Source organism: Subsaxibacter sp. CAU 1640, assembly GCF_023156585.1.
Classification (GTDB): domain Bacteria; phylum Bacteroidota; class Bacteroidia; order Flavobacteriales; family Flavobacteriaceae; genus JBPOFM01.
In genome coordinates this window covers 286150-516835 of record NZ_JALNMI010000002.1, presented here as the reverse complement: position 1 = coordinate 516835, position 230686 = coordinate 286150, and the positions used below count along the sequence as shown (strand labels likewise).

The 230686-nt window shown below is 36.6% G+C and carries 204 protein-coding genes and 3 tRNA genes (2 of these 207 running past the window's edge); 113 read left to right on the top strand and 94 right to left on the bottom strand.

Translation table 11 applies throughout. The annotated features are described in order from the left end of the window. From M0G43_RS06860 to M0G43_RS06840, 5 genes are all read left to right on the top strand, one after another. Positions 1 to 341: the 3' portion of an enoyl-CoA hydratase/isomerase family protein gene (locus tag M0G43_RS06860; RefSeq protein ID WP_248024628.1), read on the top strand. The gene continues 409 nt to the left of window position 1, outside the view; 341 of the gene's 750 nt are visible here — the last part of the coding sequence; the start codon falls outside the window, past its left edge; the stop codon is at positions 339 to 341. After that, complete coding sequence (locus M0G43_RS06855; protein ID WP_248024626.1) at positions 338 to 934, top strand: transferase hexapeptide repeat family protein; 597 nt, start codon at positions 338 to 340, stop codon at positions 932 to 934. The genes M0G43_RS06860 and M0G43_RS06855 overlap by 4 nt, the downstream gene beginning before the upstream one ends. Before the next feature lie 123 nt (positions 935 to 1057). Beyond that, complete coding sequence (locus M0G43_RS06850; protein WP_248024624.1) at positions 1058 to 2356, top strand: dihydrolipoamide acetyltransferase family protein; 1299 nt, start codon at positions 1058 to 1060, stop codon at positions 2354 to 2356. A gap of 117 nt (positions 2357 to 2473) precedes the next feature. Beyond that, positions 2474 to 4534: a thiamine pyrophosphate-dependent enzyme gene (locus M0G43_RS06845; RefSeq protein WP_248024622.1), complete on the top strand. Its 2061-nt coding sequence runs from the start codon at positions 2474 to 2476 to the stop codon at positions 4532 to 4534. Between the two features lie 78 nt (positions 4535 to 4612). Continuing rightward, on the top strand, positions 4613 to 4858 hold the full coding sequence (locus tag M0G43_RS06840; protein WP_248024621.1) for a hypothetical protein: 246 nt from the start codon (positions 4613 to 4615) through the stop codon (positions 4856 to 4858). 42 nt (positions 4859 to 4900) lie between these two features. On the opposite strand, the gene M0G43_RS06835 is transcribed toward M0G43_RS06840, so the two are convergent. Together M0G43_RS06835 and M0G43_RS06830 are read right to left on the bottom strand one after the other, a co-directional pair. Further along, positions 4901 to 5812, bottom strand: coding sequence for a GYDIA family GHMP kinase (locus M0G43_RS06835; protein WP_248024620.1), 912 nt, complete (start codon positions 5810 to 5812; stop codon positions 4901 to 4903). A 75-nt stretch (positions 5813 to 5887) separates the two neighbouring features. Further along, positions 5888 to 7216, bottom strand: coding sequence for a hydroxymethylglutaryl-CoA reductase, degradative (locus M0G43_RS06830; protein WP_248024619.1), 1329 nt, complete (start codon positions 7214 to 7216; stop codon positions 5888 to 5890). Between the two features lie 199 nt (positions 7217 to 7415). Between M0G43_RS06830 and M0G43_RS06825 the strand changes: the two genes are divergently transcribed. The 3 genes from M0G43_RS06825 (at position 7416) to M0G43_RS06815 (ending at position 11282) form a co-directional block, all read left to right on the top strand. Further along, complete coding sequence (locus tag M0G43_RS06825) at positions 7416 to 8837, top strand: peptide MFS transporter (RefSeq protein ID WP_248024618.1); 1422 nt, start codon at positions 7416 to 7418, stop codon at positions 8835 to 8837. A gap of 50 nt (positions 8838 to 8887) precedes the next feature. Beyond that, entirely contained in the window at positions 8888 to 10630 is a 1743-nt protein-coding gene (locus M0G43_RS06820) for a peptide MFS transporter (RefSeq protein WP_248024617.1), read from the top strand. Between the two features lie 103 nt (positions 10631 to 10733). Further along, a complete protein-coding gene (locus tag M0G43_RS06815) occupies positions 10734 to 11282 on the top strand; it encodes a thioredoxin family protein (protein ID WP_248024616.1) in 549 nt (182 codons plus the stop codon). A gap of 4 nt (positions 11283 to 11286) precedes the next feature. Here the strand turns inward: M0G43_RS06815 and M0G43_RS06810 are convergent, their stop codons facing one another. The 5 genes from M0G43_RS06810 to surE are packed head-to-tail and all read right to left on the bottom strand — an operon-like array spanning position 11287 to position 16103. Continuing rightward, positions 11287 to 13326, bottom strand: a complete 2040-nt coding sequence (locus M0G43_RS06810) for a ComEC/Rec2 family competence protein (RefSeq protein WP_248024615.1) — start codon at positions 13324 to 13326, stop codon at positions 11287 to 11289. Beyond that, positions 13323 to 13904, bottom strand: a complete 582-nt coding sequence (locus tag M0G43_RS06805; RefSeq protein WP_248024614.1) for a C40 family peptidase — start codon at positions 13902 to 13904, stop codon at positions 13323 to 13325. Before M0G43_RS06805 ends, M0G43_RS06810 begins: the two co-directional genes overlap by 4 nt. 8 nt (positions 13905 to 13912) lie before the next feature. Further along, the gene (gene lpxB, locus M0G43_RS06800; protein ID WP_248024612.1) at positions 13913 to 15028 is read right to left on the bottom strand and encodes a lipid-A-disaccharide synthase; all 1116 of its coding nucleotides are present in this window, start codon (positions 15026 to 15028) and stop codon (positions 13913 to 13915) included. A 21-nt stretch (positions 15029 to 15049) separates the two neighbouring features. Beyond that, positions 15050 to 15334: a hypothetical protein gene (locus M0G43_RS06795; RefSeq protein WP_248024610.1), complete on the bottom strand. Its 285-nt coding sequence runs from the start codon at positions 15332 to 15334 to the stop codon at positions 15050 to 15052. Then, positions 15327 to 16103, bottom strand: a complete 777-nt coding sequence (gene surE, locus M0G43_RS06790; RefSeq protein ID WP_248024608.1) for a 5'/3'-nucleotidase SurE — start codon at positions 16101 to 16103, stop codon at positions 15327 to 15329. Before surE ends, M0G43_RS06795 begins: the two co-directional genes overlap by 8 nt. A 293-nt stretch (positions 16104 to 16396) precedes the next feature. Here surE and M0G43_RS06785 point away from each other — a divergent pair, with 293 nt between their 5' ends. Continuing rightward, positions 16397 to 18595: a carboxy terminal-processing peptidase gene (locus tag M0G43_RS06785; protein WP_248024800.1), complete on the top strand. Its 2199-nt coding sequence runs from the start codon at positions 16397 to 16399 to the stop codon at positions 18593 to 18595. Then, complete coding sequence (locus M0G43_RS06780; protein ID WP_248024607.1) at positions 18596 to 19690, top strand: ABC transporter permease; 1095 nt, start codon at positions 18596 to 18598, stop codon at positions 19688 to 19690. Here M0G43_RS06780 and yihA read toward each other — a convergent pair. Together yihA and M0G43_RS06770 are read right to left on the bottom strand one after the other, a co-directional pair. Continuing rightward, on the bottom strand, positions 19687 to 20301 hold the full coding sequence (gene yihA, locus M0G43_RS06775; protein ID WP_248024606.1) for a ribosome biogenesis GTP-binding protein YihA/YsxC: 615 nt from the start codon (positions 20299 to 20301) through the stop codon (positions 19687 to 19689). The genes M0G43_RS06780 and yihA overlap by 4 nt on opposite strands. A gap of 84 nt (positions 20302 to 20385) precedes the next feature. Beyond that, positions 20386 to 21150 carry an alpha/beta fold hydrolase gene (locus M0G43_RS06770; RefSeq protein WP_248024605.1) on the bottom strand — a complete coding sequence of 255 codons (765 nt, stop codon included), beginning with the start codon at positions 21148 to 21150 and terminating at the stop codon, positions 20386 to 20388. A 297-nt stretch (positions 21151 to 21447) separates the two neighbouring features. Here M0G43_RS06770 and mraZ point away from each other — a divergent pair, with 297 nt between their 5' ends. The 19 genes from mraZ (at position 21448) to M0G43_RS06675 (ending at position 45337) form a co-directional block, all read left to right on the top strand. Beyond that, positions 21448 to 21915, top strand: coding sequence for a division/cell wall cluster transcriptional repressor MraZ (gene mraZ / locus M0G43_RS06765; RefSeq protein WP_248024604.1), 468 nt, complete (start codon positions 21448 to 21450; stop codon positions 21913 to 21915). Then, complete coding sequence (rsmH, locus tag M0G43_RS06760; RefSeq protein WP_248024603.1) at positions 21902 to 22798, top strand: 16S rRNA (cytosine(1402)-N(4))-methyltransferase RsmH; 897 nt, start codon at positions 21902 to 21904, stop codon at positions 22796 to 22798. The genes mraZ and rsmH overlap by 14 nt, the downstream gene beginning before the upstream one ends. Next, positions 22795 to 23115 carry an FtsL-like putative cell division protein gene (locus M0G43_RS06755; protein ID WP_248024602.1) on the top strand — a complete coding sequence of 107 codons (321 nt, stop codon included), beginning with the start codon at positions 22795 to 22797 and terminating at the stop codon, positions 23113 to 23115. Before rsmH ends, M0G43_RS06755 begins: the two co-directional genes overlap by 4 nt. A 59-nt stretch (positions 23116 to 23174) precedes the next feature. Beyond that, a complete protein-coding gene (locus M0G43_RS06750) occupies positions 23175 to 25118 on the top strand; it encodes a penicillin-binding protein (protein ID WP_248024799.1) in 1944 nt (647 codons plus the stop codon). Beyond that, positions 25118 to 26581, top strand: a complete 1464-nt coding sequence (locus M0G43_RS06745; protein ID WP_248024601.1) for a UDP-N-acetylmuramoyl-L-alanyl-D-glutamate--2,6-diaminopimelate ligase — start codon at positions 25118 to 25120, stop codon at positions 26579 to 26581. Before M0G43_RS06750 ends, M0G43_RS06745 begins: the two co-directional genes overlap by 1 nt. A gap of 1 nt (position 26582) precedes the next feature. Next, on the top strand, positions 26583 to 27818 hold the full coding sequence (gene mraY / locus M0G43_RS06740) for a phospho-N-acetylmuramoyl-pentapeptide-transferase (protein ID WP_248024599.1): 1236 nt from the start codon (positions 26583 to 26585) through the stop codon (positions 27816 to 27818). 1 nt (position 27819) lies between these two features. Further along, positions 27820 to 29151, top strand: a complete 1332-nt coding sequence (gene murD, locus M0G43_RS06735; protein ID WP_248024597.1) for a UDP-N-acetylmuramoyl-L-alanine--D-glutamate ligase — start codon at positions 27820 to 27822, stop codon at positions 29149 to 29151. After that, positions 29151 to 30350, top strand: a complete 1200-nt coding sequence (locus M0G43_RS06730; protein ID WP_248024595.1) for an FtsW/RodA/SpoVE family cell cycle protein — start codon at positions 29151 to 29153, stop codon at positions 30348 to 30350. Before murD ends, M0G43_RS06730 begins: the two co-directional genes overlap by 1 nt. Beyond that, a complete protein-coding gene (murG, locus tag M0G43_RS06725; RefSeq protein ID WP_248024594.1) occupies positions 30350 to 31447 on the top strand; it encodes an undecaprenyldiphospho-muramoylpentapeptide beta-N-acetylglucosaminyltransferase in 1098 nt (365 codons plus the stop codon). Before M0G43_RS06730 ends, murG begins: the two co-directional genes overlap by 1 nt. Next, positions 31444 to 32802 (top strand): UDP-N-acetylmuramate--L-alanine ligase, encoded by a 1359-nt coding sequence (murC, locus tag M0G43_RS06720; protein ID WP_248024593.1) that lies wholly within the window; start codon positions 31444 to 31446, stop codon positions 32800 to 32802. The genes murG and murC overlap by 4 nt, the downstream gene beginning before the upstream one ends. Continuing rightward, on the top strand, positions 32786 to 33505 hold the full coding sequence (locus M0G43_RS06715) for a cell division protein FtsQ/DivIB (RefSeq protein WP_248024592.1): 720 nt from the start codon (positions 32786 to 32788) through the stop codon (positions 33503 to 33505). Before murC ends, M0G43_RS06715 begins: the two co-directional genes overlap by 17 nt. Before the next feature lie 3 nt (positions 33506 to 33508). After that, positions 33509 to 34846 carry a cell division protein FtsA gene (gene ftsA, locus M0G43_RS06710; protein ID WP_248024591.1) on the top strand — a complete coding sequence of 446 codons (1338 nt, stop codon included), beginning with the start codon at positions 33509 to 33511 and terminating at the stop codon, positions 34844 to 34846. Positions 34847 to 34913: 67 nt separating this feature from the next. Next, a complete protein-coding gene (gene ftsZ, locus M0G43_RS06705; protein WP_248024590.1) occupies positions 34914 to 36845 on the top strand; it encodes a cell division protein FtsZ in 1932 nt (643 codons plus the stop codon). A 147-nt stretch (positions 36846 to 36992) separates the two neighbouring features. Continuing rightward, positions 36993 to 37625 carry a response regulator gene (locus M0G43_RS06700; RefSeq protein ID WP_248024589.1) on the top strand — a complete coding sequence of 211 codons (633 nt, stop codon included), beginning with the start codon at positions 36993 to 36995 and terminating at the stop codon, positions 37623 to 37625. 104 nt (positions 37626 to 37729) lie between these two features. After that, entirely contained in the window at positions 37730 to 39394 is a 1665-nt protein-coding gene (locus M0G43_RS06695; protein ID WP_248024587.1) for a sensor histidine kinase, read from the top strand. 216 nt (positions 39395 to 39610) lie between these two features. Continuing rightward, on the top strand, positions 39611 to 42757 hold the full coding sequence (locus tag M0G43_RS06690; protein WP_248024586.1) for a tail fiber domain-containing protein: 3147 nt from the start codon (positions 39611 to 39613) through the stop codon (positions 42755 to 42757). A gap of 18 nt (positions 42758 to 42775) precedes the next feature. Next, positions 42776 to 44707: a hypothetical protein gene (locus tag M0G43_RS06685; RefSeq protein WP_248024585.1), complete on the top strand. Its 1932-nt coding sequence runs from the start codon at positions 42776 to 42778 to the stop codon at positions 44705 to 44707. A 75-nt stretch (positions 44708 to 44782) separates the two neighbouring features. Beyond that, entirely contained in the window at positions 44783 to 45232 is a 450-nt protein-coding gene (locus M0G43_RS06680) for a GatB/YqeY domain-containing protein (RefSeq protein WP_248024798.1), read from the top strand. A gap of 31 nt (positions 45233 to 45263) precedes the next feature. Next, positions 45264 to 45337: transfer RNA gene (locus M0G43_RS06675), tRNA-Arg, on the top strand. Between the two features lie 214 nt (positions 45338 to 45551). On the opposite strand, the gene M0G43_RS06670 is transcribed toward M0G43_RS06675, so the two are convergent. Together M0G43_RS06670 and M0G43_RS06665 are read right to left on the bottom strand one after the other, a co-directional pair. Further along, positions 45552 to 47618 carry a glycosyltransferase family 9 protein gene (locus M0G43_RS06670; protein ID WP_248024584.1) on the bottom strand — a complete coding sequence of 689 codons (2067 nt, stop codon included), beginning with the start codon at positions 47616 to 47618 and terminating at the stop codon, positions 45552 to 45554. Between the two features lie 101 nt (positions 47619 to 47719). Next, positions 47720 to 47917, bottom strand: a complete 198-nt coding sequence (locus M0G43_RS06665) for a hypothetical protein (RefSeq protein WP_248024583.1) — start codon at positions 47915 to 47917, stop codon at positions 47720 to 47722. A gap of 164 nt (positions 47918 to 48081) precedes the next feature. On the opposite strand from M0G43_RS06665, the gene M0G43_RS06660 reads away from it, so the two are divergent. Together M0G43_RS06660 and M0G43_RS06655 are read left to right on the top strand one after the other, a co-directional pair. Further along, complete coding sequence (locus M0G43_RS06660; RefSeq protein WP_248024582.1) at positions 48082 to 48933, top strand: zinc-dependent peptidase; 852 nt, start codon at positions 48082 to 48084, stop codon at positions 48931 to 48933. A 26-nt stretch (positions 48934 to 48959) separates the two neighbouring features. After that, positions 48960 to 49895: a pyridoxal-phosphate dependent enzyme gene (locus M0G43_RS06655; RefSeq protein ID WP_248024581.1), complete on the top strand. Its 936-nt coding sequence runs from the start codon at positions 48960 to 48962 to the stop codon at positions 49893 to 49895. A gap of 50 nt (positions 49896 to 49945) precedes the next feature. Here M0G43_RS06655 and M0G43_RS06650 read toward each other — a convergent pair whose 3' ends face one another. The 6 genes from M0G43_RS06650 to M0G43_RS06625 form a co-directional block, all read right to left on the bottom strand. Continuing rightward, positions 49946 to 50518, bottom strand: coding sequence for a hypothetical protein (locus M0G43_RS06650; RefSeq protein WP_248024580.1), 573 nt, complete (start codon positions 50516 to 50518; stop codon positions 49946 to 49948). Positions 50519 to 50601: 83 nt separating this feature from the next. Next, complete coding sequence (locus tag M0G43_RS06645; RefSeq protein ID WP_248024579.1) at positions 50602 to 51639, bottom strand: nucleotidyltransferase family protein; 1038 nt, start codon at positions 51637 to 51639, stop codon at positions 50602 to 50604. Positions 51640 to 51692: 53 nt separating this feature from the next. Further along, the gene (locus tag M0G43_RS06640; protein ID WP_248024578.1) at positions 51693 to 52829 is read right to left on the bottom strand and encodes a hypothetical protein; all 1137 of its coding nucleotides are present in this window, start codon (positions 52827 to 52829) and stop codon (positions 51693 to 51695) included. Between the two features lie 12 nt (positions 52830 to 52841). Next, positions 52842 to 53003 carry a hypothetical protein gene (locus tag M0G43_RS06635; RefSeq protein ID WP_248024577.1) on the bottom strand — a complete coding sequence of 54 codons (162 nt, stop codon included), beginning with the start codon at positions 53001 to 53003 and terminating at the stop codon, positions 52842 to 52844. 301 nt (positions 53004 to 53304) lie between these two features. After that, on the bottom strand, positions 53305 to 60918 hold the full coding sequence (locus M0G43_RS06630; RefSeq protein ID WP_248024576.1) for a T9SS-dependent choice-of-anchor J family protein: 7614 nt from the start codon (positions 60916 to 60918) through the stop codon (positions 53305 to 53307). A 206-nt stretch (positions 60919 to 61124) separates the two neighbouring features. Beyond that, positions 61125 to 63371 carry a T9SS type A sorting domain-containing protein gene (locus M0G43_RS06625; protein WP_248024575.1) on the bottom strand — a complete coding sequence of 749 codons (2247 nt, stop codon included), beginning with the start codon at positions 63369 to 63371 and terminating at the stop codon, positions 61125 to 61127. Between the two features lie 468 nt (positions 63372 to 63839). Here M0G43_RS06625 and M0G43_RS06620 point away from each other — a divergent pair, with 468 nt between their 5' ends. From M0G43_RS06620 to M0G43_RS06505, 24 genes are all read left to right on the top strand, one after another. After that, a complete protein-coding gene (locus M0G43_RS06620) occupies positions 63840 to 64298 on the top strand; it encodes a UpxY family transcription antiterminator (RefSeq protein ID WP_248024574.1) in 459 nt (152 codons plus the stop codon). 270 nt (positions 64299 to 64568) lie between these two features. Further along, complete coding sequence (locus M0G43_RS06615) at positions 64569 to 66323, top strand: ATP-binding cassette domain-containing protein (RefSeq protein ID WP_248024572.1); 1755 nt, start codon at positions 64569 to 64571, stop codon at positions 66321 to 66323. A gap of 118 nt (positions 66324 to 66441) precedes the next feature. Beyond that, positions 66442 to 67467: a polysaccharide pyruvyl transferase family protein gene (locus M0G43_RS06610; protein ID WP_248024570.1), complete on the top strand. Its 1026-nt coding sequence runs from the start codon at positions 66442 to 66444 to the stop codon at positions 67465 to 67467. Beyond that, positions 67464 to 68705, top strand: a complete 1242-nt coding sequence (locus M0G43_RS06605; RefSeq protein WP_248024568.1) for a glycosyltransferase — start codon at positions 67464 to 67466, stop codon at positions 68703 to 68705. Before M0G43_RS06610 ends, M0G43_RS06605 begins: the two co-directional genes overlap by 4 nt. Positions 68706 to 68857: 152 nt before the next feature. Then, a complete protein-coding gene (locus tag M0G43_RS06600) occupies positions 68858 to 69484 on the top strand; it encodes a sulfotransferase family protein (protein ID WP_248024566.1) in 627 nt (208 codons plus the stop codon). A 77-nt stretch (positions 69485 to 69561) separates the two neighbouring features. Continuing rightward, positions 69562 to 70383 carry a glycosyltransferase family 2 protein gene (locus M0G43_RS06595; protein WP_248024565.1) on the top strand — a complete coding sequence of 274 codons (822 nt, stop codon included), beginning with the start codon at positions 69562 to 69564 and terminating at the stop codon, positions 70381 to 70383. A 34-nt stretch (positions 70384 to 70417) separates the two neighbouring features. Continuing rightward, positions 70418 to 71236 (top strand): sulfotransferase family protein, encoded by an 819-nt coding sequence (locus M0G43_RS06590; protein ID WP_248024564.1) that lies wholly within the window; start codon positions 70418 to 70420, stop codon positions 71234 to 71236. A gap of 40 nt (positions 71237 to 71276) precedes the next feature. Continuing rightward, complete coding sequence (locus M0G43_RS06585; protein WP_317231435.1) at positions 71277 to 72239, top strand: glycosyltransferase family 2 protein; 963 nt, start codon at positions 71277 to 71279, stop codon at positions 72237 to 72239. Positions 72240 to 72283: 44 nt separating this feature from the next. After that, positions 72284 to 73150, top strand: a complete 867-nt coding sequence (locus M0G43_RS06580; RefSeq protein ID WP_248024562.1) for a sulfotransferase domain-containing protein — start codon at positions 72284 to 72286, stop codon at positions 73148 to 73150. A 244-nt stretch (positions 73151 to 73394) separates the two neighbouring features. Then, positions 73395 to 74513, top strand: coding sequence for a hypothetical protein (locus M0G43_RS06575; RefSeq protein ID WP_248024561.1), 1119 nt, complete (start codon positions 73395 to 73397; stop codon positions 74511 to 74513). Next, positions 74510 to 75760 carry a hypothetical protein gene (locus tag M0G43_RS06570; protein WP_248024560.1) on the top strand — a complete coding sequence of 417 codons (1251 nt, stop codon included), beginning with the start codon at positions 74510 to 74512 and terminating at the stop codon, positions 75758 to 75760. The genes M0G43_RS06575 and M0G43_RS06570 overlap by 4 nt, the downstream gene beginning before the upstream one ends. A gap of 155 nt (positions 75761 to 75915) precedes the next feature. After that, positions 75916 to 76938, top strand: coding sequence for an acyltransferase family protein (locus M0G43_RS06565; RefSeq protein ID WP_248024559.1), 1023 nt, complete (start codon positions 75916 to 75918; stop codon positions 76936 to 76938). After that, entirely contained in the window at positions 76935 to 78215 is a 1281-nt protein-coding gene (locus M0G43_RS06560; RefSeq protein WP_248024558.1) for a hypothetical protein, read from the top strand. Before M0G43_RS06565 ends, M0G43_RS06560 begins: the two co-directional genes overlap by 4 nt. Continuing rightward, a complete protein-coding gene (locus M0G43_RS06555) occupies positions 78212 to 79369 on the top strand; it encodes a glycosyltransferase family 4 protein (RefSeq protein WP_248024557.1) in 1158 nt (385 codons plus the stop codon). The genes M0G43_RS06560 and M0G43_RS06555 overlap by 4 nt, the downstream gene beginning before the upstream one ends. Beyond that, the gene (locus M0G43_RS06550) at positions 79366 to 80394 is read left to right on the top strand and encodes a glycosyltransferase family 2 protein (RefSeq protein WP_248024556.1); all 1029 of its coding nucleotides are present in this window, start codon (positions 79366 to 79368) and stop codon (positions 80392 to 80394) included. Before M0G43_RS06555 ends, M0G43_RS06550 begins: the two co-directional genes overlap by 4 nt. Next, positions 80394 to 81206 (top strand): hypothetical protein, encoded by an 813-nt coding sequence (locus M0G43_RS06545; protein WP_248024555.1) that lies wholly within the window; start codon positions 80394 to 80396, stop codon positions 81204 to 81206. Before M0G43_RS06550 ends, M0G43_RS06545 begins: the two co-directional genes overlap by 1 nt. Next, positions 81197 to 82609 (top strand): hypothetical protein, encoded by a 1413-nt coding sequence (locus tag M0G43_RS06540; protein WP_248024554.1) that lies wholly within the window; start codon positions 81197 to 81199, stop codon positions 82607 to 82609. Before M0G43_RS06545 ends, M0G43_RS06540 begins: the two co-directional genes overlap by 10 nt. Before the next feature lie 101 nt (positions 82610 to 82710). After that, positions 82711 to 83700 (top strand): glycosyltransferase family 4 protein, encoded by a 990-nt coding sequence (locus M0G43_RS06535; protein WP_248024552.1) that lies wholly within the window; start codon positions 82711 to 82713, stop codon positions 83698 to 83700. A 1-nt stretch (position 83701) separates the two neighbouring features. After that, positions 83702 to 84835: a glycosyltransferase family 4 protein gene (locus tag M0G43_RS06530; RefSeq protein WP_248024550.1), complete on the top strand. Its 1134-nt coding sequence runs from the start codon at positions 83702 to 83704 to the stop codon at positions 84833 to 84835. 4 nt (positions 84836 to 84839) lie between these two features. Further along, positions 84840 to 85385, top strand: a complete 546-nt coding sequence (locus M0G43_RS06525) for a WcaF family extracellular polysaccharide biosynthesis acetyltransferase (protein ID WP_248024548.1) — start codon at positions 84840 to 84842, stop codon at positions 85383 to 85385. Continuing rightward, positions 85385 to 86140, top strand: a complete 756-nt coding sequence (locus tag M0G43_RS06520) for a glycosyltransferase family 2 protein (protein WP_248024546.1) — start codon at positions 85385 to 85387, stop codon at positions 86138 to 86140. Before M0G43_RS06525 ends, M0G43_RS06520 begins: the two co-directional genes overlap by 1 nt. Positions 86141 to 86345: 205 nt before the next feature. After that, positions 86346 to 87473 carry an MraY family glycosyltransferase gene (locus tag M0G43_RS06515; protein WP_248024544.1) on the top strand — a complete coding sequence of 376 codons (1128 nt, stop codon included), beginning with the start codon at positions 86346 to 86348 and terminating at the stop codon, positions 87471 to 87473. A 78-nt stretch (positions 87474 to 87551) separates the two neighbouring features. Then, entirely contained in the window at positions 87552 to 88313 is a 762-nt protein-coding gene (locus M0G43_RS06510) for a polysaccharide biosynthesis/export family protein (protein ID WP_248024543.1), read from the top strand. Positions 88314 to 88318: 5 nt separating this feature from the next. Continuing rightward, complete coding sequence (locus tag M0G43_RS06505; protein ID WP_248024542.1) at positions 88319 to 90676, top strand: GumC family protein; 2358 nt, start codon at positions 88319 to 88321, stop codon at positions 90674 to 90676. A gap of 2 nt (positions 90677 to 90678) precedes the next feature. Here the strand turns inward: M0G43_RS06505 and rpe are convergent, their stop codons facing one another. The 8 genes from rpe to M0G43_RS06465 all read right to left on the bottom strand — a co-directional run bounded on the left by rpe (position 90679) and on the right by M0G43_RS06465 (position 100395). Continuing rightward, a complete protein-coding gene (gene rpe / locus M0G43_RS06500; RefSeq protein WP_248024540.1) occupies positions 90679 to 91338 on the bottom strand; it encodes a ribulose-phosphate 3-epimerase in 660 nt (219 codons plus the stop codon). Positions 91339 to 91481: 143 nt separating this feature from the next. Continuing rightward, positions 91482 to 92345, bottom strand: a complete 864-nt coding sequence (locus M0G43_RS06495) for an RNA polymerase sigma factor RpoD/SigA (RefSeq protein WP_248024539.1) — start codon at positions 92343 to 92345, stop codon at positions 91482 to 91484. 90 nt (positions 92346 to 92435) lie between these two features. Beyond that, positions 92436 to 92810, bottom strand: a complete 375-nt coding sequence (locus tag M0G43_RS06490) for a hypothetical protein (RefSeq protein ID WP_248024538.1) — start codon at positions 92808 to 92810, stop codon at positions 92436 to 92438. Positions 92811 to 92951: 141 nt separating this feature from the next. Continuing rightward, entirely contained in the window at positions 92952 to 95213 is a 2262-nt protein-coding gene (locus M0G43_RS06485) for a polyribonucleotide nucleotidyltransferase (protein ID WP_248024537.1), read from the bottom strand. A 162-nt stretch (positions 95214 to 95375) separates the two neighbouring features. After that, positions 95376 to 95645: a 30S ribosomal protein S15 gene (gene rpsO, locus M0G43_RS06480; RefSeq protein ID WP_248024536.1), complete on the bottom strand. Its 270-nt coding sequence runs from the start codon at positions 95643 to 95645 to the stop codon at positions 95376 to 95378. Between the two features lie 132 nt (positions 95646 to 95777). Next, complete coding sequence (gene accD, locus M0G43_RS06475) at positions 95778 to 96635, bottom strand: acetyl-CoA carboxylase, carboxyltransferase subunit beta (protein ID WP_248024535.1); 858 nt, start codon at positions 96633 to 96635, stop codon at positions 95778 to 95780. A gap of 83 nt (positions 96636 to 96718) precedes the next feature. Then, on the bottom strand, positions 96719 to 97786 hold the full coding sequence (gene fbaA / locus M0G43_RS06470) for a class II fructose-bisphosphate aldolase (RefSeq protein WP_248024534.1): 1068 nt from the start codon (positions 97784 to 97786) through the stop codon (positions 96719 to 96721). A gap of 122 nt (positions 97787 to 97908) precedes the next feature. Beyond that, entirely contained in the window at positions 97909 to 100395 is a 2487-nt protein-coding gene (locus M0G43_RS06465; RefSeq protein WP_248024797.1) for a BamA/TamA family outer membrane protein, read from the bottom strand. Positions 100396 to 100567: 172 nt separating this feature from the next. Between M0G43_RS06465 and M0G43_RS06460 the strand changes: the two genes are divergently transcribed. Further along, a complete protein-coding gene (locus tag M0G43_RS06460) occupies positions 100568 to 101302 on the top strand; it encodes an RNA methyltransferase (protein WP_248024532.1) in 735 nt (244 codons plus the stop codon). Here the strand turns inward: M0G43_RS06460 and M0G43_RS06455 are convergent. After that, entirely contained in the window at positions 101289 to 102017 is a 729-nt protein-coding gene (locus M0G43_RS06455; protein ID WP_248024531.1) for a porin family protein, read from the bottom strand. The genes M0G43_RS06460 and M0G43_RS06455 overlap by 14 nt on opposite strands. A gap of 3 nt (positions 102018 to 102020) precedes the next feature. Next, entirely contained in the window at positions 102021 to 102749 is a 729-nt protein-coding gene (gene ubiE, locus M0G43_RS06450; protein WP_248024530.1) for a bifunctional demethylmenaquinone methyltransferase/2-methoxy-6-polyprenyl-1,4-benzoquinol methylase UbiE, read from the bottom strand. Positions 102750 to 102885: 136 nt separating this feature from the next. Between ubiE and trkA the strand changes: the two genes are divergently transcribed. From trkA to M0G43_RS06430, 4 genes are all read left to right on the top strand, one after another. Further along, entirely contained in the window at positions 102886 to 104235 is a 1350-nt protein-coding gene (gene trkA / locus M0G43_RS06445) for a Trk system potassium transporter TrkA (protein ID WP_248024529.1), read from the top strand. Between the two features lie 3 nt (positions 104236 to 104238). Then, positions 104239 to 105735, top strand: coding sequence for a TrkH family potassium uptake protein (locus tag M0G43_RS06440; RefSeq protein WP_248024528.1), 1497 nt, complete (start codon positions 104239 to 104241; stop codon positions 105733 to 105735). Between the two features lie 94 nt (positions 105736 to 105829). Next, the gene (locus tag M0G43_RS06435) at positions 105830 to 106081 is read left to right on the top strand and encodes a hypothetical protein (protein WP_248024527.1); all 252 of its coding nucleotides are present in this window, start codon (positions 105830 to 105832) and stop codon (positions 106079 to 106081) included. Positions 106082 to 106296: 215 nt separating this feature from the next. Next, on the top strand, positions 106297 to 106563 hold the full coding sequence (locus tag M0G43_RS06430; protein WP_248024526.1) for a hypothetical protein: 267 nt from the start codon (positions 106297 to 106299) through the stop codon (positions 106561 to 106563). A gap of 33 nt (positions 106564 to 106596) precedes the next feature. Here the strand turns inward: M0G43_RS06430 and M0G43_RS06425 are convergent, their stop codons facing one another. Together M0G43_RS06425 and M0G43_RS06420 are read right to left on the bottom strand one after the other, a co-directional pair. Then, on the bottom strand, positions 106597 to 107781 hold the full coding sequence (locus M0G43_RS06425; protein WP_248024525.1) for a pyridoxal phosphate-dependent aminotransferase: 1185 nt from the start codon (positions 107779 to 107781) through the stop codon (positions 106597 to 106599). A gap of 10 nt (positions 107782 to 107791) precedes the next feature. Next, the gene (locus M0G43_RS06420) at positions 107792 to 108895 is read right to left on the bottom strand and encodes a fatty acid desaturase family protein (protein WP_248024524.1); all 1104 of its coding nucleotides are present in this window, start codon (positions 108893 to 108895) and stop codon (positions 107792 to 107794) included. A 144-nt stretch (positions 108896 to 109039) separates the two neighbouring features. On the opposite strand from M0G43_RS06420, the gene rsmG reads away from it, so the two are divergent. Then, positions 109040 to 109669, top strand: a complete 630-nt coding sequence (gene rsmG / locus M0G43_RS06415; RefSeq protein WP_248024523.1) for a 16S rRNA (guanine(527)-N(7))-methyltransferase RsmG — start codon at positions 109040 to 109042, stop codon at positions 109667 to 109669. Positions 109670 to 109712: 43 nt separating this feature from the next. On the opposite strand, the gene M0G43_RS06410 is transcribed toward rsmG, so the two are convergent. Beyond that, positions 109713 to 111374 carry a T9SS type A sorting domain-containing protein gene (locus M0G43_RS06410; RefSeq protein ID WP_248024521.1) on the bottom strand — a complete coding sequence of 554 codons (1662 nt, stop codon included), beginning with the start codon at positions 111372 to 111374 and terminating at the stop codon, positions 109713 to 109715. A gap of 134 nt (positions 111375 to 111508) precedes the next feature. Then, the gene (gene pruA / locus M0G43_RS06405; protein WP_248024519.1) at positions 111509 to 113134 is read right to left on the bottom strand and encodes an L-glutamate gamma-semialdehyde dehydrogenase; all 1626 of its coding nucleotides are present in this window, start codon (positions 113132 to 113134) and stop codon (positions 111509 to 111511) included. Positions 113135 to 113292: 158 nt separating this feature from the next. Between pruA and M0G43_RS06400 the strand changes: the two genes are divergently transcribed. Further along, entirely contained in the window at positions 113293 to 114327 is a 1035-nt protein-coding gene (locus M0G43_RS06400; protein WP_248024518.1) for a DUF6695 family protein, read from the top strand. Here M0G43_RS06400 and apaG read toward each other — a convergent pair. Beyond that, on the bottom strand, positions 114296 to 114682 hold the full coding sequence (gene apaG / locus M0G43_RS06395) for a Co2+/Mg2+ efflux protein ApaG (protein ID WP_248024517.1): 387 nt from the start codon (positions 114680 to 114682) through the stop codon (positions 114296 to 114298). The two genes, M0G43_RS06400 and apaG, sit on opposite strands and share 32 nt — an antisense overlap. A gap of 184 nt (positions 114683 to 114866) precedes the next feature. Further along, a complete protein-coding gene (locus M0G43_RS06390) occupies positions 114867 to 116117 on the bottom strand; it encodes a DUF5103 domain-containing protein (protein ID WP_248024516.1) in 1251 nt (416 codons plus the stop codon). A 235-nt stretch (positions 116118 to 116352) separates the two neighbouring features. Here M0G43_RS06390 and M0G43_RS06385 point away from each other — a divergent pair, with 235 nt between their 5' ends. From M0G43_RS06385 to nqrF, 6 genes are all read left to right on the top strand, one after another. Further along, positions 116353 to 117708 carry a Na(+)-translocating NADH-quinone reductase subunit A gene (locus tag M0G43_RS06385; protein WP_248024515.1) on the top strand — a complete coding sequence of 452 codons (1356 nt, stop codon included), beginning with the start codon at positions 116353 to 116355 and terminating at the stop codon, positions 117706 to 117708. Positions 117709 to 117763: 55 nt separating this feature from the next. Continuing rightward, complete coding sequence (locus tag M0G43_RS06380; RefSeq protein WP_248024514.1) at positions 117764 to 118990, top strand: NADH:ubiquinone reductase (Na(+)-transporting) subunit B; 1227 nt, start codon at positions 117764 to 117766, stop codon at positions 118988 to 118990. A gap of 2 nt (positions 118991 to 118992) precedes the next feature. Beyond that, entirely contained in the window at positions 118993 to 119745 is a 753-nt protein-coding gene (locus M0G43_RS06375; RefSeq protein WP_248024513.1) for a Na(+)-translocating NADH-quinone reductase subunit C, read from the top strand. Between the two features lie 4 nt (positions 119746 to 119749). Next, positions 119750 to 120394, top strand: coding sequence for an NADH:ubiquinone reductase (Na(+)-transporting) subunit D (locus M0G43_RS06370; protein ID WP_248024512.1), 645 nt, complete (start codon positions 119750 to 119752; stop codon positions 120392 to 120394). Positions 120395 to 120495: 101 nt separating this feature from the next. Continuing rightward, positions 120496 to 121263, top strand: a complete 768-nt coding sequence (gene nqrE, locus M0G43_RS06365; RefSeq protein ID WP_248024509.1) for an NADH:ubiquinone reductase (Na(+)-transporting) subunit E — start codon at positions 120496 to 120498, stop codon at positions 121261 to 121263. A 4-nt stretch (positions 121264 to 121267) separates the two neighbouring features. After that, on the top strand, positions 121268 to 122575 hold the full coding sequence (nqrF, locus tag M0G43_RS06360) for an NADH:ubiquinone reductase (Na(+)-transporting) subunit F (RefSeq protein WP_248024796.1): 1308 nt from the start codon (positions 121268 to 121270) through the stop codon (positions 122573 to 122575). A gap of 55 nt (positions 122576 to 122630) precedes the next feature. Here nqrF and M0G43_RS06355 read toward each other — a convergent pair whose 3' ends face one another. Beyond that, a complete protein-coding gene (locus M0G43_RS06355) occupies positions 122631 to 123092 on the bottom strand; it encodes a Na(+)-translocating NADH-quinone reductase subunit F (RefSeq protein ID WP_248024507.1) in 462 nt (153 codons plus the stop codon). Between the two features lie 124 nt (positions 123093 to 123216). Here M0G43_RS06355 and M0G43_RS06350 point away from each other — a divergent pair, with 124 nt between their 5' ends. Beyond that, positions 123217 to 124086 carry a DUF4846 domain-containing protein gene (locus tag M0G43_RS06350; protein ID WP_248024505.1) on the top strand — a complete coding sequence of 290 codons (870 nt, stop codon included), beginning with the start codon at positions 123217 to 123219 and terminating at the stop codon, positions 124084 to 124086. Here M0G43_RS06350 and M0G43_RS06345 read toward each other — a convergent pair whose 3' ends face one another. Beyond that, on the bottom strand, positions 124087 to 124659 hold the full coding sequence (locus M0G43_RS06345) for a hypothetical protein (RefSeq protein WP_248024504.1): 573 nt from the start codon (positions 124657 to 124659) through the stop codon (positions 124087 to 124089). 89 nt (positions 124660 to 124748) lie between these two features. On the opposite strand from M0G43_RS06345, the gene M0G43_RS06340 reads away from it, so the two are divergent. Together M0G43_RS06340 and M0G43_RS06335 are read left to right on the top strand one after the other, a co-directional pair. Then, positions 124749 to 125126, top strand: a complete 378-nt coding sequence (locus M0G43_RS06340; protein ID WP_248024503.1) for a Na(+)-translocating NADH-quinone reductase subunit F — start codon at positions 124749 to 124751, stop codon at positions 125124 to 125126. A 27-nt stretch (positions 125127 to 125153) separates the two neighbouring features. Beyond that, positions 125154 to 126167 carry an FAD:protein FMN transferase gene (locus M0G43_RS06335; protein ID WP_248024502.1) on the top strand — a complete coding sequence of 338 codons (1014 nt, stop codon included), beginning with the start codon at positions 125154 to 125156 and terminating at the stop codon, positions 126165 to 126167. Here the strand turns inward: M0G43_RS06335 and M0G43_RS06330 are convergent. From M0G43_RS06330 to gpmI, 5 genes are read right to left on the bottom strand one after another with little or no spacing between them, the layout of a single operon-like run. Then, entirely contained in the window at positions 126164 to 126931 is a 768-nt protein-coding gene (locus tag M0G43_RS06330; protein ID WP_248024501.1) for a class I SAM-dependent methyltransferase, read from the bottom strand. The two genes, M0G43_RS06335 and M0G43_RS06330, sit on opposite strands and share 4 nt — an antisense overlap. 10 nt (positions 126932 to 126941) lie before the next feature. Further along, the gene (locus M0G43_RS06325; RefSeq protein ID WP_248024500.1) at positions 126942 to 127727 is read right to left on the bottom strand and encodes a DUF3050 domain-containing protein; all 786 of its coding nucleotides are present in this window, start codon (positions 127725 to 127727) and stop codon (positions 126942 to 126944) included. Positions 127728 to 127736: 9 nt separating this feature from the next. Next, positions 127737 to 128555 (bottom strand): type I methionyl aminopeptidase, encoded by an 819-nt coding sequence (gene map / locus M0G43_RS06320; protein ID WP_248024499.1) that lies wholly within the window; start codon positions 128553 to 128555, stop codon positions 127737 to 127739. 30 nt (positions 128556 to 128585) lie between these two features. Next, the gene (locus M0G43_RS06315; RefSeq protein WP_248024497.1) at positions 128586 to 128996 is read right to left on the bottom strand and encodes a BT0820 family HAD-type phosphatase; all 411 of its coding nucleotides are present in this window, start codon (positions 128994 to 128996) and stop codon (positions 128586 to 128588) included. Between the two features lie 51 nt (positions 128997 to 129047). Further along, positions 129048 to 130568 carry a 2,3-bisphosphoglycerate-independent phosphoglycerate mutase gene (gene gpmI / locus M0G43_RS06310; RefSeq protein ID WP_248024496.1) on the bottom strand — a complete coding sequence of 507 codons (1521 nt, stop codon included), beginning with the start codon at positions 130566 to 130568 and terminating at the stop codon, positions 129048 to 129050. A gap of 254 nt (positions 130569 to 130822) precedes the next feature. Between gpmI and M0G43_RS06305 the strand changes: the two genes are divergently transcribed. After that, the gene (locus M0G43_RS06305; protein WP_248024495.1) at positions 130823 to 131212 is read left to right on the top strand and encodes an ankyrin repeat domain-containing protein; all 390 of its coding nucleotides are present in this window, start codon (positions 130823 to 130825) and stop codon (positions 131210 to 131212) included. 72 nt (positions 131213 to 131284) lie between these two features. On the opposite strand, the gene M0G43_RS06300 is transcribed toward M0G43_RS06305, so the two are convergent. Continuing rightward, positions 131285 to 132022 (bottom strand): M15 family metallopeptidase, encoded by a 738-nt coding sequence (locus M0G43_RS06300; RefSeq protein WP_248024494.1) that lies wholly within the window; start codon positions 132020 to 132022, stop codon positions 131285 to 131287. 111 nt (positions 132023 to 132133) lie between these two features. Here M0G43_RS06300 and M0G43_RS06295 point away from each other — a divergent pair. Continuing rightward, a tRNA-Gly gene (locus tag M0G43_RS06295) sits at positions 132134 to 132206 on the top strand. Between the two features lie 29 nt (positions 132207 to 132235). Here the strand turns inward: M0G43_RS06295 and pepE are convergent. After that, positions 132236 to 132943, bottom strand: a complete 708-nt coding sequence (pepE, locus tag M0G43_RS06290) for a dipeptidase PepE (RefSeq protein ID WP_248024493.1) — start codon at positions 132941 to 132943, stop codon at positions 132236 to 132238. Positions 132944 to 133087: 144 nt separating this feature from the next. On the opposite strand from pepE, the gene M0G43_RS06285 reads away from it, so the two are divergent. From M0G43_RS06285 to M0G43_RS06270, 4 genes are all read left to right on the top strand, one after another. Then, entirely contained in the window at positions 133088 to 133903 is an 816-nt protein-coding gene (locus tag M0G43_RS06285; RefSeq protein ID WP_248024492.1) for a carboxypeptidase-like regulatory domain-containing protein, read from the top strand. Further along, complete coding sequence (locus tag M0G43_RS06280; protein ID WP_248024491.1) at positions 133890 to 134666, top strand: carboxypeptidase-like regulatory domain-containing protein; 777 nt, start codon at positions 133890 to 133892, stop codon at positions 134664 to 134666. The genes M0G43_RS06285 and M0G43_RS06280 overlap by 14 nt, the downstream gene beginning before the upstream one ends. Positions 134667 to 134719: 53 nt before the next feature. Further along, positions 134720 to 135007: a twin-arginine translocase TatA/TatE family subunit gene (locus M0G43_RS06275; RefSeq protein ID WP_248024490.1), complete on the top strand. Its 288-nt coding sequence runs from the start codon at positions 134720 to 134722 to the stop codon at positions 135005 to 135007. A 114-nt stretch (positions 135008 to 135121) separates the two neighbouring features. Further along, positions 135122 to 136630 (top strand): S8 family serine peptidase, encoded by a 1509-nt coding sequence (locus M0G43_RS06270; RefSeq protein ID WP_248024489.1) that lies wholly within the window; start codon positions 135122 to 135124, stop codon positions 136628 to 136630. Between the two features lie 50 nt (positions 136631 to 136680). Here M0G43_RS06270 and M0G43_RS06265 read toward each other — a convergent pair whose 3' ends face one another. The 5 genes from M0G43_RS06265 to M0G43_RS06245 form a co-directional block, all read right to left on the bottom strand. Next, on the bottom strand, positions 136681 to 137322 hold the full coding sequence (locus M0G43_RS06265) for an O-methyltransferase (RefSeq protein WP_248024488.1): 642 nt from the start codon (positions 137320 to 137322) through the stop codon (positions 136681 to 136683). After that, a complete protein-coding gene (locus M0G43_RS06260) occupies positions 137322 to 138407 on the bottom strand; it encodes an amidohydrolase family protein (protein WP_248024486.1) in 1086 nt (361 codons plus the stop codon). The genes M0G43_RS06265 and M0G43_RS06260 overlap by 1 nt, the downstream gene beginning before the upstream one ends. A 38-nt stretch (positions 138408 to 138445) precedes the next feature. Then, entirely contained in the window at positions 138446 to 138982 is a 537-nt protein-coding gene (locus tag M0G43_RS06255; RefSeq protein WP_248024484.1) for a 3-hydroxyanthranilate 3,4-dioxygenase, read from the bottom strand. A gap of 124 nt (positions 138983 to 139106) precedes the next feature. Then, the gene (locus tag M0G43_RS06250; RefSeq protein ID WP_248024482.1) at positions 139107 to 139889 is read right to left on the bottom strand and encodes an SDR family oxidoreductase; all 783 of its coding nucleotides are present in this window, start codon (positions 139887 to 139889) and stop codon (positions 139107 to 139109) included. 191 nt (positions 139890 to 140080) lie between these two features. Beyond that, complete coding sequence (locus M0G43_RS06245; RefSeq protein ID WP_248024795.1) at positions 140081 to 141520, bottom strand: aldehyde dehydrogenase; 1440 nt, start codon at positions 141518 to 141520, stop codon at positions 140081 to 140083. A 98-nt stretch (positions 141521 to 141618) separates the two neighbouring features. On the opposite strand from M0G43_RS06245, the gene M0G43_RS06240 reads away from it, so the two are divergent. Further along, on the top strand, positions 141619 to 141969 hold the full coding sequence (locus M0G43_RS06240) for an SdpI family protein (protein ID WP_248024480.1): 351 nt from the start codon (positions 141619 to 141621) through the stop codon (positions 141967 to 141969). A gap of 5 nt (positions 141970 to 141974) precedes the next feature. Here M0G43_RS06240 and M0G43_RS06235 read toward each other — a convergent pair whose 3' ends face one another. Genes M0G43_RS06235 through kynU form a run of 3 tightly spaced genes read right to left on the bottom strand, consistent with a single transcriptional unit; the run spans position 141975 to position 145129 of the window. Next, on the bottom strand, positions 141975 to 142409 hold the full coding sequence (locus M0G43_RS06235) for a RidA family protein (protein WP_248024479.1): 435 nt from the start codon (positions 142407 to 142409) through the stop codon (positions 141975 to 141977). A gap of 52 nt (positions 142410 to 142461) precedes the next feature. Continuing rightward, a complete protein-coding gene (locus M0G43_RS06230; RefSeq protein ID WP_248024478.1) occupies positions 142462 to 143865 on the bottom strand; it encodes an FAD-dependent oxidoreductase in 1404 nt (467 codons plus the stop codon). Next, a complete protein-coding gene (gene kynU, locus M0G43_RS06225) occupies positions 143858 to 145129 on the bottom strand; it encodes a kynureninase (protein WP_248024477.1) in 1272 nt (423 codons plus the stop codon). The genes M0G43_RS06230 and kynU overlap by 8 nt, the downstream gene beginning before the upstream one ends. A gap of 118 nt (positions 145130 to 145247) precedes the next feature. On the opposite strand from kynU, the gene M0G43_RS06220 reads away from it, so the two are divergent. After that, the gene (locus M0G43_RS06220) at positions 145248 to 145667 is read left to right on the top strand and encodes a (4Fe-4S)-binding protein (protein ID WP_248024476.1); all 420 of its coding nucleotides are present in this window, start codon (positions 145248 to 145250) and stop codon (positions 145665 to 145667) included. Between the two features lie 150 nt (positions 145668 to 145817). On the opposite strand, the gene M0G43_RS06215 is transcribed toward M0G43_RS06220, so the two are convergent. Continuing rightward, on the bottom strand, positions 145818 to 146492 hold the full coding sequence (locus tag M0G43_RS06215) for a hypothetical protein (RefSeq protein WP_248024475.1): 675 nt from the start codon (positions 146490 to 146492) through the stop codon (positions 145818 to 145820). Between the two features lie 71 nt (positions 146493 to 146563). Here M0G43_RS06215 and M0G43_RS06210 point away from each other — a divergent pair, with 71 nt between their 5' ends. After that, positions 146564 to 147367, top strand: a complete 804-nt coding sequence (locus tag M0G43_RS06210) for a class I SAM-dependent methyltransferase (RefSeq protein WP_248024474.1) — start codon at positions 146564 to 146566, stop codon at positions 147365 to 147367. 67 nt (positions 147368 to 147434) lie between these two features. Here M0G43_RS06210 and msrA read toward each other — a convergent pair whose 3' ends face one another. The 3 genes from msrA to M0G43_RS06195 form a co-directional block, all read right to left on the bottom strand. After that, positions 147435 to 148085 carry a peptide-methionine (S)-S-oxide reductase MsrA gene (gene msrA / locus M0G43_RS06205; protein WP_248024473.1) on the bottom strand — a complete coding sequence of 217 codons (651 nt, stop codon included), beginning with the start codon at positions 148083 to 148085 and terminating at the stop codon, positions 147435 to 147437. A gap of 123 nt (positions 148086 to 148208) precedes the next feature. Beyond that, the gene (locus M0G43_RS06200) at positions 148209 to 148991 is read right to left on the bottom strand and encodes a zinc ribbon domain-containing protein (RefSeq protein ID WP_248024472.1); all 783 of its coding nucleotides are present in this window, start codon (positions 148989 to 148991) and stop codon (positions 148209 to 148211) included. 3 nt (positions 148992 to 148994) lie between these two features. Further along, the gene (locus M0G43_RS06195; RefSeq protein WP_248024471.1) at positions 148995 to 150089 is read right to left on the bottom strand and encodes a Nif3-like dinuclear metal center hexameric protein; all 1095 of its coding nucleotides are present in this window, start codon (positions 150087 to 150089) and stop codon (positions 148995 to 148997) included. A 55-nt stretch (positions 150090 to 150144) separates the two neighbouring features. Here M0G43_RS06195 and lpxK point away from each other — a divergent pair, with 55 nt between their 5' ends. Further along, positions 150145 to 151146, top strand: a complete 1002-nt coding sequence (lpxK, locus tag M0G43_RS06190; RefSeq protein WP_248024470.1) for a tetraacyldisaccharide 4'-kinase — start codon at positions 150145 to 150147, stop codon at positions 151144 to 151146. Here the strand turns inward: lpxK and M0G43_RS06185 are convergent. The 6 genes from M0G43_RS06185 to M0G43_RS06160 form a co-directional block, all read right to left on the bottom strand. Continuing rightward, complete coding sequence (locus tag M0G43_RS06185) at positions 151143 to 153377, bottom strand: ATP-binding protein (RefSeq protein ID WP_248024469.1); 2235 nt, start codon at positions 153375 to 153377, stop codon at positions 151143 to 151145. The two genes, lpxK and M0G43_RS06185, sit on opposite strands and share 4 nt — an antisense overlap. A gap of 29 nt (positions 153378 to 153406) precedes the next feature. After that, the gene (gap, locus tag M0G43_RS06180; RefSeq protein ID WP_248024468.1) at positions 153407 to 154423 is read right to left on the bottom strand and encodes a type I glyceraldehyde-3-phosphate dehydrogenase; all 1017 of its coding nucleotides are present in this window, start codon (positions 154421 to 154423) and stop codon (positions 153407 to 153409) included. Then, a complete protein-coding gene (gene lipA, locus M0G43_RS06175) occupies positions 154423 to 155301 on the bottom strand; it encodes a lipoyl synthase (protein ID WP_248024794.1) in 879 nt (292 codons plus the stop codon). Before lipA ends, gap begins: the two co-directional genes overlap by 1 nt. Positions 155302 to 155378: 77 nt before the next feature. After that, positions 155379 to 155927, bottom strand: coding sequence for an RNA polymerase sigma factor (locus tag M0G43_RS06170; RefSeq protein ID WP_248024467.1), 549 nt, complete (start codon positions 155925 to 155927; stop codon positions 155379 to 155381). Beyond that, positions 155918 to 157036 carry a glycosyltransferase gene (locus tag M0G43_RS06165; protein ID WP_248024466.1) on the bottom strand — a complete coding sequence of 373 codons (1119 nt, stop codon included), beginning with the start codon at positions 157034 to 157036 and terminating at the stop codon, positions 155918 to 155920. Before M0G43_RS06165 ends, M0G43_RS06170 begins: the two co-directional genes overlap by 10 nt. A 6-nt stretch (positions 157037 to 157042) precedes the next feature. Continuing rightward, positions 157043 to 157246 carry a membrane or secreted protein gene (locus M0G43_RS06160; RefSeq protein WP_248024464.1) on the bottom strand — a complete coding sequence of 68 codons (204 nt, stop codon included), beginning with the start codon at positions 157244 to 157246 and terminating at the stop codon, positions 157043 to 157045. A 188-nt stretch (positions 157247 to 157434) separates the two neighbouring features. On the opposite strand from M0G43_RS06160, the gene aqpZ reads away from it, so the two are divergent. Further along, positions 157435 to 158124 (top strand): aquaporin Z, encoded by a 690-nt coding sequence (gene aqpZ / locus M0G43_RS06155; RefSeq protein ID WP_248024462.1) that lies wholly within the window; start codon positions 157435 to 157437, stop codon positions 158122 to 158124. A 55-nt stretch (positions 158125 to 158179) separates the two neighbouring features. Here aqpZ and M0G43_RS06150 read toward each other — a convergent pair whose 3' ends face one another. The 4 genes from M0G43_RS06150 to M0G43_RS06135 form a co-directional block, all read right to left on the bottom strand. Then, positions 158180 to 158971 (bottom strand): anti-sigma factor domain-containing protein, encoded by a 792-nt coding sequence (locus M0G43_RS06150; RefSeq protein WP_248024460.1) that lies wholly within the window; start codon positions 158969 to 158971, stop codon positions 158180 to 158182. A gap of 11 nt (positions 158972 to 158982) precedes the next feature. Next, a complete protein-coding gene (locus M0G43_RS06145) occupies positions 158983 to 159513 on the bottom strand; it encodes an RNA polymerase sigma factor (protein ID WP_248024458.1) in 531 nt (176 codons plus the stop codon). 228 nt (positions 159514 to 159741) lie between these two features. Beyond that, positions 159742 to 160755 carry a UDP-N-acetylmuramate dehydrogenase gene (gene murB, locus M0G43_RS06140; protein WP_248024457.1) on the bottom strand — a complete coding sequence of 338 codons (1014 nt, stop codon included), beginning with the start codon at positions 160753 to 160755 and terminating at the stop codon, positions 159742 to 159744. Then, positions 160755 to 161945, bottom strand: a complete 1191-nt coding sequence (locus tag M0G43_RS06135) for a pyridoxal phosphate-dependent aminotransferase (protein ID WP_248024455.1) — start codon at positions 161943 to 161945, stop codon at positions 160755 to 160757. Before M0G43_RS06135 ends, murB begins: the two co-directional genes overlap by 1 nt. Before the next feature lie 122 nt (positions 161946 to 162067). Between M0G43_RS06135 and M0G43_RS06130 the strand changes: the two genes are divergently transcribed. Continuing rightward, on the top strand, positions 162068 to 163393 hold the full coding sequence (locus M0G43_RS06130; RefSeq protein WP_248024454.1) for a pepsin/retropepsin-like aspartic protease family protein: 1326 nt from the start codon (positions 162068 to 162070) through the stop codon (positions 163391 to 163393). A 56-nt stretch (positions 163394 to 163449) separates the two neighbouring features. Here M0G43_RS06130 and M0G43_RS06125 read toward each other — a convergent pair whose 3' ends face one another. After that, positions 163450 to 163875: a DUF1573 domain-containing protein gene (locus M0G43_RS06125; protein WP_248024452.1), complete on the bottom strand. Its 426-nt coding sequence runs from the start codon at positions 163873 to 163875 to the stop codon at positions 163450 to 163452. A 240-nt stretch (positions 163876 to 164115) separates the two neighbouring features. On the opposite strand from M0G43_RS06125, the gene M0G43_RS06120 reads away from it, so the two are divergent. Further along, entirely contained in the window at positions 164116 to 166746 is a 2631-nt protein-coding gene (locus tag M0G43_RS06120; RefSeq protein WP_248024451.1) for a valine--tRNA ligase, read from the top strand. Positions 166747 to 166800: 54 nt separating this feature from the next. Here the strand turns inward: M0G43_RS06120 and rodA are convergent, their stop codons facing one another. From rodA to purH, 5 genes are all read right to left on the bottom strand, one after another. Next, positions 166801 to 168087, bottom strand: a complete 1287-nt coding sequence (gene rodA, locus M0G43_RS06115) for a rod shape-determining protein RodA (RefSeq protein ID WP_248024449.1) — start codon at positions 168085 to 168087, stop codon at positions 166801 to 166803. Further along, a complete protein-coding gene (locus M0G43_RS06110; protein ID WP_248024447.1) occupies positions 168084 to 170045 on the bottom strand; it encodes a peptidoglycan D,D-transpeptidase FtsI family protein in 1962 nt (653 codons plus the stop codon). The genes rodA and M0G43_RS06110 overlap by 4 nt, the downstream gene beginning before the upstream one ends. Before the next feature lie 495 nt (positions 170046 to 170540). After that, a complete protein-coding gene (gene mreC, locus M0G43_RS06100; RefSeq protein ID WP_248024443.1) occupies positions 170541 to 171365 on the bottom strand; it encodes a rod shape-determining protein MreC in 825 nt (274 codons plus the stop codon). Positions 171366 to 171374: 9 nt separating this feature from the next. Then, entirely contained in the window at positions 171375 to 172403 is a 1029-nt protein-coding gene (locus tag M0G43_RS06095) for a rod shape-determining protein (protein ID WP_248024441.1), read from the bottom strand. Positions 172404 to 172543: 140 nt separating this feature from the next. Next, the gene (gene purH / locus M0G43_RS06090; RefSeq protein ID WP_248024439.1) at positions 172544 to 174076 is read right to left on the bottom strand and encodes a bifunctional phosphoribosylaminoimidazolecarboxamide formyltransferase/IMP cyclohydrolase; all 1533 of its coding nucleotides are present in this window, start codon (positions 174074 to 174076) and stop codon (positions 172544 to 172546) included. Positions 174077 to 174223: 147 nt separating this feature from the next. On the opposite strand from purH, the gene M0G43_RS06085 reads away from it, so the two are divergent. Continuing rightward, the gene (locus M0G43_RS06085; RefSeq protein ID WP_248024437.1) at positions 174224 to 175474 is read left to right on the top strand and encodes an ABC transporter permease; all 1251 of its coding nucleotides are present in this window, start codon (positions 174224 to 174226) and stop codon (positions 175472 to 175474) included. Positions 175475 to 175512: 38 nt separating this feature from the next. Here the strand turns inward: M0G43_RS06085 and M0G43_RS06080 are convergent, their stop codons facing one another. Further along, a complete protein-coding gene (locus M0G43_RS06080; RefSeq protein ID WP_248024435.1) occupies positions 175513 to 175968 on the bottom strand; it encodes a GAF domain-containing protein in 456 nt (151 codons plus the stop codon). A gap of 88 nt (positions 175969 to 176056) precedes the next feature. On the opposite strand from M0G43_RS06080, the gene xrtF reads away from it, so the two are divergent. The 6 genes from xrtF to M0G43_RS06050 all read left to right on the top strand — a co-directional run bounded on the left by xrtF (position 176057) and on the right by M0G43_RS06050 (position 180920). Continuing rightward, complete coding sequence (gene xrtF / locus M0G43_RS06075; RefSeq protein ID WP_248024433.1) at positions 176057 to 176605, top strand: exosortase family protein XrtF; 549 nt, start codon at positions 176057 to 176059, stop codon at positions 176603 to 176605. Continuing rightward, positions 176602 to 177039, top strand: coding sequence for an exosortase F system-associated membrane protein (locus M0G43_RS06070; RefSeq protein WP_248024431.1), 438 nt, complete (start codon positions 176602 to 176604; stop codon positions 177037 to 177039). Before xrtF ends, M0G43_RS06070 begins: the two co-directional genes overlap by 4 nt. Before the next feature lie 50 nt (positions 177040 to 177089). Next, entirely contained in the window at positions 177090 to 177503 is a 414-nt protein-coding gene (locus M0G43_RS06065; protein ID WP_248024429.1) for an HYC_CC_PP family protein, read from the top strand. Between the two features lie 90 nt (positions 177504 to 177593). Then, positions 177594 to 178325 (top strand): heavy-metal-associated domain-containing protein, encoded by a 732-nt coding sequence (locus M0G43_RS06060; RefSeq protein ID WP_248024426.1) that lies wholly within the window; start codon positions 177594 to 177596, stop codon positions 178323 to 178325. After that, positions 178322 to 180556: a TonB-dependent receptor gene (locus tag M0G43_RS06055; RefSeq protein ID WP_248024423.1), complete on the top strand. Its 2235-nt coding sequence runs from the start codon at positions 178322 to 178324 to the stop codon at positions 180554 to 180556. Before M0G43_RS06060 ends, M0G43_RS06055 begins: the two co-directional genes overlap by 4 nt. A gap of 10 nt (positions 180557 to 180566) precedes the next feature. Then, positions 180567 to 180920 (top strand): heavy-metal-associated domain-containing protein, encoded by a 354-nt coding sequence (locus tag M0G43_RS06050; protein WP_248024421.1) that lies wholly within the window; start codon positions 180567 to 180569, stop codon positions 180918 to 180920. Positions 180921 to 180984: 64 nt separating this feature from the next. Here M0G43_RS06050 and groL read toward each other — a convergent pair whose 3' ends face one another. From groL to miaB, 8 genes are all read right to left on the bottom strand, one after another. Continuing rightward, positions 180985 to 182613: a chaperonin GroEL gene (gene groL, locus M0G43_RS06045; protein WP_248024418.1), complete on the bottom strand. Its 1629-nt coding sequence runs from the start codon at positions 182611 to 182613 to the stop codon at positions 180985 to 180987. Positions 182614 to 182706: 93 nt separating this feature from the next. Next, positions 182707 to 182982 carry a co-chaperone GroES gene (gene groES / locus M0G43_RS06040; protein WP_248024415.1) on the bottom strand — a complete coding sequence of 92 codons (276 nt, stop codon included), beginning with the start codon at positions 182980 to 182982 and terminating at the stop codon, positions 182707 to 182709. Positions 182983 to 183129: 147 nt separating this feature from the next. Beyond that, positions 183130 to 183477, bottom strand: coding sequence for a preprotein translocase subunit SecG (gene secG, locus M0G43_RS06035; RefSeq protein WP_248024413.1), 348 nt, complete (start codon positions 183475 to 183477; stop codon positions 183130 to 183132). A gap of 5 nt (positions 183478 to 183482) precedes the next feature. Next, on the bottom strand, positions 183483 to 184409 hold the full coding sequence (locus tag M0G43_RS06030; RefSeq protein WP_248024408.1) for a hypothetical protein: 927 nt from the start codon (positions 184407 to 184409) through the stop codon (positions 183483 to 183485). A gap of 7 nt (positions 184410 to 184416) precedes the next feature. Next, positions 184417 to 184923: an LptE family protein gene (locus M0G43_RS06025; protein WP_248024405.1), complete on the bottom strand. Its 507-nt coding sequence runs from the start codon at positions 184921 to 184923 to the stop codon at positions 184417 to 184419. Positions 184924 to 184950: 27 nt separating this feature from the next. Next, positions 184951 to 186231, bottom strand: coding sequence for a sigma 54-interacting transcriptional regulator (locus M0G43_RS06020; RefSeq protein ID WP_248024404.1), 1281 nt, complete (start codon positions 186229 to 186231; stop codon positions 184951 to 184953). A gap of 50 nt (positions 186232 to 186281) precedes the next feature. After that, positions 186282 to 187208, bottom strand: coding sequence for a hypothetical protein (locus tag M0G43_RS06015; RefSeq protein ID WP_248024402.1), 927 nt, complete (start codon positions 187206 to 187208; stop codon positions 186282 to 186284). Between the two features lie 10 nt (positions 187209 to 187218). After that, positions 187219 to 188664 carry a tRNA (N6-isopentenyl adenosine(37)-C2)-methylthiotransferase MiaB gene (gene miaB / locus M0G43_RS06010; RefSeq protein WP_248024400.1) on the bottom strand — a complete coding sequence of 482 codons (1446 nt, stop codon included), beginning with the start codon at positions 188662 to 188664 and terminating at the stop codon, positions 187219 to 187221. A 145-nt stretch (positions 188665 to 188809) separates the two neighbouring features. On the opposite strand from miaB, the gene M0G43_RS06005 reads away from it, so the two are divergent. The 9 genes from M0G43_RS06005 (at position 188810) to M0G43_RS05965 (ending at position 200723) form a co-directional block, all read left to right on the top strand. Further along, entirely contained in the window at positions 188810 to 189583 is a 774-nt protein-coding gene (locus M0G43_RS06005; protein WP_248024397.1) for a hypothetical protein, read from the top strand. Between the two features lie 47 nt (positions 189584 to 189630). Beyond that, positions 189631 to 190857 (top strand): LVIVD repeat-containing protein, encoded by a 1227-nt coding sequence (locus M0G43_RS06000; RefSeq protein WP_248024395.1) that lies wholly within the window; start codon positions 189631 to 189633, stop codon positions 190855 to 190857. Positions 190858 to 191009: 152 nt separating this feature from the next. Next, positions 191010 to 193508 carry a type I DNA topoisomerase gene (gene topA / locus M0G43_RS05995; RefSeq protein WP_248024394.1) on the top strand — a complete coding sequence of 833 codons (2499 nt, stop codon included), beginning with the start codon at positions 191010 to 191012 and terminating at the stop codon, positions 193506 to 193508. 70 nt (positions 193509 to 193578) lie between these two features. Then, positions 193579 to 194745 (top strand): formimidoylglutamase, encoded by a 1167-nt coding sequence (locus M0G43_RS05990; protein WP_248024392.1) that lies wholly within the window; start codon positions 193579 to 193581, stop codon positions 194743 to 194745. A 179-nt stretch (positions 194746 to 194924) separates the two neighbouring features. Then, on the top strand, positions 194925 to 196295 hold the full coding sequence (gene gldK / locus M0G43_RS05985) for a gliding motility lipoprotein GldK (protein ID WP_248024389.1): 1371 nt from the start codon (positions 194925 to 194927) through the stop codon (positions 196293 to 196295). Positions 196296 to 196386: 91 nt separating this feature from the next. Continuing rightward, on the top strand, positions 196387 to 197034 hold the full coding sequence (gldL, locus tag M0G43_RS05980) for a gliding motility protein GldL (RefSeq protein WP_248024387.1): 648 nt from the start codon (positions 196387 to 196389) through the stop codon (positions 197032 to 197034). A 50-nt stretch (positions 197035 to 197084) separates the two neighbouring features. Then, the gene (gene gldM / locus M0G43_RS05975) at positions 197085 to 198632 is read left to right on the top strand and encodes a gliding motility protein GldM (protein WP_248024384.1); all 1548 of its coding nucleotides are present in this window, start codon (positions 197085 to 197087) and stop codon (positions 198630 to 198632) included. A gap of 72 nt (positions 198633 to 198704) precedes the next feature. Next, positions 198705 to 199604: a gliding motility protein GldN gene (gene gldN, locus M0G43_RS05970; protein WP_248024383.1), complete on the top strand. Its 900-nt coding sequence runs from the start codon at positions 198705 to 198707 to the stop codon at positions 199602 to 199604. Positions 199605 to 199679: 75 nt separating this feature from the next. Then, positions 199680 to 200723 (top strand): NAD(P)/FAD-dependent oxidoreductase, encoded by a 1044-nt coding sequence (locus M0G43_RS05965; RefSeq protein WP_248024382.1) that lies wholly within the window; start codon positions 199680 to 199682, stop codon positions 200721 to 200723. On the opposite strand, the gene M0G43_RS05960 is transcribed toward M0G43_RS05965, so the two are convergent. Next, a complete protein-coding gene (locus tag M0G43_RS05960; protein WP_248024379.1) occupies positions 200724 to 201110 on the bottom strand; it encodes a DUF983 domain-containing protein in 387 nt (128 codons plus the stop codon). It abuts the gene before it with no gap. An 82-nt stretch (positions 201111 to 201192) separates the two neighbouring features. Between M0G43_RS05960 and M0G43_RS05955 the strand changes: the two genes are divergently transcribed. The 4 genes from M0G43_RS05955 (at position 201193) to M0G43_RS05940 (ending at position 204510) form a co-directional block, all read left to right on the top strand. Further along, positions 201193 to 203100 carry an ABC-F family ATP-binding cassette domain-containing protein gene (locus M0G43_RS05955; RefSeq protein WP_248024377.1) on the top strand — a complete coding sequence of 636 codons (1908 nt, stop codon included), beginning with the start codon at positions 201193 to 201195 and terminating at the stop codon, positions 203098 to 203100. 1 nt (position 203101) lies between these two features. Next, positions 203102 to 203275: a CPXCG motif-containing cysteine-rich protein gene (locus M0G43_RS05950; RefSeq protein ID WP_248024375.1), complete on the top strand. Its 174-nt coding sequence runs from the start codon at positions 203102 to 203104 to the stop codon at positions 203273 to 203275. Positions 203276 to 203424: 149 nt separating this feature from the next. Continuing rightward, the gene (locus M0G43_RS05945; RefSeq protein WP_248024373.1) at positions 203425 to 204330 is read left to right on the top strand and encodes a Two component regulator three Y domain protein; all 906 of its coding nucleotides are present in this window, start codon (positions 203425 to 203427) and stop codon (positions 204328 to 204330) included. 107 nt (positions 204331 to 204437) lie between these two features. After that, positions 204438 to 204510 (top strand) — tRNA-Met (locus M0G43_RS05940). A gap of 60 nt (positions 204511 to 204570) precedes the next feature. On the opposite strand, the gene M0G43_RS05935 is transcribed toward M0G43_RS05940, so the two are convergent. The 6 genes from M0G43_RS05935 to M0G43_RS05910 form a co-directional block, all read right to left on the bottom strand. Then, on the bottom strand, positions 204571 to 205113 hold the full coding sequence (locus M0G43_RS05935) for a YceI family protein (RefSeq protein WP_248024371.1): 543 nt from the start codon (positions 205111 to 205113) through the stop codon (positions 204571 to 204573). Between the two features lie 13 nt (positions 205114 to 205126). Next, entirely contained in the window at positions 205127 to 205492 is a 366-nt protein-coding gene (locus M0G43_RS05930; RefSeq protein ID WP_248024369.1) for a hypothetical protein, read from the bottom strand. Positions 205493 to 205502: 10 nt separating this feature from the next. Further along, positions 205503 to 206351, bottom strand: coding sequence for a DUF5777 family beta-barrel protein (locus M0G43_RS05925; RefSeq protein ID WP_248024367.1), 849 nt, complete (start codon positions 206349 to 206351; stop codon positions 205503 to 205505). 1 nt (position 206352) lies between these two features. Continuing rightward, on the bottom strand, positions 206353 to 207108 hold the full coding sequence (locus M0G43_RS05920; RefSeq protein WP_248024365.1) for a T9SS type A sorting domain-containing protein: 756 nt from the start codon (positions 207106 to 207108) through the stop codon (positions 206353 to 206355). A 16-nt stretch (positions 207109 to 207124) separates the two neighbouring features. Further along, positions 207125 to 207508, bottom strand: a complete 384-nt coding sequence (locus tag M0G43_RS05915) for an OB-fold putative lipoprotein (protein WP_248024363.1) — start codon at positions 207506 to 207508, stop codon at positions 207125 to 207127. A 106-nt stretch (positions 207509 to 207614) separates the two neighbouring features. Next, on the bottom strand, positions 207615 to 208694 hold the full coding sequence (locus M0G43_RS05910) for a hypothetical protein (protein ID WP_248024361.1): 1080 nt from the start codon (positions 208692 to 208694) through the stop codon (positions 207615 to 207617). 99 nt (positions 208695 to 208793) lie between these two features. Here M0G43_RS05910 and M0G43_RS05905 point away from each other — a divergent pair, with 99 nt between their 5' ends. The 7 genes from M0G43_RS05905 (at position 208794) to M0G43_RS05875 (ending at position 219082) form a co-directional block, all read left to right on the top strand. Then, entirely contained in the window at positions 208794 to 209318 is a 525-nt protein-coding gene (locus tag M0G43_RS05905; protein WP_248024359.1) for an RNA polymerase sigma factor, read from the top strand. A gap of 38 nt (positions 209319 to 209356) precedes the next feature. Then, positions 209357 to 210271 (top strand): FecR family protein, encoded by a 915-nt coding sequence (locus M0G43_RS05900; protein WP_248024356.1) that lies wholly within the window; start codon positions 209357 to 209359, stop codon positions 210269 to 210271. 46 nt (positions 210272 to 210317) lie between these two features. Then, positions 210318 to 212771 carry a TonB-dependent receptor plug domain-containing protein gene (locus M0G43_RS05895; RefSeq protein WP_248024354.1) on the top strand — a complete coding sequence of 818 codons (2454 nt, stop codon included), beginning with the start codon at positions 210318 to 210320 and terminating at the stop codon, positions 212769 to 212771. A gap of 45 nt (positions 212772 to 212816) precedes the next feature. Beyond that, entirely contained in the window at positions 212817 to 213752 is a 936-nt protein-coding gene (locus M0G43_RS05890; protein ID WP_248024351.1) for a YihY/virulence factor BrkB family protein, read from the top strand. Positions 213753 to 213865: 113 nt separating this feature from the next. After that, positions 213866 to 214744 (top strand): GTPase Era, encoded by an 879-nt coding sequence (era, locus tag M0G43_RS05885; RefSeq protein WP_248024350.1) that lies wholly within the window; start codon positions 213866 to 213868, stop codon positions 214742 to 214744. Positions 214745 to 214900: 156 nt separating this feature from the next. Further along, on the top strand, positions 214901 to 216205 hold the full coding sequence (der, locus tag M0G43_RS05880) for a ribosome biogenesis GTPase Der (protein ID WP_248024349.1): 1305 nt from the start codon (positions 214901 to 214903) through the stop codon (positions 216203 to 216205). A gap of 99 nt (positions 216206 to 216304) precedes the next feature. Continuing rightward, on the top strand, positions 216305 to 219082 hold the full coding sequence (locus M0G43_RS05875) for an outer membrane beta-barrel protein (protein WP_248024348.1): 2778 nt from the start codon (positions 216305 to 216307) through the stop codon (positions 219080 to 219082). 21 nt (positions 219083 to 219103) lie between these two features. Here the strand turns inward: M0G43_RS05875 and M0G43_RS05870 are convergent, their stop codons facing one another. The 4 genes from M0G43_RS05870 to M0G43_RS05855 all read right to left on the bottom strand — a co-directional run bounded on the left by M0G43_RS05870 (position 219104) and on the right by M0G43_RS05855 (position 223633). Beyond that, the gene (locus M0G43_RS05870; RefSeq protein WP_248024347.1) at positions 219104 to 219913 is read right to left on the bottom strand and encodes a sulfurtransferase; all 810 of its coding nucleotides are present in this window, start codon (positions 219911 to 219913) and stop codon (positions 219104 to 219106) included. An 8-nt stretch (positions 219914 to 219921) separates the two neighbouring features. After that, entirely contained in the window at positions 219922 to 222009 is a 2088-nt protein-coding gene (locus tag M0G43_RS05865; RefSeq protein WP_248024345.1) for an acylase, read from the bottom strand. A gap of 134 nt (positions 222010 to 222143) precedes the next feature. Further along, positions 222144 to 222446: a YtxH domain-containing protein gene (locus M0G43_RS05860; RefSeq protein ID WP_248024343.1), complete on the bottom strand. Its 303-nt coding sequence runs from the start codon at positions 222444 to 222446 to the stop codon at positions 222144 to 222146. 107 nt (positions 222447 to 222553) lie between these two features. Further along, positions 222554 to 223633 carry an endonuclease/exonuclease/phosphatase family protein gene (locus M0G43_RS05855; protein ID WP_248024342.1) on the bottom strand — a complete coding sequence of 360 codons (1080 nt, stop codon included), beginning with the start codon at positions 223631 to 223633 and terminating at the stop codon, positions 222554 to 222556. Between the two features lie 259 nt (positions 223634 to 223892). On the opposite strand from M0G43_RS05855, the gene M0G43_RS05850 reads away from it, so the two are divergent. Beyond that, positions 223893 to 225419, top strand: a complete 1527-nt coding sequence (locus M0G43_RS05850; RefSeq protein WP_248024341.1) for a GH3 auxin-responsive promoter family protein — start codon at positions 223893 to 223895, stop codon at positions 225417 to 225419. Here M0G43_RS05850 and M0G43_RS05845 read toward each other — a convergent pair. The 4 genes from M0G43_RS05845 to M0G43_RS05830 form a co-directional block, all read right to left on the bottom strand. Continuing rightward, on the bottom strand, positions 225403 to 225993 hold the full coding sequence (locus tag M0G43_RS05845) for a hypothetical protein (protein ID WP_248024339.1): 591 nt from the start codon (positions 225991 to 225993) through the stop codon (positions 225403 to 225405). The two genes, M0G43_RS05850 and M0G43_RS05845, sit on opposite strands and share 17 nt — an antisense overlap. Before the next feature lie 196 nt (positions 225994 to 226189). Then, positions 226190 to 226399, bottom strand: a complete 210-nt coding sequence (locus M0G43_RS05840; RefSeq protein WP_248024337.1) for a hypothetical protein — start codon at positions 226397 to 226399, stop codon at positions 226190 to 226192. Beyond that, positions 226383 to 226529, bottom strand: coding sequence for a hypothetical protein (locus tag M0G43_RS05835; protein ID WP_248024335.1), 147 nt, complete (start codon positions 226527 to 226529; stop codon positions 226383 to 226385). Before M0G43_RS05835 ends, M0G43_RS05840 begins: the two co-directional genes overlap by 17 nt. 198 nt (positions 226530 to 226727) lie before the next feature. Continuing rightward, positions 226728 to 228470 (bottom strand): amidohydrolase family protein, encoded by a 1743-nt coding sequence (locus tag M0G43_RS05830; protein WP_248024333.1) that lies wholly within the window; start codon positions 228468 to 228470, stop codon positions 226728 to 226730. 300 nt (positions 228471 to 228770) lie between these two features. Here M0G43_RS05830 and M0G43_RS05825 point away from each other — a divergent pair, with 300 nt between their 5' ends. Then, a protein-coding gene (locus M0G43_RS05825; RefSeq protein ID WP_248024331.1) for a metallophosphatase crosses the window boundary here: on the top strand, positions 228771 to 230686 show its 5' portion. Its footprint extends 1687 nt past the window's final position; 1916 of the gene's 3603 nt are visible here — the first part of the coding sequence; the start codon lies at positions 228771 to 228773; its stop codon lies off the right edge, out of view.

The window sequence follows — 230686 nt, the reverse complement described above, 5'->3', positions numbered from 1 at the left end:
GCATTGGACCATTTGTTGTAGGGCCAGCTGTCCGAAGAAAATTGGGTGTCAGTGCAATGTCGCAGATTGCTATGGATGCTGATTCATTTTATTCGGCAAATTGGGCAATGGAAAAGGGACTATACGCAAAAGTATTTGATACTACCGAAGAATTGGATGCCGCCGTAACCGCTTTTACAGAAAAATTAAAAGGCTACAATCCAAAGGCAATGTCAGAAATGAAGAATATGTTTTGGCGTGAAACTGAAGATTGGGACCAACTTTTAGTACAGAGAGCAAAAATCAGCGGAAGATTAGTGTTGAGTGAGTTCACGAAAGAGAAATTGAAACAATATAAATGATTTACGCATTTAACGGCTACATCCCAGTTGTTCACGAGAGCAGTTTTGTGCACCCTTTGGCAGCGGTTACTGGCAATGTCATCATCGGCAAAAACTGTTACATCGGGCCAGGAGCAGCCATTCGTGGCGATTGGGGACAGATTATTTTGGAAGATGGTGTGAATGTTCAGGAAAACTGTACCGTTCATATGTTTCCAGGAAAATCAATTACACTAAAGGAAAGCGCTCACGTTGGTCACGGTGCGGTCATTCACGGCGCGCATTTGGGCAAAAACTGCCTCATCGGGATGAATTCCGTCATTATGGATGACGCAGAAATTGGTGATGAATGCATCGTTGGCGCTATGAGTTTCGTTAAGGCTGAAGAGAAATTCCCGAGACGTAAATTGATAGTAGGCAATCCGGCGAAAGCCATCAAAGATATTTCAGATGAGATGATTGCCTGGAAAACCAAAGGTACGCAGCTGTATCAGCAGTTACCAGCAGAATGTCACGACACATTGCGAATGGTTGAACCGTTGAGAGAGATTCCAGAGAATATGAAAGTCCAAGAAGGTATTTATGATACGCTTCGTGATTTTATGAAACAATAGTTGGGCGTTACCACAAGGGTCGCGCTTTCACTACTCGCTTCCCGACGAAAAGTTGGGAGAGTTCAAACAAGCCGTTCAATCGCTAACGCAATTTGGAACTGAAAAAGAAAATTAAAATATAAAATGTCAAAATTTGACTTAAAAATGCCCAAAATGGGCGAATCGATAACCGAAGGCACCATCATCAACTGGCTCGTCAACGAAGGCGACAGTTTTGAGGAAGGCGATATCCTTTTGGAAGTCGCCACAGATAAAGTTGACAACGAAGTTCCTGCACCAGCTGCTGGAACCTTGAAGAAAACACTTTTCAAAGCAAAAGACGTTGTACCTGTTGGAGAGATAATTGCACTTCTTGAAGTTTCAGAAGGAGCTCAATCTAAAAAAGAAACCGTCATTCCGAGCAAAGCGAAGGAATCTCATCAAGAAAAAACAAAGGTTACTAAACCAAAACCGATATCCAGCCCTTCAAGTTCAACTTCATATTCAGTTTCAAATTCGAACACGTTTTTTTCCCCATTAATCCAAAAAATAGCAAAGGAACACCACATCGGTTTTGAAGAGTTGGCACGAATTCCAGCAACAGGAACTGAAGGCAGATTGCGTAAAAGTGACGTGTTCGCTTATATCGAAGATGGTCGTCCATATAAGTTTGCCCAACCATTTCAACAAGACCCTACAGCATATCGAATTCCGCAGTTGAATTTAGACAAAGGCACAGGAAAAATCATCAAGATGGACCGAATGCGGCAGATGATTGCCGACCATATGGTGTATTCCAAACATACATCGCCTCACGTCACAGCCTACGTGGAAGCCGATTTGACTGATATGGTCAATTGGAGGAATGCCAATAAGGAAGCGTTTCAGAAGAAATACAATGAGAAATTGACCTTCACACCTTTATTTGTGGAAGCGGTTGTAAAAGCTATTAAAGATTTTCCGAATATCAATGCTTCTGTTGATGGTGAAAATATCATCGTAAAAGAACATATCAATATTGGAATGGCGACTGCTTTGCCAAGTGGAAACTTGATTGTTCCAGTTGTGAAAAACGCGGATCAGAAAGACTTGAAATCATTGGCAGAAAATGTGAACGAATTGGCCACTAAAGCGCGAGATAACAAATTGGCTGCCGATGATATCAAAGGAAGTACGTTTACAATTTCGAATGTTGGAACCTTTGGTAGTGTGATGGGAACACCTATTATCAATCAGCCGGAAGTAGCCATTTTGGCCTTGGGAATTATCAAAAAACGAGCGGAAGTTATCGAAACTGATAAAGGTGATGACATTGCCATTCGCAGTATGATGTATCTGTCCTTGTCGTTTGACCATCGTGTTGTGGATGGTTATTTGGGAGGCAGTTTTTTAAGACGTGTTGCCGATTACCTTGAAAAATTTGATTTAAAAAGAAAAATTTGATTAAAACCTGACAGGTCTTAAGCCCAATTTCGTGTTAGGGATTGAAGCGGCATCCTTTTTTGTTTTTCACAAAAAAGATATAGCGGAAAGCCCGCCCGAACGCCCAAAAAGATATAAATGAATAAGTTAACCAAAGATATTCTCAAAAAAGGATTTACCAACCTCTGTACAGCAAAAGCGATGGCGGAACTGTACGAGGCAAATTTTAAGGAAGTTTCAAAATATGTGCACGCAACCTCTCGCGGGCACGAAGTGATACAGACTGCGGTTGGATTACAATTATTACCGCAAGATTTTGCCTATCCGTACTATCGCGATGATGCGATGCTACTGGCTTTCGGAATGAAACCTTATGATTTGATGCTTCAGTTGCTAGCGAAACGCGACGACCCATTTTCTGGCGGACGCACGTATTATTCGCATCCAAGTTTGAGAGATGACGATAAGCCTAAAATTCCACATCAATCTTCTGCTACTGGTATGCAGGCTATTCCAGCCACTGGTGCAGCGATGGGAATGCAATACAAAGAATTGCAAGGTCTTGATGATAAAAAATTGAAGGAGAAACCGCTTGTGGTTTGTTCGTTGGGAGATGCATCCGTGACTGAAGGTGAGATTGCAGAGGCATTTCAAATGGCTGCATTGAAACAGATGCCGATTTTATATTTAGTGCAGGATAATGGTTGGGATATTTCTGCCAATGCCAAGGAAACTCGTGCCCAAAATGCTTATGAATATGCAAAAGGATTCAACGGACTTGAAGCCATTTCCATTGATGGTGCCAACTTTATAGAGAGTTATCAAGCTATTGAAAAAGTGATTGCAACCATCCGGAAGGAGCGTCGACCATTTTTGGTGCACGCAAAAGTTCCGTTGTTGAATCATCATACCTCTGGTGTGCGGATGGAATGGTATCGTGATGATTTGGACGAAGCGCGTTCTCGCGACCCTTATCCCGTTTTGAAACAGCAATTGCTCGACAATGGATTTAATGAGAATGAGATAAATGATATTGAAAAATTAGCTAAAAAGAACGTTCAAGACGATTTCGAGAAAGCAAAAAAAGCCGAAGACCCAAAACCTGAAGATTTATTTACGCACGACTTTGCACCCAATGACATTGTTGAGGAAAGAGGCGAACGCTCACCAAAAGTTGCAGAAAAGGTTGTGATGGTGGACTGTGCGCTGTTTGCGGTGGAAGAGTTGATGGCAAAACATCCTGAATGCTTGTTATATGGTCAGGATGTCGGTGGACGATTGGGCGGAGTTTTTCGTGAGGCTGCTACTCTGGCACAAAAATTTGGAGATAATCGGGTGTTCAATACACCTATTCAAGAGGCATTTATTGTAGGTTCGACTGCAGGAATGAGTGCCGTTGGTTTAAAGCCGATTGTTGAGGTGCAGTTTGCTGATTATATATGGCCAGGACTGAATCAGTTGTTCACGGAAGTCAGTCGCAGTTGCTATCTTTCCAACGGAAAATGGCCTGTGAGTATGATTTTGCGTGTTCCGATTGGCGCTTATGGTAGTGGTGGTCCGTACCATTCATCATCGGTTGAGAGTGTGTTGACAAACATCAGAGGCATCAAAATCGCTTATCCGAGCAATGGTGCTGACCTAAAAGGCTTGATGAAAGCGGCGTATTATGACCCAAATCCGGTTGTTATTTTGGAGCACAAAGGTTTATATTGGTCCAAAGTGAAAGGGACACAAGGCGCAACGTCTGTGGAGCCTTCCGATGATTATGTGTTGCCTTTCGGAAAAGCTTGGGTATTGCAAGAAATCTGGAAACAAGAAGAAAAGGAAACAGTTACTATCGTTACTTACGGAATGGGTGTCCATTGGGCTTATAATGCCTCTGGCGAAATGGATATGCGCGACCAAATTGAAATCATCGATTTACGTACTTTGTATCCGTTGGATGAAGACACCATTATGAAATCCGTCAAGAAAACTGGAAAATGTTTGGTCGTGACAGAAGAACCTTCAAACAATAGTTTTGCAAGGGCTTTAGCAGGGAAGATTCAGGAAGAATGTTTTCAATTTCTTGATGCGCCTGTGATGACCATTGGAAGTGAAAATATGCCAGCCATTCCTTTGAATTCAACTTTGGAGCAGACGATGATTCCATCTACTGAAAAGGTAATGAATAAGTTAAATGAGCTACTAAATTATTGATTTCGGCTAAAAAAATCGGTCAATCATCAATAGTTTTGATAAAACTTAAAAACTTAAAAACTTAAAAACTTAATCATTATGAAAAAAGCAATTTTTATGTCATTTATGGCGTTGCTATTCTCGATGTCGATTACTTCTTGTAGAGAACAGACCGAGAAAGAAAGAGTGATGGAGGAAATGAAGGATGAAGGTGCCACTGTTAAAGAAAAACGGGATGGTGATGAAACCAAAATCAAAATGGAAACTGAAAACAAGGAAGTGAAAATCAAGGAAGAAGACGGTGAAACCAAAATAAAGGAAAAAACCGAAAACGACGATAATTGATTTTCAGTATCATATGAAAAGCGGCCTTAAGGTCGCTTTTTTTTATAGAATCAATTCAGAGTACGGTAATATGGTCGAAAAGCCTTTCTGTTGAAAATATTCTACAGGATTTTCCTCTGACGCTGCCATCACAAAATCACCTCCCCAAGCGCCGAGACTTTTAATGCTACCATCAAAATCGCTGAACAATCTTTCCTTGATGGGTTGCTGTCGAAGAATTTTTGATAGTATGTGTTCGTGATTATTCATAAGCAATTGAAAATCCGTCAAGTCTTGGCAATTAACCATCTTTTTCGTGATATCATTTATTTCCAAAAATTCATTGGATAAATTGGAAGCTTTTTTGCGATAATTAGCAATCGCCTCTCGACTATTTTGCTTTTTATTCAAATAGACAAAGAAAATCTGATCTTTGAAATTCGGTTTAAAACTTACTTCTGTAACAATTGGTTTGCCATCGATGCGTTGATACAAAATCGGATGATTATGTTGCGCACAAGCAATATCATAACCACTTCCACCAAACGTTTTTTCCAATAGTTCGTAGGCATCAATTTTGGACCAATTTGCAATGTTGTTGATGAGTGTTGAGGAAGTTCCCAAACCCCATTGCCTAGGGAAATCGAGATGTGTTTTTACGTCAAAACCTTCATAATTCAACAAGAAAGATGGATTTAGACTTCTTGTAACTCGAAGAGTTTTTAATAGTTGATTGCAAATTTCTTTATCGGAAGTTGTAATAATGTCAATATGTTCGCCAATTGAAACTTCTGCGTGAAACCAAGATTGATTTTTATCATCGAAGCTGTTCCAAACTAAAGAATTTCCTGATGTTTTTTCTACGGCAAGAGATTGGCCGAATTTTGTTGGCAAAGCCAATGACAATGCACCATCCAGCACCAAGTACTCACCTGTAATCAAAAGTTTTCCGTTGCTGTAAAAGGTTTCAGGCATTTGGAATTAGGAATTAAGTATTGGACAATAGGTATTTGATTTTGTATTCAATCGTAAATCTTTAATCAATAATCATCAATTATCAATCGCTAATCGTAAATCCCTCAACGCTTCTTCCACAGCGTGATGTGAAATAGTGTTGCTCTTAAAATGTTCAATCATTTTGGATTTTTCATCATTGGTAGCATCCAATTGATTCAAGATATTCATCAAATGCATTTTCATATGACCTTCCTGAATTCCTGTAGTCGTCAATGAGCGCAAAGCAGCAAAATTTTGCGCCAGTCCTGCGACTGCAACAATCTGCATCAATTCTTTTGCACTTGGTTTCTGCAACAGTTCCAATGACAGTTTAGCCAAAGGATGCAAGCTCGTCAATCCACCAACGGTTCCAAGTGCCAATGGAATTTCCATCCAGAATTTAAACACACCATTATTGATGGATGCGTGTGTTAAACTGGAATAGGTGCCATTTTTTGAAGCATACGCATGAACACCAGCTTCCACGGCTCTAAAGTCATTACCTGTCGCCAAAACAACAGCGTCAATTCCGTTCATAATTCCTTTATTATGTGTGACGGCACGATAAGGCTCTATCTCGGCGATGCGAACTGCCTGAACAAACTTTTCAGCAAACTCTTGCGGATTTTTAATGTCGTTATCTTTTAGATTTTCAACCTTACAAGAAACTTCAGCCTTTACCAAACAATCCGGAACATAATTGGACAGAATGCTCATCACAACTTGGATGTTTTTTTCGGATTCTGATAATCCATCATAATATTTTGCTTCGGTTTGCAATGTGGAGGCAAATTGCTCAAGGCAGGAATTGATGAAATTAGCTCCCATTGCATTTTGCGTTTCGAAGGTGGCGTGCAACTGATAATAACCTTTCAAATCCTTGGTTTTGTCAACCAACTTGATATCCAAAATGCCACCGCCACGTTTTTGCATATTGGCAGTCAGCGATTCTGTTTGAGCAAAAAATTTCGATTTGGTTTGTTCAAAAAACTGTTCAATTTTTTCAGAATCACCATCAAATATGAAGTGAACTTGACCAATTTTAGTTGTAGAAATTACTTCAGCCTTAAAGCCACCTCTATCGAGCCAAAACTTTGCAGATTTACTGGCCGCAGCCACAACGGAACTTTCTTCAATCGCCATCGGGATGGTGTAAAGTTTTCCGTTGATATCGAAGTTTGGGGCAATTCCAAAAGGCAGATAAAAATTGGAGATGGTGTTTTCGATAAATTCATCGTGCAATTGCTGAAGTTTTTCGTCATCATTCCAATAACTTTTCAGAATGGATTTTGCATTTTCAGCATCTTGAAAATAAGTGGTTGCAATCCAATCAATTTTTTCTGATTTGGATAGCTTTGAAAAGCCAGCAATTGGTTTACTCATCGATTTTTATATATAAATACAAAGATACTATCTTGGTTTAAATATGAAATTACAAATTTCAACATTGCGTATTTAACTATCAATAGTTAGTGTTTTTGCTTTATTTTTAGTAAACTTGGCGAGATTTTATGGAATATTTAATCATAATTTCGTTTAATCGATACTTACTTTACTCTAACTATAATAAATTGATGTATTTATGGCAGCTGTATCAACACCGATGAAGCAAAAGGAATTGTTCGGACATCCAGTGGGATTGTTCGTTTTGTTTTTTACTGAAATGTGGGAGCGTTTTTCATATTATGGAATGCGTGCAATCCTTGTTCTTTATCTAGTAGCAGAAACTCAATCTTCAAACCCAGGGCTTGGATGGACTAATGGCGAAGCTCTCGCACTTTATGGCTGGTATACAATGTTAGTTTATGTTGCTTCTATACCAGGCGGATGGATTGCAGATAAATTTTTAGGACAAAAGAAATCTGTCCTCTATGGAGGAATTTTGCTCGTTGCTGGTCACGGTGTTTTGTCTATTGAAGAGATGTGGGCATTTTATACAGGACTTGGACTCATTATCGCAGGTGTCGGAATGCTAAAACCAAATATTTCAACCATGGTTGGCGGATTGTACAAACAAGGTGACATCAGAAGAGACAAAGGATTTACAATTTTTTATATTGGAATTAATGTTGGAGCCTTTTTATCTAGTTTGATTGTTGGTTATGTAGGTGAAGTACATGGATGGCATTATGGATTCGGACTGGCTGCTATCGGTATGACACTTGGTTTAATTCAGTATTTACTTGGTCAGAAACATTTAAAATATGTTGGAAATAATACAAATCAATCTGAAAATGAAGAAGAAAAGGCAGCCATGAAACGACCGTTGAATAAGGTTGAGAAAGATAGAGTAGTCGTTTTGTTTATTTCATTTTTACTGGTGATTGTATTTTGGGGAGCTTTTGAGCAAGCGGGTGGTTTGATGAATATTTATGCATCTGAAAAAACGAACAGAATGCTAATGGGCTGGGAGGTTCCTGCCACATGGTTCCAGTCACTAAATGCTATGTTCATTATATTTTTAGGAACGGCTGTAGCTGCTTATTGGGCAAGTCGAAAATTAAAAGGAAAAGTTTCCACTTCATTATTCAAGATGATTATCGGTCTCATTATTATGGGTACAGGATTTTTCTTTATGACGGCTGCAGCTGCACAGTACAACGCAAATGGACCTGTTGTAGGAAGTGAAGGTGGTTCAGCAATGTATTGGTTGGTATTAGCTTATCTGTTTCATACAGTAGGAGAATTGTGTATTTCGCCTGTTGCCTTATCTTACATTACAAAACTCGCTCCATTGAAATACGCGTCTTTGATGATGGGAGTATATTTTGCAATGACGGGATTCGGTAATAAACTTGCAGGTTTATTGGGAGAGGCTTCTGAAAGTCTTGGAGAATATACGATTTTTACAGGTATAGCAGTTTTCTGTGTACTTTTTGGTGTCTTGGTAATGGTGTTCAGAAAGAAATTAGAAAAGCTCACTCATGGCGCTGAAGACAATGAACGCGATATGGTCGATGATGAATTGACCGAAGGGTTTGAATTAGCTGATGATAAAGCTTAATTTAATTTACTTTATTGATTATTATATTCTAAATTAACCAGTTTACTAATATGATCGAAAATTCAACAGACCAGTTTTTTAAATCAAAAGTTCTAGGTCATCCGTCAGGTTTATTTGTTTTGTTCTTTACCGAAATGTGGGAACGTTTTTCATTTTATGGAATGCGTGCACTTTTGGTGTTATTCCTTACCACGTCGATACTTGGTGGTGGTTGGGAGTGGCCTCGTGAACACGCTATGTCATTATTCGGCTCTTACGTGGGACTTGTCTATTTGTCAACGATGCTTGGAGGCTATTTTGCAGATAAAATTATCGGTTACAGATATGCGGTTTTGGTAGGTGCGCTCTTAATGACACTAGGCCACGGTTCTATGGCTATTGAGACACCTTGGTCTATTTATTTAGGTCTTGCATTGTTAGTTTTTGGTAATGGTTTTTTTAAACCTAATATGACCTCCATTATTTCAGAGATGTATCAGCACAGACCTGAAAAGAAAGATGGCGCCTATACCATTTTTTATATGGGTGTAAATGCCGGTGCTTTCTTCGGAATTTTGCTTTGTGGTTATTTGGGTGAAAAGGTCGGATGGAGTTTAGGCTTTGGACTGGCAGGAATTTTTATGTTTTTTGGGCTGGTCCAATTCTGGTTATCCCAAAACATCTTTGGGAACATTGGTTTGAAACCAAATAAAGCAGATGAGAATTCCATTGAAGCGTTAGATAAAGACAAAAGAAATCCATTTGCTCCTTGGCAACTAGTAGTGATTGCACTTTGTGTTATTTTGGGTGTTGTTTGGATTATCAACGAGCCTGCAACGCTTATTTCAGATGGTAGTTTCAATATGCTCGCCTTTTTGGGTGAAAATGGTAACAATATTGCAATCCTCACAGCCTTGGTTTTATTTGTGATATTATTGATCTATAGATTAACCCAATATTCGAAAATTACACAAGAAAAACTGATAGCAGTATCATTCTTTGCTTTCCTTACAATCTTCTTCTGGGCAATTTTTGAACAATCACCTGGAACATTGACCATTTTCGCTCGCGATTATACAGATAGAGTTTTAGATGGTACTTCAGGGACAATTTTTAAGGTTGTCAATGCCTGTATGACCATTATTCCACTTGCCATCATTACCTGGGTTTTATATCTCCTTTTCAAACAAACCTTTAAAAAATATGCGATAGCCAATATTGTTCTAGCATTCAGTTTTGTGATTGTTTGGGGAGTTGCCATTTGGATGTTGAATGATCAGTTTTCTGATGAGAATCCTGAAGTGCCTGCTTCGTGGTTTTCAACATTGAATTCACTTTTCATAATAACATTAGCTCCTTTATTTTCAAAATGGTGGGAGAGTAAGTACAATCCATCCGCAAATATGAAATATGGAATCGGAATGTTCTTATTGGCACTCGGAATGGCGTGCGTGGCTTTTGGTGCTGGAGGTATCGAGCCTGGAGCGCAAACAGCTTCTGTAAGTATGATATGGTTAATTTTAGTTTACCTCTTCCATACGATGGGAGAACTTTGCATATCGCCAGTAGGCTTGTCTTATGTGAGCAAATTGGTGCCTGCCAGAATGATTGCATTTATGTTTGGTGTGTGGTATTTGGCAGTTGCTATTGGTATGAAAGGTGCTGGTAAATTCGGTGAGAATATTGATAAAATTGCGAATGAAAATGGAGTTAGCTATTTCTTTTGGATGTTGACCATTGTTTCGGTTGCGGTAGGAGTTATAGCAATTGTGTTCCAACCAGTTATTAAGAAACTAATGCACGGTGTTCGCTAATCGGAAAATACCGTTAAAATAAAGACAAAATGCTCCTTTTTGGAGCATTTTTTGTAAGTTCGGAATAACTTTTGCTTCTAAACTGAAGATTAAAAATACAAAAATGAAAAAATTGACGATGATTATTGCTTTGGTACTTATGTCTGCTGGGAGTGCCATAGCTCAAGAAATAAAATGGGTGACGCTTGAAGAAGCATTGGCGCTTCAAAAGAAGAAACCTAAAAAAATAATGATGGACGTTTACACGAGTTGGTGTGGTCCTTGTAAAATGTTGGATAAAAATACATTTCACAACCCCGATGTGGTGAAGTATGTGAATGATAATTATTACGCTGTTAAATTTGATGCCGAAGGTAATGATGTTGTAAAATACAAAGACGTAACCTACTCAAATCCTGGTTACAAAGCTGAAATGGCAAACCGTAGAAATAGTGTTCACGACCTGACAAGGAAATTAGGTGTGAGCGCTTATCCCACTATCGTATTTTTCGATGAAAAATCAGAAGTGATCTTTCCTTTAAGAGGTTATCAAAACCCTCAACAATTGGAATTATATCTAAAAATGTTCAAGGATGATAAGCATAAAGATATGAAAACACAGGAGGATTTTAACACATATTATTCTGCGTTTGTTCCTGTTTTTAAAGGATAAACCTTCAATTACTCAATATAAAAGCTCCCATTTCATAAGTGCTATGGAAAGGGACTTTTCGTTTTACACAGGTTGACTTCCAATTTTCAATATACGTTTTGTAATTGCTGCCATCTGCCACAATAGTTTTTGGCTGTAGCGAATCAATCAATCGGTCTAAATTTATTTTTGGCGAATTACAAAGTAGTACATAATCAGGCATGAATGATTTGACATTGTAAACCGCAAAGCTGTCAATCACCAAGAGTTTTTTATTTTCAAACTCATATATAGACTGTAGTTCAGAAATCTTGACTTTAGAAATGTTGTTCCCTACTTTGTAACTTTTAATACTATTTTCTTTTGATAATGATGCACTGTCCAAGTTTGATGAAATTTCGACGTACGAATTGGTTTTGTTGCCAATAATCGTTTTTCTGCTTTTATGAAAAATGACGAATTCATCTGTTTGATTTTGATATTTCTCATAAATAAAAACTCCTTGCAACATCAAAATAAAGCATAGAGTTGTCATCAATCGATGGTAATTTGGGTTCTTTAAAAAATGAATGATCCCAAGAATCAAAACATAAGAAGCTACGAGAGTTACAATGCTAAATGAAACATCTTTAAATATAAAACGCTCTTGATGTGCTACCCAATCTACAAATGTGTTCATCGCCCAAATGACCGTTTCGTAAAATTTGGCAATCCAATAAGGTAGAAAATCGATTAGAGCCAAAATAATCACAACGATTCCGAACGCCAAAACAAACCCTAAAAATGGTAAAATCACCAAATTTGATATAAAAAACAGTCCTGGAAACTGATGAAAATAAAATAAACTGATTGGCGCAACACCTATTTGTGCTGCAGTTGTCACACAAATCAATGTCCAGAGATATTTCAGGGCTTTATTTTTCGGAGTCCACAATTTTTGTATCAAAGGCTGAATTATTACAATTGAAAGAACCGCTGCATAACTCAATTGAAACCCTACTTCAAACAAAAACATCGGTTTGAATAATAACAAAATAAACATTGACGATGCCAAAGTATTAAATATGTTTGTTGGCTTTTTTAAATTTCTTGCGATGGCGACAAACGTAAACATTGTAACTGCTCGAGTCACAGAAGGCGACAAACCAGCGATAATTGCAAAGCACCACAATAGAATTACGACGAGAGCCATTTTGAAATAATTGCCATTCTTTAACCATCCGATAGGCGCAAATATCCAAAACAAAATGTACATTATAATTCCAACGTGAAGACCAGATACTGCCAAAATATGAATGACACCAGCATTCACATAGTTGTTGTACCTGTCTGGTGAAATGTCTTTTCTTTTACCGAGCAGCAGCGATTCAATAATGGCAAGCTCATCCTTTTTAAAATTGTTCTCTGTCAGTTTTCGAGTCACCTTATGTCTGATATTTTCGGCATAACCAAATATTGATTCTGTGTTTGAAGTCGCCTTAAGAAGTGAGGCCTCATCAGCATAAACCTGATGATATACATATTGTCTTTCCAGATATTCTCTGTAATTGAATTGATAGGGATTTAAAGGTGAATTAATGTTTTGAAGTGCATTCGTAGTTATCAATACCTCGTCGACTTTTAAAGGATTGGATAAGGAGTCTTTTTGAACATTTAATAGAAGCTTTCCTGACACAGATTGATTGTCAACTTTTAATACGTCGACAATATATTTATGATGATAAGCTGTTGGCTTCAGAACCTCCCGAACTTCTAAAGTAATGGTTGAGGAAGAATTGGTTTCGGTTGATATTATTTTGGTATAATGGTCAGCAAATTGTCTTTGGTCGTGAAGATTGTAAGTGAGGATTCCAACACAAATCATCAATAGGAATGATACCATTCCAAACCAAATAGTTTTTTTGAGTGTTCGTTTGTCTATCAGATATATAATTAAAAGAATAACTGATAGACAAATAGTAGCGTAAATGCTAAAATCTAAAGAAACTGTGAAAAAGTAAGCTATCGAGATTCCTACAATCAAGCAAATGGTGAACTTGATAATAGCAAAATTAAGCAGTTTCATAGAACCCTTCGCGCCTGCACAAATGCAAAGTACCAGTAGCGGTCAGCCAGTGATGAAACGATAACACCAGCTTTGGTTGTGGAATGAATAAACTCTACCTGACCATCATTGACGTGCGTAACGAGGGCTACGTGAGTTATGTTTCTGTTTTTCCCATTGGTTGCAAAAAACATCAGGTCCCCTGGTTGAACGAGTTTTAGATCTATCCAATCGCCAGAAAGTGCAATTTGGCTGCTGGATCGTGGAAGTGAAATGCCTTCGCTACTGAAAGCAGTTGTGACCAATCCGGAGCAATCCATTCCTTTTCTGTCCGTTCCGCCATATTTGTAGCGTACACCTTCAAACTTCATAGCGTAATCTATGATGTTTTCTGCAACTTTGAAGTTGACATTTCTGCTGTTCGGTTCACTGATATTTGGAATCTCCGTAGTGCTTCGTCTAGTATCATTATCAATGACTGCTCCAGGAGATTTGGTTGAAACTGTTGTAGTATTTCTTGATGATTTTTTAGAATGCTTTGTTGATTTACAGCTGTAAAATGAACAAATTAGACATAAAATTAAAGCAATCTTCTTCATAAAATAGGTTAATCTTTCAGGGAATTAAAAATAAGTTTTGCAGCATTCTCGCTCGCACCTTGTCCGCCAAGTTTTTTCTCTAGTTCAAAATAATCCATAAACAATTGTTCTCTTTTTTCTTTGGTCAAGATAAGATCCAATTCTTTTTTGAGACGTTTGGAATTGAAATCATTTTGAATCAATTCGGTCACCACTTCCTTGTCCATAATCAAATTTACCAAAGAAATATATTTGAGAGTAATGATTCGTTTAGCTATTTGATATGATAACCATCCACCTTTGTAACACACAACTTGTGGCACTTTAAATAAGGCAGTTTCCAATGTTGCTGTTCCAGAAGTAACCAACGCGGCTGTTGAAATGCTCAATAAATCATAAGTTTCATTATCCACGAAGGAAACATTGGTATTCTTTATAAAGCTATCATAAAAACTGCGCTCTTGGCTGGGAGCGCCAGCAATCACAAATTGATAATCGGGATAGTGATTGACAATGCTCAACATTACAGAGAGCATTTTTGTGATTTCTTGTTTGCGACTTCCTGGCAATAACGCAATAATAGGTCTGTCATCCAAGCCGTGTGTGGCTCTAAAATTGTATTCATCAACTTGGGCTCTATTTGCAATGGCGTCTATCAAAGGATGGCCTACAAAATTGACTTTATAATCGTGTTGAGATTCATAGAATTCTTTTTCAAACGGTAAAATCACATACATCGAATCGATGTCGCGTTTTATGGATTTCACTCGTCCTGCTCTTGAAGCCCAAACTTGCGGAGATACATAATAATTGGTTCTATAACCTTTTTCTCTGGCCCATTTAGCAATGCGCAGATTGAAACCAGAATAGTCAATAAAAATAATAACGTCAGGTTGAAAATTTTCAATATCAGATTTACAGAAAGCTAAATTCTTCGAAATAGTTCTTAAGTTCATAACCACTTCAGCAAAACCCATAAATGCCAGTTCTTTGTAATGCTTGGCGATATTGTCGCTTACTTTTTTCATCAAATCGCCACCCCAAAATCTAAATTGAGCATCCACATCTTGCTTGATGAGTGCTTTCATTAGGTTGGAACCGTGTAAGTCTCCAGAGGCTTCGCCAGCGATGATGTAATATTTCATTTATAGGGTGTAGAATCCAATTTAGATAAAATTAACCAAAAACGTCACAATGGCAATCAAGACTGTTGCCAAAATTACGCCTCTGGCTCTGTAATCGCGTTTTAGTTTTATAAATAAGAAAAATGCTATCAAGTTCATAACCGCTCCAATACTTACAAGCTTGGTGAAAAATCCTTGAGCGATCGATTGTTTGATGGTGGTTTCAATGCCATCGCCATTTCCAAAAATAAAAATGGCAAGTAATAGACCAACTGCATTGGCAATTATGCCGACTACAAATCCTATGAGAACTTCTTTTCTAATCATTCAATTTCCAACTGTTTAAATGTTGCATAGCGTGATGCGCTGTAAGGTCAAATTGCACTGGTACAACTGAAACATATCCTTTTTCCAAAGCCCATTCATCGGTATCTTCACCGTTATCTAAATTCACAAATTTTCCAGTCAGCCAGTAATAATCTCTGCCCTGCGGATTTTTACGTTTGTCAAATTCCTCTTCCCAATTTGCTTTTGCTTGCCTACAAACTTTGATGCCCTTAATATCTTTTTGATCAAGGTTAGGAATGTTCACATTCAATACAACGCCGTTTGGAATACCATTTTTTAATGCATTTTGAACTATATCTTTTACAAATGGTTTTGAATGTTCAAAATTGGCGTTCCAGTTGTAATCCAAAAGTGAGAAACCAATTGCAGGAATGCCTTCAATTCCGGCTTCAAGCGCAGCACTCATTGTTCCAGAATAAATGACATTGATGGAAGAATTGGAGCCGTGGTTGATGCCAGAAACACATAAATCTGGTCGTCTTTTTAAAATTTGTTTGACGGCTAGTTTAACACAGTCGGCAGGTGTGCCAGAGCAACTATATTCTTCTTGCTCGCCTTTGTCCACAGTTACTTTTTCAACAAAAAGTGTTGAATTGATGGTAATGGCGTGTCCCATTCCGCTTTGAGGACTGTCAGGAGCCACAACCACCACGTCTCCCAGCTCTTTCATGACATCAATCAAGGCTCTGACGCCTGGCGCAGTTATGCCGTCATCGTTTGTTACTAAAATAAGTGGTTTTTTAGACATTTCTTAATTTTTTAACGGCACTAAAATACGTAAAATACGATTGAAATACCTATATTGTTAGCTTTAACAAAAAATTAGTAGCCACAGTTTTTATTGGCACGGTTTTTTCTTTTACTTTAGTGAAAATTATCGATTTCAATCTTAATATATTGAAGATTAATTTGAAGGTTTTTAAATAGAATTTTACCCAAATATGTGAACTGTCTGTTGAAGATAATAAAAGTGCTATTTCAGCTGAATTTTGACAGACATCTTACCAATGAAAAACGAATAAAAAAGAACAGATGAATACAATGAAAAGGAATTATAAACTGTTGTTATTGATTTTGTTGATGGCATTTGCATCTTGCAGCTTTACAACAAAGAAATTTGAAGATCCTGATAAAGATAAATTGCTCATTCAATTGATAACCTATGTTCTCGAGCAAGGACATTTTACACCTAAAGACATCAACGATGATTTTTCGGAACACGTTTTCAATAATTATCTAGATCAGTTAGATCCGTTCAAACGCTATTTCTATCAATCGGATATTGATGAATTCAAGGCTTATCAAGATAAATTGGATGATCAAATTAAGGCATATGATATTTCGTTTTTCAATTTGACACATCAGCGCTTGTTGAAACGTGTTGAAGAATCAAAAGCCATCTACAAAGAAGTGCTTTCCGAGCCTTTCAACTTTGATATAAAAGAAGAGTTTTCTACAGATTATGAGAATTTAGGTTACGTGAATTCTAAAAAAGATATGAAAAACCGTTGGAGACAACAGTTAAAATTTTCTACAATTGCGAATTACGATGATTTGATTTCGCAACAGGAAAATACTTATGCTAACAAACAGAACTTAAAGGATGTTAGTAATGTTGATTTCGAAACAATCGAAGAGAATAAAAATGTTGAGAAATCTACCGTCAAAAAGTCACTTACAGAACTAGAAAAAGAAGCCAGAGCATCAACACTCAAGTCTTTGGATGAGCTTTATGAGTTTATCGATGATAGACAAAGAAAAGATTGGTTTTCAGTATATATTAATGCTATTGTAGAAGAGTTTGATCCGCATACGTTCTATTTTGCACCAGAGGAAAAAGATCGTTTTGATGTAGCAATGTCTGGAAATTTTGAAGGAATTGGTGCAAGACTTCAGAAAAAAATGGATGTTATCACGATTAACGAAATTATCAGTGGTGGACCTGCTTGGAGACAAAATGAATTGGAAGTTGGTGATCAAATCCTTAAAGTAAAACAAGATAGTGACGAGCCAGCTGTCAATGTGGTTGGTATGCGTCTTGATGATGCGGTTAAACTTATCAAAGGTCCAAAAGGAACTAATGTTATTTTGACAATCAAAAAAGTAGATGGAACGATTGAAGATTTGACAATAACAAGAGATGTTGTCGAATTGGAAGAAACTTATGCAAAATCTTCAACTGTTGTAAAAGATGGCAAAACCTTTGGAGTAATCAATTTACCGAAATTCTACGTTGATTTTGAAGATTATAACAAGCGCAACGCAGCTTCCGACCTCAAACTTGAAATTGAGCGTCTTAAAGAGCAAGGTATGGAAGGTTTAGTACTCGATTTGAGAAATAATGGCGGTGGTTCGTTACAAACCGTGGTTGATATGGGTGGACTTTTTATTAAAGATGGTCCAATTGTTCAAGTAAAATCAGCTGGTGAAGAAAGGGAAGTGTTGTCAGATAAAGACAGATCTATTGTTTGGGATGGTCCTCTGGTGATTCTGGTGAATGAGTTATCAGCATCTGCTTCAGAGATTTTGGCTGCTGCGATGCAAGACTACAAACGAGCAATTGTGATCGGAAGTAAGCAAACTTATGGAAAAGGTACTGTTCAAAATGTGCTGGATCTAAACCGAATGGTGCGAAACAACACCAATGGCGATATGGGAGCATTGAAATTCACAACTCAAAAATTCTACCGAATCAATGGAGGTTCTACGCAGTTGGAAGGTGTTAAGAGTGATGTGATCGTTCCGGACAGATACAGTTACATCAATGTTGGTGAAAAGGATCAAGAAAATCCATTACCTTGGGATAAAATAGAAGCTGTACCGTACACGGTATTTGAAAATTATTATGATTATGATGCTGCCATTCAAAAAAGTAAAGATAGAATGGCAAATAATGAGCAATTGCAATTAATTGATCAAAATGCGCAATGGGTTAAGAAAATCAGAGATAAGGAAAGTTATTCTCTTAACTATGATGATTACAAAGCTCAAATCAAATTGAACGAAGAAGAGGCAAAACGTTTTGAAAAGTTGTCGGACTATAAAACAAATTTGACATTTAAATCGTTACCATACGAGATGAAGCAAATGAGCGTTGACACGATTTTGAAAGAAAAACGAGATCGTTGGCACAAAAGCTTGAGTCAAGACGTTTATATTGAAGAAGCATTAAATGTATTGCACGATTTAAAAATGTCTTATCCTGTTAAAACAAAAGTTGCCACAAATACAAAACAATAAATGAGCAAAACTAGTGGCTCACTATCTTATCTAGCGCTCCAAAAGTTCAAAAAGAACCTTTGGGGCGTTTTGAGTTTTTGGCTTATTGTCATTATTGGTCTGGTTTCAATTTTTGCCTATGTTTTGGCGCCAGATGACTCTCAAAATGCCAATCAGATGCATTTGTCCATTCATTCCAAAAAACCTGGGTTTAAGGTGAAAATGCTGACAATTCCTTCTCAATTGGAAAATAATCAAACGCTTTTTTCAAGAATTTTCTTCGGAATAAAAAATACAGATACTGAAATCCCTATTACGACTTATAGTATTCAAAATGAGGAGTTAATCTATACAGAATATGCCTCTGACGGGCTGGAAGGAGTAACCAAGCAGTTGGCATTATCAAGTTTTCCAAATGGAAAATTTCAAGATTACATCAAGGAGAGAACATTTTTATTTGGCACAGATAAATATGGTCGAGATTATTTAAGTAGAATTTTGATTGGAGCACGGATTTCCTTTTTCATAGGATTTGTTGCAGTCTTTATCTCATTGATTATAGGCGTTTTTATGGGAAGTTTGGCTGGTTATTTTGGTGGAAAAATTGATGCCGTTATTATGTGGATTATCAACGTCACGTGGTCTATCCCAACACTTTTATTGGTAATAGCAATTACACTTGCTTTGGGTAAGGGGTTTTGGCAAGTATTTATTGCTGTAGGTTTAACAATGTGGGTGGAAGTGGCAAGAGTGGTTAGAGGACAAATCATCAGTGTCAAAGAAATGCAGTATGTAACAGCAGCCAGAGCTTTAGGTTTTACTGATTTCAGGATTATATCTAAACATATTCTGCCAAATATTATGGCACCTGTCATTGTTATTTGCGCGGCCAATTTTGCAGCTGCCATATTGGTGGAAAGTGGTTTAAGTTTCCTTGGAATTGGAGCGCAGCCTCCTATGGCAAGTTGGGGCGCAATGATCAAAGACCATTATAATTACATCATCCTTGGTAAACCTTACTTGGCACTGATTCCAGGGATTTGCATTATGCTATTGGTAATGTCCTTTATGCTGATTGGCAACGCATTGAGAGATGCCTTGGATGTGAAGGGTTAGTTTTGTTTTAAGGAATTGATTTCTTTGTTGATGTCATCAATGCTTTGAAGCACTTCATCACGACCTGCAGATGAAGTTGATGAGGTTATAAAATATGCTGGTGTTTCCTCCCAAGTTTTCAATAATTCATCAGTATAAGCTTTAACATTGCGTTCAATGGCTTTGGGTTTCAATTTGTCCGCTTTTGTGAAAATGATGGAGAATGGAATTTCGCTAACACCTAGATACTCCATAAATTCCAAATCTATTTTCTGTGGCTCGTGACGAATGTCAACTAATACAAATGCATTCACAAGCTGTTGACGTTTTTCAAAATAATCAGTAATGAGCTTCTGAAATTTTTTCTTCGCAGATTTGGAGACTTTGGCATAACCATAGCCTGGTAAGTCTACCAAAAACCAATTTTTATTAATCAAAAAATGATTGATTAGCTGTGTTTTCCCAGGACGTCCAGAGGTTTTGGCCAAATTTTTATGGTTGGTCAGCATATTGATAAGAGAAGATTTTCCAACATTGCTTCGTCCGATAAATGCATATTCAGGCAATTGGTCTTTCGGACATTTAGCAACATCAGAATTGCTCATTACAAACTCTGCAGTTTTAATCAACATTTTTTATGTATTCAGATTACAATCTTTAGTTGAAAATAATAATTCAAACTCCTTTCAACTTCAGCTTCAACTTCAATTTCAACGTTATAGTTTCCTTTTCTGAAACCATTCATCTAAAATTTTATTGAATTCTTCAGGATGCTCCATCATAGCAGCGTGTCCACATTTATCAATCCAAAACAGTTCAGAATCAGGTAGTAGTTCGTGAAATTCTTCAGCGACATCCGGAGGTGTGACTGTATCGTTTTTTCCCCAAATTATGCAAACTGGAAGATTCATATTTGGTAGATCTTTCGCCATATTGTGTCGAATGGCGCTCTTTGCAATGGCGAGTGTTTTGATCAGCTTATTACGGTCATTGACAGTTTCGTAAACTTCATCAACGATTTCTTTTGTTGCAACGGCAGGATCATAAAAAACATCTTGCGCTTTCTTCTTGATCACCTCATAATCACCACGTTTTGTATAGCCGCCACCCATTGCGCTTTCATACAAACCGGAACTTCCAGTGATAACTAATGCCTTTACTTTTGCAGGGTATAATTTCGTGTGGTATAAACCAATATGACCTCCAAGCGAATTACCAAGCAGAATCACATTGTCCAGACCTTTATAGGCGATGAAGTCGTGAAGATATTTTGCAAAACTCCTCACATTGGTTTTTAACAATGACATTGTGTATATCGGTAGTTCTGGAATAATGACTTTATAGCCTTTTCCGCCAAAGTAATGCAAAACAGCATCAAAGTTACTCAAGCCTCCCATCAACCCATGAAGTACAATGATTGGTTGTCCTTCGCCTTCTTCAATATAGCTGTAGTTTTTTTCTTTTTTTAAACGGTATCTCATCAACTGGTTAGTCTATTTCCAAAGAACAAATATAGGTATTTCGTAGAAATATAATTTTATTTTCAATCATCTTACAATGAATGTCTCCAGAATAGTTTTCGACAATAATCTACCATTTTTCCACACTTATTTTAACTAATTGATTGTCAATTTTATAGGTATTTTAAAATTGCCATTTTCGGTTTGAAAGATACTTCAAATTAAAAACTTATGAACAAAAGTGGTAGAATGTGGTAAAAAGTGGTAATATTTTCAATATATTTGAAATCTAGTCGTTACAATTACAAATCAATCATTTTGAGCTCATTAATAGGAACATACGAATGCAAAGTAGATGCCAAGGGAAGGCTTATGCTCCCTTCTGCCATCAAAAAGCAGCTGTTGCCTGTGCTTCAAGATGGATTTGTGTTAAAGCGAGCGGTGTTTCAACCGTGTTTGGAATTGTATCCAATGACAGAATGGGAGGCCTTAATGCAAAAGGTCAATAAACTCAATAGGTTCAAGAAGAAAAACAATGATTTCATCAGACGTTTTACCGCTGGAGTCAAAGTGGTTGAGGTTGATGCTACAGGGCGATTGTTGATTCCTAAAGATTTGGTGGCGTTTGCTGATATCGCAAAGGATATTGTAGTGTCTTCGGCCATCAACATTATTGAGATTTGGGATAAGGATAAATACGAACAAGCCATTGATGATGCCACAGGAGATTTTGCTGATTTAGCAGAAGAAGTCATGGGACAAGATGATGACAATGATATATCATAATGCAGTTTTACTTACAGAAACGGTTGATGGTTTGGATGTAAAACCAGATGGTGTTTATGTAGATGTGACTTTTGGTGGTGGTGGCCACAGTCGTGAAATTTTAAGACGATTGGGTCCGAACGGTAAGCTGTACGCCTTTGATCAGGATAAGGACGCTCTTTTAAATAAAATCGATGACGAACGCTTCACATTGATAAATGAAAACTTTAGATATATCAAACGGTTTTTGAGGTTTTATGGTGTGAAGGAGGTAGATGGAATTTTGGCTGATTTTGGTGTGTCGTCTCATCAATTTGATGTTGGTGAACGCGGTTTTTCTACTCGATTTGAGGCGGAATTGGATATGAGAATGAATCAAGATAGTCAGCTTTCGGCATATCATGTCATCAATAATTATGAGGAGGAGCAAATCAAAAATGTATTGTTGCAGTATGGCGAATTACGTCAAGCTCCAGCGATGGCAAGAGTAATTGTTGAGGAAAGAAGTAAAACAGAAATCAAGACTAGCGAGCAATTGAAAAATGTCTTGAAAAAGTTTGTTAAGCATAAAAATGAACATAAGGTGTTGGCTCAAATTTATCAAGCCATTCGTATCGAGGTGAATCAGGAAATTGAAGTTTTAAAAGAACTGTTGTTGCAAACTCCCGAACTATTGAAGAAAGGTGGACGCTTAAGTTTCATCTCTTATCACTCTTTAGAAGATCGATTGGTTAAACGCTTCATCAGAAACGGAATGTTTGAAGGTGAACCGGAACGAGATGTGTTTGGAAATTATGAAGTTCCATTTCAAAAAGTCAATGGACTGGTAGTGCCATCAAAAGAAGAAATAAAAGAGAACAATAGAGCTCGAAGCGCCAAGTTGAGAATTGCAGAAAAACTATGAAACAGAGCTTATACAGCATATTGAAAGGGAAGTTTTTAATCAGCGATGATTCGTTCAAAAATTGGAGAATCATCCTTTTCATTTCTTTTTTGGCCATCATTATGATTGCGAGCTCGCATAGTGCAGACAAAAAAGTACACGACATCGCACGATTGAATAACGAGGTTAAAGAATGGCGTTCACTCTTTGTAGATGGTCGTTCGAAATTGATGAAGCTTAAAATGGAGTCAGCTCTCGTAAATAAAATGTCAGAAAAAGGAATTGCGCCATCTGTGATTCCACCGAAAAAGATAAAAGTAACATCAGAAAAAAATTGAAGTAAGTGGCAGTCACCGAAAAAAGCATATTGAACCGATTGTATGTTGTAGCGAGCATTATGTTCGTTTTTGCAATTGCTGTGGCATTCAAGCTATTCAATATTCAGTTTGTGCAAGGTGACAAATATAGAGAGTTGGCCGAAGAACGAACTATTAAAAATGTAGTGATACCCGCCAATAGAGGCAATGTATATGCCGTAGATGGCAGTTTGCTCGCGACGTCAATCCCGAAGTACGATATACGTTTCGATGCTTTAACGCCTACAACAACCACATTTGAAACATACGTAAAACCTTTAAGTGATTCACTTTCAAAATATAGTGGAAAACCTTCGATCTACTATCAAAATGAATTGCGAAAAGCAAGAGCCAATAAGAACAGGTATTTTCTGGTGGCGCGAAACATTAGTTATACAGATTATACAAGGATCAGAAATTTTCCTCTATTGAAGTTAGGTGCTTTTAAAGGTGGATTAATTGTAGAACAAACCACCAAGCGTGAGCATCCGATGGGTGGCATCGCACAACGTAGTATTGGATACGAGCGATTTTCAGATGATGGCACCGTCACGCGTGCTGGTATCGATGGTGCATTTGGCAGTAAATATTTACGAGGTGTTGATGGTCATCGCTGGAAACAAAAAATTGGACAAGGCCAGTGGAAGCCTATAGCAGATTACAACGAAGTGGAGCCAAAGGATGGCTATGATATTTATACAACTATTGATGTCAACATACAGGATATAGCGCACCACGCTCTTTTGAAGCAGTTGGAGTTTTATGAGGCCGAGCACGGTTGTGTTGTGGTTATGGAAGTAAAAACAGGAGAAATTAGAGCTATTTCAAATCTAGGAAAGACAAAAGATGGGTTTTATTATGAAAAACTGAATTATGCTGTTGGCGAATCGCACGAACCTGGTTCGACTTTTAAATTAATGGCTCTTGCTGCTGCTTTGGAAGATAAATTAATAGACACCTCATATGTAGTTGATACAGGCAACGGATCCAAACGTTTCTATGGTCGGTCAATAACGGATTCACACGGCAACGGAAAAATTTCGATAGCAAGAGCTTTGGAAGTTTCTTCCAATGTAGGCTTTGCAACTATGATTGATGAGGTCTATTCTAAACAACCTAATAAATTTATTGACAGGCTGAAGAGTTGGCATTTGAATGAGCGACTTGGATTGGCGATTCTTGGTGAAGGCCAACCTGAAATTTATCAACCTGGTCATTCAAAGTGGAGTAGAAATGCACTTCCTTCAATGGCTTATGGTTACAATTTGAGTTTGACACCTTTGCAAACGCTTTCTTTTTACAATGCCATTGCCAATGACGGTGAGATGGTAAAACCTCACTTTTTAAGGGAAGTCAAGGAATTTGACAAGACCATTGAGAAGGTCGACACCAAAGTCATTGAAAAGAAGATATGTTCTGACGAGACTATCAAAAAATTGCAAACAGTTCTTAAGAACATTGTTATAAGAGGAACTGGTAAAAGTCTCTATTCGCCCACATTTTCAATGTCTGGCAAAACAGGAACTGCAAGAACAGAATATTGGTTACCAGATTGGCAAGAAAACAGAAAGTACATCTCGTCTTTCGCAGGCTATTTCCCTTCGGAAAATCCAAAATATTCTTGCATTGTGGTGATTCACAAGCCAAGTACCAAAAAAGGATATTATGGTGCTGATGTTTCTGGGCCAGTTTTTAAAGCGATTGCTCAAAAGATATTTACTGATACACCTATTACAGATGAAGTGAAAACTTTGGATTTCAAGAATTCCATCGTCAAAAAAGATTTTGAAAACTACTATGACGTGGCTCAAACCTATAAAACAATTATGCCAGATGTAATCGGTATGCCAACTATGGATGCGCTTTCCTTGTTGGAAAATATGGGTTTAAAAGTGAAAGTGGAAGGTGTGGGAATCATCAAAAAACAATCGATTAATAAAGGAACCAAAGTTCAAAAAAATCAAACAGTCATCCTTAATATTTAATGACAGAATTAAAAGACATATTATATAAAGTCACCATCAATGCGGTTGTTGGCAGCACGAGTGTGCAAGTCAACGCTATTGATTTTGATTCACGCAATGTGTCCAAAGATGATGTGTTTGTGGCTATCAAAGGTACACTTTCTGATGGTCACCAATTTATAGATTCAGCCATAGATAAAGGGGCTGTGGCGATTGTGTGTGAAACGCTTCCTGCAAATCTTCAAAATGGTATCACTTATATAGAAGTTGAAAGTGCCAGCAAAGCTTTGGCATTTATGGCTTCCAATTTTTACAAAAACCCTTCCGAAAATTTAAAACTAGTAGGAGTTACTGGTACCAATGGAAAAACAACGGTTGCCACCTTACTATATCAATTGTTTAAAAAAGCTGGTTTCAAGGTTGGTTTGCTGTCAACAGTAAAAATTTTGGTTGATAACCAAGAGTTTAAAGCTACTCACACCACACCAGATTCACTCACAATAAACAAATATTTGAGTTTGATGAATGATGAAGGCGTCGAGTATTGCTTTATGGAAGTGAGTTCTCACGGTATCCATCAACATAGAACCGAAGGGTTGCGATTTGAAGGAGGTATTTTCACCAACCTTTCTCACGACCATTTGGATTATCATAATTCATTCGCCGAATATCGCGATGTGAAAAAATTGTTTTTTGACAATCTTCCGAAAGAGGCATTTGCATTGGTCAATATTGATGATAAGAATGGTTTGGTAATGCTTCAAAATACAAGAGCTCGAAAATTCACTTATGCTTTAAAAACCTATGCTGATTTCAAGGCGCAAATTCTCGAGAATCAATTTGGAGGTTTGTTGTTGAAAGTTAATGATAGCGAGGTTTGGACGCGATTGGTGGGCAATTTCAATGCCTACAACATTTTGGCTATTTACGCTACAGCTGATTTGCTCGGATTGGAGAAAGTTGAAAACCTTCGATTGATAAGCGAATTGGAAAGTGTCAGCGGTCGCTTTCAATATTTGATTTCTGATGAAAAAATTACGGCAATTGTAGATTATGCCCATACCCCTGATGCATTACAAAATGTATTGGAGACCATCAATAGCATTCGCACCAAAAATGAAGAGTTGATAACGGTTGTTGGCTGTGGTGGTGACAGAGACAAGACGAAACGTCCTAAAATGGGTCACATTGCTTCTGCATTGAGCACGAAAGTCATTTTCACCAGTGATAATCCACGTAGCGAAGTCCCTGAAGCAATCATAGAGGATATCGAAAAAGGTGTGGAGCCTCAAAATTTCAAGAAAACTGTTTCGATTGTAGATAGAAAACAGGCCATTAAAACAGCCTGTCAAATGGCGCAACCAAACGATATCATCCTCATTGCAGGAAAGGGTCACGAAACCTACCAAGAAATCAAAGGTGTGAGGACGGACTTTGATGATTTTAAAATAGTACAGGAATTTTTAAAACAATTGCAGAAATAGTATGCTGTATTACTTATTCGAATATTTAGAAAAGCACTTCCAGATTCCAGGAGCATCGCTATTTGGGTTTATCACCTTTAGAGCGGCTATGGCAATAATCTTGTCGTTGGGCATTTCAACCATATTCGGCAAACGGATAATTAGGTTTCTACAAAAACAGCAAGTTGGCGAAACCATTCGCGATCTTGGTTTGGAAGGTCAAGTAGAAAAGGCTGGTACGCCAACGATGGGTGGAATCATAATCATTATGGCAACGCTTATTCCTGTTTTGCTATTGGCAAAGTTGGAAAACATCTACATCATACTATTAATTGTGACCACACTCTGGATGGGAACCATCGGTTTTATTGATGATTATATCAAAAAATTCAAAAAAGATAAGGAAGGTTTGAAGGGTAAATTCAAGGTGATGGGCCAAGTAGGTCTAGGTTTGATTGTAGGTCTAACTCTTTATTTTCATCCAGAAGTAACCGTAAGGGAAGAACTTCCTCAAAACCAAAAACAAGAGATGGTGACAGATAATGGTTCTGTTGAAAAACAATTTTCATATGAGGAAAAATCAACAAAAACGACTATTCCATTTGTCAAGGAAAATGAATTTGACTATGCCGACATTATCACTTGGTTTGATGAAGATTTAAAACCCTATGCTTGGATTGTGTTCATTTTGGTCAGCATTTTCATAATTACTGCTGTTTCAAATGGTGCCAATCTCACCGATGGAATTGATGGACTTGCTGCAGGTTCTTCTGCAATCATCGCACTGACACTTGGGATTTTTGCGTGGGTTTCAGGTAACATCATTTTTTCCGAATATCTCAACATTATGTATATCCCAAGGGTTGAGGAAATCACCATCTACATTACGGCTTTTGTTGGAGCTTTGATTGGTTTCTTGTGGTACAACACCTATCCTGCTCAAGTCTTTATGGGAGATACAGGAAGCTTGACCATCGGAGGAATTATTGCCGTCATCGCCATTGCAGTTCGAAAAGAGTGGTTGATTCCTGTCTTATGCGGCATCTTTTTGGCTGAAAATTTATCAGTGGTTATGCAAGTGAGCTATTTCAAGTATACAAAGAAGAAATATGGAGAAGGTAGACGGATTTTCAAGATGTCGCCATTGCATCATCACTATCAAAAATCAGGATATCACGAAAGTAAAATCGTCACCAGATTTTGGATTGTAGGCATTTTGCTGGCGATACTTTCAATAGTAACGCTTAAAATCCGATAGTATGAAGCGGTTAGTGATTCTTGGAGGAGGCGAAAGCGGTGTAGGAACAGCGCTTTTGGGCAAGGCGAAAGGCTATGAAGTTTTCCTGTCAGATAAGGGAAAAATAAAGGAAATATACAGAGACGTTCTTAAAAATAATGAGATTGAATTTGAAGATGCACAGCATACCGAATCAAAGATATTGAATGCTGACATCGTGATGAAAAGTCCTGGAATTCCCGATAAGGTTGAAATCGTAAAGAAGATTCGCAGCAATGGAATTCAGGTGGTATCTGAAATCGAATTTGCTTCAAAATATACCGATGCCACCATTGTTGGTATAACAGGAAGCAACGGAAAAACCACCACAGCAAGTTTAACCTATCATATTCTAAAGCAAGAATTGGAGGTTGGGCTATCAGGTAACATCGGTAAAAGTTTTGCCCAACAGATTTTGGAATTTGATTATCCAAATTATGTGCTTGAAATCAGCAGCTTTCAATTGGATGATATTGTTGATTTTAAACCTCATATCGCTGTGCTGCTGAATATCACACCAGACCATTTGGATAGATATGATTACAAATTTGAGAATTACATCAATTCAAAATTTAGGATAGCGATGAACCAAACCAAGGATGATTATCTCATTTATGATGCAGATGATGAGGTCATCAATGAGTGGCTCAAAAACCATAAAATTCAATCCACATTGCTGCCATTCTCATTGGTAAAAACTATAGAGAACGGCGCTTATTTAGACAACGATAATATTAAAATAACGATAGATAACAACCAGATCATTATGCCAACAGCAAATTTAGCATTAGAAGGAAAACACAACGTAAAGAACCAAATGGCTGCTTCAACAGTAGCTCATTTATTAAAAATTAGAAAACAGACCATTCGCGAAAGCCTCGAAAACTTTCAAGGTGTAGAGCATCGATTGGAGCACGTATTGAAAATCAACAAAGTGCAGTATATCAACGACTCCAAAGCGACAAATGTCAATGCCACTTACTACGCATTGGAAAGTATGGACACTCCAACGGTATGGATTGTTGGCGGAGTTGATAAAGGCAATGATTATAAGGAATTGTTCCCATTCGTAAATGAAAAAGTGAAAGCCATTATCTGTTTAGGTGTTGATAATGAAAAGTTGATTGGCACTTTCGGTAATATGGTTGATGTTATTGTTGAGACTCAATTTATGACTGAAGCCGTGAAAATTGCTTATAAAATTGCTGAAGCAGGCGATACGGTTTTGTTGTCTCCTGCATGTGCAAGCTTCGATTTGTTTGAAAATTATGAAGATAGAGGTCGTCAATTTAAAGATGCTGTAAGAAACCTATAGTGACTAATTTGTTATCACATATCAAAGGAGATAAATTAATATGGGCTATTGTCACATTGTTGGCAATATTCTCATTCCCTTGTGTGTATAGCGCCTCAAGTAATTTAGCTTATACTAGTAACTCTGCCAGCACTTTTGCTTTTTTTGTGAAGCATTTTATGCACTTAATGTTAGGATTTCTTATCATTTACGGTGTGCACCGAATTCCATATCGTTATTTCAGAGGATTGTCTATGGTGATGATTCCTATAGTTTTGGTGCTGTTGATTGTGACCATGCTTCAAGGAACTACCATTGAGGGTGCAAATGCGAGTAGATGGATACAGATTCCATTGGTCGGAATGTCATTTCAGACCTCCACGTTGGCTTCGGTAGTTTTAATGGTGTATGTGGCAAGATATTTATCAAAAATTCAAGATAAAGATATCACGTTTAAAGAAACGATTTTGCCACTGTGGCTGCCAGTGTTTTTGGTGCTAGTATTGATTTTGCCAGCTAATTTTTCCACGACGGCAATTATTTTTGCCATGGTTTTGATACTTGCTTTTATTGGAGGTTATCCTTTTAAGTATTTAGCGATAATTGTAGGAACTGGTATTGCCGCATTGGCACTCTTTATTTTGGTAGCTAAAGCCTTTCCCGATTTGATGCCAAATAGAATCCAAACGTGGGAAAACCGTGTAGAGAACTTTGCAAATGGAGGTGAGGATACAGAAGCTGATTATCAGATTGAAAAAGCAAAAATCGCTATTGCATCAGGTGGAATTCAAGGATTAGGTCCTGGAAAAAGTGTTCAAAAGAATTTTCTGCCGCAATCATCATCCGATTTCATTTTTGCCATTATCGTTGAAGAATATGGATTGCTCGGAGGATTGTTTTTGGTCATTATGTATTGCTGGTTGTTATTCCGGATTGTTATTATTTCTCAAAAAGCAGATACCGTTTTCGGAAAACTCTTGGTACTTGGTGTTGGTTTGCCGATAGTATTTCAAGCGTTTATCAATATGGCAGTCGCGGTGGAATTGTTTCCAGTAACAGGACAAACATTACCATTGATCAGTAGCGGAGGAACATCGATTTGGATGACCTGTCTAGCAATTGGAATCATTTTGAGCGTAAGTGTCAAACGAGAAGAGATTAAGGAAATGGAAGAAATTGATGATGACAATCCACTCGAAATTTTAAGTGAAGCAATCTAATGGGAAATTATAAAATCATATTGTCAGGTGGTGGAACAGGAGGTCATATCTATCCTGCCATTGCCATTGCAAATGAGTTAAAGTCTCGTTTCCCTTCTGCAGAATTTCTTTTTGTAGGAGCTTCTGACCGTATGGAAATGGAAAAAGTTCCTCAAGCTGGCTATAAAATTGAAGGTCTTTGGATTTCTGGAATCCAACGGAAATTGACTGCAAAAAATTTAATGTTTCCATTCAAATTGATTTCAAGTTTGATGAAAGCCCGTAAAATTCTTAAAACCTTCAAGCCAGATGTAGCTATTGGAACTGGTGGTTTTGCAAGTGGGCCACTATTGAATGTGGCAACCTCCAAAGGTATTCCGAGTTTGATTCAAGAGCAGAATTCCTACCCAGGAATCACGAACAAACTCTTGAGCAAAAAAGTGGATAAAATATGCGTTGCCTATGATGGATTGGAACGTTTTTTTCCAAAAGAAAAGTTGATCAAAACAGGCAATCCTATTCGTCAGGATTTGCTTCAAATTGAAAATAAAACCGCTGAAGCAAAAGATGTTTTCAAACAGAAAAACGGAAAACACACATTGCTTGTTTTGGGTGGAAGTCTTGGTTCAAAACGGATCAATGAATTGATAGAAAAAGAATTGGAGTTTTTTCAAACTCAAAATGTACAGGTTATTTGGCAATGCGGGAAATTGTACTATGAGCAATATAAAAAGTATAACAACCGAGAGGATGTACAAGTTCAGGCCTTTATTAATACGATGGATTTTGCCTATGCGGCTTCAGATATTATTATTTCGAGAGCAGGTGCAAGTTCGGTTTCAGAGTTGTGCGTCGTCGGAAAACCTGTGATTTTTATTCCCTCACCAAATGTGGCGGAAGATCATCAGACAAAAAATGCTATGGCAATTGTCGATAAAGATGCTGCTGTTTTGATTAAGGAATCTGAATTGGATATTGATTTTGAAAATCGCTTTTCTCAATTGGTATCATCTACAGAAAAACAAAAAGCGTTGGGAACGAATATTAAAAAATTGGCATTGGTAAATGCCACAAAAGATATAGCAGACGAAGTAGAAAAGCTTTTAAAAACTAAATGAATTTAAACCAGATACATAGCGTATATTTTATTGGCATTGGTGGTATTGGAATGAGTGCCTTGGCGCGTTTTTTCGTTGCTAATGGTAAAGCTGTTGCTGGTTACGACAAAACTAAAACAGATATCACCGAAACGCTTCAGGATTTGGGGATTGAAATTCACTTTGAAGATTCAATTTCCTTGATTGCTTCCAAGTTTTTAAAACCAGAAACGACTTTGGTTATTTATACGCCTGCTGTTCCGAAAGACCATAAGGAACTTGCGTATTTTAAAGAAAAAGGCTTTAATGTTTTAAAACGTTCTGCGGTTTTGGGTGAGATTACAAAAAAAACGTTCTGTTTGGCTGTAGCTGGAACACACGGCAAAACCACAACTACTAGTATTCTTGGGCATTTGTTGTATCAATGTAATGTCAACGTCACTGCGTTTTTGGGTGGCATTAGTGAGAACTATGATTCTAATTTCATCAGTAAAGGTACAGATGTAACAGTCGTAGAAGCTGATGAGTTCGACCGTTCTTTCTTGACACTGTCTCCAGATATGGCTTGCATCACTTCTATGGATGCTGACCATTTGGATATTTATGGTGAAGCAGACGAACTGAAAAAATCATTTATAGATTTTTCAAAAAAACTAAAACCAAATGGCAAATTATTTGTTAGAAACGGGTTGCCAATAGATGGAATTACTTACGGAATAGAAGATGATTCTGATTATTCTGTTCAAAATATTAAGATAATCGATGGGACTTATGAGTTTGATGTGAAAACACCTACTCAAATCCTGCAAAATTTCAAATTTAACCTACCTGGTAGACATAATCTGTCGAATGCATTAATAGCCTTGGCGATGTCTGTAGAATACGGCATCCCTCAGCAGCAGCTCGCCACGGCATTGGCATCTTATAAAGGGGTTAAAAGAAGATTCACCTATCAAATCAAAACAGATGAATTGATCTATGTTGATGATTATGCACATCATCCACAAGAAATCAATGCATTGCATCAAGCGGTGAGAGAGATGTATCCTGACAAAAAAGTTTTGGCCATTTTTCAGCCACATTTGTTTAGTCGAACAAGAGATTTTGCAGACGAATTCGCCAGAAGCTTATCACAATTTGATGAAATTTTGTTGCTTGACATTTATCCAGCGAGAGAATTACCTATTTCAGGCATTACTTCAGAATGGTTATTGTCAAAAATTGAGAATCCTAAAAAGAAATTGGTTCAAAAGTCAGAACTGATTTCAAACATAAAAAAATCAAATGCCACAGTTGTTTTAACTGTTGGTGCAGGAGATATTGGAGAAGAAGTTAAACACATTAAAAAAGCCTTGAGCAGTGAAGCGCTATTATAATCACATAAAAATCATTGCGTTAATAGTGTTGGTAGGCTTTTTGTTTGCATTTTCATCGGTGCGTAACGCAGAACGAAAAATTAGCGAACCAATAGTCAAATTTCTGGGCGAAGAGAACTTGTTTGTAACACACGCAACTGTTAGTAAATTGTTAATAGTAAATCAAGAGACTGTTACGAATAAGCCTAAAGAAATTATAGATTTGAACGACTTGGAAAGTGCCCTAAATTCCAATCCGATGATTAAGCAAGCACAAGTGTACATCAACGTTGATGGACAATTGACTGCTGAAATCAACCAGAAAAAACCAATAGCTAGAGTGGCTACAAACGCCTCTTATTATATAGATGATGATGGTACTTATATGCCTTTGTCAACAAACTATTCCGCTAGGGTGCCTTTGGTGACGGGTTTTGTTGAAAAAAACAACTTGTACAATCTGGCTGTGGTTGCGAGAAAAGTTCAGGCTGACGAATTTCTTAAAAACAACGTGGTTGAGATTCATCAAAATGAAAATAAGAGCATCGATTTAAGGTTCCGGAAAGATGATTTTACCATCCAATTGGGCTCCCTTAAAAATTTGGATAAAAAAATAAACAATCTCAAAGCATTTTACCAAAAAGCAATGAGAGATAGCACACTTAACAAGTATAGTGTAGTGAACTTAAGGTTTGATAAACAGGTCATTTGCACAAAAAAGTAAACGATGGAAAACAATAAGATTTCTGTAGGATTAGATATCGGAACCACAAAAATTGTGGCGATGATTGGTCGCAAAAATGAATATGGCAAAGCCGAAATTTTGGGTATCGGAAAATCCAAAAGTTTGGGTGTGCACAGAGGTGTTGTGAACAATATCACACAGACCATTCAATCCATACAGCAAGCAGTACAGGAAGCCGAAGCAGAAAGTGGATTGAAGATCGAAGAAGTTACGGTTGGTATTGCTGGTCAGCATATCAGAAGCCTTCAGCACAGCGATTATATTACAAGACCAAATTCTGAATTGGTCATTGACGAAGAAGATATTGACCGTTTGATAAACCAAGTTCACAAATTGGTGATGTTGCCTGGCGAGGAAATCATTCACGTGTTGCCTCAAGAGTACAAAGTGGATGGTCAAGGTGAAATCAAAGAACCAATCGGTATGTATGGAGGTCGTTTGGAAGCGAATTTCCACGTAGTGGTTGGGCAAGTGTCATCCATAAGAAACATTGGTAGATGTGTCAAAAGTTCTGGTTTGGAGCTGGATGGAATCACATTGGAACCTTTGGCGTCAGCAAATGCTGTATTAAGTCAGGAAGAGAAAGAAGCAGGTGTAGCATTGATTGATATTGGAGGTGGAACAACCGATTTAGCAGTGTTCAAAGATGGCATCATTCGTCATACAGCTGTGATTCCTTTCGGTGGAAATGTGATTACGGAAGACATTAAAGAAGGTTGCTCCATCATCGAAAAGCAAGCCGAATTGTTGAAGATAAAATTTGGTTCCGCGTGGCCTGGAGAAAACAAGGACAATGAGATTGTTTCAATTCCAGGGTTGAGAGGTCGCGAACCAAAAGAGATAACACTTAAAAATTTGTCCAAAATCATCCATGCACGTGTTACAGAAATTGTAGAGCAGGTGTATGTTGAAATTAAAAATTACGGACACGAAGAGCAAAAGAAGAAATTGATTGCGGGTATTGTATTGACAGGTGGTGGTTCGCAGTTGAAGCATTTGAAACAATTAGTAGAATACATCACTGGTATGGATACCAGAATCGGCTATCCTAATGAGCACCTTGCTGGTGATAGTGATGAGGAAGTGGCAAGTCCATTATTTGCAACAGCAGTAGGTTTGGTAATGGATGGACTAAAACGTCAAGAGCGCAAGCGCATCGAAAAGGCTGCTATCGAGGAACAGATAGTTGAAGAATCAGAAGCGACTTCTGAAAATGCTGCAAATGAAGAAGAAACAATTGCGCATCCAAAGAAGGAACGCCGTTCATTTTTGGACAAACTGACTGAAAGAGTCAAAGATTTTTTAGATAACGCAGAATAAAAACAGAGTGAATATTAATATCAATCCAACAAGAAATTAATTACAAATCCAGAAAAACCCTAAACATATGAGCAACAAAAATGAATTTGGAAACATCGCATTCGATTTGCCGAAAAACCAATCTAACGTCATTAAGGTGATAGGTGTTGGTGGAGGTGGAAGCAATGCCATTAACCACATGTTTCAACAAGGAATAAAAGGAGTTGATTTTGTCATCTGCAACACAGATGCGCAGGCACTACAGAGTAGTGGAGTACCAAACAAAATTCAACTTGGTGTGAACTTAACGGAAGGTCTTGGAGCTGGTGCAAATCCTGAAGTGGGAGAGCAGGCAGCAGTTGAAAGCCTAGAGGACATTCGCAGAATGTTGGATACCAACACAAAAATGGTATTCATCACTGCTGGTATGGGTGGAGGAACAGGTACTGGAGCCGCTCCTATCATTGCCAAAATGGCCAAAGAGCTGGATATTTTAACTGTTGGAATTGTGACAATGCCATTCTTGTTTGAAGGGAAGATTCGCAACGAGCAAGCTCAAAAAGGGATAGAAACTCTACGTGGACACGTCGATTCATTAGTGGTCATCAACAATAACAAACTTCGTGAAGTATATGGTAACCTTGGTTTCAAAGCTGGTTTCTCAAAAGCTGATGAAGTGTTGTCCACGGCTTCTAGAGGTATTGCCGAAGTTATCACGCATCACTACACTCAAAACATCGATTTACGTGATGCCAAAACGGTTTTGAGCAATAGCGGAACAGCTATTATGGGTTCTGCCTTGGCTTCTGGAAAGACGAGAGCTCAAGAGGCGATTATGAAAGCTTTGGATTCTCCATTGTTGAACGACAACAAAATTACTGGTGCCAAAAACGTATTGTTGCTTATCGTTTCTGGTGCACAAGAAATTACTATTGATGAGATTGGAGAAATCAACGACCACATTCAAAATGAAGCTGGTCACGGTGCCAATATCATTATGGGTGTTGGTGAAGATGAATCACTTCAAGAATCAATCTCTGTTACCATTATCGCTACGGGTTTCGATATTGAGCAGCAGGATGAAATTTCAAATACTGAAGTAAAAAAAGTGGTGCACGCATTGGAAGATGACCAAAATAACGATGTGAAAGTGAAAGAACGCGAGCCGGCTATTATCACTCCTGATATTGTTTTGGAAAAAGAAGAAGAAAAACAGGAAGAGAGACAAGTTGTTGTAAAACACACGCTTTTTGAAGAAGATGAAGAAGAAGTTGAAGATATCAAAAATGAATCGCATTCGGATTTAATTCCTACTTCAGAATTCATAAGAAACTTGAATGTTACCTATGAAGAGGTTTTGGATATGATTGAAGAAGAAGATTTCGTGATCACGCCAATTCAGAAAGCTCCTGAATCGAAACCAATCATTTTTGAAGAAGAAGAACAAATAACTTTGACGTTTGATTTACCACTTCCCGATAATCAAAAGGATATAAAAGATGAAGACAATCGAATCCTTTTTTCTTTGGATGAAGAAACAAAAGACTTGAACGTCAAAGATCATATTGAGATTATTCCAGTGACAGAAGCAAATGAGTCAGGAGAGAAACGCTATGCTTTGGACGATTTTACATCTTATGAATCATCTATGAATAAGAAGAATGTTAAAACCATTGAAATAGACGAGGAGATTGTTTTTGAGAAAAAGACAGTTGCCTCTGAAACTGAAAAAGAAGTGGCGAAAGATGAAATAGATCCATTAAACAGTCCTATTTCTGATTTGTTGAAAGAACGTGCTGATGAGAGAAGACGCAAAATGAAAGATTTTAATCACAAATTCAATAATGCAAAGGTCGACGAATTTGAAAAGATTCCGGCTTATAAACGACAAGGTGTGAACCTTGATGACTCACCACACTCATCAGATACAAGTGCTTCTAGAATGTCAGTCGGTACAGACGACAACGACGATGTTCAGTTAAGAAGCAACAATTCATTCTTACACGATAACGTAGATTAATAGCCAAATTTAGTTAAGTGTATTCACACCTCAAAAGCCCGAAAAGTTCAACCGCTTTTCGGGTTTTTATTTTTATAACTTAACTACTACTAATGACGTATTTTGCGTACATTTATTATTATTTAATTTTACATTAAAATCAATGTAATGTTAAAAAGAGGTGTTTGTATAGTTGAAGACAACAAAGATTTGCGTGAAGCGATGAGCATGATGATTCAATTCACTCAAGACTATTATCTCATTCAAAGTTTTGAAAATGCGGAGATGGCTTTACGCGAAATTCCCAATCTTGATGTCGATGCTGTCCTTATGGATATAAATCTTCCAGGTGACAACGGAATTGACTGTGTTGCAAAGCTGAAAAAATTATGTCCTAAAACATTGTTTTTAATGTGCACATCTTATGAGGATGAAGATAAGATATTTAAAAGTCTTGAGGCAGGAGCTAGTGGATATATTCTGAAAACTGAAGGTCCTGCCAAAATTATAAACGCTTTGGATGATTTATTTGATGGTGGAAGCCCAATGAGCGGTAGCATTGCTAGAAAAGTTGTAGCGAGTTTCTCAAAGATGGAGTCCCAAAATAAGTTGACTGAAAATCTAACAGCTAGGGAACGAGAAATTCTAGATTTGATAGCCAAGGGGCAAATAAACAAAGAAGTCGCCTCTGCACTCGAAATCAGTACGGGCACAGTTAAAAAACACGTTCAGAATATTTATGAAAAATTGCATGTCAATACGCGTGTGGAAGCAGTGAATTTGTATTTAAATAGAACTTAGACGATTGCTCATTGAAAGGATTTATTACAAAATTTCTTCTGTGTTTTCCTTTGATGATCTTGGCTCAAGAACATCAGTATGAGAATTTGTTAACAACATATAACATGTGCAAGTCTGACGATTGTCGGCTCAAATCCAGTTTCAAGCTTTCTGAATACTATCTTGAAACCGATGAGATAGACAAAGCACAAAAGTGGTTAGATTCTACAAAGAAATATCATCAGTTTAGGAACGATGAATTTTTCAAAATTTATATACATAGCCTACAGTCAGAATTGTTTTATTATATTGGGCTCAACCAATTTGGAATCTACGAAGCCGATAAGGCAATAGAGGCAGCAAAAAAGGTACAGGATAGCGCATTGCTTGCTGATTCTTTCTTTTTTAGGGGTATCAATGAGTTTGAAATGAACGATATGAATGATTCCTATAAGAGTTTGAAACAATCAAAAATGGTATACCCCAATTTACCACCAAAAAAGCATTTACGTACTTTAATACAGAAAGAACATATTCATAATAATCTAGCTCAGCTTTTTTTGAGAACTAAACAGTTCGATTCAGCAGTTCTATACAACGCTAATGCTTATAGGTATGCTCAAAAATCAAACAGCAAAAGGGGAATTCCCAACTGCGAGCAAACCTTTGGACTAATTTATTTGGCCAAAAATAATATTGACAGTGCCTTTCACTACCTTCAAAAAAGCTCTAAATCTGCATTGAAAAGTAAATACTATGACATCCAATTGATAAATCAAGGATTTTTAGCAGATGCATTTAAAGAGTATGATGACTCTGTGAATTTGTATTTTGATAATGGTAATAAAATAATAAATAATTACCCTGTAAATCGTTCGTTTCGAAGGCATTTTTTCTCAACGGTTCTTCCATTGTTTAAGGCGAATGGAAATTCTGAATCATTGACTTATGTACAAGACCAAATAATTAGATTAGATTCAGATGTACGATCTAAAGGAAATATGCATGTTCAAAATATTACCGAGCAGTACATCAAAAATGAAAACAAGTTATTGAATTTAGAAATCAACAAATTAAAGAACCAAAGAAAAACATCCTTTTTACAAATCGCAGCCTTGAGTTTGGGTGTATTGGTAATGTTGCTCTTTGTCATTCTTTATAAGCGAAAGGCAAAAATTCAAGAAACGCTATTGTATCAAAAAAACGAAATCAGTAAAGATCTTCATGATGACATAGGAAGCGGATTAAGCAGTATTTTGATTCATGCAGATTTACTATCTAAACAACCAGATGTAAATGACAATCAAAAACTTTTGCTTTCAAAAATAACATTGACAGGAAAGGATATATCACAACGAATGAATGCCTTCATTTGGTCATTAAACAACGAAAATAATAATTTGAGGAACTTTTGTGAATATCTAAAACAGTATGCTTCCAATTTAATGGAAGGCACGCCGATACAATTGAGTTTTACTCAAAACATCAAAGAAGCCGACCATGTCTCAATAGATGGTCATTATAGAAAACAATTATTTTTTTGTGTAAAGGAATTGCTGAATAATGCTTTGAAACATTCAGGCGCCACAAAAATTATGATTTCAGTACTGCAGAATGAAAAAAACCAACTTCAAATAATCATTAAAGATAATGGCGTTGGCTTGGTTAAGAAAAATACTTTTGGCAATGGACTTAAAAATGTCGAGAAACGCATATCAGAAATGCAAGGAAAACTCAACATCATTGATGAAATGGGCCTGAACGTAAAACTTTCGGTAGTACTTAAATAAACACACATACTCCAAAAGTAGTAGTAGGACTTTAAAGGCATTTCACTTTTTCACTATAAATCTACTAAAAGGCATTAAAATATGGTTTATTAACATAGGAAAGCCTTCCTGTTCTATGGTATCCTACTACTAATTCCGTATTGTATTAAATAGCAATAATATAGAATTTTAGTCCATGGAAAAAACATCGGCCTACAGGTGTCTAAAATTCAAATGATGAAGACTACAATTTTATCTTTTTGGATGCTGATAACCATTAATGTGGTTGCGCAAGTGGGTATTGGCACCACAACACCCAATGCGCAATTGGACATTCAATCCACAAACCAAGCTAACCCTTCAAATACTGATGGAATTTTGATTCCTAAAATAGATACATTTCCCACCACAAATCCAGGTATCAATCAAAATGGAATGCTCGTTTTTTTGACCACAACATTTGGAGCAAACACACCAGGTTTTTATTACTGGAACCATCCAACAACTGCTTGGTTTCCCATCGGCAACAATAGCAATTCTGGATGGAATTTGAATGGGAATTTAGGTACCGATTCTTCAACGAATTTTATTGGAACAATTGATGCCCAGGATATCATTTTTAAGAGAAACAACATAGTGTCGGGTAAAATTTCCACCTCAAATACCTCATTGGGTTTTGCATCTCTTTTAAACAATCCTTCAGGAAGTACGGCTTTTGGAAATACTGCATTGCAGTTAAATTCTGGAAATAATAATAGTGGATTTGGCAATCAGGTATTAAGGTCTACAGGAACAGGTGGCTTTAATTCTGGTTTTGGCGCTAATACAATGAGGAACAATACTTCTGGAGCAAATAACACAGGTGTTGGATTTGAAGCTTTATTATCAAATACTGTAGGTAATGATAACACATCGCTTGGCTTTAAGGCTGATGTTTCAACAAATAACTTAAGTAATGCTACAGCCATTGGAGCCAAATCTTTTGTTGGAGCCAACAATTCACTTGTTCTTGGTAGTATTAATGGAGTCAATGGAGCAACTTCTAATGTAAATGTGGGTGTAGGGATTTCTCAACCCCTTAATAAGCTTCATTTGCATACCAATTCATCTTCAGAACTTAATTTAATTCAATTTTCAATACCAGGTTCTGGAAACACAAATACCGATGGGTTTCTAATTGGGATAAATCAAACGGGTGAAGCAGGTATAATCAACACATTTGGAGGTAGAATCAATTTTAATGATCAACTGTATATTGATGGTGATAGATTGGGCATCGGTATTACGAATCCATCAGAAAAGCTTCATATACTTGGAAGGTTAAGAATGGTTGATGGAAATCAAGCAGTGGGAAGAATAATGGTAAGCGACGCTAACGGTACTGCATCATGGCAAGAAATTGGGTCTCGTACTTGGTCGTTAACAGGAAATGCAGGAACAGCTCCAGGAACTAACTTCATTGGAACTACGGATGACCAAGATGTTGTATTTAAAAGAAATAACACAGTACACGGTAGACTAGGATTTTCAAACACTAGTTTTGGAAGAAATACTGGTATATCTGGGTCAAATAATTCTGCCTTTGGAATGAATTCCATGTCATCGGCAACAGGTGTTTCAAATTCGGCCTATGGTATTAATACTTTGGTGAATTCATCTGGTTCATCAAACAATGCATTTGGACAGGCATCACTTTTTACCAACACAACGGGTACGGAAAATACTGCCTTTGGAAGTTTTTCCTTGAATGCTAATTTAACAGGAGTACAAAATAGCGCATTCGGGAATGAAACTTTGAGAAATAATACTACTGGTTCAAGTAACGTAAGTGTTGGTTATTCATCTCTTAACAGAAATACAACAGGCAACAACAATACAGCTACTGGTTATGAAGCGCTCTCTAATAATACCACAGCAAGTGATAATTCTGCCTTTGGTCATTTTGCGTTGAGAAACAATAGTACTGGCACAAACAATGTAGGTGTTGGCAACATGTCTCTTCAAGATAATGATAATGGAAGTTTTAATACTGCTGTTGGCTACAGCAGCCAATTAAGGAATTTCTCTGGGAGCAATAATGTATCAGTAGGTTTTAATTCACTTCAATTAAATTCTGGAGGGAATTCAAATACAGCAATTGGAAGTTCAGCTTTGCAGGATAATAGGGCTAGTTCAAATACAGCCGTGGGACGAAGCGCTTTACTATCAAACACTACAGGAACTTCAAACACCGCAACCGGAGTATTTGCTCTGACCAATAATTTGACAGGGAGTTTCAATTCGGCATATGGTAATTTATCTTTAACAAATAACGTCAGTGGTGTTAACAATTCAGCATTCGGTTATCAATCTCAACAGAATACCACTTCAGGACAATCAAATTCCTCATTTGGACAATTATCCTTATCAAACAATACAACTGGTGGTTTTAATACTGCATTAGGTCGGCAGGCAATGACAACAAATACAACTGGAGGATCTAATACGGCATTGGGTGCGCTTGCGAACGTGTCAATCAATAATTTAACAAATGCGACGGCGATTGGGGCAAGGGCTGAAGTTGGGGCGGATAATAGTCTGGTTTTAGGAAGTATCAATGGAGTAAATGGTGCAACGGCATCGGTCAACGTTGGTATAGGTACCACAACTCCTACCGCTACGCTCCAAGTTGAAGGTGCGGTTACTTTTAATGATAATGCAGCAAATGTTGATTTTCGTGTAGAATCTCTCAATAATGTAAACATGTTGAGAGTGGATGCAAGTGACGATTCGGTAAAAATAGGAACTGCTATAAATTCAGCTGAATTACTTCGTGTAGGACAAACCACAGGTGACGGAATTCAAATTGGTTCAGCTGAAATTATTGAGGATGGAGGTGTTAATATTATTACAATCGGTGCAGCCAGTCTCATTCCCGACGTAGATGCAACAAGAAATATTGGTTCTTCCACACTGCGTTGGAACACAGTTTTTGCAGCGAATGGAGTAACAACAACTAGTGACGCTCGCGAAAAACAAGAAATTAAGGTACTTAGGTATGGTTTGGATAAAATTATGCAATTGCAACCCAAAACCTATCAATGGATAGACCCTAATATTGACAACCATAATACACATTTAGGATTTATGGCACAAGATTTAAAAAAAATACTTCCCGAAGTGGTTGTAGATAAAGAATGGAAAAGTCTAGATGAAAAAGGAAGCAAAGATTGGGTATCAACAGAAAGATTAGGGGTAAATTATTCTGAAATAATTCCTGTTTTGGTCAAAGGAATTCAAGAACAGCAAGAGATAATTTTCAGTCAATCAAAAGAAATAGAAGAATTAAAGAACATTAATGCTTCGATACTAAAGCGTTTAGAAAAATTGGAAAATCAGCGCTAACCAATTAAATGGACAACAATGAAAAAACTAATCTATCCATTTTTGATTTGTGCTTCGATATCTTTTGTTCGGGCGCAAGTAGGTATTGGTACTATTACACCTAATGCACAGTTGGATATTCAATCCAGCAACCAAGCCAATCCATCCAATACCGATGGGATATTGATTCCAAAGATTGATGTGTTTCCATCTGCCAATCCTGGTGCTAACCAAAATGGAATGATGGTTTACTTGACAACTGCTATTGGACCAAACCAACCGGGTTTTTATTATTGGGATAACACATCTACATCTTGGCTGCCGATAGGAGGGAATTGTAATTCAGGATGGAACTTGAATGGTAATTCAATTACAACTGGTCAATTTATTGGTACGACAAATAATCAAGACGTTATATTCAGAAGAAACAATCGCCATGCCGGTAGAATAGGAAGTGGTGAGTTGCAATTAAGAACTTCATTTGGTGACAATGCGGCGTCAAGTCTTACCTCTGCGTCTTCAATAAGTGCATTTGGTGTGAATGCCTTGGAAGAAAATACTGTTGGAAGCCAAAACAATGCTTTTGGATCTTCCGCGTTGAGGTCTAATATATCGGGTCAATCTAATTCAGCATTTGGTAATTCAGCTTTATTTTCAAATACCACGGGAAATGCCAATGTTGCATTTGGTACTAGAGCACTAGAGAATAATAGAGCTTCACTAAACATAGCTATGGGTTTTGAGGCTCTTAATGGCAATACTACAGGTACAGGTAACACGGCAATTGGCCATCTTGCCTTAAATAACAACATTACCGGTAATCACAATACTGCTGTAGGTATAAATGCAAGGGTTCTTGCGTCGTCTAATCCGAGTAACGCAACAGCAATCGGCGCTCTTGCAAGGGTTGATGCTAGCGATAGTATGGTTTTGGGAAGTGTTGATGGTATAAATGGAGCTACGTCAACCGTGAACGTGGGTATTGGAACAACCATACCAAGCAGAAGACTGCATGTTGTTAATACTGGAAGCAGTGGTGGTACGGCTTTTGGTACAGCTGGTTTTGTTTTAGAATCGGACGCTCAAGTTTATCAACAAATTTTAACTCCAAGTAATAGAGAGTCTGGTATTCTATTTGGGAATCAAACCAGTAATATAAGAGCAGGTATTTTATTTAATTCAGGTCATACAGATGGTTTGTCTTTCCGTACGGGTGGTAATACCACTAGGATGGCAATTACCAATGCAGGCGACATGGGAATGGGGACATTAGCACCTCAAGCTGCATTGGATATAATTGCCAACGATAATGGTGTTCTCATACCGAGAGTGATACTTACCGCTGCAAATGTACAAGCACCAGTAGTGAACCCAACAGGAGGGGCTTTGCCAGAAAGTACATTGGTTTATAACACCAATTCTTCTGGTACTGTACCCAATGATGTTACGCCAGGTTTTTATTATTGGCAAACTAATCGTTGGAATCGATTAGGGAATGAAAATAAAACGCGTTACTATACTGCCGTGGGCACAACCAATTCACAATATATTATGGGTAGTCCAGCAAGTTTGATTCCTCAAATGACAATATCATTAGTTCCAACTGGTAATATGGTAATGGTAAATTTTAATGCGAGTGGTAGATTGGCTACTTCTAACTTAATGCCTAATCCAAATATTGAAGGTCTTCCGGTGGCTTTTAGATTAGTTTTAAATAGTACTGTAGTTACCACATTTTTTACAATGGCAAATGCCGTTACCAATACAGGTACATTTGCTTACTGGGACATTAATTTCAATTTCCCCTTGAATGTTGTTGCTGGAGCAAATCAAACCGTAAGCATAGAATATCAGCCATTCGGATCACCATTTAGTTCAGGTGATCTTGTTCAAAATACGATTACAACTACCAATTCCGAAGTAGGAATTCCTCTTCAACATCATCGAGTTTTGACTGTAATAGACCCCTAATTAAAAAAGGAGGCATTGTAATATTAGTATCCTCAAAAGAAATTGCTAATTTTGCATTCCAATAAAAATATGAATATGGGTTTGCAAGATAAAGTGATGGCTGCTATGAAAGAAGCCATGAAAGAAAAAAATCAAGAAGCTTTGGCTGCGTTGCGCGCGGTAAAATCTGAAATTTTATTGGCACAGACTGAAACGGGCTCTAAAGAAGAATTGACAGAAGAGCAGGAAATAAAAATTCTTTCTAAACTCGTAAAGCAACGTAAAGATAGTGCCGCAATTTTTTCGCAGCAAAACAGGGCTGATTTGGCAGATCCAGAATTGGCACAGGCTGAAATTATAAGTCAATTTTTGCCAGCTCAATTGAGCGAAGCTGAAATTGAGAAAGTAGTAGTTGACACCATCGCAAAAGTCGGTGCAGAAGGTATGAAAGATATGGGTAAAGTCATGGGAATTGTTAACCAACAATTGGCTGGTCAAGCCGATGGCAAGACTATTTCTACAATTGTAAGAGCTAAATTAGCTTAAATAAAGATTTCTGCTTTTACAGGACATGAATGGCCGCGTGGCGCAACTGAATAGCGCACTGGATTTCGGCTCCAGCGGTTGTGGGTTTGAATCCCTCCGCGGTCACGAATAAATAGTTCAATAAGAAAAAACGCCAAGCTGGCTTGAGCGTTTTTTCGTTTGAACTATTTTCAAAGCGGAGCTTTGATGGAACTGTAATCCCTTTTTTACATTAAACTTGTTTAGTGTTTTCTTTAAATTATTTTTAACCAGTAGCGTTAAAATAGTTGAATGTTTTTTTTTTTTTTTTTTTGAACTTTTGGAAGGAAAATGTGAAAAATTATTCAAACGTAGGAACTTCAAATAATATGTTCTGTTGCTTCAAAACATCAAAAATCAGTTTAAAATTTACGTCTTCAGTATTAATGGGTAAACGTTCATTTAATAAGTCATTTACAATATTTTTCATTTCGACGTCATGATACTCCAATAGAAATTCATTCCCGTTTAAATTAAGTAAGCAATCATTGTGGCCATAGTCTATTACCACATTTGGATTTACTTTTATAATCTTTTTGTTTTTTGGATATGCTTTATCGAGCAGTTTGTAAACAGCGGCCAAAACTCTGTCAACAGTTATTGAATTCAAACAGATGCGATGTTCACAATTAAGTATAACATCATAATTACAGCGTAGATTACAAACACCCGTTTTACCCCATATGAGCTCGTTATATTCTGAAAAGCTTCCCCAACTGCCTGGTCCGGTGGGTCCATAGATGCCAACAGTTGGTAAATTATAGGCGCCAGCTACGTGGGTGATTCCGGCATCATTTCCAACATGGAATAATGCACCAGACATGGCATTTCCAACTTCAATCATACCACCCGTTATATACTCAATGTACGGTGTCGGGTTTGTGAAATGATTTTCGATATCAGGGTCTTCGGGCCCTTTAATGATTTTACATTTCAAATTTGGAAATAACCTATGGAGCATCTCAATAAGTTGTGCGTATTTTTCAGTGGGCCATACTTTCAATAGAAAGCCTGCTCCATGATGCAATACATAATAGGGTTCTTTTTCATTTATAGAATGTTCAAAATATGGATAACCATCATAACTATTGTCAATATCTATATGTAACTTTGAAATTGTGTCAATATAATGTTGTATGGCATGCTGTTTCACTTTTTTATGGGTTGGATATTTTAAGGCATGTGGTAAGTCATAACCTCTAAAAGCAGGATAATTACCTAGCTCATATATATTGTCAAAATCTTTCTCTTGCAGCTTTGCAATTTCTTCATTGATCACAATAACATCTTTTAAATGTAATTTGAAAAAATCAACCAATCTAGATGCCACGGCAAAATGTAGTGTATCACAAACTTTGACCAATTTTTTTATAGCAGGTATGGCAAAGAATATGTCACCAAGCCCACCATAGCTCTTATAAACCAAAACTTTGCCTAAAGTTTCGGTTTTAGGCCCCTTGGTATTGCTTGTGATCCCCTCTACCTCATTCCAAAAATTAGATAAGGCCTGTTTCATTTCTGTGATGGCTTTGGGTTTGTCGTTTGGATAAAAATCAAATGAGAACGTGCCAATGCGATCATTTCCTATAATCTCACAACCGGATAAAAACGCTTCAGCCGCCAATCTTCCAGAAGGTTCTGGCCATACGGGTTGACAGATGAGGGTTTTGGTTTTTCCTAAAATTTCTAGGACAGTTCCATTGGGAATAGCATCATGAAAGCTAACATTTTTAGGAACTTCTTGTCTTAAAAGATTCCGACCATAAACTGGAAAACTCAAATCAGGGTGAGATTCAGCATATTCTAAATAGGCATGTCCACCTTTTAAATAATTAAGATCTCCAAAAAAAGGAATGACATTTTCAATCTTGGTTTCGGAAATTCTTAAGTCTTCAATTGAAACTGTGGGTGGCATAATCAAATGTTTGGAGACTGCCTCACCGTAAAATTCGTAATGGGCTTCATAATGCCTTGGTGACTGAAAAATATTGAGTTTGGAACCTCTGAATAAGTTTCTAAATTGATGAAATTTGTTTGTGTTGCAACAGTGTCTGATTTTCCTGTCAAGGGTACAAAGAATATTTCTTCGTACACAAAAATTATAGTCAAACTCTATTTTTATATAAGGGGTTTCTGAAAGAAGAAGATGTTCAATCAGATCACTTTCATAGCTGCAACGTGAGGTGCTGCTGATAACAACTAAATCGGTCTTGGAAATTTGAGTTTTAGTAAGTTCAAAATCCTTTAAAGAGTCGATTGATACCCGAAAGTTTCTATGTTCCCCAATTTCCATTAGTTGTTTGATAGTCAATTCTGCTCCTCTAGGAGTAGTTAAAGAAGTATCATGTAGAAAAATTATATGCTTCAATTTAGGAAAGGGTATTAAACAAAATGAAATTCGCTTTTGTATTCCAAACGAATTTCATTTTTCAAAAAATTTGAGAATCTATCTATACTAGCCTTAAGATATTAATCATCATAATAACCATCATCATAATAGCCATCGTCATAATAACCATCGTCGTAATATCCGTCATCATAATATCCATCTCCAAAATTACTGTCATCATCAGAACTACAAGCAGTTGCCATGGATGCAGTAATTGAAATGGCAGAAACAGCTAAAATGGCCTGACCTGATTTCTTTATAAACTTTCTTCTGTCCATAATTAAAGATTTTTTAGAGTTTTGAGTTTAAAACTAATAGTTTTTTTTAATATAACAATTTAAAAATTAATTCTCCTGAAATTTTGTTTGTTTCTTTTGTATATTTAATCTTCTTAATTGATATTTCCCTCACAATGTATAGGTTAAAGTAACGTTATGAAATCATGACACATATTCTATTCACTGAACAATTTACCTTTGGAGGGAGAGTTATCGTAGGGATTTTCTTTGCCGTTTTATGTGTGATGCTTTTGAATTTTGCATTGAAAATGTTCGAGATGGGTTATGTGTTGCGTAATAAAAAACCTTTTTACGTTTACACACCATTTTTTTTAAAGAAGTTGTCACCAGTCCAGAAAAGAATAATGGTAAATCAATTTAAGTTCTACCAAAAATTGAAGCCAAAGCATCAACGATATTTTGAGCATAGAGTGGCATCTTTCATTAGTGATAAAAGGTTTTTTGGAAGAGAGGAATTGGTGGTAACAGATGAAATGAAGGTTTTGATTTCTGCAACTGCGGTAATGCTTACATTTGGTTTTAGGGACTTCTATATTGGGTTGATTGATAAGATATTCATCTATCCAGACGAGTTCTACTCATTAACCAACGAAAATTATCATAAAGGCGAATTCAACCCAAAGCTTGAAACTTTAGTGCTGTCATGGAAAGACTTTAAAAAGGGTTTTGAAAATGATACTGATAAAATCAATTTAGGGATTCACGAATTTGCACATGCCATCCATCTCAATAGTATTAAAGAGAGAGATGTAAGCTCGACCATTTTTTCGGATTCCTTTAAAGAATTGACAGAATTATTGGCCAATGAAGAGAGTCTTCGCAAATCATTGATAGAATCACGTTATTTTAGGGATTATGCATATACCAATCAATATGAATTTGTAGCGGTTATTATAGAAACTTTCATAGAATCTCCATCCGAGTTTCGTGCGCAATTCCCAGAAATATATAATAAAACAAAGCAAATGCTTAATTTTAATTTCGCTGGATATTAATTTCAATTGTAATCTCTACGATTTTTATGGAAAAAAAAATCATTTTGGATTGTCATAAAAGCATAATTCCATACATCCATCATACGCCTGTTCTATCCTCAACATTCATTAACGAACTGACAAATTCAAAAATTTTTTTTAAGTGCGAAAATTTTCAAAGAATGGGCGCATTCAAAATGAGAGGTGCCACAAATGCCATTTTGCAATTAGGTAATTTCCAAAGAGAAAAGGGAGTGGTGACGCACTCTTCAGGTAATTTTGCACAGGCTTTGTCACTTGCTGCAAAATCTTTAGGAGTGAAAGCCTTCATTGTGATGCCCAACAATGCCCCTAAAGTTAAAATCGAAGCAGTTAAAGGATATGGCGGAATCGTGACTTTATGTGAACCAAACATAGTAGATCGTGAGGCCACTGCCCGAAATGTTTCTACATCTACAGGAGCAACATTTATCCATCCATCGAATGATTTGGATGTTATTATTGGAAATGCGACCGCTTGTTTAGAACTTTTAGAGGAATATCCCAATCTAGAAATAGTAGTGGCTCCAGTCGGAGGAGGTGGGCTTATTGCAGGAACGGCCTTGTCGACCCATTATTTTAGAAAGGATTGTAAAGTAATTGGAGCAGAACCATCATCAGTAGATGATGCTTATCGTTCCTTAAAAAGTGGCAAGATTGAAAAAAATGAAACCACAAATACCATTGCGGATGGCTTGAAGACACAATTGGGAACAATCAATTTTCCTATTATTCAACAATACATAAATGATATAATTACCGTTGAGGAAAACGAAATTATAAATGCAATGAGGATGATATACGAAAGGTTAAAAATTGTTGTGGAACCTTCAAGTGCAGTGGCGCTGGCAGCCGTTTTAAAAAATGAAAATGACTTCAGAAATAAAAATGTCGGTATCATTCTGTCAGGTGGAAATGTAGATTTATCTAAACTGCCGTTTTAGGATATAAAAAAGCCTTCTCAAAGGAAGGCTTTTAATGATTTTATATAGTCTTAGAGCTTGAAAACTCCTTGCAGAAAAAACTGATAGTGATTGTTATCGTACTGTCGAGAATCTGCTTCAAAGGCAAATTTGCCCATGGTGCCCAATCGAATACCAACATTATCACTCACCCAAACTACAGTTCCGAACACAATATTCACAGAAGTATTTAATTCTTCCATATTAAAGATACCTACACCTGCACCAGCATAAAGATTTAACCAATCAGAATTCCGAAAGATGTGGTCATCAAAATAGTATTTTAACGTAGTATTTGTTGAGAAGTAAAACAAGTCTTTGTCAGGACGGCCACGATCAATATATTCGTTTTCCTTAAAACCATTCAAGCTGACATCTTGTTCAATGTACAGATATTTAGTCCACTTGCGCTCAATTCCCACTGCAAGTGGTTGTCTAAAGGCAAAACGCCCAGTATTGTCATTTAAATCTTCAAAGGGGTTTCTTGTTCCAAAATTAGCTGTTGTATTAACACCAACACTTAAAAGCCAGTTTGTGCCAGGGTTTTGGGCAAAGGTACTTGTCCCTAAAAATGATATAAATAATACTATAATTACCTTTTTCATAAAAAAAAACTTTAACCAAAAATAGACTATTACGCGAACATAACAAAAATAGGAAGAATTTTTTTATAGGAAATTTATGAAAACTATTTGAAGAGTCGCCTTTCGAAAATGTGTCGACGGTAGCTATTATTGAAAAATATAAGTTTAAAACGTTCTGTAATCGCAACGTATTTTACCCTTAACCAATGGGAAGCCTTTCCAAATCTTGGAAAATCAAGACTCCATAAATAGAGTTGTTGTTTGTGTCGCTGTGAAACAGTCAATAAATTGGATTTGAATTTGGGGACGAATATTGAGGCTAAATCTATGAATCTAGAGGCATATTTTTGCTGTGCCAAACCAATCAAAAGGGGTTTTTCCTCTTGATGTTCAATGACGAGAATGTCATACAAAATTTTTAGTTTCAACGTATTATAAAAGTAACACCTATCATTGATTTGATGCGCAAATACACTGTTTTTAACGATATTGGTCGCTTTAGGTACCGTAATTTGATTCACAACTTTTGTATCTGTAATAAAATCTTGGGCATCAACCAATTTCCGAAATTCATACCTAATTAAATGATGGTGTAGTTCAATGGCACCTAAATGTTTTTCAGATATCTGGCGCGGTTTATGTCTAAAGTTTTTAACCTCATAATTAAAAGGCAAAAATTTATTGTAGCCAGCTGAAGTGAGTAAATCAAAGGCTCTATCTATATCTTTTGAGGCTACAAGAATATCTATATCCCCAATCATACGTTCTCCATGGTCCTGATAATAGTCTGCGGCCAAAAGAGCGATGCCTTTCACAAATACGTGTTCTATTTGATGCGATTTAAATAGATGTGAGACTTGTTTTGCTTCAAAAAGCAATGTTTTGTTTCTTTCTCGATTAAGATTCGTAATTTCTTTGAGATAAATAGTCAAATCTTCGGGCAAAAATCCTAACAGAGACCTTTGTTGCAAACGACAATATACTGCTGGTAAAATTAAATGTTCACTGGCAACAATTACTATTAAGTCCCAATCAATTTGATTTTTTGTGAAATAATCAGCTAATTGTTCTGTGGAAATTTCAAAACTCAAAATGTCTATAATGAGCTGAAAAGTTTGTTTTAATGAATGTTTTTGAGCCAAAAAATCCTATTTATCAATATCAAAATTAAATTAAATATCGACATTGTATGAGATTACATTTTAAATAATTCTTTGAAGGCTGAAACCGCAAAATTATTATCGCAATAATTTAACTCATAAAATTTAAGATTTTTAAGCCAATTGAGAAACAATTTTGAATGCTCTTCTTGTGGAGAAATCCAGGAATCTGGAATGAGGGTTTGAAGAATTTTTTCAGAAGGACATACCTTTAGTTCATTAACAGCATTGTTATCATACTTTACCAAAACTACTTTGTTGCATTCAAAATGTTGATTGGAAGTATGAAAAGAAGATAGTGGTGGCAGATATTTTAAGTTGGTAGGTTTCGAAATACTTTTCTGAAGATCATAAGATTCAAAATTTGGAAAAAGATCTTCGATAATCTTGAAAGCACCAGTTTTAATTGAAATGGCAGAAGGAAATCGATACAAGTGTTGATTTTCTGCTAACATTGGTGAAAAATCATCCGCTAAAAGATCGAAACCCTTTGCCATAAGTACAGCAGACAAAGTGCTCTTTCCGCTTCCAGATGCACCAATGATCATAATCGCTTCCTCACCATTTGTAATCGTTGATGAATGAAAAGTTGCCATCCAATCGGAAACTGTGTTTTTATAAATCGATGTAACCAACTCCATTGTGAATTTACCTTGAAGAAAATGGAAGTTTTCAAAATCATAATGTGCAATGCTCTCACCGTTTTTAAAAAGATGTATTAGTCCATTCTTTGTGAAAATAGCGAATTCAGCATCAATTTGGTTTTCATCATTAGATAATAAATGACTTATGTAAGGATGAATCAGTTTTATAAGTTTCTCCGAGCCGTAACCAATACGAATCTTCGCATGGCCAAAATCGTAATGTATGGAAACTAGATTATCAGGAATGTTCTCGACATTGTCATGAGCAACGTCGTTAGATTTTACTTTGTGAACCGCCATTAAAAAATCAGTCAACTCTGAAAAACAGTTTTCAGTTTGCTTTAAAGTAAAATTGAGATGTTGTTGAAGTGCAAATGTGAATTGATGTTTGTCATCAGATTCCAAATAGAACGTGAGGAGCTGATACGCAGTAGTGGAAAGAACGACGTAACTATTGGAGCTCTCAAACCACAACACATGATTGTCTCCAATCTTTTGTGAGTGTTGAGGAGCTAATTCAATCTTCAAAGTAAGAATTTTCTAATTAAAAGGATCTCCTCCTGGATCTGGAGGGGAAGATGCTTGCGCTTTTTGCGGATTTAAAATAAGAAACGTACCCACTGCAGTAAGTGCGGCATATTTTCCCATTCGCTTGATGGCTTCGTTGCGAGTAATGTTGTTATCTTGACTTTTCTTATTCATTCTGCAAATATATAAATCATTTCAAAAATAACTAAATTTAACAATTTAAAGATAAAATTAAATTTTATTTTTTGTGAAATTTCCTAGGTTGGAAATAATTCTAACTATTTCTAGTGCAGTCGAAAAGAAAAATCACAAATCATTCTACATACGAAATAATCGTAAATAGGGTTTTGTAATTTACAATATACAATATTCTTACAACACCATACACCATAAGGTTTATGAGAATAAGATATTAAAAAAAAAGTGCCTCATATGGAGGCACTTTTTTTAATATACTTTGATATTTTAAAATATATTATTTAATGATTACGCGTTGCGTTTTTTGCTGGGTTTTGTTATTTAATTTAACAATATACACTCCAGTGCTTACAGAAGATACATCAACTATGTTATTGGAACTTCCAGATTCAAGGCTAGCAGCAAGTACTTGACGTCCTTGTATGTCGAAAAGTTTTACCGTACTTTCAGCATTCAGAAGTCCATTGATATGTAACGTTTGATCTAGAGTGTAGATTTGTATTTTATCTAAATCAGTCGTACCATTTGATAATGTGTTATCTGTAAATCTCAAATAGAATCTTCCAGTATCAGTCAAATTGGTGTTTGGTGTAAATACATAATCATTACTATTTAATAAAGTAAATGTAGTCGTCAAAGCATCTTCAAGATAAACGTCGATATTGGAAGGCAAGGTCGATTCTGCAATGCTAACAGTCACTTGCTGCCCTTGCGGTACATTTATGCCCAAAGGAATGATAATGTCAGAACCTAAAGCATCGTAAGCCAAGGATTGTATTGCCATATCAACACCAGTATTATCAGACACCAAATGAGAATAAATCGATTTTGAGGCTGCGTTTGATCCAAAAACCCCAGCGTCATATCCTGAATCCAAGCCAGATGTTGAATTATCATTAAAATAAAAATCTGTCTTATAGTTAGAAGCTCCAATGCCAGCTTGTAATCTTAAATGGACGTTATTCTCATTAGCCAATCTGCCAGGAATGAAATCATCTGTTGAATCCACACGACGCATCGATGGATCAAAAGTAATATCATATGCCGCAACATCATCAACGTTGGCAGTCACTAAAAATCCTTGTCCAGGTGCAAGATTTACATCGGTCGCGGTATTCAAATTATAAATAACCCATCCGTCACCACCGGTTCCAGATGCATCTCCATCATAACCATAAATAGCTCTCAATGGGTTTTGCATTAAATCAATATTGGCAACTCCTGCAGCTACTTCATACTCTAAAAATTCACGTACATTCAAATATGAAGGATAAGGATTTCCAATTAAATTATAGATTGCGAATTGAGGTCCAGAATTTTCAATATTATAAGTGACAGTTCCAGTATTGACATCTCCAGAAAATAGAAATCCGTTATTATCGGTTGAAGCTGCTCTATAACCAACTCCAGCAGTAAGAATCTCGCCACCATTTATCGCAGTATCCCACAGTAAATAAGTTCCTGTCGCTTTATCAAATGGACCAAATACTTTTTGAGTTGTTTGAGATGGGTTTTGTCTCAAATTAGGATTTGCAGAAGCAAAATCAGCAAAGGTTTGTCCGGTTACAGGAGCAGAAACCAAATCATTAGCGCCTGTACCAACACCAATTCCAGGCTGACCATTAATATGACGGTTATAGTTATAGGTGCCCGAACCAATGGCGCTACCAGCAATTAAACTAGAATATCGAGTAGAATTTGAGTTCAAATTAACTGTTCCATCGTTACTAATGGTATTGCCAATGGTGATACTTTTTACAGGAGCAACAGTAAGGCTTCCTCCATTGATTATTGAAAGGTTATTGCCAACATTGAAATCTTCAGTGCCATTAGGATTAATAGATAGATTAGTCATATCTAAATCTGCATTATCAACAATCACATTGGCTGGTGCAGCTCCAAGATTCCATTCATTATATCTGTTATATACAGCTGCGATGTCTTTATATTCTAAAGTAGAGCCTACATTATAAACTGGCGAAATATCCGTAAAACCACCTTGCGTGATAGACAATTTACCAAAAACATTCAAGGACCCGCTTCCTGTAAGACCATCAGAGGTTGAAAGGGTGTAGCTTGGCAAAATATCTAATGCAGCATTAATGGTCATGCCATCGACTGCAACATCTATGTTTTGGTCGGTATCATGACCGATGGTGATGTCATCCGTAATCAATGGTGGATTTCCATTCAACCATGTACCATCAGCTGTCCAAGTGCCCGTTGCTTGCGTAGGGGCAAAACCTCCTTGAAGAGCACTAGAAACTTCAAAGTAAGTTTCCATTTGCATAGTGCCGTATCCAGGGTTCGACGCTCCTGCATTATTTCTACCGATAGATTCATTAGAACGGAAGGCATTTCCGCCATTTAAATAAGTTGCCAAAAACTTAAAGCTTTCAAGTCCCGGCACTGTATTGATGTTCGAGAAATTGATGTTGAAAGTATAAATCGTAGCCGATGGACTTCCGGTAGGAGCCAAATTGGCACTTTGAATAAAGTTATGGGAACCTCCCTCAGCTATTTCAAATAATCCTGCAAAACCATTATTCATTGAAATAGCATAATCAGGTTGAAATCCAGGAGGGAAATTGATTGTTGAACGATTTGTTCCATCATAACCAGATATGGCTTTTCTTCCGTCGTCACCTGTGTCTGTTAACCCTGATGTTGTAGTAATTCCACCTGTTTCACTATCTATATAAATTACCATATAATCGTTAAAGTCACTTGTGCCTCTATTATAGACAAAATTCACGGTTATGCCAGAAGAAGCATAAACTTCTAAAGTACTATTGCCGATTGGTCCACCAAATCCTGTTGCTGCGTTACCATAAAAAACTGTACCAACACCAGCCAATTTAAAATCTTCTAGAGCTACGTCCTCATTTCCTGAATCTAAATTCATGGTAACCCGAATATCTAAAATAGCTCCGGTAGTTGAAATCGCTTTGCTGAAGGTTTGGAAAGCGCTCGTTAGCAAGGTGCCATCACCAGTTCCATCAAAATTGGTATCCTCCCTTAAATCAGTATTGAATGGGGTACCATCATTTTCAAAAGCAATCAGATTAACCCATCCACCACCATCAATTTGGTATTCTACAATCACATAATCATTATCATCTATTCCTCCACCTATTGAAGCAAATTTCCCAGAGAATGTTAAAGAGGTATAACGCTCAATATTAATGTTGGACCAAGTCAATTGACTTGGAGAAGCACTTCCTGCCCATCCACCATCATCAATGTCTTGAGCAGCAAAAAAGTTTCCACTATTTCCAGTGTAAGTCTTGTCTATATTACTGCCATCCGTAATTTGGAAATAATCAGAGTTTCCATCATTACCCTCGCCTCCAGCAGTGACTGTGTATTGCGAGTTATCCGTAAATGGCTCATACCAGAAGGACCGTGTAGCAGGAGTAACCTCAAAGGTATTACTTGGAGCACTATCCAATAATCCTGCTGAAGATGCCGTTAAGGTAGCGGTTCCTATAGTTGAAAACCCTAAATTAGTAAAGGTTGCTATTCCTCCAGAGCTTGAAACCGAAGTAGTGGCAGTGCCAGAGAAAGTACTTGTGGTAGTTAAAGATACTGTCCCACTAAAGTCAGCATCAGCGTTACCATTGGCATCAACACCAGTAACAGTTACTGCCGGATCCATAGTTTGATTGATGTTCACGTCACTTGGCTGTTGTACAAAACCTAAAGTAGTAGCAATGACTTCCAAACGGTTATCATCACCTGCTACAGAGGTTTGTGCTCCACCAGCATCTGCATCAGCAAAACCTGAACCTGTAAGTGCTGCGGTGGCAGTGCTAATGGTCAGTTGCACTTGCGAATTGTCAGTTACGGCAGGTGAGAAAGTTGCATAAATGTCAAATACTTTACTTCCATTATCTAAAGCTTCAAGTGTTAAACCGCTAAAACCAGTAGTCGCCGTTACACTTGTCACTTCCGAAACATTTGTTGTGCCGTCAAAAATGGCCAGAGCAGCAATGCTTCCAAAATTCTGAACGTCAAAACTCACATCGGTTAAAGTGGTTGAAAGATTGTCAGCATCACTCATAGTGTCGCCACCATCTTGAATACTGAATTCGCCAATCTTTATAGCGTTGGCAGTGGTCAAGCCGCTAGCGGCGTTGTAGGTAATATAATCAATGTTATCTGACTCATCAAAGCTTGTTGCAACAATGTTAGAATCGTTATCGGTAACTAACGGATTGAATACCACTGTGATATCATCCAATCCGAACTCATCTCGGCTTCCAGAACCACTTGGTAGATCATCACTAAACCATCTCAAGTAAAAGTAGTCGCCACTCGCTATGTTCAAACCTGTAATTGAAATGTTTCTGTTCACGGCGATCCATCCATTGCTATCCGGAGCTACTGGGGAAGTATAATCTAAACTAGATTCAGGTATGTAAGTGCTATTATTCACACTGTAAGCAAAATTGAAGGTATTCCCTCTAGACTCATTATTGTTTACGTAAATCGTATATTGTAAGTCAATTGCGGTCACTGTCTGTCCGGTTTGGTTTTGAGTTCTTAAGACAATGGTTCCAGGAGTAAAGTCAGAACCCGAAGGTTGAATTCCAAAACTAAAGTTGTTAGAAGCAACCTCAAATGAATATAGTCCACCAGAAGTAACTCCACCTGCACTCGTATTTTTAGCGAAATCATTGCCAGTTTGAGTACCTCCAAAATTTAAGGTTCCATCTTCAAGACCATTAACTGCCCAAGCCCCAGAATTTAATTGTCCCGCATTTGGTGTCGGGGTAAATCCTGCTCCTGTATAAGCCCCATTAGTAACGTTGGTTACGGTATTATCAAAATCAATGGTATAGAATTGGTTTACCATATCAATTTGCCATCCGAAGGTTGGTATGGCTAAAATATCAAATGCGGTACTGGTATCATTGGTCAATCCAGAAACAGTAGTTAATGTAAATCCTGTACCAACCGCTGAAAAAATAAGGTTGTCAAAAGTTGCGACTCCAGAAACGGGAGCTACTGAAGTGGTCGCAGTTCCGGCAAATGTACCAGTGGTAGAAAGTGAAAGTACAGTGACATAATCCAAATCGGTATTGGCATTGGCATCCACAGCGACTACCGTCGGTGATGGTGACATCACAGCGTTAACATCGGTATCTGTTGGTTGTTGGTCAAAAACCAATTCAGTTGCTGTGACTTCAATTCTGTTATCATCACCTGCAACAGAAGTTTGTGCGCCACCGGCATTAGCAGCAGCAAAAGTAGAACCTGTGGCGGTAGCCGATGCAATGGTTAATTGTATTTGATTGTTATCCGTAACGCTTGAATCGAATGTAGCATAGATACTAAAAGTTTTAGTGTCATTATCAGGCGCCACGAGATTTAAGCCTGTAAAGTTTGTGGTAGCAGCGACGGTGCTAACTTCACTCACATTGGTTGTGCCATCAAAAATTGCCAAGGCAGCAATATCACCAAAGTTTTGTACGGTAAAGCCTAAATCCGTTAAGGTCGTTGCAGCGCTATCGCTATCTGGTGCTACACTGCCACCATCTCTGATGGTAAATTCACCTATTTTGATAGCATTGGCAGTTGTCAAGCCATTAGCTGCAGAGTAAGAGAGATAATCAATATTATCTGGCTCGTCAAAGCCTGCTTCCACGATATCAGAATCTGCAGAATTTGTAGGAGCCGTGATAGATATATCATCGATAAACCATTCTTCTCCACCATCAGGAAAATTTTGTTCACTTACAAAAGCTATGTAAATGACCTGTCCTGCATATGAAGATAAATCAATAATTTTCTGATTATAAGTAGCACCAAGTTGACTTTCTGTATTTGTAAAAGGTATAGAGGTGAAATCATTGAGATTAGTTTGTGACGCAGTAGATACCCTTACTGAAAAGTTAGAAACGAAAGTATCGTTTGGATCTCCACTTGTATAAGTGTAAAACGATAATTCTGCATTTGAAACAGAAGATAAATCTATTGGCGGTGTTATGAGCCAGTCTCTGTTCACACCTGATGTTGTACCGGCATCAAAGCTCAAATAGGCCGAAAAGTTGCTTCCATTATATGGATCATTAGAATTAACCGTCCACTGATTATTTCCAGCTTCTCCATTTTCAAAAACTTCCCAACAAGTAGGTATGTTACCTCCTTCAAACCCTTCTGTAAATGGTAGGGTGTAAGCATTACAGCCCGTTGCAGTACCAGTTGAAAAAGTTCCCGCCAACTCATTTGTATTATAACAATTGCCAGTAGTGTAGTAGGAATATACCGCTACAAAGTATTCAGTATCCACTGTCAAATTAGAGATATTCACAGAAGTGCCCGCACCGCTATACACAACATAATTTCCTGAACCTAAATCTTCACCAGTTCCGAATGCAGAGTTCGCGGTATAACTTGTTCCAGAAGACGGATCAACATCTACCGCACTTCCTTCTTTTAATACAACCAAAGTGGCATTACCGTTGCCTGGGAACCAACTCACTGTAGCCGTTCCTGCAGTACCATCGATATTTGTAGCAGTAAAATTAGTCGCTTGTAGAGCAGGAAAAGTACAACCTGTGTTCGGAGTGTCTATAGAAATATTATCAATTAACCAGCCATCGCCGCTATTTTGTTCCATCACAAAGGCAATGTAAATAGTTTGACCTGAATAGGCACTTAAGTCAATGGTTTTGTTGGTATAAGTAAGACTGAAATCGGCTTCAGTATAAGTTTCAACAATATTTGTGAAACTAGATATAACTGGTGTTGTCGTAGAAACACGAACCGTGTAAGTGTTGCCTAAATCCGGTGGCTCATTGAACAATTCGCGTCCAAAAAACGACAATTCAATGTCAGTCAACCCAGACATGTCAATGGCAGGTGTTACCAACCAATCTTGAGTTGTTCCAACGCTATTTTCAAAATTTATAAGTGCGGCTGCAGAACCAATATAAGATCTTGAATCACTCTGCCACTGTTCAACCCCCAAAGTGTTGGCGCCAGTAAATTGAGTCCAACAAGTGGGTGGAACGCCAGATTCAAAACCTTCGGTAAAAGGTAAAGAATAGACGGTTGAACATAAGGTTGTAAAATTCCCCGTGAGTTCAGTGTTATTATAACAAGTACCTGTTGTGGCATATTCATAAACGGCCACATGGTAAGTGCTTTCTGCGCTCAAACCTGTAACATTCACTGACGTTCCAGGCCCATTATAAACCACATAATTTCCTGTACCTATTTGAGTGCCGCTTCCAAAAGCAGCATTTGCAGTATAACTAGTACCGTTAGTGGGGTCGGTATTCACAGCACTTCCTTGACGCATAACGACCAATACATTGTTTCCGTTACCACGTGTCCAATTTAAAGTGCCACTGTTCGAAGTTCTGTTAGTGGTGTTATAAGCGGTAGCCTGTGTGGACGGTGGAGTGCAAGCAGCAGACCCGATCCCATAAACAATGACATTTCTTAATCTTTTTTGAGATGGACTAGGGGCCCGATTGAAACGAATTCTCATGTTGGCTGATACAGCGTTGATGGTTATCGAATTTGATTGATAATTCGAATCGGTAGGAGTAGTTGAATTGCTTGCAGTCAGCCAATTACTGCCACCATTAATGGAATATTCTAATCTTAACGGACCATCACCACCTGTTCCAAATTTTGCAACATCGAAATCCACTCTAACAGATGAATATAAGCTAGAATTAAATATAGGAGTTGTTAGAATAGCTGAATTTGTTGTAAAGTTGGCATATCCTCCTGCCGAAGTAGTAAAAGTCACATCAACTTGTGTCCATCCCGCAGGAAGGCTACCATTAGTCAAGGCCTGATTAATGATTTGAGTTTGCCCAAACCCAGCAAAAGAAAACGCAAGAGTTAGTAATAAAAAGTAAATCTTCTTCATAGTATAATAGTAAAAGTGTTGTTAATAGGGAGATCTATCATTCAGAAAATGACAGTCCAACGACAAATATACACATCTAATCGATTTAAATCCATTTTTTACTTTAAGAAATTATAAAATCAAAAATGTACAGTTTGTTTATAAAGAAAAAGTGCATTGTTAAAACAATGCACTTCTCTTATGATAGTAATAATCTTGAAATACGATTATTTCAAAATGATCTTCTGTGTTTTTTGCTGTGAGCTGTTATCAAGTTTTACAACATAAACACCACTATTTAAACTAGCAACGTCAATAATGTTGGAAGTAGTTCCCTTATTCAGGTTGGCAGACGTGACCAATCTTCCCTGAAGATCATAAACACTTATAGTTGTGTCTCCTTGCAACAAACCTTTGACAAACAATATTCTAGAAGAAGATGTTGCATAAATCTGTAAGGATGTAAACTGTGAATCAGGAGCTGACAGAGTAGCATCGGCAAATCTTAAAAAGAAGCGACCTGTATCGTTAAGATTAGTACTTGGTGTAAAGGTGTAACTACTATTATTCAACAAAGTATAAACACCTGATACGCTATCCTCTAAATAAACTTCAATAGTTGATGGCACATCAAGTTCTGAAATGCTTACCGTGACTTGTTGCCCTTGAGAAACATTGATTCCGAGAGGAATACTGATCTCAGAGCCAAGTGAAGCATACGCAAGTGATTGTATCGCCAAATCAGCACCATTATTATTTTCAACCAAATGGGAGTAGATAGATTTGCTTGCCGCGTTCGATCCGAAAACCGCAGCGTCGTATCCAAAATCAAGCCCAGAAGTGGAGGCCTCATTAAAACAGATATCAGTAGAGTAAATTGAGCTTCCAATGGAGGCCTGCAATTTTATATGTGCTGTGTTGTCGTCTGCCAATCGGCCAGGGATGAAATCGTCAGTGTTTCCAATGCGTCTCATGGAAGGTGTAAAGGTCATGTCATACGCGGCAACATCTGCAGCATCTGCCGTAACAAAAAACCCTTGCCCCGGAGCCATGTTCACTGTTGTAGGTGTAGTAAGATTATAGACTACCCAGCCGTCACCACCAGTGCCAGAGGCATCACCATCATAACCATAGATGGCACCATAAGCATCCATCAAATCGATATTGCGAACCACTGGGGCACCTGCATCTACATCATATTCCAGAAACTCTCGGACATTGAGATAAGATGGGTATGGGTTTCCAATAAGGTTATAAGCTGCAAACTGTGGCCCCGAGTTCGCGATGTTATTGGTAATTATCCCATTGTTTGGCGTTCCAGTAAAAACAAACCCACCATTATTGGTAGATGCAGTTCTATAACCAACACCTGCCGTTAGGGTTTGACTACCATTAGTAGTGGTATCCCAAAGCAAATAATTCCCAGTAGTTTTACTGAACGGACCAAATAGTTTTTGGGTTGGAACAGATGGATTGGATCTCAAGTTTGGATTAGCTGCTGCAAAAGCACTAAAGGTTTGACCTGATAACGGAGCAGAAATTAAATCGTTTGCTCCTGAACCAACACCCACCCCTGGTTGTCCATTAATATGACGATTATAACTTACCGTACCCGTTAAGGTGCCATTTAATATTAGGCTGGAGTATAGCGTGGAGTTTGACTCCAAAGTTGTAGAATTCGTAGTTGCCGTAACACCACTTGGTATGTTTAGGCTTCCTGCTGGTCTAACGGTCAGAAAATTGAGAGCTATGTTGGAGGCTGGGGTGTAAGTCCCGTTCACAACAACAGCGTTATCCCCTCCGGTCGTAGAACTAGGGGCAATAGGAGTCCATGTGCCACCAGAATATGTTAACTCTCGATAAACATTACCAATCAATCTAACTCCAGGATTGGCAACGCCTAGTGTACCAGCCCAGGCCGTATTGGCTTCAATAATCAATTCTCCATTGGTATTTGCCGCATCCCAACCATACATTCTGAAAGTGATGGTGCCTCCATTTCCAGAACTGACGTTGCTAACTGGTAATACAATTGTTTTTTGAGCTGTATCATTGTTGGCATAAGTTTGAACCGCACCGATAGCAAAACCATTTGGATTGGCACCTGCAGGATTAAAGCCATCCAAGCTATAGAAAATTTGAATTTGTTTCGGCGCCTGATTATTGTTTCGACGATATCTGATATCTAATTCTGTCAATCTGATATTGTAATTGCTGTTAGCAGAGATAGACCACTGAATGTATCGAGCAGTATTAAGGGCAGTGCCAGTTTCCCAGTTTCTTGACGTAAAAGAACCTGTAGTACCCACTTGGATAACGCCAGTACGCGTTAAGCCAATGGCAGACATATTTGCCACCGTAGAAGTTGTTGTAGGTCCTGCACCATTGGCACGATCGATTGTAGCTATGGGGGACTGTCCAAAACTAAAGACGGACAAGGTCAGCGCAAGAGATAAGACAATAAGTTTTTTCATAACAAATGATTGTATTTATTCAACATTGATTTAGGGAAATTACCATTAAGGGTGTAAAAGTAAGAAACATTTGATAGAAGCGAAACAAATTCTTAACTTTTTTGAAACATAACGTTCTTAAAACCAAAACCTTAAATTTCAATTGGTCTAACTGTAAGATATTTACGATGTATGGTAAATTTTGGTTTTTAAAATTATCACACATGACTGAAAGTGATTAAATACATAAATAGAATTGACTTTTTTGAAATTTGGGTTCCTTAAGGTCTCCTTAAGGTCTAGTTAAGGTCTAGTCAAGGTCAACTTAAGGTATTGATGAGGTTAACCAGACTTATTCATAAAAATAATATTACTGATTTATAATTTAGTCAATATATCAAACTCATGAAAATTTAGACATTACAAGCCAAAATTTTAACTTTGCCATTGATTGTTCTCTGATGTAAATCAGGATTTGAAAGATATTATATGCCCTGGTACGTTTTAATAACCAAACCAAAATCTGAAAAAAAGGTTGCCAAACATCTTGAAGATAGAGGCGTGGAGGTGTGCTGTCCTGTGAGGGTGGAGATGCGCCAATGGAGTGACCGAAAAAAAAAGGTAGAAGTGCCACTATTGCCCTCTATGGTATTGGTTAAACTAAACGATGCTGAACGTGCCGTCGTTTTTGAAACTCCTGGAGCTGTACGCTACTTGTTCTGGTTAGGAAAACCCGCCACAGTTTCTGCAGAAGAAATTGAGGCTCTCATGGATATACGCAACAATGGTATGGAGGTTTTAGGTGTCTCTTCAATGTCAGAAGGTGCTGAAATAGATTTAAAAGGTTTTGGTTTAGAACCTGCCAAAGGCACCATTAAATATGTTTCTGGAAATCAGTGTTGGGTCGTATTGCATAATTTAGGCTATGTTATTAAATTGCAAATATGACCTAATTAATATCGTTTAAGTTAAAATTAATCTTAAGAATTATAGTATTTTCGCCGACTTAAGGAGTTATGTGGCAGTACACTTTGCGCTGACTTCTATAAAATTTTACAAGTCAGTATGTTTACAAGTCAGTATGTTAAGTTTTTTTAATGTGACTGATGATGGCGAAGCCGTGGAATTAATGAAAAGTTACTGTCCGAATTCCATAATATAGGGTTCATCACATAAAGACAATCATATTTACACTATGCGAAGCGATTCAAAATTATAATGAAAACAGTCATTAGTACTATAAAATTTATACTCGATGTAGTTCCAAGACATCGAAAATTGAGATTACTGTTGGTGAGTGGTCTTTTAATTGTAAATTCTGTTTTGGAATTGATTGGTTTGGGTGCCTTACTGCCTGTTTTTTCTGTTCTTCTAGAAGACAATGTTATTGAGAAGTATGGTTGGGCCAGATGGATTTATGATCTTTTTTCTTTGACCGACGAACGTCAGTTGATTGTTGTTTTGGCACTCGGTTTATTGTTTATTATCATTTCAAAAAATTTATTGGGTTTATGGATTGCGAAAGTTAATTCAACGTTTTCTCTTAATATGTCTAAAGAATTCGCGTTACGATTACATCGCTATTATTACAAGAAGGGATTCAATTATTTTAAGACTGTAAATTCCAATGTAGTTGTGAGGAATCTACGAACGGCAACTACGCAATTTTCAAATTTTCAGGTGCTTGGGACCTTAAACCTGTTAAATGAGTTATTGGTGCTTACTCTTATCATAGTATTCATCGCCATCTATAATTTCAACATTTTGTTATTGTTGATTGTAACGGTATTGCCTCCTTTCTATATCTTTTATCGCTGGGTACGTATCAGGTCCATTAGATTGGGTGCCTTGAGCAACAAATTAACACCTATTATAGGTAAAAACATGTTTCAAAGCATCTTTGGATATGTGGATGTGGTCATTATGGGTGCTGAAGACCGTTTTAGAGATAAAATCAAAAGCAATTTGAACAAGTTGGTTGATATTGATATTAAGACCGCACTTTACAATCTTGCTCCCACCAGAGTTATAGAAAGTTCCTTAATGCTAGCCATTGTCATCATCATCATATTCGGTATTTATTATTTGCCGTCAAAAGCAGAGCTGATCAAATTACTCGGTCTTTTTGCCGTTGCTGGTTATCGCATTATGCCATCCATCAATAGAATGATGATTGCAATCAATGGCTTGCATCGCTCCCATTGGGTTGTTGAGATTTTAGAACCCTTGAAACAGGATGGTGTTGAGAAAAACCATGTTAAAAATGAAGCCCTTGATTTCAACCATGAACTACGCCTGGAACGGGTGGCATTCAAATATCCTGGAAGCAGCCATTATACATTCAAAAATTTGAATCTTAATATTAAAAAAGGAGAGGTTTTAGGTCTGATTGGTCCATCGGGAGCAGGTAAGACCACTTTAATGAATATTTTACTTGGGTTCTTAACACCAGATGAGGGCGCTTATTATATAGATGATACAAAGTTGGATAGCCGCTATAAAAAGTCTTTTTATGAAAAAGTAGGTTATGTGCAACAACAAGTCTATCTTATTGATGGTACCATAGCCGAGAATGTAGCTTTTGGCTGTAAACCACAAGATATTGATCATGATAAATTGAAACAAGCTATTTCCAGGGCCAATTTGTCAGAGATGGTTGCAGGTTTACCTAAAGGAATCCATGAGATGATTGGGGAGAATGGCACCAAGTTATCTGGAGGTCAACGCCAACGGGTAGGTATTGCAAGAGCCCTCTATTTTGATTCCCAGATTATTTTCTTGGATGAAGCCACCTCGTCATTGGACTCAAAGACCGAACAAGAAATCACGGAATCCATCCAAAGACTTTCAGATGGCAGCTTGACAATTATTATTATTGCCCACCGTATGAGCACCTTGCGTTATTGTACTCGTATTGTAGAAATCAATAAAGATTCCCAGGTTTCAGAAAAGCCATTAGTATCTAAAATTTGAAAGATCGTATACAGACCCATAGCGCTATTGAACATCTCACAGTTCTTTCTTCAATGCTATTCATTCTCTTCAAAATATCCGTTGGCCTGATGTTTTATAGTTTACAAGCAAAGCGCTTATGAAAGTAGCAATTTTAGGCTGGTATCATCAAAATAATGCAGGGGACGACCGTTTGTTATATTGTCTAGAAACCAAATTACACTCTTTAGGGATTAAAGATATCCATGTTTTTATTGCTTGGAATGACTTGAAAAACCGTATTGATGAGATCAACTCATGTGATTTTCTGTTGGTAGGTGGAGGTGGACTTATCTTGAGAAACACCAACGGTCAAATTAAGTCTTTTGAAAACATCAACATTCCTTATGGATTGGTGGGTGTAAGTGTGGATGATGTTGGAACGGACAATGCAGATTTTATTGCCTATTTGTCTAAACAGTCCAAGTTTATTTTAGTGCGCGACACGTTTAGTTATGAAGCTTTTAATAGCCATACCAAGGAGCATTTGTTTTTGGCACCTGACCTGACGTTCTTATATCCATATCAGTCAAAAGATTCAAAGATTATTACCAACAAAGTAGCAGTCTCCTTACGACCTTGGCACGCCAATCCTTTTAAGCAGTATTCCAAAAACTATCATCGATTTAATAGGTGGTCCCGAAGGTTTCCACTCCTACCAAAATTTTTAGGGCTTTGGGATCCTGAAGCTTTTATAAATATATTGAAAACCATTGTGTCGGAACGATTGATTGCTTTCCCTCTTTATATAAATCCAAAAAAAGGGGATGATGTATTGATGTCACAGTATTTGGAATCTTCCCAATCCAAAGATTTTGACATCCATATCTTGCGTCAAAGTGATTATCTCATAGGGATGCGTTTGCATGCTGTCATTTTCGCCACGCAAATGGGTATTCCGTTCATTGCGTTGAATTATGCCTCCAAGGTCAGGAATTATGTAGAAGATTTAGGACTGGCTGATTATATTTTGGAAGTTAAAAACTATAAAGCCATTAATAGTAAAATAGCGCACTTGAAGGCGCATCAAGAAAGCATCTCAAAACAGCTACTATTAAAAACGGATCAGTATGCCAAAGAAGTACACGGCACATTTGATGCCATTTATAAAACCTACATGACATGAAGAAAAGAGGCATGCTCTTTGTCACTAATTTTCATTTTCAGAAGGACGGAAACGGAGGCCATCAGCGAACTTATTTTTTGATTAAGGAATTAGCATTGCATTTCGATCTTTCGGTCATCTCTCCCTATACTCATCAAAGCCCTGCCGTAAAGGATATTGATGCACAGTTTATAGAAAACAAGGGTGTCAAGGCTCAAAAGAAGCTCCAAACAACTATTATCGGCAGAGTTATTGCAAAGTTTTACTCTATTGTGGCCAAAGTGTCCAATCAACCCAACGATTTTGTTCGTAATTATAGCCTTGGTCAACTTCAAAAGCAAATTGACACCTTCGGCAAGAATAGCAATCATAATAATACGCGAATGATTGTTTTTGATACACGAAGGACGGTTGTGCCATTAGACCGTACCCGATGGGACACCCGAATTCTTAATGCCCATAACTTTGATTTTGAGATCATAGAACAGCGTTTGTCCCAGCTTTTGCAACAGCCACAAACAGATCTATCCGAATTACAGATGCATAAGAACGAAATGCTCCATATCAAGCAATTCGAGTTTGATATCGATACCCATTTTGATGAAATTTGGACTTGCAGTGAAAGTGATATTGAGAAATTTAAATTTCATAACCCCAATACCAGCGTCAACTTTGAATGTTTGCCCAATGGTTCAGATACCGACACTCGCACTATGCAACCGATGTCCCATAACTATAAGCATCTCTTGTTTGTTGGGTCACTCAACTATTTTCCTAATATTGAAGGTCTACAGTGGTTTGTCGACACTGTTTTTAGCAAGTTACCTTCGGACTATACACTTAACATTGTTGGGAAATCACCCGATCCTCAAGATTTTCGATTTTTGGAGTCTTATACAAATATCCATTTGATAGGAGAAGTGGATGATGTAGCACCATATTATGAAGCACATGATGCGGTTATTGTTCCCATTCTAGAAGGCAGCGGAACCAGACTCAAGATTTTGGAAGCGTTTTCATATGGTAAATTGGTTTTGAGTACGCCCAAAGGTATTGAAGGCATCATGGCCACAGATGGTGAGCACTATATTGAATTTGAAAACTATCACGATTTTGACATCAAGTTTTTACAAAAGTCAAATAGCTTAACCTTTGAAACCATAAGAAAAGAATCGAGGCAGTTTGTAGAAGATTATTACAGCTGGAAGCATATTGTATCAGACTATTCACAAAAAATATATGATTTAAACTATGGGTAAACATAATAAGAATATTTCTGATAAAATGGCTCTATGCTACGAATGTTGAGAAACATACATATTCAATTAGGTGGACAAAAGATCGGAAATTTCAATTTCTTGAATGGATAATACTCAAAGATTAAAAAAGACATACTATGCAACCACATAATATGAAAGAAAAAATTTTTGGGATTGGTCTTTCACGAACAGGCACAACTAGTTTGACATCAGCACTGGAAATTTTGGGATATAAATCAATACATTACCCTGAATATTATTTCAATTCATTATTTGAACTGAAAATAAATCCTGAAATTCTGCAAGAGTTCGATGCTATGACTGATGTCCCGGTAGCCTTTTTATTCAAGGAATTAGATGACCGTTTTCCGAATGCTAAATTTATACTAACCATACGTGACGAAGATTCTTGGGTCAAATCTGCTTCTAAATTTTTTACAACTCCTGATGGTAGCAGCTCTAAAGGCTGGATTATTGATTTTATGAAATTCTTGCGACCAAGACGTAGCTATTGGAGAAACAAGTATTTGTTGCGAAATTTTATTTATGGTTCTTTTAAGTTCAACAAACAAGAGTATTTAAATAGATATAAAAAACATAATAAAGAAGTCATATCGCATTTCAAAAATGACCCTGACAAACTCCTAATTATTGATTTGATCAATGAATCTAATAAATGGGATAAGCTCTGCAATTTTTTAGATAAAGAAGTTCCAAAAGACCCTTTTCCTCATATTAATAGTTCTAATATTAATGACAGTTCATCTATAAAATTATGAGAAATAGTTCAGAACTTTTAATAATGACTGCCATTATTCTTTAAGACTGATTATTTAGGAATGTTCAAAGAAATTATATGAATCAAAAGCCACTAGTATCTGTCTTGATGACGGTCTATAATAGAGAAAAATACATTGCACAAGCCATAGAAAGTGTTATGGCATCTACTTATGAACAATGGGAATTGCTAATAGTGGATGATCGTTCTAAAGACACTTCGGTAGCGATTGCCAAAGATTATGCGTCAAGAGATGCAAGAATTAAGGTGTATGTCAATGAGCAGAATCTTGGGGATTACCCTAACCGTAACCAGGCGGCCTCTTATGCTCAAGGTAAATATTTAAAGTATGTCGATGCGGATGATATGATATACGAACATACTTTAGAGTATATGGTGAAAATGATGGAGCGATATCCTAGCGCGGCTTGGGGAACGTTCAGCTTTAAACAAAATCCTAAGAAGCCTCACCCCTATGTAATTAAACCTGAAGAACAATTTGCAGGACAATATTTAAATGGCCAAGGTTATTTTTTGAGATCACCATTATCAATTATAATTAAAACGGAAACATTCGTTAAACTGGGTGGTTTTATTGAGCGTAAAATGGTTGGTGATTTTGAAATGTGGCATAAACTAGGAAGTTCTTATGATCTACTTGTAATGCCTCATTCTCATGGTTTTGTTTGGTATAGAACACATGAAGGGCAACAGAGTTCAGAAATAAACAAATTTGAAGGTGAATACAGAGAGATTTCTATTAATTATATAAATTCTGATCACTCTCCGTTGAGCGAATCAGATAGGATATTGGCCTTAAAAGGATTGAGAAAGAGATATTTGATGAGGGTTTTTAAACTTATTACAAAATTTAAGTTCAGTCAATTGAGACACGTTTAAATCATTAAATAACAAAAATACCATTCGGCAACTATTGAAAAACCAAATCCCAAATACAGCTCATTTAATGATTATCGGTGCCATGAAGTCTGGTACCACGAGTTTATTTGATATGCTCAAAAGCCATCCCGAGATATGCCCTTCAAAACCAAAAGAACCAGAGTTTTTTAGTCGTCAAGGCCATCGAGTGCAAGCCAATACCTATTCCGAGTTGTTTGATTTTGATCCCGCCATTCATGTTTATGCCATGGATGGATCCACCGGCTATACCAAATATCCCAGAGAAGCTGACGTGCCCAAACGCATCAAGCAAGCTGGATTGGAACCTAAATTTATTTATGTGGTGCGACATCCCATTGAACGTATTGTGTCCAATTTGAATTATTGGAACAATTTTCCTCAATGGAGTGCACCTATGGACAACCTTGAACATATGGTCGATATTAGCAAGTACCATATGCAATTGTCACAATATACCCAACACTTTTCAAAAGATTCTATTTTGATTATTGATTTTGAGGATTTGATTGGCCAACGAGAAAATGTATTAAGAAGCATCTGTTCTTTTTTGGGAATTTCCACCGATTATAAGAAATCGATGCGTGGAAAATCGAATGTGACTGTTCCAAAAGGCAAGTTGGAGCTATTTATTATCAAACATTTTTCTAAATGGTTTAAATATCTCCCAAAAGGGCTTAAGGCAAGAACTAAAGCTTCCATTACCAAATATTCTAAAACTGAACCTATTAAGTTGACAGAGCTTCAAGAAACACAGATACGCCAAGCGCTCCAAGATGATATGTCTGCTTTTCAGCGTGATTATGGTTTTGACGTCAGTAAATGGGGATTTTAGTTATTTCTAACTGTATGTTCATTTTGTTTTTTATATCATAGTGCTCCCAAAAGTATCTGTCATCATACCCTGCTTTAATTCCATGCCCTTTCTAAAGGAAACGTTGGAATCAGTGATGGCACAAAGTTATTCGCATCTTGAAATCATCGTTATTGATGATCATTCCACTGATGGTTCTCATGAGTATTTGACCACTTTTAGTAAAGATATTATTGTAAGAAAGAATAAGGGTAAAGGGGCCTGTACTGCACGAAATTATGGTTATGAACTTTCTAGGGGTGATTATATACAGTATCTGGATGCCGATGACTTATTGAGTCACCAAAAAATTGAGGCTCAAGTCGAGGCTTTGCGTCAGCATCAAGCAGGCATTGCAGTTTGTAATACCATGCATTTTTATGATAAAATAATAGATGGCAAGATTACAGATACTGACTATCTCTTTACCACCGATGATCCAAAGTCTTTTTTATTGAATCTTTATGGTGCCAATGGATTTCCTAACATGGTCCAGACCAGCGCATGGCTAACACCAAGAAACCTTGTTGAAAAGGCAGGACCTTGGGATGAGAATTTGAGCAAGGACCAGGATGGTGAATTTTTTTGTCGTGTCGTGTCGCATGCTAATCAAGTGATTTATGTTCCCAATATCCTTAACTATTATAGAAAGCATATTTCGGGTCAAAATATTGCGAATCAGAAGCGACGCATTCACGTGGAAAGCCAACTTAAGGCTGTTGACTCTAAAGTTGATCAACTCAAGTCCCTAAAGCATACCAAAGCTTATAAAGCTGCCTTTGCCTTGCAGTATAAGTGGATCGCCATCGATGCCTATCCGGAATTTAAGGATTTATCCAAAAAAGCATGGATTGCGTCCGAATCATTGGGAGGTAGCAATTACTCACCAGTTTTGGGAGGCGCCATTATTGAAACTATTAAATCGGTTTTTGGATGGCGGACTGCAAGAGTCTCATCCTATTGGATTCATAAGATTAAATCATAATATTGAGACATTTAATTTGAAGCCAGACATCATAAAAATAACGTATGAGCAATTTTCCTGATTATATCATCATAGGTGCAGCCAAATGCGGTACTACATCGCTTTGCAATTATTTAGGAGTACATCCAAAAGTCAAAATGACTCAACCTAAAGAGTTGGATTTTTTTGGGAGGGAAGGTATTGAAGAAAAACTTGAGGACTATTGTGAGCATTTCAAAGATAAAAATGGTATTCTTACAGGAGAGGGTTCAGTGTCTTACATGATGTATTCGGAACTTGCGGCCTTGCAGATTAAAACATATGCGCCTGAGGTTAAAATCATAGCCATGTTGCGTAATCCGGCTGATAGATTTTATTCAGACTTTTGGTTCAATATCAACAGAGGTGCCATAGTATATAAAAAAGGGATGTTTGATGGTGTCATTGATAATACCATGCATGTGCCTTATTCGCCTGTGCATAAAATGAGTTATCGCGATAGCTTAATTACCAAAGGTATGTATGCTGAACATCTAAAACATTACTATAAGCATTTTAATAAAGATCAAATAAAGGTCATCTTCTTTGAAGACTTTACCAAAGATTCTACAAAGGTTCTCAATTCAGTCTTTGAGTTTCTTGGCCTGTCTGAAACACAGATTGAGGCTCCACCGAAAGTATATAATAAAACTATGTATCCAGGTAAATTGAATGTAGTATATGTGGCTTGGAAACATGTCAAACCCTATCTGCCCAATCAATTTGTGATGAATCAGCGAGCACGTTTGTCAAAATTGAAGGATTTCTTCTTTACCGAAAAGAAAGCAGAATTCAGCGCCAAATCGAGGGCTAAACTAATTTCCATCTATGCAGATTCTATAGCGGAATTAGAGACTATGCTTGATAAGGATTTGTCGCATTGGAAAAAATAAAAGTTATACTTTCTATGGCAAACAAATTTCAAACTGACCTAAATTCTGGATCGGTAAAAACTGTGGATATAGCTGTTAATCTAAATGTGCGCCTTATTTTTAGTAATCTAGAAAGTACTTATACTTTGTTTTTATTGACAACACTATTTCAAAATTTAACAAACTGAACTCCAAACAAGCTCTTCTTTTTATAACCACCTCCAGTTTAGCAACTAATCCTAGACTGGTTAAAGAGTTTGAATCAATGAAAACGGATTATGACTGCTACGTACTCTATTTTAATCATAACGATTGGAGTTTTGAGCTTTCTGAATCCATTAAAGTACGCAATCCTGAAGTCCATTTTTTTGGAATCGATCGTCATCATGCCCTGCTTCAGACCATTCTGTGCAAAGTAATCCATAAGATTTCCATAGGATTGAGTCGTTTGTTCTTGAAACATTTTAGTATATGTGCGTTTGCGAATAATGATAAGGCTCTGCAATTATGGTTTAAGGCCAGAATGCTTCACAAAAAGCATCATTTTAAACGCGTGATTGCACATAATTTGGGGGCTTTTTATCCTGCAGTGAAACTTGCAAGAATTAAAAGTTTGGATTTACAGCTAGATATCGAAGATTACTATCCAGGTGAAGCGTTGTACTTTAATAAAAAATACGAAAAACAGATTAGGATGTACCTTATGACAAGGAGTTTTTTAAGCGCTGACTTAATTACCTATGCCTCTGAAGGTATCCGATTGGAATGTGAACAGCATTTTAAAACGAAAGCTCAAGCAAAACAAGTTGTCGTTATCAACTCCTTTGATGAGAAGGATTTTAAAAAACCTGAAGAAACTATACGTGATTTGACAAAATGTGTTTGGTTTTCTCAACACATTGGCCCTCATCGTGGATTAGAGCAAGTTTTTGAGTCGGCCTCCAGATTAAAACATGTGGAATTCCATCTTATTGGGAATCTCAATGAGGCCTATATCCAAAAGTTCACCTTGAGTTCCAACATGCTATTTCATCCCGTCATGGAACAGTCTGAACTTCATGATTTTTTAAGTCGAATGGATATTGGGCTTGCTTTAGAAGATCCGAATGCTGATTACAACCGAAATATTTGTTTAACCAATAAAATTTTGGCTTATGCTCAATCGGGCCTCTATATTTTGGCTAGTGATACTTATGGACAGGTTCAATTTTTAAATTCACTGGATTATAACGCTGGATCAATTATAGATGTGTCTTTACAGCATTCGATTGAATGTTTGGATATAAATCTTTTGAACGGAAACTCTAAAATAGAGAGATGGCAAAAGGCACGGCATTTTTCATGGGAAAAGGAACAGCTTAAACTAAAAACTTTGCTATCTTGAAAACGGTTCTTATCATTTATCCGCATTGGGTTCCAGCCAATCTTGCTGGAGTGCAACGCCCTAGACTTATCGGTAATTATTTGAAGCAATTTGGTTGGCAACCAATTCTTTTGACAGTAGAGTCAAAATATTATGAGGAACCATTGGATCCTTTAATGGAAAAAACTGTTTCAGAAGATATTGAAGTCATCTATACCAAAGCTTATAAGGTTTCCAAACCACGTATTATTGGTGATATAGGACTTCGAGCTTTTCCGTTTTTGAAGCGACGTGCTTTGCAGCTCATTGATGAACGAACCATTGATTTTATTTGGATACCAATTCCATCATTCTACACGGCCATTTTAGGACGAAAATTACATGATAAAACAGGCATACCATATGGTATCGATTATATAGATCCTTGGGTTAGGAGTATTAAAAATCAAAATGATTTTAGAGCACGTTTAAGTCAATTTATTGCTCGAAAACTTGAACCGTATGCCATTAAAAAAGCAGCGCTTATTACAGGCGTTTCTACACCGTATTACCAACCAGTTATTGACAGGAATTTTGAATCCGAACCGGAGCATGCAGGTATGCCTTATGGTTTTGACCCTAACGACCATAATATAGTATTGCATGATATTCGATTACCTTGGGAGGGCGAGCCTTTATGCAAACCATGGATATATGCGGGCGCTTTTTTACCAAATTCACATCTTTTTTTAGAATCATTCTTTAAAACTATATCCATTCTTAAGCACGAAAGAAGATGGGATAAAAATATTAAGCTCTTTTTTATTGGGACCGGTTTTTATCCTGCAAAAAGAATAACTTCTTATGCTGAAGACTATGGTTTGGCTGATATTGTTGTTGAACATCGTGAACGTTTCCCGTTTTTACATGTTCTTAATTTTTTATCTAAAGCGGATAAGGTTATGTTATTTGGTAGCACTGAAAAACACTATACAGCATCAAAGACATTTCAATGTTTATTGAGCAAAAGACCATTGATTTCTATGTTGCACGCCAAAAGTTCAGCCGTCAAGGTTATACGAGAGGCCAATGCTGACGACTTCTTGGTGACTTATCGTGAAGGTGATACACTAAAAGACATATCAGAAAAATTAAAACCGATTTTAATAGCATTACAAAATGTATCTGATTGGAACATCAAATTAAATTCATTGGACAAATATACTTCAACTCAATCTGCACGAGTGTTGGCAGAAGGGATGAATAAAGCATTAAAGCGGTCTTATTAAACTAGTATCTATATGCTACTCAAATCACTTTTATTAAGTTAGGCATCATGTTTAATGATTTCCCTTATATTACCAGGTGTTATATCGATTATATTTAACCTTCATTCCATTTGTTTTGACGTCAATGTTTCAATTTTGACAAAAGAAACATTTGGTTGAACTATACGCTATTATATTCTTTGGAACATAAAAAACATTATTTAACATCCGTAACACTTATTAGAGGTATTGCGGCGTTGGCGGTTTGCCTATTTCATTTCACAAAAGGATTTATTTCGCATGCTTCGGTTTCTCAAATCTTGATGCCTTATGCATGGATAGGTGTAGAAGTTTTCTTTGTGATTTCAGGATTTGTCATTCCATATATGTTGCTTGGGCTACCATTTAAAGCAAAGCATTATGGAGGTTATATTTTAAAGCGATTGTTGCGCATAGAGCCTGCATATTTAGCTTCGATAGCAATAATCATTCTTTTAAATTACTTGTCGACTCTTTCACCACTATATCAAGGGCCAGCATTTGCAGTTTCAGGTCATAATGTTCTTTTGCACTTAGGTTATTTGGTTGAGTTTTTTGATGGCACTTGGATGAATCCTGTCTATTGGACTTTGGCAATTGAATTTCAATATTATATAGTTATTGGATTTTTATTGATTCTATGGAATAGGAACAACAAGTATTTAACAATTATTTCACTTTTTATTTTTTTCTTATTATCATTCTGGTACCAAGATGAAGCCCGCTTTTTGAGACACACAGATATATTTAGTATCGGTATTGTATGTGCTTTCTATAAAAAGGAATATATCAGTAAAGCTTATTTTTTATTGCTTGTTGCCATTATCGGAATTGTAATTTATATGCATCATTCCTATGTCATTACAATCTTAAGTGTTGGGGCCGCTTTAGGCATTGCATTTTTAGATCATGTAAGAAATTTAAAGTGGTTGATTTTCTTTGGTAATATTTCTTATTCCTTATATCTATTGCATGTGCCAATAGGTGGTAGAGTCATCAATTTGGGGAAACGGTTTGCCTCTTCCAATATTGAAAAAATTTTGGTCATATTTGTAGCGGTTATAGTTTCAGTGCTTGCTGCATGGATTTTTTATAAATTAGTTGAAGTACCTTCTCATAAACTATCAAGAAAAATACGACTCAATATTAAAAGAGAATGAGAAAAATTTTAATTATATCACCTCATTTTCCGCCAATTAATGCGGCAGATATCCATCGTGTAAGACAAAGCTTGCCTTTTTTTGAGACTTACGGATATGAGCCTACTGTTTTAACCGTCTTGTCTGATCACGTTGATATGCCTAGGGATCTATTGCTTGAGAAGGACATTCCAAAAAATATTGTAGTTCATAAAGTATCAGCCCTTGAGACCAGTTTTAAAGGCAAAGTAAAACTCGGGAATTTAGGTATTCGTGCATTTTATCAACTGTATAAAAAAGGTAACGAACTTTTAAAGTCTGGAAATTTTGATCTTATTTATTTCAGTACTACCGTTTTTGCTTGTGTACCTTTAGGACGCCTTTGGAAAGAGAAATTTGGAGTTCCATACATTATCGATATGCAAGATCCATGGCGCAATGATTATTATTTGACTGTGCCACCGGCTCAACGCCCTCCAAAATTTTGGTTTGCCCATCGATTAAACTCTATATTGGAAAAGTATACTATTCCTAAAGTTGATGGACTGATTTCCGTCTCGAAAGGATATGTTGACACTCTAAAATTACGCTATCCACAAATAGAAAATGTCCCATCTAAAATTCTGACCTTTGGAGCATCTATAAAAGATTTTGATTTGCTAAAGGAAATTGATTTAAAACCCTCGATAGAATTAAAAGAGGAATGTATCAATATTGTATATACAGGAAGGGGAGGTCAAGATTTACGAGAAAGTGTGTCAATTATACTTAGAGCATTCAAGATGGCTTTAGATCAGAACACTGATTACCAAAAATGTCATTTTTGGTTTATCGGCACCAGTTATGCACCAGACGGAAAAGGAAAAAAAACAATTGAATCCATAGCAAATGATTTAAACATAGATTCATACGTTACAGAAATTACCAACAGACAACCTTATTTTGAGGCGTTATCACTATTAAAGCAATCTGATATTATTTTTATACCAGGATCTAGTGATACTAACTATACACCATCAAAATTATATCCCTATTTATTGGCAAAGAAGCCAATGTTGTGCGTATTTCATTCCGAAAGTGGAGCAGTTGATATAATGAACAGATTGAATGTTGATGAGTTAGTTCTTTTTGACCACCCTAACGCTATTGAAAATTGCTGTCAAAGATTGTCTCGAATGTTGGATTCTATTCCGTTGGTTCCGGATTTGAATTGGGAAAATTTTTCACCTTACACAGCTGAGCAAATGACAAAAGCTCAATGTGAGTTCTTTGACAACGTTTTATCTCATCCAAAATGAAGAAACTCGCGATTGTAACGACACACCCAATTCAATACAATGCACCTTGGTTCCGATTACTCGCTTCACGAAACAACTGTGATTTGAAAGTGTTTTACACTTGGTCTCAATCGAAGGACACTGTTAAAGACCGTACCTTTGGAAGGGAGATTAAATGGGATATTCCACTATTGGATGGTTATGATTTTGAATTTGTGGAAAATGTATCCAAAAGACCAGGTTCCCATCATTTTTTCGGAATTGATTGCCCTGATCTAATATCAAAAATCGAAATGTTTAATCCTGATGCCATTCTTTTTTTTGGATGGAATTTTAAAAGTCATTTATTGGCCATGCGATATTTTAAAGGCAGGACCTCTGTTTGGTTTAGAGGAGACTCAACTTTGATAAATGAATCGGGTGGATTGAAAACTAAATTGCGAAGAATTATTCTCAAAGCAGTGTATTCTTATATTGATAAAGCATTCTATGTTGGAGAAGCAAACAAAGCTTATTTTTTGAAACACAATTTGAAAAATGGGCAACTTGTTCGCGCTCCGCATGCCATCGATAATGAACGTTTTAAAGATGACCAATTAAAGAACTACGAAGAAAAAGCGATAGAATGGAGAAGGGCATTAGGTTACAACGATGATGATATAGTTATACTTTATGCAGGCAAATTTGAACCGGTAAAGCAATTAAACATTTTAATTAGATCGGTTATTAATGCCAACAAAAGGCGTTCATTTCCAGTCAAGCTCTTATTGGTAGGTAATGGCCCTTTAGAAAATGATTTAAAAAATTTTGCCATCGATGATCCCAATATTCAATTTTTAGGTTTTCAGAATCAAACACAAATGCCCATCGTATATAGACTTGGGGACATTTTTTGTTTACCCTCAAGAAGTGAAACTTGGGGCTTAGCCGTCAATGAAGCCATGGCATCTTCCAGACCTGTTATTTTTTCTGATAACGTAGGAAGTTTTGAAGATGTGTATGTGGAAGGCTATAATGGATTCTCTTTCCCTCATTCCGATGAGAATAATCTACAAAAACTGGTGGAAGAGCTAGATCTAAAAAAGATACTTGCAATGCGTTGTAATTCGAGAAACCATATTGAGAATTTCACAATGCTTAAAATTGTTGAAGCAATCGAAAGTAAAATTCAATGACAACAAACATACCATCTATAAGTGTAATTCTTCCCGTTTATAACGGGATGGGTTATCTGCAATTGTCCGTGGAATCTGTACTCAACCAATTAACAGGTGGTTTTAATTTTGAATTTTTAATTTGTGATGACTGTTCTACCGATGATAGCTATGCCTATTTAAAAACGCTCGATGACTCAAAAGTGAAATTGTATAAAAACGAGCACAATAAAGGTCTATTTCCCACGCTCAATTTCTTATTGAAGGAAACAACGGCACCATTAGTACATTTATGGGCACAGGATGATGTGATGTTACCGAATTGTCTAGAAAGTACATTGAGGTTTCATAAGGATTTTCCTAATGTGAATTTCAGTTTTTCTCGTTTGCAGCATATAAATGAGCACGGTGTCTTACTAGAAAAACCTGATACTTTCCAAAATAGAACAATTTCCGTTCAAGACCATGCCATTAGTTCAATTCTCTACGGAAGTATTGCCGGAAATATTGCAAATGTATGTTTAGTGAAGGAAGCTGTTGAAAGATTGGGCTATTTTGACGCATCTATGAAATATGTTGGCGACTTTAAGATGTGGTGTCTATTGTCTAAAGACAAACCCGTTGGTATGAATGGTTCTATTTTGGTAAATGTAAGAAGACATAGTGGACAGTTGAGCCGAAATATTAATGCCTCCTATTCTAAATTAATAGAAAATTACGAAGTCTATAAATGCTTTTTGGGAACCTTACATGAGGACTTTAAAAAACCCGCAAAGAGAGCCTTAAAATGGAAAATCTATCCGATGTATTTCAATCAATTCCTCTATATTTTACGGAATGGAAACTTTAAACTGGCTTCCAGGTATTTAAAAGGTTTGAAGAGATATGATATTATCCCATTTTTGTTTATTAGATGGCTGACAGTCAAAGTATTGAAAGTCACTAAACTGGAACGGCACTTTTTTGATTATATATTTTTTGATGAAATAGTTACGGTAAAGGAGCGGCATCAAAAAAGCAATATTGACCAATCGATTCAGCATTAATGGAAACTCAAAAAATCATCATTATTGCAGGAATGCACAGATCGGGAACTTCCTTGACAGCTAGTTTGTTGCAAAAATCTGGACTGAAAATTGGCGACCGACTCATGACAAATGGATTTGATAACATAAAAGGGCATTTTGAGGATTTGGAATTATTGAGAATCCATGAGTCTGATTTAAATGCAAAGTCATTAGATACACGTGGTTTGAGAGGGGAAATCAAAAGCAGCCTCAATTTTGAACCAAAAACTCTTAATGAAATAGAACACTTTCTACAATCCAAAAAACATCTTTCAGTATGGGGTTGGAAAGAACCGCGAACTACACTCTATTTGAATGCTTGGAAAAGGTCTTTCCCTAGTGTAAAATGTATAGCCGTTTTTAGGCATTATGATGAAGTAGCTGATTCTTTATTGAAACGCTACCACCATAAACTTATGAATGGAGTAGGCATGGGAAAAATTGTTAGAATTAGGCACTTTATAATTTATCCTATTAATATATTTCTCTTAAGATATAATGCTTATAAAGCTTGGTATATTTACAATAGCTCCATAACAAAATTTAAGGACGCTTACCCTAATGATATGATTATTATAGAGCTTGGGCACTTTACTAAAAATTATAATCGCATAATTAAACATATAAATAGCCAATTTGCAACAGACTTTTCAGTAATTGATGTAAAAGAGGTGATTGAACATGGCTTATTGACAAAAAGAAGAGCTAATTTTTTTCGCATACGATTGTTTTCCCATAGAAAGTTACGTCGAATGATGAGAGATCTTAACGAAAAATCCTTATGGATTTAAATCAAAAAAAATTAATTTCTATATTGACTTTTTTGGGGGTGTTATCCGCAATTGTTGGACCTCATTTCTTGGCAACGGCGTTGTCACTGATTCCTATGATTTTGATTATCCTTTTATTCTTTAAGATGGGTAACCCTATTTTCATAACAATTTTTTTAGCTCTTGTTTTTCAATGGTTTCAAATCAATATTAAGATAGTCAACGGTAATCTCTTTAATATTCCCATAGATGAGCAATTTAGTTTTTATCAATATGTCGATTTTCTTTATTTAGCCAATATATTAAGCAATATTGGGTTATGTTTTTTTAGTATAGGTATTTATTGGCCGCTAGCAAAGAAGTTTAAGGATTTTAACGTCATAAATTTATTGGATGAGAGCTATTCTACTCGCAGAATCTTACGTAGTTATATTCTTTTTTCAATAGGCATCTCTGTATTATTTGTCCTTAAAGGTGTTATTCCTGGTCTGAATTCAATCGTTGTTGCTTTTGTTAAATTAAAATGGGGATTGCTCTTAATAACATTAGTCTATTCTTTAATTTATGGAGAAAAAAGGCAGTTATTATATTTGGTAGTTGGAATAGAGATATTATTGGGTTTTACTGGCTATTTTTCAGCATTTAAAGATTTTATAATAATTATAGTTTTGGCAATATTGACCATCAGAGTCGAATTAGGCACCAAAGCTTTGATAAGGTTCTCATTTATTTCTGTATTATTGCTTGGCTTCGGACTTATGTGGACAGCAATAAAAATTGATTTTCGAGAATACTTGTCTGGTGGTACCGAAACTCAAACTGTTGTTGTGAGCAAAACGGACGCTATTAACAAATTTTTTGACGAAATTTCTGGGGTTTCATTTGAAGACATGAGTCTAGCATCGGACGCGCTTTTGGATAGAATTAGCTATATAGAGTTTTTTTCAATTGTCTTAAAGGTCGTCCCTGAATATATACCACATCAAAATGGTGAAATTATTGAAGAATCGGTTTCATTTTATTTAAAACCAAGGATTTTTTTTCCAAATAAACCAGTTATAGATGACTCCGATCACACCAACAAGTTTACGACTTTGGAGTTGGCTGATGACGGTAAGGCATCTCATAGCATTGGATTTATGACTGATGCCTACATAGACTTTGGCCCATTCGGTATGATGGGGCTTTTGCTGATATTGGGTAGTGTTTTTGGATGGAGTATGCGAATTCTTATTGTGAGATCACCTAATATAGTTTGGGCAATCATATTCATAATTCCATTTTATTTTTTGTTGAGTGTATATAGTTTTAATATGATGAAAGTAATTGGGAATTTTGTTACTTATATAATTCCAGTGTATTTCTTCAGGAATTATGCTTATAAACTATTTGATCGTTATTTACGATACAAGGGAGTACCGTAAACACCTTACTTCTTTAAATTCTTTCAAATGCATTCTGAAACTTTGAATAGCGATAAACGATGATATGCAATTATTTATGTTTCCATATTTAATTTAGATAAATGAAATCATCCGTCACGTATATATATAGAAAACCAAACCCAAACTATTTCAGTATAGAAAGTTTATTTCATAACGTTTCAAAAAAAGTTGCACTTCATTCAAATATTAAAGTTTTGAAACTACATGCTTCTGGCGGAAATTTTAGAGCTTTATGGTCAAACTTAATATCTTTTAAAAGGGAGAAAGAAACCTTATACCATATCACAGGAGATGTCCATTATATGGCTCTAGTAACAGGAAAGAATTCTGTTTTGACCATTCATGATATAGGTTCAGCACTTAAGGGTAATTTTGTCAAGCTATTGTATATTAGGCTTTTTTGGTTTTGGTTGCCAGCTTTGTTTGTAAAAAGGATTACTGTAATTTCAGAATTCACAAAAAACGAATTGGTAACCATTATTCCTTTTGCCAAATCGAAAATAAGGGTCATCAACAATCCAGTTGATCCTAAATTTAAGTTTGATTCGTATCAGTTCAACGAGAAAGATCCTACCATACTATTTATCGGTACAAAATCAAACAAAAATTTAGAGCGGTCGTTTGAAGCTATTAAAGACATAACATGCAAAGCCTTGATTGTTGGAAAAATGACAGAGAAGCAAATAGCAATTTTGAATAAGTTTGAAATTGAATACGAAAATAAAAACAATCTCACGTTTGAAGAAGTTGTTGATTGCTATAGAAGCTGCGACTTACTCTGCTTCGCTTCATTTTATGAGGGCTTTGGAATGCCCATTATAGAGGCACAAGCTACCGGACGTCCTGTTGTGACTTCTGATTTTGGTGCGATGAAGGAGGTCTCCAATAAAGCCGCTTGCTTGGTAGACCCAAAAAATGTAAACTCTATAAGGAATGCCATATTAAAAGTTTGTCAAAATCGAAGCTATCGACAGCAATTGATTGAAGATGGTTTGGAGAATGTGAAGCGATTCCGATCGGAGGCTATCGCAAATCAATATATTGAATTATACAAGGAGGTATTAACCTGAAATGAAGAGAAAAAAAATATTGATTGTCATCGATTGGTTTTTGCCAGGTACTAACTCTGGGGGTCCTGTGCGTTCATATGCCAACTTGATAGCACATTTAGGGTCGTATCATGATTTTTATATAATTACAAGAGATACCGACTATTGTTCTGATGAGGTTTATACGGATATCCAATCTGATAGTTGGAATCAACTCAATGAGCATATGTCCGTTTATTATTTCTCAAAGGAAGCCCTTAACAAATCAAATTTAAAGCAAGTTATAGATGATACAGCTTTCGATATCGCATACATCAATGGCATCTATAGTTGGTATTTTTCTATATTACCTCTTTGGTTTTTAAGAAAACATCCTCACGTGATTGTTGCGGCAAGAGGTATGCTGAATCCACAAGCGTTTTCGGTCAAAAAAACTAAAAAGAGATGGTTTTTGGCTATTGCAAAACTTTTGGATCTTTATAAGGGAGTTCGGTTTCATGCCACCAATGATGACGAAGCTAACTATATTAAGCAAATTTTAGGAAAAGGTACTCATGTCTTAATAGCGCCAAACCTTGCCAGAATGTCACCGTCGAATGAACCTAAAATACGAAAATCTGACCCAGTAAAATTCGTCAATGTAGCGAGGGTTTCTAAAGAGAAAGGTACATTAACTATGCTTGAAGCTTTGAAAAATGTTTCATCACCAATGATATTGGATTATTACGGTCCTGTTTACGATGAAGCCTATTGGAGATTATGCCAAAAGAGTATCGAAGAAATACCCAAACATGTATGCGTTACTTACAAAGGTATTCTTCCAAGTGAAGATGTTCCATCGGTTCTTTGTGATTACGATTTTTTTGTGTTGCTGTCGGAAGGTGAGAATTTTGGACATGCCATTCTTGAATCTTTTATGTCTGGTTTACCAGTAATCATTTCTGATCAAACACCCTGGAAAAATTTAAAAAATAAAGATTTAGGTTGGGATGTTGGTTTAAATACTATCCATAATATTTCGCAAACATTCGATGAGGCTATTGCTTTGTCTAATGATAGGTATCATGAAATGTCGGCCAAGACTGTTGATTTCGCAAGGGAGTTTTCAACCAATCCTGAATTATTAGTGTTAAATTTGAACCTGTTTAAGTTTTAAAACATTGAAAACAGATTTATCATCATATAATAACGACTGGTATCAACCTGGTTCTGCCATTAAACGGTTTGGTTGGTACTTTATCAATGAGTTGATTTTAAGAAACCCGTTGAATCCGTCTTCCGGTTTAAAAATCTTTTTTCTTCGTTTATTTGGCGCAACTATCGGCCATAACGTTATAATTAAACCAAAAGTGAATATAAAGTATCCGTGGAAACTAGTTGTTGGCGATAATTGCTGGATTGGTGAGAGTGTTTGGATAGACAATCTTGCGGATGTGAGTATAGAAAATAATGTGTGTCTATCTCAAGGTGCATTTTTGATTTGTGGAAATCATAACTATAAAAAACCCAGTTTCGATCTAATGGTTGCGCCAATCGTTTTAAAAGAAGGAGCTTGGATAGGAGCAAAAAGTATTGTGGGGCCAGGTGTTACTGTCGAAAGCCATGCAGTTTTATCTTTAGGATCTGTCGTAAGTAGTAATCTCGATTCCTATAGCATATATAAAGGCAATCCGGCTATGAAGATCAAAACTAGAACTATTTCATAATGAAGGTTTCAATCATAACCGCCACTTATAATAGCGCCAAAACATTGGAGGTTTGTATGAATTCTGTATTGAATCAGACATATAAAAACATTGAATATGTCATCATTGATGGGAATTCTTTAGATGGTACGGTGGATTTGATTAAGTCCAAAGCCGCAATGCATCATCAAATAGTATGGTCTTCCGAAAACGATCAAGGTATTTATGATGCTTTGAATAAAGGAATCAACAAGTCGACGGGAGATATTATTGGATTTGTACATTCCGACGATTTTTTAGCTAATAATCAAATTATAGAAGACATTGTCAATGTGTTTCAATCCGAGCAGGTAGATGGAGTTTATGGTAACCTGCATTATGTACGATTTGAAAATGTAGATGATGTCGTCAGAAATTGGACCAGTCAACCTTACAAGCGTAAACTCTTAAATAGAGGCTGGATGCCAGCCCATCCCACTTTATTTCTTAAAAATGAGATATACAAAAACAACGGGAATTTTAACATCAATTATCGTATTGCTGCTGATTATGACTTTATTTTACGTATATTTAAGGTGTCTGAATATCGATTTTACTATTTGCCGAAGACGATAACAAAAATGCGTGTAGGAGGAGCTAGTAACAAAAGTTTAAAAAATTTAATTCTAAAAACTAAAGAAGATTTTAGAGCCGCAAAAAACAATGCCATTGGTACTCCCATATTGACAATTGGTTTAAAGAATCTATCCAAAATTCCACAGTGGATATCCAAATAGATTGGCAATGTTTACATTATTTTAATATAATACAACACTACAACATAAAAAACAATCAATAACTTACCGCCAATTTTTTTAAAAGTGTAAATAATCTATTTGTTATTGATTTTGAACTATTTTTTTTGGGAAATACATTACATTCAGCCTATATTCGCATTAAAATCGGGGATATTTCTATACATCAAGAAGGCATAAAGAATATATGATACAAGAACTGCTAAATTATTTTAACCCTCTCGATCATTTGGAACTTTGGCTAGCCATTGCTTTTTTGATTGCCTTTTTTATGTCTCAAAGTGCTTTTCCAGCCATCTTTAATGTGGCTGAAGCTAAACATTTAATGGACGAGCCAACTTCTAGAAGTACGCATTCTGAAAAGACCCCAACATTGGGTGGAATTAGTATTTATTTGAGTTTAGTTGTTGTTATTACTACCGTTGGAGCTTTGCTTGATACTAAAATTCTACTATTACTATTAGGGGGACTTACAATTTTGTTTTTTCTTGGATTGAAAGATGATTTATTGATCTTATCTCCCAAAAAGAAGTTCTTCGGTCAATTATTAGCGGCTGGACTGTTGATTGTATTTACTGATACAAGAATACTTGGGTTATCGGGCTTGTTGGGAATCACCATATTGCCCTATTGGTTCTCTGTCACTTTGACACTGTTCGTTTACATACTGCTGATAAATGCTTTCAACCTTATTGACGGCGTAGATGGGTTGGCTGGAACTTTAGCATTAATTTCAAGTGCAGCTTTTACCTTTATTTTCATAACTATAAAAGATGTGAGCATGGCTACAATTGCAATCGGTTTGATAGGTGCTTTATTGCCATTTCTTCGCTTGAATTTTTCTAAAACCAATAAAATTTTCATGGGAGATACTGGCTCCATGATTATTGGTTTTTTACTTGCATTTTTTGTGGTAAAATTTATTAATTATTCGCAAACTCATCAAGGTTCTGAATTTTATAATTCCGCTCCTGTTTTGGCTTTTGCTATTGTGTTTTTTCCTCTTTTGGACACCTTGAGAATTTTTTTAATCAGAGTACTCATCCACAAGAAAAGTCCTTTTGTAGCAGATAGGAACCATTTACATCATCGTTTTCTTCAATTAGGATTTACACATATACGAACCACGGTTTGTATTGTATGCATTAATGCCATTATAATTTTACTTTCTTATTTTTTAAGAGATATCGATATACACATACAGTTTGTCTTAATGTTGGTTATAGGTTCTTTACTGTATTCAGTATTCTTCATATGGAATTGGTTGTCAATTAATTTTTCTGGTTCTAAAGCATTTAAGCACACCGTTGATTAAGCCGTAATGTAAAAAACTAACTTACCTTTGTCAATCATCTAATTGCGATTATATTTGCAATACTTTAAGAGCTAGTAAATGAAACATCTATTTATTGTAATAATTGTTGCCCTATTTTTTAATTCTTGCGCCAATAAAAAGGAGATACTCTATCTGCAAGATGCAGACAACTTTAATAATTCTTCAATTAAATTTTCAACTCCAAAAATACAGCCCAATGATATTTTAAAAATCACAGTTGGAGCTTTAGAATCAGAAGCTGCTATACCTTATAATAAAATCAGCTCTACCTCTGGACCGGGAAATAACATTGAACTGATGAAATTGGAAGGCTATTTAGTTTCTGAAGATCATTCCATAGATTTTCCGCAACTAGGACAAATCTCTACTTACAACAAAAGTGTTATTGAGCTGCAAGAAGAAATTAAGAATCGGTTAGAAACTAGTGGACATTTAAAAAATCCGACAGTCAATGTTAGATTGCTAAATGCAAAAGTTACTGTATTGGGGGAAGTGAGAAATCCTGGTACATTTAGTTTTACTGAACAAAATATTACTTTACTTCAGGTTTTGGGTCTTGCAGGTGATTTGACTATCAATGGCAAACGAGAAGATATTTTGGTTATGAGAGAAACCGACAGCTTGAGGCAGATATCTCATATCGATATGACATCTGCCGAATTATTGAATAGTCCATTTTACAACATAAAGCCTAATGACGTTATTATTGTAAGCCCTAACGAGCCCAAAGTTAAAAGTGCTGGTTTTGTTGGAAATACAGGTACTCTAATTTCTGTTATTTCCATTTTACTTACTACAATAGTTCTTATAACCCGATAATCCTAATGAGGCAAGAAGAAATCAACGCATTAAAAAGCAACAAATCTGATCAAGGAGAAGTTATAAAGCAAGAGTTTTATAAGTATTTGCGCTATTGGATATGGTTTGCCATCGGAATATCCTTTGCTTTTTTAATTGCCTTTTTATACTTAAGGTATACGCCACGTATTTACAACAGCAGTGCCAAAATACAAATATTGAATAAACAAAAAGGTTTAGAGCTGCCGTCTTCAGCGTTTGTATTCAATAGGTCTAATATAAATCTGGAGAATGAAGTTGAAATTCTTCGATCGTACCGAATCATTGAGCAAGTAGTAAGAAATCTTAATCTCACAATGGAATTCTATGAAGAGGGAAGTGTGAGAACTACGGAAATCGATAGATTCCCTTTTGAAGTTAAAAAGAATGTAGAAAATGAGAACATTCAAACTTCTCAAACATTTCGAATTGAGGTCAAAAAGGAAGCATTTGAAATTTTTAGCAATGGGAGTGATCAACCTACAGTCATACCGAATTTCAATTCGTATTTGATACGTCATAAATTGCCATTTGATTTAAGGACTGAAAATGGCTCGAATATCAAAGACATTGTAGGAAAGACATTTATTTTGAGGTTTCTTCCTCTAACTTCAGCCACTACTAAACTTAAAAATAAAATTACTATAGGATTGGTAGGGAAAGCCAGTGATTTATTGCAAATAAGCCATTCAAGTGAAAGCAGACCCAAATCTGAACGAATTTTGAATGAATTGGTTGAAGTGTTCAATATGGACGGAATTATTGATAGACAGGAAGTGTCAAAGAGAACCATTGACTTTATTGATGAACGATTTGTGTACTTGGCTCAAGAATTGGACTCCATTGAAACTGAAAAAAAGGACTTCAAACAATCGAATGATATCATTTATATAGAGTCGAACGCAGCCGAAGGACTCGGCCAACGGGCACAATCTGATCAAAATGTCTTCAATATTGAAAATCAGATTTTACTTTCCAAAATGCTTAAGGAAACCTTGGCTTTGGATAAAAATAAGGAATCAGATTTGCTGCCATCAAATATTGGTATAGACAATTCTATAGTGAATTCATTGGTAGATCAATATAATACATTAGTTTTTGAACGTGATAAACTCATGATAAGTGGTGGCGAGAGTAATCCAAAGGTTCAAGTAGTCAATAGTAAATTAAATGAAGTAAAGGATAATATAAGGGTATCGTTATCAGCTTATGAGCAGCAATTGGATGCTTCAAAAAAACAGTTATTGGGCAGAAATCAAAGGTTTGTTTCTGAAGTTGCACAATTGCCTAGAAAGGAAAAGCTGCTTAATTCTATTGAAAGACAGAGGGTCATCAAAGAAACTTTGTATTTATTCTTGCTTCAGAAACGTGAAGAGGCGGCAATCAATTTGGCAATCACTGAACCATCCATCAAGGTAGTTGAGTATGCCTTGTCAGGAAGTGCTCCAATTTCTCCTAACTCTAGAAGTGTTTATCTCTTTGCATTGATCGCTGGACTATTGATCCCTTTCGGGGTTTTATACGCAACTATCGTATTGGATACAAAAATCAAAAGCAAAAATGATATTGAGGTAAAGGTGCCTAACGTTCCTGTATTGGCCGAATTGCCTAGGATTAAAGATAAGGATTTAGTGTTTAGAGATCCTACTGATAGAAATGTACAAGCCGAAGCTTTTCGTATCTTAAGTTCTAATGTAAATTATATTTTATCTATGAACGCGCCAAGCGATGGTAAGGTTATTTATTGCACTTCTACCATTAAAGGTGAAGGGAAAACTTACGTCGGACTCAATCTATCGTTGGCTTTAGCCAGTCTCAATAAGAAGGTGTTGCTTGTGGGTGCCGATTTGAGAAATCCTCAAATCCATAATTATACCGACCATAACAAAGACGAAGCTGGTTTATCCAATTATCTTCATGACGCGTCCTTTGATTGGAAAAAGGCTCTTTTCAAAGGTTTTGAAAAGTATCCCGAACATTACACTCTATTATCGGGGAGTATACCTCCAAACCCTACCCAATTATTGACTAATGGTCGCTTTGAAAAATTGCTCTCAGAAGCCAAAGAAAATTTTGACTATATTGTTGTAGATACCGCACCTACAATTCTTGTAACCGATACGATGCTTATTTCTCAATGGGCTGACGCGACTTTATATTTAGTAAGAGCTGAATTCACAGAAAAAAACTTGTTAGATTTTTCAAAAAATTTACATGAGACAGGGCGTTTGAAAAATATGGCTTACGTGATAAATGGTGTTGGTGCAAGCAAATCATATGGGTATACATATAATTATGGCTACAGTTATGGTTACGGCGCAAATATGAAAATTAGGAAACGATAACTTTAATTTATCAGCTTTCTTAATTCGCTAATCGTTTTTATTGGGTTTTCACTTTGAAACACAAAACTACCTGCCACCAGAACATCTGCACCTTGAGTAATCAATTGTTTGGCATTTTTATTTGTAACTCCGCCGTCAATTTCAATTTTGGTGGAGGCACCTTTCTTAAGGATTAATTCTTTTAATTGTCTCACCTTATTATAAGTGTTTTCAATGAAGCTCTGACCTCCAAATCCTGGATTTACACTCATTACACAGACCAAATCAATATCATTGATGGTATCTTCTAGAACATTCACATTTGTATGAGGATTTAATGCCACACCAGCTTGCATTTCTTCGGATTTTATGGCTTGAATTGTTCTATGCAAATGTGTGCAAGCTTCATAATGTACTGTGAGATTGTTGGTTCCTAAATCAGCAAAAGTCTTAATATATCTATCAGGATCCACAATCATCAAGTGAGTATCGACGTACTTTTTGGTGTGTTTTGTAATCGCCTTTAGAACAGGCATTCCAAAAGAAATATTTGGAACAAACATACCATCCATAATATCAATATGAAACCAATCGGCTTCACTTGCATTAACTATTTCAATATCTTTTTGAAGATTGGCAAAATCTGCCGCCAAAATTGAAGGAGCAATTAATTTTGAATTCATTTTGTAGTTGTATTGTTTTTGCAAAAGTAGCCTAAAAAAGCGAACCCTCGGTAATCAGCCGAGGGTTCTTTCATCAATCAAAAAACGAACAGTTATGTTGTAACTGTTTGTTACTGTTATTTAGTCGTAACAAATTGGCGTTACTATCCTAAATAGGTTTTTAATATTTTGCTTCGCGACGTATGTTTCAATCTGCGAATTGCTTTTTCTTTTATTTGTCTTACACGTTCACGTGTCAAATCGAATGTTTCACCTATTTCTTCCAAGGTCATAGGGTGTTGATCGCCAAGACCAAAATACAAACGAATCACATCTGCTTCACGTGGTGTCAATGTTTCAAGAGCTCTTTCAATCTCTGTGCGCAAAGATTCATGTAACAAATCTTTATCAGGATTTGGAGATTCACCAGAACGCAATACATCGTAAAGATTTGAATCTTCACCTTCTACCAAAGGAGCATCCATTGAGACATGGCGTCCTGAATTCTTCATCGATTCTTTAACGTCGTTAATAGTCATATCCAACTCTTTGGCTATTTCTTCAGCACTAGGCGGACGCTCATGACTTTGTTCCAAGAATGCGAAAGTCTTATTGATTTTATTTATCGAACCAATCTTGTTCAAAGGCAAACGAACAATACGAGACTGTTCAGCCAATGCTTGAAGAATTGATTGACGAATCCACCATACGGCATAAGAAATAAATTTAAAACCACGAGTTTCATCAAAACGCTGCGCGGCTTTAATCAATCCAAGATTACCTTCATTGATCAAATCGGGTAACGTCAAACCTTGATTTTGATATTGTTTTGCAACAGAAACCACAAAACGTAGGTTTGCTTTTGTCAATTTTTCCAAAGCACGTTGATCACCAGCTTTGATTCGTTGTGCCAATTCTACTTCTTCGTCAGCAGTAATAAGGTCAACTTTTCCAATCTCTTGAAGGTACTTGTCTAGCGAAGCTGTTTCCCTATTGGTAACCTGCTTCGTAATTTTGAGTTGTCTCATCTAATTTTATTCTGTTTTTTACCACGAATTTCATATCGCATATAGTTATACGGATGAAGTCGCATAAAAGTTACAGTAATTTCAAAAAAATTAAATTTTAATTAGTTTTTTATCGTTCAAGTTAATGTCATCCAACATTTCATTCGTGAATTTGTAGTGGCCACGAGTGGTTATAATCTTGAATCGATGAGATTTCATAGTGCTTAAAGTGTTCAAAAACAACCATTTTGACTTTAATAAATTTGGCTTGTCTGATTTTAAACTTAATTCAAAATAATGTTTTCTACCTTCCTTTTCCGCAACAATATCTGGAGTAATGTTGATATCGCTTCCCTTTTTATGATACGATTTTGGCGTTTCATAACCTTCGGCATCGGCTTTGATATTTTCAAAACCAATATTCTTTAAGTACGTAAGAGAGTTACTTAAAATGTCTGAATATTTTTCTTTGTCTGTGTAAACCATAACCTATAATCTAATCAAAATATCGACAAATGCAAATTTTTAACGGGCTTTAACGTTTTGGGCTATGACAGAGCATTTTCCATGAAAAAAGCCATTGCTCTTTTGAACAATGGCTTTTTCAATAAACGTATTGAAAGATTATTAATCTTCGTTTCTATCTTCTCGTGGTCTCCGATCATCACGACGATTGTCACGATTTCTATTATCACGGTTGCCACGATTGTCACGTCCACCTCGGTTATCACGATTGTTGTCTCTTGGAGGTCTTTCTTTAAAACCTTCTGGTTTTGGAAGAATAGCTTTTCTTGAAACTTTTTCCTTCTTTGTTTTAGGATCTACGCCAAAGTATTTCACTTCAAACACATCACCCATATTTACAACATCAGAAACATTTTCGGTACGTTCCCAAGCCAACTCACTCACGTGAAGCAATACTTCATTACCAGGAGCTTTCGTATATTCAACAACTGCTCCAAAATCTAGCATTTTGATGACTTTGACTTCGTAAACTTCGCCAACTTGTGGTTTGAACAACAAAGAATCAATTTTTGCCAAGACTTTGTCGATACCTTCTTGGTCTGTACCCAAAATCTCAACAATACCTTCTTCAGTAACAGGGTCTTCGTTGATAACGATCGTTGTCTTGGTTTCTTTCTGTAGTTCTTGAATTACCTTTCCACCAGGTCCGATCAATGCTCCGATAAATTCATTCGGAATTGTCGTAGTGATCATTTTTGGAGCATGTGGTTTCACGTCTGCATTTGGTTGAGCAATGGTCTCCACTAGTTTATCAAGAATGTGCAAACGACCTGCTTGCGCTTGTTTCAAGGCATTCACAAGAATTTCGTAAGACAATCCTTTTACTTTAATGTCCATTTGACAAGCTGTAATACCATCAGCCGTACCGGTTACTTTAAAGTCCATATCGCCTAAATGGTCTTCATCTCCAAGAATGTCCGACAATACAGCATATTTCCCTGTATCAGCATCAGAAATCAATCCCATAGCAATACCAGAAACTGGTTTTTTCATTTGAACACCAGCATCCATTAACGCCATAGTTCCTGCGCAAACAGTTGCCATAGACGAAGAACCGTTACTTTCCAATACTTCAGAAACAACTCTTACAGTATACGGACAGTCGGCAGGTACCATTCCTTTTAATGCACGTTGTGCCAAGTTTCCGTGACCAACTTCGCGTCTAGAAGTTCCTCTGATAGGTCTCGCTTCTCCAGTTGAAAAAGGAGGGAAGTTATAATGCAAATAGAAACGTTCTTCACCTTCAAAAGATGGCATATCGATAACATTGGCCTCTCTTGATGTTCCAAGGGTCACTGTTGCCAATGCTTGTGTTTCGCCTCGTGTAAAGATGGATGATCCGTGCGTTGAGGGTAAGTAATCCACTTCGCACCAAATTGGTCTGATGTCTGTTGTTTTACGACCATCCAAACGTAAGCCTTCATTCAATGTCAAATCGCGAACAGCAGCTTTTTCGGCAGCATAGAAATATTTAGAGACCAAATCTCCAAAATCTTCTAATTCTTCTTCAGTAAAAGTGGCTTTCACTTCCTCTTTGATTTCGGAAAAAGCACTGCTACGTTCGTGTTTTGCTGATGCTTTCTTGGCAACTGCATACACTTTTTCATAGGTTAGTTCTCTAACTTTTTTGTTCAATTCCTCATCTTCGCGCTCTGGCTCATACTCACGAGTTTCTTTTTTGCCAAACGCTTCAGCCAATTTAACTTGCGCTTCACATTGAACTTTGATGGCATCATGTGCAAACTTGATAGCTTCCACCATTTCTTCTTCTGAAATTTCTTTCATTTCACCTTCTACCATCATCACAGAATCAGCAGAGGCTCCAATGACCATATCAATGTCAGATTCTTCTAATTGAGCAAATGTTGGATTGATAATGAATTGCCCATTGACACGACCAACTCTCACTTCAGAAATAGGCGTCTCAAATGGAATATCGCTCAACTGTATCGCAGCAGATGCCGCCAAACCTGCCATAGCATCTGGCATCACATTTTCGTCATGAGACATCAACTGAATCATCACCTGTGTTTCTGCATGGTAATCTTTTGGGAATAATGGACGCAACACACGGTCTACTAAACGCATGGTCAAAACTTCACCATCGCTTGGTCTTGCTTCTCTTTTGAAGAAGCCTCCAGGATAGCGACCTGCCGCTGCAAATTTTTCTCTGTAATCAACTGTCAATGGTAAAAAATCAACAGGACTTTGCTCGTAATTGGAAACAACAGTACACAATAGCATGCAATTTCCTGATTGAACAACTACCGAACCATGAGCTTGTTTGGCCAATTTTCCGGTTTCGATGGAAATTGTACGTCCATCACCAAGGTCTATGACCTCTTTAAAAACTTTTGGAATCATAAATTTTTTAATTCTAATTAAACAATGGTCGTTGTGTTGTTGTGTAGTTGTTGTGAGACCAATGAAAAACTATAATCAGCTTCTTATTTGCGAGTTTTTTGCTCTTTCGCTTGAGCTATTTATAACAAAAAAACCACGCTTGTAGGCGTGGTCTTTGAGTGATTATTTTCTTAATCCTAGTTCTTTAACGATGGCACGATATCTCAAGATATCTTTTTTGGTTAGGTAATCAAGTAGTGCTCTACGTTTACCTACCAATTTTACCAATGAACGCTCTGAATTGAAATCTTTACGATTGTTTTTTAAGTGTTCAGTCAAATGATTGATTCTGTGTGTGAACAAAGCGATTTGTCCTTCTGCGGAACCAGTGTCTTTGGCATTTTTGCCGTGTTTTTTAAAGATGTCCTCTTTAACTTCTTTTGATAAATACATGCTAATATTATTGTAAATGATTGTTATGTACTGACTCGATTTTCGAATCAAGGTGCAAATATAGTGTTTTTTAGTAATTTACAAGAGGAATTTATTTAAAAAGAAAAGCGAGCTCATAGGCTCGCTTTGTTATTAAACTCTCAAAGGTTGATTCGTAATCAAGTCAATATAGAGGTTGATTTTATTTTTTAAATCCTTACGTTCTGTAATGAAATCCAAGAAGCCGTGTTCCAAAAGAAATTCAGCCGTTTGAAAATCTTCAGGCAATTCCTGACCTGTAGTATCTCTTACCACGCGAGGGCCAGCAAAACCAATCAATGCTCCAGGTTCACTAATATTGATGTCACCTAGCATCGCAAAAGAGGCTGTTGTTCCTCCAGTAGTTGGGTCAGTACACAAGGAAATATATGGAATGCTTGCATCGGCTAATTGTGCTAATTTTGCTGATGTTTTTGCCAATTGCATCAATGATAACGCTGCTTCTTGCATACGAGCACCACCAGATTTTGAAATGACCACTAATGGAATTTTTTTCTTCAATGAGTAATCTGCAGCACGTGCTATTTTTTCACCAACCACAGAACCCATAGAGCCACCAATGAAAGCAAAATCCATACACGCAATGACCAAATCTTTGCCTTTTGATTTACCTACCGCACATCGAACGGCATCTTTTAACTTTGTTTTCTCCTGTGCGGCTTTCAAGCGTTCTGGATATTTCTTTGTGTCTTCAAATTTTAATGGGTCTTTGGAATCAAGGTTGGCATCCAATTCCTTAAATTGGTTGTCATCAAATAAAATCTGAAAATATTCCTTGCTACCAATTCTTACGTGATAGCCATCTTCAGGACTAACAAAATAGTTTTTCTCCAGTTCTTCTGTGTCAATAATCTTTCCAGTTGGAGACTTGTACCAAAGACCTTTAGGTGTGTCTTTTTTCTCTTCAGTAGTTGTGGTAATTCCCTTTGTTTTTCTTTTAAACCAAGACATGTTGGGTTCTAATTTTAGATTAACAATTAACGATTTTTGAATCAACAAGCATCGTAGTTAAAAGTCAGTTTAGCAATGCAAAGTTATAAAGTATTTACGTTATTGAGGTCTTCAAACGCTTTTTTTAATCGTGCCACAAATGCTTCTTCACCTTTTCGCAGCCAAACCCTTGGGTCATAGTATTTTTTATTTGGGGAATCTTCACCTTCTGGATTTCCTATTTGGCTTTTTAAGTATTCTGAATGTTGATTATAATAATCGCGAACGCCACTCATAAAGGCATATTGCATGTCGGTATCTATATTCATTTTGATGACACCATAACTAATGCCTTCGCGGATTTCTTCAACGGAAGATCCTGAACCACCATGAAATACAAAATCGATATGATTGTGGCCAACACCAAACTTTTTGGACACATAATCTTGTGAATTTTTAAGGATTTTTGGTGTCAATTTCACATTTCCAGGCTTATAAACTCCATGAACGTTGCCGAATGCTGCAGCAATGGTAAACTGGTCACTCACCTTGCTCAACTCTTCGTACGCATATGCCACTTCTTCTGGTTGAGTGTATAGTTTTGAATCATCCACATCACTGTTGTCCACTCCATCTTCTTCACCACCTGTAATTCCTAATTCGATTTCAAGGGTCATCCCCATTTTGCTCATTCTTTTTAGGTATTCTTTACAGATTTCAATGTTTTCTTCAATAGGTTCTTCAGACAAATCAATCATATGCGAACTGTATAAAGGCTTACCTGTTTCTGCAAAATGCTTTTCGCTGGCATCCAACAATCCATCAATCCAAGGCAACAATTTTTTAGCGCAATGGTCGGTATGAAGAATTACGGGGACACCATAAGCTTCGGCCATCAAATGTACATGTTTGGCACCAGCAACAGCACCAGCAATGGCCGCTTTTTGGTTATCGTTACTCAATCCTTTTCCTGCGTTGAAAATTGCGCCGCCGTTAGAAAATTGAATAATAACAGGGGCATTTAGCGCTTTTGCAGTTTCCAAAACACCATTGATAGTGTTGGAACCAATGACATTAACAGCTGGTAAGGCAAAACTTTTCTCTTTTGCCAATTTGAAAATTTCTTGAACTTCTTTGCCAGTTGCAACGCCTGGTTTGATATTATGACTCATGGATTGTAGTTTTAAGTTTTAAAATGGATATTCAAAAATAATGAAATAAAAGCAAAAAGGTGCGTTCGGTCTGTTGAAATTTTGGAAAAAGGCATAGCCTGATTCTTGCTTTTGTAATAAGTTTAAAATGGATAATTGATTCCGATATTGAAGACTGCCTTGCTAAAATTGTAATCCTTAAACCAACGATTTCCTAATTCATAAGCTGGATTATAGGTCTTAAACCCAACATCAAACCTCAAAACGAAGAAACTGAAATCGTAGCGAAGTCCAATACCAGAGCCTAAAGCAATATCCTTTAGCGAGCTTAAACCATCAAAAGTGGCACTTTCGTCTTGTGTGTCATCATAAATGTTCCAGATATTTCCAGCGTCTGCAAACAAGGCACCATAAAAACTACCAACAATATTGAAGCGTTGTTCTGCACTGAAATGCAATTTGAAATTTGCTTCATTAAATTCGTTGATGGAGCGAGAGCTTCCGGGTCCAAGATTATAGGCTGTCCAAGCTCTGTTATCATTTGGTCCTCCAGCGAAGAAACTTTTGGCAAACGGGATATTTGTGGAGTTACCGTAAGGAACAGCAATACCCAAATAGCTTCGGATTGCAAATACATTTTTGTGGCCTAAATCCCAATATTTCACATAGTCAAATTCGGCTTTAATGTATTGTGAAAATGCTACACCGAAAACTTCATACTTATCATTTTCATTCTTTTGAAAACCAGCAATTTTTGAAATATTGGACAATAAATTCCCAGCCAATTCCCCTCTAAAACGTAGAATTGAAAAATCATTGTCAAACAGATTCTCTCTGCGATTTTTTACGTAATTAAAACTACTTGAAAAAATAAGGTTGTCTTCGGTAAGCCTGTTTTTTCGTTCAGAAATGTTGCTTACATTTTGATAAGCTTCTTCTTCAGGGTCTAACGATGTGTTTTGAGATAACACATCACTGATAAATGCATCTGCTTGTTCTGGGATATCCAATTGATCATTGTTATTAACATAACCTATGCTTTGGGCGATGTCATTCAAGCTGTTAAACGAATTTTGATAGACTCGGAAGTAATTATCAGTATTTAAATTTTTAACATATTGTACATTGAACAAGTCCAATGTATTGGTGACTTTTCTTGAAGGATACCAATTATAACTCACAGCACCTGTGAACGTTTGCCTATCCAAACCAATATTACGTTGGCTCGTTGCTGCCGCACTGATACGCGTACTTGGCGACATAAATTTTGGAATTAATTTTTCCGTCTTCAAAGGGAAAAAGATTCTTGGAATGGTAAGTTTCATATTGGCACCAATCTCGTTGATGTCAAAAAAGGCATCCTCAGGATTATTGCTATCTTTTGAGGCTCCTATAGAACCAATGGCACCAATCTCGAAAATTTCTGCGCCTTTGAAAACATTACGTATCAATAAACCTGTACTAAACGAAAATCCAATGGTTTGGATATTACTTGTTGAAACTTCGGTAGTAAAATTAAGCCCGAATTTTTTCTTCGGAATTAAATAAATGTTTGTCACCAAAGAACTATCCGCTTCATTTTCGATGTACTCTATGTTTGGATATTTAAAAACTTTCAGTTCACTTAAATACCTATACGTTCTGGTTCTATCGATGTCTCTGAACAACCTGTCTTTGGTTATGAAAATGGCATCGGTTAGGGCTTTTGGTCTATATTTCAGTTTGTCATAACTATAAATGTTGTAGTTGTTGTACGTTAGAGAATCAGTTATTGGCGCATCTTTATTCTCAAAGCGGTCGTCTGTAAAAATATTGACTTCCTTAATGGTGTAGGCTTTGAAAGGTCTTCTGGTCACAGAATCTACATTTCGAATCATTCGGTTTTGTATGACAAGTTCTGTGTTGACTTTATGATTTGTGTTTACAGTATCAATCACAAAACTGATGTAATCCTGTCCAAAATGAAAATATCCAAGATTTCTCAATTGTTCAGTCAGCCTTGAGCGTTCGGCTCCAAAATTTGTGTCATCATACTGTTGCCCAGCTTTTAATAATGAACCATTTTTAAGATTTTGATGGTACAAGCTATCAATACTCGTCGTACTGATTTTCGCATTTAAAGAATCCAGAACATAAGGCGTACCTGTTTCTACAAAATATTCCACAGTTGCTCTTTGGTCGTCAGTTTTATTGATGGTATAGGATGTTTTCGCATTAAACCATCCTTTGCTAAAATAATATTGGCGTAAAAGTGTTTTTGATTTTTCTGCCTTATCTTCTTTAACAATTACAGGCGCTTCACCTGTTTTCTTCCACCAAGTATTGATATTTTTCTTGGCGTTGATAAGGGCTTCATATTGTTTTAGCGACAACAATTTTTTTTGACCAGTCCTTGGGTTGTCAGGATTTCGATACTTGGCATTTAAAATTGAATCGATATTCGGTCTAGCAAGGTTATAAAGATGCAAACGAAGAGGGTAGCCCAAAAGTTTTCCATTAGGCCTTTGATATATTAAGTTATTGACAACTTCGGTGCTATTCTTTTTATCATTGACATAGACTGTGTTTTTGGTCAACAAATGCTCGCCGTCCTTTACGCGTTTTATAGCATTGCACGAAGACAAAAGCATAAAGGTTAAGACAATTAATGATATTTTTGCAGGAGCGTATTTCAACACACAGTTAAATTATTGTTTAATTTGAAGCCAAATTTAATGTTTTAAGATTGTTATTGCTAAACAAAAATCAATCCAAAAACAATTGACTTTTAAAAGTAAACAGAACAAAAGTAACGACATTTTGATGCTTACGAAGAACCAAAAAAAAATAGTAGTCAGTTTATCACAGAAAAAATTCAGAAACCAACATCAACTGTTTGTGGTGGAAGGTAAGAAAGGCGTAGATGAATTTTTGAATTCTGAATTTGAACTGTCTCAATTATTTTCAACTTCTGACGAGTTTGAGGTTGAAGCAGAAAAATTGGTCCTGATTTCTGAAAAGGATCTGAAATCTATCAGCAATCTCACTACGCCCAATACAGCGTTGGCTTTGTTCAAAATTCCGAAAGGAAAAAAAGTGGACGATTCAAAATTGATATTAGCACTTGACGATGTTCGCGACCCTGGAAATTTGGGAACCATCATCAGACTTTGTGATTGGTTTGGGATTGATCATTTGGTGTGCAGTAAAGAAACTGTGGATTGTTTCAATCCTAAAGTGGTACAGGCTACAATGGGCTCATTGACGCGTGTTTCAACACATTATTTGGATTTGGAAAATTTCCTTAAGTCGTCAGATTTGCCAAAATTTGGAACTTTTATGGATGGCGCTTCTGTTTACAGCCATATTCTGCCAGCCAACGGAATCTTGGTAATGGGAAACGAAGCCAATGGCATTTCTACCCAAATTGAAGCATTGATCGATAGAAAAATCAGCATACCACGTTTCGGGAACCTTCAAAATACCGAAAGTTTGAATGTAGCTACAGCCACCGCAATTTTGTTGAGTGAATTTAGCCGTCGGACTATTGAAATGTAAAATTCACAAAAACACCTCTGGTTTTCATCATGGTAACATTGGAAGTCCAAGGGCTGTTAGGGTCAACATCTCTGACAATCTCATCATTTAAGGCAAAAACACCTCTTATGGAAGGCGTAAATTTAAAGTAGAACAGATAAAAATCAATTCCAAAACCCAACTCATAAAACAGCATATTCTTTTTCGTCCTGAATTGCCCTACACTGTTGTCATCAGGATTTTCTTCATTGCTCGACAGATTGAGTGCTGTTGAAAAACCACCAACAATGAATGGTTTGATGTTGTTGATTCGTTTTGTAGAAATCTTTAAAAGCAAAGGCAAATGAATATAAGTTGATTTGACCTCACGCATCAAATCTGCATCTGTAAACTCAATACCATCAAAATATCTTGGGTCATACATCAAATTTCTTTGTGTAATGTAAAGACCTGGTTCAAAACGAAGATTGAAATAATCGTTGATACGCAAATCTCCAACTAATCCGACATTGAAGCCCAGATTGTCTTCCACCAAAATATCTGGTCCGTCTTGTTCATATTCAAATTTGAAATCATAACTGTTCAAACCGAAGAAATAGCCCCAATTCAAAAGGTTTTTGTCCGTTGTTCCCTTTCCACCGTTGGCATCGTTGAGAATTCTTTCCTTGGTGAATAGTTGAGCCGTCGCTATTTGACCTGAACAAATGAACAGTAATACGAAGAGTATGTTTTTCATAAATTATTTAGATGCTTTATAAATCGTTGCCACTCCAAAGGTTTGCGGCAAGTCTTCGACACTATTAAACCCGATTTGTCTCAAAATATTGTTTAAGGTTTCTCCATACGGGAATTTTGACGCAGATTCACATAAATACGAGTAAGCCGATTGATCTTTCGAGAAAACCTTGCCAATGGTAGGCAAAATATATTTTGTGTAGAATGAATATCCTGCTTTATAAAAAGGTTTTGTTGGAACCGATGTTTCCAATATCACAAACATTCCGTTGGGTTTAAGGACCCTGTATATTTCTGCCAGACCTTTTTCCAAACTCTCAAAATTCCTGATTCCGAAAGCTACAGTAATCGCATCAAAGGTATTGTCATCAAATGGTAAATTTTCAGAATCGCCTACCATCATTTTTATTTTGGAATCGAGCTTCTTTTGTGCGATTTTTTTTCGACCTACTTCGAGCATTCCTTCACTAATGTCTAAACCAACAATCTCTGAAGCATTCGTTTTAGCAAGGTTTATCGCCAAATCGCCTGTACCAGTAGCAATATCCAAAATGTTTGAAGGCTGATGTTTAGTCACTATGTTCACCACCTTTTTTCGCCATTTTACATCAATACCAAAAGAAATAATACGGTTAAGACCATCGTATTCATTTGAGATGGTATCAAACATTTTTGTGACCTGCTGCTTTTTGTTGAGGTCGCTATCTTTATATGGAATTACTTTTTCGGACATCCAGAAAATTTTTGACAAAGATAAAATAATCGATTAGTTTTTAATTAAATAAAAAAACAGATTTATAAAGCCTCTGATTTATAGGGCTCTTTCAAAATTGTAGTATATTTGTTTGTTTTTTTGAATTCCCATACACATGAAAATAATCATTGCTGGAGCTGGTGAGGTTGGATTCCATTTGGCAAAACTACTTTCTTTCGAGTCACAAGAAATTACATTGCTCGATACCAAAAAGGAAAGTCTAGTTTATGCAATAGACCATTTAGATATTAGAGTGATAAAAGGCGATGCAACTTCCATTGCGATCCTTAATGATGCCAAAATTGAAACTTCTGATTTATTTATCGCAGTTACATCTTCAGAAACTACTAATATTACAGCATGTGTATTAGCAAAGCAACTTGGTGCCAGACGTACCATTGCAAGGATTTCCAATACTGAATTCATTGACCATAAAGATATCGTTGGATTTTCAAAATTTGGAATTGATGAATTGATTTCTCCTGAATCTTTGGCGGCTTCGGAGATAGAGTTATTATTGAATCAATATGGATTTAATGACAGTTATGAATTTGAGGAAGGTGCTTTGACGATGTTGAGCTTACGTTTATCTAGAACTGCCACATTCGTAGAGAAAACCGTGAAGGAAGCTGCTAAAAGCTTTCCAGAACTTCACTTTGTACCTATTGCCATACAGCGGTTTGGAACACAATACACGATAATTCCTCGTGGAGATACGCAATTTAAGGAGGGAGATAAAGTGGTTTTCATTACATCTAAAGGTGGTGACGAAGAATTGTTTGAACTTTCAGGACGAGTAAAGTTAGACATTCGTAATATCATGATTTTGGGAGGAAGCAAGATTGGTTTGAAAACTGCCAAGGACTTATGTCAGAGTAAATTCAATGTCAAGATTGTCGAAAGTAACAAAGAGAATGCTTTCGAACTTGCCGATGAATTGCCAAATGCCTTGGTCATCAATGGTGATGGCCGAAATGCTGAACTCTTGGAGGAAGAAAACATCAGTAATATGGATGCGTTCATTGCTGTAACTGGAAACTCTGAGACTAATATCATGTCTTGTTTAGTGGCCAAGTCTAAAGGTGTCAAAAAAACCATTGCTTTGGTTGAAAATATGGATTATTATCAATTGTCTCATTCTATTGGTATTGATACCCTTATAAATAAAAAACTCTTGGCTGCAAATAATATTTTTAGATACATACGCAAAGGTGAGGTGGTTGCCATGACCAAGCTTAACAATATGAATGCCGAATTGTTGGAGTTTGAAGTAAAACAACAATCCAAGATCACGAATAAACTCATCAAAGATTTAGATTTTCCTCGTTCCGCAATTATAGGTGGCGTCATTAGAAATGGAAAGGGTATGATACCTTTAGGAAATTTTACCATTCAAGCAGGAGATAGAGTGGTAGTTTGTTGTTTACCAAGGTCTATCACAGAAGTTGAAACGTTTTTCTTTTAGAAAATGGCAAAATTCAACTACAAGATAATTTTTCATTTTTTCGGATTACTACTGCTGTTCAATGGTGGCTTCATGCTATTATCTACTTTAATAAGCTTGATATATAAGGATGGCGTTACTTTAGAATTGTTTACTTCTGGAATTGCAGTTTTAATCATAGGTGTCATTTTAATGATATTGACCAAAAAACATAGCAAAGTCATGAATAAGCGCGAAGGGTATTTGGTCGTCACCTTCGGATGGGTCGTTATGGCACTTTCTGGAGCTATACCTTATATGATTACCAATACGATTCCTAGTTTTACAAGTGCTTTTTTTGAAACCATGTCTGGTTATACGACCACTGGAGCCACAATCTTGAATAATATTGAAATTGTTCCTGAAGGTGTCTTGTTTTGGAGAAGTACGACCCATTGGATTGGTGGCATGGGAATCATTGTTTTGGCCATCGCGATTTTGCCCTTGTTGGGAATCGGTGGCATGCAGTTGTTTGCTGCTGAAGCTCCTGGACCCAGCGCTGATAAATTACATCCGAGAATTACGGATACCGCGAAACGTTTGTGGCTTATTTATTTTGGGTATACGGTTGCTGAAACCATTCTGTTGAAGGTCGCTGGAATGTCGTTTTTTGATGCTATCAATCATTCCATGAGTACCTTATCGACAGGAGGGTTTTCAACAAAGAATGCGAGTGTTGCCCACTGGAACGACCAGCCCATTATTCAATATATCATTATTGTCTTTATGTTTTTGGCAGGTACCAATTTTGTATTGAGCTATTATGCTTTCAAAGGAAAAGTGCAGCGCGCTTTGGGTGATGAGGAGTTACGCTTATATTTTAAATTTATCGTTTCATTTACGGTAATCGTAGCTTTGATCATTTACTTCAGGGCAGATTTTTCAGTATCTACTATTAATCACCCACAAATTTGGGGCAAATTTGAAGCTTCTGTAAGGCATGGATTGTTTCAAGTTTTAACGGTAATAACTACTACAGGTTTTATTACAGCTGATTATACCTTATGGACACCATTTTTGGTGGTGTTTTTCTTTGGAATTATGTTTCTAGGTGGTTCGGCAGGAAGTACAGCTGGTGGTGTGAAAGTGGTAAGGCATTTGATTTTGATAAAGAACGGATTTTTGGAGTTTAAGAGAGCGTTGCATCCTAATGCCATTTTACCGGTTCGATATAATACCAAGGCCATTGCTGGAGAAATTGTATTCAATATCCTAGGTTTTTTTATCCTTTATATGTTATCGTTCATTGTTGGAGCTTTGGTGTTCTCAATGTTCCAAATCGAATTTCAATCTGCCGTAGGATTATCGGCATCCAGTTTGGGCAATATTGGTCCAGCATTGGGTAATTTCGGTCCCGTCAATAACTATGCTGCGCTGCCACCTTTGGCACAATGGTGGTCTGCTTTTTTGATGCTCATTGGTCGTTTGGAACTTTTTACGGTCTTGATTTTATTGACGCCTTTCTTTTGGAGAAACAGGTGATTTTTAGCGATTTGGAAATTGATATTTTTAATATTCTGTAACATTTTTGTTGTATACTCGTCTTACTAGTATAACCAATCAAACATCAATCATTATGGAATTAGTAATCAATACTTCAACAGTAACTTTATCAAAGAATACAGATTTTGAGATTTCGGAACCTCAAGGTTTATTAAATTCAAACTATCAATCACTTGTTAAGACTGCTCATAAAAATGCTTCAACTTCGTCTGTTTTCAGCAGAAGACAACGTGTGAAAGCACAACGTTTCCGTTTGGCAACTTATACTGAAGCGCTTCTTAAATTTTCAATTTGCACTGCTATCTTATTGGCAGTTGTGAGCTAATACTGAAAGATTTTTCTTTAATAGTCTGTAACATTTTCAATCTCTTAAGGACTAATCATTTAAAGCAGCTTTTTAAGAACCTTTAACTGATAGTTCTTGGGTTGATCTCCAAAATTTATCTTTTATTTTTTTTAAGAGTAGTGAAATTCAATATTCAACAATTGAAATGACACCATTTATCTCAAAATTAAATTTCATTTTAAAATTTGGAAATTATGGGTGGAGAAGGCGCAATGATGGCAATGATTACATCATTGAAAAACAATAGTAGAAGAAAAAACCGAACGCAATTCGACAAAGGTAAAGCTGGTGGCTATGGAGATGGTCAAAAAGTAGAGTTTGATTTTCCTGAAGTCACACCTGAAGTGTTGAAAGATATTCGAAATCGGTTGACGGAAGAAAAGAAAAGAACGTTTCAAAAACGCATCATTCTTTTTTTAATTGCAGCGAGTATTATCATCGCTCTGTTGATCTATTTATAACAGAAAAGCCACTTTCTCGACAGTGGCTTTTTATTAGTTCAAGGATTCTTTAATCCGTCTTACAGCTTCGATAATTTGCTCTTGAGAGGCTGCATAAGACAGTCTGATGCAGTTTGGATTTCCAAAAGCTTCACCTGTAACGGTTGCTACCAAAGCTTCTTCCAAAATATACATCGAAAAATCAGTGGCATTATTGATTTTATGGCCTCTTAACGTTTTTCCGAAATAATAAGAAATATCTGGAAACACGTAAAAAGCACCTTCCGGAACATTATTCTTAAAAGTTGGTATTTCGTTAAGCAAATCCAATATTAAATCCCTTCTCTTTTTGAACTGTTCTACCATAAACTTGATACGGTCTGGAGATTCATTCAATGCTGTAATGGTAGCTCTTTGGGCTATGCTATTGGCGCCACTCGTAATTTGACCTTGCATTTTGTTGCAAGCTCGAGCTATGTATTCTGGAGCACCAATGTAACCAATCCTCCAGCCAGTCATCGCAAATGCTTTTGAAACACCATTGACGGTAACGGTTCTATCAAACATATCGTCAAATTGTGCCATACTTGCGTGCTCACCAACAAAATTGATATGCTCATAGATTTCGTCAGAAACCACAATGATATTCGGATATTTTTGCAATACATCAGCCAACGCTCTCAATTCTTCCTTGCTGTAAACAGAGCCACTTGGGTTGCAAGGAGAGCTATACCAAATCATTTTGGTCTTTGGAGTAATGGCTGCTTCCAATTGCGCTGGTGTCAATTTGAAGTCATTGTCTATAGACGTTTGCACTTCCACAGGAACACCTTCGTTCAACTTTACAATGTCGCTGTAACTTACCCAATAAGGGCAAGGCAAAATCACTTCATCTCCTTTATTGAGCATTACTGCTGCAACATTTGCCAAAGATTGTTTGGCGCCTGTTGACACGACAATTTGAGAAGGTTTATAAGTTAAACCATTGTCGCGCTTGAATTTGGTAATAATTGCATCCTTCAATTCTACATAACCATCTACAGGAGAATAGGAACTGTAATTTTCATCAATGGCTTGTTTGGCCGCATCTTTTATGAAATTTGGAGTATTAAAATCAGGCTCACCAAGACTCAATCCAATGATATCTTTCCCCTCTGCTTTTAATTCTCTCGTCTTTGCTGCCATCGCCAAAGTGGCAGATGTAGCCATCCCTAAAACTCTATCTGAAAGTTGGTTCATTCAAAAAAAATTATGCTTGTAGTGCTGGGTTCATACCCATTTCCTTTAAAAATCTGAAGTGTGCAATGACTGCTTTTCGAGTTGTTTTGTATTCCTTGTAAGGCAAATCAAACTCTTTGGCCGTTTCTCTTACTATTTTTGAAATTTTAGTATAGTGAATATGGCTAATATGCGGGAAAATATGATGTTCCACCTGATGGTTCAGCCCACCTGTAAACCAATTTACAATTCTGTTTTTAGTGGCAAAATTAACTGTTGTTTGCAATTGATGAATTGCCCAAGAGTTTTTCATAGTGCCATTTTCTTCAGGAAGTGGCATCTCTGCTTCATCCATAACGTGTGCCAATTGAAACACGACGCTCAATATAACGCCAGCAACATAATGCATCAAGAAGAAACCAATCAACAATTTCCACCAAGCGATGTCTGTCAACAAAATTGGCAATACAATCCAAATAGAAACATAAATTATTTTTGAAATGACCAATTTGCTCCATTCTGTCGCAGGATTTGGAAATTTACCATAAGACAGCTTACGTTTTAGGTAACGCTTCATTTGTAAAAAATCAGTAGTGATGGCCCAGTTGATTGTCAACAAACCATATAAAAACACTGAATAATAATGCTGAAATCTATGGTGCTTGTGCCACTCGGCATGTTTTGAAAAACGAAGGATTCTTCCGGCTTCTAAATCTTCATCGTGTCCATGAATATTAGTATAGGTATGGTGAAGAACATTGTGTTGTACTTTCCAGTTATAGACATTTCCAGCCAAAATATAAATGCTGCTTCCCATCAATCGATTGATCCATTCTTTGTTAGAAAACGACCCGTGGTTGCCATCGTGCATTACGTTCATCCCGACTCCGGCCATCCCGACACCCATTGTAATCGTCAGAAGAATCAAAGCCCAAGTGGGCAAATTCAACGTGAGAATAAGGAAGTAAGGCGTTAAAAAGATGGAGAACATTATGACCGTTTTAAGCCAAAGTTTCCAGTTTCCGGTACGTTTTATATTGTTTTCCTTGAAATAATCATTAACACGCTTATTCAGCGTTCGAAAGAATTTAGCAGAATCTGTTCTTGAAAATGATAAGGTTTGTTGTTCAGCCATTGTTACTAGGGTTTATATGATAACGCAAAACATTAAAATATCATATTTTGCTGGCAAAGATAATCAATTAATATCGCGAAGGGTTTAAGAATATGCTAAAAATATACACACTAAAATACCTATTTTTGTTGAAAATTCAATCTGATGGAGCTAATCACAAAGTACTTTCCTGAATTATCCGAGACTCAAATTAGGCAATTTCAGCAGTTGGAAGCCTTGTATAAAGACTGGAATTCCAAGATCAATGTGATTTCAAGGAAGGATATTGATGAACTGTACCTTCGGCACGTTCTGCATTCCTTGGGAATTGCAAAAGTCATTTCTTTTCAACCTAAATCAAAAATTATGGATGTAGGCACAGGAGGCGGTTTTCCGGGAATCCCATTAGCCATTATGTTTCCCGAAAGTAAATTTCACCTGGTTGACAGTATCGGAAAAAAACTGAAAGTTGTGGAAGGCGTGGCTCAAAGTTTGGGGTTGAAAAATGTCAAGACCACTCACGGAAGAGCTGAAACTATCAAAGATGAGTTTGATTTTATAGTAAGTCGTGCTGTCACCACGATGCCCACTTTCGTAAGTTGGGTAAAACAAAAGGTGTCGAAGGAGCAAAACCATCCACTGAAAAATGGGATTCTTTATCTAAAAGGTGGTGATTTAACCGACGAGCTTCAAGTGTATCGCAATACTACCATTTATGATTTAAGCGATTATTTTGAAGAAGATTTTTTTGAAACCAAGAAAGTAGTTCACTTACCCATAAAATACAAAGGCTGAACATAGTTAGGTTCAGCCTTTTTCATTTTGATTGGGGATTGAATTATTTAACGATAAGTTTAGTTTTGAAAATCAACCCGTTTTCCGAAGAAATATTTAAAATATAAAGGCCAGATTCAAGATTAACAGGCACACTTGTTCTCTCTGAAATTGATGTTTGAGTGCTTAAAACTTGCTTTCCTGTCATATCGACGATATGTATCAAAGCGTTGTTTATTTGTGTTGAATTAATCAATGTAAATTCATTAGATATTGGATTTCTTTCAATTTTAATAAAATCATTTATTGGTTGTTCAATCACACCCAAAGTAGGATTCAATATTTCATCAAGTGCAAAAGCTACATTTCCTTGGGTTAATGTAACGTGTGGTTCGTTATCATCTGGAATATATGTATTTGCAAACGGAGAATTACTGACATTTGGTGTCGCATACCAATTTGGTTCGTTACTAATCGCAAGACCGCTCAAGGTAGGGATGAAATCAAAATATTGAGAGTTGAGATTGGATACAAATTCTGTAATCAAAGGATTGGTTCCATCATCAAATGAATAAAGATCAAATTGACCACCTGGAGCACTGTCCAGTCCATCAGATGTGGCTAAAGATTGAGCATCTGCTTCATAAGTAAAAACATTGAACCAACTGCCAAAAAGAAATCCTTGACCAACAAAATCGGTTACTTCGATATTTTGACCGGCTGCAGGTGTAAAATGGACTGTAATGATTGCTCTTGTATTAATATTTCCAAAAGGCGGAAAAGCCACTGTTCCTGTATCAAAAGTATGATTGATAAGTTGAAGACCTGGAGAGCCAGACATTTGTCCTGTGCCACTACCATTTGTGATGGCCACATTTCTAACGTTTTGTGGAAAACCCATCGCATCCAGTTCGGTTTGGAACGCATTTCTGAAATTCGGAGCACCTTTTGGCGTATGTGTTGAGTTGTCTTGCTCTACACCACCTGCATCAACGTGTCCCAAGTAATGATCGATCAACATTTGTTTTGCAGCTGCACTATTCAACAATCCACTGACCAAAGGTTCTGCTTCGGTAATTCCTGGGTCGCCGTTGACCATATAATTGAATAAATACTGAATGCCGATAGGAACATTTGCGCCGCGATGAGGTGCGTCAAATGAAATATAAAGTCGTGTATCGTGGTCAAGTGAGTTTTGCTCCATATATCGTAAAGCATAGCGAGAAATAAGTCCTCCCATACTTGGGCCAATGACGACATTCTGTTCAGTTCCTGTCTTCATCCCATTGATGGTGTTGATCAATTCAACCATTGTAAACGCATTACGTTGAATATAATCAGCGCCTCCAAGGATTTCAGTTGTGCCATCGGTTGGACTCAAATAAGAAGCTTCAAAATTCAAAACCACTAAATCAAACCCTTCGTCACGAATCAAGTCACCAAGATTCATAACAGGGTCACCGAAGTTCAATAAGCTATACATTAAAGGAATGTCTCTTGAATCATTTGGGTCAAAACCATCCACGAAGAAAATAGGTTTATCCAAGACACCATCTACATTATCATAATAAATTTTATACTGACCCGAACCTAAAAGAGGCGTTGGTTCACCTACACCTTGATAGGGAATCGTAGCATTGATTGTTGTGATGGCGCTTTCACTTCCAGGTTGAGCGTAAATGAATGAGCAAACAAAGAATAAAAGGTAGAAGTAATTTTTTTCCATAAGAAATCATATTGATTAGCTATCGATAAATATACAAAGTTTTATCATATATAATTTTATGTCGATGAGCTATTTACAATAAAAAATCCTCAAAAGGAATTTGAGGATTTTGATGTTTGATATTTAAATGTTGATTATCCCAAAAATGGATAACGGTAATCAGTAGGAGTTACAAATGTCTCTTTGATTAATCGTGGTGAGACCCATCGTAATAAATTTTGGGCGCTACCCGCTTTGTCGTTTGTTCCAGAAGCTCTTGCACCACCAAATGGCTGCTGGCCAACTACGGCTCCAGTTGGTTTGTCGTTGATATAGAAGTTTCCAGCACTGTTTTGAAGAGCTTTTGTCGCTTCATCAATGGCATATCGATCTGTCGCCAATATAGCACCTGTCAAAGCATATTCACTGGTTTCGTCCACCAATTTTAAGGTTTTGCTGTAATCTTTATCATCATAAACATAGATGGTAATCACTGGGCCAAACAATTCCGTGCACATTGTTGCATATTTAGGATTTGTAGTTTCAATGACCGTCGGTTCGATAAAATAGCCTTTTGATTTGTCATAGTTGCCACCAACTACAATGTCTGCATCCTTATCTTTTTTAGCTTGGTCGATATATTTGGCAAGCTTGTCAAAAGAACCTTCGTGTATGACTGCTGTAATAAAGTTGCCCATATCTTCTGGTGATCCCATTTTGAAAGATTTGACATCTTCAACCACCATTTTCTTAACATCTTTCCAAAGGCTTTTTGGGATATATGCTCTCGAAGCTGCACTACATTTTTGTCCTTGGAACTCAAAAGCACCTCTTACGATGGCTGTTGCTACTTGTTTGGCATTAGCAGTTTTGTGCGCGACGATGAAATCTTTTCCACCGGTTTCTCCTACAATTCGAGGATAAGTTTTATAGTTAGCAATGTTGTTTCCTATTTGTTTCCAAAGTAATTTAAAGATTTCTGTAGAGCCTGTAAAGTGAAGTCCAGAAAAATCAGGACTTGACAACACTACATCTGTAATCATTTTAGCGTCACCAAATACCACATTTATCACACCAGCAGGCACGCCAGCTTCTTTAAAGACATCCATAATGACTTTAGCAGAGTAAATCTGACTATCACTTGGCTTCCATACCACCACATTTCCCATCAGTGCCATACACGACGGAAGATTTCCCGCAATTGCAGTAAAATTAAAAGGTGTTACCGCATAGGTAAAACCTTCCAACGGACGATATTCAACTCTATTCCAAGCATCGCTTGTACTTTTAGGTTGGTCTTTATAAATGTCCGTCATAAATTGAACATTAAAACGCAAAAAGTCAATCAATTCACAAGCCGAGTCAATTTCAGCCTGATGGATTGTTTTGGACTGTGCCATCATAGTGGCTGCATTGATTTTTGTTCTATAAGGGCCTGCAATTAATTCTGCAGCTTTTAAAAAGATGGCCGCACGCTGCTCCCAAGGCATTTGTGACCACTCCTTTCTGGCTTCCAAAGCTGTGGAAATAGCTTCCTCAACATGTTTTTTCTCTGCAAGATGATACGTTCCCACTACGTGTTTATGATCGTGTGGAGGCGACATAGTTCGGGTGTTTTTGGTTTTTACATCCTTCCCGTTTATATACATTGGAACCTCTACATTGCTTCTATACATTTTGGCGTATTCAGCCTTTACGGCTTCGCGTTCTGGAGTACCTGGAGCATAAGATTTCACAGGTTCATTGATTGCAATTGGTACGTTGAAAAATCCTTTGGACATATGTTTGTTGCTTTTAAAAGTTTGAAATTTTGAGATGCAAAGGTACAAAATTTAGTTGGCTTTAACTTCTGATGAATGGTTTCAATATGGATGTTGAAAGTATATTTTTTCGTAAGTTGCTACCTTTAAATTGTCTGCATATAACCAATCAATTTTGAATGGAGAACACAGGAATTATATTGACATTAGCCTATCCTGAAACAATTGTGATGGTAGCCGATGAATGGTACTCGCCCTATATGCGTTATTTTGGAATTGGGAAAAAGGACTATGTGCGAGCTGGTCATGCCGCATTGGTTTTGATTGATAGACAAACAGGCATCTTGGAATACCACGATTTCGGACGATACATCACTCCCGAACCTTACGGAAGAGTTCGAGGAAAAGATACTGACCATGAACTTGATTTTCCAATTCAAGCAGAGATTCAAAATGGTATCATCACTAATTTGAATGACATATTGAAATTTCTCGCAACGAATCCAAAGAAAACGCATGGTGATGGAACACTTTATGCATCTGTTTGCAAGGCCATCAATTATCAAAAATCCCGAAAGTATATCACGATGATGCAGAATAGACATTTTCTCAGATATGCGGCTTTCATCAAGAATGCTTGTAATTGTGCACGTTTTGTGACGGACAGTTTGATTGCTGGTACTACTGATAAAACCATTAAGAGGAAATTGGCTCGCTCCAAATTGTTTACACCCAGCACTATCGGAAACGTCGTGATTGCGAATACAGAGGAAGAAGTTTTTGAGGTGTCTGAAGCAGGTGAGATTGGGATTTTTAAATCATCGGTTTCTAAAGAAAATAGACGTTTGTTTCTCGATAAATTATCAAATCATCAGCCCAATTTTGTCGGGACTTTAAAACCAAAGCATAATGATGTCAAAGGTGAACATGCGCAATGGTTGTCAGGAATTGCGGCTGGCGCTTGGTTTGAGTTGTATGATTTACAATATGTTGATGAATATCGATTTAGACGTATTTCCCCTGATGGACATATTGATGTAGATGGTATTTATAAAATTGATAAGGAAGGTTTTGATATGAGCATACCGCACCAGTTTATACAATATTCGAATTGCAGTTTCTTTTATGTAAAACAGAATGGAACCGACTATCGATTTGATTTTATCAGAAAAAATGAAGATTCTAGTTCAGCGCAAAAGGAGCACTCAACTTGAATGTTGGAATATATACTTTGAATTTGTTGGTGTTTGTAAAATTGACCATATTATAATGACCTTGCATCGCTCCAAAAGGTGAGGTCAGCAAACAACCAGAAGTGTAGGTGTGCGACTCACCAGGTTTCAGCACTGGTTTTTTACCAATGACACCTTCTCCCTCAATGATTTCAATGTTATTAAGTGCATCCAAAACCCTCCAATGTCTTGAGTTCAGTTGAACCGAATCTTTGGATTGATTTTCAATGGTGACCTTATATCCAAAAGCAAAATGCACCTTATAGTTTTTATAAAATGTGCCTTCAAAAGTTGTCTCAACGGAAATTCTAATGCCGCTTGTTACTTGTTGTACCATGTGGGAATTCAGCGATTTTTGATAAATATAAAATTTTTTTGAGACTTTCGAGCATTTCCAATCTGAATATTCGATTTTTAACAGTTTTTATCGCTCATTTAATTGGATATAATAATTTAGTTTGAGTCTTCATTTGATATCAGCAATTGCAATTTTCTTCCCTGTTTTAATGAGAATGTCGATTTTAATTTGAAATATCAACAGAGGATGCCTCGCCAACGCCAATCAATCTATCAAAACGTGCCCCTAAATCTTTATAATAAACCAACACTTTATAGTTGTTTTCAGTTTGCCAAAAGTCGCCACTTACTGCACCTTCATTCAATGTGCCATCTTTCTCGACTACTACATACTTGTAATTATAAAATCCTTGTTTCATTCTAAAAGCACATTCATAGGCATTGCTTTCTTCGTTGTAGGTCATTTGGTTTTCAGGTTCCAACGCATAATTATTGAAATTTCCATACACATACAGTCGTTCGCCTTCTTTCAGCAACGGATAGAACAGTTTGTAATGTATCATCGTGTAATCAGCTTCAATCGCCACATTTTCTCTGTCTATTGCCGTAATTACGAAATTTCCATTGATATCAGGATTATAAGTGTAAGGCGCATTGGCTCTACTACCGTTTAAAAACAAATAATTGTGGTAGATATCTTGTAAATCAATAAACTGAACGCCTACATTGGCAGCACGCACATCTTTATTTTCGAAAAATCTATACTCATTTCCTGCCCAAAAACTAGTTTCAGATACATATTTATAGGTGAGTTCATTGCCCAAAATATATTGTGGCTTTACATCTGTAATGGCTGTGTTGAGGTTGTTGTTTTGAATGATAAGGGTTTTGACCGTTTCCATCGGATTATTGAAATTGAAATTGTTGTTTGCGATAACAATATCAACCGTTTGTTTCTGCTCAATGAATTTTACGTCCCTTGAGCGTTTGATACTGACACCTACGTTAACAGCTTCTTCATAGACCATAAACTTGCGCGAGAACATCATTTCATCATTGTCATTCCAAATGGATATGATATAATTGCCAGATTTTAAGATGCCTTTCGTTTGTTGGTTAGGGATTCTTAAGCTGTAATGCGAATAGGTTTGATAGGTGTTGAATGAATTTTCATAGTCGAAAATACGTTGGTTATCAAAACCTCTTAAATATTCAGCTTTCGCCAAAGGTGATGGTGTCCAATCATAATTAAAATGCTCAATCACATAGTAAAAGTCTTCTTCACGACCATTAAGCGCATCAAATTCCAGAAATAAAGGTTCACCCAATCGAAGAATCGGCAATTGGCTTTCCTGCTGACTGCCCTTAAAGGTGATGGTTTTGATATAATTGGGTGGATTGGTTTCTTGTACTTGACCAAGCATCGTTATTGAAACAATGAGGAAAAGAAACAATGATAAGGACTTTAATGTCATTTGAGTAATGTTTGATTTGTAAATATAAACAAAATTTGTGCCTGAAATTTTACTCAAACGTTATAGAAAAACGTTTTTCGATTAAATACATAATATATTTTATTTAGAACAATTATAAATAAAAAATATATGCAAAAATTTGAAATTAAATTAGTGTGATATTTAGTAAATTTGCACGGATTTTTCCATCGGAACAATCCTGATTACCTCGACTATTAACAAATAGATTTATAATATGTCAAACGACATTAAGATTAAAAAGGGTCTTGATATCAAGTTAAAGGGTGAAGCTGAAAAAACCACTGAAAAGGCCATTATCAGTAACTTTTATACTGTGAGACCAGAAGATTTCCACGGTGTTATTCCAAAATTAATCGCGAAGCAAGGTGCCAAAGTAAAAGCTGGTGAAACCTTATTTTATGACAAAGCCAATGAGTCAGTCAAGTTTGCGTCTCCTGTTTCTGGGGAAGTTATTGACATTGCTCGTGGTGAGAAGCGTAGAATTTTGGCCATTAAAATCCAAGCAGATAAAGAGCAGGTTTATCAAGACAATAGTAAGTTTGATGTTGCTGGAGCAAATGGAGAAGCGATTAAAAAACATTTGTTGGCAACAGGTTGCTGGCCCTTTATAAAACAACGTCCCTATGACGTTATAGCGATGACTGACCGTAAGCCTAAAGCTATTTTTATTTCTGGCTATGCAAGTGCTCCTTTAACAGCAGATTTGGATTACGTGTTGCAAGGGAAAGAAGCGGAATTGCAGGCAGCGGTAACGGCTTTGGGGAAATTGACCGATGGTAAAGTACACGTAAGTGTTGGTAAAAAATCAAACTCTCCACTTGCGGGTTTGTCTGGCATCACCTTGCACAAAGTATCAGGTCCGCATCCTTCAGGAAATGTTGGAACCCAAATCAATAAAATCGATCCTGTTAATAAAGGCGAAGTGGTTTGGACCGTTGCTGCGCAAGATTTGGTAATCATTGGTGAACTTTTATTGACAGGCAAATTCAATGCAGAGCGCATTGTAGCATTGGCTGGTTCTTCAGTGAAAAAACCACGATATTTTGTGACTAAAATCGGTAGTGAGGTTGCCACTATGGTGTATGATAATGGCGTTGATAAAAATGGGAACGACCGTATCATTTCTGGGAATATCCTTTCAGGAAAACAAGTAAAACCTGACGGATATTTAGATTACTACAGCAATACGATTACTGTGATTCCTGAAGGCGATGATTATGAATTCTTCGGATGGAATAAACCAGTTTTCAATAAGATATCTACTTCAAGAGCGTTGACTTTTTCTTGGTTGACACCAAACAAATCCTATGACTTGAATACCAATACCAATGGTGAGCATAGAGCATTCGTGTTAACTGGAAATTACGAGGAGGTTTTCCCATTGGATATGTATCCACTTCAAATGTTGAAAGCTTGTATGTATCAAGATTTGGATGAAATGGAAGCGTTGGGAATGTATGAAGTAGCTCCAGAAGATTTTGCCTTGACAGAATTCATCTGTGTATCAAAGCAGCCACACCAGGCCATCATCAGAAAAGGTTTGGATGTAATGATAAAAGAAATAGGTTAGTCTAATTTCCTAAAGTATTTGAAATATAAAGTGATTAAAAAACAGACACTATAAAATGGGTTTAAAAAATAGTTTACATAACTTAAAAGAAAAGTATAAAGGAACCAAAATGGCTCCTGCGTTTAACGCAATCCATACCTTTCTATACTTACCGAATGAAACCACACACGGTGGAACTCATATCAAAGTAGCTGACGATTTGAAGCGAACAATGAACACAGTCATTATGGCAATGATTCCTTGTTTGATTTTTGGAATGTTCAACGCAGGATATCAACATCATGTAGCGTTGGGAGAAATTGCTAGAGCTACAGGTTTTTTTGACACTACTAACTTCTGGACGTGGGATAACCTTGTCATTGGACTTTGGAAAGTATTGCCACTTGTAATTGTGTCTTACGGAGTAGGTCTTGCCATCGAATTTATGTTTGCAGTCATCAAAAAGCATGAAGTTGAGGAAGGTTATTTGGTAACAGGAATGTTAGTGCCTTTGATTGTGCCTGTTGATACGCCATTATGGATGCTTGCAGTTGCTGTAGCTTTTGGTGTTGTCATAGGTAAAGAGGTTTTTGGAGGTACTGGAATGAATATCTTAAATCCTGCTTTGACCATCAGAGCATTTTTGTTCTTCGCATATCCTACATGGATGTCTGGAGATAAAGTTTGGGTGCATGGCGCGGTTGAAAGAGACCAGGCCATTGCTGCGGGTTCAAATTTAGACGCGATTTCTGGTGAAACCATTCTAGGTGCTTTGGCTCAAGGAAAAGAAGTTGCTTATTCAACTTGGGATATGTTCTTCGGATTGATTCCTGGTTCTGTTGGTGAGACATCGACCGTATTAATATTGTTAGGAGCTTTGTTCTTGATTTTTACCAAAATTGGAAGTTGGAGAATTATGGTGTCTTGTGTCGCAGGAGCGTTGGCTATGGGATTAATCTTCAATGGCGTTGTCAATTCTGGATGGATTACAGAAAGCAGCAAGTTTTACGGTTTGATGAGCACAGTTTGGTGGCATCACTTGTTGATTGGCGGTTTTGCTTTCGGTACAGTCTTTATGGCTACCGATCCCGTGACAGCATCACAAACAAATAAAGGAAAATGGATTTACGGATTTTTGATTGGATTTATTTCAATATTGATTCGTGTGTTCAACCCAGCTTACCCGGAAGGTGTTATGTTGGCCATCCTATTGATGAATGTGTTCGCTCCAACTATTGACCATTACGTGGTGCAAGGAAATGTGAAAAGAAGAATGAAACGTCTAAAAGTAAAAACTGCTTAACGATGGAAAACAGAACAGATAAAAATTCATATACTATATTATTTGCGATCGGGATGGTTTTGGCAGTAGGTGCGTTGTTAGCATTTACAGCCTCATCTTTAAAGCCAAAAATCACAGAAAATCAGCGCATAGAAAAGCAACAGAACATTTTGTATGCTATGAATGTAAATGATAATACTGAAAGCAGCGCTGTATTTATTTCTACAGACAAAGCGCCTGAAGCTTTTTCAAAATACGTTACACAGCAATTGGTGATTGAAAACGGTAAGGTGACTGAAGATGATGAAGCGTATTTGATAGACATTAAAAAAGAGAAATCTTCTGCGAAAGGTGATGCGTCTAAAAGACGTTTACCTTTATTTGTTGGAGAAAAAGACGGTAAAACCTATTATGTGATTCCTATTTACGGAAAAGGTCTTTGGGACGCTATCTGGGGATATGTTTCTGTTGACAAAAATATGGTGGTACAAGGTGCTTATTTTGACCACAAAGGTGAAACACCAGGTTTAGGAGCTAACATCAAAGAGCGTTTCTTTATGGACGACTTCAAAGGCGAGCATTTATTGGATGATAATGGTAATTTTAAAGGAATTACTGTAGCCAAAGGAAATGCTGATCCAAAAAACGAGAATAAAACTGATAACGAGGTCGATGCCATTGCAGGTGCTACTATTACAGGTGATGGTGTTACTGCGATGATCAAAAGCGATTTGAAACTTTACAAGCCTTACTTCGATAATTTAAAAACTAATTAATTGTATGGGACTTTTATCAAAAAAAGATGCCAAGTTAATCACAGATCCACTAGCGGATAATAACCCAATTACCATTCAGGTTTTGGGAATCTGTTCAGCTCTGGCAATTACAGCCCAATTAAAGGCATCAATAGTAATGGCTATTTCTGTAATGGCTGTATTGGGAATAGGTAATGTGGTAATTTCGTTGATGAGAAACATCATTCCTTCTAAAATTAGAATTATCGTGCAGCTGGTCGTAGTTGCTGCGTTGGTAATTATTGTTGACCAAGTTTTGAAAGCATTCTCTTATGAATTGAGTAAGACGCTTTCGGTATTTGTTGGATTGATTATCACCAACTGTATCATTATGGGACGTTTTGAAGCTTTTGCTTTGGCGAATGGCCCTTGGAGATCTTTCCTTGATGGTATTGGAAATGCTGCAGGTTACGGTTTAATATTGATTATTGTTGGATTTTTTAGAGAATTATTAGGTTCTGGTACTTTATTAGGTTTTCCAGTTTTGGGAGATCCAATCGAAAAGAAAGGTTTGTATGCGATAGGATACGAAAACAATGGTTTTATGTTATTGTCTCCAATGGCATTGATTGTGGTAGGTATCATTATTTGGGTGCAAAGAACAAGGAATAAAGAATTAATCGAAGACTAAACCAGTGATCAGTTATCAGTAGCAGTAAGCAGTTATGAAGCGCTGAACTCAATAAAAAATAACTTTAGGCACTCAAAGTACTTAAAACTTATAACTTAAAAATGGAACATTTAGAATTATTTTTAAAATCAATCTTTATAGATAATATGGTATTTGCGACATTCCTTGGAATGTGTTCTTACCTAGCGGTTTCGAAGAAAGTTTCCACGGCAGTTGGACTTGGAGCTGCAGTTATCTTCGTGTTGGCGATTACTGTACCATTAAACTGGCTTTTGGATCAGTATCTTTTGCAACCAGGTGCTTTAAAATGGTTGGGAGCAGAGTATGCTGATTATGATTTGAGCTTTCTTTCGTTCATTATGTTTATCGCTACCATTGCAACAATGGTACAATTGGTAGAAATAGTGGTTGAGAAATTCTCACCTTCATTGTACAACTCACTTGGTATTTTCCTGCCATTGATTGCGGTTAACTGTGCAATTTTAGGAGGTTCATTGTTTATGCAATCTCGTGAGATTCCATCATTAGGTTTGGCTACCACCTACGGAGTTGGTTCAGGAATAGGCTGGTTTTTGGCTATTTTGGCAATTGCAGCCATTCGTGAAAAAATCAGATATTCAAATGTGCCACCAGCATTAAGAGGTTTGGGAATTACCTTCATCATCACAGGATTGATGGCGATTGGTTTTATGAGTTTTGGTGGAATGTTGACAGGAGGTGATGAGCCAGAAGTTAAGAAAGGAACTACTGTACAAGAAGGTGACAAAGAACCACCTCAAGTACAATTGGAAAATAATGATTCAAACAATAATACTGTGGTTTTAAAAGATGACCTTGGTATGGCTAACACTTCTAAAGTAAACGAATAACATGATTTTATTAGCAGCAGGAACATTAGGAACCGTTATAGCGACCGTCGTTGCGTTTTTGATTATCACGCTTTTATTGGTCACACTTTTATTGGTAGTCAAACAAAAACTGTCGCCATCTGGTCCGGTAAAAATCACCATCAATGGTGAAAAAACCATAGAAGTAGCTTCAGGCGGAAGTTTGCTTTCTACTTTAGGTAACAACAAGATATTTTTACCATCAGCTTGTGGTGGTGGTGGAACATGTATTCAATGTGAATGTCATGTATTGTCTGGTGGTGGTGAAGCGCTACCAACCGAAACGCCACACTTTACTAGAAGCGAGTTAAAGCATGGTGCACGTTTATCTTGCCAAGTAAAAGTAAAACAGGATATGGAAATCACCATTCCTGAAGAAGTTTTCGGAATCAAAAAATGGGAGGCTACCGTAGTACGAAACTATAACGTAGCATCTTTCATTAAAGAGTTTGTGGTAGAAATCCCAGAAGATATGGGTTATAAAGCCGGAGGTTATATTCAGATTGAAATTCCACCTTGTACCATTAATTATAAAGATATTGACATTACTGCGCATCCACAAGAGCATGAAACGCCAGATAAGTTTCAAGCTGAATGGGATAAGTTCCAATTGTGGCCTTTGGTGATGAAGAATGACGAAACTGTGGAAAGAGCTTATTCAATGGCTTCTTATCCTGCAGAAGGTCGTGAGATTATGTTGAACGTACGTATTGCAACGCCGCCTTGGGATAGAGCAAAAGGAGGTTGGATGGATGTTAATCCAGGTGTTGCTTCTTCTTATATCTTCAATCAGAAAAAAGGTGATAAAGTGACCATTTCTGGTCCTTACGGAGAATTCTTTATCAATGAATCAGATGCTGAAATGTTGTATGTAGGTGGTGGTGCTGGTATGGCTCCTATGCGCTCGCATTTATATCACTTGTTCAAGACTTTAAAGACAGGTCGTAAAGTAACTTACTGGTATGGAGGTCGTTCAAAACGAGAGTTATTCTATTTAGAGCATTTCCGTGAATTAGAGCGCGATTTCCCTAACTTCAAATTTTACTTGGCATTATCAGAACCTTTGCCTGAAGATAACTGGAAAGTAAAGGAAAACATTGATGCTCCAGGTGATGGTTTCGTTGGATTCATTCACAACTGTGTGATTGATAATTATTTGAATCATCACGATGCACCAGAAGATATCGAATTGTACTTCTGCGGTCCTCCATTAATGAACCAAGCTGTTCAAAAGATGGGAGAAGACTTTGGAATCCCAGACGAAAATATCAGATTTGATGATTTTGGTGGATAGTCAGAATCATCATCAAGATAAATTAGAAAGCCCAATACGAAAGTGTTGGGTTTTTTTATACAGTCAATTTTTTTGTTGCAAATTTAACGCTGGTGCTCTTTTGTTTAAACATTTTAGAATAGTCCATCACGTTGGAGATATTGTCCAAGTCGCATAGAACCTTAATCGCTTTGCAAAGTCCATTGAACAAGACATCTTTGTCGTCTGGATTTTCAGGTTTTGAACCTTTATGATTCAGCGGTAACGAATAGCCACAACCTTTCAGAAAGGATGCTTCTATTTTTAGCAATTCCAAAGGTGAGTAGCCATTGAACTTCTTCCCAAAGTTTTGATTGACCAAACCTACATAATTCAGCTTTAAAGAACCGTGTTCATCCGATAGGTGTTTCCAAGAATCTTTATTGTCCAAAATATTCCCTACAGCACACTGTTGGCAACATTCTGGATGCAACTGATTATTGTGAAAGGCATTGTACAGTTTCTTTATGGCGGAATCAAAACGTTTCGAGGTGTTCATAATTATTGGTATTGAAATCTTAAATTACTAATTTTTGTCAGAATTAGGAAGTTCATCGAACGTAATTTGATAAAATTAACTTTAATTTATGCTAAACAGTCTTTCTTCAACGTTGTAAGTAAATATGAAAAAACTACTCGTTATCCTTGTTTTTATTGTACTCGTTGTCCTAGTAGCTTATCAGTTTCAACCTGTGCAGCACGTGACAAATATGGTAATTGCCACTGTTGAAAAACCTAGTCATATCAATGAAGATAGCTTAACCATAAGAAGCAGAGTTAACGTGCCTAAAGGTTATACTAGAGTAGAATATGGTGATGGAACTTTTGAAGACTATCTACGGAATTATAAACTGAAATCATTCGGGTCAAAGATTATCAACTATGACGATACTGATTATTTTTGGCAAGGTGGACACATTGGAATTTTAGAGATATCAGTTCCAAAAAATGGATTGCAACAATGTGCCGATGCGCTGATTCGAGTGCGAAGTGAATTTTTATGGGACAACAACCGTAAAGATGAAATTGGTTTTAATTTCACTTCCGGCCATTATTGCTCTTGGACTGCTTATGCTGATGGTTACAGACCGATTATTAATGGAAGTAAGGTCAGTTACATCAAATCTGCCGCAAAAGATACCTCAAAGGATAATTTCTACAGATACCTCAATCTTATCTATATGTATTCAGGGACTTTGTCATTGTACAATGAATTGCCAAAGATTGAAAATGCAAAAACTTTGAAGATTGGTGATATGCTCATCAAAGGCGGCTCTCCTGGTCATATTGTAATGATTTGTGATGAAGCTATGAATGCAGATGGCGAAAAAATCTATTTATTGTTTCAAGGAAACACACCTGCACAAAGTGTACATTTGGTGAAAAACCTTGAAGATTCTTCTATTTCACCTTGGTATCGACTGGAAAAGGGTGCTGTCATACCTGTTTCGAACTACACATTTTATGATTCAAAGTTTGTGAGGTTTAAATGATTAAAGCTTGTTGATGATTTTTTTCAAGCATTTAACGATGATACCATTTGCTTCCTGAAAGAATTTAAAATCTTTGCTGTCATCAGTATTTCTAGTAACAGAGCCAGATACTGTTTTCGTAAAAATTATTTGCAAAGTATTTAAATCATAAACTTGCATTGTGGTTTTGGCAGAATTGCTTTTTGTCCGAAAGGCAGTTCCAAAGTCAGAAGATCCAATTTCATTACTTTCAACTTCACCAACAATATTGATGATATAATCTGAACGGGATTGTCTTTTTAGATCTTTTAATGATAGAGAGTCTGGATTTAATGGAATGTAAGAAAGTGCGATAGACTTATCAGTGTTGGCATCTTTGAAATTTTCTCCGAGTTGATCGCTGAAGTGCTTCGTGGCTATTTTCGTCATACGCTCTTGAATGGTCAAAGGACATTGTATTGTGTTCAAAAGCCATTTTCCCTTACGATAGTCGATTCCAAATCTATCTGAATCAAAGCTGGTCTGATAGGAAGTAGTTACGCACGATGTCAGCGATATAAAGGAAAGTAACAAAATTGAATGTGAAAATTTCATTAATCATATGATTTAAAAGCAGGTCAAAAGTAGAATAATTTTATTTTCATCCAAAACTGAAATCCTACAGCATTTCGTATTTTTGCGCTATGAGTAGACCGCTTACCGAACAAGAGATGCACAATCTCGCTATGAACCACGTAGGGAAAGATTTAGAGCAACGTGGCTTTGAGTTTATCGCCATCAATAGCAAATTGAAGAAGCATCCACAATTCGTGTGTATTGATAAAAACAAACAATACTTTTTTGTAATTGTTAAGGTTGTGATTCTTCCAGAAAATCCTAATAATTATGATGTGATTTGGATGGAAAGTTTCAAAAAACACGCCAGAGAACAAGATGCCAAAGTTCTTTATGCAGGAGTGGGTCTTGGAAACCCAAAAGGAGAAGACCTTCCCGTCTATTTGAATGAAGAGTATTTAATTGAGTATAACGGGATACAAGTGATAGAAACTGATTTGAATTAAGTATTGAGAACAACGAATAAAGAATCAATGAAAAATAATGAGTTTTGTCTGGTGGAAATAGGTCGATACTTAATGCTGATACTTTTTGTATTTCTATTTATTTCCTGCGAAAAGGAGCCAAAAAATGTTGCAGTATTCGGAAATGTTTTTGGCACGACATATTCTGTGAAATATCATATTGAAGATGATATCGATTTTCAAAAACAATTTGATAGCATTTTTAAAATCATCAATCAATCGATGTCAACTTATCAGGAAGATTCTGATATTTCCAAAATCAACAGAAACGAAGCATTTGAAGTTGATGCACACTTCATAAAGGTCTTTAATAAATCTAAAGAAATTTATAGATATACGGAAGGTGCCTTTGACCCAACCATTGGAGCCGTGGTGAATGCCTGGGATTTTGGTCCAGAAGGTCGTATTGTGAATCTTGACAGCGTCAAAGTTGATAGCTTGATGCGTTCTGTTGGTTTTAATCGAGTCGGATTACGAGGCAACACTGTTGTAAAAGAACGCAATAGTTTTATCGATTTTAACGCAATTGCCAAAGGTTATGGTGTTGATGTGATAGGTGAATTTTTAGAAAGTAAAAATGTGGAAAATTACCTTGTTGAAATCGGCGGAGAAATACGCAGCAGAGGCATCAATGTTGAAAAACAGCAATCGTGGAAAGTAGGTGTAGAGATGCCTCATTTTGACGGTACGCAATCCATAATGAAAGCGATAAGCCTTGAAAATGCTGCTATGGCGACTTCCGGTACTTATAGAAAATTTAAGACAGATGATGATGGCAACCGTTACTCACATATTATTGATACCAAAACTGGGTACCCAAGCAAAACCAACCTTTTAAGCATTTCGGTCATTGCAGATGATTGTATGACGGCAGATGGTTATGCTACCGCATTTAAAGCGATGGGAATTGATAAAACACGGTCTTTTTTGTCAAGACATCCAGAGCTGAAAGTATTTTTGATTTTTGAAAATGACAAGAATGTGTTAGAAACCCTGTCATTGAACAATTTTCCTGAAGATTAATTTTTATAAACCACAGGAATAATTTCGCCTTCAGCAAGACAATATTTGTTGATATCATCACCACTCATTGTCGAAGTATAGTCAACTTCATCAACCTCAAAGCCTATACTCTGTAGTTTGTCAAAATAATCACGACCATAAACTCGCACGTGGTCATATTGACCAAATATTTTGGCGCGCTCTTTTCGGTCTGTAATGGAATTATCTTCAAAAGTTTTTTCTCGGCTCAAATCTTGCGGAATCTGAAAAATACCCCAACCGCCTGGTTTCATAACCCTAAATAACTCTCGCATCGCTTTTGTATCATCAGGTATGTGTTCCAAAACGTGATTGCAAAGTATCACATCGAATTCATCGTCCTTAAAAGGAAGATTGCAAATGTCTGCTTTGACATCAGCCAAGGGCGAATTCAGATCTGTAGTGACATAGTCGAGATGTTTCATCTGACGGAACCGCTTATAAAATGCCTGTTCTGGCGCAAAATGAAGTACTTTCTTTTGAGATAAGAAAAAATCCGTTTCGTTTTGAAGGTATAACCACAATAATCGATGCCTTTCTAATGACAAGGTTGAAGGCGACAGTACATTGTTTCGCTGTGTACCATAACCATAAGGTAGAAAGGTTTTGAAGCTTTTACCATCTATTGGATCTGTATAATTTTTGCCTCTTAAAATAAATGCCAAAACTGGTCTTGCCACATAACTCAATCTGATAAGAATGGGTCTTGGTATGGTGTTAAGAATTATTTTGAAGAGTTTTTTCAAACCGATAGGTTTAAACGATTGAAACTTCTGGCTGTATCAATTCTGAAATATGGTCCCAAAGTGCGATGCGTTGCATCAGAGAATCCTTTGCAACATCCAACACCTCTTTCCATTTAATAGAGTCATTTTCACATAATTCTTCAATCATCTTTAAAGATAAAGGGCCGTGTTCATCACCATCCAATTCAATATGTCTATTCAGATAATAGGTCAATTTTGAACACGAAGTGGACTCATTTTTATCTTCGGATTGGTTGATGATTTGAAGAAACATATCAGGAATTAAATCTTCTCTGCCGAATGTAAATGCAGAAGCTATTTTGTGCGGCTGGTTTGAAGCTATAATCTTGAAAGTAAAGTTGACAAACTTTTTGGTTTCATCATTCACCATTAATGTATCCAAAGCCTCATTGATAGTAGCTCCAGCTTTTAAGTGTGATATAAAGGTTTCCACCTGTTTTGTATTTGCGCCAATTTGAACCATAGCGTCCAGATACATTTCATAATGGCTTTTGGGTTCACCCAGTTCATTGACATCACTTTCTTCGCCGAGAACAATTTCATTGATAAAACGAGCTGTTGCCGGATTTTCTGAAGGCATCCAAGGAAGACTCGTAGTAGTTAAATGATTTTGAAGCGCTTTAAGCAAAGACATAAAGTCCCAAACAGCAAAGACGTGTTGCTCCATAAAAACTTGAATGTCTTTAATGGATGATAAATTTTGATATAATGGATGATTTTTGAGTTGTTCCCTCAATGGGTTTAACTCTTTCTCAATAGTTTCAATCGTGTACATATGTGAATTTTATAGCACTAATGCCTTTTGGCGGAATTGGTTTTCTTCATCAGAAGTGATGCCCAACGCTTCATATATATAGGCAAATGTTGATAGGATTTCTGGTTTTCCATCTACGATTGCTACATCGTGTTCAAAGTGTGCACTAGGTTTACCGTCTAAAGTGACAATGGTCCAACCATCTTTAAGTTGTTTTACTCTATGAGTTCCCATATTGATCATCGGCTCTATAGCAACAACCATACCTTCAACAAACTTTTTACCACGACCACGTTTTCCGTAGTTTGGCATTTCAGGATCTTCGTGCATTTTTTTCCCTAGGCCGTGACCAACCAATTCTCGCACAACTCCATAACCGTGAGATTCACAATGATTTTGAATGGCAAAACCAACATCGCCCACACGATTGCCAACTTTCAGCTCTCGAATTCCAATGTATAGAGAATCTTTTGTCACTTGAAGAAGTTTTCTCGTTTCAGAAGCTACTTCACCTATTTCAAAAGTATAAGCGTGATCTCCGTAAAATTCGTTTTTAATAGCGCCACAGTCTATAGAAACAATATCACCTTCTTTCAATGGGACATCAGTAGGTAAACCGTGAACAACTGCTTCGTTGGTGCTACACAATAGGGTGGAAGGACAGTCATACAAACCCAAAAAACCAGGAATGGCACCTTGCGCTCTGATGTATTCTTCTGCCAATTTATCCAATTTGGATGTTGTAACACCAGGTTTAACCTCTTTAGCTAGCATGCCCAAAGTTTTGGACACTACCAAGGCGCTTTCACGCATCAATTCAATCTCTTCTCTTGATTTTTGTATGATCATATCTAATACTCTTCAGAAGCTGTTAATTTCTTATTTGAAGAATGAAAACAAACCTCTTTTTTTCTTGAATGCCGAAGGGTCAGGTTCTTCTTTTGTAATCATCTGATAAACTTCTCCCCAACCTAACACACCTCCAATATTTCTATCATCGATATAGATGTCTGCATAGATTTTTCGGCTTTTGGTGTAGTCAAATTGTTCTTCTGGAAAACTCTTATTCACGGCATAAAACACGATGCCATTATCCTCACAAAACTTCACTGCTTCATCTAACTTTGAGCCACTTCTATAGGTCCACAGAATAAGTCTGTGGCCATCTTCTTGGAGCTTTTTTAATGTTTCAAACGCAAAAATTCTGGCTTTTCCAATTTTTGGAAAGGCATCTTCTACAATGGTTCCATCAAAATCTACTGCAATAATTAACTTATCATGAAAATTCATCGATGCGTTTTTTAGAGTTGCAAAAGTACAACAAATATTGATTTGATTCCATTAATCTATGAGTGAGTGCCTTGTCATTATTTCTGGTTGTTTAATACCAAGAAGTTTGAGGATGGTAGGTGCAATATCACCGAGAACACCATCTTTGATATGTTTTAAATCTTTATCAATTAAAATAATCGGAACAGGATTGGTTGTATGAGCAGTGTTTGGCGAACCATCTGGATTTATCATTGTTTCACAATTACCATGGTCTGCAATCAGCAAGGTGGTGTAATCGTTATTCAAAGCGGCCGTAATCACGTCTTTGACGCAAACATCTACTGCTTCACAAGCCTTAATGGCAGCTTCCATTACTCCAGTATGACCTACCATATCGCCGTTTGCAAAATTGAGACACACAAAATCAACTTCACCTTTATTAAGTTCTGGTACCAAGGCATCTCGAAGTTCGTAAGCGCTCATTTCAGGTTGCAAATCGTAGGTTGCGACTTTGGGAGAATTTCTCAAAATACGAGTTTCGCCCTCAAATGGTTGTTCTCTGCCTCCTGAAAAGAAAAATGTCACATGAGGATATTTCTCCGTTTCGGCAATTCGGATTTGTTTTTTATGATGCTTCTCTAAAACCTCGCCTAATGTTTCAGTTAAATTGTCTTTTTCAAAAATGACCTTTATACCTGTGAAGAGCTCATCATAATTAGTCATAGTAACATAATACAGATCGAGTTTGTGCATATTTTGTTCATGAAAATCTTTTTGCGACAAGGCTTCTGTCAGTTGTCGACCCCTGTCTGTCCTGAAATTAAAGAAAATGACAACATCGCCATTTTGGATTTTTGCAATCGGCTGATTATCGTTATCAACCATAACAATTGGCTTAATGAATTCATCAGTAATATCATTGTTATAGCTGTTTTCAATGGACAAAGGTGCATTGGTAGAATGCTCACCAATACCATTTACCAACGCATCGTAGGCCAATTTAACACGCTCCCATCGTTTGTCTCTATCCATCGCATAATAGCGACCAGTTATTGTGGCAAGTTGCGCAGATGTGCCTTTGATATGTTGCTCCAATTCTGACACAAACCCCAATCCAGACTTAGGGTCTACATCTCGACCATCAGTAAAAGCGTGGACAAACACTTTATTTAGACCAAAATCTTCAGCTGCGTCCAACAAGCCAAACAAATGATTGATATGTGAATGTACACCACCATCACTCAACAAACCCAAAAAGTGAATCGGTTTATTGTTTGCTTTGGCATACTCAAAAGCGTCTGTAAGTACTTGTTCTTTAGCGAGTGTATTGTTTTGAACCGCTAGATTTATTTTAGCCAAATCCTGATACACAATGCGTCCAGCTCCTAAATTCATATGGCCAACTTCACTATTTCCCATTTGACCTTCTGGCAAACCTACATTTAACCCGTCAGTTCTTAATGTGGCGTGTGGATAATTTTGATAAAGCGAATCTATAAAAGGTGTATTGGCATTGTCTATAGCGGAAACTTTCGGGTCCGGAGACAGTCCCCAGCCATCAAGAATCATTAGAATTGTTTTTTTGTTCATGGTGACAGTTTTGTTAGTTCAAAGATAAAGGTTAAATAATAAAACCTAGCTTTCAAAATTATTTTAATTAGCTGTTGGTTATCTATTTCTAAAGCCAGAATTATGGGTTTATTTTGAAATAATTAAAATTTAACAGATTTGTAACCAAAAGGTTAAAGAAATGTTATAATGTAATTTGAGGTGTAACACATATATTTTTTTGTCGTCTCTTTAGTATATCAAAAAACAAATCAGTTAATTTAAATTCATCAATCATGAAAAAAACAATTGTAATTACAGCTATCGCATTGGGATTCTCAATCGGAACAATCAATGCCAACATCAATTCTGTTGAAAGCTCAACTTCAGCGGAAATCGTAAATCCTGATGTAACAGTCAGCCCTTTTTGTAAATCTATCGTAAAAGGAGATATCGAAACAGTTAAAAAGCTCATAGAATTAGGAGCTGACGTCAATCAAAAATCAAACGGAATGACGCCTGCCATGTATGCAGCAAGATACAACAAGGTGGAAATTTTAAAACTTTTGGTTGAGAAAGGCGCCGACTTGAAGATTAAATCTGAACAAGGGCATAAAGCAATAAACTATGCTGAACTTTCGAATGCCAAAGATGCAGTGGTTTACTTGGAAAGCTTGAAATCTTAAGCCGTAAGAAACATAAATTTACAAAGCGTCTCCATCGAAATGGAGGCGCTTTTCATTTTTATTGGTATGATTTTATAATAGCTCTGGATTGATGTCTAAAACATTATCCTGAAAATAGGAATCTAGAAATTCGTTAGAAAAATATTCTTTACCAAGAATTGATTCATTTCGAAGTATTTCTGTTAGATTGAGTTGTTTAAAAGCTTTTAAATAGTTCACGGATAGTGGTTTGAAGCTATAGTGCCAAGGTTCATATTTAAATCCTTTTCGCTCCACGTTATTAGTGTAAACCAAATAGAAACCATAGCTATTGGCATTGTCATCCATCCATTTTTTAAATTTCCAAAAGCAACCTTCAGTATCGAAATGTGAGGGATTCAACACATTCTTTGGCTGTTGGACACTTGCATCCACTAAATCAAGATCAGTAGCCCAGTGGTGACGTGATGATCCAGGAATTGTGGAATATTCAATTATTTTTTTGAGGCATTGTTCAGGTGTCAAACCTTCTGCGACATACTTTTTATATTTACGTGTCCAAATACTGTTTTGGTGCTCAAAATCCCTATAACTTGAAACAACTTTTAACTCAATTCCACTGCTTTGGGCATCTTTTTTCATTTTAAGAAAAGCTTCAAAGGCGTCCTTCCTTAATTTAAAGCCCTTGCCATAAAGATCAGGCGTTCCCTTACCAATCAATTCATCAGAAGTAAATATCGTAGAATCATTCTTCCCTAAAATTAAATACGGAAACGCTGCGAGTGCAATCGTAGAAATACTTGAGAGTTTTAAGAAATGGTTTCTATTCATGACTATAAGTGAAGCACTTCAAACTTAATAGTTTTTTTTAAAAGTTGTAAATCAGTAGCTTTAAAATAATTTTTGAACAGAATTTTGTTTGTCTATATTTGCAGAACGAATGCGAAAGTAGCTCAGTTGGTAGAGCTCCAGCCTTCCAAGCTGGTTGTCGCGAGTTCGAGCCTCGTCTTTCGCTCTTAAGCTTCACTTTTAGTGAGGCTTTTTTTATTTTAAGGAAGATAGGTCCGTTCCAGTTTCAACTTCATATGGGGTTTTGTTGTACTCAAAAATTCTTGCTTTAAGTTTTCCTTTTAAAACGATTGAATCATTTTTTACTTCCAGCCAACTGCCTTCACGGAGCCCTACAACTGGTTGTGAGTTAAATGCATGAAATTCTTTAATTCTTGTTTCGCGAGTTTCTCCTTTATGTGTGCTGTTTGGATCGGGATCTAGATAATGTGGATTGATATTAAATGGCACTAGGCCAAGTGTTTTAAAACTTGGCGGATAAACAATTGGCATATCATTGGTCGTGTTAATGGTGAGTCCGCAAATATTGCTTCCTGCGCTAGTTCCGAAATATGGTGTGCCATTAGATACTGCCTCTTTCAAAATTTCAATCAAACTGTTTTTATATAATTGATTGACCAAAACAAATGTGTTTCCTCCACCTGTAAAAATTCCTTGGGCATTCTTAACAGCTTCAGTAGGATTTTCAAATTCGTGGATACCTCTTACTTTTTTATCAATTTTGTTGAATGCTTCAGCCACTTTACTAGTGTACTCATCGTGAGTTATACCGCTTGGGCGCGCATAAGGAATGAAAAGTATGTCTTGCGTATCTTTAAAAAATACTTTTAGTTCCTTTAAAATGTATTCTAAATATCCACTTCCGTGAATTGTCGAGGTACTAGCAATAATGATTTGTTTCATTTTTATATGTTAGATTGCTAACTTTAAAGTTGAATTTTTTTGTAAATTTAAGTAATCACAGGCTTTAACAAAAGTTTACCAAGAGTTTGGATTTTCTTATGATAACAATCTCTTAAATTAGATCTTTATGCAAACTTATTCAATATGAAATTAAATTTACTTCTATTTATATGTTTAACTGTAAGCCTCCTATCATTTTCGCAAGAAATAAAACGAGTTGAGATTTCAGGAAAGATTGTGGTTAATAGTGAAGATTTAGAGAATGTTACTATTTACAATACGTCTTCAAATAAAGGCACACTAACCGATGAAGACGGGAAATTCAAAATAGAAGTGGCTTTATTCGACATATTGGAAGTAAGAGCACTGCAATTTCAAGATTTTACAGTAACGATTGATAAGAATATCATCGACTCCAAAAAAGCTACAATCTTTTTGGTCGAAAAGGTTAACAAACTGAACGAGGTGCTGATTCTTCCCTATGATTTAACAGGTAATCTTGTTGTTGACATGGAGAGTGTTAGAACCTTCAATCCAAATTTGGATGCTATTTATTTCGGAATTGGAGATATCAGCGCCTATGAATTTCCTGATGATTATAAGTCGGAAGTGGAAAACATAGCAGCCAGGCAGCCTAATGATATCAGGTATCAAATGGATGGTGTTGCTCTTGTTGGATTATTGCTAAAACCTCTTTTTAAATCAAAAAAAGACAAGAAAACAAAGGAAATAGAAAAGGTAAATGAGATTCAGTCTACAAGTTTAAGAGATTATTACAGCACCCGTTTTATAGTCGATAACTTTAAAATCCCTGAAGATAAGGTCAATGATTTTGTGGCATATGTCGAATCTCATGATTTGGATTATTCATTACTTAAAAAAGGTAAGGAAATGGACTTTTTAGAGTTTTTGACACAAAAAAGTGATGAATTTTTAAAGTCCGAAAGTGGAAAGAATTAAGTGTTGTCTCTTTTTGTTTTTCTTTTTTTCTATCTCCTTTGTTACTGCTCAATCAGTTCAAATCAGTGGGAAAGTAATTGTAGATGATGACGAAATCGAAGGGATTCATGTCATCAATAAAACAGCCAATAAATTTACCATTACGCAAGAAGATGGGAAATTTGTAATTCCCGCACAACAAAACGATACCATTATATTTTCTGCCATTAAATATAAACCCAAAGAAATTATCGTCGACGCAATCGTTTATAAAGCTAAAACATTGACCGTGTATTTAACCGAACAAGTGAACGAGTTAGATGAGGTAATCGTTGGAAAAGTGTTGACAGGTAATTTAACGTCTGATATTGAGAATTCAGAAGCAAAGCGTGACATCAATTTCTATGACCTTGGAATTCCTGGATATACTGGCAAACCCTTGACCCAAAGTGAGCGACGTTATAATGAGGCCACTACAGGTGGCGGAATTGTACCTTTAAATCCTATATTGAATTATTTTTCGGGAAGAACAAAAATGCTCAAGAACCAAATAAAAATTGAACGTTTGAATGAGTGTTTGGAGCGGATCAAAGCCGACCTATCAAATACGTTTTTCGAATACAATGAATTAGACGAAGAGAAGAAGGCTGAATTCTTCTATTTTTGTCTGGAAGATGAAGAGTTTGAAACTATTTGCAAGCTTAAAAATGACATTCATACATTAGAATTTCTTCAGAAAAAACTAGACGGCTACAAGACCAATCTTCAAATTAAGAAAGACTAATAATTTTTTACTATTCACTGAATCTTGAGCAGACAACTCCTTATATTTGCATTGTGATACTTCAAACAACATTTTTATTTATCGGAACTACAGAGGTTATCTTTATCCTCTTCATTGTGGTTATGGTATTTGGTGCTGATAAAATTCCAGAGATAGCCAAAGGCTTGGGCAAAGGCATGCGCCAATTGAGAGATGCTACCAATGATATCAAGGGTGAAATCACCAAGAGTGTAGATAAGCATGGCATAGATAAAGATGTGACCGACAACATTACAGGTGAAATTTCCAAACTGAAAGATGATTTGGAAGATTTTACAGGATCAATCAAGCGCAAGCAATAACTATTGTGTTGATAAATTATTAACACCATTGTTATCAATTAAACATTTTACGCGTTCAAAATTTTGATTTATTTAATATATTTAGATGAAAATTAACCATCTAACTCATATTAAATGAAAAAACTTCACTTTAAAATGTTATTGTTGTTAGCAATAACGATCGTTTCGTGTTCAAAAGAAGATACCACACAAATTGAAGAGCCAGAATTAACTTTTCCTAAAGAACCTCTGACAGTTGAACAAATCAATGCAAAAATCGACCAAACCTTAAGGGAAAAAGGTGATTTTGATTGGAATGAGGTAGATGAACATTTTCTGTGGAGTGCTGTCGTCCATGGAGACAACTTATTGACCATCGGATATGGTGCTGAAGGTGAGTTTTTCAGCGAAGTAAGAACAGCAGATATTGAAAAGAAAAAGAATGCTGCCATAGACATCGTTGTTACAAATGAAGGTGTTCAAAAAGACGATTTAACGTTGGTCGAGCACGAAATCATTAATGTGATTGATGTTAAGGCAGAAAACATTAAGACTATTATTGCTTTGCGTAGAAGTAACAATGTAAGATACCTACAGCCGAATGGTTATAATAAGTTCAACGAAACATCCCAGAACCTGCAACGCTCAAGCTCTGGTTGCGACCAAAGTGGTCAATATATCAATCCAGCCCATTACACAACTGTAGCTCCAAACAATGCACAAGTGTCCTGGAATTTTAGTGAACACAACATTCCGCAAGCTTGGAATTTGAGTACTGGAGCAGGCGTAACAGTTGGTTTGATTGACACTGGAGTATCGCAAAGTCAGCAACTATTGAATTCTTCAGGTTTCAATGATGGTTATTCTTCTGGTCGTTTCGTTCAAAAATATGGCACTTTTATAGACTCTGCTTGGTGGTGGTCCAGTAATTATGATGGTCCGCACGACAAATGTGGTCACGGTACAGCGATGGCTTCCACCATAGCGTCGCCTAGAAATGATAATGGAATGCCTGTAGGAGTTGCATATAATTCAAATTTGGTGGCTTACAGAGCTACGGAAGATGTGCTGCTAAATGATTACCACGAACGAAAAGGTGTTTCTGATGCCTTGACACAATTAGGAAATAGGAGTGATGTTAAGATTATATCAATGTCCATTGGTTATATTTGGTCTATTGGAAACATAGAGGATGCCGTAAAATATGCTTACAGTAAAGGCAAATTGATTTTTGCGGCTGGAGGAACTTCAACAAGTTTTACGAATGGTTTCGGAGTCATTTTTCCTGCTACTATGAATGAAACCGTTGCGGTGACAGGTGTTGATGATGGCAGTAATTATGAAAGATGCGAGACTTGTCATAGCGGAAGCAAAATAGATTTTACCATTATTATGGAAGGCGATAATAACACTTCAAAATCACCTCCAGTTCTAGGTTTTTACAATGGTGATAGAAGATATACAGGTGGCTCATCTGTAGCAACCGCTACTACGGCTGGTATTGCTGCGTTGGTTTGGTCTAGATATCCAAGTTGGTCACGTACACAGGTCTTGAATCGTTTGAAGCAATCATCTGATTTTTATCCGAGTAGAAATGGCAGTTTTGGCTATGGTAACATAGATGCCTTGCAAGCGGTACAGTAATAAACCATTGTATTTTCATTTAAAAGTAAGCTCTGTATGATATACAGGGCTTATTTTTTTCTGCTAACGGTTAAACCGTCTCTAATCGGAAGGATTACAGTTTCAACACGTTTATCACTTTTAAGCAGTTTGTTGTACTCCAAAATAGCTTTTGTAGATTTATCCGAATCTTTTACTGGCTCCAAAACCTTTCCGCTCCAAAGAACGTTATCTGACAATATGAGTCCTCCTGGTTTCAACTTGTCAACAATCAAATGAAAATAATTGGTGTAGTTTTCTTTGTCAGCATCGATAAAAACCAAGTCGAACACCAAATCCATTTCAGGAATGATTTCCAAAGCATTTCCCAAATGCTGATGGATTTGGTTTCCAAAGCCAGATTTATCAAAATACGTTCTTTGAAAATCATATAATTCTTCGTTGTTGTCGAGTGTATGCAATTCGCCATTTTTTTGAAGACCTTCAGCCAAGCATAATGCGGAATAACCTGTGTAAGTTCCTATTTCAAGAATGTATTTCGGATTGATAAGTTTTGAAATCAAACTCAACACACGGCCTTGATAATGGCCACTCAACATACGAGGTTGCATTATTTTTTGGTGTGTTTCACGGTTGAGTTGTTGCAGTAATTCCGGCTCATTTTCAGAATGCGCTTCGATGTAGTGTTCTAGTTCGTCTGATATAAAATGCATTAACCTAAAATTCTATCCAAAAACTTTTGCTTTCCAACTTCATCATCACCATACAGCCATTGTATCACATTGTCTTCCCACATTGCATCACGTTCTTCTTCTGTTATAATCTGACGGTCCATAGCCAAATCCAATATTTTTCCTGGATAAGACGATTGTTTGGCACTTTCCATTTCGCCTAGCGGATAAGGGTCATCCAAGCCCATTATGACTTGTTTCGACGTTTGATTTTTAATTAACAATTGTAAAGAGCCTGTATCGTGTACTAGTGTGTCAAAGAAGATATTTTTATGGCCCACGGCTTTTCTTGGATGATGCTTTCCTTCAAACAAATCCGGTCTGCCATCGAACCCTTGGATTCGACGTCCCAAATTGATTTGCGCCAATTGACCTCCGTGGGCAAAACACGTACGCATATTGGGATATTTATCTTGGTAACCATTTAAGGTCAAAAAGTGATAGGCATCGGCACATTGAGCCAACATCCAAATCAAATGAAAACGCCAAGACGTGTTTTCCAGTTTGATGAATTTTTCGCCATCATACGGATGAATTTCCACAGCCAAATTATATTTATTGGCCAATTCAAAAATGGGTTCGTTTTCCTCATCAAAAATACAACGCCAAGTTCCAATCGTATCCATATAGTGAGTTGGCAGGCATAAGAGTTGCATTCCCAATTCCTCTACGCAGCGTTCAATCTCCCAGCAGGCACCACGCACAAAACCAGGATGCACCACAAATCCGCAAGTGAATTTAGTTGGGTTTTCGTGTTGAATTTTCGCATTAAAATCATTTTGAAAACGCAATGCTTGTTTCATTTCCTCAACGCGCAGACCGTTGCCATATAATTGAGACAAGTTCAAAACCACAGCGTGGTCAATCTTAAAACGCTCCATCCAAGCCAGTTTTTCATCCAAGAAAAAACTAGAATCCGTGATGGGACGGTTCCAATCTTTCTGAAGCATAAATTTTCGGTCCTTATCCACCCAAAAAATCCCTTTGTCTTTCATGAACTGTGGAATTTCCTCTGGGTAAGGCAGAAGGTGCGAGTGGCCGTTGATACGTAGTTTGCGTTTTTCCATATAATTTCCTGCGAAGGCAGAAATCTTTTTATTTTATCTTAATCCTCTAACTGAACTTTTTTAGGCGGCTCCATAATTTCGCCGCAATTTGGACATTTGCGTTTGCCCTTGTCACCATAATATTTGTCAAAAATGACAGGCATATCGGTCTCAATATTTTTCACCGAAAAATCCTCTTCATAAAGTTTTGTCGTACAATTTTCACAGAACCAAAGCAGCGCATCTCGCATTCCTTCAGGCCGTTTGTATTCAATTACCAAACCTACCGTATTGGCGCCGCGTTGAGGTGAATGTGGCACTTTTGGCGGCAACAAATAAATCTCGCCTTCCTTGATGTGTACATCTTTAGGCGTACCATTATCAATGATTTTCAGCACAATATCACCTTCAATCTGATAGAAAAATTCGGGTGTTTCATTGTAGTGATAATCTTTTCTGCTGTTTGGACCACCAACCACCATCACAATAAAATCACCATCTTTCCAAACGACTTTATTGCCCACAGGCGGCTTCAACAAGTGCCTGTTTTCCTCAATCCATTCCTTGAAATTTATAGGAGAAACCAAATTACTCATAATATATTTTTTTTGGGCGTTACTCTCTTTCGCTTAAGCTACAGAGAGTCGGGCTTTCGGCAGTCGCTCTCTGCGAGGAGCTCTAACAATGCCTCAATCCCTAACGCGAGATTTGACTTTAAAGTTACAAAGATTTTGTTCGACCACCATCAACAGGAAGGTTAATTCCGTTAATATAGCCTGCGCATTCACTTGCCAAAAATACCACTGCATTGGCTACTTCTTCCGGTTCGGCGAAACGTTTGGCAGGTGTGACGTTTTTCATCATTGTTTCGGCATCTTCATACGTGCCGTTTATTTTTTTTGCAACATTATGGAGTATTGAGGTGAGTCGCTCTGTCGCTGTTGCACCTGGCAAAACGTTGTTTACCGTAATTCCAAAAGGTCCAACTTCAGTTGCCAAGGTTTTACTCCAATTGGCCACAGCGCCTCGAATGGTATTGCTCACGCCCAAACCTTCAATAGGTTGTTTTACAGAGGTTGAAATCATATTGACGATACGTCCATAGCCTTCCTTTTTCATAAAAGGAATGACCGCTTGCGCGAGAATATGGTTGCATTTTAAATGTTGTGTAAACGCATTTTCAAATTCATCCAGTTCAGCATCCAAAACAGTTCCAGCTTTTGGACCGCCTGTATTGTTCACCAAAATATGGAAGCCACCGTTTTTAGTGATATATTCGGTAACCTTACTCTTCAACTCATCGGGATTTGAAAAATCTGCCACGATGTAATCGTGTTGGCGTTGTTTGGGAAGTTCTGTCAAAACGTCTTTCAGCTTGTCTTCATTTCTGGCAATGAGCGTTACTCGTGTACCTTCGTTTGCCAAACCAATGGCTGTTGCTTTTCCTATACCCGCAGTACTTCCACAGACCAATGCGTTTTTATTGTTGAGTTTTAAATCCATTTGACTAAAAGTGTTATTAATTTAATAATGAAAAGAATCGCGATAAGACTTATTAGAATTAAGTTCAAAGGTCTAATCATTATTTTCTTTGGAAGATTATTGTCCTTTTCAAATTTCCTTCGTTTCTTTTTTCTGCGCCAAAAGAATAGGCTGTCAATGAGGTCTAATATGTTGACTATTATATCGCTCATCTAATACTTTATACAAACATTCTTTGCTTCCGTAAAAAATCGCAAAGCTTCAAAACCACCTTCACGACCAACACCACTTGCCTTAACGCCTCCAAACGGTGTGCGTAAATCACGCATCATCCAAGTATTTACCCAAACGATTCCTGCTTGCAATTGGTTGCTCATTCGCATCGTTCGTTTTAAATCATTGGTCCAAAGTGTTGCAGACAACCCATACTTCACTTTATTGGCCATTTGCAAAACGTCGTCTTCAGTATCAAAAGGCATTATGGTTACCACAGGTCCAAATATTTCTTCTTGGTTTACACGGCATTCATCAGTTATGACTTCGATAACCGTTGGTTCCAAATAGTAACCATTTTCAAAGTCTTTTACGCTTACCTTATTTCCACCACAAAGAATGGTACCATTTTCTTGTTTGGCAATTTCTATGTAATCCAATACTTTTTCAAGATGCGGTTTGGACACCAAAGCACCAATATTTGTAGAGCTTTCTGATGGATGCCCAACTTTCAAAGCTTTTACTTTCTGAACAAAATCGGTTTTGAATTTTTCGTAGATGCTGCGTTCCACAAAAATACGACTGCCACAGAGACAAATTTGCCCTTGATTCGCAAAGGATGAACGAACTGTTGTTTTCAACATTGTGTCGTAATCACAATCGGCAAAAATGATATTTGGGTTTTTGCCACCCAATTCTAATGACAGTTTTTTGAACATTGGCGCAGCCACTTTGGCAATGTGTGCGCCAGTAGCTGTTCCACCTGTAAAACTGATAGCTTTGATGTCTGGATGTTCAATAATGGCTTGACCTGTGGTTGTACCAAGTCCGTGAACGATATTCAAAACGCCCTTTGGAAGACCAGCTTCTGTACAAATCTCACCAAGTAAATAGGCAGTCATTGGTGTGACTTCGCTAGGTTTTGCAACCACGCAATTTCCTGCTGCAATGGCTGGAGCAATTTTCCAAGTAAACAAATAGAGTGGAAGGTTCCAAGGCGATATGCAGCCAACCACACCGATGGGTTGTCGCAATGTGAAATTGAGGGCATCGTGACCTACACTTTCGTGACTTTCGCTCGCAAATTGGGTGATGGCATTTCCAAAAAAGCGAAAGTTGCTCGCAGCTCTTGGGATGTCCACTTCTTTTGCCAACAATACAGGTTTGCCGTTGTCCTTGCTTTCCGCTTCTGCAAAGCGCTGCAAATTGGCTTCCAGCAATTCTGAAATCTTGATGAGAATTCGACTGCGTTCTTCTAAAGTAGTTTGCGACCAACTTGGGAATGCTGACTTGGCAGCGATGTATGCATTTTCTACATCAACTTTTGAGGAATTTGGAATTTTACCATACACCTCGCCAGTTGCAGGACAAAAGTTGTCCAACCATTCATTGGATGATGGAGTTTCGTATTGACCGTTGATGTAGTTTTGAACAGAGATTGCCACGAATGCACAAGTTTCTTATGATGTTTTCAAAAATACGAATTAACAAGAAGTTTTGCTAAACATACTTCCAATGGTTTTATATCTTTGAATCAATGAATGGTCAAAATCCTTTTCCAATTATTTTATTTGTTTCAGCTATCATTATGGTTTTGATAGGTTGGATAAACTTGAAAAAAACTCCAAAATATAGTGAAGACTACAAAGGATTTACCAAATCAAAATATGAAGGTAGAAGCGAGGTACATTGGGATTTTTCACATAAATATTCAGGAAAGCTTTTCTTGAATTTTGCCTGTATCTTATTTGGACTTGGATTTATTGGATTTTTTGTTGATTTCGGGTTAATTATTGGGTTTATTGTTGCAGTAACAATTTTAGGAATCGGAGTTACGATTATTAGAATTAAGGTTGAAAATGCCTTAATGGATAAATTTGGGAAATAAACCCATCACAATTTCTTATAAGCCATCACCTTAATTTCTACCACTAAATCAGGATGAGGCAATTGATGCACCGCAACAGTAGTTCGCGTTGGGCCTGTTTCCTTATCGAAAAACTCTGCATAGGCCTTGTTGTAACCTGCAAAGTCGTTCATATTCACCAAAAAAGAGGTGACATCCACAACATCTTTTAAGGAAGCATTTTCTTTTGCAAGATTTTTTTCAATGTTCTTCAGAACTTCACGGGTTTGCACTTCGGCGTTCAATCGTTTGGTGCCCATCTCGTCTATAATGTCAACGCCTGCAATGGTATTGTCGGCTCGGCGAGAACTCGTTCCAGATACAAAAATGAAATCACCCACACGTTTTGTATGTGGATAAGCACCTCTTGGTGTGACATTTGTTCCTGTGGAGGCAGGATTCTCATTTTTTTTGTTACTCATTATTTAATATTCAATTTGTAGTTCTCGACTGCGCTCGAACTGACATTATAATTCAATGTTTAAAATTTTTGGCTACACGGTCATCATCCAAAATTTCTTCTGTGGCTGCTTTTACTTTTTCCAAAGTAGTTTTTAAATCGTCATTAAGACTGATTTCTTTGTCGGTCAGCATATTCAGAATAGCTTTATCTTGGGCACGGCCTCGCAACATAGCTTCTCTATAACCAATATCCTCATTAAATGTCACCAAAGAGTATTTTGAGGAATAGTCATCAGGAAAATGTTTTTCAAATGCCATTTCCAGATTTCTTTTTGCCCTAAAAATAGTATGATTGACGTGGCCTTTCATTTCGTGGAAATTGTCAATTGCCAAATCAGCAATGGCATCGGTATCTTTCTTACGATTTCGTTCGTAAATTTTAAAAATGGTTTCCCAATCTTGATGACCTTCATCCAGAACCTTATCAAACTCCACCACATCTTCAAAGGAAGCATTCATACCTTGTCCGTAGAAAGGTACAATGGCGTGGGCTGCATCACCCATCAGAAGTGTGTTGCCTTTATAATGCCAAGGCGAACATTTTACGGTTCCCAAGGCCGATGTTGGATTCATAAAGAAATCTTCAGCCAAGTTTGGCATCAATTCCAAGGCATCTTTAAAGTATTTTCCGAAGAATTCCACCACTTTTTCCTGTGTGGTCAGATTGTTAAAGTTGTATTCGCCTTCATCATAACTTAAAAACAGCGTGACAGTAAAGCTTCCGTCCAAATTAGGCAAAGCAATGAGCATAAAACTATCGCGTCCCCAAATGTGCAAAGCGTTTTTAAAGGTTTTATAACCACCATTTTCTGCCGGAAGAATGCTCAATTCTTTATAACCGTGTGTGAGCCAGTATTGTGAGAAACTGAACAGGAATTTTTTGCCTAAAAAGTAGCTCTTTCTCATTGCAGAACCCGCTCCATCTGTTGCAAAGATGACATCTGCATCCTCTACAAATTCGTGTTTGGTTTCGTAATCCTGAAACAATGCTGTGGTCTTTTCAAAATCGACCGATTTACATTTTTTATTGAAATGAATGGTGACATTCTCGTGTTTTTCGGCTTCGTCCAATAACAGCGCATTCAACTGACCACGAGAAATAGAATTTATGTATTCGTGCTCACGACCACTGTAAGGTGCAAAAACCGTGTTACCTTCTACATCGTGAAGCATACGACCATTCATCGGTATGCACAACTCCTTCACTTTGTCTTCGATGCTAACCAGTTTCATTGCCTTGTTACCTCTATCGGAAAACGCCAAATTGATGGAACGGCCTGCGCTGATATCAACTTTTCGTAAATCGGGACGCATTTCATAAACGGTCACGTTATAACCACGCTGACCCAATCGCAACGCCAAAAGGCTTCCGCAAAGACCTGCGCCAATGATGAGTACGTTTTGTTGTTTAGTCATTTAAAATAGCTTTCAATTTTTCAACCAAATGGTACACATCCTGAAATGAATTATACAGTGGAACAGGAGCACATCGAATCACATCTGGCTCGCGCCAATCACTTATAACGCCCGCTTCTGTCAGTTTGGTGTGCAATGATTTATCAGCATTTTTAACCTGAATCGATAGTTGGCAACCACGCTCATCAGGATTTGAAGGCGTGATAATTTTGATGATATCTTCTCCCAATTCCTTCAAAAGAAATTCAAAATAGCCAGTTAGTTTTTTAGATTTTTCGGTTAATTTTTCCATACCAACTTCAGCAAAAATATCCAACGACGCTCTAATGGCAGCCATTGAAAGAATTGGCGGGTTGCTCAATTGCCAACCTTCTGCGCCTGGCAACTGGTCAAACTCATCACGCATTTTAAAACGTGTTTCTTTTTTGTGACTCCACCAACCAGCAAAACGGTTGAGATTTTTATTGTTAGCGTGGCGTTCGTGGACAAAACATCCACCCAAACTACCAGGACCTGAATTCAAATATTTATAAGTACACCAAACTGCAAAATCAGCACCTGAATCGTGGAGATTCAATTCTACATTGCCTGCTCCGTGAGCACAGTCAAATCCGACCATACAACCATATTTATGACCCAGTTGTGTGATGCGTTTCAAATCAAAAAACTGTCCTGTGTAATAATTGACACCACCTATCATTATCAAAGTAATGTCGTCACCTTGTTTTTTTAGAATGTCTTCTAAATCATCATAGTTGGCCAATTCTTCAACTTTGCGCGCTTTCCAGAGAATCAATCCTTCTTCTGCATCAAAACCGTGATGTCTCAACTGACTTTCCACCGCATATTTATCTGAAGGAAAAGCATCGGCTTCAATCAAAATTTTATAACGTTTTTCTGTAGGTTGATAAAACGACACCATCATCAAATGAAGGTTGGCAGTCAAGGTATTCATCACCACCACTTCCAAAGGTTTTGCACCCACCACTTTTGCCATATTTTCGGTCAAAAATTCGTGGTAAGGCAACCAAGGATGTTTAGCTTCCAAATGGCCTTCAACACCCAGCTTTGCCCAGTCTTCCAATTCCTGATTGATGTAATCCTTTGTTGATTTTGGCTGTAATCCCAAGGAATTTCCGGTCATATAAATCAGTTCATTTCCATTGCTGTTTTTTGGAATATGGAAGCGTTGTCTATATGATGCCAAAACATCTTGTTGGTCTTGTTGTTTAGCGAATTCTAAACCTAATTGATAGTTGGACAAGGTGAGTTTGTTTTTCGGTTTCCCACAAAAATAAGGATTATAAATCAAGAATTAAAGCCTACATAGGGACTTAATTTGGAGTTTCTTTTTTCGTATCTTTAATCAAATTGAAATAGATATGAGCAATTCAAAAGAATATTCAAACGGAGAAGTGACCATCGTTTGGAAACCCGATTTATGCATACATTCTGGTATTTGTGTTAAAGGTTTGGGTGAAGTATTTAAGCCAAAGGAGAAACCTTGGATTAAAATCGATGCTGCAACAACTGAAGCTTTGGTTGATCAAGTTAAGGCCTGTCCTTCTGGTGCTTTAAGCTATTATATGAATGACGAAGAAAATAAGGAGGCTGAAGCGTTGGAAACTAAAGTGGAAGTCCGAGAAAATGGTCCATTATTGATCTATGGCACGCTACACATAACCCATAAAGATGGGCAAAAGGAAACCAAAAATAAGACGACTGCCTTCTGCCGTTGCGGACAATCGCATAATAAACCCTATTGCGATGGAGCGCACGTCAAGGAAAACTTCAGAGGGTAGAAAAGAGAAAGAGCTTCGACTTGATCAGTTGAAGCTCTTTAAATATATAGAGACGCATAATTGCGGAATATTCTTTTAATATCTTATATACGTCCTGTTGTTTTGATTTGGATTTTAGAAAATAGGTTTTAATAATTTTTTAACAATGGATTAATTTTTAATTATTTCAATATTAGAAAAGTAAAGTTTCCAGTTGCCTTCAGATTTTTTATGCGTTTTTGAAATTTTGATACCGCCAAAGTCTTCATAATCTTCCCAAGTAGTTATCATCGATGGTTCTTTTGAGTTTCCTTTTCTAAAAACCCATTCTTTCACCATATAATCATCGTCAAAATAAAAGTCATAGGCATCGCCAGGTGTGTAGCCACCTTCGTTAGGGTATGTCAAAGTGATTTTGTTTAAAGATTTTGAACTGATAGGAGCATTTTCTGTGGAGATTTCAGAAATAGTGGCAGAAGTATCCCAAACCAATTGAAATGGCGCCAACAACCAATATTTGTCATTGATAAAACCTTTGTCAGCATTTAGAGATGTGCTGTCTACAGCGCTTCTATTGTATGCTATGGTGTCGTTATTTGAAATAGAAACTACATCGCCAGTTTTTGGCTTCCAACTCCAAGTACGCTCAAAATGCGTAGTGTCTCTATCGACATTAAAAGTAAAATTGATTTGTGAAACATTGTTCCAACGTTGAAATCCGCTTGCATTCGCGATTTTTTGGGCTATGGATAGCTCTTCTTCAATAGGTTTGGGTTCAGTTTTCTGGTCTGACTTACAAGATGTGAATACGGCGAGACCTAAAAGTAAAATAAATGCTCTGTTCATACTATTTTTTTTCAAATGTATAAATTTATCTGCCCAACTTGATGTAAATTAGAGGTATAAATTGGTTTAAAATGGGAGATGCTAATGATTACTTCCGAATAAATAAAGTCACTTGGAATGAAAAAGTAAAAATTCACTCTGAAAGTGATATGTATGATTTGAAAGCTTTTAAAGAAGGCAAATCTTCCTTGATGCCCTATGAATTAAAAGCTTTGGAAGATGTTAATGGAAAATCGTTACTTCACTTACAATGTCATTTTGGACAGGACACTTTAAGCTTCAGTAGGATGGGAGCGAAGTGCGTAGGTGTCGATTTAAGTGATGAAGGTATTAAATTGGCGCAAAAGCTAAATGAAGAATTGGGTTTGGATGCCGATTTTTTCTGTTGCAACGTTTTGGATACTTCAAAATATATCAAAGATAGTTTTGATATTGTTTTTACCAGTTATGGTGTCATAGGTTGGTTGCCAGATTTGAAACCTTGGGCTAAAGTTATCTCTGAAAGATTAAAAAAGGGAGGTACTTTCTTTATGGCCGAATTTCATCCGATTGTTTGGATGTTTGATTATGACAATGGAAGTAGCGAAATGAAATATGGTTATATGCAGAAGGAAGCCATCTATGTTGAATATGAAGGAACATATGCAGACAAAGCGTCAAAGATGGTAAGTCGAGAATACGGATGGAATCACGGACTTGGTGAGGTTGTGACTTGCTTAACCGAGGCAGGGTTGCACATTGAATATTTAAGGGAATATTATGAAAGTCCGTATGATGTATTGCCAAATTTGGTTCAGACCGATTCTGGAATGTATGTGATGAAAGAAAAATTGTATCCTTTGATATTTACTTTAAAGGCTACAAAAAAGACATAAAAAAACCTGACAGGTTTCCGAAACCTGTCAGGTTTGAGAATTTATGGCGTTTGTTATCCTGGACAAATTAATCTTTAACCAATTCAGGGAACTTTGCCTTAAACCGATTTAATCTCGGCACAGATACATTTTTGATGTAAGGGTCATTTGGGTGTAAACGTTCATAGTTCTGATGATAATCTTCAGCAACCCAAAACTTTTGAAACGGATAGACTTCTGCGGCAACTTTCTTATCAAGTTTTTTTGCAAGAGCATCCTTCTTCTTTAGAATAATCTGTTTTTGTTCATCATTTTGATAGAATATAATGGAGCGATATTGCGAACCAATGTCATTACCTTGTCCATTAACTTGAGTTGGATTTTGAGTACCAAAATACACATCTACCAAGGTTGAAAAGCTCACCACTTTAGGGTCGTAAATTACTTCAACAGCTTCAGCGTGGCCTGTTTTTCCTGTATTGCTCGATTCATAACTTGGATTTTTTGTATGACCGCCTGAATAGCCACTAATCACATCTTTTACGCCTTTAACGTGTTCATAAATGGCCTCCACGCACCAAAAACATCCACTCGCAAAATACGCTCTGGCCTTTCCGTTTTCTAATGGGACTTCCACAGGTTTTGCGTTGATGATTTCTTGCTGTTTTGTATGGTTCTGGGCTTGATTTTGGCAATTAAAAAGAAATACAAGCGATAGCGATAATAATATACGTGTCATAAAAAGTTTTTCTTTATAGTCGAAACAATTGAAATGTCCTTAAAATAATTTTGTGAAAGTTTACTTAAAAAAAAGCCCTTGCAAAATTTCACAAGGGCTTTTCAACTATATACTGGTTTGTTATTAGCTTAATTTTGCAAACAATTTTTCCATTTTGGCTTTTTCTTCTTCAGCCAATTGTGCATCTACCAAAATACGTCCACTATGCTCATCAGTGATCACTTTTTTGCGAGAAGCAATCTCAACTTGCATTTGTGGTGGAATGGTGAAGAATGAACCTCCAGAAGCACCTCTTTCGATAGCAACAACTGCCAATCCATTTTTTACATTCTTACGGATTCTTTGGTATGCAGAAACCAAGCGCTCATCAATTTGCTCTTGATATTCTTTTGATTTTTCAATTAAGGCGTTTTCTTCTTTTTCAGTTTCACCCAAAATGGCGTTTAGCTCACCTTTTTTGTGTTTCAAATGACTTTGACGATCTTTCAAACGTTCTTTGGTTTCAGAAATCACCTCTTTTTTCTGTTCGATTTGAACTTTAAATTCTTTGATATGCTTTTCGGCCAATTGAATTTCCAATTCCTGGAATTCAATTTCTTTAGTGATAGAGTTGAATTCTCTATTGTTTCTAACGTTCTTTTGCTGTTCAGAATATTTCTTTATAAGAGCTCTAGCTTCTTCGATCAAATTCTTTTTTGCTTTGATATCATTATCAATCAATTCCAAAGTAGAATTCAATTTTTCAATTCTAGTGTTTAAGCCTTCAACTTCATCTTCAAGGTCTCTAACTTCAAGTGGAAGTTCTCCTCTGATGTTTCTGATTTCATCCACACGTGAGTCTATCAATTGTAAATCATACAATGCTCTCAATCGTTCTTCTACAGTTAGTTCAGCTTTTTTTGCCATATTTTATAAATACTTTACAGGATTGGTATTCGTCATTGATAAAACGACTGCAAAATTAGTAAATTTTTCTGATAGATAATCAGCTAAAAAGTTTTTTGTGAACTGTTCGCTTTCATAATGTCCAATATCTGCCAAAATTATTTGCCCTTCTGCCGAAAAAAAATCGTGATACTTTAGGTCTGAAGTGATTAAAACATCTGCATTTGCTGACTTTGAGGCAGGAATTGCGAAACTTCCTGAACCTCCCAAAACAGCAATTCTCTTTACAGATTTTTTAATGATTTCTGAATGTCTAATAACGGAAACATTCATTTTTTGTTTTAAAAACGTCAGAAAATCGTGAATCGGTAGCTCTTTTTCGAGTTCGCCAATCATTCCCATACCTATGGTTTGATTGTAATTATCTAAAGTTGTGACCTCAAAAGCCACTTCTTCGTAAGGATGGTTATTGAATAAAGCATTCAGGACTTTTGATTCTAAATGTTTCTGAAACGTGACCGTTATTTTGGTTTCTTTTTCTTCGTGCAACTCACCTCTGTTACCTTTTGTAGGATTTGAATTGTCGTTGCCTTGATAAGTTCCTGTTCCTTCGGTGTTGAAACTGCAATTTTCATAATTGCCAATAGAACCAGCTCCAGTTTGAAAAAGTGCCTGTCGTAATGATGCAGCATTTTCTGTTGGAACATAAGTGGTCAGCATTTTTATGGTGCCTTGTTTTGGCAACAGAATTTTTTTGTTTGAAAGGCCCAGTTTATTACAGATGATGTCATTGACACCTTGTAAACAATTATCCAAAGCCGTATGGATCGCAAAAATGGCAATGTTGTTTTGAATGGCTTTGATGACAACTCTTTCAACATAAGAATTGCCATTGATTTTTTTCAAACCCTTGAAAATTATCGGATGAAAACTGACAATCAAATTACAGTTGTTTTCGATGGCTTCATCCACCACACTTTCCAATGTGTCGAGCGTTACCAAAACCCCTTTTACTCCATCATTTTTATTTCCTACCAACAATCCGACGTTATCAAAATCTTCCGCATAATGCAAAGGCGCCAATTTTTCTAGGTGATTGATAACATCTTGGATAATCATATTATTTTTGATTTTTAGGTTCATCACAAAGATAAAATATTATATTTTCGTTATTGTGAAAATATTGAGATACATCCTTTTTCCTATAGTTCCCATATATTTCTTGGTGACGTGGATTCGCAATAAATTTTATGATTACGGCATATTTAAATCGACCGAATTTAAGGTAGCAACCATATGTGTTGGAAATTTGAGTGTTGGAGGAACAGGAAAAACGCCAATGATTGAATATTTGATTCGGTTATTGAAGGCTGATTTTCAATTGGCAACTTTAAGCAGAGGTTATAAGCGTTCAACCAAAGGATTTATGCTGGCCGATGAATCTTCAAATGCTTCAACTTTAGGGGACGAGCCTTTTCAGTTTTACAATAAATTCAAGGAGATTGTTGTGAGCGTTGATGAAGACAGGCGTAATGGAATTTCAAGACTATTGCAGCTAGACGAGCAGCCTGACATCATTTTATTGGATGATGCTTACCAACATCGAAAAGTAAAAGCTACTTTCAATATTTTGTTGACAGCCTATCACAACCTTTACAGTGAAGATATAGTGCTTCCTACAGGAGATTTGAGAGAACCTCGAAGTGGTGCAAAGCGCGCAGATTTTATTGTGGTCACCAAATGTCCTGATTCGCTATCGGAAGGTGATAAATTGAAAATAATTAAATCTTTAAAGCCTAGAAATTACCAAGAAGTGTTTTTCAGTAGTATTGCTTATTCAGATAAGATCAAGAATAATGCTGAAGAAAATAGTCTAGCATTTCTTGCTCAAAAGGAGTTTACACTTGTAACAGGAATTGCCAACGCCCAACCACTGGTTGATTTCTTAAAGTCGAAAAATTTGAGCTTTGAGCATCTGAATTATGATGACCATCATAATTTCACATCAAAAGAAATTGAAGATTTAAAATCGAAAAAATTCATCCTTACGACTGAAAAAGATTTTGTTCGTCTATCTCCAAATTTTGAAGACAAAAATCAACTGTTTTTTCTACCGATTGAATTGACAATTGATAGACCAGAAGTTTTCGCCAAAATTATTAAGAGTAAAATTTAAACCGAAGGCGTCGTATTTTCATTAGCTCTCAAAGCAGAAAATAGCTTTCTTTCAAAATCCTCTTGCTTGAATGGTTTCGATATGATATCATCAAAGCCAGCTTCTTCAAATTCGTGCATCTTATCGTCGATGGTTACAGCAGTCAGCGCGAAAATAGTCAACTCCTTATCAAAAGTTCGAATGATTTTAGTAGCTTCCAGTCCGCTGATGCCTGGCATATGAATATCCATCAGTACAACATCGTAACGCTCTTGTTTTACACGTTCAACAGCTTCTTCACCATTGTCGACAACATCACAATAAAGATCCATTTTGTTCAGAATCTTTTTAGTAATCATTTGATTGATTTTGTTGTCTTCCACAACCAAAATTTTGATATTACTTAATTCCACTGCCTCGATGTTTTTATAATGTTTAGGTTTTTCTTCTACTGCTACAGTTTCTGATGAATAGGTAAGAGGTATCTCAAAGAAGAATGTAGTGCCTTTACCGAGTTCACTCTTTAGATAAATTTTACCCTTTAAAATCTCTATAAGTCCTTTTACGATGGAAAGTCCAAGTCCTGTACCTCCGTATTTTCTGTTGATTTGTATAGAACCTTGAGAAAAACTTTCGAACATATGTTCTTGTTTTTCCTTGGTGATACCTATACCATTATCTTCAATCTCAAATCGAAGCGTATAAATATCGTGAACTTGGTTTATTTTGTAAACCCTTACCCAAATGTCACCATCTTTTGTAAACTTAATGGCATTACCGATCAAGTTTATCAATATTTGAGATATCTTCAATTGGTCTGCAACAAAGTTTGAAGGCAACCCGTCTTCATATTCGTAATGCATTTTGACATTATTGTCCAACGCAGAATTATTGAGTGCTGAAACGACATTTTCAACTTTTTTCTTTAAGTTGAATAGTTCTGGATCCAATTCAACTTTATTGGCTTCAATCTTGTTGATCTGTAAGATGTCATTGATGAAGGTCAACAAATAATCACCGGAAAATTTTAAAGATTTCAAATGCTGAACCTGTTCTGGTTTTGGGTTCTCGTCCAACAGCATATTGGTCAAACCAGTCACTGCATACAGTGGCGTTCTTAACTCGTGAGTCACAGTTGAAAGGAAATTGGCCTTGGTCTTTGACGCGAGTTCGGCCTTTTCCTTCGCAACAACCAATTCATCATGCTTTTTGTGAAGCATGTTGTTGGTTTTCAGTCTAATATTATTGTTTTTGTATAATGATAATGTCAGCAATGATAAAATAGTAATAAGCGCAATACTCAAAATGGTTGTGATACGAGTCAAATTATTTGAAGCGTCTGCTTCTTCAAGCTTCACTTCCATCTGCTTTTTTTCAGCTTCGTGGTAGTCATTGATAAACTGAATCTTATTTTCTGGGGATAAATTTTCACGCTTGATATCCAAAATAGAATCAGAAAGATGAATATGCTTTTTCAGGTAATCATTGGCCAGCTTATAGTTTTTAGTATTCTCATATATTTCACTCAACGTAGAATAGCTGTCGTTAATGTTCTCGATGATGTTATTGTTCTTGGCTATTTGCATACCCTCATTTGCCATAGACAAACCAACTTCATCGTTACCCATGAGACTTGATACCTTTCCGCTATAAATCAAAGCACTGCTCAATACCTTATTTTGATTGTATTTTTTAGCAAGAATAATTGATTTTTCCAACAAGGATTTTGCGGTTTGATATTCGCCCATTTGAATATATACTTTGGCTTCATTTAGGGTAATGTCGGAAATATTTGCCTCTAAATCCTCTTCTTCGAATTTTGTTTTGGCAGAATTAAAATAGTCTAAAGCATTTTGATATTCTTTTTTGCTTGCATGCAAGATACCACGCACGTTGTAGGTAATTGCCAGGTTTGGATAGTCACTTATCTCTCTTTGTATTTCGGCTGCCTTTGTTAAAGAAATAAATGCCTTTTCAGGCTCTTCTACAGTATATTGAAGTTTGGCTATTTTAGTATGAAGAATACCTTGACTTTTTTTGTCTTGAATTTGCTCCGCAAGAATTAAAGCTTTAGCCAAATTATCATTGGCGCTATAATAATCACCACGTTCGGTTTCGAGTTCAGAGTGAGATATGTAGTTCTCAATGCGCATTTTAAGCACCTCAATATCTTCATTTTGGGCATTTTGTGAAAAGCCCAAAGAGGTCAGCCCAATGAAGAGGACAATTATAAAGTAGTTGATATGGGACATTTTAAACAACTTTTAATGAACAAATATAATTATTTATTCGATAAAAAGTTCTTTTTGTCCGATAAATTGCAAATTAAATCTAAAATTCTACTAGAATAGCCAGTTTCATTATCATACCAACCTACTATTTTTACCATGTTTCCAATCACCGAAGTCATTTGCGAATCGAAAATACAAGAATTTTTGTTTCCTATAATATCAATAGAAACAATGGGATCTTCAGTGTATTCTAAAATACCTTTGAGGTAAGTTTCTGATGCTTTCTTAAAAGCTGAATTGATGTCTGAAATTGATACATCGTCAACTACATTAAAGGTAATATCCGTGAGTGATCCGTTGGCGACGGGCACTCTGATGCCGCAACCACCAATCACTTCAGAAAGCTCTGGGAAAATTTTTGTCAATGCTTTCGCTGCACCTGTTGTTGTAGGCACTATTGATTGTCCAGCAGCACGTGCACGTCTCAAGTCTTTATGCGGTTGATCGTGAAGACTTTGATCTGTTGTATAAGAATGGATGGTTGTGATATAAGCCTGTTTGATTTTGCACAAACGATTGATGACTTCAATCATTGGGGCTGCATTATTTGTAGTGCAGGAAGCGTTTGATATGATGGTTTCATCACCATTTAATACGTTGTCATTAACTCCAATTACTACCGTTTTGATTTCATCTTCAATGGGAGGAACTGATAGAATAACCTGCTTGGCTCCGTTGACAATATGATTCTGAAGAACGTTTGATGTTTTGAATTTTCCTGAAGATTCAATTACAAAATCCACATTATAAGTTTTCCAATTGATGTCCTTCGGATGTGTGTGATTCAACAGCGGAATTTTTATCCCATCCACAATAATATGCTGTTCGTCATATGAAATAGAGCTTTGGGAGATACCATGAATGCTATCGTATTTCAATAAATGGCTTAAAGTTTTCGAATCAGCCAAGTCATTAATGGCCACAACTTCTATATCATTTCGCTCTTGAATCAGTCTAAAAACACGTCTGCCAATTCGACCAAATCCGTTAATGCTGACTCTTATCATCAATCGATGTGTTTTTGAGCTCTGTAAGAGGACCTTACCAACGCACTGCTTTCAACATGCCTAAAACCTAAATCGAGACCAATTTGTTGATATTCTTCAAACTGTTCTGGTAAGATGAATTGTTTTACAGGCAAATGCTTTTTGCTAGGCTGCAAATATTGACCTATGGTCACCACATCTACGCTATTGGCTTTTAAATCATAAAGTGTTTCAATCACTTCTTCTCTAGTTTCGCCGAGGCCAAGCATGATTCCCGACTTTGTACGTCTTTGTCCTTGAGACTTTAAATATTTCAAAACTCCAAGACTTCGATCATATTTGGCTTGAATTCGTACTTCTCGTGTTAGCCTTCTGACAGTTTCAATATTATGCGAAACCACTTCTGGAGCTACTTCAATTATTCTATCGATATGTTGTTCAATCCCTTGGAAATCCGGAATCAAGGTTTCCATGGTTGTTTGTGGGTTCATTCGTCTCACAGCCTTGACCGTTTCTGCCCACATAATGCTTCCCATATCTTTCAAATCATCTCGATCAACACTGGTCAAAACAGCATGTTTTATGTTCATAATACGAATGGAACGGGCTACTTTTTCAGGTTCATCCCAATCAACAGTTTCTGGACGACCAGTTTTAACGCCACAAAAACCGCAAGAACGCGTGCAAACATTGCCTAAAATCATAAATGTGGCAGTACCTTCTCCCCAACATTCACCCATATTAGGACAGCTTCCCGACGTACAAATAGTATTTAGTTTGTACTTGTCTACCAAACCTCTTAATTCAGTATATTTTTTTCCTGTGGGAAGCTTTACTCGCAACCATTTGGGCTTTGCTTGACGCTCAGGGAGTATATTTGAGACAGTTTCTGAATCCATGTAGTAAGTCTTCAATTTGATTTGCAAAGATACGAATTTAAAATTCCAAAAAAGGCGTGATATTTCATTCTATATCGTCACTTTTTCTTGATGATTTCTGCCAATAATTTCTTGGCGCGCAACAGTTTTACTTTCACATTGTTGATGGGTTCATTAAGCTCTTCGGAAATTTCCAAATAGCTCAATTCCTGAAAATAGCGAAGATTTATAACTTGTTGATAGTGAGGTTTTAATTTTTTTATATCGCGTAGCAGTTTGGCGAGATTTTGTTCTGTAATCAATTCATCTTCAGGGGAAGGAGATTCATCGATGATATCAAAGAAATCATCATCGTTTCTTTTATTTGTAGTATTGGAAATGGAGGATTTTCTTTTTCTCAACAAATCTATGTGAATGTTTTTTGAAATTGTGATTAACCACGTTTTGAACTCGTACTCTTCCTTGTAAGTAGCGATTTTGTCGAAAGCCTTCGAGAAGGTTTGTATTGTTATATCTTCTGCATCGTTTTCATTTTCAGTTCGCTTCAATTGAAATCCATAGATATCGTTCCAATATTTATCCAATAAAAAATTGAATGCTATTTGATCATTTTTCTTGGCTTTTTCAATCGCTGTTTTTACTTCCAATGATTTGGTTTTGAAGTGAGATTCTGCATAAAGATAGATAATTGGGCAATAACTAAAAACATTTCCAAAAGTGGAAAGTAAAAAATCAAGTCTTTTTCATTTAATTTTTTTGAAGCAAAAATCAAGCTCAAATAGAGAATGACATACCTCAAAACGATAATGCCTATTAAAAACTGCCAATAGATTGATGCACTTATCAGTACAATGGCAAGAATGAAAAAGCTCAACTGCGATACGTAAAAAACAACCAACATAGTTTTATGTATTGCCTTGTAATATTTGGCAGTGCTTATATGCCTTCTTTTTTGTAAAAGCCAATCAGAATATGTTTTTTTGGGTATTGATTCTGTAAAACTCTCTTTCTCATAGCAGAGAGAAACATTGGTAGGCGTAGCAGTTTCATTTACAAAAAGATCGTCGTCCCCAGATTTTATATTCATATGATTCATAAAACCGCGAGCTTCAAAGAAGACTTCTTTTGTATAAGCCAAGTTTCTTCCTACGGCCATATAAGGTTTGCCTATTTTAGCATAAGAGAAATACTGAACAGCAGTGATTAGAGTTTCATATCGGATCAACTTGTTCAAAAATGATTTTGGTTCCTTTTTGTACGCTCCATAACCAATAATGATTGAAGCTTTATTTGAAAAATGACTGCTCATTTGTTTTATCCACTGATTGGAAAGCGGTTTACAATCAGCATCCGTGAATAGAAGATGATTGTATGAAGCGGCTTTGATGCCCAAAGTCAATGCATATTTTTTATTGCCCCAAAAAGCTTCGATACTCTTAACATTTACAATTTTGATATTGTTGAATTCTGCTTTGAAGTCCTCCATGACTTTCAAAGTTTTGTCGTTTGAACTATCATTGATAAGGACTACCTCAAATTTTGGATAATCTTGCTTAAGAATTATAGGAAGAAATTTTTTCAGGTTTTTGGCCTCATTTTTGGCACAAATTATAACAGAAATTGGAAAATTTGCGTTGGTGGAATTATAATTTCCTTTTTTTGTAAAGGAAAATTTCCCGAATATAAAACCGTAAAAAACTATTTGAGTAAATACAACTACTACAAAAATGTAGAACAGAATTTCAAAAATCAGCATGAATGCCTATGAATGTTGAGGTTCACTACAATTTTTATATTCATCTGGAGTCCTGCCACAAAATCCACAAGTTTCTCCTTCTTTGTTAATCATAGGGTTTTGGCTTGCACAAGTTCCTGCAAATTTTCCATCTTTTTTTGCCCAGAGCTTAATGGCAATGCCAGCTATGCCAATTCCTAAAAGTATGAATGTAATTAGAAGCAGCTTCATTATATGATGTTTTGTGCAAAGATATAACATTTTAAGCTATTTGATAAATAATCAATTGTAAGATATTACCTTAAAGAAAACTCTTTAAGCATGTAAAAATGAACAAATTATGTGACTTTTTAACATTTCTTCTGTCTAACGAAATAGAATTAATACTTTTAAAGATACTAACATTAAACTTATCAGTTATGAAAAAATTGTTCGCAGAGTTCTTTGGAACTTTTTGGCTTGTTTTTGGTGGATGTGGTAGCGCAATCTTTGCGGCTGCGTTTCCAGAATTGGGTATTGGCTTTGTAGGAGTTGCTTTAGCCTTTGGTTTAACGGTTTTAACGATGGCTTATGCAGTAGGTCATATTTCTGGGGCACATTTTAATCCTGCCGTGAGCATCGGGTTGTGGGCAGGAGGAATGTTTCCAGCCAAAGATTTATTAGGCTATATTGTTGCTCAAGTGATTGGCGGCATTGCGGCTGCGGGACTTTTATTTTTGATTATAAGTGGAAAATCTGATTTTGTGGATATAGGAAGTTTTGCCGCTAATGGTTATGGTGAGCTTTCACCAGGAGGCTATAGTATGACATCAGTTTTGATAACAGAATTCACACTAACCTTATTTTTCTTATTGATTATTTTAGGCAGTACTTATCCTAAAGCTCCTGCTGGTTTTGCAGGGATTGCCATTGGTTTGGCTTTAACTTTGATTCATTTGATCAGTATTCCTATTTCGAATACTTCTGTAAATCCGGCAAGATCTACAAGTCAAGCTTTATTTGCTGGTGGAGAGTTTACTTCTCAATTATGGCTTTTTTGGATAGCTCCTATTGCAGGTGCCTTGGTTGCGGGTTTGATTCATAAAACTATGCTGAATAAAGAGTCTTAATAGGTCCAATAAAAAAAGCCACTCATGCGAGTGGCTTTTTTTTAAAAGAATATATTTATTTATTTTTTAGAGATATTTCTGCAACCGAATTTTCAGCAGTAGCTTTATTAGTAGTGCCATTTTTATTCTCAATTGTAATGCTTAATCCCAATGCATTTTCCATGTATGGAATCGATTTAAGATTTCTGTCATTGACATCCAAAATTCCTAAACTTACCATTTTATCTTGCAGTTCCGCCCAAATCTGAAATTGCTGCTCTTCGGGTAATTTTGGTAAAGAAACCACATCAATCATGGAAGTTTTATCAATTGGATTAATGTAAGCGACAGTTTTTAAATCTTTCGCTCTAGAATTTCCACGCAATACATATTTTTCCGTTTCGGGATTATTCAATTTTTGAAATTGAAGCATAACGTTGTCAAGCTTAGAATTGTAGCTGTCAATGTCACTTCGCAGGTCAAATATTTCATCCACAACTACTTGATTTTCTTCAATCAACACCATGTTTTTCTGATAGAGAAGAAAAGCCAAAACAGCAAAACCAATTGCTGCAAAACTGGCTGCAATACTATACCAAGGAGTTTTTTGCTTTGGTGAATTTAGAGAAATCACTGGTTTTTCCTCTATATCTTTAAGTACAGAAGCCAACATATGCTTTGGCGCTTCAACAGAATTTGATTTCGCAATGATCTCTAGATTATCTTGTAAACGGTTGTATTCCTCTTCGATTTCAGGATAGTCTGAAATATAGTGTTCAACTTCCACTGATTCTGCAATAGAAGTGTCGCCCAATATATATTTGTCTATTAGGCCAGAGTTAATAAATGCTTGTAATTTTTTTTCCATTTTCTTGATTATTATGGATCGTAAACCTTTTTTAGCTCTCGCAATCCAATTTTTAATCTAGACTTTATAGTACCCAACGGAATATCCAATTCCTCGCTTGCCTCTTGCTGTGTTAAACCCTCAAAAAACAGTGCGTTCAACACAATTTGATACTTATTGTCCAGTCGTCCAACATGCTCTCTCAAATCAATAACATCTTGATTTAAGTTCTGGGTTGGTAGAATATATACGTTTGATTTGTCGATTTGGACTTCTTTCTCAAAACGGTTGTTAAAACTTCTCAATTTATCTATGGCAGTATTTTTAGCAATACGATATAACCAAGTAAACAATTTCGCTTTTGAGGAATCGTATCGTTTTGAGTTTTTCCAAATTTTGACGAAGCTTTCCTGCAGAGCATCTTGAGCAATTTCTTCGTTTCGTGTAATTTTTAAAATGACACCGTAAAGACTATCTGCATAATTTTCATATAACAAGTTTAATGCCTGTTTATCTCCATTTTCGAGGAGTTTTACAATATGTTGTTCTAATGAGGTGCTCAAGATTTATTTTTTTACTGGGAAAAAATCCAAATGTAGTTTTTAAACGTATATATTAAAGTGGGTAAAATTAGTAAATATAACAGAACAGTATTTTAAATTGAATATTGTTTTTTTAAAATATAGAATGTAATTTTTTCTTCCTTAAAAGAATTGATTAATAGCTTTTTCAAATTAATTACATCTATTAAATCAAAGAGTTTCAATAAAAAGTTGGAACTCTTTTTTATTTCATATAATGTTTACTTCAATTTCGATCTCAATTTTAAAGATACGATAAATAGTGTTTTGAATTAAGACGGCTAAATCAAAAATGTCGGAGCCTTTGGCATTTCCGTAATTGACCAAAACCAAAGCTTGTTTTTTGTGAATTCCATAATCTCCTAAAGTCTTTCCTTTGAATCCAGCAGTTTCGATTAGCCATCCCGCTGGGACCTTTACTTCTGATTCCGAAATAAAATAGCTAGGTATTTCAGGAAAGTTTGATTTTATTTCTTCAAAATGTTCAATATGAATAACAGGATTTTTAAAAAAACTCCCACTATTTCCTATTTCTTTTGGATCTGGAAGCTTACTTTGTCTAATGGCTATCACTGCTTTTGAAATGTCTTGAATTGAGGGATTAGACACACTCATCTGTTGCAATTCGGCTTCAATTGCTCCATATTTTGTATTCAGAATATGGTCTTTTTTTGTCAATAGAAATGTGACACTTGTAATGATGTATTTTCCTTTAGCTTCTTGTTTGAAAATAGATTCTCTATATCCAAACCTACAATCATCAAATTTAAATAATGCTGTTTTAAGAGATCCTATTTCTAGAGTTTCACAGGACACAAACACATCCTTTAATTCTACTCCATAAGCACCAATATTTTGTATTGGTGCACTGCCTACATTGCCAGGAATGAGCGAAAGGTTTTCCAATCCTCCAAAGTCATGCTTTAAGCACCATTGCACGAAACTGTGCCAATTTTCACCAGCATACGCCTTAACTTCAACGTAGTTGTCATTTTCTTCGACAATTTCTATACCTTTTAAATCAATGTGAATCACTAACGCATTGACGTCTTGAGTCAGTAGCATATTACTTCCTCCTCCCAAAATGAATTTTTCAGGATAATTGTCTGTAGACAACACACTTTTAAGATCGTCGATAGACTTTATGGAAACAAAGTGTTTTGCTTTGGCCTCAATACCAAATGTGTTATATGATTTTAATGAGAAATTGTTTAAAATCTGCATTAGTCCTTGTAAACTTTTAATGCTTCGGCTAAAATATGAACCGCTTTCTTAAGGCTATTTTCATTGAGTACGTAAGCTATTCTAATTTGATTTAGTCCAACTCCTGGAGTTGAATAGAAACCTGCGGCTGGAGCAACCATAACAGTTTCTCCATTTATCTCAAAAGATTCTAAAAGCCATTGTGCAAAATTATCTGCATTCTTTATAGGCAATTCAGCGATGCAATAAAAGGCTCCATTAGGTTTAGCTACTTTGACACCCTCAATTTTTTCAAGTTCTTTTATAAGTGTATTTCTTCTGTTTACATATTCTTCTATAACCTCGTCAAAATAACTTTGAGGAGTATCTAGAGCAGCTTCACTGGCAATTTGAGCCAAGGTTGGTGGGCTTAATCTGGCTTGGGCAAACTTTAAGGCAGTTTTTATAAATTCTTTATTCCTTGAAACTAGATATCCGATTCTGGCACCACACATACTGTAACGTTTTGATACAGAATCTATCATGATGGCATTGTCTTCCAGTCCCTCCTGTTGCATTATCGAATAAAATTCAATGCCGTCATATACAAATTCACGGTATACTTCATCAGCAATTAGGAATAAGTCATGTTTTTTGACTATTGACGCCAATTTCTTTATTTCTTCTTTAGAGTAAAGATATCCGGTAGGATTGCCAGGATTGCAAATCAAGATGGCCTTAGTCTTTGGAGTAATTAATTTTTCGAATTCTTCGATTGCAGGTAAAGCAAAATTGTTTTCAATTTTAGAAATTACAGGTACAACCTTCACATTTGATGCCGTTGAGAATCCATTATAATTTGCATAGAATGGTTCAGGGATAATAATTTCATCATCATTGTCCATAATACTTCCAAACGCAAACAATAGAGCTTCACTTCCTCCTGTTGTGACAATGATGTCATTGTGAGAAACATCAATATGATTTTTCTTATAATAATTAGCTATTTTCTTTCTGTATTCTTCAGATCCTTCTGAACGAGTGTAGGCCAAAATATCAAGCGAATGAATTTTAACAGCATCGAGAGCAATTTCAGGTGTTTTAATATCTGGTTGACCAATGTTTAAATGATAAACGGTTTTACCGTCCTGATATGCTTTTTCAGCATAGGGAACTAATTTTCTTATTGGAGATGCAGGCATTGACAGCCCTTTTTTTGAAATGTTTGGCATTGGGTTTGATTTTGGATGGCAAAGTACCGAAAATTATCTTAAATTTTTTCTAAAATTTCACCCCCAATCAAGCAATATGTATCAAAGTGTTGTAAATTGTTATAGCTATCTAACGTATCCCAATGCTTAAAAGAATTATCTTGTTTCTTTTCTTCTCAACTTTTTACGCCTATATATTTGGGCAAGGAAGCTTCAATTTGGTTAATACAAATAAGGATAAAATAAAGTTTGAACTCATCAATAATCTAGTGGTGATTCCTGTTGAAGTGAATGGCGTAAAGTTGTCATTTTTGTTGGATTCTGGTGTTAGCAAGCCTATTTTGTTCAACATCATCAATTTATCCGACTCTCTCCAGATTAATAATGTTGAAACAGTGTATTTGAGGGGTTTGGGTAGTGAAGGAGCCATTGAAGCTTTGAGATCTAAAAAAAATATTTTGAAAATAGGGAAGGCTATCAACGTTAATCAGGAAGTATATGTAGTTTTTGATGAATCGATAAACTTTGCTCCAAGACTTGGTGTACCAATTCACGGAATTATTGGCTATGATATTTTCAAAGATTTGATTGTAGAATTAAACTATTCTTCAAAAACTTTAAAATTGTACGATCCGGCAAAGTACAAGTATAGAAATTGTAAAAAATGTAGGACATTTGACCTAACGTTAAGTCAAAATAAGCCTTACATAGATGCGGTCATTGAAATAGACTCCATAGAAAAGCCTGTCAAACTTTTGATAGATTCAGGTGGCAGTGACGCTTTATGGCTTTTTGAAGATGAAGAAAAGGATATAAAACCAATTGATAGCCAATTTTTTGAGGATTATTTGGGAAAGGGATTAAGTGGAAGTGTCTATGGCAAAAGATCTAAAATCGCTTCTTTTTCTCTTCAGGATTTTAAATTCAAAAATGTTAATGTTGCTTTTCCCGATTCATCATCCATTACAATAGCAAGAAAATTCAAGGATAGAAGTGGAAGTATTTCTGGAGAATTACTGAAAAGGTTCAACATTATTTTTGACTATGGCCACGAGAAGGTCACCTTCAGAAAAAACCACCATTTTAATGAACCTTTTCACTATAATAAAAGCGGAATTGTTCTAGAACAACATGGTATTAGGATAGTTAGGGAATCCAACGATAATTCAATTTTTAAAAACCCAGCAGAAAATAATGATTTAACTAAAGCTATATTTCAAGCTTCATTTAGATACTCGTTAAAACCTGCCTTTACGGTAGTAGAGTTAAGAAAAGGTTCTCCGGCCGAAAAGGCTGGTTTGATGATTGATGATGTTATTTTATCAGTAAACAATAAGAATACGGCTTCCTTGAAAATGCATGAAATCATAAATATATTTTCTGATGAGGATGGAAAAATGATCAGGATTAGAGTAGACAGAAATGGATTTGAATTAAACTTTGAATTCAAATTGGAAAGTCCATTTTAAAACAAAAATCCCTTCACTAATTGAGCAAAGGGATTTGTAAATATCATTAAAGATTTTTATTGTTCTATGACACTTTTGTCTTTCTTTTCCAATACACTTGTTTTAGAAGGATCAATTACTTCACCTTTGATTTTTAAAGCAACAGTTGGTGTATCTGCATTAGAAGTTACAGTAATCGTTTTTCTTATTGGATTCACTCTGTTTGTATCATACTTTACAGAAATCTCACCTTTTTCGCCAGGCATAATTGGACCTTCAGGCTTTTTAGGCACGGTACATCCGCAAGTAGATTTCACATCACTGATAATTAATGGTGCATTTCCTGTATTTGTAAATTCAAATACTCGAACACCGTCAGCTCCTTTTTCAATAGTTCCGTAATCTATTGTATCGGTTTTAAATTCGATTTTTGCTATTTTTTCTTGAGCAAAAGCTCCGAAGCTCATTAAGCCAACAAATAAAATTGCAACTAAATTTTTCATCATTTTTAATTTACGTTATTATTTTTAGACACATTTAATTTGACAAATGTGATTCTAATTTTAAAAAACTAACAAGTCAAAACTACTCACTTTTTACCATTCAGCAAAATAAATTGGATGTATTACAATATTTATAACATTATGTAAGTTGGTGCCTACACATTAAATTCTTCCATCATTTCACTAAAAAAGGAAATATAAGTACTTTTGCATCCTGTATTACAAAAACGATACCAAAATATGCCAATCCCAACAAAATATTCAACTTCAGAAGTAGAAAGCAAATGGTATGATTACTGGATGGAGCACAACTACTTCCATTCAACACCAGATGATAGAGAGCCGTATACCATTGTTATTCCTCCACCAAATGTGACAGGTGTTTTGCATATGGGACATATGTTGAACAACACCATACAGGATGTGTTGATTCGTCGTGCTCGCTTACAAGGAAAAAATGCGTGCTGGGTGCCAGGAACGGACCACGCATCGATTGCAACGGAGGCTAAAGTGGTTGCAAAATTAAGAGAGCAAGGCATTGATAAAAATGATTTGTCTCGTGAGGAATTTTTGGAGCACGCTTGGGAATGGACTCATAAGTACGGAGGTGTTATTTTGGAACAATTAAAAAAATTGGGTTGTTCTTGCGATTGGGATCGTACAAAATTCACTATGGATGATGAGATGAGTGAATCTGTCATCAAGGTTTTTGTCGATTTGTACAATAAAGGTTTGATTTATAGAGGTTACAGAATGGTCAATTGGGATCCTGAAGCCAAAACGACGTTGTCTGATGAAGAGGTATTTCATATTGAAAGAACGGACAAATTATACTATGTTAACTACAAAATAGAAGGTGAAGACGGTTTTGTGACCATAGCCACAACTCGTCCGGAAACCATTTTAGGCGATACTGCTGTTTGTGTCAATCCTGAAGATGAACGTTTTAAACATCTAGTTGGGAAGAATGTCATTGTTCCAATTTGTAATCGTGCGGTACCGATTATTGCTGATGATTACGTAGATATGGGGTTTGGTACAGGTTGTTTGAAAATTACTCCAGCACACGATGTCAATGATAAGGAAATTGGAGATAGGCACAATCTTGAAATTATTGATGTATTGAATGAAGATGGAACTTTGAATAGTTTTGGACTTCATCACGAAGGGAAAGATAGAGTGGCTGCTCGAATGGATGTTGCGAAAGAATTGGATGCACTTGGAATACTTGTCAAAACCGAAGATTACACTCATAAAGTTGGTACAAGTGAAAGAACAAAGGCTGTTATTGAACCTCGCCTTTCTGACCAATGGTTTCTTAAAATGGAAGAATTGGTAAAACCTGCCATTAAGGCGGTCCTTGAAGATGAAGAAGTAAAATTATATCCAAAACGATTCAACAATACCTATCGCCATTGGATGGAGAATATTCGCGATTGGAACATTTCGCGTCAATTGCTTTGGGGACAACAAATTCCAGCGTATTACTATGGCGATGGCAAGGAGGATTTTGTGGTTGCCGAAACCATTGAAAGTGCGTTAGAGCTGGCACAACAAAAAACCAATAATCCAAACCTTAAAATTCAAGATTTAACCCAAGACAAAGATGCCCTCGATACGTGGTTTTCCTCTTGGCTGTGGCCAATAAGCGTTTTTGACGGCATTCGAAACCCTAACAATCCAGAAATAGATTACTATTATCCGACCAATGATTTGGTGACAGGTCCAGATATCTTGTTTTTCTGGGTAGCTCGCATGATTGTAGCTGGCTATGAATATAAAGGTGAGAAACCTTTTGAAAATGTCTATTTGACAGGTTTGGTGCGCGACAAACAGCGCCGCAAAATGTCAAAACAATTGGGCAATTCTCCAGATGCTTTAAAGTTGATCGAAACGTATGGCGCCGATGGTGTTCGTGTAGGGTTATTGTTGAGTTCAGCGGCTGGTAACGATTTGATGTTTGATGAAGAATTGTGCAACCAAGGTAAAGGCTTTGCCAATAAAATTTGGAATGCTTTTAGATTGATTAAAGGTTGGGAAATTGCTGATATCACACAACCAGAAGCTTCTAAAGTTGCCATAGAATGGTATCAGTCCAAATTTCGGCAGGCACTCGCAGAAATAGAAGATCATTATGGCAAATACAGACTGTCTGATGCTTTGATGGCAATATATAAGTTGGTTTGGGATGATTTCTGTTCTTGGTTATTGGAAATGATTAAGCCTGATTATCAACAGCCCATCGATTCAAAAACTTTCAAGGACGTTATCACACTTTTTGAAGACAATTTGAAAATCCTCCATCCATTTATGCCATTCTTGACTGAAGAAATTTGGCAGTATATTGATGAGCGTTCATCCAAAGAAGCCTTGATTATTGCAGCATATCCGAAGTTGAAGTCATTTGACAATCAATTGATTTCTGATTTTGAAATGGTGAAAGAAGTTGTTTCTGGAATAAGAGCGATTAGAAAGGATAAAAACATTTCATTTAGAGATACCATTGAATTATCGGTTTTGAATAATGAAAATTTATCTGAACAATTTGATTCAGTCATAAAAAAATTGGGCAACATTTCAAAAATGGAAGCCGTTCAAGAGTCAGTGGATGGTGCTTTGAGTTTTAGGGTTCAATCGAATGAATATTTTATTCCAATTTCTGGAGCCATCAATATTGAAGAAGAGTTGAAAAAACTCAATGATGAATTAAAATATACCGAAGGATTTTTGAAATCGGTTCAAAGTAAGTTGGCCAACGAACGGTTTGTGAATAACGCGCCAGCGCAAGTATTGCAAAATGAACGAAACAAAGAAGCGGATGCCTTGGCTAAAATTGAAACATTGAAAGCAAGTTTGGCTAATCTGAAGTAATCAATATCATATAAATGATAATCTTAAGGAGCTAAATTTTAGCTCCTTTTTTTGTTACCAATCATACAATCGATTGGAATCCAATTTTACAAATATGAAAAGTAAAATTGTAAAACCCCATAGTCCAGAACCACCATAGCTAAAGAATGGCAAAGGGATGCCGATGGTTGGAATCAAGCCCATCACCATTCCGATATTAATCATAAAATGAAGAAATAGAATGGATGCCACGCAATAGCCATAAACCCTACTGAATTGTGACTTTTGTAATTCTGCCAAGTATAAAATACGTGTCAACAAGGCCACAAAAAGGATTACGACAAGAGCACTGCCAAGAAAACCCCATTCTTCGCCTACTGTACTAAAAATGTAATCTGTATGCTGTTCTGGAACGAACTTTCCAGTGGTCCTTGTGCCTTGTAAAAATCCTTTGCCAGCAAGACCTCCTGAGCTAATGGCCTTTTCAGATTCGTTAAGATTATAAAGAATCGTTTGCTTCATTTCTTCCAGTTTTTCTGGGTCACTTTCAAGGCGTAGCCATAGACTGATTCTGTCTTTTTGATGCTCTTTTAAGATATCATCATAAAAATATTTCACACCAAAAGCAAAACCGATACATAACAGAAGAACGCTTATCGTTTCAATGAGCATTGGACGCTTTCTCTTTCCGAAAAAATGAATGCCAAAAACTACTACTGCCGTTAGAATCACTGTAAAAATAATACCGAATTTTAAAGCAAATACAGATAATAGGATAAGGACAACACCTATAATAAGGTAGATTCTTTGCAGTCCTTCTCTGTAAAAAACAAAGAAGAAAGCGCCATAGACAACAGTACTTCCAGCATCATTTTGCAATAAAATCAATATCGCAGGAATAACTATGATTGCTATGCACCGCAATTGATCCTTTAGTGTTCGGATATTGGTTTGCAAGTCGCTTATATATTTTGCAACCGCCAAAGAAGTTGCAAATTTGGCGAACTCACTGGGTTGCAAAGTCATACCTCCAAAAGCATACCAGGACGTGGCACCATTAACATTCTTTCCAAATATGAATAATCCAAGCAAAGACAGTAGCGATGCAAAATAGATGATACTGGCAAAGCGTTCATAGAATTTTGCTTCAATGGCCAAAGTGAGAATGATAAGCGCCAAAGTCAATATGATGAACAGCGCTTGTTTTCCAAACGGCTGTTCCATATCAAAATAATTGGTGACTTCACCTTGATGCGATGCCGAAAGGATATTGACCCATCCAAATCCTACCAAAAGCAGAAATAGTACTATTGTAATCCAGTCTAATCGAAGTCCGCGTGATTCTCTTTGTGCTGTTATCATTGGTCTTCGGAAGATTTTGGTCTGATACCTAGATTATTGTTGGATTTTAATTCGTTATTCTGTTTTTCATCTTTTTCCAACGGAATGATGTCAATGGTGGCACCTTTATTAATGGTAAAAGGTTGACCAGAATATGGTTTTTGATATTCACTTTCAAGTCCATGAGTTAAAATCCAGGTTTCCATATCTTTTCTGGTTATTTCACCATTGATATATTTTTCGATCATCAATCCAGCAATTCGTCCAGCAAATCGACTTCCCCAATAACCATTCTCCACAAAAACTGCTATGGCAATTGTTGGATTGTCTTTTGGAGCGAATGCCACAAAAATTGAGTGGTCAGTCAATTGCGTTTTAACACCATCAATTTTAATGAAATTTTCTGCCGTTCCTGTTTTACCACAGATTTCTATACCTGGAATTTGCACAGTTGAAGCTGTTCCATGATTATACACATCAAACATTCCTTGCACAATGGGTTCAAAGTGTTTTTTGTCTATCGTGGTATGTATAGGTTTTGTAAACGTCGAATCAATTTCTCCACCTTGAATTTTTTTAATAATGTGAGGAGTGTAATAATAACCTCTGTTCCCAATGGCTGCTGCCATGTTGGCTAATTGGATAGGTGTAGTTAGGATTTCTCCCTGTCCAATGGCGTTTGATAAGTTGTAAGTGCTTCCCCAACGATTTTCACCATAAATTCTGTTGTAAGTTTTACTATCAGGGATTTTTCCGGGCTGACCGACAGACAAATCATTGTTGAGGTAATTTCCTAGTCCAAAGCTCTTAACATGCTTACTCCAGATATCCATACCTTCAGAAGGCTTTTTATATTTATCAATGATTCTTCGATATACGTTTGCAAAATAGGCATTGCAAGAGTTATAAATTCCACCATTCATTGCTACAGGACTTGGATGTCCATGACAACCCATTTTTCGTCCTCCATAACTATATCCATGGTTACAGCCGAAACGTTCCTCTGTAGTTACAACTCCCTCTTGAAGTCCAATTAATGCATTTAAGATTTTAAATGGCGATCCAGGAGGATACATCGCTTGCAGACCTCTGTCATAAAGAGGCTTTGCTATGGTGTCATTATAAAGTTTGGTGAAATTGGCCGAACGCTGTCTTCCTACCAACAAATTTGGGTTATATGTTGGTGCGGAAATCATTGCTAAAATTTCGCCTGTTGCAGGTTCAATCGCCACAATACCGCCACGCTTGTGTTCCATCAACAATTCACCATATTCTTGAAGTGTGGCATCAATTGTAATTGTTATATCTCTACCAGCTTGAGGCAATGTATCGTATATGCCATTTTTGTAAGGACCTATATCTCTATTGAATCGGTCTTTTTGAATGAATTTTATGCCTTTTACACCTCGTAAAACTTCTTCATAGGTTTTCTCAACTCCTTGCTTTCCCAATAAATCACCCATTTTGTAATATGGATTTTTCTGGATGATGTATTCATTGGCTTCACCTATATCACCTAAAACATTGGCGCCTATGGAACGCTGGTAATCTCTTAAGGAACGTTTTTGAATGTAAAATCCTTCAAACTTTCGAATTTTTTCCTGTAGCATTGCAAAGTCATTCCTAGACAATTGTGGAATAAAAACTGAAGGTAGACGAGGTGAGTATGTGTAAGCTTTATTATAGATATCTATAAAGTCTTCTTTTGTAATCTTCAGGAGTGAGCACAATTCCAAAGTATCTAATGGCTCCACCTCTCGTGGAATGACCATAACATCATAAGATGGTTGATTGGCAACCAAAAGTGCACCGTGTCTGTCATAAATATAGCCACGCTTTGGGTAATCGTAAACCTTACGTATGGCGTTATCCTCATATAAATTGTAGGCTTGCGGTTTATAGATTTGGAGATAAAATAAACGTGCAATAAAAATAATTCCAACAGAGGTTATGATAGAAAAAAGTAACAGCTTTCTCATTTCCGTTTAGGGCTAAATAAAATACTAAATAAGGTACACAGTATTATAGTAAAAATACTTGAGAATAACGTTTTTTTAAGAATTAATATGATGTCTGAAATGTTAAAAACCTCTAACGAAAAAAGAATCAAATGATGAAAAAGGGTCAGTATAGAAAAATAGACCATCCTGCTACCCACATCAATCTGACTAAATTTTATGGTTTGATTATCATAAATTGTTCCAAACGAGAATTTTAAAATTGGTGGGCGTATGTAAGCGATGGTGACGCAAGCAGCTGCATGTATCCCTCCAGAATCCGTAAAAAAATCAACACTCAAACCAAGCAGAAAAGCCAAAAATATAAATAGCGTTCTATTATTGTTAATAGGAAACAACGCAACAAATAAAATATAAGGATATGGATTAATGTAGCTCAAAAAGTTCACATGATTCAATACCAAACCTTGCAAAAGAACCAAAGAAACAAAACGAAGTAAGCTATTTATGGTAACACTATTCATCGCTTTGACTTTGTAATGATTTGATTTCCTTTGCATTCATATTTTCAATGATGTACACATGTCCAATATTGGTCATGTCATTGAATAATCGAACGTTGATGGTGTAAGTGTCGCCACCAATATCCAAAGAAAAGCTCTCAACTTTTCCTATAAGTATTCCTTTTGGGAAAATGGCTGATTGTCCACCGGTCATAATGGTATCTCCAACAGCTACAGGAGCAAACTTTGAAATGTCCACCAGCTGAACCAATTCTTCCGTTTTACCGTCCCAAACCAACGAACCAATATGACTTGTTTTTTTTAACTGTGCATTGATGCGGTTTTTTTTACTCAAAACAGACAATACGGTCGCATAATTGTTTGAAGTATTGTCAACAATACCAACAATGCCTTTTGAGGTGATGACTCCAAAATCTTGCTTTATGTTGTCTTTTTTTCCTTTATTGATAGTCAAATAGTTATTTGAAAGACTATAACTGTTTTTTAGAACGTCTGCATCCGTAAAACGGTAATGGTCGCCGAGAAGAGTGCTGTCTATTGAAGAGACACGAAGCGTATCAAGTTCCAAATTGAAAATGATGGTTCGCAGTTTTTTGTTTTCTTCAATAAGGGCATCATTTTGCTCCTTCAGGTTGAAATACTGACTAAAACTATTGGTGGTTTTGTAAATTCCTCCCGTGAAAAAATTGGCAGAATTGACAAACTTACTTTTGTGGTAAGAATGTGATTGTATGGTGAAAAACAAGGACAATCCAAATAGCAACAAAAACAAAAGAAATGTCTTGTTTCTTAAAACAAAATTGATGATTTGTTGCATTCCAGTCTATTATTTTATCAGTATGCTCTTAAATTTAGAAAGATTTTTAAGCGCAATTCCTGTACCTCTTACTACCGCTCTTAATGGGTCTTCTGCAATGTAAACAGGCAAATCGGTTTTTTGGGATAAACGTTTGTCTAAACCTCGAAGCATTGAGCCTCCACCAGCAAGATAAATACCAGTATTATAAATGTCAGCAGCCAATTCTGGAGGCGTTTGGGATAGTGTTTCCATAACAGAATCTTCAATCCTCAAAATCGATTTATCGAGAGCTTTCGCAATTTCTCTAAACGAAATTTGAACTTGTTTTGGTTTTCCTGTTAAAAGGTCACGACCTTGCACACTCATTTCTTCTGGTGGTAAATCTAAATCTTCAGTCGCTGCCCCAATTTGGATTTTTATTTTTTCTGCAGTACGTTCTCCAACATATAGATTGTGTTGGGTGCGCATATAATAAATGATGTCATTTGTAAAAACATCTCCCGCAACTTTTACAGATTTGTCACAAACAATTCCACCCAGCGCAATTACAGCGATTTCAGTTGTTCCACCACCTATATCTACAATCATGTTTCCTTTCGGTTGCATAATATCTATACCAATACCAATTGCCGCAGCCATAGGTTCGTGTATCAAATAAACTTCTTTACCGTTCACGCGCTCACAACTTTCCTTTACAGCACGCATTTCAACCTCCGTGATACCTGAAGGTATACACACCACCATACGCAATGCAGGATTGAACAACTTTTTCTTTAGCGCAGGAATATTCTTGATGAACAGGTTTATCATTTGCTCTGAAGCATCAAAATCGGCAATCACACCATCTTTTAATGGGCGAATGGTTTTGATATTTTCGTGCGTTTTACCTTGCATCATGCTGGCTTCTTTACCAACAGCAATGATTTTTCCAGTAACTCGGTCTCTGGCAACGATGGAGGGACTATCGACAACTACCTTGTCATTATGAATTATTAATGTATTTGCGGTTCCTAAATCTATAGCTATTTCTTCGGTCAAGAAATCAAAAAATCCCATTTGCGTCTGTTAATTGTAAAGGTTGATATTAGTTTTTGGTTGTTATTGTAAATTTAATAAACTTAATAAGTATTAAAGATTTCATAATATACGTAGTTATCAAGAAAATTGTTCACAAAAAATAAAATTTATTTTCGGGTTTAATGCTTGAAATGGCGAGTTCCCGTAAAAACCATTGAAACACCATTTTTATTGCAATAATCAATACTCAATTCATCTTTAATGGAACCTCCAGGCTGAATCACAGCCGTTATTCCTGCTTTGTCAGCAATCTCTACGCAATCAGGAAAAGGGAAAAAGGCATCACTCGCCATTACCGCTCCTTGTAACTCAAAATTGAAGGATTGCGCTTTGTGGATGGCTTGGTTTAACGCATCAACCCTACTTGTCTGGCCTGTTCCGCTGGCAAACAACTGCTTGTTTTTTGCCAAAACAATAGTGTTCGATTTGGTGTGTTTGCAAATTTTGGAAGCAAATATCAAATCTTCTAACTCGTTTTCACTAGGTTTATTGTCTGTAGCATAGGACAAATGTTCAATAGCGTCTGTCACATTATCTTTATCTTGAACCAAAATACCGTTCAAACAACTTCTCACGGACGATTTTGGCAATTCAATATCGTTTAAAACCAATAGAATTCTATTTTTCTTGCCCTTTAAAATATCTAAAGCATCCGAAGAAAAAGATGGCGCAATGACCACTTCGCAAAACAAATCGTGAATTTCTTCAGCGGTTGGTTTGTCAATTTCCGTATTGCTTATCAAAATTCCTCCAAAAGCTGAAACAGGGTCACCAGCCAAAGCATCAACATAAGCTTTGTGTATAGTGCTACGTTGTGCAATACCACAAGCGTTGTTGTGTTTTAAAATGGCGAATGTTGGTGCGTCATTTTTGAATTCGTTCATTAAATTAACAGCAGCATCAACATCCAAAAGATTGTTATAACTCAATTCTTTACCGTGAAGTTTTGTGAACATAGCATCAAAATCACCAAAGAAAAATCCTTTTTGGTGTGGATTTTCTCCATAGCGCAAAACCTGTCCTTTCGTTTCACTTATTTTTAAAACGGCCTGTTCGTGATTTTTGTTGAAATAGTTGAAAATAGCTGAATCGTAATGCGAAGACACGTTGAAGGCTTTTGCAGCAAATCGTTTTCGGTCTTCTTCTGATGTCTCCCCATTTTTGGATTTCAACAATTCCAACACTTCAGAATAATCATCCATCGAAGACACACAAAGAACGTCTGCATAATTTTTCGCAGCAGCTCTTATTAATGAAATTCCTCCAATATCAATTTTTTCAATGATATCAGCATTGCTCGCACCAGAAGCAACTGTTTTTTCAAATGGATATAAATCGACGATAACCAAATCTATTTGAGGAATCTGATATTCTTCAAGTTCGGCAACGTCACTTTCGTTATTTTGTCTATTCAAAATACCACCAAAAACTTTAGGATGAAGCGTTTTTACTCTTCCACCCAAAATTGATGGGTAAGAAGTAACATCTTCAACAGGAATGACATCTATTCCCAAATTTTTGATAAAAGTTTCCGTGCCTCCAGTGGAGTAAATCTTTACTCCAAGAGAGTTCAATTCCCTGACAATCGGTTCCAATCCGTCTTTGCTGAAAACGGAAATTAAAGCCGACTTAATCGATTTGTTAGTGCTCATTATGTAGTTGTGTGATTTTTAAAGTGCAAAAGTAAGTATTCTTAAAGAAGTTATCTGTAATGTTAAGCAGTTTATTTAGTGTTTTTGTAACAAAAAATTGTTGAAAACGACCTATCTTTAAACTTGTTTAAAAAACAACCTTCATAGATGTTACTTTACTTACGCCTTTTCAAAGAAAGCTTTGCATTCGCCATCAGTGCATTGACCAATAATAAGCTTCGAACTTTTTTGTCTTTGTTAGGTGTAACTATCGGAATTTTTTCAATCATAGCCGTACTTGCAGCCGTTGATTCTTTGGATAGAAATATTCAAGAAAATCTTTCGGGTTTGGATAAAAATACCATGTATCTTACCAAATATTCTTTTGGGCCAACGGATGTTCCGCGCTGGCAACGTGATAATTTTCCACAAACGGAATATGATGATTATGAATTTATCAAAAGAAATGTGCCAGATATCGAGGCGGTCGCCTATGTGATGTTTGAATCAGGTGAAACTGTTAAGTACGATGCTGAAACTATAGCTGGAGTAAGAGTTACACCTGTTTCCCACGAAATATACGATATCGAGGATATGAAAATTGGTGAAGGTAGATTTTACACTGAAGCTGAATCAGTTTCGGGTTCACCTGTAATTGTACTTGGCTATACTTTAGCCGAAAATTTATTTAAAAACAGTAATCCATTGGGAAAGGAAATACGTGTGTTTGGGCGAAAGCTTACTGTAATTGGAGTTTTGAAAAAATTTGGCGCCACTATTTTCGATTCACCAGATGAAAAGGCTTATGTTCCTGTGAATTTTGTGCGTCGTTTTAGAAATGGTGGGGCAGATGGTATTCCTGGGGCAGTTATCATAAAACCTGAAAAAAATGTTGATATAGGTGCTTTTGAGAGTGTATTGAAACAGAAATTCAGAGTTTACAGAGGTTTAAAGGCTGGAGACCCAGATGATTTTTTTGTAAATAAAATGTCGGGAATGACCGACGCAATTGACAGTATAATCGGTACCATGAACTTTATGGGTTGGATTATCAGCGGATTTTCATTGCTGGTAGGTGGCTTCGGAATTGCAAACATAATGTTTGTAAGTGTGAAAGAGCGTACTAATTTGATTGGTATCCAAAAATCTTTAGGAGCTAAAAACCGATTTATTTTGTTTCAATTCTTGTTTGAAGCGGTAGTTTTAGCTGTGATTGGAGGTATTATTGGATTGGTATTTGTTTGGCTTGTCTCAATGATTGCCTCAAGTTTCACGGGAGACTTTGAGTTTGTTCTATCAACAGGCAATATGATGTTAGGCTTTGGACTTTCGACGCTGATAGGACTTATTTCGGGAGTGATTCCAGCGATTTCCGCTTCAAGATTAGATCCTGTGGAGGCTATTCGTACTGGAATGTAATTCAAGAAAACATTAAACGATAACTTTCAATATGGAATTTATAATAAGGTTGAAACTTTGCCACACACAAACTCCAAAAAGCATTCATCTGCTTCAGTAAAAGGGTCGAGTGTATTAGAATCGATATCTATTTGCCCGATATTTTCTCCGTTTACAAAAATTGGTACTACAATTTCGGCCTTTACGGTTATGCTACACGCGATGTAATTGTCTTGTGCTGACACATCCGGAACAACAAAATTTTGATTGCTTACCGCTACTTGTCCGCAAATACCTTTTCCAAATGGAATGATGGTATGATCGGTTGGGGCACCAACATAAGGTCCTAATTTCAATTCGTTTTTATCACCATTTTTGAAATAAAAACCAACCCAATTATAGTACGAAACATTCAATTCCAACACTTCGCAAATTTTATACAATCTGTCTTCCACAGACTTATTGCTGTCAGAAATAATTTGCTCTATTTGCGGTTTGAGTTGCTCCAAATTCATTGTTCAATTTTTTTGGTAAAAGTATCATAAATGTACTTTCAGGCAGATTATTTTATATAAATTTAACACACCCATTAAACTGCATTTTTTGAAGGATTTAATTGTAAAATACAAATCGGTTTTAAAGTTTATACTCACATTTTTGGCTGTCTATGCGGCATTGTCTTTTTCTTATAAATTGTATTTGGATTATTCGGGTGGTTCAGAATATTATCCAGATTACTTAACAAATCTGGTGGCAAGGCAAAGTGAGTTGCTGATTGAATCATTTGGGCATAATGCTTCCATCCAACCGCATCCCAAAGAGCCGTCTATGAAGTTATTGGTTAACGGAAAGTATGTTGCCAGGGTAGTGGAAGGTTGCAATTCGGTGAGTATTATCATTCTGTTCATTTCTTTTATGATTGCATTTGCCGATAAGTTCAAGGCTACATTCTTATATGTTTTGGCTGGTAGTGCTTTGATATACGTTGTGAATTTAGTGCGAATAGCAATTCTTTCAATAGGTTTATACCATTATCCTTGGAGAAGGGAAGAGCTGCACACAGTCATTTTTCCGCTAATTATTTACGGAATGGTCTTTCTTCTTTGGATGGTTTGGGTCAATCGGTTTTCAAAAGCAAAGGCTGAAGTATGAAAAATGTTGTAAAAATGATATGGCTTTTGATTCTCTTCGGATTTTTGATTTTGATAAGAGTTTTTGAAAATGAACTTTTTTATGATCCATATTTATCATTCTTTAAAAATGATTATCTCTACATCGACAATCCGAGAAGGGAAATCTTTAAGTTGACAATGTTTACAACCCTGCGTTACATCTTGAATTCTGGAATTTCACTGGGTATTATTTACCTTTTTTTTAAGGACAAGAATATTGTAAAATTTTCAAGCCTTATCTACGGAATTGCTTATGTGATTTTGATTTTATGTTTTCTATATTTCGTCATAAATCCGAAACAGGAAGACTATTATATCTTTTTTAATATCAGACGATTTTTAATTCAGCCATTGATTCTACTGCTCTTATTGCCAGCTTTTTATTATTTTAAACTTATGCACAAAAAAAGTTAAGACTTTTCTAAAATTTAACCTCGAACTATTTTTTTTGTAGTTTTGCAGTAATGTTCAAAAAAATCATCCATAAAGGTTTTTCAGTAGTGATGGCAATTTTAGTGCTGTTTTCGACGGTATCTTTTACCATCGAGAAACATTTTTGTGGAGATGTTTTGATAGATGTGGCAGTTTTCACAGAAGCACAGAAATGTGTTATGGAAGCCTTTGAGATGGAACAAGCTGCCATCACTAAAATGAATTGTTGCAAAGATGATTTGGAACTTTTGAAAGGTCAAGACGTTTTGAAGTCGCAGAGCTATGAAGACTTACATTTCGATCAGTCTGTTTTTCTATCAACTTTTGTTTATACTTATATCAATCTTTTTGAAGGTTTACCTGAACAAATAATTCCTCATAAAGATTATTCTCCTCCTAATTTGGTCGCAGATATTCAGGTTTTAGACCAAGTTTTCATCATTTGATTTATTAGATGTTTTCCCAAAAGGGAATTAATTAGTCTTACCATCTATTTTGGTTTGACTACACTGTTTTATCTAATAAATTAAATAAAAATGACACATACTTATAATATTACAGGAATGACCTGCAATGGTTGCAAGGCATCCGTTCAGAAGTCGTTGAGTGCTGTTGAAAATGTGCAATCAGTATCTGTTGATTTGGAAAATGCTGAAGCCAGCATTACTATGTCGAAGCACATTTCTACGGACACATTGCAAAATGCTTTATCTAGCAAATATTCAATTTCTGAAAAAAAAGAAAAGAACGTTTTTCAGTCTACAAATAGGTCTTTGGAAGATGAAAAATCTGATTTACAACAATTATTTCCCTTGTTCTTGATCTTTGGCTACATAACTGTGGCATCCATCTTATTAAATATAAACCCTTGGAATTCTGGTGCTTTTATGCTCGATTTTATGGGATTGTTTTACATCGTCTTCAGCTTTTTCAAGTTGTTGGATTTAAAAGGTTTTCCAGATTCTTTCAGAATGTATGACCCTTTGGCAAAGGCAATACCTGCGTATGGTTGGATTTATCCTTTTTTGGAACTTTCTCTAGGGCTTTTGTTTTTGATGAGAATCCAGATTCCTTTGGCACTCGTCGTTACGCTAATCATACTTGGAATTACAACCATTGGCGTAACCAAAGTGCTTCTGGACAAAAAATCAATTCAATGTGCTTGTTTGGGAACAGCCTTAAAGCTGCCTATGACCAAAGCGACTTTTATTGAAAATTCCATTATGATTATTATGGCAATCGTAATGTTAATACAAATTTACTTATGAGAAAGGTTATTTGTATATTGATGTTATTGCCATTGACACTGTTGTCTCAAGAGGTTATCAATGGTGTTGTGACCGAGAACAGTACAGGCAAAGAATTACCACTTCTGGGTGCAAATGTTTATTGGTTAGATACGACAGTTGGAACCACAACCGATATTGATGGAAAATTTTCTGTGCCTTATAAACCAGAATATCAACAATTGGTCATCAGTTACGTAGGTTTTAAAACAGATACGCTGACCATTAGTTCGGTGAGAACTATTAAACATATGCTCAAAGCCACCGGTGAATTGGATGAGGTCACGCTGACTTCTCGGAAACAAGCGACTTCAAAATCTTACTTACAGTCTGCCAATGTAATGACTGTCAGTAGTGATGAGCTTTTGAAAGCAGCCTGTTGCAATTTGTCTGAAAGTTTCGAAACCAATCCTTCCATTGATGTTAATTTTGCCGATGCAGTGACAGGGACGCGTCAGATTAAAATGTTAGGCCTGACAAGTCCTTATATTTTGATTACTTCTGAAAATATTCCTACCATTCGTGGTGCGTCTCAAGCATATGGTTTGAGTTTTACACCAGGTACGTGGGTTGAGAGTATTCAGATTACGAAAGGTGCGGGAAGTGTTGTCAATGGTTTTGAGAGTATTGCCGGACAAATCAATACAGAATTGGTTAAACCCTTAACCGATTCAAAATTATTTGTAAATGCCTACGGATCTACTGGAGCAAGGTTTGAATTGAATACTCATTTGAACACGAAAGTTAGTGATAAATGGAGTACTGGTCTTTATGTTCACGGAAATCTTCGTGATAAAAAATTTGATATGAATGATGATGGATTTGTCGATATGCCTTTACAAAAGCAGTTTAACTTTATGAACAGATGGCAATACACCAATCCAGAAAAAGGGTTAGTGAGTTTTATCAATCTTCGTTATTTGAATGATTCCAAGCAGACGGGTCAACTCAATTTCAATCCTGAAACGGACAAATTAACGACCAATGCTTGGGGAAGCGAGATCGATACCGAACGTTTGGATGCATCAGTCAAATTTGGATATGTCAATCCTGAAATTCCATGGCAAAGTATTGGTGTGCAAACAGCTTTTAGTAGTCATAAACAAGAATCTTATTTTGGATTGACTCAATATGATATTCTTCATAATAGTTTGTATGCAAATGCAATTTATAACTCCATTATCAGCGATTCGAGGCACAAAATAAAAACAGGTATCAGTTATACTTACGACCATTATGATGAATTTGTGGGTATTGATGATTTCGAACGAACAGAAAACTCAATTGGAGCTTTTTTTGAATACAATTTTGACAATCTTGAAAAATGGAATATGACGGCTGGAGTGCGTATCGATAGGCACAATCTTTTAGGAACATTTATAACGCCTAGGTTTCACGCTCGATATACACCTTGGGAAAAGTCGGCATTGCGTTTTTCTTTTGGAAGAGGAAAGCGAAGTGCCAACATATTTGCAGAGAATCAATCCATTTTTTCAACATCTAGAACTATCAATTTGATAAATTCTGGAGGAGAAATTTACGGTTTGGATCCTGAAATCGCTTGGAATTATGGTGTATCATATCTTCAAGGCTTCAATCTTTTTGGCCGGAAGGCAGATATAACCTTTGACTATTACAGAACTGATTTTCAAAACCAAGTGGTGGTTGATTATGAAAATCCGCAACAAATCAGTTTTTATAATTTGGATGGAGACAGTTATGCCAATAGTTTTCAATTGGAGTTTAATTATAATCTATTTGAACATTTCGATTTGAGAACTGCGTATAAGCTTTATGATGTGAAAACACAATATCAAACAGGTAAACTTGAAAGACCTTTGACTCCAAAACATCGATTGTTTGCAAATGCGTCTTATGAAACACATTTAAAAGACAACGGAAGTCAATGGAAGTTTGATGCCACATATAATTGGTTGGGAGAACAGCGTTTCTCTTCAACTGAAGCAAATCCTTTAGAATATCAACTTCCTGGATATACTCCAACATTAGGGACACTCAATGTTCAAGTTACCAAAGTGTTTTCTCCAAAATTTGAGGTATATTTAGGCGGAGAAAACATTACGAATGTGAGACAATCAAATCCAATATTGGGAGCAGATGATCCATTTGGGCTAAATTTTGATACGACATTTGTTTATGGTCCAATTTTTGGAAGTATGTATTACGCAGGATTAAGATTCAAAATTCAATAAACATAAAAAAATGAAAAATTTAGTAGTAGTATTGACATTGATGATTGGTAGCATAGCATTTGCCCAAAATAGAAATGCCAAAGCAACGATAGAAGTTGATGGCGTTTGTATGATGTGCAAAGAGCGCATTGAAAAAGCAGCTATCAGGTCTAAAGGTGTGAAGTCGGCAATTTGGGATGTCAAAACCCATGAGTTGAAATTGATTTATGATGAAGGCAAAATAGATTTGAAAACCATCCAGCAAAACATTGCAAATGTTGGTCATGATACCAAAGAAATAAAGGCGACAGATGAAGCCTATAATAGTGTACATCCTTGCTGTATGTATAGAGATGATTCGATCAAGAAAGACCATAAAGAGTAAATTTTAAACGAAAAAAGCCTCAATCAAATTGAGGCTTTTTTTAATAACGATAGGAGACTTTCGACTACATCATCCCTGGCATTCCACCGCCACCCATTGGCATAGCAGGAGTATCTTCTTTGATGTCTACCAATGCACATTCAGTGGTTAAAATCATACCAGACACAGAGGCAGCATTTTCCAGTGCAATACGTGTCACTTTTTTAGGGTCGATGATTCCAGCTTTTAGCATGTCAACATACTTTTCTGTTTTAGCGTCAAAACCAAAATCTTTTTTGCCTTCCATCACTTTCGCAACTACTACGCTTCCTTCGCCACCAGCATTTTCAACAATGGTTCTCAAAGGCGCTTCAATAGCTCGAGCCACGATTTGGATTCCTGTTGCTTCATCATTATTTTCAGAAGACAATTTATCCAAAACTGATTTTGCTCTTACCAAAGCAACACCACCACCAGCAACAATACCTTCTTCAACGGCAGCTCTTGTAGCGTGCAAGGCATCATCCACACGGTCTTTTTTCTCTTTCATTTCAACTTCGCTAGCTGCACCTACGTACAATACTGCAACACCTCCGGCCAATTTAGCCAAACGCTCTTGCAATTTTTCTTTGTCGTAATCAGACGTTGTGGTTTCAATTTGAGCTTTGATTTGGTTGACTCTTGCTTTGATGTCAGAAGCATTTCCTGAACCATTTACAATTGTTGTGTTGTCTTTGTCGATGGTAATGGTTTCAGCTGTTCCGAGCATACTTAAATCAGCATTTTCTAAAGAGAAACCTCTTTCTTCTGAAATCACTGTTCCACCAGTCAAAATAGCGATGTCTTCCAACATTGCTTTTCTTCTGTCTCCAAAACCAGGTGCTTTGACAGCTGCAATTTTCAATCCGCCACGTAGTTTGTTTACAACTAAAGTAGCCAAGGCTTGGCCTTCAACATCTTCAGCGATAATCAACAATGGACGACCAGATTGTGCAACTGGTTCTAAAATAGGAAGTATTTCCTGTAGATTTGAAATCTTTTTGTCAAACAATAAGATGTACGGATTGTCGAGTTCTGCAACCATTTTGTCAGCATCTGTCACGAAATATGGTGACAAATAACCTCTGTCGAACTGCATACCTTCTACAACATCTACATACGTATCTGTCCCTTTTGCTTCTTCAACAGTGATTACACCTTCTTTGCCAACTTTTCCAAAAGCCTTTGCAATTAAGTCCCCAATGGTTTCGTCGTTATTGGCCGAAATAGAAGCAACTTGCTTTATCATTTCCGAAGAATTACCAACTTTTTTCGCTTGTTTTTCCAAGTCCTTTGTGATAGAATCAACAGCTTTGTCGATACCGCGTTTCAAATCCATTGGGTTGGCGCCTGCGGCAACGTTTTTCAAACCTTCTTTTACAATCGCTTGTGCCAAAACTGTTGCTGTTGTGGTTCCGTCACCAGCTAAATCGTTGGTTTTAGAAGCAACTTCTTTCACCATTTGTGCTCCCATATTTTCAAGAGCATCTTCAAGTTCAATTTCTTTTGCCACTGTAACACCATCTTTGGTAACTTGTGGTGCACCGAAAGATTTGCCAATAATTACATTACGACCTTTTGGACCCAATGTTACTTTTACTGCATTTGCCAATGCATCCACACCACGTTTCAAACCGTCGCGTGCTTCAATATCAAATTTTATATCTTTTGCCATATTATTAATTTTTAGCTATTAGCCGCTAGCTATTTGCTTTTGGCTAAATGATTAATGTTTAGTTTTTAGTTTTATGCTAAAGTCGTTTTGCTTTTAGATAATCGCAAGAATATCACTCTCACGCATTATCAAATAATCTTTGCCTTCAAGTTTTAATTCTGTACCAGCGTATTTACCGTAAAGAACGGTTTCGCCAACTTTTACAGTAATTGGATTTTTTTTGGTGCCATTACCTACTGCAACGACTTTTCCTTTTTGTGGTTTTTCTTTAGCATTGTCAGGAATGATAATGCCTGAAGCTGTTTTGGTTTCAGCTTCTACAGGTTCAATAAGAACCCTATCTGCTAATGGTTTAATGTTTAAGCCCATATTTTTATAGTTTATTAATTGTTTAATGGTTATTAACGCTATTGGTTTATTCGAAAATTATGCCAAGCAAAACGGTCTGACAAAGTTTCAGTAACAAAAAATGCCAACTGTAAAAGTTGGCATTTTCTTATGTTTTTTTTGTCAAAATTACTCTTGTGTAGAATCAGCAGGTGTTGCTGTGTCATTACTTGATGGAGTAGAAGCAGGAGCAGGTACTGAAGTAGCATCTGGATCCAAAGCTTTTGATTCTGAATTACCTTTGTGATCAATAGCTACGTTTGATAATAAAATCAATGCCAACAAAACGGTTGCCAAAGCCCAAGTACTTTTATCCAAAAAGTCAGTTGTTTTTTTAACACCACCCAATTGTTGTGTTCCGCCACCTCCAAAAGAAGATGATAATCCACCACCTTTAGGATTTTGAACCATAATCACTACTACCAATAAAAAGGCTACAATGATGATAAGGGCTAAAAAGATTGAAAACGTACTCATCTGTATTATATATTATTTTTTTCTTGTAATTGTTTGACTGCTTTAATTTGGTCTGCAAAGAAACCACTTTTTTCTGGATATTTCAAACTTAAAATTTTATAAGATTGAATTGCCTTTTCGTAGTTTTTTTGTTCCAAATAAATACGTGCCAAAGTCTCGGTCATTAAGCCGTCATTCTGCGCTGGCTGTGCTTTTGCCAGGTTTTGGGTATTGCTTTCTTTTGATGGAATAATCTTCGGATTTGATTCCAGAAACTTATCAATCAACTCAAATTTTCGTTCAATAGATGATTCGTTTTCTACTTTTTCTGGTTCCTTTTTTTCTTCTGGCTCTCGAATGATTGGTTTAAAACTTGTGATTTTCAACCATTCTGCAAACGAATGGGTTTCAGACCTATCAAATTCCAAAGGCTTGCCAATATTTAAAACTTCTTCTGGCTTGATGTCTTCATTTTTCTTTTCAAGTTCATCCGTTTTTTCTTCACTTTCAATATTGAAATTGGCAATCGTGCCAATGGTCATTCGTTCGATGAACAAATCAGGATCAAGTGCTCCTTGTGTAGATTTAATTTGCTCCTTTAAAGCATCATCAATTTCAACGCTTCTATTGATTGAAATATCATCAAATTCATTGACGTAAATATCCTTTAGATGATCGGAATTTTGCTTGATCTGTTGCGAAATCTCATTTTGATTGAAAGTGTCAGAAGTTATGTAATCAAACAGAATACTTCTGTCGGTAGTATAAGCCGCAGTTATTTTTAATTCTTGATTGTATTTAAAGCTATCCTTGTTTTTCAAACCTTTTAAATACAACGCTCTGGCAGGCTGAAAATATGGGTATTTTTCAATGATGGAATTGATATCATTGGTTTGTGTCACAGTTATTTGCTGCGGATGCTGTAATAGATATGTAAATTGATCTTTGTTCAAAATTTAATTACCATTTTGCCAAAGTTGCATTAAAGATATCTTGTGTAATACGCTCAAAAATTTCTTGATGCGCTGTGTCCTTTTGGCTGCCTACCAATTGCGCCTGTCCTGGATAATCATAGAAAAAGGAAAAACGTTGTTCCATTTCAGCATCAGAATCATTCTTATCATAAAAACGGACATTCACTGAAATAGTCAATCTGTTTTGTGCCGCTCGATTATCAGCTGTTGCAGTGGTAGGAGAAATACGGTATTCGGTAATTTCACCTTCATACGTTAAATCACCACCGGACTTTACAAGGTCTAGACTTGTTTGATTCAAAATCAAATCTTGAAGCGCCAAAGTAAAATCGCGCTCAAGACCAGGTTCAATCAATGGCGCATTGTTTTGAAAATAATTCACTTGAAAACTTGTTGTTCCTTCTGGGATTGAGGCTCCAGTAAAAGAATATTTCCAACACCCAAAAAGTGTTAGGGAAATTGCAGTTGCTATTAAAAACCTTAAATTTTTCACGTGTGCTTTTTACTGAATAACGTTTGATTATAAATCAAATTGTTTGATTTTTCGATAGAGTGTACGCTCGCTAATACCTAGTTCGGCGGCTGCCAATTTACGTTTGCCGTTATGGCGCTCCAAAGATTTTTTTATCAATTCCAATTCCTTATCGTGTAAAGATAGCGTTTCTTCCTCTTCAATTTCTTCGGCGAAATGATACTTGTCTTTTATATTTTCTGAAGAATCCTCATCAATTATTTGATTTTGATGGTTTGGTCGATCTGAAAGTGACAGAATTTCTGCTTCTTCAGTGGCTTCCTCAAAATCAGTTTCATCTCCTTCGCCATAAATTTTTTGAATCAATCCTTCATTTTTCTTTTGAACATCACTGGCATTGCCATTTTTCATCAATTCCAAAGTCAATTTCTTAAGATCGTTCAAATCACTTTTCATATCAAAAAGCACCTTGTAGAGAATTTCACGTTCGCTACTAAAATCGCTTTCTGACTTTGAAGTTTGAACGACAGCAGGCAAATTGCTACCATAGTTAGGCAAATAGCTTTGTAATGTTCGAGCGTTGATGGTTCTATTCTGTTCCAAAACCGAGATTTGTTCAGCAATATTTCTCAACTGTCTGATATTTCCGTTCCATCGGTTCTTCAAAAGGACGTCAACAGCATCATCATTCAATTTGATGGTAGGCATTTTGTATTTGATGGCAAAATCACTTGCGAATTTTCTAAACAATAAATGAATATCATCTTTTCGCTCGCGCAAAGGAGGAATATTAATCTCGACCGTACTCAAACGATAATATAAATCTTCCCGAAACTTTTCTTTTTTGATGGCTTCAAACATTTCAACATTTGTTGCTGCGACAATGCGAACATTCGTTTTTTGAACTTTACTGGAACCAACTTTGATGAATTCGCCATTTTCGAGAACACGAAGCAATCTTACTTGAGTGGTTAAAGGCAATTCTCCAACTTCATCCAAAAAAATGGTACCGCCATCAGCCACTTCAAAGTAACCTTCGCGAGTTTGCGTGGCACCTGTAAATGCGCCTTTTTCGTGACCAAACAATTCACTGTCTATCGTTCCTTCTGGAATGGCACCACAGTTAACGGCAATATATTTTCCGTGTTTTCTATGTGATAATTGATGAATGATTTTTGGAATACTCTCTTTACCAACACCACTTTCACCAGTTACCAACACAGAAATATCGGTAGGAGCCACTTGAATGGCTTTTTCAATGGCACGATTGAGTTTTGGGTCGTTGCCGATGATTCCAAATCGTTGTTTTATTGCTTGTACTGATTCCATTTCTAAGAGTCAAGAGTTAAGACTTTAAGAGCCTAGACTTTGTAAAGGATTTAATTCACAAATTGAAAGGTTTCCGAAAGCTGAATCAACACACCATCACCTAAATCATAACTTCCATTTCTACTAGTGATTCTATCATCAGCATCGTATTCAACAGTAAAACTTACAGAACCTTCTGGAGTTGTAACTCCTATCCAATTGTTAGGGCTGTCAAATTGTGCCATCGAACTTCCAAGGTCATCCGAATAATCATCATTCAAAAATGACAACATATATTGATCGCTGAATGCATCTTTCAAAGGGCTATCATTGGTGTCAAAAGCAAATGAAGTTGTTGTGGCATCTTCTCCTGTAATGATAGAAGCAATACAGTTGCCAAGTCCGTCGTAATCCAAAACTTCAGTTTTGATAGACGTTGTCCCATCAAACGATTCTTTCTTTATCAATTTATTGTTTCCATTCAAAGTGAATACTGTTGAAATAGACGAGCCTACTTCAGTTCTTGTGATGGTGTTTCCTGAATAAGCAAAGTTATAAGTGTAATCATCCTCGTCATCTTCAACATAATCGTAAACAATTTGAGATATGTTGTTTCCTTCATAGGTTACCACTGCTGTATTGGTGGTCATACCTGAAGAGGTGCTTGTGTAACCAGTGATTCTGTTTGAGCTATCTCTGGTATACACAACATTTTCAGTAAAGGGTTGGCCCAGAAATGTTGAAGCTACAATAGAGGAACTGACCTTATTGCTATTGTTGAATGAAAAGTCAGTATTGATAATGATGTTACCAAAAAAAGGAACAGTTGAATTAAGATCCCAGCTGTAGGCATTCAGCGCTAGCGGCTCATCACTTGTATTGTTTCCGTTGCCATTGCCATTGTTGCCAGTGTCATTTAGAACAGCTCTATCAATTGGCTCAACATCGCAAGCAGTAAAAAATCCAAGAGCTAATAGAATTAAAAAGAGTTTTTTCATTTAGTTATATTTAATTGTTCTTTGAATATCCTTCGGCTTCACCAATTAGGGTTGCAGTAGTACATTCGTTTATTTTTACATTGACGAAATCGCCAACTTTATAATGTTCCTTTGGAAATACCACAACTGTGCTTTGCGGTGTGCGTCCTGACCAATGTGCATCTGATTTTTTAGATGGTTTTTCGATGAGAACTTCCACGGTTTTTCCAACAAACTGTTGTGTTCGATAGTGACTATGCTTTTGCTGCAAATCAACAATTTCCACTAGACGCTGTTTTTTGACTTCTTCAGGCACGTCATCCTCTAATTTTCGTTCTGCCAATGTTCCAGGTCGTTCAGAATAGGCGAACATATACCCGAAATCATACTTTACATATTCCATCAATGTCAATGTATCTTGATGGTCTTCATCTGTTTCTGTTGGAAAACCGGTTATCATATCTTGGCTGATGGCACAATCTGGAAGAATTTCGCGAATATCGTCAATCAACTTAAAATATTCTTCTCTTGTATGTTGACGGTTCATCGCTTTCAAAATACGATTACTTCCACTTTGAACAGGCAAATGAATGTAATTGCAAATATTTTCGAATTTCGCCATAGTTCTCACCACATCAAGGGTCATATCCTGCGGATTGGATGTCGAAAAACGAATACGCATTTTTGGTTGGGCAAGTGCGCACATTTCCAATAGTTGGGAGAAATTGACTGCAGTGGCTTTTTGTAAATCAGAAGCTTTGTCGAAATCTTTTTTCAATCCACCACCATACCATAAATAGCTATCTACATTCTGGCCAAGCAAAGTGATTTCTTTATAACCTTTGTTCCATAAATCATTAACTTCCTCAATAATACTTTGTGGGTCGCGACTGCGCTCTCTTCCACGAGTAAATGGGACAACGCAAAAAGTACACATATTGTCACATCCTCTCGTAATGGATACAAATGCTGTAACGCCATTGGTGTTCAATCTAACTGGAGATATGTCGCCATAAGTTTCATCTTTGGAAAGAATGACGTTAATGGCGTCTCTACCATCTTCAACTTCTTCGATAAGGTTTGGTAAATCTTTATAGGCATCTGGTCCAACCACCAAGTCTACGATTTTTTCTTCTTCGAGAAATTTGCTCTTTAACCGTTCAGCCATACAGCCAAGAACGCCAACTTTCATCTTTGGGTTTACTTTTTTAACTGCATTGTATTTTTCCAAACGCTTTCTAACGGTCTGTTCAGCCTTATCGCGAATAGAGCAGGTATTCACCAATACCAAATCGGCATCTTCAAGACTGTTGGTGGTATTAAAACCTTCATTGGCCAAAATTGAAGCAACAATTTCGCTGTCGCTAAAGTTCATTGCGCAGCCGTAACTCTCGATATATAGTTTTCGAGTGTTGCCTTCCTTTTGTTGGAGCACAAGACTTTCTCCTTGCTTGGTTTCGTCGATGACTTTTTCCATTATAGAATGAAATTACTTTCAAATCAATTAAGTGCGCAAAGATATAATTATTTAAGAATTGTGACAAAGTGACAGTTGTTAATTTTGTTTGAACATTTCAAATAGTATTCGTTTATTTGAAGAAACATCAACCTAACTTTTAAATATGAGACTTACAGACATCCATTCAAAAATCAACAATGCTCGAGAGGTCGATTTTGGGGCAGTCATTTCAGAATCAATTGAATTGTTCAAAAAATTATGGGTTCAAGGTTTTCTAACCATTATCATTTTGGCTGTCATAGGCATACCACTTTCGCTCTTGTCACAATTCATTTTAGAAATGCTTGGGTTGGTTGTTCCAAATACCTTTTATATAGACGATTTTAGTATCGAAAGTTTTTCAAGAAGTTTTGGAGTCAGTACATTATATAATTTTCCCTTCACAGTAATTTCAACCACACTTCAACTAGGAGTATTTGCTGGTTTTTATAGAATTGTGAAAATGAAGGATGTTGATAATAGATCTACGGAAGAGTATTTTTTCTACTTCAAGAAGGAATATCTAGGAAAAATTTTGATGTTATCCCTTGTGCATTCAGCAATCAGTTATGTCGCTATGCTACTTTGTTTCATACCTTATATATACGCGATTGTTCCATTAATGTATTTTTCGGTCATCTTTGCATACAATCCTGAAATGTCTGTGGAAGAAATCCTTAAAACCAGTTTTATGATAGGCAATAAAAAGTGGTTAGTTACTTTCGGTAGCATATTTGTCTGTGGTTTACTGGGAATGTTAGGGCTATTTGCTTGTTTTATTGGGGTTCTATTTACCATTTCAATTGTTTATTTTCCAACATATGTAATCTATCGAGAAGTTGTTGGTTTTGAGGAAATAAGCGAAATAGATCAAATAGGAAAAATTGAAGAATTTTGACGCAACCTTTTTGATACATTTGCATCTACCGTAAAAACCAGCTTCTTATGAAAAATTATGTCCTTTTTTTGCTCATTGCAGTCGCAATGTCCTGTAATAATGATGATCCAGAATATCAAACGGTCAATGTTGGTATTCCACAAGTTGTAAGTAAATCTGAATTTAGGGATTTGATAGAAATTCAATCTCCGAAACCTATCAGTCAATCGGGGAAAATTTATGCTTATGAGAATTATATCTTCGTGAATGATAAATATGAAGGTGTACACGTCATAGACAATACAGATCCGTCAGCTCCAGCAGCTGTCGCTTACATTAAGATTCCTGGTAATGAAGATATTTCTGTAAAAAACAATTTTTTATATGCGGATAGCGCTATTGATTTGGTTGTTTTTGACATTTCGGATATTGTTAATATTGAATTAGTTGGTCAATTGGAAGATGTTTTTGAATCTTACGATTTTAGATTTCCTGAAAACATTTATTCGGTTGATTACAGTAACTACAATTATGAAACAGATATAATTATTGGTTGGACTATTGAGGAGAGAAGTATCGAGATTGTTGATGACTATGGTTTTGAAACAATAAATACTGGTTCTAATGATTCAGGAGGATTAAATTCTGTGGGAACGGGCGGATCTTTGGCGCGTTTTCAGATAGTGGATAATTACCTCTATACAGTTGGTACACACGATATGTCAATTTTCAATATATCAAACTTGTCTGAACCCACATTTACAAATACCTTTTATTCGGGTAACAATATTGAAACGATGTTTCAGGCGGATGGTTACCTATATTTAGGTAGCACAGATGGAATGTATATTTATAGTTTGGATAACGCCGAAGCTCCAAGTTATGTGTCAGAATTTGTGCATTGGACAGGTTGCGACCCTGTAGTTGTAGATGGCGATTATGCATACTTGACTTTGAGAGGTGGCAACAATTGTGGTCAGCAAGAAAGTGTTCTGGAAGTGATTGATATAAGTGACAAGCGTTATCCAACATTGATGGCAACCCACCTCTTGGAAAATCCATATGGATTAGGATTTAAAGAGGATGTTTTGTTTGTCTGTGATGGACAAGCTGGTTTGAAAGTGTTTGATAAATCGAATCCTTTAAACTTACAATGGGTCGAAACTTTTAGCAATGTGCACGCTACGGATGTTATACCTTTGTCTAATTCGCTATTGATGATTGGAAATAATGTGCTGTATCAATATCAATATACTAGTAACTCGATAACTTTATTAAGTACCTTTCAATTATAGAAGCAATTAAATATATAAATGTAAGCCTGAATTTTTCAGGCTTTTTTTATGATTTTTATCGATTAAAATGACCGTTTGTATGAAGTGAAAAAATTTAAAATTAGGTTGAATACTTTTTTTTCATATACATTTGTAGGCATAAAAAATTGAATATGGCGAAGAATTTAGTAATTGTTGAGTCACCTGCAAAAGCAAAAACCATTGAGAAATTTCTTGGTAAAGAGTTTAAGGTTGAGTCCAGTTTTGGGCATATTGCCGACTTACCTTCAAAGGAGTTGGGTGTTGATGTAGAAGGCGATTTTCAACCCAAGTATCAAGTTTCCAAAGATAAAAAAGATGTTGTCAAGAAATTGAAAGACTTGGCAAGCAAAGCAGAGACTGTTTGGTTGGCGAGCGATGAGGACCGTGAAGGAGAGGCAATCGCTTGGCACTTGGCAGAAACCTTGAAGCTCGATAAAGCGAAAACTAAACGTATCGTTTTTCACGAAATTACCAAAAGCGCCATTCAAAAAGCGATAGCAAACCCTCGCTCGATTGATTATCATTTGGTAGATGCACAGCAAGCCAGACGGGTTTTGGACCGAATTGTTGGTTACGAATTGTCACCAGTTTTATGGAAAAAGGTCAAAGGAGGCCTCTCGGCAGGACGTGTTCAATCAGTTTCGGTAAGATTGATTGTGGAAAGAGAGCGCGAAATCCAGGATTTTACACCTGAAGCATCCTATAGAATTGATGCAGAATTTTCAAATGAAGCAGGTCAGACATTTAAGGCCAAATTAGGAAAGTCATTCGCTTCAAAAGAGGATGCTTATAAGTTTCTGGAATCTAATATAAATGCAAACTTTAAAGTTGCAGAACTTGAAAAAAAGCCAGCGAAAAAATCACCAGCTGCACCTTTTACAACATCAACGTTGCAGCAAGAGGCTTCGCGTAAATTATATTTCTCGGTAAGTAAAACAATGACGATGGCACAACGCCTCTATGAGGCTGGTCTCATCACTTATATGAGAACAGACAGTGTTAATTTATCGGATGAAGCCAGAAATGGAGCAAAAGCTGAAATTGAAGCAGCTTATGGTTCAAAGTATAGCAAACCTCGTAATTATAAAGGTAAATCAAAAGGAGCACAGGAAGCTCACGAGGCAATTCGACCAACAGATTTTTCAGTACATTCTGTTACCATCGATAGAGATCAAGCGCGTTTGTATGATTTAATTTGGAAGCGTGCCATTGCATCGCAAATGAGCGAGGCTGAATTGGAACGAACCAATGTGAAGATTAGTGCTTCGACACATAAAGAACAATTTACAGCTAATGGAGAAGTGATTACGTTCGATGGATTCTTGAAAGTGTATTTGGAAGGCACAGATGATGAAGATACAGAACAAGAAGGAATGTTGCCTGCTATGAAAACCAGTGAAACACTCCTTAATAATTATATTGCTGCAACGGAACGTTATACGCGTCCTCCTTATCGATATACCGAAGCATCATTGGTAAAGCAATTGGAAGAGTTAGGTATTGGTCGTCCATCCACATATGCACCAACTATTTCAACTATCCAAAATCGTAATTATGTTGAAAAGGGTAATGTTGAAGGCACAGAGCGTAATTATTCCAAACTTACTTTTAAGGCGAATACTATAAAGGAAAAAGAATTAACTGAAAAAGTTGGTTCTGATAAAGGGAAACTTGTTCCCACAGATGTTGGGATGATAGTGACCGATTTCTTGGTGAATCATTTTGAGACCATTTTAGATTATAATTTTACGGCTAAAATGGAAGAGGATTTTGATAATATTGCTGAAGGAAAAGAAGATTGGACCAAGATGATGAAAAACTTTTATAAGGATTTTCATCCTCAAGTTGAAGATGTACAGGAAAATGCAGAGCGTGAATCTGGAGAGCGTATTTTAGGAACCGACCCAAAAACAGGCAGGACGGTCTTGGTGCGTTTGGGTAAATTTGGTCCTATGGTTCAAATTGGAACTCCAGATGAAGAAGAAAAACCTCAATTTGCAAGCTTGTTGCCTGAACAGCAGTTGAACTCCATTACTTACGAAGAAGCTTTAGACTTGTTCAAACTACCGAAAGATTTAGGAAAGTATGAGGGTCAATCAGTCGAAGTCAATAACGGTCGTTTTGGACCTTATGTGAAGTTCGGAGATTCATTTGTATCATTGCCCAATGGCACAGACCCTATGAGTGTTGACCTAGATGAAGCGATCGAGCTTATCAAACAAAAGCAAAAAGCCGATGCTCCTATATATATGTATAAAAATCTTCCAGTTGTAAAAGGTAAAGGTCGTTTTGGTCCATTCATCAAATGGAACAATACTTTCATTAATGTCAGCAAAAAATATGACTGGGATAATTTATCTGATAAGGATATAGAAGAATTGATTGAAGATAAAATCCAAAAGGAGAAAGACAAGTTGATTCATCATTGGGAAGAAGAAGGTATCAAAGTAGAAAAGGCAAGATGGGGAAGACACACAGTTACCAAAGGAAAGGTGAAGATAGAATTGGACAAATCTGTCGACGTTTCAAAAATGACTTTAAAAGATGCTGCGGAACTCATCGCAAGCAAAACACCAAAAAAGAAATCAACAACTAGAAAAGTTACTAAGAAAAAAACTTCAAAAAAATAGTTTTGATTACATTTGGGAAAATTAAAAACCACATAAAACCTTTCTAGGCTAAACGACGCAACATTTAAATATGAACTTTAATTTTCTTTCGCCTGTTTCTGATGCCGTCTTGGCTCATAACGAACTCTTATCGGAACAAGCACTAGGAAGGAAAGTAAGAATTCATTCCAAACAATTGGGTGTTCCAGATTTAGATGGTGTAAAGATTGCAATTCTTGGTGTTTTAGAAAACAGGAATGACGTCAATTATATAGGAGAGGATTTTAGCTTTGACACATTAAGGGTTTCCTTATATGGATTGTTTCCAGGCAATTGGGATACACAGATTGCTGATTTGGGTGACATTCTCAAAGGCGAAACGGTCGAGGATACCTATTTTGCATTAAGGACTACTTTGTCCGTTTTGCTGGAAAAGAAAATTATTCCTATAATATTAGGTGGAAGCCAGGATTTGACTTATCCCAATTATAGAGCGTATGATACGTTTGCTCCTATGGTCAACATTGTGAATGTCGATTCTAATTTTGATTTAGGAGATTCAAATCAAGAAATAAAGAACAACAGCTACCTTGGTAAGATCATTTTAGAGAAACCATATAATCTTTTCAATTATTCTACAATCGGTTATCAAACGTATTTCAATTCGCAAGAAGAAATTGATTTGATGGAGAAGCTTTATTTTGAAGCATATCGTTTAGGCGAAATCTCAAAATCCATACATTTAGTAGAACCAGTTATGCGAGATGCACATATAGTGAGTATGGATTTGAAATGTGTAAGAGCTTCTGAAGTGTCATCAAAACAGAAGCATTCGCCTAATGGATTTGATGGAAAAGAAATTTGTGCCATTGCTAGGTATGCTGGTATTAGCAATAAAGTATCGTCATTTGGCGTTTACGAGTATCGGGCATCTAAAGATGATAGTGTAACGGCAATGCTCGTTGCCCAAATAGTTTGGTATTTCATCGAAGGCGTAAATTGTAGAATAAAGGATGATGATTTCAAAGTTGATTCAAACTATCAGAAATATAATGTGTTGGTGGAAGATGAAGAGCTGATTTTCTATAAAAGTGTTAAAACAGGCCGCTGGTGGATTGAGATTCCTTTTTTACCAAATGTTAATAATAAATTAAAAAAACATACGTTATTACCATGCATGTATGAGGATTACGTTGAAGCAAGTCACGGTAAAATACCAGAAAGATGGTATAAAGCATATAAAAAGAACAGTTTTTAATTACATTTGTAATAAATAGTTTAACATTTCTTTAGTCGATGAAATGCATATTTTTAGGATAAAGTGTAAAAAAAATTAAAAAAAAATTGTTTATTTGAAAATATATAGATATGTTTACCACCTCAAATTTTTTAAGACCAAATTTAAAACTAATATTTTAACCTCGAGTTTATATGAATATGAAGAAGTTTGCTTTATTAACCGCTGTTTTAGCTCTATTGGCTAGTTGTGGATCTGGAGACAGAGGAGAACTAGTTGGAGTTAAAGGAAAGAAATGGCATCCGGAAAAACCTTATGGTATGACATTGGTTCCTGGTGGGGCCTTTATCATGGGTAAGTCGGATGATGACATCGCTGGTGTTCAAGATGCACCAACCAAAACTGCTACTGTAAGTGCCTTTTACATGGACGAGACTGAAATTACCAATAATGAGTATCGAGAATTTGTGTATTGGGTTCGTGATTCAATATTAAGAACTAAATTGGCTATTTTGGCAGACGAAGTAGGACAAACTCCTGGTTCTGGTGGTATTGGTGAATTTGCATTTAAAGATGCAGATCCTGAAAACATGACTGTTTATGAAAAATACATGTATGATAATTATAGTGGTTTAGGACCGACTGGATATGAAGGGAGAAAGTTAAATCATGACGTTGATTTGATTTTTGACACTTCAGACTATCCAGACGAATATTATGCGGAAGTTATGGATACTATGTATTTACCATTGGAAGAATCTTATAACGGCCAACGTACTTGGGATGTTAGAAAATTCAAATTCCAATATACGTATATGGACATCGCCAAAGCTGCAAAAAACAAAAACAGAAAACGTTCTGAATTTATTGTTCAAGAAGAAGTGGAAGTATATCCCGATACCACAGCTTGGATTAGGGACTTTGCTTATTCTTATAATGAGCCTATGCACAATGATTATTTCTGGCATGCAGCTTACGGAGAATATCCTGTAGTCGGTGTGTCTTGGAAACAAGCGAATGCATTCTGTCAATGGAGAACGTTGAAGAAAAATGCTTATCAAAAGAAAAAAGGAGCACAACCTGTAAACAGATTTAGATTACCATCTGAAGCGGAATGGGAGTATGCAGCTAGAGGTGGTCTTCAAGGTGCTACTTATCCTTGGGGTGGACCATATGCTAAAAATGATAGAGGTTGTTTCATGGCAAACTTTAAACCATTGCGTGGTGACTATGCTGCTGACCAGGCTTTATATACTGTAGAAGCAAAATCTTACGATCCAAACGATTTTAATCTTTATAACATGGCGGGTAATGTATCAGAATGGGTAAATGGTTCTTACGATCCAGGATCATATGAGTATATGTCAACAATCAATCCTAATGTGAATGATGCGGATAACCAGCGCAAAGTTGTTCGTGGAGGTTCTTGGAAAGATGTTGCTTATTTCTTGCAAGTGAGTTCAAGAGATTATGAATATGCTGATTCTGCAAGAAGTTACATTGGTTTCAGAACGGTTCAAGACTACATGGGAACAGATGTAACTGCAAATGCAGGTAACGGGACAAACTAATTTGTACATTACAAAAATCAATAAACAACAACAAACTAAAATTAATATTAATCTACTTAAGTATTTAACTTAACTAAAAACAACAAAAATCATGGCACAATCAAGAGCAAGTAAGAGGTTTATGAACATGGCTTACGGACTAGGAGCATCAGTAGTAATTATAGGTGCACTTTTTAAAATCATTCACTTCGAAATAGGACCTTTGACAGGTAACGTAATGTTGGCAATAGGTCTAATCACAGAAGCAATTATCTTTGCAATTTCTGCATTCGAACCAGTAGATGATGATTTAGACTGGTCATTGGTTTACCCTGAATTGGCTGGAGGCAAGAGCGCTGACAAAAAGAAAGAGCAACCTAAAGATGCTGAAGGTCTTTTATCTAAAAAATTGGACGAATTGTTGAAAGAGGCCAAAATAGATGGAGAATTGATGGCAAGTTTAGGAAACAGCATCAAGAATTTCGAAGGAGCTGCTAAAGGTATCAGCCCAACTGTAGATTCAATAGCTGCTACAAAGAAATATGGAGAAGAAATGTCATTGGCTGCTGCTCAAATGGAATCTCTGAACAGTCTTTACAAAGTGCAGATGGAAGCTGCAAGTCGTCAAGCATCGATCAACGAAGAAGCAGTAGAAAACGCTCAAAAATTAAAAGAACAAATGCAATCATTAGCTTCTAACCTGTCATCACTGAATGGTGTTTACGGTGGAATGCTTTCTGCAATGAACAGAAATAATTAGTATTAGTAATTTAACAATTTATTGATTAACAAAACTTAAACTGATTATAAATGGCAAGTGGAAAACTATCTGCAAGGCAGAAAATGATTAACTTGATGTATTTGATCTTCATTGCGATGCTAGCATTGAATATGTCAAAAGAAGTGCTTTCAGCATTTGGATTAATGAACGAAAAGTTGACTGAATCGAACGAAGCAGCAACAGCTAGAAATGAAGCTTTTATGGCTGGTTTGGCCGAAAAAGTTGAAGAGCAACCTGCGAAATACCAACCCTTAAAGGCTCAAGCTGATCAAATTTCGGTTTTAGCTAATGATTTCAATAGTTATCTTGCTAATTTGAAAAGTCAAATGACGGCCAAATTAGAAGATCCTAAAGATTATGAGGTAATGGATAAAGGCGACTTTCTTGATAACCATTTCTTCATTGGTGATAAACTTAAGCCAGAAGGTCAAGAGTTTATGGATCAGATAGCAAAATTTAGAGATGGTGTAGTGGCTGTTTTGAATACTAACCCAGATATGGCAAGTATTGCGAAAGATGTGCAAGCTAAATTTAGTACCGAGCCGGTCAAGAATAGAGATGGTAATACAATACAATGGTTAGATTATCATTATAAGGGTTTCCCATTGGTTGCGTCTCTTACTAAAATGACACAATTGCAAGCCGATGTGAAAACTACTGAATCAGAAGTGCTGTCTTCAATGCTGGCTGGAAAATTAAAAGTTGAGGCCTCTTTAACAAACTTTGACGCAATTGTCGTACCAGATAAGACAGCTTTCTTTTCTGGAGAAGAATTTACAGGAAGAATCATCCTTGGGAAAAATGACAAAACCTTAAGAGCAAATAAAGTTATAATTAATGGAAAGGAATTACCAGCTGATGCAATGCAGCAAGGTCAAACAATCTTGAAATTCCCTGCAGGTGCTGTAGGCGAAAGAGAAATTGTTGGGGAATTCCAATTCAAAGAAGGTGATTCAATTATTAGTATACCGGTTAAAAGCAGTTATGCTGTAGTTCCTAAACCAAACTCTGCAACTATTTCTGCAGATAAGATGAATGTGGTATATCGTGGTGTTGTAAACCCAATGACTATTTCATTTGCCGGTGTGTCTGATAATAATGTATCTGCAAGTGCTCCTGGTTTGTCTAAAGCTGGTGGTGTTGGTAAATATGAAATGAGACCTGGTACAGGTAGAGAAGTAGTGATCAATGTGACTGGAACACTTCCTGATGGATCTAAAGTGAGTGATAGGGCTACATTTCGAATAAAGGATATTCCTAAACCATCTGGTACTATTGCAGGTCAACAAGATAATGTGAGTTTACCAAGACAAAATTTAGAAATTGGTACTGTAGGCGCTGTTTTAAATGATTTTGATTTTGATTTAAATCTAACTGTAACATCATTTAAAGTAAAAGTTCCTGGACAACCATCTGTAAGTGTTAATGGTAATAAGATGAATGACCAAGCTAAAAATGCATTGCGTAAAGCATCCAGAGGTGATGGTGTTCAGATTTTCGATATTAAAGCTTCTATCGTGGGCAATCCGGTTAAATTACCGAATGTGTCTCCAGTATTTGTTGAAATATCTAACTAATAAATTATAATTTAGGTAAAGCTTTTGCCCAGTATGAGGTTAAAGTAAGTGTCCCAAATAATAACTAGAAATATGAATTTAAGAAGTTTTTTATTAACCGTTGTAGGAGTTATTGTAGCTTCAGGTTCGTTTGCTCAAACGAATTTGCTAAATGCAAAAACTCCTGAAGAGATTGGCAAGAAATCTGAAGCCCAATTGGCTATGGATAACGATAAGCCTTTAGAGTATGGCTATGTTGATGATAGGGATATCCTGTTCTCAAAAATGACTTGGGAAAAAGTCGTGTTGGATGAGCGAGTCAATTTTCCTCTTTACTTTCCTGTTGATACAAACAACATAGGTAAAAATAGACGTTCTCTTTATGATGTTTTGTTAAAAAACATTGAAGACGGAACTATAGAAAATCTCTATGATGATTCGTATTTTACGGCGAAACGTACTTTAAAGGATATTGAATCAGCCTTACATAAGGTAGATACATTGGATATTGGTTACCAGCAATATAATGCAGAAGGTAAGGTAGATCCTGAATATATCACAAAGAGAGATATCCAATCTTATGATATCAGTGCTTATTTGATTAAAGGACTTTGGTATTTTGACAAGCGTCAAGGTGAGTTGAAATATCGTATTCTTGGTCTTGCACCTGCAGCTCCAGATGTTAACTTCATTGATTCTGAAGATGAAGCTAATAAAGAACCAATTGCATTGTTCTGGGTTTTTTATCCAGAAGTGAGACAAGTTCTTCATGAAGCAAAAGCATTCAACAACAAAAACAGTTCTATGCCGTTATCTTTTGACCATTTATTAAATTCTAGACGTTTTAATGGATACATGTATAAAGAAGAAAACGTTTATGGTGATAGAGAAGTTAAGGATTATGTGGCAGATAATGCGTTGATGCAATTATTGGAATCTGATAGAATTAAGGACAAAATTCGAGATTTTGAACAAGATATGTGGGCCTATTAAAGATTGCCTAACGATAAATATAAAAAACGCTCACTTTTTAGGTGAGCGTTTTTTTATTATCATATTTTTGCTTTGATGAAAGAAGTTGATTATATCATTGTTGGTTGTGGTTTGGCTGGAGTGGCCTATTGTGAACAATTGATAGGCCACAATAAATCGTTTATGGTTTTTGACGACCATTCTCAACTTTCATCTATAGTCGCTGCAGGTTTATATAATCCTGTTGTTCTAAAAAGATTTACCAATGTATGGAGATCCAAAGAACAGTTGTCAATTGCTCTTCCATTTTATAAAAGATTGGAGGAAAAATTGAACATCAAATTGAATTATGAAATGCCAGTCTATAGACGGTTTACATCTGTAGAAGAGCAAAATGAATGGTTTATCGCTGCAGATAAACGAATATTGGAGGATTATCTGTCTCCGGAACTTATCAAGAATAGTAACCCTTATATTGATGCAGCATTTGGATTTGGCAAAGTGAATAATTCTGGTCGAATTGATACTGCTTTGTTGTTAAAGCATTATAAAGAATTTCTAAAAAACATAGGAACATATCGCCTCGAAAGCTTTGACTACAGTAATTTGATTTTAAAAGAGGACGAGTATGTCTACAATGATTTGAAATCCAAATATATAGTCTTTGCGGAAGGTTTTGGGATGGTGAAAAATCCTTACTTCAATTATTTGCCATTGAATGTTGCAAAAGGCGAAGTACTTACCATATACGCCCCAGAACTGAAGATTGATTTTATTTTAAAGTCTTCAATATTTATTGTGCCAGAAGGTAACGATTGGTATTCAGTAGGTGCAACCTATAATTGGAAAGATAAGACCCACGACACAACTGTAGAAGCTCGAGATGAACTTCTATTAAATTTAAAACAGGTCATAAATTGCGAATTTGAGGTAATCGGTCAGCGAGCAGGCATACGCCCTACCGTAAAAGATAGAAGGCCCTTGGTTGGTTTACATCCCATCCATAAAAATATGGCTATTTTAAACGGTCTGGGAACAAGAGGCGTAATGATTGCCCCATATGCTGCAAAACAGCTATTCGAATATTTAGAATATGGTATTTCTATTGATAGCGAAATGAATATCGATAGATTCGATTAACTAGGATTTCTTGGCAAGAGATTTATCAAAATGCATAAAAAAGTTAATCCAGATGTTTCTTGATAAACGCATTATTATTGGTCCGCACACAATCAGTGTTCCTACAATGGCTATAAACGCTGTGATTAAGCTGGAATTCAAGAATAAATAACTTATTACGAACGCTGCCACGGCAAAAGCTACTCCTACAGCATAGCTCACATACATGGATCCATAGAAAAATGAAGGCTCAATTCGATATTTGGTGCCACAATGAGAACATTTGTCGTGCATCTTTAAGGTCTCGTCAAGTTGGTACGGATTTGAATTGATATACATCGATTCCTCATGGCATTTAGGACATGCACCTGTAAACACACTATAAAGTTTACTTCCCTTGTTTATCATACAGATTATGTATTTTTGCAATTTTAAAGTCCTACAAATTTACGGTTTTTAATACCAAAAGTTTGTAACATTAGTCACAAAAATGCTTAACATTCATAACTTATCAATATCGTTTCAGGGAGAATATTTATTCGAAGACATCACGTTCAGACTTGGTGCTGGAGATAGAATTGGTCTCATTGGAAAAAATGGCGCAGGGAAATCGACGATGCTAAAGATTTTGTCAAAAGAATTAGAACCAGATTCGGGTCAGATTGCTGCCGATAAAAATTTGAGCATAGGTTTCCTAAAGCAGGATATTGATTTTGAGTTTGGAAGGACGGTTTTGGAGGAATCTTATGAAGCTTTCAAAGACATCAGGGCATTGGAAGCTAAAATAGAGGATATCAACCATCAGTTAGTGGAACGTGATGATTATGAAAGTGAAGGATATCATCAATTAATGGTTGATTTGAATGAAATCCAACATCAATATGAAATCATAGGTGGTTATAATTACCAAGGCGAAACAGAGAAAATTCTTCAAGGCTTGGGTTTCAAACGAGAAGATTTCAATAAACTTACTGACACATTTTCCGGAGGATGGCGCATGAGGATTGAGCTGGCGAAATTATTGCTTCAAAATAATGATATTTTATTGCTCGATGAGCCTACGAATCATTTGGATATCGAATCTATCATCTGGTTGGAAGGATTTCTTAAAAGCTATATTGGTGCTGTAGTCATCGTTAGTCACGATAAAATGTTTTTGGATAATGTTACTAATAGAACCATCGAAATTTCACTTGGTAGAATCTATGACTACAAAAAACCTTATTCACAATATTTGATACTGCGTAATGAAATTAAAGAGCAACAGGTAGCAGCTCAAAAAAACCAGCAAAAACAGATAGAACAGACTGAAAAACTGATTGAAAAATTCCGTGCAAAGGCTTCAAAAGCATCAATGGCGCAGTCGCTCATCAAAAAGCTGGATAGAATTGATAGAATAGAGGTTGATGAGGATGATAACAGTGTTATGACACTTAATTTTCCTGTCTCCGTTACTCCTGGTAAGGTCGTGATTGAAGCACATCGTATCAGTAAAACATATGATAAACTTCAAGTGTTGAAGAATATCGATCTGACGATAGAGCGCGACAGTAAAACGGCGTTTGTAGGTCAAAATGGTCAAGGAAAATCTACGTTGGCAAAAATCATCGTTGGTGAATTAAACCATGAAGGTAAACTGAAATTGGGTCACAATGTGCAAATTGGATATTTTGCCCAAAATCAGGCGGAATATCTCGATGGCAATAAGACAGTATTGGACACGATGATTGATGCAGCTAATGAAAAGAACAGAAGCAAGGTTAGGGATATTCTTGGTTCATTTTTGTTTAGAGGTGAAGAGGTAGATAAGTATGTAAAAGTACTTTCTGGAGGAGAACGAAATCGTTTGGCCTTGGCTAAATTATTGTTGCAGCCATTCAACGTTTTGGTGATGGATGAGCCAACCAACCACTTGGATATTAAATCTAAAAATGTTCTCAAGGAGGCATTGAAAAAATTTGAAGGTACATTGATATTAGTATCGCATGATAGAGATTTTCTTCAGGGTTTGACCAATAGGATTTACGAATTTAAGGACCAGAAAATCAAGCAGTATCTAGGAGATATTGATTTTTATTTGGAACAACGAAATGTTGAAAATCTGCGAGAAGTTGAAAAGCGTGATGTTGTTTTGGAGCAACCAAAAGAAACCAACAAGCAATCATACGAAGATCAAAAAAAGTTAAAATCACTTAACAATAAGTTAAGCAACATTGAGGCAAAAATCAGTCAGTTAGAAAAAGACATCAAAACAATGGATGTAGAGTTGGCAACTGATTATGATATGACAGTCTCGGATCCTAAATTTTTTGATAAGTATGATGCTGCAAAGAAAGATTTAGCAAGCTTATTGAAGGAATGGGAAAATATACAAATGGAACTCGAAATTTTAAGTTAGTATGGAAGAATATTTTTTCCAGTGTCCGTATTGTTGGGAAACCATTTCCATGTTGATAGATAAATCTGTTACAAATCAATCTTATATCGAAGATTGTGAAATATGTTGTAATCCTATTCATATTAAACTTCAAATTCAAGAGAATGAAATCGTTGATTTTCAGGCAGAAAGCTAAAATCTTTTGAAAATTTAAATTATTGAAAATCAATTATTTATATTTTTATATTGATTTTGAATATGTAGTTCATCGAAAAAAATTGGTGGTTAGTCGGTTTCAGCTTATATTCGTTTTATAAATGTGCTCCCTCGCAAAAATCTACCATTATGAACAATTTAAAAGTTACGCTACTGTTCTGCTTCGTTACGATTGTAACATTCGGTAATATTTCCACCAAAGAAAAAAATGCTTTGTTAGCTTTATATAATTCCACTAATGGAGCTTCTTGGAGCAACACGTGGAACTTGGAATCACCAGTTTCTACTTGGTATGGGGTTGTGATTTCTGAAGATAAGGTTGTAGAGTTAAATCTGTCTTTTAATAATCTAGAAGGAAAACTTCCGTCAGAATTTGGAGATCTACAATATTTACAAAAAATCGATTTTTTCAGAAATAATATTTCCGGAACTATTCCTACGAGTATTGGTAATTTAAAGAATTTGCAAGAACTGAATATATCCTTCAATCAATTGGAAGGAAAAATTCCTTCGGAAATTACACAGCTTTCTTCATTGAGAGTATTACAATTATTCATGAACAAATTGGAAGGAGAAATTCCAACTGATATAGGAAGTTTGAAAAATTTGCAACAATTAGAACTATACAACAATCAATTAGTGGGCGAAATTCCAGCGTCTATCACTGAATTAACGAATCTTAAGGAATTATTATTGAGCAGTAACCGATTATCAGGAAAGCTGCCATCAAAAATTTCCAATTTTAAACAATTAGAGGTTTTGAGTGCATTTGATAATAATTTGTTTGGAACATTGCCGTCTTCTATTGGTGAACTAACAAACCTGAAGGAATTGGTAATAGCAAACAACGCTTTTTATGGAGATTTACCAACAGAAATGGCGAATCTTACTAACTTAAAAGTTTTGATGATTGGAAACAACGGGTTCCAAGGAGAATTGGTAAAGCTGGAGGATCAATTTCCAAATTTAACACAGTTTGATTTTGTAAATACTCGAGAAACAACTTCTATAGCCACTTTAGATTCAGAAGATTAATGTATTGACTTAATTGTCAAATCATATCTTATAATAGCTCCTTTCATTTATTTGTAAGGAGTTATTTTTTTAATCAAAAAAAAGCTTTTATATTTGCAGTCCGATATCGCGGGATAGAGCAGTAGGTAGCTCGTCGGGCTCATAACCCGAAGGTCACTGGTTCGAGTCCAGTTCCCGCTACAAAGAGAAAGCCTTTCAAATAGTTGAAAGGCTTTTTTTATTCTTAAAAAGTCAGACAGTTTAATTCGTCAGTTCAAATCTAAAACTGACCACTATGTCTTGAGCTATTTTATTGCTGACGATTTTTGGGATTTCAATTCCATAGTCTGATGCCAATGCCTCAAAACTACCTTCCATTACTAATCCTTTATCAGTTTTTGAGATTGAAACAGTGCAATCATCAAGTTTTTTCGTAACTCCGTGAAATGTTAATTCTCCATTTAGTTTGAAAGCAGTTTTTGATGAGGTAAGATTTTCCAACGAAAATTTTTCAATGGTGCCTCTGAAAGTTGCTTTTGGAAACTTTTCTGATTCCGCATAATTCTCATTAAAATGTTCTTCCATCAGGGCATTTTTAAATCGAAAAGCCTTAACAAGAGCCAATGCTGCAAATTCACCAGTTTTAACGTTGATGATCGCTGTGACGGAATTATTCTGTGCGGCGACCTCCTCAAAAGAGGGAACAGAGGCCCCGAAATTAACAGTTCCGGTCTTGGTCAAGTATTTTTCTTGCGATAAACCAGAAAAACTTATCAAAAGAAATACAATGAATAAATATTTCATATTATAATTAATTTTATTCTTCGAGTAAACCATCTTCTTCCCATTGAATGATGGTATCGATTAGGTTCTGTGGCAATCTTGGACCTCCAAACGGCATCAAAAACCCTAAATCTTCAGATGAAATACGGCTGATTAACCCTCTGTTTAAAACGGCGTCTTTGACATTGTCATAACTTAACAAGGGCATGGGCGCTCCATTTTCCGGTGGATTGGTATGACACATCACGCAATTATTGTTGATGATTGGTTGCACATCTTCTACAAAAGTGACCACTTCAGGTAATTCTGTTTGGTCTATAAGGTCATCTTCACTTGCGTTGGTGCAACCAAACAGAATTACCAATATGGTATACATAAAATAGGTGTTTCTCTTTTTCATAGCAATTTTCTCAAAAAACACGACTTAAGTTAAATCCAAAATAAATGTTACCATCACCCCAATCGCCAGTGGCTTGGCCTAAAAAACCATTGGTGTTCATAGCTTGAGCATTTGTAAAATGCATTTGGAAAACGTGACCTCCCGTTTCTAAATCTACTCCAAAAGACAATGGATTTTTAAAAGGCGAATTACTTGCTCTATTCAAATGCCAACCGTAATCCGCATTTAGCGACCAACGTTTACCTAGTTTGTATCTACCACCAAGTCCTAAAGCAAATTGTGAGTTGTCTTGCTCGTCAATAACGACGTAATTATCGTGAAAATAAGTGGGTGCTAATTCAACCGATAATTTACTGTTTAATTTCCTTGATATTAAAACTTGAGTTGTATAGCCCAAACGATGCTTAAACTCTAATTTTGGAAGATTGTCTTTCTCTAATGCCGTATTTATAAGCAACGAATGATAGCCAACTATCGTAAATGGAAAACCATTTTCAGTTTGTTGCGCAATTCGATACTTAATGGCCGACTCGTAGATTTTTTGAAAAGAACTTCTAGAGACACTAACGTTGAATCCATCTGAAATGCCGTAAATGAAATTCAATCTTGTGACGGCATCGTCCAATCCAAAAAAACTATCGAAGCCATTTTCGATGCTTCCAAATCGATGTGCGACTACAAAGGTTAATTCCTTTTTTGCTACCAATTTGGTCGATTCAAAATTGACAATTTTTAAACCCTTGAAAACGGCATTGGCAACATCATTTTGTGAAGAGTCTGTATCAATTTCTGCAAGCAAATCTTCTTGCGAAAACAGAAAATATGGTATACAGAAAATGATACAGACTAAAGTTCTCATATTAATTTTTTATGAATTTTTTGGTTTGCGATTGGCTATTGGAAGCAACTGTCACGAAATATATTCCTTTTGAATATCCAGAAACAGAAATGGCTGCAGAATTAGTTGAGTTCAATTGTTCAGTCATAACAATGTGACCAAGAATATTATAAACAGTCAAGTCTGCTTGATTTAAGGTTTGAGAAAATTCTAATTGTAGAACATCTTGCGTTGGATTTTGGACTATTTTAAAGTTGCCTGAATTTTCAAACTCACCAACACTTAAAGCAGCATCCCAAAATTGCGCTCCGTTTTGACTTCCATTTCCTGTGTATGCTAAAGGCGGAGTGGCACTTACAAAAGTTCCGGCGGTCCATATTCCTTTGTTAACGGCAACAACCTCACGTTGATGTCCTGCAGAACCCCATTGTAAATAATCTTGCATAGCAGTAGATGAACCAAATGAACTTGAATTGTACAGTCCAAGTTCTGAATCGGCAACCTGTAGCCCTATCGACGAGGTTACAGTTACTTCCGCACCTGCAGCTAAATTTAAGGAACCTGATGTCACAGTTAATGAACTCAATTGATCGTAACTCGGAAAATTACATAACCAGTAGGTTCCGACATTTACAGTACTGGCACCATAATTATGCAAGGTAACAGCTCCCGTTGCCGGGTCAACTTGTTGAAGTCTCACTTGAGATTGCATTGCCATAAAGCTAAAAGCTGAAAGCAAAAGCGTTAAAAATAGTTTGTGTGTGTAATTGTTTTTCATTTGAAATGGTTTTAAGTTAATATTCACTAATTGTGCATTGATCCATTTTGATTTGCTCTAACAAATCATCATAGCCAATAATTCTTCCTTTTATTTTTGTGTTTGATCCTATTTTTAATTGTTTATAATCACTGTTGTTCAGCTGACAAAAAACACTCGAGTTTAAAGTGATGGAGTTCATATCAATTTCAGAAACTTTTCCATTGACGATTACAGTTTTGTTTAAATATTTTGCTTCACTTGAACTGTTATCGGATAAAAATTCATTTTTAATCTCATCTGCGCTTAAAGTGAATTCAGCAGTTTCCTCACTGATGTTTCTATGGTCTTGATAAACATAGTTGTAACCTACAACCCCTAGTATCAAAATCAAGATTATTATGACTAACCATTTTTTCATTGTCTTTGTTCTAATACTGCTTCAGAGTTAGGCCTGAAGCAGTCTTTATAACATTCAGATTTGGGGAGAATAAGTAATCAATTTTTCTTTTTCAATATATTTTCAGTTAGTTGCAATTGCTTTCATAGCGCATCCTATCATCATCACCTTGACGTAAATCAACTTTGGTTTCACCTGAATTTTGTTCTATTTCGTGCAAATTCCAATCAAGGTTACAATAAGGAAGGCTAGGAATATTGATGTCTACTGTAATGTTATTACCTGTTCCATTGGCAGACCAAGTGCCATAAACCGTTGTAGCATTCCAAGATACTGACACACTGCCATCAGTAAAGAAATTAAAGCGGTAACCATCATAGATATCATCATAATCATTGTCATTACGCTCCAGTTTATCCACCATCCAATCTGGACAATTGGTCAAAATATCTACTAATTGCAACGGCGTACAGTTGTTGCAGTCATCGTCATTATAATCATAGTCATCATCCTCATCGCAGTCATCTGCATATGTTTGAATGGTGTTTTGAAGCTCACTTAAAGAATTTATGGTTAAAGATTCACCTGTTGAAATAGTTATTGAAATAGGAAAATCTATGGTGATGATATCGCTCTCGTCAATGTCGTCGATGAAGTTGTACATCTGTTCATCACTGTTTACCGTTATTGTGGAAATAATTTCATTATCTATATTATAGATCGATGCGGAAATAGGATATTGAAAGTCTAAACACTCAATGTCATCATCCCATTCATTTTCACCATTGCAGTTATTCGCATAGCTGTACAATTCAGATAGTGAAGTAATGTTGACAACAGAGAAATCATTGAGAACAATTGAGATTGGAAATTGGATTTCCAGAGTATCTGTGTCATCGTCGTCATTGTCAAAGATGCTCTCAACCATATTCAAATCCGAAATGGAATTGACACTCACTGAAACACCATTTGCAACAACATCTACAGGTAGTTGAATCGTAAAACAGTTGGCATTGAAAAGAATGTTATCCACCGAGCCATCGTTCATAGCTGTGCGTTGCATCAGGTCTGCAACCTCACTGTTTGGGCTCAAAGTGTCATCTGGTTGCTCTTGCTGAAACTCCATTTCCTCTTTTCTGCAAGATGAGATTGAGATCAGTAGAGCTAATGTAAAAATTGCAAAGAAATATTTTGAGAATTTCGACATTGTTGAATCGCTGTTTAACTTTAAAACAACTGAACTTCAAAAACTCCTGATATTTTTCTGATTTATTTTAGTTATTTTTAAAAATCAAATTTCAACCCCTTGTCCAAAGAAGTTAAAGAGTCAGTCTGTAACGATAGTGTATTTGCAAACATTTATAAAAAGTTTGCTCAAGATTTGCACGACTTCATTTATTATAAATATGGCGAACAGTTCAATCCTAATGATAAAGTGCAGGAAGCATTTATAAAGCTTTGGGAAAATTGTAAATCGGTGCCATTTGAAAAAGCAAAATCATTTCTTTTTACTGTTGCTAATAATATGGTACTGAATGACATCAAGCACAAAAAAGTGGTGTTGAAGTATCAAAAAAATAAACCCACTGAACATACCAATGAAACTCCAGAATTTTTGTTGGAAAAAGAACAGTATTTAATTGCATATCAAAAAGCATTGGGCAATCTTACCGAAGAGCAGCGAGTGGCATTCTTGCTCAACAAAGTGGAAGGTAAAAAACATCAGGAAATTGCTGATCAATTGGGAGTGACCAAGAAAGTTGTGGAATATAGAATTTATTCAGCGTTTAAAAGCCTTAAGGAAGAATTGGATATTTTTTCAATTAAATAATCAGGACATTGAAGCCTTAAATTGTTATATGGATGAATATGGAACACGAATACTTGATTAAAAAGTGGCTCAATGATGAATTGACGCCTGAAGAATTGGAGTCTTTCAAAGCTTTGAAGGATTATCAATCGTATCTTGATATTGTAGAAACAGCCAAAAATTTCAAGGCTTCCGAGGCTCATAAAGTTGAGAGCTTCGAAAAATTAAAACAAAAACTCCAAGAAAATAAATCCTCTAAAGTCAAACCGTTATGGACTAATCCATTTTTAAGGATCGCAAGCGTCATTGTGATTGCCCTTGGTGTTTATTTTTCGGTTTTTTATAATCCCATAACAGAAGTCGATACATTGGCGCATCAACAAACTACGGTTGAACTACCTGATGCTTCAATGGTAACTTTAAACGCAATGTCTCATATAGAATATGGAAAAAGACATTGGAACAGCAACCGTGAAATCAACTTGCACGGAGAGGCTTTTTTCCAAGTAGAAAAAGGGAGCAAATTCGATGTCGTAACGTCCGAAGGTGTAGTTTCAGTGGTCGGCACTCAATTCAGTGTTAATCAACGTGATCAATTATTCGAAGTAAAGTGTTTTGAAGGCGTCGTCAAGGTCGTAACCAAATTAAACCAAGTTGAGACGCTTACTGCTGGCAAAACCTTCCGTATACTCAATGGGGAAGTTTACCAAAATGAAACAACCTCAAGCGAGCCTCAATGGCTTCAAAATACAAGTCATTTTGAAAAATTACCTTTTAAGATAGTTGTGGCCGAACTGGAACGTCAATATGGAATCAAAGTTACAATTGAAAATTTTGATAAAAACCCGTTGTTCACAGGAGGGTTTGTGCATAATAATTTGGACAATGCATTGATTTCTGTCACTCAACCTTTAAATTTAAGCTACACTATCATATCGCAAAAGGAAGTTGTCATATATGGTCATAAAAAATAGGTGCTATTTTTTATTGGTTTTCTTCAGTCTTGTGATGTCAAATGCTGTGATATCACAAGATAATAACAACTTGCGTCCTCTTGTTTTGGTATTGGAAGTAGTTCAAATGCGCTATGACTATCAATTCAATTATACGGAAGACACCATAAAGGGTATTTATCTAATCCCTCCACCGCAAGAGCTCTCTTTTTCAGAAACTCTTAATTACTTAAGGTCAAAAACGGGACTTATTTTTAAAGTTCTCAATGATAATTTTGTGTCGGTCCAAAGGCCAAATGATTTAATGGTCTGTGGTTATCTAAAGTCAAAAGACAATCAAACGGCTTTGACAGCTGCTACAGTGAGTTCGGGCAAAAATTCAACAATTACTGATGAAAATGGCTTTTTTGAATTGATGCTATTGAATCAAAATGAAACTGTCTCTATTCGACATTTGGGCTATAGAACGCTTCTTAAATCGGCAAAAAGTTTTGATAAGACGAAATGTGAGGACCTATTGATGGAAGCCGAATTGCAGTCTTTGGCAGAAGTTGTGATTTCCGATTACATCGTCAGTGGTATCAATAAGGTGAACAATGGAACCTATGAGATAGATTTTTCAAATTTTGACATTCTACCAGGACTTATAGAAACTGATGTTTTGCAGTCCGTTCAAGCGTTTCCTGGCATTCAAAGTGAAAATGAGACTGTCTCAAACATCAATATTAGAGGTGGAACCCACGACCAAAATTTAATCCTTTGGGATGACATTAAAATGTATCAGTCTGGTCATTTTTTTGGATTGATTTCGATGTTCAATCCGCAAATCACACAAAAAGTATCGTTGTTGAAAAATGGTACAGACGTTACATATACAGACGGGATTTCTGGTACTATTGCTATGAAAACAGATGATGATGTCAATCAAACATTCAAAGGGAGTGTCGGGGTCAATTTTATTGACGCCAATGCCTTCGTGGATATTCCTATAGGTAAAAAATCATCCATTCAGATAGCTGCCAGAAAAGCGATTAGCGATTTTTGGGAAACTCCTACCTACAAGGAATTTTTTGAGCGTATCTCCCAAAATACTGAAGTTGAGACTAACCAATCAAATATTGTAAATTCAGACAAGACATTTGATTTTTACGATACTTCCTTGCGATGGCTCTATAAAATAAGCGAGAAAGATGAGATTCGTTTGAACTTTATAAACGTAGCCGATGAGTTGGTATTTGATGAAAATGCCATTGTAAATTCGAGTGAAGAATCGAGACGAAGTAAAATTTCTCAAAACAGTATTGCGGCAGGGTTTCAGTACAAACGGACTTGGGATGATAGATGGCAAACAATTTTTGATGTGCACGAAACGGATTATAAATTACAAGCTTTCAATGCAAATGTTTTGGATTCACAGCGTTTTTTGCAGGAAAATAGTGTATCTGAAACAAGCGTAAAACTCAACACATATTTCAGGATTAATAAAAGGTTTCAGCTGTTGGGAGGTCATCAATTTGTTGAAACCAAAGTATCTAACTTGGATGATGTGGATAGACCTCGTTATCGGTTGTTGATATCAGAAGTTGTAAGAACGTATGCGGCATATTCACAGGTCAATTTTGCTGCAGTCAATAGACAAACCAATTTTTCATTTGGTGGACGTATCAACTATATTGACAAATTCAAAAAGACAATTATCGAACCCCGTTTTAGTTTTAACCAGAAATTTTTGAATTATTTCACATTTGAAGTATTGGGAGAATTCAAACATCAGCTGACGTCTCAAATAATCAATTTTCAAAGTGACTTTTTGGGGATTGAAAAACGCCGTTGGCAATTATCAAATGATCAAGATATTCCTATTATTGAGAGCAAGCAGATTTCCACTGGCATTAGCTACAATCATTATGGATGGTTGTTGAGTGCCGAAGGATATTATAAAACCGTTGACGGTATCACCACGCAAAGCCAAGGTTTTCAAAATCAATATGAATTTGTAAAAACTGCTGGAAGCTATGATGTAAAAGGAGTGGATTTTTTGGTCAGAAAGCGTTTAGGCAATTTTAATGCTTGGTTGAGCTATGCTTTTATGGACAATACATATCACTTTAACGCGCTTCCTGAAACTGATTTTGCAAGTAATTATGATATTCAACATTACATCACTCTGGGATTGACGTATAGCACGAATCATTTTAAAATTGCATCTGGTGTCAATTGGCACACTGGAAAGCCTGCCACACACCCATTCGAAAACAATACAGTTGTGGATGGTGAAATCAATTACCAGCCGGCCAATAGCAGTCGTTTGGATGACTATCTTCGTCTCAATGTCTCTGCCTTATACGATTGCAATGTTTCCAAAAAGATGAAGGGAACCTTTGGTGTCTCTGTTTGGAATGTACTCAATGACAAAAATGTTATCAATACTACCTATCGCGTTAATGATGGCAACAGTCAAAGGATTGATCAAAATTCTTTGGGCTTGACACCTAATTTTGTCGCACGACTGTTTTTTTGACATTTTTTTTAAAAAGTCAAATTATTTAAGTTGTAATTTTAGGTAATGGAGAATCACTCAAAAGAAGGAAAATTTAAATTAAAAGACCTCCCAAAATTGGTCGTTGAAACCTACAAAGCTTGGGATAAGGATGATCCTTGGCGTTTGAGTGCGGTTGTGGCGTATTACGCAGTGCTGTCCTTGCCAGGATTGTTGGTCATTCTTATTAATATGGTTGGAAGTATTTGGGGTGAAGAAATAGTCACAGGCCAATTGAACTCTCAAATATCATCAGCGCTTGGACCAGAAGCTGCGAAGTCCATTTTGGCAATGATTTCTGATACGCAAAACACAAAAGACAATACCATCTCAACCATTATTGGAATTGCCAGTATTTTGTTTGGTGCAACTGGTGTTTTTTATCAATTACAAATCTCGCTGAACAAAATCTGGAAGGTTCGAGAAATTTCGAGTTTCAGCCTTATCAAGATACTGACAGATCGTGCGAAAAGTTTTGCGTTTATATTGGTTATAGGATTTTTGTTATTGATCAGTTTTGTGGTGACTACGCTAATTTCGGCATTGACAGATTACATCCAAAGGGTATTCCCTGATGTGGTGCTATATTTAATTTATATCCTGAATTTCGTCTTGTCGGTAGGAATTATCTCGACACTTTTCGCCTTGATGTTTCAATATATGCCAGATACCAAAATCCGATGGAAAACGGTATGGATTGGCGCCATCATCACAGCTATATTGTTTGTTTTTGGTGAATTCTTGTTGAGTTTATATTTCGGACAATCAAATCCAGGGTCTACTTATGGTGCTGCCGGAAGCATTGTTTTAGTATTGTTATGGGTATCTTATTCGTGCTTAATTTTCTTTTTTGGCGCTGAATTCACACGCGTGTATTCCAAGTTTTATGGTCACGATTCTCACACAGAATTGAATAAGCTTTTAGACAAAATGGAAAAGGAAACTAAAGCTGAAAATTCTTAAAAACCGTTTACGATGAAAACTGTTTCATCTTTGTTTAGGGCAAAAAACTAAATATTGAACACCGCATACTGACTACTTAAACCGTATCTTTGCTGAAAATTAGAATATAACAGATGCACAAAGCAGGTTTTGTAAATATTATCGGGAACCCGAACGTTGGTAAATCTACCTTAATGAATGCCTTTGTAGGTGAAAAATTATCCATTATCACATCAAAAGCTCAAACTACAAGACATCGTATTCTGGGTATCGTCAATGGAGATGATTTTCAGGTGATTTTATCAGATACTCCCGGAATCATCAAACCTGCGTATGAGTTGCAAGAATCAATGATGGATTTTGTAAAATCGGCTTTTGAAGATGCCGATGTTTTGGTGTATATGGTGGAAATTGGCGAGCAGGAATTAAAAGATGAGGCCTTCTTCAACAAAATTACCAATTCAAAAATTCCAGTCTTGTTGCTTCTGAATAAAATCGACACATCCAATCAAGAGGAACTGGAAGCGCAAATGGAACTGTGGAAATCTAAAGTGCCAAATGCAGAGATTTATCCTATTTCGGCATTGCAAGGCTTCAATGTTGTGGAGATATTTGATCGCATCATTGACTTATTGCCAGAGTCACCGCCATTCTATCCTAAAGACCAATTGACTGACAAACCAGAACGCTTCTTTGTAAACGAAACAATCCGTGAGAAAATACTGCTTCACTATAAAAAAGAAATTCCATATGCGGTTGAAGTTGAAACTGAAGAGTTTTTTGAGGAGGAAGACATCATACGTATGCGTTCAGTGATTATGGTGGAGCGTGATACCCAAAAAGGAATTATTATTGGTCATAAAGGCTCGGCATTGAAACGAGTAGGAGTAGAAGCTCGTAAGGATTTGGAAAAATTCTTCGGAAAGCAGGTGCATTTGGAATTGTATGTCAAAGTGAATAAAAACTGGCGAAGCGACCAAAGACAATTAAAGCGATTTGGTTATAATCAGTAATCAGTTTGCAGTTGTCAGTCTCGGTTTTTAGACTGCTAATTTTTCTTATTCAACTTGTTACCCAAAAAAACTGAACACCGAACACTGAATACTGAACACTAAATCCTATCTTTGCACCCGCTTACAGGAGATGTAACGCAGATTAAATCAAAAGCAATGAGTAACATAGTAGCCATAGTAGGTCGTCCGAATGTTGGGAAATCTACATTTTTTAACCGTTTAATTAAGCGTAGAGAAGCCATCGTAGATGCCGTGAGTGGTGTCACTCGAGATAGACACTACGGAAAAACCGAGTGGAACGGCCGTGAGTTTACCGTCATCGATACGGGTGGTTACGTGGTGGGAAGCGACGATATTTTTGAAGCCGAAATTGACAAGCAGGTGGAACTCGCCATCGATGAGGCAGATGTGATCATCTTTATGGTCGATGTGGAAACAGGTGTCACAGGTATGGACGAAGATGTCGCAAATTTACTTCGCAAGGTCAATAAACCAGTGTTCTTGGCTGTCAATAAGGTCGATAATAACAAAAGAGCTGAAGACTCTGTAGAATTCTATGCACTCGGTCTTGGTGAGTATTTCAACATTGCTAGTACCAACGGTAGCGGAACGGGCGATTTGCTCGACGCTGTGGTAGAGGCGTTGCCACCTTATGAGCCGGAAGTAGAATCAGAATTGCCACGCTTTGCTGTGGTAGGTCGCCCAAATGCTGGGAAATCTTCTTTCATCAATGCCTTGATAGGCGAGGACAGATATATCGTTACAGACATTGCTGGGACTACACGTGATGCCATTGATACCAAATACAACCAGTTCGGATTTGAATTCAATTTGGTAGATACTGCTGGAATTCGTAAAAAATCAAAAGTCAAGGAAGATTTAGAGTTTTATTCGGTAATGCGTAGTATTCGTGCCATTGAGCATTGCGATGTGTGTTTGATTGTTGCTGATGCTAATCGTGGCTTTGACGGACAGGTTCAGAATATCTTTTGGTTGGCAGAGCGTAACAGAAAAGGTATTGTCATTTTGGTCAATAAGTGGGATTTGATTGAAAAGGAAACAAATTCTGCGCGCGATTTTGAAAAACGAATTCGCAAAGAGATAGAGCCTTTTACAGATGTGCCTATTGTTTTTATGTCTGTGTTAAACAAACAGCGTATTTTCAAAGCCATCGAAACAGCTGTGGAAGTATTTAACAATCGTTCCAAAAAAATAAAGACTAGTAAACTGAATGAGGTTTTGTTGCCAATCATTGAAAACAATCCACCTCCAGCATTAAAAGGTAAGTTTGTAAAAATAAAATACATCATGCAGTTGCCGACCCCTCAACCGCAATTTGCTTTCTTCTGCAACTTGCCTCAATACGTCAAGGAACCATACAAACGCTTTTTGGAGAATAAATTAAGAGAAAATTTCGATTTTAATGGCGTTCCTATTAGTGTGTATATGAGGAAGAAATAAAGTTTAATTTCCCAACTTTATAATTTTTTTAAGAAAAGTCATACGAAAAGAGGTTTATATTCGTTTTTTTGAAAAAGCTACTAATCATCAATCAATCAAATGAAATACATTCTTATCGTTATTGCCCTATGTTGGGCCAGTTTGTCATTTTCCCAAACTAAATTCAAAATTCAAGGCACCCTTGTTGCAGAGCAAGACAGCATTCCTCTGGAATCAGCCACAGTCTATCTGGAGACGCCAAAGGATAGCACACTTGTTACTTACACCATCACTGACAGAGAAGGAAAATTCACATTGGAGGACAGGGTGTATGTCGATAAGTTACGATTGATCATTTCTCTGGTTGGTTTTGAAACGTATAATCAAGAAATCAGTCTGAATAAAGAAAACATCAATTTGGGGAAGATTTTTATGCTTGAAGCCAATATGCTCGATGAGGTCATCATCAAATCCCGAGCGCCAATTACCGTAAAAAAAGATACCCTTGAATTTAATGTTGCTTCTTTCAAAACGAAAAAAGATGCGAATGTTGAAGATTTATTGAAAGAATTGCCAGGCGTTGAGGTAGATGATGAAGGTAAGATTTTAGTAAATGGAAAAGAGGTGAATAAGATATTGGTCAATGGCAAACCGTTCTTTGGTGACGATCCGACCATCACCACTCGAAATCTTACCAAAGAAATCATCGAGAAAGTACAGATTACAGATACCAAGTCAAAATCTGAAGGTTTTACGGGTGAACAAGGCGATTCTGAAAATAAAACCATCAACCTGACCATCAAGGAAGAGAACAACAAAGGTGTGTTTGGGCGTTTGGCAGCTGGCGCAGGCACTGACGAGCGTTATGAGTATGCAGGTATGGTCAATATTTTTGACAATGAACAGCGCATCAGTGTCTTGGCAGGTGGTAACAACATTAATTCGGCAGGTTTTAGTTTCGGTGAAATTAGAAAAATGTTTGGAGGCGCCAATTCCATTTCTTTTGACGGTGGCAATGGCTCCTTTACCATTGATGGTCGTTCCTTCGGTGGAGGACAAGGGATTACAAGGTCCAATACCGCTGGTGTCAATTATGCCGATGAACTAAAAAAGGGTGTGGATATTTCCACAGATTATTTTTATTCAGGAAGTCATTCCGATAATGCCACCTCGACACAACGTGAAAACTTTTTGCCAGATTCAAGATACTTTACCAACTCAAATTCATCATCTCAAGCTGATACTGATGCACATACGGTAAATCTCGGGTTTGATGTTGAGGTCGACTCAACCCTGTTGATGAATTTTGATCCGAATTTTCGCTACTCTAGGGCATCCACTACATTTCAAAGGCAAGAGGAATCCTTGGATGAGAATTTTGATTTGACCAATCAATCCTTTACAGATTCCTATGTAGAGAATATTGGGAAGAATTTCAGCAACGAATTACAAGTGACGAAAAAGTTCGGAAGCAAAGGATCATTCTTACGTCTCCAAATGAATCTTGACATTAATTCCACCGAATCTGACGATTTCCTTTATTCAGAAACCGATGTCTTTGGAGATAATCCCTCGCAACTGATACGGGACCAATTTGCGGATAGCGAGCGCAGCAACAATCACCAATCCTCTAACATCACCTATCGTATACCCATTGTTGACAAGAAATGGTTCGTAGATTTATGGTACAATTACGATTTAAGAAAACAGGAAAATAGAGAAAGTACTTTTGATTTCAATGAGACTACGCAAGCATATGACCAATTTAATTTTGATTTGAGTACCGACTTTACGAGCAAAAGCGACATCAGTACACCTGGAATGAAATTAGTGTATACTACCGAAAAAATGAATTTCAATGTGCGTGCGGGCTATGCCTTTCGTACCATTCAAAATAGAGATGCGTTACGACCAGGTCTTAACCTGAAGCGTGATTTTGAATTACCGGAGTTCAGTACAGGCTTTAACTACCGTTTCAATCCTAAAATGTCTTTGTATTTTGATTATAATTATAGCAACCGAACCCCAGAGATTTCACAGCTACAGCCATTCCAGAATGTCTCTGACCCGTTGAACACTATTACTGGTAATCCAGATTTGAGACCAATACAAGAGCATCGTGCTTATCTCGGCTTCAACAAATTCGACTTTCAAAAAGGTACGGGTTTTTACTTGTATGCGAACGGTGGACTTACCAATGACCAGGTAGTATCCAAAACCACAATTAATGAGAATTTTGTGCGAAACACCACTTATGAAAATGTCGATGGGGCGTATTATGGTTACATCGGCGCAAGCTATTCCAAGGATTTCAAGGTCGATAGCTTACAAACGGTCAAAGCACGTGTTGGCTTTAATTCGAATATTAATAGGTCTATCAACTTTAACAATGGGGTGCGGTATGCCAGCAAATCATTACTGTTTACACCCACTATGAGTTTGACCTACACTTGGAAAAAACTGTTCGAGATACGTCCAAACTATAGACTATCCTTTAATACTACCACCTATGACTTGGACAATTTGGAGGACAGAAAATTTCTACGCCATAATTTAGGTATCAGGACTGCCACGTTCTTTCCAAAGCGTTTGGAATGGCGTAATGATATCAATTATACCTACAATCCTAATGTGGCCGATGGTTTTCAAAAGAGTTCATGGTTTTGGAATTCCACCCTGGCATATTCCATTTTACAGGATAAGGGAGCGATTACATTTAAGGTCTATGACTTGCTCAATCAAAATACCAATGCCCAGCGTACGGCAACCCAAAACTTCATTCAAGACCAGCAAAGTACCGTGTTGGAACAGTACTTTATGTTAAGCTTCAGTTGGAAATTCAATAGCTTGGGCAAAAAGGGCGAAACAGGTGATGGAGGTGTGTTCTATTTTGACTAATTCACTGACCACTGACCACTGTTAACTAGATTGGGCCCATTCTGTCCAGGAGCCATCATATATTCTTTGGCTGTCAGAGTAGGAGAGGTTGCTTGCCAACATTACGATGCAAGCTGTGAGGCCAGAGCCACAACTGAAGACCAAATTCTTTTTACCATAACACCTTTGGTTGAATAGATCTTTTAAAGTGCTTTTGTCTTTAAAATGGGTGCCATCCAAAACCTCTTGATAAGGTATGTTCACTGAATTCGGAATGTGTCCACTTTTTAAATGAGCCCTCGGTTCTGATTCAGTGCCATTAAAACGACCAGAACTACGTGCATCCACAATCAAAAAATCTGGATGCTTTATGTTGTCTTTGACATCATCCAACTTAATTATGAGTTCAGGTTGAAAGTTGGCTTTAAAGTTTCCCTTGTAATAGTTGGCTCCCATAGTCGGTACAGTCTTATAACCTTGTGCCTTCCATTCTGGTAGGCCACCATCCAGTACGGCAACAGACTTATGTCCCATCACCTTAAAAAGCCACCACACTCGCGGACTCGAATACACTCCAAAATGGTCATAAATAACAATTTTATGATGATTGCTGATTCCCAGATTTTGACATCCTTCTTCAAACTGTGCTACAGTAGGTAGAGTGTTGGGAAATACACTGGTGGCATCAGAAAACACACCTTTAAGATCAAACCATCGAGCGCATGGAATCATTTCTGTTCTATCCGACTTTTTACTGCCATCGGCACTGCCCTCCGTGCTAGCATCGAGAATGATGAGATTAGGATCATGTAGGTGTTCTTTCAGCCATTTGGTAGTGGCAATAGGTTCCATATGAATTTCTATTGTTTTAATATAAAACCATTTTTGGTTCTGGTTTCTATAGCTTCAGTATGCGACTTGATCGCCTCTTGAGTGAGCCAGGCATCCCTCAAAGTTTTATCTGAAAAGAGCTGTAATTGGTCACCATTATGTTTTGAGTTTTTCTGGGTAGCGTTGCCATAGCTTAAGAGCACTTTGGCTTTTGGTGAGTCGCCAAACTCAATCACACCCACCCACGAGTCACCACCACCAATGTACATATGTGTATCGTCCGCACCTCCGGGCCACGCCACTCGAAAGACACCCATACTGCCATCGATACCATTTCCTGGCAGGTTAATGTTGTTGTATTGAATGCGATAGTAGTCACCCCAAGGCGTGGCAAGGTTACCAAATTTTGTTTCAATATCTGTGGCAGCTTCTGCTAGCAATTCGACAGCTCTTGATGGGTCGGCAATACCATCTGGTGTATTTTCGGGACTAGATTTGTCCCAAGCTTTGGAATAATTTGAAGACTTCCAAACGTTGAATTTTCGTGCCCAATTATAAAACAGCAACATGCCTTTACTATCAGCGTCCGATGCTTTGTCCCATTGCTCTAGAACTGTCTTTGCTTCTTTGGCTTTTTGATTGTCTGATGCATCTACGGCAGCAAACAAATCATCTAGAATACGGTCCGCAAACTCCAATCGGGTGGAAAGTTTATAATCCACCAACTCATCAAAGGTGATGCTCTCATCTTCCATCAGCATGCGCGCCGAGCGTTGTGAACGAAAGCTCATATAAAAGGGTGCCATATAACCAGGGTAGTCTTGTCGTTTCAAAGTCATAGGGATGGTGCTGGTCCATGGCGGATCGTTTGAGTTTTGCAACCAACCATTGGCAGGGTTTTTCAATTTCGGCAAATCGTCATAGGCGTGTACCTGTGTCCATACATCAGCCGATTTCCCCCCAGTAATGATACGGTCCCAGTACTCCCAAGTATCTTCGGTGCGTTTAGGCACCAAGCCGTTAAACAGATAAAAAATGGTGCCGTCCTTATCGGCGTACATCACATTCCAAAAAGGGATTTGCGCCATCTTCAGGGCAGATTCAAACTCATCAAAAGACTGACTATTGATCATGCGCCACCATTGCATAAACATATTTGGGCGGTCGAGACCTACCATGCGCAATGCCAAGACTTTGCCCTCTTTTTGACTGACCACAGGGCCATGAACTGTTTTGAGGAGCGGCAATTCCTGTTCCACAAAAGTACCATCGTCTTGCTTTATTTTAATGGTCGTGCTACTGCTTTCGAATTCCTTACGCACGCCATCCAATAGATAACCACCATCTTTCAACTCCAATTCATAAGTATCGGCATTGTCAATGCTATTGTCAGTATGGCTCCATCCCAAAACATCATTAAAACCAATGGCAATCCCAGGAAAACCTACCAAGTTGGCGCCATACATGTTCTTACCGTTGAGATTGAGGTGCGATTCAAAAAACAAAAACTCTTGCCACCAAGGTAAATGCGGATTCTGCACCAACATCGCCTTCCCAGAGGCCGAACGCTTTGGTGCAATGGCATAGGTGTTCGAGCCCATATCTGGCCATTGCTGGATACGACCCAAATCTTCACCACCTATAAAACGTGTAAACACCACATACATACTATGCATGTTGAGGTCTTTGGTGGTCAGTGGCAGTACTATTTTATTTGATTCTTCAATAGCTTCCGGATGTGCCGTTGCGTAGGCGTTCAATCCATCGATAAAAGAGTTCAGCATTTTTTTGGTTTGAGGGTCTTGTTGTGTGGCCCATTCATCCGCAAGTTTATCGAATCCAAGCGTATGGATAATGAGGTCATTCTCCAGTTTATCTTTGCCCCAATATTCGGCACCTTTACCTCGAGAGCTGCCATAGAGTTGCAAAATCAGGTTCGCATGGTTATGCATTTGTGCCCACCCTTGTGCAAAGAATAGTTCTTCATCAATACCAGCAGTGATATGTGGCACGCCCCAAGTATCCCAAGTAATTTGTGTTTCGGGAATTTTATTTTGCGAAAAGACTGTTTGTAGGAAACCGATGGAAAGGAGCACAGTGAGTAAGCGGAGTTTCATAAGGTTGTGAGATGATGTTAGCTTTAAATTTAGGTAATTTTTTCTAATTTGTTTGACTTCTTATGGGAGCGCTGATTATATAAATAAAAAAATCCTGCTCAAGGCAGGATTTAGCAAATGGAATTCATAACAAATTAACTAACAACTTTGTTGTACTCACGTTTTGTTGTGCTTGCAACATCGTTGAATTCTTGTTTTGCAGTGTCGGATATTTTGTTGGCAGATTTGGATGCGCCATTTGTCAAAGAACCGGCTGAATCCCTTAATTGATTGCCTACACTGTTTACAGAATCTTTAAGCTGTGTTCCAACTTCGTTAACTCTGTTTTTCAATTCGTTTTTCTTTTCTGGAGAAAGGTTTCTGTATTTATACCAAGCGAAAACTCCCGCTCCAAGTCCCAATAAGGCTAAAAGCCCTTTTTTTTGTTGTGTTTTCATATCGTTAATTGTTATTAAAATTATTGATATAAAGATACCCCAGATAATCACCAACGGTGTTACATCATTTTCAAAAGATTTAATATAATTATGGGATGGGCAATTTTTTAAGAGTCTGACCGTTGGGTACGTTTTAACTTTTGAATTTGTTTATTAGCTTGTTCCCATTCATCTTTGGTTGTTGGATCTAATAGCTGCTCCTTTGCTTTTTCTGGTTCGTGGCTCAATTCTACATAAAAGGGAAAATGATCGGAATCGATGCTCTCGCAACTCTCCATGGTGCGTAATCTGAATTCGGGAGACACATAGACTTGATCTAAAGGCCAGCGAAGTAACATTTTTTTGGCATTGAAGGTGCAGTAAAATCCACGACCTACACGTACATCCAGAAGACCACTCACACGTTGAAACAATAGAGAAGTCGGCGACCAGGCCACATCGTTAAAGTCACCCGCTACGATGACTGGAAGTTTAGACTCCTTTGCCATTTTTGCAATAATCATCATTTCGGCATCCCTATCGGTTGATTTGGGATTTTCTTGTGGCATAGGTGGCGTAGGGTGAATGGCATATAATTGTGCTAGTTTCCCATTCTTCATTTTAAATTTGGTATGTATCGATGGAATGCTATCATCCACTAGGTAGTGCACCGATGGATTTATTAAAGGAAGTTTGGAATACAGTAGCATGCCATAGGTATTTGGTAAGGGCACTTCAACTTGGTATTGATAGTCTGATGATAGCTCTTTTTTTATGGCATCGAGCCATACTTGGTCTGTTTCGGTCAATATCAAAATATCAGCGTCTCTATCCGCAATTTGTTTCGCCAATTTCTGATGTTCCTCATTATCTTGTAGTACGTTTGCTGTAAACAGCTTTAAATCATTCGCTTTATCATTATTACTGCTTTCATACATTTCTTTGGCGTATGCAGGCGTGTATGGCATTATTTTTCCAAACTGATACAGAAAACAAAAAATCAGAGCAAACATAAACAGGTAGTCTTTATATTGCTTAATATCAAATTTGATATAATAGACCAAAATAGCAAGGAAAGTAAGTGTGGTCAGTTGCAAATGAGGAAAATCAAACATACGTATCCACCAATAGTCTGATGGAATTAATGGTAATAAGGTCAGTAAGATGGCAATAACCCCAAATCCTATCAAGAAAGACTTAAGACGCATTTTGGTTGAATTTCTGTTAAGTTATAAAATATATGGGATTCCAAAAACACTCTTTTTTAATATTGATAGTTTTTTTTGCTTTAAAGTTAAAATTCCTTCTTAAAAGGTTCATTATGGATTAAAGATTTATGACAATGACTGAACGAGACTATCAAATACTCAAATAAGTTAAAACTTATCTTCAAAATGATAAAATAGTTGTCTGATTTTTTACAACTTGTGGTTTATTCGACATTATTATTGGTTAAATCAAAATCTCATGGCAATTCTCGGTAACATCATCAAAGGTGTCATAGACGTTAAGGATACATTAACTTCAGAAATTAATGCGGTTGCAGAGCAAAAGGAAATGCTCAAAAAATTGTTGACAAAAGCAAAAGATACCGACTTTGGAAAACATTATCAATTCGAAAAGATTCTACAATCTGACAATCTTGAAAAACATTTCGCCGAAACGGTTCCCTATTTTGATTATAACAAAATGAATGACGAATGGTGGCATCGACTTCAGAAAGGTGAAGAAAATGTCACTTGGCCTGGTCATCCTACATATTTTGCCTTGAGCTCTGGTACCACCGGAAAAAAGAGCAAGCGCATTCCTGTAACCGCTGATATGATTGAAGCCATAAAAAATACAGGCATTCAGCAGGTATTCTCATTAAGTAAATATGATTTTCCTGCTGATTTTTTTGAGAAAGAAATTATGATGCTTGGAAGCTCTACTGAATTAAAAGAAAACAAAGGTCATTTGGAGGGTGAAATAAGCGGTATCAGTGCTAGCAATATTCCTTTTTGGTTTCGAAGTTATTACAAGCCTGGGGAAGAAATTGCAAAGATTGACGATTGGGATGAACGTGTTCAAACTATAGCAGATAATGCAGGAAATTGGGATATTGGAGCCTTAAGTGGCATCCCTTCATGGATTGAACTGATGCTTCAAAAGGTAATTGAGCAACATAATCTCAATCACATTCATGAAATTTGGCCTAATCTCAATGTGTATACTTCAGGAGGTGTAGCATTCGGTCCTTATGAGAAGAGTTTTAATGCCTTGTTGGGCCGACCTATAACAGTGATTGATACCTATTTGGCATCCGAAGGTTTTGTGGCCTTCCAATCGCGTCCGGATACAGATGCGATGAAGCTGGTTACTAATGAAGGCATTTATTTTGAATTTGTTCCATTTAAACCAGAATACATCAATGAAGATGGTTCGCTAGTTGAAGATGCACCTTCTATTTCATTGGCAGAGGTGGAACTGGATAAAGACTATGTGCTGGTCATGAGCACCGTCAGTGGAGCATGGCGCTATGAAATTGGTGACACTATTGCGTTTACTAACATTGAAAAAGCTGAAATCAAAATCACAGGACGAACTAAATTCTTTTTAAACACAGTAGGCTCGCAATTATCCGTCAACAAAATGGATGATGCTATGAAGCATCTGGAGGAACATTTTTCTGCCAAAATCAAGGAATACACTATTTGCGCAAAACGTTGTGAGGATGATGAGTTTTACCACTGTTGGTATTTAGGTAGTGATGATGATTTGGATTCTAGTACAGTATCTGAAGAGTTGGATGCTTTTCTAAAGAATGCCAACAAAAATTACCGCGTTGCTCGAGGCAAGGCCTTAAAAGGTGTGAAGGTAAAGTTGCTATCTCCTGAATTATTTTATGAGTGGAGTGGTGCTAATAAAAAGAAAGGTGGTCAGGTAAAAATGGAACGTGTCATGAACGAAGAAAAATTCAAAGAATGGGAAGCATTTGTCAATGCACAAGATTAGTTGCGGCTTCTACTGCTTTATCTCGATCGTTTACTAAATCCATGATTTCTTCAGGAGACAAATAATATTTTTGAATACGCGATTTATAGGTTGGTGTGATATCTGCATGATTCAGTATGAACTTTTTTGTTTCCAAAATATAGCTTTCCATACCGTGAGACACTGCATAAGTGTCGGCAGCTCGTTCTGCTTCTACAATATGATTATCAGAAAAAAGGTATTTGAGTCCAAACCAAATAAGATTCGTCTTACTTCTATCTTGGTAGTCTACAATGTGTCCTAACTCGTGACCAATCCATCCCACTAAAATTCGTGAAGGGATTTCCGTTGTTAAAAATCGTTTTTCAGAAATTTTGAAGGTTTCGCTGATAAGAATCACATATTTTCTGTTTTTCCTAGACCTGAAAAAGCTTCCAAATGTTGGTCTGGCCTGCATGGTTGACTTCTTGATATTTTTCTTAAAACGGAACTCAATATGGGTATCTTTCAACTCTGGATAGTAATCCAAAGCCGTGATAATTTCGTTTTCAATAATTTCAGGAAACTCTTGTGCAAATGCAGAATGTAAAGTCATAATTAGAAATATTCCTAGTATAGGTTTCATAGCCTTCACATAATAACCATTTTCATCTAAAATCCAGTAGATTCTAATAAAACATTAACGTTTAAAGTTGTTCAACTAGAAATCATCTCTCATAAGACTTATAAAGACTTACGGATTTTTGGTAATATGTCAACTCTAAAACTTATCGGAAATCTATAATGGCTTCCTAAAGATGTTCTTTCTTGTTTTTAGAACTGTGTTGACTATCATTATTTGGTACCATATCTACCATTTTGTCAATTAAGCCACTTATAAAACCACCCAGATTATGACCAGCTTTGTAAATTGGAATCTTTCCAAGGGTGCTGTCAAAATTATCTAACGTACTATGTGCCACCTCTAATGAGGAATCTATGATATTATTCGAATTGTCCATCGTTCACTTTGTTTTTGTTATCCTGATAGTCTTGTAAAGCTTCAAGGGCATCCTTGCCCAATTTTGTGCCAACCCCAATAATGAAAAGTGCCACACTGGCTTTTAATGCAAATTTTATAACGTCTCTCATGAGTCGAATTTTTAGAGTTTAATATATGATTAAAGGCTAAAGCGCCTACCATCAATCTAAAATTACTTATTTAAAATGACACAGAAAATAGGCAACATCTATTGAGTTTAAAATAAGATGGATTGAGTTAAATGTCCCTAGGCAATACTTAAATTTTTAACAATTTGGACTACGTGAGCAGAAATGGTTAAATGAGTATTATTGAATAAAATAAACCTTTTTGATTTTGTTGTTCTCAATATGGTAAATGGCAACAGCTTCTACTGTTTGTTTGCCAAATTTTACACTCTCTTTATCGATCACGATATTTCCTTGAATAATGCGTTCTTTTAATTCACAATGCAAATCGGGTGTAGCATCAAACATGGCAGAGTATTGCTTTCTCATGATATCCTTCCCTTTGTAAATCAACTTATCTGGAAAGGTATACACCTCTACATCATCGGCATAAGGTTCTAGAAACGCTTCCACATTTCGAAGATTATAGGCATTTAGTTGACGCTGTGCCAAATCAGCCGGAGTGTCCTTTAGTAACTGATTGGGCTTAAGCGCTTCTCCTTTATTGAAAATCGTATGGATTTTTGTGAGGTTTTCCAGGTCCTCAACAGGGTTCGCATCCAACAAAACCAAATTGGCTTTTTTTCCTGTTTTTATTGAGCCAAATTTATTCTGCTTATCTAAAACTTTTGCTCCGTTGATCGTGGATGCCTGTAAGATATCCCAAGTGCTCATACCACTTTCTTTCATTGCCTTCAACTCCCCAAGATAAGAGGATGCATGCAAGGTTCCGATGTTTCCTGCATCGGTTCCCGTTGCAATCAATACACCTGCATCCGACAGTTTTTTGAGATTAACCATAGAAATGGACACCCTTTTTTCAAGCCTATCTTCGGTTTTTTGACTGTTTGCATAGCTTTTATATTGATTCACCAATACGGTGTCTGGTATATGTTCCATATCCAACAAAGAACCTAATTGGTAAGGGTCTCCTTCGCGCAAATCATGATTGCTAAACTGGAGTTTTTGACCAAAAGTATCAACGTATCCTGCATGAACGGTTAGGGTAGGACACAGAATAACACCCTTTTTCTTCATCAAACGGATAAAGTCATCTTTTAAAATTTCGTCATCCACACTATGCACCAAGAAGTCCGCACCATTTTCTACGGCCAATTGTGCTGTGATTCTTTCAGTGGCGTGCACCGCAACCTTTAAGTTGTTTTTATGGGCTTCATCAATGACCGCTTTGATGATGGGCAAGTTCTTGCGTGCACTTTCCTCAACGCTTAATCCGTCTGCGCCAGCGATGTACCAAATTTTAATGAAATCGGTTTTATGAGGTAGTTGTTTTTTGACACCTTCAATGCCTTCTTCTTTTGTTGTTGTCAGTATAAAAGGTCCATCATTTTCCAAACCTGCAAAAGCTTCAGGTTTGTAAGTCGTAAGCAAAGGACCTGTGATAAAAATGTCAGGGGAGGTGGATGAAGTGGCGAAGGTTTTAGTTTGATCCACAAGGTTAAAAGTAGAACCTACATCTATGACGGTGGTGATGCCGTTTTGAAGGTAGCGTTTAAGCTTAGTCTCCATGTCTGATTTTGCCAACTCAATCTCTTCTTGATAGTCTTTATATTTGGTGAGGTTGATGGCATCAGGACGCGTATATAAACCTCCGTTTTGTGAGAAATGAATGTGTGCATCCACAAGACCTGGAATGAGGTATTTTCCCAAACCATTTATGACGAGGGCACCTTGAGATAATTTTAGGTTGTTTTCACTTTTCTGAATGTCAATGATCTTACCATCATTTATGAACACCGTTTGATTGGGTATCAGTTTTTGTTTTTCAACATCTACAATAGTAACGTTGGTGATATACGTTTGTGCGCTGAAAGAGATGGTGGCCAGGATGGTTATGCAGCCCAAGAGTATATGTTTTTTCATATAATGTTTTATTAATGGATGGATAAGAATAAAGTTTGACTTAAAGAACGTATCTGTCTGAAAGGTAATGAATTTCGTTTGAATTTTATGCAGAGAAAGATTATTGGCCTAAAAGATTCAAGATGTTTAGTTGCGAAAGCCTCAGACTATATAGAAGCGTTTCTAGAGTCTAGAAAGTCTTCATATCAGTTAAAAGTTGCATCGATGTAAGCAACTACTATCAACCAACTTGTCGTAATTTTGACTTAATATGTCCTTAAACTTATGCTAATAGAGGTGTATACTCAAAACAAACTGACTATGCTTAACAGAATAAATAAAAACTTTAGGTTGACTAGCGTATTCCGCATGTGCGCCGCGCTTTTCATTCTTGCCACTATTGGGTCCCAAAACGTTTATGCCCAAAATAAAGAGGTAGAGCAAACCTTTTATTTTACAGGAAACACAGAGTTGGAAACAGGAAATCCTACGCAAGCAATCCTAAAAGCCATTGTAGAAATGTCCCAAAAGGATAGCAAAGCCACTTTTGTAGCGCTCGGTAATATTACGAAAGATGGTTATCCGCCTAAAAAGGAGGACCACAAAGAAGTGGAGGACTTGCTCCAAAAAAGCTTGATGAAACCCCTTGAGAACTTCAATGGCAATATTGTTTTTATGCCTGGTGCCAACGAGTGGAACAAAAACGGACATGAAAATATAGATGACATGGAGTCGTTCATTCAGGATAATAGTAAGGTGAAGTTTTGGCCAAATGATGGTTGCCCAAGGGAAATTGAGGATTTTGATGCTGACAATATTGAGCTGTTGATGATCGATTCTCAATGGTTTCTTGAAGATTGGGATGACCATTTATATATCAACAGTAAATGCGATATCAAAACGAGAAAAGATTTCTTCGCCAAGTTTAAAGATGACCTTAAAGACGAACAGAACAAAACGGTCATTGTCGCCATTTACCATTCTGTGTTGACGGAATCGCGTATGAATTTCTTCGAAAACATAGGCGGATTGAGCGATGAAGATTACTATAGTACGAAACGTCAAAAGTATGCAGGAACATTAGAAACCTTATCAGAAATGTTTCCAGATGTGATTTTCGTTTCAGCGAGCGACCGTAACCTTCAGTATATTTCAGATGATCGTGTACCGCAAATCATCAGTGGTGCGGCAGGAAAGAAACTGGATAACGTGCGCCCTGCAAAAGAGGGAATGTTCACTTCAAAAACCAATGGCTTCGCACGTTTGACCATTTTTAAAGACCGTAGTTCTAAAGTGGAATTTTTTGGTACAGATAGCGATCAGCCAGAGAAATTGTTTGAAAAACAACTCCGCAGTGAACAAAAAACAAAAGATGAAGTGTCCTATCCCAACATCAAATCGATGGGAGAGACGGTAAAAGCGTCTATTTACACCAAAGAAGAAACTGATAAAAGCGGCATCTATCGCTGGTTTTGGGGCGAGCATTACCGCGATCTTTACAGTAGAGAGATTGAAGCGCCTGTGTTGGACTTGTCTGAAATGCCGGGAAATGTACGTGCCGTTTCGGAAGGTGGTGGGAACCAATCGCGTTCCATTCGTTTGATGGATGATGACGAACACGAATACACTGCACGCGAAATCCGCAAAAGTGCCACCCGTTTTATCCAATCAAAAATAACCGATCACGATGTACGCGAATTGATGCGAAATACGATAGCAGAAGACATCGTTCAGGATTTTTACACTACAGCACATCCGTATGCGCCTTTTGCCTTGAATCCTATTTTTGAGCGTTTGGATATTTATAATGCGGAGCCTGAAATCTATTATCTGCCAAAACAAAAAGGTCTTGGCATTTATAATGAAAATTATGGCGACAAACTCTATATGCTCGAAGCGCACGCAGGTAGCGAAAACAAATCGTTTAAGCGTTTTGGCAATGCCGATGATATTTTGAGCACTAAAGATGTGCTGACAGACATTACCGAATCAAAAGTGAATAAGGTGGATGAATCCAACTTCCTAAAAGTACGTTTGATGGACTTTGTAGTGGGCGATTATGACCGTCATTATGACCAGTGGCGTTTCTCTGCCTTTATGCAGGAAGATAGCAGTATGGTGTACAAAACCATCCGACGCGACCGCGACCAAGCCTTTCCAAAATATGATGGATTGTTCTTGGCATTGATAAAGATTGCGATGATTGATTTCCGTTCGATGGAGCGCTATGATGACGA

What these genes read in the sequence shown, in the direction of transcription:
- M0G43_RS06695 (WP_248024587.1), top strand. Translation starts at nt 37,730, where the DNA reads ATGTGCAAGTCTGACGATTGTCGGCTCAAATCCAGTTTCAAGCTTTCT.
- M0G43_RS06230 (WP_248024478.1), bottom strand. Translation starts at nt 143,865, where the DNA reads ATGACTAAACAACAAAACGTACTCATCATTGGCGCAGGTCTTTGCGGA.
- mreC (WP_248024443.1), bottom strand. Translation starts at nt 171,365, where the DNA reads ATGCAACAAATCATCAATTTTGTTTTAAGAAACAAGACATTTCTTTTG.
- gap (WP_248024468.1), bottom strand. Translation starts at nt 154,423, where the DNA reads ATGATAAGAGTCAGCATTAACGGATTTGGTCGAATTGGCAGACGTGTT.
- M0G43_RS05990 (WP_248024392.1), top strand. Translation starts at nt 193,579, where the DNA reads ATGAACTTTAATTTTCTTTCGCCTGTTTCTGATGCCGTCTTGGCTCAT.
- gldL (WP_248024387.1), top strand. Translation starts at nt 196,387, where the DNA reads ATGGCACAATCAAGAGCAAGTAAGAGGTTTATGAACATGGCTTACGGA.
- M0G43_RS06815 (WP_248024616.1), top strand. Translation starts at nt 10,734, where the DNA reads ATGAAAAAATTGACGATGATTATTGCTTTGGTACTTATGTCTGCTGGG.
- ubiE (WP_248024530.1), bottom strand. Translation starts at nt 102,749, where the DNA reads ATGTCCGAAAAAGTAATTCCATATAAAGATAGCGACCTCAACAAAAAG.
- M0G43_RS06505 (WP_248024542.1), top strand. Translation starts at nt 88,319, where the DNA reads ATGAGGCAAGAAGAAATCAACGCATTAAAAAGCAACAAATCTGATCAA.
- M0G43_RS05870 (WP_248024347.1), bottom strand. Translation starts at nt 219,913, where the DNA reads ATGGAACCTATTGCCACTACCAAATGGCTGAAAGAACACCTACATGAT.
- M0G43_RS06215 (WP_248024475.1), bottom strand. Translation starts at nt 146,492, where the DNA reads ATGAACAGAGCATTTATTTTACTTTTAGGTCTCGCCGTATTCACATCT.
- M0G43_RS05845 (WP_248024339.1), bottom strand. Translation starts at nt 225,993, where the DNA reads ATGACTTTACATTCTGCATTTGCACAAGAGTTTCCTGAAATTATTGAA.
- M0G43_RS06370 (WP_248024512.1), top strand. Translation starts at nt 119,750, where the DNA reads ATGGGACTTTTATCAAAAAAAGATGCCAAGTTAATCACAGATCCACTA.
- M0G43_RS06015 (WP_248024402.1), bottom strand. Translation starts at nt 187,208, where the DNA reads ATGAAAAAACTCTTTTTAATTCTATTAGCTCTTGGATTTTTTACTGCT.
- M0G43_RS06530 (WP_248024550.1), top strand. Translation starts at nt 83,702, where the DNA reads ATGAAGAGAAAAAAAATATTGATTGTCATCGATTGGTTTTTGCCAGGT.
- M0G43_RS06560 (WP_248024558.1), top strand. Translation starts at nt 76,935, where the DNA reads ATGAGAAAAATTTTAATTATATCACCTCATTTTCCGCCAATTAATGCG.
- M0G43_RS06830 (WP_248024619.1), bottom strand. Translation starts at nt 7,216, where the DNA reads ATGAGTAAACCAATTGCTGGCTTTTCAAAGCTATCCAAATCAGAAAAA.
- M0G43_RS06220 (WP_248024476.1), top strand. Translation starts at nt 145,248, where the DNA reads ATGAGCAATTCAAAAGAATATTCAAACGGAGAAGTGACCATCGTTTGG.
- map (WP_248024499.1), bottom strand. Translation starts at nt 128,555, where the DNA reads ATGATCATACAAAAATCAAGAGAAGAGATTGAATTGATGCGTGAAAGC.
- M0G43_RS06630 (WP_248024576.1), bottom strand. Translation starts at nt 60,918, where the DNA reads ATGAAGAAGATTTACTTTTTATTACTAACTCTTGCGTTTTCTTTTGCT.
- pepE (WP_248024493.1), bottom strand. Translation starts at nt 132,943, where the DNA reads ATGAAACAAATCATTATTGCTAGTACCTCGACAATTCACGGAAGTGGA.
- M0G43_RS06165 (WP_248024466.1), bottom strand. Translation starts at nt 157,036, where the DNA reads ATGCTGATTTTTGAAATTCTGTTCTACATTTTTGTAGTAGTTGTATTT.
- M0G43_RS06625 (WP_248024575.1), bottom strand. Translation starts at nt 63,371, where the DNA reads ATGAAAAAACTTATTGTCTTATCTCTTGCGCTGACCTTGTCCGTCTTT.
- M0G43_RS06385 (WP_248024515.1), top strand. Translation starts at nt 116,353, where the DNA reads ATGTCAAACGACATTAAGATTAAAAAGGGTCTTGATATCAAGTTAAAG.
- M0G43_RS05945 (WP_248024373.1), top strand. Translation starts at nt 203,425, where the DNA reads ATGAACAATTTAAAAGTTACGCTACTGTTCTGCTTCGTTACGATTGTA.
- M0G43_RS06060 (WP_248024426.1), top strand. Translation starts at nt 177,594, where the DNA reads ATGACACATACTTATAATATTACAGGAATGACCTGCAATGGTTGCAAG.
- groES (WP_248024415.1), bottom strand. Translation starts at nt 182,982, where the DNA reads ATGGGCTTAAACATTAAACCATTAGCAGATAGGGTTCTTATTGAACCT.
- M0G43_RS06700 (WP_248024589.1), top strand. Translation starts at nt 36,993, where the DNA reads ATGTTAAAAAGAGGTGTTTGTATAGTTGAAGACAACAAAGATTTGCGT.
- M0G43_RS06420 (WP_248024524.1), bottom strand. Translation starts at nt 108,895, where the DNA reads ATGGCTGAACAACAAACCTTATCATTTTCAAGAACAGATTCTGCTAAA.
- M0G43_RS05930 (WP_248024369.1), bottom strand. Translation starts at nt 205,492, where the DNA reads ATGAAAAAGAGAAACACCTATTTTATGTATACCATATTGGTAATTCTG.
- msrA (WP_248024473.1), bottom strand. Translation starts at nt 148,085, where the DNA reads ATGACACGTATATTATTATCGCTATCGCTTGTATTTCTTTTTAATTGC.
- M0G43_RS06150 (WP_248024460.1), bottom strand. Translation starts at nt 158,971, where the DNA reads ATGGAAAAAAAATTACAAGCATTTATTAACTCTGGCCTAATAGACAAA.
- trkA (WP_248024529.1), top strand. Translation starts at nt 102,886, where the DNA reads ATGAAAATAATCATTGCTGGAGCTGGTGAGGTTGGATTCCATTTGGCA.
- M0G43_RS05855 (WP_248024342.1), bottom strand. Translation starts at nt 223,633, where the DNA reads ATGCGTCTTAAGTCTTTCTTGATAGGATTTGGGGTTATTGCCATCTTA.
- purH (WP_248024439.1), bottom strand. Translation starts at nt 174,076, where the DNA reads ATGAGCACTAACAAATCGATTAAGTCGGCTTTAATTTCCGTTTTCAGC.
- M0G43_RS06380 (WP_248024514.1), top strand. Translation starts at nt 117,764, where the DNA reads ATGGGTTTAAAAAATAGTTTACATAACTTAAAAGAAAAGTATAAAGGA.
- M0G43_RS06440 (WP_248024528.1), top strand. Translation starts at nt 104,239, where the DNA reads ATGGCAAAATTCAACTACAAGATAATTTTTCATTTTTTCGGATTACTA.
- M0G43_RS06825 (WP_248024618.1), top strand. Translation starts at nt 7,416, where the DNA reads ATGGCAGCTGTATCAACACCGATGAAGCAAAAGGAATTGTTCGGACAT.
- M0G43_RS06685 (WP_248024585.1), top strand. Translation starts at nt 42,776, where the DNA reads ATGAAAAAACTAATCTATCCATTTTTGATTTGTGCTTCGATATCTTTT.
- surE (WP_248024608.1), bottom strand. Translation starts at nt 16,103, where the DNA reads ATGTCTAAAAAACCACTTATTTTAGTAACAAACGATGACGGCATAACT.
- M0G43_RS06655 (WP_248024581.1), top strand. Translation starts at nt 48,960, where the DNA reads ATGGAAAAAAAAATCATTTTGGATTGTCATAAAAGCATAATTCCATAC.
- M0G43_RS06260 (WP_248024486.1), bottom strand. Translation starts at nt 138,407, where the DNA reads ATGGAAAAACGCAAACTACGTATCAACGGCCACTCGCACCTTCTGCCT.
- mraY (WP_248024599.1), top strand. Translation starts at nt 26,583, where the DNA reads ATGCTGTATTACTTATTCGAATATTTAGAAAAGCACTTCCAGATTCCA.
- M0G43_RS06535 (WP_248024552.1), top strand. Translation starts at nt 82,711, where the DNA reads ATGAAATCATCCGTCACGTATATATATAGAAAACCAAACCCAAACTAT.
- M0G43_RS06065 (WP_248024429.1), top strand. Translation starts at nt 177,090, where the DNA reads ATGTTCAAAAAAATCATCCATAAAGGTTTTTCAGTAGTGATGGCAATT.
- M0G43_RS06240 (WP_248024480.1), top strand. Translation starts at nt 141,619, where the DNA reads ATGAATGGTCAAAATCCTTTTCCAATTATTTTATTTGTTTCAGCTATC.
- accD (WP_248024535.1), bottom strand. Translation starts at nt 96,635, where the DNA reads ATGTCTTGGTTTAAAAGAAAAACAAAGGGAATTACCACAACTACTGAA.
- rsmH (WP_248024603.1), top strand. Translation starts at nt 21,902, where the DNA reads ATGATATATCATAATGCAGTTTTACTTACAGAAACGGTTGATGGTTTG.
- M0G43_RS06410 (WP_248024521.1), bottom strand. Translation starts at nt 111,374, where the DNA reads ATGGAAAAAAATTACTTCTACCTTTTATTCTTTGTTTGCTCATTCATT.
- M0G43_RS06650 (WP_248024580.1), bottom strand. Translation starts at nt 50,518, where the DNA reads ATGAAAAAGGTAATTATAGTATTATTTATATCATTTTTAGGGACAAGT.
- miaB (WP_248024400.1), bottom strand. Translation starts at nt 188,664, where the DNA reads ATGGAAAAAGTCATCGACGAAACCAAGCAAGGAGAAAGTCTTGTGCTC.
- M0G43_RS05850 (WP_248024341.1), top strand. Translation starts at nt 223,893, where the DNA reads ATGGCAATTCTCGGTAACATCATCAAAGGTGTCATAGACGTTAAGGAT.
- M0G43_RS05875 (WP_248024348.1), top strand. Translation starts at nt 216,305, where the DNA reads ATGAAATACATTCTTATCGTTATTGCCCTATGTTGGGCCAGTTTGTCA.
- M0G43_RS06130 (WP_248024454.1), top strand. Translation starts at nt 162,068, where the DNA reads ATGCTTAAAAGAATTATCTTGTTTCTTTTCTTCTCAACTTTTTACGCC.
- M0G43_RS06020 (WP_248024404.1), bottom strand. Translation starts at nt 186,231, where the DNA reads ATGGAATCAGTACAAGCAATAAAACAACGATTTGGAATCATCGGCAAC.
- M0G43_RS06660 (WP_248024582.1), top strand. Translation starts at nt 48,082, where the DNA reads ATGACACATATTCTATTCACTGAACAATTTACCTTTGGAGGGAGAGTT.
- M0G43_RS06555 (WP_248024557.1), top strand. Translation starts at nt 78,212, where the DNA reads ATGAAGAAACTCGCGATTGTAACGACACACCCAATTCAATACAATGCA.
- rodA (WP_248024449.1), bottom strand. Translation starts at nt 168,087, where the DNA reads ATGATAACAGCACAAAGAGAATCACGCGGACTTCGATTAGACTGGATT.
- M0G43_RS06325 (WP_248024500.1), bottom strand. Translation starts at nt 127,727, where the DNA reads ATGTACACGATTGAAACTATTGAGAAAGAGTTAAACCCATTGAGGGAA.
- aqpZ (WP_248024462.1), top strand. Translation starts at nt 157,435, where the DNA reads ATGAAAAAATTGTTCGCAGAGTTCTTTGGAACTTTTTGGCTTGTTTTT.
- M0G43_RS06125 (WP_248024452.1), bottom strand. Translation starts at nt 163,875, where the DNA reads ATGAAAAATTTAGTTGCAATTTTATTTGTTGGCTTAATGAGCTTCGGA.
- M0G43_RS06255 (WP_248024484.1), bottom strand. Translation starts at nt 138,982, where the DNA reads ATGAGTAATTTGGTTTCTCCTATAAATTTCAAGGAATGGATTGAGGAA.
- M0G43_RS06430 (WP_248024526.1), top strand. Translation starts at nt 106,297, where the DNA reads ATGGGTGGAGAAGGCGCAATGATGGCAATGATTACATCATTGAAAAAC.
- M0G43_RS06080 (WP_248024435.1), bottom strand. Translation starts at nt 175,968, where the DNA reads ATGAATTTGGAGCAACTCAAACCGCAAATAGAGCAAATTATTTCTGAC.
- M0G43_RS06335 (WP_248024502.1), top strand. Translation starts at nt 125,154, where the DNA reads ATGAAAAATAATGAGTTTTGTCTGGTGGAAATAGGTCGATACTTAATG.
- nqrE (WP_248024509.1), top strand. Translation starts at nt 120,496, where the DNA reads ATGGAACATTTAGAATTATTTTTAAAATCAATCTTTATAGATAATATG.
- M0G43_RS06400 (WP_248024518.1), top strand. Translation starts at nt 113,293, where the DNA reads ATGGAGAACACAGGAATTATATTGACATTAGCCTATCCTGAAACAATT.
- M0G43_RS06580 (WP_248024562.1), top strand. Translation starts at nt 72,284, where the DNA reads ATGAGCAATTTTCCTGATTATATCATCATAGGTGCAGCCAAATGCGGT.
- M0G43_RS06305 (WP_248024495.1), top strand. Translation starts at nt 130,823, where the DNA reads ATGAAAAAAACAATTGTAATTACAGCTATCGCATTGGGATTCTCAATC.
- M0G43_RS06465 (WP_248024797.1), bottom strand. Translation starts at nt 100,395, where the DNA reads ATGCTTTTGTCTTCGTGCAATGCTATAAAACGCGTAAAGGACGGCGAG.
- M0G43_RS06390 (WP_248024516.1), bottom strand. Translation starts at nt 116,117, where the DNA reads ATGACATTAAAGTCCTTATCATTGTTTCTTTTCCTCATTGTTTCAATA.
- M0G43_RS06210 (WP_248024474.1), top strand. Translation starts at nt 146,564, where the DNA reads ATGGGAGATGCTAATGATTACTTCCGAATAAATAAAGTCACTTGGAAT.
- M0G43_RS06110 (WP_248024447.1), bottom strand. Translation starts at nt 170,045, where the DNA reads ATGAGAAAGCTGTTACTTTTTTCTATCATAACCTCTGTTGGAATTATT.
- M0G43_RS05910 (WP_248024361.1), bottom strand. Translation starts at nt 208,694, where the DNA reads ATGTCGAAATTCTCAAAATATTTCTTTGCAATTTTTACATTAGCTCTA.
- rpsO (WP_248024536.1), bottom strand. Translation starts at nt 95,645, where the DNA reads ATGTATTTATCAAAAGAAGTTAAAGAGGACATCTTTAAAAAACACGGC.
- M0G43_RS05835 (WP_248024335.1), bottom strand. Translation starts at nt 226,529, where the DNA reads ATGAGAGACGTTATAAAATTTGCATTAAAAGCCAGTGTGGCACTTTTC.
- der (WP_248024349.1), top strand. Translation starts at nt 214,901, where the DNA reads ATGAGTAACATAGTAGCCATAGTAGGTCGTCCGAATGTTGGGAAATCT.
- pruA (WP_248024519.1), bottom strand. Translation starts at nt 113,134, where the DNA reads ATGTCCAAAGGATTTTTCAACGTACCAATTGCAATCAATGAACCTGTG.
- M0G43_RS06605 (WP_248024568.1), top strand. Translation starts at nt 67,464, where the DNA reads ATGAAGAAAAGAGGCATGCTCTTTGTCACTAATTTTCATTTTCAGAAG.
- M0G43_RS06135 (WP_248024455.1), bottom strand. Translation starts at nt 161,945, where the DNA reads ATGCCAAACATTTCAAAAAAAGGGCTGTCAATGCCTGCATCTCCAATA.
- M0G43_RS06495 (WP_248024539.1), bottom strand. Translation starts at nt 92,345, where the DNA reads ATGAGACAACTCAAAATTACGAAGCAGGTTACCAATAGGGAAACAGCT.
- M0G43_RS05865 (WP_248024345.1), bottom strand. Translation starts at nt 222,009, where the DNA reads ATGAAACTCCGCTTACTCACTGTGCTCCTTTCCATCGGTTTCCTACAA.
- M0G43_RS06425 (WP_248024525.1), bottom strand. Translation starts at nt 107,781, where the DNA reads ATGAACCAACTTTCAGATAGAGTTTTAGGGATGGCTACATCTGCCACT.
- M0G43_RS06055 (WP_248024423.1), top strand. Translation starts at nt 178,322, where the DNA reads ATGAGAAAGGTTATTTGTATATTGATGTTATTGCCATTGACACTGTTG.
- M0G43_RS06810 (WP_248024615.1), bottom strand. Translation starts at nt 13,326, where the DNA reads ATGAAACTGCTTAATTTTGCTATTATCAAGTTCACCATTTGCTTGATT.
- yihA (WP_248024606.1), bottom strand. Translation starts at nt 20,301, where the DNA reads ATGTTGATTAAAACTGCAGAGTTTGTAATGAGCAATTCTGATGTTGCT.
- M0G43_RS05830 (WP_248024333.1), bottom strand. Translation starts at nt 228,470, where the DNA reads ATGAAAAAACATATACTCTTGGGCTGCATAACCATCCTGGCCACCATC.
- lpxB (WP_248024612.1), bottom strand. Translation starts at nt 15,028, where the DNA reads ATGAAATATTACATCATCGCTGGCGAAGCCTCTGGAGACTTACACGGT.
- M0G43_RS06235 (WP_248024479.1), bottom strand. Translation starts at nt 142,409, where the DNA reads ATGAGTAACAAAAAAAATGAGAATCCTGCCTCCACAGGAACAAATGTC.
- groL (WP_248024418.1), bottom strand. Translation starts at nt 182,613, where the DNA reads ATGGCAAAAGATATAAAATTTGATATTGAAGCACGCGACGGTTTGAAA.
- rsmG (WP_248024523.1), top strand. Translation starts at nt 109,040, where the DNA reads ATGGAGCTAATCACAAAGTACTTTCCTGAATTATCCGAGACTCAAATT.
- M0G43_RS06780 (WP_248024607.1), top strand. Translation starts at nt 18,596, where the DNA reads ATGAGCAAAACTAGTGGCTCACTATCTTATCTAGCGCTCCAAAAGTTC.
- M0G43_RS06545 (WP_248024555.1), top strand. Translation starts at nt 80,394, where the DNA reads ATGGAAACTCAAAAAATCATCATTATTGCAGGAATGCACAGATCGGGA.
- M0G43_RS06850 (WP_248024624.1), top strand. Translation starts at nt 1,058, where the DNA reads ATGTCAAAATTTGACTTAAAAATGCCCAAAATGGGCGAATCGATAACC.
- gldN (WP_248024383.1), top strand. Translation starts at nt 198,705, where the DNA reads ATGAATTTAAGAAGTTTTTTATTAACCGTTGTAGGAGTTATTGTAGCT.
- M0G43_RS06455 (WP_248024531.1), bottom strand. Translation starts at nt 102,017, where the DNA reads ATGAAAAACATACTCTTCGTATTACTGTTCATTTGTTCAGGTCAAATA.
- M0G43_RS06845 (WP_248024622.1), top strand. Translation starts at nt 2,474, where the DNA reads ATGAATAAGTTAACCAAAGATATTCTCAAAAAAGGATTTACCAACCTC.
- M0G43_RS06460 (WP_248024532.1), top strand. Translation starts at nt 100,568, where the DNA reads ATGCTTACGAAGAACCAAAAAAAAATAGTAGTCAGTTTATCACAGAAA.
- murC (WP_248024593.1), top strand. Translation starts at nt 31,444, where the DNA reads ATGAATTTAAACCAGATACATAGCGTATATTTTATTGGCATTGGTGGT.
- lipA (WP_248024794.1), bottom strand. Translation starts at nt 155,301, where the DNA reads ATGGATTCAGAAACTGTCTCAAATATACTCCCTGAGCGTCAAGCAAAG.
- M0G43_RS06345 (WP_248024504.1), bottom strand. Translation starts at nt 124,659, where the DNA reads ATGAAATTTTCACATTCAATTTTGTTACTTTCCTTTATATCGCTGACA.
- M0G43_RS05860 (WP_248024343.1), bottom strand. Translation starts at nt 222,446, where the DNA reads ATGAAAACACAACAAAAAAAAGGGCTTTTAGCCTTATTGGGACTTGGA.
- M0G43_RS06085 (WP_248024437.1), top strand. Translation starts at nt 174,224, where the DNA reads ATGTTACTTTACTTACGCCTTTTCAAAGAAAGCTTTGCATTCGCCATC.
- M0G43_RS06005 (WP_248024397.1), top strand. Translation starts at nt 188,810, where the DNA reads ATGAGACTTACAGACATCCATTCAAAAATCAACAATGCTCGAGAGGTC.
- M0G43_RS05900 (WP_248024356.1), top strand. Translation starts at nt 209,357, where the DNA reads ATGGAACACGAATACTTGATTAAAAAGTGGCTCAATGATGAATTGACG.
- M0G43_RS06270 (WP_248024489.1), top strand. Translation starts at nt 135,122, where the DNA reads ATGAAAAAACTTCACTTTAAAATGTTATTGTTGTTAGCAATAACGATC.
- M0G43_RS06285 (WP_248024492.1), top strand. Translation starts at nt 133,088, where the DNA reads ATGAAATTAAATTTACTTCTATTTATATGTTTAACTGTAAGCCTCCTA.
- M0G43_RS06355 (WP_248024507.1), bottom strand. Translation starts at nt 123,092, where the DNA reads ATGAACACCTCGAAACGTTTTGATTCCGCCATAAAGAAACTGTACAAT.
- M0G43_RS06000 (WP_248024395.1), top strand. Translation starts at nt 189,631, where the DNA reads ATGAAAAATTATGTCCTTTTTTTGCTCATTGCAGTCGCAATGTCCTGT.
- M0G43_RS06540 (WP_248024554.1), top strand. Translation starts at nt 81,197, where the DNA reads ATGGATTTAAATCAAAAAAAATTAATTTCTATATTGACTTTTTTGGGG.
- M0G43_RS06490 (WP_248024538.1), bottom strand. Translation starts at nt 92,810, where the DNA reads ATGGTTTACACAGACAAAGAAAAATATTCAGACATTTTAAGTAACTCT.
- gldM (WP_248024384.1), top strand. Translation starts at nt 197,085, where the DNA reads ATGGCAAGTGGAAAACTATCTGCAAGGCAGAAAATGATTAACTTGATG.
- M0G43_RS06520 (WP_248024546.1), top strand. Translation starts at nt 85,385, where the DNA reads ATGAAGGTTTCAATCATAACCGCCACTTATAATAGCGCCAAAACATTG.
- M0G43_RS05960 (WP_248024379.1), bottom strand. Translation starts at nt 201,110, where the DNA reads ATGATAAACAAGGGAAGTAAACTTTATAGTGTGTTTACAGGTGCATGT.
- M0G43_RS06595 (WP_248024565.1), top strand. Translation starts at nt 69,562, where the DNA reads ATGAATCAAAAGCCACTAGTATCTGTCTTGATGACGGTCTATAATAGA.
- murD (WP_248024597.1), top strand. Translation starts at nt 27,820, where the DNA reads ATGAAGCGGTTAGTGATTCTTGGAGGAGGCGAAAGCGGTGTAGGAACA.
- topA (WP_248024394.1), top strand. Translation starts at nt 191,010, where the DNA reads ATGGCGAAGAATTTAGTAATTGTTGAGTCACCTGCAAAAGCAAAAACC.
- M0G43_RS06550 (WP_248024556.1), top strand. Translation starts at nt 79,366, where the DNA reads ATGACAACAAACATACCATCTATAAGTGTAATTCTTCCCGTTTATAAC.
- M0G43_RS06805 (WP_248024614.1), bottom strand. Translation starts at nt 13,904, where the DNA reads ATGAAGAAGATTGCTTTAATTTTATGTCTAATTTGTTCATTTTACAGC.
- M0G43_RS06690 (WP_248024586.1), top strand. Translation starts at nt 39,611, where the DNA reads ATGAAGACTACAATTTTATCTTTTTGGATGCTGATAACCATTAATGTG.
- M0G43_RS06770 (WP_248024605.1), bottom strand. Translation starts at nt 21,150, where the DNA reads ATGAGATACCGTTTAAAAAAAGAAAAAAACTACAGCTATATTGAAGAA.
- M0G43_RS06635 (WP_248024577.1), bottom strand. Translation starts at nt 53,003, where the DNA reads ATGAATAAGAAAAGTCAAGATAACAACATTACTCGCAACGAAGCCATC.
- gpmI (WP_248024496.1), bottom strand. Translation starts at nt 130,568, where the DNA reads ATGAACAAAAAAACAATTCTAATGATTCTTGATGGCTGGGGACTGTCT.
- M0G43_RS06070 (WP_248024431.1), top strand. Translation starts at nt 176,602, where the DNA reads ATGAAAAATGTTGTAAAAATGATATGGCTTTTGATTCTCTTCGGATTT.
- M0G43_RS06610 (WP_248024570.1), top strand. Translation starts at nt 66,442, where the DNA reads ATGAAAGTAGCAATTTTAGGCTGGTATCATCAAAATAATGCAGGGGAC.
- M0G43_RS05890 (WP_248024351.1), top strand. Translation starts at nt 212,817, where the DNA reads ATGGAGAATCACTCAAAAGAAGGAAAATTTAAATTAAAAGACCTCCCA.
- M0G43_RS06620 (WP_248024574.1), top strand. Translation starts at nt 63,840, where the DNA reads ATGCCCTGGTACGTTTTAATAACCAAACCAAAATCTGAAAAAAAGGTT.
- era (WP_248024350.1), top strand. Translation starts at nt 213,866, where the DNA reads ATGCACAAAGCAGGTTTTGTAAATATTATCGGGAACCCGAACGTTGGT.
- apaG (WP_248024517.1), bottom strand. Translation starts at nt 114,682, where the DNA reads ATGGTACAACAAGTAACAAGCGGCATTAGAATTTCCGTTGAGACAACT.
- fbaA (WP_248024534.1), bottom strand. Translation starts at nt 97,786, where the DNA reads ATGAGTCATAATATCAAACCAGGCGTTGCAACTGGCAAAGAAGTTCAA.
- ftsA (WP_248024591.1), top strand. Translation starts at nt 33,509, where the DNA reads ATGGAAAACAATAAGATTTCTGTAGGATTAGATATCGGAACCACAAAA.
- M0G43_RS06200 (WP_248024472.1), bottom strand. Translation starts at nt 148,991, where the DNA reads ATGGCAAAAAAAGCTGAACTAACTGTAGAAGAACGATTGAGAGCATTG.
- M0G43_RS06185 (WP_248024469.1), bottom strand. Translation starts at nt 153,377, where the DNA reads ATGTCCCATATCAACTACTTTATAATTGTCCTCTTCATTGGGCTGACC.
- M0G43_RS06435 (WP_248024527.1), top strand. Translation starts at nt 105,830, where the DNA reads ATGGAATTAGTAATCAATACTTCAACAGTAACTTTATCAAAGAATACA.
- rpe (WP_248024540.1), bottom strand. Translation starts at nt 91,338, where the DNA reads ATGAATTCAAAATTAATTGCTCCTTCAATTTTGGCGGCAGATTTTGCC.
- M0G43_RS06795 (WP_248024610.1), bottom strand. Translation starts at nt 15,334, where the DNA reads ATGATTAGAAAAGAAGTTCTCATAGGATTTGTAGTCGGCATAATTGCC.
- M0G43_RS05925 (WP_248024367.1), bottom strand. Translation starts at nt 206,351, where the DNA reads ATGAGAACTTTAGTCTGTATCATTTTCTGTATACCATATTTTCTGTTT.
- murB (WP_248024457.1), bottom strand. Translation starts at nt 160,755, where the DNA reads ATGCAGATTTTAAACAATTTCTCATTAAAATCATATAACACATTTGGT.
- M0G43_RS06855 (WP_248024626.1), top strand. Translation starts at nt 338, where the DNA reads ATGATTTACGCATTTAACGGCTACATCCCAGTTGTTCACGAGAGCAGT.
- M0G43_RS06300 (WP_248024494.1), bottom strand. Translation starts at nt 132,022, where the DNA reads ATGAATAGAAACCATTTCTTAAAACTCTCAAGTATTTCTACGATTGCA.
- gldK (WP_248024389.1), top strand. Translation starts at nt 194,925, where the DNA reads ATGAAGAAGTTTGCTTTATTAACCGCTGTTTTAGCTCTATTGGCTAGT.
- M0G43_RS06575 (WP_248024561.1), top strand. Translation starts at nt 73,395, where the DNA reads ATGAAAACGGATTATGACTGCTACGTACTCTATTTTAATCATAACGAT.
- M0G43_RS06515 (WP_248024544.1), top strand. Translation starts at nt 86,346, where the DNA reads ATGATACAAGAACTGCTAAATTATTTTAACCCTCTCGATCATTTGGAA.
- M0G43_RS06315 (WP_248024497.1), bottom strand. Translation starts at nt 128,996, where the DNA reads ATGAATTTTCATGATAAGTTAATTATTGCAGTAGATTTTGATGGAACC.
- M0G43_RS06750 (WP_248024799.1), top strand. Translation starts at nt 23,175, where the DNA reads ATGTTCGTTTTTGCAATTGCTGTGGCATTCAAGCTATTCAATATTCAG.
- M0G43_RS05915 (WP_248024363.1), bottom strand. Translation starts at nt 207,508, where the DNA reads ATGAAAAAATGGTTAGTCATAATAATCTTGATTTTGATACTAGGGGTT.
- M0G43_RS06835 (WP_248024620.1), bottom strand. Translation starts at nt 5,812, where the DNA reads ATGCCTGAAACCTTTTACAGCAACGGAAAACTTTTGATTACAGGTGAG.
- M0G43_RS06680 (WP_248024798.1), top strand. Translation starts at nt 44,783, where the DNA reads ATGGGTTTGCAAGATAAAGTGATGGCTGCTATGAAAGAAGCCATGAAA.
- M0G43_RS06840 (WP_248024621.1), top strand. Translation starts at nt 4,613, where the DNA reads ATGAAAAAAGCAATTTTTATGTCATTTATGGCGTTGCTATTCTCGATG.
- secG (WP_248024413.1), bottom strand. Translation starts at nt 183,477, where the DNA reads ATGAGTACGTTTTCAATCTTTTTAGCCCTTATCATCATTGTAGCCTTT.
- murG (WP_248024594.1), top strand. Translation starts at nt 30,350, where the DNA reads ATGGGAAATTATAAAATCATATTGTCAGGTGGTGGAACAGGAGGTCAT.
- M0G43_RS06350 (WP_248024505.1), top strand. Translation starts at nt 123,217, where the DNA reads ATGAAAAAACTACTCGTTATCCTTGTTTTTATTGTACTCGTTGTCCTA.
- M0G43_RS06615 (WP_248024572.1), top strand. Translation starts at nt 64,569, where the DNA reads ATGAAAACAGTCATTAGTACTATAAAATTTATACTCGATGTAGTTCCA.
- M0G43_RS06375 (WP_248024513.1), top strand. Translation starts at nt 118,993, where the DNA reads ATGGAAAACAGAACAGATAAAAATTCATATACTATATTATTTGCGATC.
- M0G43_RS06250 (WP_248024482.1), bottom strand. Translation starts at nt 139,889, where the DNA reads ATGGATTTAAAACTCAACAATAAAAACGCATTGGTCTGTGGAAGTACT.
- M0G43_RS06510 (WP_248024543.1), top strand. Translation starts at nt 87,552, where the DNA reads ATGAAACATCTATTTATTGTAATAATTGTTGCCCTATTTTTTAATTCT.
- M0G43_RS06160 (WP_248024464.1), bottom strand. Translation starts at nt 157,246, where the DNA reads ATGAAGCTGCTTCTAATTACATTCATACTTTTAGGAATTGGCATAGCT.
- M0G43_RS06745 (WP_248024601.1), top strand. Translation starts at nt 25,118, where the DNA reads ATGACAGAATTAAAAGACATATTATATAAAGTCACCATCAATGCGGTT.
- M0G43_RS05840 (WP_248024337.1), bottom strand. Translation starts at nt 226,399, where the DNA reads ATGGACAATTCGAATAATATCATAGATTCCTCATTAGAGGTGGCACAT.
- M0G43_RS05920 (WP_248024365.1), bottom strand. Translation starts at nt 207,108, where the DNA reads ATGAAAAACAATTACACACACAAACTATTTTTAACGCTTTTGCTTTCA.
- M0G43_RS05955 (WP_248024377.1), top strand. Translation starts at nt 201,193, where the DNA reads ATGCTTAACATTCATAACTTATCAATATCGTTTCAGGGAGAATATTTA.
- M0G43_RS06265 (WP_248024488.1), bottom strand. Translation starts at nt 137,322, where the DNA reads ATGCATTTTATATCAGACGAACTAGAACACTACATCGAAGCGCATTCT.
- M0G43_RS06485 (WP_248024537.1), bottom strand. Translation starts at nt 95,213, where the DNA reads ATGATTCCAAAAGTTTTTAAAGAGGTCATAGACCTTGGTGATGGACGT.
- M0G43_RS05950 (WP_248024375.1), top strand. Translation starts at nt 203,102, where the DNA reads ATGGAAGAATATTTTTTCCAGTGTCCGTATTGTTGGGAAACCATTTCC.
- ftsZ (WP_248024590.1), top strand. Translation starts at nt 34,914, where the DNA reads ATGAGCAACAAAAATGAATTTGGAAACATCGCATTCGATTTGCCGAAA.
- M0G43_RS06120 (WP_248024451.1), top strand. Translation starts at nt 164,116, where the DNA reads ATGCCAATCCCAACAAAATATTCAACTTCAGAAGTAGAAAGCAAATGG.
- M0G43_RS06820 (WP_248024617.1), top strand. Translation starts at nt 8,888, where the DNA reads ATGATCGAAAATTCAACAGACCAGTTTTTTAAATCAAAAGTTCTAGGT.
- M0G43_RS05965 (WP_248024382.1), top strand. Translation starts at nt 199,680, where the DNA reads ATGAAAGAAGTTGATTATATCATTGTTGGTTGTGGTTTGGCTGGAGTG.
- M0G43_RS06755 (WP_248024602.1), top strand. Translation starts at nt 22,795, where the DNA reads ATGAAACAGAGCTTATACAGCATATTGAAAGGGAAGTTTTTAATCAGC.
- M0G43_RS06340 (WP_248024503.1), top strand. Translation starts at nt 124,749, where the DNA reads ATGAGTAGACCGCTTACCGAACAAGAGATGCACAATCTCGCTATGAAC.
- M0G43_RS06665 (WP_248024583.1), bottom strand. Translation starts at nt 47,917, where the DNA reads ATGGACAGAAGAAAGTTTATAAAGAAATCAGGTCAGGCCATTTTAGCT.
- M0G43_RS06195 (WP_248024471.1), bottom strand. Translation starts at nt 150,089, where the DNA reads ATGATTATCCAAGATGTTATCAATCACCTAGAAAAATTGGCGCCTTTG.
- M0G43_RS05935 (WP_248024371.1), bottom strand. Translation starts at nt 205,113, where the DNA reads ATGAAATATTTATTCATTGTATTTCTTTTGATAAGTTTTTCTGGTTTA.
- M0G43_RS06600 (WP_248024566.1), top strand. Translation starts at nt 68,858, where the DNA reads ATGAAAGAAAAAATTTTTGGGATTGGTCTTTCACGAACAGGCACAACT.
- M0G43_RS06785 (WP_248024800.1), top strand. Translation starts at nt 16,397, where the DNA reads ATGAAAAGGAATTATAAACTGTTGTTATTGATTTTGTTGATGGCATTT.
- M0G43_RS06095 (WP_248024441.1), bottom strand. Translation starts at nt 172,403, where the DNA reads ATGGGATTTTTTGATTTCTTGACCGAAGAAATAGCTATAGATTTAGGA.
- M0G43_RS06050 (WP_248024421.1), top strand. Translation starts at nt 180,567, where the DNA reads ATGAAAAATTTAGTAGTAGTATTGACATTGATGATTGGTAGCATAGCA.